At 71.5% G+C, this 222,990-nt stretch carries 217 protein-coding genes and 5 pseudogenes (2 of these 222 only partly in view); 125 read left to right on the top strand and 97 right to left on the bottom strand.

The genetic code is table 11. From position 1 onward, the window contains the following. The 3 genes in view from AB0J40_RS09460 to AB0J40_RS09450 are tightly spaced (each overlapping or abutting the next) and all read left to right on the top strand, a layout consistent with a single transcriptional unit that may run on beyond the window. Positions 1-70, top strand: the 3' end of a protein-coding gene (locus tag AB0J40_RS09460) for an SDR family oxidoreductase (RefSeq protein ID WP_364449862.1). 683 nt of this gene lie to the left of the window's left edge; 70 of the gene's 753 nt are visible here — the last part of the coding sequence; its start codon lies off the left edge, out of view; it ends in the stop codon at positions 68-70. Continuing rightward, positions 67-837, top strand: coding sequence for an SDR family oxidoreductase (locus AB0J40_RS09455; protein ID WP_364449860.1), 771 nt, complete (start codon positions 67-69; stop codon positions 835-837). The genes AB0J40_RS09460 and AB0J40_RS09455 overlap by 4 nt, the downstream gene beginning before the upstream one ends. Beyond that, positions 834-2,381: a carboxyl transferase domain-containing protein gene (locus tag AB0J40_RS09450; protein ID WP_364449858.1), complete on the top strand. Its 1,548-nt coding sequence runs from the start codon at positions 834-836 to the stop codon at positions 2,379-2,381. The genes AB0J40_RS09455 and AB0J40_RS09450 overlap by 4 nt, the downstream gene beginning before the upstream one ends. Here AB0J40_RS09450 and AB0J40_RS09445 read toward each other — a convergent pair. Beyond that, positions 2,378-2,890: a dihydrofolate reductase family protein gene (locus AB0J40_RS09445; protein ID WP_364449855.1), complete on the bottom strand. Its 513-nt coding sequence runs from the start codon at positions 2,888-2,890 to the stop codon at positions 2,378-2,380. The genes AB0J40_RS09450 and AB0J40_RS09445 overlap by 4 nt on opposite strands. A gap of 155 nt (positions 2,891-3,045) precedes the next feature. Here AB0J40_RS09445 and AB0J40_RS09440 point away from each other — a divergent pair, with 155 nt between their 5' ends. Next, positions 3,046-3,441: a hypothetical protein gene (locus AB0J40_RS09440; RefSeq protein ID WP_364449852.1), complete on the top strand. Its 396-nt coding sequence runs from the start codon at positions 3,046-3,048 to the stop codon at positions 3,439-3,441. Here the strand turns inward: AB0J40_RS09440 and AB0J40_RS09435 are convergent. Next, positions 3,426-4,223, bottom strand: a complete 798-nt coding sequence (locus AB0J40_RS09435; protein WP_364449850.1) for an enoyl-CoA hydratase-related protein — start codon at positions 4,221-4,223, stop codon at positions 3,426-3,428. The genes AB0J40_RS09440 and AB0J40_RS09435 overlap by 16 nt on opposite strands. A gap of 142 nt (positions 4,224-4,365) precedes the next feature. On the opposite strand from AB0J40_RS09435, the gene AB0J40_RS09430 reads away from it, so the two are divergent. Continuing rightward, entirely contained in the window at positions 4,366-7,425 is a 3,060-nt protein-coding gene (locus AB0J40_RS09430) for a glycoside hydrolase family 2 TIM barrel-domain containing protein (protein ID WP_364449847.1), read from the top strand. Positions 7,426-7,431: 6 nt separating this feature from the next. On the opposite strand, the gene AB0J40_RS09425 is transcribed toward AB0J40_RS09430, so the two are convergent. After that, the gene (locus AB0J40_RS09425; RefSeq protein WP_364449845.1) at positions 7,432-8,241 is read right to left on the bottom strand and encodes a hypothetical protein; all 810 of its coding nucleotides are present in this window, start codon (positions 8,239-8,241) and stop codon (positions 7,432-7,434) included. A 286-nt stretch (positions 8,242-8,527) separates the two neighbouring features. Here AB0J40_RS09425 and AB0J40_RS09420 point away from each other — a divergent pair, with 286 nt between their 5' ends. From AB0J40_RS09420 to AB0J40_RS09405, 4 genes are read left to right on the top strand one after another with little or no spacing between them, the layout of a single operon-like run. Then, positions 8,528-10,180 carry an AMP-binding protein gene (locus AB0J40_RS09420; protein WP_364449843.1) on the top strand — a complete coding sequence of 551 codons (1,653 nt, stop codon included), beginning with the start codon at positions 8,528-8,530 and terminating at the stop codon, positions 10,178-10,180. A 2-nt stretch (positions 10,181-10,182) separates the two neighbouring features. Continuing rightward, a complete protein-coding gene (locus AB0J40_RS09415) occupies positions 10,183-11,163 on the top strand; it encodes a phosphotriesterase-related protein (protein WP_364449842.1) in 981 nt (326 codons plus the stop codon). A 14-nt stretch (positions 11,164-11,177) separates the two neighbouring features. Further along, the gene (locus AB0J40_RS09410; protein WP_364449839.1) at positions 11,178-11,801 is read left to right on the top strand and encodes a TetR/AcrR family transcriptional regulator; all 624 of its coding nucleotides are present in this window, start codon (positions 11,178-11,180) and stop codon (positions 11,799-11,801) included. Further along, entirely contained in the window at positions 11,798-13,687 is a 1,890-nt protein-coding gene (locus AB0J40_RS09405; protein WP_364449837.1) for a hypothetical protein, read from the top strand. The genes AB0J40_RS09410 and AB0J40_RS09405 overlap by 4 nt, the downstream gene beginning before the upstream one ends. On the opposite strand, the gene AB0J40_RS09400 is transcribed toward AB0J40_RS09405, so the two are convergent. The 11 genes from AB0J40_RS09400 to AB0J40_RS09350 all read right to left on the bottom strand — a co-directional run bounded on the left by AB0J40_RS09400 (position 13,684) and on the right by AB0J40_RS09350 (position 27,492). Beyond that, positions 13,684-14,556 (bottom strand): alpha/beta hydrolase, encoded by an 873-nt coding sequence (locus tag AB0J40_RS09400; protein ID WP_364449834.1) that lies wholly within the window; start codon positions 14,554-14,556, stop codon positions 13,684-13,686. The two genes, AB0J40_RS09405 and AB0J40_RS09400, sit on opposite strands and share 4 nt — an antisense overlap. A 186-nt stretch (positions 14,557-14,742) precedes the next feature. Then, complete coding sequence (locus tag AB0J40_RS09395) at positions 14,743-17,499, bottom strand: hypothetical protein (protein ID WP_364449832.1); 2,757 nt, start codon at positions 17,497-17,499, stop codon at positions 14,743-14,745. Positions 17,500-17,669: 170 nt separating this feature from the next. Then, positions 17,670-18,761 (bottom strand): acyl-CoA dehydrogenase family protein, encoded by a 1,092-nt coding sequence (locus AB0J40_RS09390; RefSeq protein WP_364449829.1) that lies wholly within the window; start codon positions 18,759-18,761, stop codon positions 17,670-17,672. After that, complete coding sequence (locus tag AB0J40_RS09385; RefSeq protein ID WP_364449827.1) at positions 18,758-19,942, bottom strand: acyl-CoA dehydrogenase family protein; 1,185 nt, start codon at positions 19,940-19,942, stop codon at positions 18,758-18,760. The genes AB0J40_RS09390 and AB0J40_RS09385 overlap by 4 nt, the downstream gene beginning before the upstream one ends. Next, positions 19,939-21,162: an acyl-CoA dehydrogenase family protein gene (locus tag AB0J40_RS09380; RefSeq protein WP_364449824.1), complete on the bottom strand. Its 1,224-nt coding sequence runs from the start codon at positions 21,160-21,162 to the stop codon at positions 19,939-19,941. The genes AB0J40_RS09385 and AB0J40_RS09380 overlap by 4 nt, the downstream gene beginning before the upstream one ends. Beyond that, entirely contained in the window at positions 21,163-22,179 is a 1,017-nt protein-coding gene (locus AB0J40_RS09375; protein ID WP_364449822.1) for a phosphotransferase family protein, read from the bottom strand. A 106-nt stretch (positions 22,180-22,285) separates the two neighbouring features. Further along, complete coding sequence (locus AB0J40_RS09370) at positions 22,286-22,738, bottom strand: MaoC family dehydratase (protein WP_155542941.1); 453 nt, start codon at positions 22,736-22,738, stop codon at positions 22,286-22,288. A 5-nt stretch (positions 22,739-22,743) separates the two neighbouring features. Beyond that, positions 22,744-23,505, bottom strand: a complete 762-nt coding sequence (fabG, locus tag AB0J40_RS09365; protein WP_364449819.1) for a 3-oxoacyl-ACP reductase FabG — start codon at positions 23,503-23,505, stop codon at positions 22,744-22,746. Between the two features lie 227 nt (positions 23,506-23,732). Then, positions 23,733-24,935 carry a hypothetical protein gene (locus tag AB0J40_RS09360; RefSeq protein ID WP_364449817.1) on the bottom strand — a complete coding sequence of 401 codons (1,203 nt, stop codon included), beginning with the start codon at positions 24,933-24,935 and terminating at the stop codon, positions 23,733-23,735. Positions 24,936-24,939: 4 nt separating this feature from the next. After that, positions 24,940-25,713 carry a polysaccharide deacetylase family protein gene (locus AB0J40_RS09355; RefSeq protein ID WP_364449814.1) on the bottom strand — a complete coding sequence of 258 codons (774 nt, stop codon included), beginning with the start codon at positions 25,711-25,713 and terminating at the stop codon, positions 24,940-24,942. 639 nt (positions 25,714-26,352) lie between these two features. Then, positions 26,353-27,492 carry an ROK family protein gene (locus AB0J40_RS09350; protein WP_364449812.1) on the bottom strand — a complete coding sequence of 380 codons (1,140 nt, stop codon included), beginning with the start codon at positions 27,490-27,492 and terminating at the stop codon, positions 26,353-26,355. A 335-nt stretch (positions 27,493-27,827) separates the two neighbouring features. Between AB0J40_RS09350 and AB0J40_RS09345 the strand changes: the two genes are divergently transcribed. Next, positions 27,828-28,967 (top strand): glycosyl hydrolase family 8, encoded by a 1,140-nt coding sequence (locus tag AB0J40_RS09345; RefSeq protein WP_364449810.1) that lies wholly within the window; start codon positions 27,828-27,830, stop codon positions 28,965-28,967. 228 nt (positions 28,968-29,195) lie between these two features. Here AB0J40_RS09345 and AB0J40_RS09340 read toward each other — a convergent pair whose 3' ends face one another. After that, a complete protein-coding gene (locus AB0J40_RS09340) occupies positions 29,196-29,801 on the bottom strand; it encodes a TetR/AcrR family transcriptional regulator (RefSeq protein ID WP_364449808.1) in 606 nt (201 codons plus the stop codon). Positions 29,802-29,904: 103 nt separating this feature from the next. On the opposite strand from AB0J40_RS09340, the gene AB0J40_RS09335 reads away from it, so the two are divergent. Beyond that, the gene (locus AB0J40_RS09335) at positions 29,905-30,954 is read left to right on the top strand and encodes an aldo/keto reductase (protein ID WP_364449805.1); all 1,050 of its coding nucleotides are present in this window, start codon (positions 29,905-29,907) and stop codon (positions 30,952-30,954) included. Further along, complete coding sequence (locus tag AB0J40_RS09330) at positions 30,951-31,673, top strand: DUF998 domain-containing protein (RefSeq protein WP_364449803.1); 723 nt, start codon at positions 30,951-30,953, stop codon at positions 31,671-31,673. Before AB0J40_RS09335 ends, AB0J40_RS09330 begins: the two co-directional genes overlap by 4 nt. A gap of 87 nt (positions 31,674-31,760) precedes the next feature. Here the strand turns inward: AB0J40_RS09330 and AB0J40_RS09325 are convergent, their stop codons facing one another. The 3 genes from AB0J40_RS09325 to AB0J40_RS09315 all read right to left on the bottom strand — a co-directional run bounded on the left by AB0J40_RS09325 (position 31,761) and on the right by AB0J40_RS09315 (position 34,535). Beyond that, the gene (locus AB0J40_RS09325; RefSeq protein ID WP_364449801.1) at positions 31,761-32,132 is read right to left on the bottom strand and encodes an ATP-binding protein; all 372 of its coding nucleotides are present in this window, start codon (positions 32,130-32,132) and stop codon (positions 31,761-31,763) included. 177 nt (positions 32,133-32,309) lie between these two features. Beyond that, the gene (locus AB0J40_RS09320; RefSeq protein ID WP_364449798.1) at positions 32,310-32,687 is read right to left on the bottom strand and encodes a response regulator transcription factor; all 378 of its coding nucleotides are present in this window, start codon (positions 32,685-32,687) and stop codon (positions 32,310-32,312) included. A gap of 156 nt (positions 32,688-32,843) precedes the next feature. Further along, positions 32,844-34,535: an enoyl-CoA hydratase-related protein gene (locus tag AB0J40_RS09315; RefSeq protein ID WP_364449796.1), complete on the bottom strand. Its 1,692-nt coding sequence runs from the start codon at positions 34,533-34,535 to the stop codon at positions 32,844-32,846. Positions 34,536-34,971: 436 nt separating this feature from the next. Here AB0J40_RS09315 and AB0J40_RS09310 point away from each other — a divergent pair, with 436 nt between their 5' ends. The 7 genes from AB0J40_RS09310 (at position 34,972) to AB0J40_RS09280 (ending at position 39,059) form a co-directional block, all read left to right on the top strand. Further along, positions 34,972-35,340, top strand: a complete 369-nt coding sequence (locus AB0J40_RS09310; protein WP_364449794.1) for a metalloregulator ArsR/SmtB family transcription factor — start codon at positions 34,972-34,974, stop codon at positions 35,338-35,340. A gap of 44 nt (positions 35,341-35,384) precedes the next feature. Then, the gene (locus AB0J40_RS09305; RefSeq protein ID WP_364449791.1) at positions 35,385-35,576 is read left to right on the top strand and encodes a hypothetical protein; all 192 of its coding nucleotides are present in this window, start codon (positions 35,385-35,387) and stop codon (positions 35,574-35,576) included. 123 nt (positions 35,577-35,699) lie between these two features. Further along, positions 35,700-35,915 carry a hypothetical protein gene (locus tag AB0J40_RS09300; protein ID WP_364449789.1) on the top strand — a complete coding sequence of 72 codons (216 nt, stop codon included), beginning with the start codon at positions 35,700-35,702 and terminating at the stop codon, positions 35,913-35,915. Between the two features lie 112 nt (positions 35,916-36,027). Continuing rightward, a complete protein-coding gene (locus AB0J40_RS09295) occupies positions 36,028-36,753 on the top strand; it encodes a hypothetical protein (RefSeq protein WP_364449786.1) in 726 nt (241 codons plus the stop codon). Positions 36,754-36,847: 94 nt separating this feature from the next. After that, positions 36,848-37,834, top strand: coding sequence for a ribose-phosphate diphosphokinase (locus tag AB0J40_RS09290; protein ID WP_364449784.1), 987 nt, complete (start codon positions 36,848-36,850; stop codon positions 37,832-37,834). Between the two features lie 161 nt (positions 37,835-37,995). Next, positions 37,996-38,217, top strand: coding sequence for a hypothetical protein (locus AB0J40_RS09285; protein ID WP_364449783.1), 222 nt, complete (start codon positions 37,996-37,998; stop codon positions 38,215-38,217). Positions 38,218-38,219: 2 nt separating this feature from the next. Continuing rightward, positions 38,220-39,059 (top strand): hypothetical protein, encoded by an 840-nt coding sequence (locus AB0J40_RS09280; protein ID WP_364449780.1) that lies wholly within the window; start codon positions 38,220-38,222, stop codon positions 39,057-39,059. Between the two features lie 2 nt (positions 39,060-39,061). Here AB0J40_RS09280 and AB0J40_RS09275 read toward each other — a convergent pair whose 3' ends face one another. From AB0J40_RS09275 to AB0J40_RS09265, 3 genes are all read right to left on the bottom strand, one after another. After that, a complete protein-coding gene (locus AB0J40_RS09275; protein ID WP_364449778.1) occupies positions 39,062-41,776 on the bottom strand; it encodes an HAD-IC family P-type ATPase in 2,715 nt (904 codons plus the stop codon). Then, positions 41,773-42,669, bottom strand: a complete 897-nt coding sequence (locus AB0J40_RS09270) for a universal stress protein (RefSeq protein ID WP_364449776.1) — start codon at positions 42,667-42,669, stop codon at positions 41,773-41,775. The genes AB0J40_RS09275 and AB0J40_RS09270 overlap by 4 nt, the downstream gene beginning before the upstream one ends. 68 nt (positions 42,670-42,737) lie before the next feature. Continuing rightward, positions 42,738-43,736 (bottom strand): hypothetical protein, encoded by a 999-nt coding sequence (locus AB0J40_RS09265; protein WP_364449774.1) that lies wholly within the window; start codon positions 43,734-43,736, stop codon positions 42,738-42,740. A 193-nt stretch (positions 43,737-43,929) separates the two neighbouring features. Between AB0J40_RS09265 and AB0J40_RS09260 the strand changes: the two genes are divergently transcribed. From AB0J40_RS09260 to AB0J40_RS09240, 5 genes are all read left to right on the top strand, one after another. Beyond that, positions 43,930-44,322 carry an HPF/RaiA family ribosome-associated protein gene (locus tag AB0J40_RS09260; RefSeq protein ID WP_364449771.1) on the top strand — a complete coding sequence of 131 codons (393 nt, stop codon included), beginning with the start codon at positions 43,930-43,932 and terminating at the stop codon, positions 44,320-44,322. Between the two features lie 194 nt (positions 44,323-44,516). Beyond that, positions 44,517-47,198 (top strand): pyruvate, phosphate dikinase, encoded by a 2,682-nt coding sequence (gene ppdK, locus AB0J40_RS09255; protein WP_364449769.1) that lies wholly within the window; start codon positions 44,517-44,519, stop codon positions 47,196-47,198. A gap of 133 nt (positions 47,199-47,331) precedes the next feature. After that, on the top strand, positions 47,332-49,071 hold the full coding sequence (gene ctaD / locus AB0J40_RS09250) for a cytochrome c oxidase subunit I (protein WP_364449766.1): 1,740 nt from the start codon (positions 47,332-47,334) through the stop codon (positions 49,069-49,071). After that, positions 49,068-49,577, top strand: a complete 510-nt coding sequence (locus tag AB0J40_RS09245) for a hypothetical protein (RefSeq protein ID WP_364449763.1) — start codon at positions 49,068-49,070, stop codon at positions 49,575-49,577. Before ctaD ends, AB0J40_RS09245 begins: the two co-directional genes overlap by 4 nt. Then, positions 49,565-49,711, top strand: coding sequence for a sigma 54 modulation/S30EA ribosomal C-terminal domain-containing protein (locus AB0J40_RS09240; protein ID WP_364449761.1), 147 nt, complete (start codon positions 49,565-49,567; stop codon positions 49,709-49,711). Before AB0J40_RS09245 ends, AB0J40_RS09240 begins: the two co-directional genes overlap by 13 nt. Positions 49,712-49,809: 98 nt before the next feature. On the opposite strand, the gene AB0J40_RS09235 is transcribed toward AB0J40_RS09240, so the two are convergent. Beyond that, positions 49,810-50,037 carry a hypothetical protein gene (locus tag AB0J40_RS09235; protein WP_364449758.1) on the bottom strand — a complete coding sequence of 76 codons (228 nt, stop codon included), beginning with the start codon at positions 50,035-50,037 and terminating at the stop codon, positions 49,810-49,812. 231 nt (positions 50,038-50,268) lie between these two features. Here AB0J40_RS09235 and AB0J40_RS09230 point away from each other — a divergent pair, with 231 nt between their 5' ends. Then, positions 50,269-50,481 carry a hypothetical protein gene (locus AB0J40_RS09230; RefSeq protein ID WP_364449755.1) on the top strand — a complete coding sequence of 71 codons (213 nt, stop codon included), beginning with the start codon at positions 50,269-50,271 and terminating at the stop codon, positions 50,479-50,481. A gap of 283 nt (positions 50,482-50,764) precedes the next feature. Here the strand turns inward: AB0J40_RS09230 and AB0J40_RS09225 are convergent, their stop codons facing one another. The 4 genes from AB0J40_RS09225 to AB0J40_RS09210 all read right to left on the bottom strand — a co-directional run bounded on the left by AB0J40_RS09225 (position 50,765) and on the right by AB0J40_RS09210 (position 55,501). Then, positions 50,765-51,952 (bottom strand): globin domain-containing protein, encoded by a 1,188-nt coding sequence (locus AB0J40_RS09225; protein ID WP_364449753.1) that lies wholly within the window; start codon positions 51,950-51,952, stop codon positions 50,765-50,767. A gap of 162 nt (positions 51,953-52,114) precedes the next feature. Then, positions 52,115-53,353, bottom strand: coding sequence for an acetyl-CoA hydrolase/transferase C-terminal domain-containing protein (locus AB0J40_RS09220; protein WP_364449751.1), 1,239 nt, complete (start codon positions 53,351-53,353; stop codon positions 52,115-52,117). 61 nt (positions 53,354-53,414) lie between these two features. Beyond that, positions 53,415-55,094, bottom strand: a complete 1,680-nt coding sequence (locus AB0J40_RS09215; protein WP_364449748.1) for a SulP family inorganic anion transporter — start codon at positions 55,092-55,094, stop codon at positions 53,415-53,417. Further along, positions 55,091-55,501 (bottom strand): metalloregulator ArsR/SmtB family transcription factor, encoded by a 411-nt coding sequence (locus tag AB0J40_RS09210; protein WP_364449745.1) that lies wholly within the window; start codon positions 55,499-55,501, stop codon positions 55,091-55,093. Before AB0J40_RS09210 ends, AB0J40_RS09215 begins: the two co-directional genes overlap by 4 nt. Positions 55,502-55,754: 253 nt before the next feature. On the opposite strand from AB0J40_RS09210, the pseudogene AB0J40_RS09205 reads away from it, so the two are divergent. Beyond that, positions 55,755-56,633, top strand: a pseudogene (locus AB0J40_RS09205) (molybdopterin-dependent oxidoreductase); the annotation flags it as partial. Positions 56,634-57,111: 478 nt separating this feature from the next. On the opposite strand, the gene AB0J40_RS09200 reads toward AB0J40_RS09205, so the two are convergent. The 8 genes from AB0J40_RS09200 to AB0J40_RS09165 all read right to left on the bottom strand — a co-directional run bounded on the left by AB0J40_RS09200 (position 57,112) and on the right by AB0J40_RS09165 (position 63,283). Then, positions 57,112-57,663, bottom strand: a complete 552-nt coding sequence (locus AB0J40_RS09200) for a hypothetical protein (RefSeq protein WP_364449743.1) — start codon at positions 57,661-57,663, stop codon at positions 57,112-57,114. Positions 57,664-57,707: 44 nt separating this feature from the next. Then, positions 57,708-58,409: an FAD:protein FMN transferase gene (locus AB0J40_RS09195; RefSeq protein ID WP_364449741.1), complete on the bottom strand. Its 702-nt coding sequence runs from the start codon at positions 58,407-58,409 to the stop codon at positions 57,708-57,710. Positions 58,410-58,450: 41 nt separating this feature from the next. Next, positions 58,451-58,903 (bottom strand): FMN-binding protein, encoded by a 453-nt coding sequence (locus AB0J40_RS09190; protein WP_364449738.1) that lies wholly within the window; start codon positions 58,901-58,903, stop codon positions 58,451-58,453. A 13-nt stretch (positions 58,904-58,916) separates the two neighbouring features. Beyond that, positions 58,917-60,296: a ferredoxin reductase family protein gene (locus AB0J40_RS09185; protein ID WP_364449735.1), complete on the bottom strand. Its 1,380-nt coding sequence runs from the start codon at positions 60,294-60,296 to the stop codon at positions 58,917-58,919. 50 nt (positions 60,297-60,346) lie between these two features. Continuing rightward, positions 60,347-61,726, bottom strand: a complete 1,380-nt coding sequence (locus AB0J40_RS09180) for a HAMP domain-containing sensor histidine kinase (protein WP_364449732.1) — start codon at positions 61,724-61,726, stop codon at positions 60,347-60,349. Next, positions 61,723-62,415: a response regulator transcription factor gene (locus AB0J40_RS09175; RefSeq protein ID WP_364450080.1), complete on the bottom strand. Its 693-nt coding sequence runs from the start codon at positions 62,413-62,415 to the stop codon at positions 61,723-61,725. The genes AB0J40_RS09180 and AB0J40_RS09175 overlap by 4 nt, the downstream gene beginning before the upstream one ends. A gap of 87 nt (positions 62,416-62,502) precedes the next feature. Continuing rightward, a complete protein-coding gene (locus AB0J40_RS09170; RefSeq protein ID WP_364449729.1) occupies positions 62,503-62,940 on the bottom strand; it encodes a pyridoxamine 5'-phosphate oxidase family protein in 438 nt (145 codons plus the stop codon). Further along, positions 62,927-63,283, bottom strand: a complete 357-nt coding sequence (locus AB0J40_RS09165; protein WP_364449727.1) for a spore germination protein GerW family protein — start codon at positions 63,281-63,283, stop codon at positions 62,927-62,929. The genes AB0J40_RS09170 and AB0J40_RS09165 overlap by 14 nt, the downstream gene beginning before the upstream one ends. A gap of 291 nt (positions 63,284-63,574) precedes the next feature. Between AB0J40_RS09165 and AB0J40_RS09160 the strand changes: the two genes are divergently transcribed. Then, positions 63,575-64,096: a flavodoxin domain-containing protein gene (locus tag AB0J40_RS09160; protein ID WP_364449726.1), complete on the top strand. Its 522-nt coding sequence runs from the start codon at positions 63,575-63,577 to the stop codon at positions 64,094-64,096. A 52-nt stretch (positions 64,097-64,148) separates the two neighbouring features. Here AB0J40_RS09160 and AB0J40_RS09155 read toward each other — a convergent pair whose 3' ends face one another. The 4 genes from AB0J40_RS09155 to AB0J40_RS09140 all read right to left on the bottom strand — a co-directional run bounded on the left by AB0J40_RS09155 (position 64,149) and on the right by AB0J40_RS09140 (position 67,663). Continuing rightward, positions 64,149-65,168: a hypothetical protein gene (locus AB0J40_RS09155; RefSeq protein ID WP_364449724.1), complete on the bottom strand. Its 1,020-nt coding sequence runs from the start codon at positions 65,166-65,168 to the stop codon at positions 64,149-64,151. A gap of 80 nt (positions 65,169-65,248) precedes the next feature. Beyond that, positions 65,249-66,202 (bottom strand): magnesium transporter CorA family protein, encoded by a 954-nt coding sequence (locus AB0J40_RS09150; RefSeq protein WP_364449721.1) that lies wholly within the window; start codon positions 66,200-66,202, stop codon positions 65,249-65,251. Between the two features lie 4 nt (positions 66,203-66,206). Further along, entirely contained in the window at positions 66,207-66,647 is a 441-nt protein-coding gene (locus tag AB0J40_RS09145; RefSeq protein WP_364449719.1) for a hypothetical protein, read from the bottom strand. A 140-nt stretch (positions 66,648-66,787) separates the two neighbouring features. Further along, the gene (locus AB0J40_RS09140; RefSeq protein ID WP_364449716.1) at positions 66,788-67,663 is read right to left on the bottom strand and encodes a universal stress protein; all 876 of its coding nucleotides are present in this window, start codon (positions 67,661-67,663) and stop codon (positions 66,788-66,790) included. Between the two features lie 190 nt (positions 67,664-67,853). Here AB0J40_RS09140 and AB0J40_RS09135 point away from each other — a divergent pair, with 190 nt between their 5' ends. Beyond that, the gene (locus AB0J40_RS09135; protein WP_364449714.1) at positions 67,854-68,741 is read left to right on the top strand and encodes a universal stress protein; all 888 of its coding nucleotides are present in this window, start codon (positions 67,854-67,856) and stop codon (positions 68,739-68,741) included. Between the two features lie 2 nt (positions 68,742-68,743). Further along, positions 68,744-69,379 carry a CBS domain-containing protein gene (locus AB0J40_RS09130; protein ID WP_364449711.1) on the top strand — a complete coding sequence of 212 codons (636 nt, stop codon included), beginning with the start codon at positions 68,744-68,746 and terminating at the stop codon, positions 69,377-69,379. A gap of 52 nt (positions 69,380-69,431) precedes the next feature. Here the strand turns inward: AB0J40_RS09130 and AB0J40_RS09125 are convergent, their stop codons facing one another. After that, positions 69,432-70,391 carry a hypothetical protein gene (locus AB0J40_RS09125; RefSeq protein ID WP_364449708.1) on the bottom strand — a complete coding sequence of 320 codons (960 nt, stop codon included), beginning with the start codon at positions 70,389-70,391 and terminating at the stop codon, positions 69,432-69,434. Between the two features lie 206 nt (positions 70,392-70,597). Here AB0J40_RS09125 and ppk2 point away from each other — a divergent pair, with 206 nt between their 5' ends. From ppk2 to AB0J40_RS09080, 9 genes and pseudogenes are all read left to right on the top strand, one after another. Further along, positions 70,598-71,410 (top strand): polyphosphate kinase 2, encoded by an 813-nt coding sequence (ppk2, locus tag AB0J40_RS09120; protein ID WP_364449705.1) that lies wholly within the window; start codon positions 70,598-70,600, stop codon positions 71,408-71,410. Between the two features lie 232 nt (positions 71,411-71,642). Further along, a complete protein-coding gene (locus AB0J40_RS09115; RefSeq protein WP_364449703.1) occupies positions 71,643-72,473 on the top strand; it encodes a universal stress protein in 831 nt (276 codons plus the stop codon). Positions 72,474-72,494: 21 nt separating this feature from the next. After that, complete coding sequence (locus AB0J40_RS09110) at positions 72,495-73,082, top strand: CBS domain-containing protein (protein ID WP_364449700.1); 588 nt, start codon at positions 72,495-72,497, stop codon at positions 73,080-73,082. A 32-nt stretch (positions 73,083-73,114) separates the two neighbouring features. Further along, the gene (locus AB0J40_RS09105; protein ID WP_364449698.1) at positions 73,115-74,503 is read left to right on the top strand and encodes a DUF4389 domain-containing protein; all 1,389 of its coding nucleotides are present in this window, start codon (positions 73,115-73,117) and stop codon (positions 74,501-74,503) included. A 13-nt stretch (positions 74,504-74,516) separates the two neighbouring features. Next, positions 74,517-74,678: pseudogene (locus AB0J40_RS09100) on the top strand (DUF1918 domain-containing protein); the annotation flags it as partial. Between the two features lie 81 nt (positions 74,679-74,759). Beyond that, complete coding sequence (locus AB0J40_RS09095; protein ID WP_364450078.1) at positions 74,760-75,689, top strand: universal stress protein; 930 nt, start codon at positions 74,760-74,762, stop codon at positions 75,687-75,689. Positions 75,690-75,870: 181 nt separating this feature from the next. After that, entirely contained in the window at positions 75,871-76,482 is a 612-nt protein-coding gene (locus AB0J40_RS09090; protein ID WP_364449696.1) for a CBS domain-containing protein, read from the top strand. Continuing rightward, the gene (locus AB0J40_RS09085) at positions 76,479-77,381 is read left to right on the top strand and encodes a universal stress protein (RefSeq protein WP_364449693.1); all 903 of its coding nucleotides are present in this window, start codon (positions 76,479-76,481) and stop codon (positions 77,379-77,381) included. Before AB0J40_RS09090 ends, AB0J40_RS09085 begins: the two co-directional genes overlap by 4 nt. Beyond that, positions 77,378-79,723, top strand: a complete 2,346-nt coding sequence (locus AB0J40_RS09080) for a phosphoketolase family protein (RefSeq protein WP_364449691.1) — start codon at positions 77,378-77,380, stop codon at positions 79,721-79,723. The genes AB0J40_RS09085 and AB0J40_RS09080 overlap by 4 nt, the downstream gene beginning before the upstream one ends. A 48-nt stretch (positions 79,724-79,771) precedes the next feature. Here AB0J40_RS09080 and AB0J40_RS09075 read toward each other — a convergent pair whose 3' ends face one another. The 4 genes from AB0J40_RS09075 to AB0J40_RS09060 all read right to left on the bottom strand — a co-directional run bounded on the left by AB0J40_RS09075 (position 79,772) and on the right by AB0J40_RS09060 (position 86,530). Further along, on the bottom strand, positions 79,772-80,602 hold the full coding sequence (locus AB0J40_RS09075) for a helix-turn-helix domain-containing protein (protein ID WP_364449689.1): 831 nt from the start codon (positions 80,600-80,602) through the stop codon (positions 79,772-79,774). 103 nt (positions 80,603-80,705) lie between these two features. Beyond that, positions 80,706-84,107, bottom strand: a complete 3,402-nt coding sequence (cydD, locus tag AB0J40_RS09070; RefSeq protein WP_364449686.1) for a thiol reductant ABC exporter subunit CydD — start codon at positions 84,105-84,107, stop codon at positions 80,706-80,708. Next, positions 84,104-85,123 (bottom strand): cytochrome d ubiquinol oxidase subunit II, encoded by a 1,020-nt coding sequence (gene cydB, locus AB0J40_RS09065; RefSeq protein ID WP_364449684.1) that lies wholly within the window; start codon positions 85,121-85,123, stop codon positions 84,104-84,106. Before cydB ends, cydD begins: the two co-directional genes overlap by 4 nt. Positions 85,124-85,135: 12 nt before the next feature. Continuing rightward, a complete protein-coding gene (locus AB0J40_RS09060) occupies positions 85,136-86,530 on the bottom strand; it encodes a cytochrome ubiquinol oxidase subunit I (protein WP_364449681.1) in 1,395 nt (464 codons plus the stop codon). 166 nt (positions 86,531-86,696) lie between these two features. On the opposite strand from AB0J40_RS09060, the gene AB0J40_RS09055 reads away from it, so the two are divergent. After that, positions 86,697-87,335, top strand: coding sequence for a response regulator transcription factor (locus AB0J40_RS09055; protein ID WP_364449678.1), 639 nt, complete (start codon positions 86,697-86,699; stop codon positions 87,333-87,335). Between the two features lie 77 nt (positions 87,336-87,412). Further along, a complete protein-coding gene (locus tag AB0J40_RS09050) occupies positions 87,413-88,555 on the top strand; it encodes a DUF3644 domain-containing protein (protein ID WP_364449675.1) in 1,143 nt (380 codons plus the stop codon). A 15-nt stretch (positions 88,556-88,570) separates the two neighbouring features. Here AB0J40_RS09050 and AB0J40_RS09045 read toward each other — a convergent pair whose 3' ends face one another. Then, positions 88,571-89,560, bottom strand: a complete 990-nt coding sequence (locus AB0J40_RS09045) for a nitroreductase family protein (protein WP_364449672.1) — start codon at positions 89,558-89,560, stop codon at positions 88,571-88,573. Positions 89,561-89,753: 193 nt separating this feature from the next. On the opposite strand from AB0J40_RS09045, the gene AB0J40_RS09040 reads away from it, so the two are divergent. From AB0J40_RS09040 to AB0J40_RS09010, 7 genes are all read left to right on the top strand, one after another. Continuing rightward, positions 89,754-91,448, top strand: a complete 1,695-nt coding sequence (locus AB0J40_RS09040) for a GAF domain-containing protein (protein WP_364450075.1) — start codon at positions 89,754-89,756, stop codon at positions 91,446-91,448. Between the two features lie 166 nt (positions 91,449-91,614). Next, a complete protein-coding gene (locus AB0J40_RS09035) occupies positions 91,615-92,025 on the top strand; it encodes an Hsp20/alpha crystallin family protein (protein ID WP_364449669.1) in 411 nt (136 codons plus the stop codon). 66 nt (positions 92,026-92,091) lie between these two features. Beyond that, the gene (locus tag AB0J40_RS09030; protein ID WP_364449666.1) at positions 92,092-94,722 is read left to right on the top strand and encodes a GNAT family N-acetyltransferase; all 2,631 of its coding nucleotides are present in this window, start codon (positions 92,092-92,094) and stop codon (positions 94,720-94,722) included. 10 nt (positions 94,723-94,732) lie between these two features. Next, the gene (locus tag AB0J40_RS09025) at positions 94,733-95,818 is read left to right on the top strand and encodes an acetate kinase (RefSeq protein ID WP_364449663.1); all 1,086 of its coding nucleotides are present in this window, start codon (positions 94,733-94,735) and stop codon (positions 95,816-95,818) included. Between the two features lie 4 nt (positions 95,819-95,822). Then, a complete protein-coding gene (locus AB0J40_RS09020) occupies positions 95,823-96,212 on the top strand; it encodes a hypothetical protein (protein WP_364449660.1) in 390 nt (129 codons plus the stop codon). Further along, positions 96,209-96,946 (top strand): hypothetical protein, encoded by a 738-nt coding sequence (locus tag AB0J40_RS09015; RefSeq protein ID WP_364449657.1) that lies wholly within the window; start codon positions 96,209-96,211, stop codon positions 96,944-96,946. The genes AB0J40_RS09020 and AB0J40_RS09015 overlap by 4 nt, the downstream gene beginning before the upstream one ends. After that, entirely contained in the window at positions 96,943-99,594 is a 2,652-nt protein-coding gene (locus tag AB0J40_RS09010; protein WP_364449655.1) for a cation-transporting P-type ATPase, read from the top strand. Before AB0J40_RS09015 ends, AB0J40_RS09010 begins: the two co-directional genes overlap by 4 nt. A gap of 85 nt (positions 99,595-99,679) precedes the next feature. On the opposite strand, the gene AB0J40_RS09005 is transcribed toward AB0J40_RS09010, so the two are convergent. Further along, the gene (locus AB0J40_RS09005) at positions 99,680-100,135 is read right to left on the bottom strand and encodes a universal stress protein (protein ID WP_364449652.1); all 456 of its coding nucleotides are present in this window, start codon (positions 100,133-100,135) and stop codon (positions 99,680-99,682) included. Between the two features lie 171 nt (positions 100,136-100,306). On the opposite strand from AB0J40_RS09005, the gene AB0J40_RS09000 reads away from it, so the two are divergent. Together AB0J40_RS09000 and AB0J40_RS08995 are read left to right on the top strand one after the other, a co-directional pair. Beyond that, positions 100,307-101,296, top strand: coding sequence for a nitroreductase (locus AB0J40_RS09000; RefSeq protein ID WP_364449650.1), 990 nt, complete (start codon positions 100,307-100,309; stop codon positions 101,294-101,296). A gap of 329 nt (positions 101,297-101,625) precedes the next feature. Continuing rightward, positions 101,626-102,612 (top strand): nitroreductase family protein, encoded by a 987-nt coding sequence (locus tag AB0J40_RS08995; RefSeq protein WP_364449647.1) that lies wholly within the window; start codon positions 101,626-101,628, stop codon positions 102,610-102,612. Positions 102,613-102,615: 3 nt separating this feature from the next. Here AB0J40_RS08995 and AB0J40_RS08990 read toward each other — a convergent pair whose 3' ends face one another. Further along, positions 102,616-103,017, bottom strand: a complete 402-nt coding sequence (locus AB0J40_RS08990; protein ID WP_364449644.1) for a CBS domain-containing protein — start codon at positions 103,015-103,017, stop codon at positions 102,616-102,618. 207 nt (positions 103,018-103,224) lie between these two features. On the opposite strand from AB0J40_RS08990, the gene AB0J40_RS08985 reads away from it, so the two are divergent. The 3 genes from AB0J40_RS08985 to AB0J40_RS08975 are packed head-to-tail and all read left to right on the top strand — an operon-like array spanning position 103,225 to position 105,071. Further along, on the top strand, positions 103,225-103,824 hold the full coding sequence (locus tag AB0J40_RS08985) for a CDP-archaeol synthase (RefSeq protein WP_364449641.1): 600 nt from the start codon (positions 103,225-103,227) through the stop codon (positions 103,822-103,824). A gap of 24 nt (positions 103,825-103,848) precedes the next feature. Next, a complete protein-coding gene (locus tag AB0J40_RS08980) occupies positions 103,849-104,361 on the top strand; it encodes a universal stress protein (protein WP_364449638.1) in 513 nt (170 codons plus the stop codon). Between the two features lie 11 nt (positions 104,362-104,372). Beyond that, complete coding sequence (locus AB0J40_RS08975) at positions 104,373-105,071, top strand: CBS domain-containing protein (RefSeq protein WP_364449635.1); 699 nt, start codon at positions 104,373-104,375, stop codon at positions 105,069-105,071. A gap of 63 nt (positions 105,072-105,134) precedes the next feature. On the opposite strand, the gene AB0J40_RS08970 is transcribed toward AB0J40_RS08975, so the two are convergent. Continuing rightward, on the bottom strand, positions 105,135-106,172 hold the full coding sequence (locus AB0J40_RS08970) for a zinc-dependent alcohol dehydrogenase family protein (protein WP_364449632.1): 1,038 nt from the start codon (positions 106,170-106,172) through the stop codon (positions 105,135-105,137). A 70-nt stretch (positions 106,173-106,242) separates the two neighbouring features. Beyond that, positions 106,243-106,851, bottom strand: a complete 609-nt coding sequence (locus AB0J40_RS08965) for a DoxX family membrane protein (RefSeq protein ID WP_364449629.1) — start codon at positions 106,849-106,851, stop codon at positions 106,243-106,245. Between the two features lie 218 nt (positions 106,852-107,069). On the opposite strand from AB0J40_RS08965, the gene AB0J40_RS08960 reads away from it, so the two are divergent. Further along, entirely contained in the window at positions 107,070-107,963 is an 894-nt protein-coding gene (locus tag AB0J40_RS08960) for a universal stress protein (protein ID WP_364449626.1), read from the top strand. On the opposite strand, the gene AB0J40_RS08955 is transcribed toward AB0J40_RS08960, so the two are convergent. After that, a complete protein-coding gene (locus AB0J40_RS08955; protein ID WP_364449624.1) occupies positions 107,909-108,154 on the bottom strand; it encodes a PLDc N-terminal domain-containing protein in 246 nt (81 codons plus the stop codon). The two genes, AB0J40_RS08960 and AB0J40_RS08955, sit on opposite strands and share 55 nt — an antisense overlap. A gap of 154 nt (positions 108,155-108,308) precedes the next feature. Between AB0J40_RS08955 and AB0J40_RS08950 the strand changes: the two genes are divergently transcribed. The 3 genes from AB0J40_RS08950 to AB0J40_RS08940 all read left to right on the top strand — a co-directional run bounded on the left by AB0J40_RS08950 (position 108,309) and on the right by AB0J40_RS08940 (position 109,720). Further along, complete coding sequence (locus AB0J40_RS08950; protein WP_364449621.1) at positions 108,309-108,968, top strand: CBS domain-containing protein; 660 nt, start codon at positions 108,309-108,311, stop codon at positions 108,966-108,968. Positions 108,969-108,993: 25 nt separating this feature from the next. Then, on the top strand, positions 108,994-109,275 hold the full coding sequence (locus AB0J40_RS08945; protein WP_364449619.1) for a hypothetical protein: 282 nt from the start codon (positions 108,994-108,996) through the stop codon (positions 109,273-109,275). A gap of 85 nt (positions 109,276-109,360) precedes the next feature. Continuing rightward, the gene (locus AB0J40_RS08940) at positions 109,361-109,720 is read left to right on the top strand and encodes a group 1 truncated hemoglobin (protein ID WP_364449616.1); all 360 of its coding nucleotides are present in this window, start codon (positions 109,361-109,363) and stop codon (positions 109,718-109,720) included. A gap of 54 nt (positions 109,721-109,774) precedes the next feature. On the opposite strand, the gene gap is transcribed toward AB0J40_RS08940, so the two are convergent. Further along, the gene (gene gap / locus AB0J40_RS08935) at positions 109,775-110,785 is read right to left on the bottom strand and encodes a type I glyceraldehyde-3-phosphate dehydrogenase (protein WP_364449613.1); all 1,011 of its coding nucleotides are present in this window, start codon (positions 110,783-110,785) and stop codon (positions 109,775-109,777) included. A gap of 260 nt (positions 110,786-111,045) precedes the next feature. Between gap and AB0J40_RS08930 the strand changes: the two genes are divergently transcribed. Further along, positions 111,046-111,237, top strand: a complete 192-nt coding sequence (locus AB0J40_RS08930; RefSeq protein ID WP_364449611.1) for a hypothetical protein — start codon at positions 111,046-111,048, stop codon at positions 111,235-111,237. A gap of 358 nt (positions 111,238-111,595) precedes the next feature. Further along, complete coding sequence (locus AB0J40_RS08925) at positions 111,596-113,143, top strand: WS/DGAT domain-containing protein (protein ID WP_364449608.1); 1,548 nt, start codon at positions 111,596-111,598, stop codon at positions 113,141-113,143. 310 nt (positions 113,144-113,453) lie between these two features. Here the strand turns inward: AB0J40_RS08925 and AB0J40_RS08920 are convergent, their stop codons facing one another. From AB0J40_RS08920 to AB0J40_RS08900, 5 genes are all read right to left on the bottom strand, one after another. Beyond that, positions 113,454-114,812 (bottom strand): wax ester/triacylglycerol synthase family O-acyltransferase, encoded by a 1,359-nt coding sequence (locus AB0J40_RS08920; RefSeq protein ID WP_364449605.1) that lies wholly within the window; start codon positions 114,810-114,812, stop codon positions 113,454-113,456. A gap of 9 nt (positions 114,813-114,821) precedes the next feature. Beyond that, the gene (locus AB0J40_RS08915; protein WP_364449603.1) at positions 114,822-115,247 is read right to left on the bottom strand and encodes a hypothetical protein; all 426 of its coding nucleotides are present in this window, start codon (positions 115,245-115,247) and stop codon (positions 114,822-114,824) included. A 230-nt stretch (positions 115,248-115,477) separates the two neighbouring features. Next, on the bottom strand, positions 115,478-115,720 hold the full coding sequence (locus AB0J40_RS08910) for an SHOCT domain-containing protein (RefSeq protein WP_364449600.1): 243 nt from the start codon (positions 115,718-115,720) through the stop codon (positions 115,478-115,480). A 14-nt stretch (positions 115,721-115,734) separates the two neighbouring features. Further along, a complete protein-coding gene (locus AB0J40_RS08905) occupies positions 115,735-116,745 on the bottom strand; it encodes an NAD(P)H nitroreductase (protein ID WP_364450073.1) in 1,011 nt (336 codons plus the stop codon). Continuing rightward, positions 116,745-116,951 (bottom strand): hypothetical protein, encoded by a 207-nt coding sequence (locus AB0J40_RS08900; protein ID WP_364449597.1) that lies wholly within the window; start codon positions 116,949-116,951, stop codon positions 116,745-116,747. The genes AB0J40_RS08905 and AB0J40_RS08900 overlap by 1 nt, the downstream gene beginning before the upstream one ends. A 413-nt stretch (positions 116,952-117,364) precedes the next feature. On the opposite strand from AB0J40_RS08900, the gene AB0J40_RS08895 reads away from it, so the two are divergent. The 5 genes and pseudogenes from AB0J40_RS08895 to AB0J40_RS08875 form a co-directional block, all read left to right on the top strand. Continuing rightward, entirely contained in the window at positions 117,365-118,090 is a 726-nt protein-coding gene (locus AB0J40_RS08895) for an ABC transporter ATP-binding protein (protein WP_364449595.1), read from the top strand. Further along, the gene (locus tag AB0J40_RS08890) at positions 118,087-118,821 is read left to right on the top strand and encodes an ABC transporter permease (protein WP_364449592.1); all 735 of its coding nucleotides are present in this window, start codon (positions 118,087-118,089) and stop codon (positions 118,819-118,821) included. The genes AB0J40_RS08895 and AB0J40_RS08890 overlap by 4 nt, the downstream gene beginning before the upstream one ends. A gap of 186 nt (positions 118,822-119,007) precedes the next feature. Continuing rightward, positions 119,008-119,463 (top strand): DUF6292 family protein, encoded by a 456-nt coding sequence (locus AB0J40_RS08885; RefSeq protein ID WP_364449590.1) that lies wholly within the window; start codon positions 119,008-119,010, stop codon positions 119,461-119,463. A 6-nt stretch (positions 119,464-119,469) separates the two neighbouring features. Next, positions 119,470-120,489, top strand: coding sequence for a nitroreductase family protein (locus AB0J40_RS08880; RefSeq protein WP_364449587.1), 1,020 nt, complete (start codon positions 119,470-119,472; stop codon positions 120,487-120,489). Next, positions 120,486-120,611 (top strand): annotated as a pseudogene (locus AB0J40_RS08875) (hypothetical protein); the annotation flags it as partial. The gene AB0J40_RS08880 and the pseudogene AB0J40_RS08875, both read left to right, overlap by 4 nt. A 78-nt stretch (positions 120,612-120,689) precedes the next feature. Here AB0J40_RS08875 and AB0J40_RS08870 read toward each other — a convergent pair. Continuing rightward, complete coding sequence (locus AB0J40_RS08870) at positions 120,690-120,950, bottom strand: hypothetical protein (RefSeq protein WP_364450070.1); 261 nt, start codon at positions 120,948-120,950, stop codon at positions 120,690-120,692. Between the two features lie 186 nt (positions 120,951-121,136). Between AB0J40_RS08870 and AB0J40_RS08865 the strand changes: the two genes are divergently transcribed. Together AB0J40_RS08865 and AB0J40_RS08860 are read left to right on the top strand one after the other, a co-directional pair. Next, positions 121,137-121,745, top strand: a complete 609-nt coding sequence (locus AB0J40_RS08865) for a hypothetical protein (protein WP_364449584.1) — start codon at positions 121,137-121,139, stop codon at positions 121,743-121,745. Between the two features lie 79 nt (positions 121,746-121,824). After that, positions 121,825-122,835 (top strand): zinc-dependent alcohol dehydrogenase, encoded by a 1,011-nt coding sequence (locus AB0J40_RS08860; protein WP_364449581.1) that lies wholly within the window; start codon positions 121,825-121,827, stop codon positions 122,833-122,835. A 140-nt stretch (positions 122,836-122,975) separates the two neighbouring features. Here AB0J40_RS08860 and AB0J40_RS08855 read toward each other — a convergent pair whose 3' ends face one another. The 3 genes from AB0J40_RS08855 to AB0J40_RS08845 form a co-directional block, all read right to left on the bottom strand. Beyond that, positions 122,976-123,296 (bottom strand): STAS domain-containing protein, encoded by a 321-nt coding sequence (locus AB0J40_RS08855; protein WP_364449579.1) that lies wholly within the window; start codon positions 123,294-123,296, stop codon positions 122,976-122,978. Positions 123,297-123,572: 276 nt separating this feature from the next. Continuing rightward, positions 123,573-124,433, bottom strand: coding sequence for an SDR family oxidoreductase (locus AB0J40_RS08850; protein ID WP_364449577.1), 861 nt, complete (start codon positions 124,431-124,433; stop codon positions 123,573-123,575). A 66-nt stretch (positions 124,434-124,499) separates the two neighbouring features. After that, positions 124,500-124,940 (bottom strand): MarR family winged helix-turn-helix transcriptional regulator, encoded by a 441-nt coding sequence (locus tag AB0J40_RS08845; protein WP_364449575.1) that lies wholly within the window; start codon positions 124,938-124,940, stop codon positions 124,500-124,502. A 283-nt stretch (positions 124,941-125,223) separates the two neighbouring features. Here AB0J40_RS08845 and AB0J40_RS08840 point away from each other — a divergent pair, with 283 nt between their 5' ends. Both AB0J40_RS08840 and AB0J40_RS08835 read left to right on the top strand, forming a co-directional pair. Further along, on the top strand, positions 125,224-125,418 hold the full coding sequence (locus tag AB0J40_RS08840; protein WP_364449572.1) for a hypothetical protein: 195 nt from the start codon (positions 125,224-125,226) through the stop codon (positions 125,416-125,418). Positions 125,419-125,456: 38 nt separating this feature from the next. Continuing rightward, positions 125,457-125,762, top strand: a complete 306-nt coding sequence (locus tag AB0J40_RS08835) for a TetR-like C-terminal domain-containing protein (protein WP_364449569.1) — start codon at positions 125,457-125,459, stop codon at positions 125,760-125,762. 29 nt (positions 125,763-125,791) lie between these two features. Here the strand turns inward: AB0J40_RS08835 and AB0J40_RS08830 are convergent, their stop codons facing one another. Beyond that, positions 125,792-126,559, bottom strand: a complete 768-nt coding sequence (locus AB0J40_RS08830) for an FCD domain-containing protein (RefSeq protein ID WP_364450067.1) — start codon at positions 126,557-126,559, stop codon at positions 125,792-125,794. Between the two features lie 244 nt (positions 126,560-126,803). On the opposite strand from AB0J40_RS08830, the gene AB0J40_RS08825 reads away from it, so the two are divergent. The 10 genes from AB0J40_RS08825 (at position 126,804) to AB0J40_RS08780 (ending at position 138,461) form a co-directional block, all read left to right on the top strand. Further along, positions 126,804-128,156, top strand: a complete 1,353-nt coding sequence (locus tag AB0J40_RS08825) for a carbohydrate ABC transporter substrate-binding protein (protein ID WP_364449566.1) — start codon at positions 126,804-126,806, stop codon at positions 128,154-128,156. Continuing rightward, the gene (locus AB0J40_RS08820; RefSeq protein WP_364449563.1) at positions 128,153-129,070 is read left to right on the top strand and encodes a sugar ABC transporter permease; all 918 of its coding nucleotides are present in this window, start codon (positions 128,153-128,155) and stop codon (positions 129,068-129,070) included. The genes AB0J40_RS08825 and AB0J40_RS08820 overlap by 4 nt, the downstream gene beginning before the upstream one ends. Next, a complete protein-coding gene (locus tag AB0J40_RS08815) occupies positions 129,060-129,998 on the top strand; it encodes a carbohydrate ABC transporter permease (RefSeq protein ID WP_364449560.1) in 939 nt (312 codons plus the stop codon). Before AB0J40_RS08820 ends, AB0J40_RS08815 begins: the two co-directional genes overlap by 11 nt. Positions 129,999-130,084: 86 nt before the next feature. After that, entirely contained in the window at positions 130,085-132,004 is a 1,920-nt protein-coding gene (locus AB0J40_RS08810) for a hypothetical protein (RefSeq protein ID WP_364449557.1), read from the top strand. Next, positions 132,001-132,930, top strand: coding sequence for an aldo/keto reductase (locus tag AB0J40_RS08805; RefSeq protein WP_364449554.1), 930 nt, complete (start codon positions 132,001-132,003; stop codon positions 132,928-132,930). Before AB0J40_RS08810 ends, AB0J40_RS08805 begins: the two co-directional genes overlap by 4 nt. Beyond that, a complete protein-coding gene (locus AB0J40_RS08800) occupies positions 132,927-133,754 on the top strand; it encodes an amidohydrolase family protein (protein ID WP_364449552.1) in 828 nt (275 codons plus the stop codon). The genes AB0J40_RS08805 and AB0J40_RS08800 overlap by 4 nt, the downstream gene beginning before the upstream one ends. Continuing rightward, positions 133,751-134,812: an alcohol dehydrogenase catalytic domain-containing protein gene (locus AB0J40_RS08795; protein WP_364449549.1), complete on the top strand. Its 1,062-nt coding sequence runs from the start codon at positions 133,751-133,753 to the stop codon at positions 134,810-134,812. Before AB0J40_RS08800 ends, AB0J40_RS08795 begins: the two co-directional genes overlap by 4 nt. Further along, positions 134,809-135,579 (top strand): SDR family oxidoreductase, encoded by a 771-nt coding sequence (locus AB0J40_RS08790; protein ID WP_364449546.1) that lies wholly within the window; start codon positions 134,809-134,811, stop codon positions 135,577-135,579. The genes AB0J40_RS08795 and AB0J40_RS08790 overlap by 4 nt, the downstream gene beginning before the upstream one ends. 46 nt (positions 135,580-135,625) lie before the next feature. Beyond that, a complete protein-coding gene (locus tag AB0J40_RS08785; RefSeq protein ID WP_364449543.1) occupies positions 135,626-137,584 on the top strand; it encodes a right-handed parallel beta-helix repeat-containing protein in 1,959 nt (652 codons plus the stop codon). A gap of 307 nt (positions 137,585-137,891) precedes the next feature. Further along, on the top strand, positions 137,892-138,461 hold the full coding sequence (locus AB0J40_RS08780; RefSeq protein WP_364449541.1) for a copper resistance CopC family protein: 570 nt from the start codon (positions 137,892-137,894) through the stop codon (positions 138,459-138,461). On the opposite strand, the gene AB0J40_RS08775 is transcribed toward AB0J40_RS08780, so the two are convergent. The 4 genes from AB0J40_RS08775 to AB0J40_RS08760 form a co-directional block, all read right to left on the bottom strand. Then, the gene (locus AB0J40_RS08775; protein WP_364449539.1) at positions 138,462-139,181 is read right to left on the bottom strand and encodes a VOC family protein; all 720 of its coding nucleotides are present in this window, start codon (positions 139,179-139,181) and stop codon (positions 138,462-138,464) included. A 329-nt stretch (positions 139,182-139,510) separates the two neighbouring features. Further along, positions 139,511-140,953, bottom strand: coding sequence for a non-reducing end alpha-L-arabinofuranosidase family hydrolase (locus AB0J40_RS08770; protein WP_364449536.1), 1,443 nt, complete (start codon positions 140,951-140,953; stop codon positions 139,511-139,513). 98 nt (positions 140,954-141,051) lie between these two features. Continuing rightward, positions 141,052-142,428: an endo-1,4-beta-xylanase gene (locus AB0J40_RS08765; RefSeq protein WP_364449533.1), complete on the bottom strand. Its 1,377-nt coding sequence runs from the start codon at positions 142,426-142,428 to the stop codon at positions 141,052-141,054. A gap of 117 nt (positions 142,429-142,545) precedes the next feature. Beyond that, positions 142,546-143,703: a mandelate racemase/muconate lactonizing enzyme family protein gene (locus tag AB0J40_RS08760; protein WP_364449530.1), complete on the bottom strand. Its 1,158-nt coding sequence runs from the start codon at positions 143,701-143,703 to the stop codon at positions 142,546-142,548. A 73-nt stretch (positions 143,704-143,776) separates the two neighbouring features. On the opposite strand from AB0J40_RS08760, the gene AB0J40_RS08755 reads away from it, so the two are divergent. From AB0J40_RS08755 to AB0J40_RS08735, 5 genes are all read left to right on the top strand, one after another. Further along, the gene (locus AB0J40_RS08755) at positions 143,777-144,523 is read left to right on the top strand and encodes an FCD domain-containing protein (RefSeq protein ID WP_364449528.1); all 747 of its coding nucleotides are present in this window, start codon (positions 143,777-143,779) and stop codon (positions 144,521-144,523) included. A 49-nt stretch (positions 144,524-144,572) separates the two neighbouring features. Next, entirely contained in the window at positions 144,573-145,721 is a 1,149-nt protein-coding gene (locus tag AB0J40_RS08750; protein WP_364449525.1) for a Gfo/Idh/MocA family oxidoreductase, read from the top strand. Positions 145,722-145,833: 112 nt separating this feature from the next. Further along, positions 145,834-147,258 carry an extracellular solute-binding protein gene (locus AB0J40_RS08745; RefSeq protein ID WP_364449522.1) on the top strand — a complete coding sequence of 475 codons (1,425 nt, stop codon included), beginning with the start codon at positions 145,834-145,836 and terminating at the stop codon, positions 147,256-147,258. Continuing rightward, positions 147,255-149,264, top strand: coding sequence for an ABC transporter permease subunit (locus AB0J40_RS08740; protein WP_364449520.1), 2,010 nt, complete (start codon positions 147,255-147,257; stop codon positions 149,262-149,264). The genes AB0J40_RS08745 and AB0J40_RS08740 overlap by 4 nt, the downstream gene beginning before the upstream one ends. Next, positions 149,261-150,523: a mandelate racemase/muconate lactonizing enzyme family protein gene (locus AB0J40_RS08735; RefSeq protein WP_364449517.1), complete on the top strand. Its 1,263-nt coding sequence runs from the start codon at positions 149,261-149,263 to the stop codon at positions 150,521-150,523. The genes AB0J40_RS08740 and AB0J40_RS08735 overlap by 4 nt, the downstream gene beginning before the upstream one ends. Here AB0J40_RS08735 and AB0J40_RS08730 read toward each other — a convergent pair. Next, positions 150,520-151,260, bottom strand: a complete 741-nt coding sequence (locus AB0J40_RS08730; protein ID WP_364449514.1) for a ribonuclease activity regulator RraA — start codon at positions 151,258-151,260, stop codon at positions 150,520-150,522. The two genes, AB0J40_RS08735 and AB0J40_RS08730, sit on opposite strands and share 4 nt — an antisense overlap. Before the next feature lie 108 nt (positions 151,261-151,368). Then, on the bottom strand, positions 151,369-152,499 hold the full coding sequence (locus AB0J40_RS08725; RefSeq protein WP_364449513.1) for an NAD(P)/FAD-dependent oxidoreductase: 1,131 nt from the start codon (positions 152,497-152,499) through the stop codon (positions 151,369-151,371). A 136-nt stretch (positions 152,500-152,635) separates the two neighbouring features. On the opposite strand from AB0J40_RS08725, the gene AB0J40_RS08720 reads away from it, so the two are divergent. Both AB0J40_RS08720 and AB0J40_RS08715 read left to right on the top strand, forming a co-directional pair. Beyond that, a complete protein-coding gene (locus AB0J40_RS08720) occupies positions 152,636-153,337 on the top strand; it encodes a TetR/AcrR family transcriptional regulator C-terminal domain-containing protein (RefSeq protein WP_364449510.1) in 702 nt (233 codons plus the stop codon). 37 nt (positions 153,338-153,374) lie between these two features. After that, positions 153,375-154,325 carry a DJ-1/PfpI family protein gene (locus tag AB0J40_RS08715; RefSeq protein WP_364449507.1) on the top strand — a complete coding sequence of 317 codons (951 nt, stop codon included), beginning with the start codon at positions 153,375-153,377 and terminating at the stop codon, positions 154,323-154,325. 1 nt (position 154,326) lies between these two features. Here AB0J40_RS08715 and AB0J40_RS08710 read toward each other — a convergent pair. Together AB0J40_RS08710 and AB0J40_RS08705 are read right to left on the bottom strand one after the other, a co-directional pair. Further along, positions 154,327-154,823 (bottom strand): annotated as a pseudogene (locus AB0J40_RS08710) (aldo/keto reductase); the annotation flags it as partial. A gap of 61 nt (positions 154,824-154,884) precedes the next feature. Continuing rightward, positions 154,885-155,349 (bottom strand): VOC family protein, encoded by a 465-nt coding sequence (locus AB0J40_RS08705; RefSeq protein WP_364449505.1) that lies wholly within the window; start codon positions 155,347-155,349, stop codon positions 154,885-154,887. Positions 155,350-155,458: 109 nt separating this feature from the next. Here AB0J40_RS08705 and AB0J40_RS08700 point away from each other — a divergent pair, with 109 nt between their 5' ends. Further along, the gene (locus AB0J40_RS08700) at positions 155,459-156,421 is read left to right on the top strand and encodes a WYL domain-containing protein (RefSeq protein WP_364449502.1); all 963 of its coding nucleotides are present in this window, start codon (positions 155,459-155,461) and stop codon (positions 156,419-156,421) included. Positions 156,422-156,448: 27 nt separating this feature from the next. Here AB0J40_RS08700 and AB0J40_RS08695 read toward each other — a convergent pair whose 3' ends face one another. After that, positions 156,449-157,330, bottom strand: coding sequence for a LysR family transcriptional regulator (locus tag AB0J40_RS08695; protein WP_364449500.1), 882 nt, complete (start codon positions 157,328-157,330; stop codon positions 156,449-156,451). Between the two features lie 99 nt (positions 157,331-157,429). Here AB0J40_RS08695 and AB0J40_RS08690 point away from each other — a divergent pair, with 99 nt between their 5' ends. Then, the gene (locus AB0J40_RS08690) at positions 157,430-158,263 is read left to right on the top strand and encodes a TIGR03620 family F420-dependent LLM class oxidoreductase (protein ID WP_364449497.1); all 834 of its coding nucleotides are present in this window, start codon (positions 157,430-157,432) and stop codon (positions 158,261-158,263) included. Here AB0J40_RS08690 and AB0J40_RS08685 read toward each other — a convergent pair. Both AB0J40_RS08685 and AB0J40_RS08680 read right to left on the bottom strand, forming a co-directional pair. Next, positions 158,241-159,896, bottom strand: coding sequence for a phospholipid carrier-dependent glycosyltransferase (locus tag AB0J40_RS08685; protein ID WP_364449495.1), 1,656 nt, complete (start codon positions 159,894-159,896; stop codon positions 158,241-158,243). The genes AB0J40_RS08690 and AB0J40_RS08685 overlap by 23 nt on opposite strands. A 256-nt stretch (positions 159,897-160,152) precedes the next feature. Continuing rightward, complete coding sequence (locus AB0J40_RS08680; protein WP_364449492.1) at positions 160,153-160,815, bottom strand: cutinase family protein; 663 nt, start codon at positions 160,813-160,815, stop codon at positions 160,153-160,155. A 597-nt stretch (positions 160,816-161,412) separates the two neighbouring features. Here AB0J40_RS08680 and AB0J40_RS08675 point away from each other — a divergent pair. Next, positions 161,413-162,009 carry an alpha-ketoglutarate-dependent dioxygenase AlkB gene (locus tag AB0J40_RS08675; protein WP_364449489.1) on the top strand — a complete coding sequence of 199 codons (597 nt, stop codon included), beginning with the start codon at positions 161,413-161,415 and terminating at the stop codon, positions 162,007-162,009. A 5-nt stretch (positions 162,010-162,014) separates the two neighbouring features. On the opposite strand, the gene AB0J40_RS08670 is transcribed toward AB0J40_RS08675, so the two are convergent. The 5 genes from AB0J40_RS08670 to AB0J40_RS08650 form a co-directional block, all read right to left on the bottom strand. Beyond that, entirely contained in the window at positions 162,015-162,539 is a 525-nt protein-coding gene (locus AB0J40_RS08670) for a hypothetical protein (RefSeq protein ID WP_364449487.1), read from the bottom strand. Positions 162,540-162,544: 5 nt separating this feature from the next. Next, positions 162,545-166,192: a Rossmann-like fold-containing protein gene (locus AB0J40_RS08665; RefSeq protein WP_364449484.1), complete on the bottom strand. Its 3,648-nt coding sequence runs from the start codon at positions 166,190-166,192 to the stop codon at positions 162,545-162,547. Positions 166,193-166,320: 128 nt separating this feature from the next. Then, positions 166,321-167,574 carry a serine/threonine-protein kinase gene (locus AB0J40_RS08660; protein ID WP_364449482.1) on the bottom strand — a complete coding sequence of 418 codons (1,254 nt, stop codon included), beginning with the start codon at positions 167,572-167,574 and terminating at the stop codon, positions 166,321-166,323. 272 nt (positions 167,575-167,846) lie between these two features. Then, complete coding sequence (locus AB0J40_RS08655; protein WP_364449479.1) at positions 167,847-168,296, bottom strand: hypothetical protein; 450 nt, start codon at positions 168,294-168,296, stop codon at positions 167,847-167,849. A 76-nt stretch (positions 168,297-168,372) separates the two neighbouring features. Further along, positions 168,373-168,744, bottom strand: coding sequence for a DUF742 domain-containing protein (locus AB0J40_RS08650; protein WP_364449477.1), 372 nt, complete (start codon positions 168,742-168,744; stop codon positions 168,373-168,375). Positions 168,745-169,315: 571 nt separating this feature from the next. Between AB0J40_RS08650 and AB0J40_RS08645 the strand changes: the two genes are divergently transcribed. Further along, positions 169,316-169,609 carry a hypothetical protein gene (locus tag AB0J40_RS08645; RefSeq protein WP_364449474.1) on the top strand — a complete coding sequence of 98 codons (294 nt, stop codon included), beginning with the start codon at positions 169,316-169,318 and terminating at the stop codon, positions 169,607-169,609. A 497-nt stretch (positions 169,610-170,106) separates the two neighbouring features. Next, complete coding sequence (locus AB0J40_RS08640) at positions 170,107-171,567, top strand: arabinofuranosidase catalytic domain-containing protein (RefSeq protein WP_364450064.1); 1,461 nt, start codon at positions 170,107-170,109, stop codon at positions 171,565-171,567. Positions 171,568-171,606: 39 nt separating this feature from the next. Here the strand turns inward: AB0J40_RS08640 and AB0J40_RS08635 are convergent, their stop codons facing one another. Continuing rightward, positions 171,607-172,467: a hypothetical protein gene (locus tag AB0J40_RS08635; protein ID WP_364449471.1), complete on the bottom strand. Its 861-nt coding sequence runs from the start codon at positions 172,465-172,467 to the stop codon at positions 171,607-171,609. A 200-nt stretch (positions 172,468-172,667) separates the two neighbouring features. Between AB0J40_RS08635 and AB0J40_RS08630 the strand changes: the two genes are divergently transcribed. The 3 genes from AB0J40_RS08630 to AB0J40_RS08620 all read left to right on the top strand — a co-directional run bounded on the left by AB0J40_RS08630 (position 172,668) and on the right by AB0J40_RS08620 (position 175,051). Further along, positions 172,668-173,243 (top strand): CGNR zinc finger domain-containing protein, encoded by a 576-nt coding sequence (locus tag AB0J40_RS08630; protein ID WP_364449468.1) that lies wholly within the window; start codon positions 172,668-172,670, stop codon positions 173,241-173,243. Positions 173,244-173,271: 28 nt separating this feature from the next. After that, positions 173,272-174,261 (top strand): zinc-binding alcohol dehydrogenase family protein, encoded by a 990-nt coding sequence (locus AB0J40_RS08625; protein ID WP_364449466.1) that lies wholly within the window; start codon positions 173,272-173,274, stop codon positions 174,259-174,261. A 211-nt stretch (positions 174,262-174,472) separates the two neighbouring features. Next, entirely contained in the window at positions 174,473-175,051 is a 579-nt protein-coding gene (locus tag AB0J40_RS08620; RefSeq protein ID WP_364449464.1) for a hypothetical protein, read from the top strand. 34 nt (positions 175,052-175,085) lie between these two features. Here the strand turns inward: AB0J40_RS08620 and AB0J40_RS08615 are convergent, their stop codons facing one another. Then, positions 175,086-175,523 (bottom strand): MarR family transcriptional regulator, encoded by a 438-nt coding sequence (locus tag AB0J40_RS08615; protein WP_364449461.1) that lies wholly within the window; start codon positions 175,521-175,523, stop codon positions 175,086-175,088. 46 nt (positions 175,524-175,569) lie between these two features. Here AB0J40_RS08615 and AB0J40_RS08610 point away from each other — a divergent pair, with 46 nt between their 5' ends. From AB0J40_RS08610 to AB0J40_RS08600, 3 genes are read left to right on the top strand one after another with little or no spacing between them, the layout of a single operon-like run. Further along, entirely contained in the window at positions 175,570-176,256 is a 687-nt protein-coding gene (locus tag AB0J40_RS08610; protein ID WP_364449458.1) for a class I SAM-dependent methyltransferase, read from the top strand. Positions 176,257-176,311: 55 nt separating this feature from the next. Next, on the top strand, positions 176,312-176,671 hold the full coding sequence (locus tag AB0J40_RS08605) for an AraC family transcriptional regulator (RefSeq protein ID WP_364450061.1): 360 nt from the start codon (positions 176,312-176,314) through the stop codon (positions 176,669-176,671). Between the two features lie 48 nt (positions 176,672-176,719). Continuing rightward, positions 176,720-177,136, top strand: a complete 417-nt coding sequence (locus AB0J40_RS08600; protein WP_364449455.1) for a VOC family protein — start codon at positions 176,720-176,722, stop codon at positions 177,134-177,136. Between the two features lie 4 nt (positions 177,137-177,140). On the opposite strand, the gene AB0J40_RS08595 is transcribed toward AB0J40_RS08600, so the two are convergent. Beyond that, a complete protein-coding gene (locus AB0J40_RS08595; protein ID WP_364449453.1) occupies positions 177,141-177,401 on the bottom strand; it encodes a hypothetical protein in 261 nt (86 codons plus the stop codon). Between the two features lie 59 nt (positions 177,402-177,460). Here AB0J40_RS08595 and AB0J40_RS08590 point away from each other — a divergent pair, with 59 nt between their 5' ends. The 3 genes from AB0J40_RS08590 (at position 177,461) to AB0J40_RS08580 (ending at position 180,586) form a co-directional block, all read left to right on the top strand. Then, a complete protein-coding gene (locus AB0J40_RS08590) occupies positions 177,461-178,006 on the top strand; it encodes a DinB family protein (RefSeq protein ID WP_364449450.1) in 546 nt (181 codons plus the stop codon). A gap of 98 nt (positions 178,007-178,104) precedes the next feature. Then, positions 178,105-178,974, top strand: coding sequence for a class II glutamine amidotransferase (locus AB0J40_RS08585; RefSeq protein ID WP_364449447.1), 870 nt, complete (start codon positions 178,105-178,107; stop codon positions 178,972-178,974). 103 nt (positions 178,975-179,077) lie between these two features. After that, complete coding sequence (locus AB0J40_RS08580; protein ID WP_364449444.1) at positions 179,078-180,586, top strand: MFS transporter; 1,509 nt, start codon at positions 179,078-179,080, stop codon at positions 180,584-180,586. Between the two features lie 21 nt (positions 180,587-180,607). Here AB0J40_RS08580 and AB0J40_RS08575 read toward each other — a convergent pair whose 3' ends face one another. From AB0J40_RS08575 to AB0J40_RS08565, 3 genes are all read right to left on the bottom strand, one after another. Then, positions 180,608-182,344 carry a hypothetical protein gene (locus AB0J40_RS08575; protein ID WP_364449441.1) on the bottom strand — a complete coding sequence of 579 codons (1,737 nt, stop codon included), beginning with the start codon at positions 182,342-182,344 and terminating at the stop codon, positions 180,608-180,610. 33 nt (positions 182,345-182,377) lie between these two features. Further along, positions 182,378-185,119 carry a hypothetical protein gene (locus tag AB0J40_RS08570; RefSeq protein ID WP_364449438.1) on the bottom strand — a complete coding sequence of 914 codons (2,742 nt, stop codon included), beginning with the start codon at positions 185,117-185,119 and terminating at the stop codon, positions 182,378-182,380. Between the two features lie 180 nt (positions 185,120-185,299). Further along, the gene (locus tag AB0J40_RS08565; RefSeq protein WP_364449435.1) at positions 185,300-186,433 is read right to left on the bottom strand and encodes an N-acetylmuramoyl-L-alanine amidase; all 1,134 of its coding nucleotides are present in this window, start codon (positions 186,431-186,433) and stop codon (positions 185,300-185,302) included. Between the two features lie 141 nt (positions 186,434-186,574). On the opposite strand from AB0J40_RS08565, the gene AB0J40_RS08560 reads away from it, so the two are divergent. Beyond that, positions 186,575-188,797, top strand: coding sequence for a tetratricopeptide repeat protein (locus tag AB0J40_RS08560; protein WP_364449433.1), 2,223 nt, complete (start codon positions 186,575-186,577; stop codon positions 188,795-188,797). Between the two features lie 73 nt (positions 188,798-188,870). Here AB0J40_RS08560 and AB0J40_RS08555 read toward each other — a convergent pair whose 3' ends face one another. Both AB0J40_RS08555 and AB0J40_RS08550 read right to left on the bottom strand, forming a co-directional pair. After that, entirely contained in the window at positions 188,871-190,493 is a 1,623-nt protein-coding gene (locus tag AB0J40_RS08555; protein WP_364449430.1) for a thiamine pyrophosphate-binding protein, read from the bottom strand. Beyond that, a pseudogene (locus AB0J40_RS08550) lies at positions 190,490-191,255 on the bottom strand (cyclase family protein). The gene AB0J40_RS08555 and the pseudogene AB0J40_RS08550 overlap by 4 nt, the downstream one beginning before the upstream one ends. Positions 191,256-191,375: 120 nt before the next feature. Between AB0J40_RS08550 and AB0J40_RS08545 the strand changes: the two are divergent. The 3 genes from AB0J40_RS08545 to AB0J40_RS08535 are packed head-to-tail and all read left to right on the top strand — an operon-like array spanning position 191,376 to position 193,641. Continuing rightward, on the top strand, positions 191,376-191,771 hold the full coding sequence (locus AB0J40_RS08545; protein ID WP_364449428.1) for a GntR family transcriptional regulator: 396 nt from the start codon (positions 191,376-191,378) through the stop codon (positions 191,769-191,771). Positions 191,772-191,782: 11 nt separating this feature from the next. After that, the gene (locus tag AB0J40_RS08540; protein WP_364449425.1) at positions 191,783-192,661 is read left to right on the top strand and encodes an ABC transporter ATP-binding protein; all 879 of its coding nucleotides are present in this window, start codon (positions 191,783-191,785) and stop codon (positions 192,659-192,661) included. Next, a complete protein-coding gene (locus AB0J40_RS08535) occupies positions 192,658-193,641 on the top strand; it encodes an ABC transporter permease (protein ID WP_364449422.1) in 984 nt (327 codons plus the stop codon). The genes AB0J40_RS08540 and AB0J40_RS08535 overlap by 4 nt, the downstream gene beginning before the upstream one ends. Positions 193,642-193,777: 136 nt before the next feature. Here AB0J40_RS08535 and AB0J40_RS08530 read toward each other — a convergent pair whose 3' ends face one another. Together AB0J40_RS08530 and AB0J40_RS08525 are read right to left on the bottom strand one after the other, a co-directional pair. Next, entirely contained in the window at positions 193,778-194,623 is an 846-nt protein-coding gene (locus tag AB0J40_RS08530; protein ID WP_364449420.1) for an SAM-dependent methyltransferase, read from the bottom strand. A 71-nt stretch (positions 194,624-194,694) separates the two neighbouring features. Then, positions 194,695-194,889, bottom strand: a complete 195-nt coding sequence (locus AB0J40_RS08525) for a hypothetical protein (RefSeq protein WP_364449417.1) — start codon at positions 194,887-194,889, stop codon at positions 194,695-194,697. A 198-nt stretch (positions 194,890-195,087) separates the two neighbouring features. Here AB0J40_RS08525 and AB0J40_RS08520 point away from each other — a divergent pair, with 198 nt between their 5' ends. After that, positions 195,088-195,822 (top strand): TIM barrel protein, encoded by a 735-nt coding sequence (locus AB0J40_RS08520; protein WP_364449414.1) that lies wholly within the window; start codon positions 195,088-195,090, stop codon positions 195,820-195,822. Further along, positions 195,819-196,919 carry a Gfo/Idh/MocA family oxidoreductase gene (locus tag AB0J40_RS08515; protein ID WP_364449411.1) on the top strand — a complete coding sequence of 367 codons (1,101 nt, stop codon included), beginning with the start codon at positions 195,819-195,821 and terminating at the stop codon, positions 196,917-196,919. The genes AB0J40_RS08520 and AB0J40_RS08515 overlap by 4 nt, the downstream gene beginning before the upstream one ends. On the opposite strand, the gene AB0J40_RS08510 is transcribed toward AB0J40_RS08515, so the two are convergent. After that, entirely contained in the window at positions 196,916-197,503 is a 588-nt protein-coding gene (locus AB0J40_RS08510; protein WP_364449408.1) for a TetR/AcrR family transcriptional regulator, read from the bottom strand. The two genes, AB0J40_RS08515 and AB0J40_RS08510, sit on opposite strands and share 4 nt — an antisense overlap. A 123-nt stretch (positions 197,504-197,626) precedes the next feature. On the opposite strand from AB0J40_RS08510, the gene AB0J40_RS08505 reads away from it, so the two are divergent. From AB0J40_RS08505 to AB0J40_RS08470, 8 genes are all read left to right on the top strand, one after another. Beyond that, on the top strand, positions 197,627-198,403 hold the full coding sequence (locus AB0J40_RS08505; protein WP_364449406.1) for a DeoR/GlpR family DNA-binding transcription regulator: 777 nt from the start codon (positions 197,627-197,629) through the stop codon (positions 198,401-198,403). Further along, positions 198,400-199,599, top strand: coding sequence for an MFS transporter (locus tag AB0J40_RS08500; protein ID WP_364449404.1), 1,200 nt, complete (start codon positions 198,400-198,402; stop codon positions 199,597-199,599). Before AB0J40_RS08505 ends, AB0J40_RS08500 begins: the two co-directional genes overlap by 4 nt. Positions 199,600-199,795: 196 nt before the next feature. Further along, positions 199,796-200,680, top strand: coding sequence for an ABC transporter ATP-binding protein (locus AB0J40_RS08495; RefSeq protein ID WP_364449401.1), 885 nt, complete (start codon positions 199,796-199,798; stop codon positions 200,678-200,680). Then, positions 200,592-201,422, top strand: coding sequence for an ABC transporter permease (locus AB0J40_RS08490; protein ID WP_364449398.1), 831 nt, complete (start codon positions 200,592-200,594; stop codon positions 201,420-201,422). The genes AB0J40_RS08495 and AB0J40_RS08490 overlap by 89 nt, the downstream gene beginning before the upstream one ends. After that, a complete protein-coding gene (locus AB0J40_RS08485) occupies positions 201,419-202,384 on the top strand; it encodes an ABC transporter substrate-binding protein (protein WP_364449396.1) in 966 nt (321 codons plus the stop codon). The genes AB0J40_RS08490 and AB0J40_RS08485 overlap by 4 nt, the downstream gene beginning before the upstream one ends. Next, on the top strand, positions 202,381-203,085 hold the full coding sequence (locus AB0J40_RS08480) for an isochorismatase family protein (protein ID WP_364449393.1): 705 nt from the start codon (positions 202,381-202,383) through the stop codon (positions 203,083-203,085). Before AB0J40_RS08485 ends, AB0J40_RS08480 begins: the two co-directional genes overlap by 4 nt. Further along, the gene (locus AB0J40_RS08475; RefSeq protein WP_364449391.1) at positions 203,082-204,506 is read left to right on the top strand and encodes a UbiD family decarboxylase; all 1,425 of its coding nucleotides are present in this window, start codon (positions 203,082-203,084) and stop codon (positions 204,504-204,506) included. The genes AB0J40_RS08480 and AB0J40_RS08475 overlap by 4 nt, the downstream gene beginning before the upstream one ends. Then, on the top strand, positions 204,506-205,219 hold the full coding sequence (locus AB0J40_RS08470) for a GntR family transcriptional regulator (RefSeq protein WP_364449388.1): 714 nt from the start codon (positions 204,506-204,508) through the stop codon (positions 205,217-205,219). The genes AB0J40_RS08475 and AB0J40_RS08470 overlap by 1 nt, the downstream gene beginning before the upstream one ends. 1 nt (position 205,220) lies before the next feature. Here AB0J40_RS08470 and AB0J40_RS08465 read toward each other — a convergent pair whose 3' ends face one another. From AB0J40_RS08465 to AB0J40_RS08450, 4 genes are all read right to left on the bottom strand, one after another. Then, on the bottom strand, positions 205,221-205,496 hold the full coding sequence (locus AB0J40_RS08465) for a hypothetical protein (protein ID WP_364449386.1): 276 nt from the start codon (positions 205,494-205,496) through the stop codon (positions 205,221-205,223). A 95-nt stretch (positions 205,497-205,591) separates the two neighbouring features. Further along, on the bottom strand, positions 205,592-206,284 hold the full coding sequence (locus AB0J40_RS08460; protein WP_364449383.1) for a GntR family transcriptional regulator: 693 nt from the start codon (positions 206,282-206,284) through the stop codon (positions 205,592-205,594). Continuing rightward, positions 206,281-207,213, bottom strand: a complete 933-nt coding sequence (locus AB0J40_RS08455) for a LysR family transcriptional regulator (protein ID WP_364449380.1) — start codon at positions 207,211-207,213, stop codon at positions 206,281-206,283. Before AB0J40_RS08455 ends, AB0J40_RS08460 begins: the two co-directional genes overlap by 4 nt. Beyond that, entirely contained in the window at positions 207,210-207,818 is a 609-nt protein-coding gene (locus tag AB0J40_RS08450; protein ID WP_364449378.1) for a UbiX family flavin prenyltransferase, read from the bottom strand. The genes AB0J40_RS08455 and AB0J40_RS08450 overlap by 4 nt, the downstream gene beginning before the upstream one ends. A 158-nt stretch (positions 207,819-207,976) precedes the next feature. Here AB0J40_RS08450 and AB0J40_RS08445 point away from each other — a divergent pair, with 158 nt between their 5' ends. The 7 genes from AB0J40_RS08445 to AB0J40_RS08415 are packed head-to-tail and all read left to right on the top strand — an operon-like array spanning position 207,977 to position 215,411. Continuing rightward, on the top strand, positions 207,977-208,975 hold the full coding sequence (locus AB0J40_RS08445) for an amidohydrolase family protein (protein WP_364449376.1): 999 nt from the start codon (positions 207,977-207,979) through the stop codon (positions 208,973-208,975). Next, positions 208,972-209,748, top strand: coding sequence for an alpha/beta fold hydrolase (locus tag AB0J40_RS08440; protein WP_364449373.1), 777 nt, complete (start codon positions 208,972-208,974; stop codon positions 209,746-209,748). Before AB0J40_RS08445 ends, AB0J40_RS08440 begins: the two co-directional genes overlap by 4 nt. Continuing rightward, positions 209,745-210,614, top strand: a complete 870-nt coding sequence (locus tag AB0J40_RS08435; RefSeq protein WP_364449370.1) for a xanthine dehydrogenase family protein subunit M — start codon at positions 209,745-209,747, stop codon at positions 210,612-210,614. The genes AB0J40_RS08440 and AB0J40_RS08435 overlap by 4 nt, the downstream gene beginning before the upstream one ends. Further along, positions 210,607-211,089 carry a (2Fe-2S)-binding protein gene (locus AB0J40_RS08430; RefSeq protein ID WP_364449368.1) on the top strand — a complete coding sequence of 161 codons (483 nt, stop codon included), beginning with the start codon at positions 210,607-210,609 and terminating at the stop codon, positions 211,087-211,089. The genes AB0J40_RS08435 and AB0J40_RS08430 overlap by 8 nt, the downstream gene beginning before the upstream one ends. Beyond that, on the top strand, positions 211,082-213,409 hold the full coding sequence (locus AB0J40_RS08425) for a xanthine dehydrogenase family protein molybdopterin-binding subunit (RefSeq protein WP_364449365.1): 2,328 nt from the start codon (positions 211,082-211,084) through the stop codon (positions 213,407-213,409). The genes AB0J40_RS08430 and AB0J40_RS08425 overlap by 8 nt, the downstream gene beginning before the upstream one ends. Continuing rightward, entirely contained in the window at positions 213,409-214,077 is a 669-nt protein-coding gene (locus AB0J40_RS08420) for an SRPBCC family protein (protein WP_364449363.1), read from the top strand. The genes AB0J40_RS08425 and AB0J40_RS08420 overlap by 1 nt, the downstream gene beginning before the upstream one ends. Further along, entirely contained in the window at positions 214,074-215,411 is a 1,338-nt protein-coding gene (locus AB0J40_RS08415) for a solute carrier family 23 protein (protein ID WP_364449360.1), read from the top strand. The genes AB0J40_RS08420 and AB0J40_RS08415 overlap by 4 nt, the downstream gene beginning before the upstream one ends. On the opposite strand, the gene AB0J40_RS08410 is transcribed toward AB0J40_RS08415, so the two are convergent. Continuing rightward, positions 215,380-216,342: a cation diffusion facilitator family transporter gene (locus tag AB0J40_RS08410; RefSeq protein WP_364449357.1), complete on the bottom strand. Its 963-nt coding sequence runs from the start codon at positions 216,340-216,342 to the stop codon at positions 215,380-215,382. The two genes, AB0J40_RS08415 and AB0J40_RS08410, sit on opposite strands and share 32 nt — an antisense overlap. A gap of 55 nt (positions 216,343-216,397) precedes the next feature. On the opposite strand from AB0J40_RS08410, the gene AB0J40_RS08405 reads away from it, so the two are divergent. Beyond that, positions 216,398-216,748: a metalloregulator ArsR/SmtB family transcription factor gene (locus tag AB0J40_RS08405; protein ID WP_364449355.1), complete on the top strand. Its 351-nt coding sequence runs from the start codon at positions 216,398-216,400 to the stop codon at positions 216,746-216,748. On the opposite strand, the gene AB0J40_RS08400 is transcribed toward AB0J40_RS08405, so the two are convergent. Together AB0J40_RS08400 and AB0J40_RS08395 are read right to left on the bottom strand one after the other, a co-directional pair. After that, on the bottom strand, positions 216,745-217,548 hold the full coding sequence (locus tag AB0J40_RS08400; RefSeq protein WP_364449352.1) for a MerR family transcriptional regulator: 804 nt from the start codon (positions 217,546-217,548) through the stop codon (positions 216,745-216,747). The two genes, AB0J40_RS08405 and AB0J40_RS08400, sit on opposite strands and share 4 nt — an antisense overlap. 7 nt (positions 217,549-217,555) lie before the next feature. Then, complete coding sequence (locus AB0J40_RS08395) at positions 217,556-218,815, bottom strand: amidase family protein (protein WP_364449349.1); 1,260 nt, start codon at positions 218,813-218,815, stop codon at positions 217,556-217,558. Positions 218,816-218,914: 99 nt separating this feature from the next. On the opposite strand from AB0J40_RS08395, the gene AB0J40_RS08390 reads away from it, so the two are divergent. Both AB0J40_RS08390 and AB0J40_RS08385 read left to right on the top strand, forming a co-directional pair. Next, positions 218,915-219,517 carry a TIGR03086 family metal-binding protein gene (locus AB0J40_RS08390; protein ID WP_364449346.1) on the top strand — a complete coding sequence of 201 codons (603 nt, stop codon included), beginning with the start codon at positions 218,915-218,917 and terminating at the stop codon, positions 219,515-219,517. A 277-nt stretch (positions 219,518-219,794) separates the two neighbouring features. After that, positions 219,795-220,241: a nitroreductase family deazaflavin-dependent oxidoreductase gene (locus AB0J40_RS08385; RefSeq protein WP_364449343.1), complete on the top strand. Its 447-nt coding sequence runs from the start codon at positions 219,795-219,797 to the stop codon at positions 220,239-220,241. A gap of 5 nt (positions 220,242-220,246) precedes the next feature. Here AB0J40_RS08385 and AB0J40_RS08380 read toward each other — a convergent pair whose 3' ends face one another. Next, on the bottom strand, positions 220,247-221,020 hold the full coding sequence (locus AB0J40_RS08380; RefSeq protein ID WP_364449341.1) for an ANTAR domain-containing protein: 774 nt from the start codon (positions 221,018-221,020) through the stop codon (positions 220,247-220,249). Between the two features lie 178 nt (positions 221,021-221,198). Here AB0J40_RS08380 and AB0J40_RS08375 point away from each other — a divergent pair, with 178 nt between their 5' ends. From AB0J40_RS08375 to AB0J40_RS08365, 3 genes are all read left to right on the top strand, one after another. Next, positions 221,199-221,807, top strand: a complete 609-nt coding sequence (locus AB0J40_RS08375) for an HSP18 transcriptional regulator (RefSeq protein ID WP_364449339.1) — start codon at positions 221,199-221,201, stop codon at positions 221,805-221,807. A 66-nt stretch (positions 221,808-221,873) separates the two neighbouring features. Continuing rightward, on the top strand, positions 221,874-222,107 hold the full coding sequence (locus AB0J40_RS08370; protein ID WP_364449336.1) for a DUF6480 family protein: 234 nt from the start codon (positions 221,874-221,876) through the stop codon (positions 222,105-222,107). 29 nt (positions 222,108-222,136) lie between these two features. Then, a complete protein-coding gene (locus AB0J40_RS08365) occupies positions 222,137-222,310 on the top strand; it encodes a hypothetical protein (protein ID WP_364449334.1) in 174 nt (57 codons plus the stop codon). Here AB0J40_RS08365 and AB0J40_RS08360 read toward each other — a convergent pair. Both AB0J40_RS08360 and AB0J40_RS08355 read right to left on the bottom strand, forming a co-directional pair. Next, positions 222,307-222,468 carry a hypothetical protein gene (locus AB0J40_RS08360; protein ID WP_364449331.1) on the bottom strand — a complete coding sequence of 54 codons (162 nt, stop codon included), beginning with the start codon at positions 222,466-222,468 and terminating at the stop codon, positions 222,307-222,309. The genes AB0J40_RS08365 and AB0J40_RS08360 overlap by 4 nt on opposite strands. A gap of 8 nt (positions 222,469-222,476) precedes the next feature. Beyond that, positions 222,477-222,990, bottom strand: the end of a protein-coding gene (locus AB0J40_RS08355; protein ID WP_364449328.1) for an aromatic acid/H+ symport family MFS transporter. It continues 710 nt past the right edge of the window; the window shows 514 of its 1,224 coding nt (coding positions 711-1,224); its start codon lies off the right edge, out of view — the gene reads right to left on this strand; its stop codon occupies positions 222,477-222,479.

The following is a 222,990-nucleotide window of genomic DNA, read 5'->3' as shown; positions in this document are numbered from 1 at the left end:
CGACGCCGGCTGGATCACCGGCCAGACGATGGTCCTCGACGGCGGCGTCACCCTCGGCGGTGGCCTGTGACCGGCGTCGTCGTCACCGGGGGCGGCGGGGGCATCGGCGCCGCGCTCGCCCGCCGCTTCGCCGCCGACGGTGCCCAGGTCGTCGTGGCCGACCTCGACGGCGCCAAGGCCGCCGAAGTCGCGGCCGAGGTCAAGGGGACGGCGTTCGCGGGCGACGTCGCGAGTCCCGAAGGCGTGGCGAAGCTGATCGACAGCGCCCGTGAGACGCTCGGCGAGATCGACGTCTTCTGCGCCAACGCGGGCATCGCCCCCTTCGGCGGCGCGGAAAGCCCCGAGGAGGTCTGGGCGCGCACCTGGGACGTCAACGTCATGGCGCACGTCCGCGCGGCCAACCTGCTGCTGCCGAACTGGCTCGAGCGCGGTCAGGGGCACTTCATCGCGACCGTGTCGGCGGCCGGGCTGCTGACCAGCCTCGGCTCGGCGCCGTACTCGGTGACCAAGCACGGCGCGCTCGCGTTCGCCGAGTGGCTGTCGGCGACCTACCGGCACCGCGGCATCACCGTGCAGGCCATCTGCCCGCAGGGTGTGCGCACCGCGATGCTGGAGAGCACCGGCACCGCCGGGCAGCTGCTGATGGGCGCGTCGGCGATCGAGCCGGAGCAGGTGGCGGACGCGCTGTTCGCGGCGATGGCGGCGAAGCAGTTCCTCGTGCTGCCGCACCCGGAGGTCGCGGACTACTACGCGGCGCGCGCGACGCAGACCGACCGGTGGCTGGGCGGGATGAACAAGCTGCAGCGCAAGGTCGAAGCGGCCGTCGAAGCCGGATGAGCTGGCAGCCGGAGGTCGACGAGATCGCGCGGCGGCGTGAGCTGGCCGAGCGCATGGGCGGGCCGGAGAAGGTGGCCCGCCAGCACGCGGCCGGGCGCTCGACGGTCCGTGAGCGGATCGCGGCCCTCGTCGATCCCGGCAGCTTCGACGAGATCGGCGCGCTGGCCGGCACCGCGTCCTATGTGGACGGAGAACTGGCTTCGTTCACCCCGGCCAACTTCGTCATCGGGACGGCGCGGCTCGACGGCCGCCGGGTGGCGATCGGCGGCGACGACTTCACCGTCCGCGGTGGCGCCGCCGACGCCGCGATCATGGAGAAGCAGGTCCACGCCGAGCGGCTGGCGAACGAGCTGGGCCTGCCCCTGGTGCGGCTGATCGAAGGCACCGGGGGCGGTGGCAGCGTCAAGATGCTGGAGCAGCACGGGTTCACCTACGTCCCGGTCAACCCGGGCTGGGACCTCGTGGTGGACAACCTCTCGGCGGTGCCGGTGGTCGCGCTCTGCCTGGGGCCGGTCGCGGGGCTCGGTGCCGCGCGGGCGGTCATGTCGCACCTGAACGTCCTCGTCGAGGGCGCCGGGCAGCTGTTCGTCGCCGGGCCGCCGGTCGTCAAGCACGCGACGGGGGAGGACCTCACCAAGGAGGAGCTGGGCGGCGCCGACGTGCACCGGCGCAGCGGCGCGGTCGACCGGATCGTGGCGTCCGAGGCCGAGGCTTTCGCGGTGGCGAAACAGTTCCTGTCGTACCTTCCGTCCTCTGTGGACGCGTTGCCACCGGTCGGGTCCACTTCGGACTCGGTGGGCCGGGCCGACGAGGGGCTGCTTTCGCTGGTGCCGCGCAACCGCCGTCACCCGTACCGGCTGCGGCCCCTGCTCGACGGCGTCTTCGACGAGGGTTCGGTCTTCGACTACGCCGTGTCGGGCGGCTCGGCGTACGCGGGACTGGCGCGGCTGAACGGGCACCCGGTCGGCGTCCTGGCCACGGACCCGTACCGCGGCGCGACGCTGACACCCGAAGGCGCCGACGTCATGACCCGGCTGGTGGACCTCTGCGAGACGTTCCACCTGCCGCTGGTGTCGCTGACCGACCAGGCGGGCATGGTGATCGGCGCGGCGGCCGAGCGGGCGGGCGCGATCCGGCACGGCGCCCGCGCGGTGACGGCGGTCTACCAGGCGCGGGTGCCGATGGCCGAGGTGATCGTCCGGCGCGTGTTCGGCGTCGGCGGCGCGGGTCAGGTCAACCGCCACCGCCTGGTCCGCCGCTGGGCGTGGCCCTCGGGCGACTGGGGTTCGCTCCCGGTCGAGGGCGGCATCGAAGCGGCCTACCGCGCGGAACTGGACGAAGCCGGCGACCGGGCGGCGCGGATCGAGGAGATCCGCGCCCGCCTGGACGCGGTGCGCTCGCCGTTCCGGACGGCGGAGCGGTTCTCGGTGGAGGACGTGATCGACCCGCGCGAGACCCGCGCCCGGCTGTGCGACTGGGTGCCGGACGCTTACGCCGTGCTGCCGAAACTGCTGGGCCGCCCGTCGTTCGGGATGCGGCCCTAGAGAACCCGGTACCAGTTGGGCTTGACGACTTCGAGGCCGACGGGCTTCCCGCCGGGCCGGTCGAACATCCGGACGCCGTCCCCGAGCAGCACGGGGACGGGCATGGCGAGGATTTCGTCGAGCAGCCCGGCATCGAGGCACTGCCGGGCGACGTCGGCGCCGAGAACGTTGACGTACTTGTCCCCGGCGGCTTCTTTCGCCTGCCCGACGGCGTCGGCGAGATCGCCGACGAAGGTGACACCGGGCGCCGGTGGAGCGGGCCGGTGGGTGAGCACGAACTGCGGACCGTCCCAGCCACCGCCGAAGGCCTTGCCCTCGCCTTCGGTGCCGCGGTGGGGATCATCACCCCCGTAGGTCCGGCGCCCGACGAGCAGCGCGCCGATCTCGGGGATGAGCTCGTCGACGACGGGATCGGGCCCGAGGTAGGGGGTCAGCCAGGACATGTCCCCGCCGGGGCCGGCGATGAAGCCGTCGAGCGAGCAGCTGAAGCCGTAGAGCAGTTTCGCCATGGTGTCTCCCTGAGCCGGTGTGCACGGACTCCGGTACTGACGGCCGGTGGCGGGAAAAGTCATCGGTCGAGGTGGGGCGCGGAGTAACTTCCGGCGCCTGATCGCCGACATCAAGACGGCACCCGCCGGAGGTGCGGCACAGTCGGAGGTCAGCGGTGGCGCTGCGCAGGAAGAAGACCCCCGAAGAGCTGGCAGCGAAGGACCGGGAGGTCTTCGAGCGATCGCCTGTCGGTCGCGCTCGGGCGGGCTTCGATCGGGGTGACCAGGTATTTCAGTGCTCCATCGGCGCAACGAAGCAGCAGGGCGTCATCGCCGCGATCATCGACAGCGCGACCGGGCAGCGGGAGAGTGATCCGGTCGCGGTGCTCAACTCCGTCTGCCGAGAGGGCTGGGAGCTGGTGAACGGTTCGTTCGTCTTCGTCGAGCAGGGGCAGCAGGCTCGCGCGATGACGATGGAGTCCGGCCAGTACGTCGCCGTCGAGGGCGAGGTCGTGGGTTACTACTTGTTCAAGCGCTGCGAAGCGAACCGGCGAACTCAGCCGGCCGGGTAGGGCGGGAACTCCGGCGCGCGGCGTTCGTTCCAGCTGGCCAGCCCCTCGGCCAGCTCGGGCCGCCCGAACGACTCGATCATCAACGCCGTGGCCTCGCGGGCCGCCTCCTCCAGCGGCAGCAGTGCCTCCCGGGCGAACTGCCGCTTCATCACCGCCATCGAGCGTGGTGCGCTGTAGGTGGCCAGCTCGGTCGCGTACGCGTGGGTGCGCAGCCCCAGCTCCTCCGCCGGGACCACCTCCTGGACCAGGCCGTAGTCCATGGCCTGCTCCGCGGTGAACGTCCGGCCGGAAAGCAGCAGGTCGCGGGCTCGGCCCTCGCCCGCCAGCGAGGGCAGCAGCTTCGCGATCCCGTACTCCGCGATCAGCCCGCGGCGCGAGAACGCCGTCGTGAACTTCGCGCCCGCCGCGGCGAAACGGACGTCCGCCGAGCACGCGATCACGAATCCCAGGCCCGCGCAGCCGCCGTTGATCGCCGCCACCACCGGGACGCCCACCGCCGATGCCGCCAGGACGTCGCGGAAGTTCTCGTGGCCGCCTCCCGAGGCCGGGGGAGCGGTGGCCAGGCCGTCGAGCAGCCCCAGGTCGGCGCCGGGGCAGAACGCCCTGCCCGCGCCCGTGACGACCACCGCCCGTACCGACGGGTCCGCGTCCGCCTGCCGCAGGAGCGCGCCGTAGCGGGCCTGCATCGGCACGTCCATCGCGTTGCTGCGGGCGGGCTTGTCGAACGTCAGCGTGGCGACCGGGCCGTCCGCCGCGTACCGCACTCCGTCCACAGTGGACATGGCTGCCTCCTCGGGTCCGGTCATCATACTAAGCGGTCGCTTGGCGCAGTGCCAGTTCGAAATCATCGAACCCGTTGGTCGCCCGGAAACCCTTGTGCGATAGTGCTTTCCGTCGCGTCCGCCCGCCGGAAGGGACCCGCCCATGCCGCACACCCCCAGCAGGCGCCACGTTCTCGGCGGCCTGGGCGCCGCCGTGGTCACCTCCGCCGTCGCGCCCGCCGCCCGGGCCGCCGAAGCCCTCGGGCGCCCGGCCCTCACCCTCCCCGGCCGGGCCACCGACCTGGGCACGGGCTGGCGTTTCGCCCTCGCGAACCCCGACGGCGTCACCGACCCCGAGGGCCGCTTCGCCGACGCCCCGGACCCCGCCTACGACGACTCGGCGTGGCAGGTCGTCGACGTCCCGCACGACTGGAGCATCGAACTCCCGCCCACCGGCCGGGGCACCCAGAGCGGCTCGGGCTTCTTCCGGGGCGGCCTCGGCTGGTACCGCCGGACCTTCACCCTGCCGCCGTCGCTCGCCGGGAAGCGGGTGTCGGTCGAGTTCGACGGCGTCTACTCCGACGCCCACGTCTTCCTCAACGGCGAACTGCTGGGCAACCACCCGTACGCCTACACCGGCTTCGCCTTCGACCTCACCAGTCGCCTGCACACCGACGGCCGCACGCCGAACGTCCTGGCCGTCCGCGCGGTGAACCCGCTGCCCAGCAGCCGCTGGTACTCCGGCAGCGGCATCCACCGCCGCGTCCGGCTGGTGGTCACCGAACCGGTGCACATCGCCCGGCACGGCACCTTCGTCACGACTCCGGACATCGCCGCCGGCCGCGGGACCGTCCGGGTGACCACCGACGTCGTCAACGACGAAGCCGTGGCGACGGCCGTCCAGGTGCGCACCACCGTCACCGACCCCGCCGGCCACGTCGTCGCGACCGGCGAAACGACCGTGCCGGTGCCCGCCGGGAAGACCACGACGGCCGTCACCACCCAGCGCGTCGGGGAACCGCGGCTCTGGTCGGTCGCGAGACCGCGGCTGTACCGCGTGCGCACCGACGTCGTCGTGGCCGGGCGGGTGCTCGACACGACCACCGCGGACTTCGGCTTCCGGTACACCGAGTTCCACCCGGACCGCGGGTTCTCGCTCAACGGCGAGCCGATGAAGCTGCGCGGGGTCAACCTGCACTCGACGCAGGGGCCGCTCGGCGCGGTGATCGACCCGGCCGCGCTGGAGCGCCAGCTGCGGCTGATGCTCGCGATGGGCGCCAACGCGCTGCGGACGGCCCACAACCCGCCCGCGCCCGAGCTGGTGACCCTCTGCGAACGGCTCGGGATCCTCCTGATGGTCGAGGCGTTCGACTGCTGGCGGACCGGGAAGCTCGAGTTCGACTACCACCGCGACTTCGACGCGTGGAGCGGGCGCGACATCGCGGAAATGGTGCACGCGGCCAAGAACTCGCCCGCCGTCGTGCTGTGGTCGATCGGCAACGAGGTGCCGGACGCCTCGATGGCGGACGGCCCGGCGATCGCGGCCGAGCTGATCGGGACCGTCCGCGGGATCGACCCCACCCGGCCCGTCGTCATGGGTTCGGACCGCTACCGGAGCGTGCCGGCGCCGGGCTCGCCCCAGGACCTGATCTTGCGGCAGCTCGACGGCCTCGGCGTCAACTACAACACCGCGCAGTCGATCGACGGGCTGCACGCGCGGTACCCGGACAAGTTCTTCTTCGAGTCCGAGTCGTCGTCGGAAACCTCGACGCGCGGGGTCTACCAGGACCCGGACCTGCTCAACACGGGGGAGAACCACACGCCGGGCAAGCGCGCGACGTCGTCGTACGACAACAACCTGGCTTCGTGGACCTTCAGCGGCGAGTACTCGCTCAAGAAGGACCGCGACCGGCGGTTCTGCCAGGGCCAGTTCCTCTGGGCCGGGCAGGACTACCTGGGCGAGCCGACGCCGTACGACGTCTTCCCGGTCAAGACGTCGTTCTTCGGCGCGATCGACAGCGCGGGCCTGCCCAAGGACGCCTTCCACCTCTTCCGCAGCCAGTGGACGACCGCGCCGATGGTGCACCTGACCCCGATGGACTGGACGACCCACCGGCCCGGCGAGCCGGTCGCGGTGTGGGTCTACTCCACTGTGGACACCGTCGAGCTGGTCCTCAACGGACGGTCGCTCGGTGTCCGGAAGTTCGACCGAAAGACCACTGTGGACGGACGACCGTACCTCGAAACGCCGGAACCCTCCGGTGACGACAAGAACGACCCCTCCGGCAGCTACACCAGCCCGAACGGCGGCCGCGGCAAGCTGCACCTGACGTGGACCGTGCCGTTCGAACCGGGCACGCTCACGGCGATCGCCACGGCCGGCGGCCGCGAGGTGGCGCGCGACCGGCTCGTCACGGCCGGGCCGCCGCACGCCGTCACGCTGACCGCCGAGCCGCGCGGCGAGGGCGCGATGGCGTTCGTGACCGCGTCCGTCGTGGACTCCCGCGGAGTTCTGGTGCCCGGGGCGGAGCCGGTGCTGCGGTTCGCCGTCCGCGGGCCGGGGCGGGTCGCCGGCGTCGACAACGGGCGACAGGAACTCGCCCAGAGCTACCAGCAGCCGACGATCCCGGCGTTTCGCGGCCAGGCCGTCGCCGTCATCGCGGCGACCGGCGGCCGGGGGCCGATCACCGTCACGGCGAGCGCGCCGGGCCTGGCACCGGGGAAGACGACGCTGCCGGGCACGAACCTCGGGCAGCGCAACGGTCCCGGTGCCCGGGCCGTGGACCGGCCGGTGCTCCCGGCCTTCGTGGCCGCGGACGCGAGTTACTCGGGCGCGCCCGACACGCTGCCGGCGGCGATGCTGGACGGCGATCCCGCCACGGGCTGGTCGAACTTCTACGTCAAGCAGGCGACCGCGACGCTGCCCGCGGTGAGCCGCCCCCGCGCGGCGGACTGGGTGTCGCTCGCCTGGCCCGCGGCCCGGCGGATCGGCGCGGTGACCGCGAACTTCGTCGTGGACGGAAACCACGCGCTGCCGGCCGGTGCCGAGGTCGCCCACCGCACCGCGCGGGGCTGGGAGCCGGTGCGGAACCTGGAGGTGACGTGGGGGAGCGGCTCGAACGACCCGACGACGCTCGAGTTCGATCCCGTCACGACGACCGAAGTGCGGATCACCATGGCCGCGAAGGGTTTCCTGCGGATCAGCGCCCTCGCGGCCCGCTGATCCGGGTCAGCGGCTGCAGGGAGCGAGCGCGTCGAGACCCTGCGGCTTGGCCGCGGTGCGGCCGATGGCGGTCGCGATGCGGTTGATCGTCGCGACGCGCTTGTCTTCCAGCGGCCCGAGGATGGCGTTCTGGACGAAGTTCGGGCCGCCCTGGCCGACGGTGCTGACGAGCCGGTTGTTGGCTTCGGCGATCTGCGTGTTCAGCAGGTCGAGGTTGCGCTGGACTTCGGCCTGGGCCGAGGCCGGGATGGCCGGGAGCTGCGACGCCACGTCGGGGCAGGTGATCTGCCCGGCCGCGTTCCCGGTGTTGCCCGTGTTGCCGCCGTTCTGGACCGGTGCCGGTGCCGTCGACACCGTCCCCGCGCCGGCGTTCGCCTGGCCGCCCAGTGAGCACGTCGCCAGGCTGTCGAGGCCCTGGGGTTTCTGGCCCTGACGGCCGATGGCGATGGCGATCCGGTCGATCGTCGACACGCGTTTGTCCTTCAGCGGCCCGAGGATGGCGTTCTGGACGAAGTTCGGGCCGCCTTGGCCGACGGTGCTGACGAGCCGGTTGTTGGCTTCGGAAATCTGCGTGTTCAGCAGGTCGAGGTTGCGCTGGACCTCGGCCTGGGCCGACGCCGGGATGGCGGGGAGCCGCGAGGCGACGTCGGGGCAGGTGATCTGCCCGGGTGAGGCCGCCCCGGCCGCGTTGGCCGCGCCGGGGTCGCCGACGGTCGTCGCGATCACCAGAGCTCCGGCCGCGATCGCGAGGCCGAGGGCCGCCGTCGCGATCTTCGTCCGCCGTGAGAGGCGGTGCCGTCCACCGGTAGCAGGCATGAATCACTCCAAGTTAGCGTGAACAGAGAGGGACCACACGGGCAGCGCGCGGTTGTTCCGAATGGCGCGGCCGAGTGGGCCGCGGAGGTCATCGTGGCTGCTCCACCACGGATTTGTCCAGGGAAAAACGGCAATCGGAGAGATGCTGAACCATTCCGAACCGGGGTCCGTATTACGCAGTGAAAGGCGGCTTCTGCGATTCCCGCGAAGCCGGGTCTTGACGTGGACCGCCTCGGCCTCCTAGCGTCGGCATACCGACCGGTCGGTGTCCAAGGGAGGTCACTGGATGAGCTGGTACGACGCGAAGCCCTGGCTCGCGAGCTACGACGAACGAGTGCGGGACGCGGGACCGGCGGAGCCGACGACGCTGCCGGAGTCGTTCCGCCGCGCGGTGGACGCCGATCCCGAGCGGGCGGCGATCGCGTACTTCGACGCGCGGCTGAGCTACCGCGAGGTCGACGAGCTCTCCGACGGCTTCGCGCGCTACCTGACGCAGAACGGCTTCGAACGCGGTGACCGGCTCGCCCTGGTCCTGCAGAACATCCCGCAGTTCGTGATCGCGCTGCTCGGCGCGTGGAAGGCCGGCGGCATCGTCGTGCCGGTCAACCCGATGTACCGCGAGCGCGAACTCACCCACGTCTTCACCGACGCCGGCGTCAAGGCGGTCGTCTGCTCGCAGCGCGGCTGGAACGCCTACATCGGCGAGACGGCCGCGGCCACCGGCGTCGGCATCACCCTCACCACCAGCGAACTCGAGTTCCAGACCCGCGACGACGAGCGCGTCTTCGCCAAGGTGGAAAAGGAGGAGACGCCGGGCGCGACCGAACTCCTCGAAGCCGCCGCCACGCCGGGCCCGAAGCCGCCGGAACCCGCGTTCGCGCTCGGCGACACCGCGCTGATCAGCTACACCTCCGGCACGAGCGGCACGCCGAAGGGGGCCACCAACACCCACGGCAACGTCGGCACCAACGCCGCCGGGCTCGGGTCCTTCAGCGGCCTGCCCGCGGGTTCGACGCTCTTCGGGCTCGCGCCGCTGTTTCACATCACCGGCATGGTCTGCGAAGTCGGCTCCGCGATCGACATCGGCGGCACGCTCGCCCTCGCCTACCGCTTCGAGCCGGGCGTGGTGCTCGACGCCTTCCTCGAGCACCGGCCGTCGTACACGGTCGGGCCGTCGACGGCCTACATGGCGCTGATGGCGCACCCGTCGTTCAGCCGCGAGCACTTCTCGTCGTTCGCCCTGCTCTACTCCGGCGGCGCCGCGCTGCCGCCCGCCGTCGTCGAGGCCTTCCGCGCGAAGACCGGGCACTACATCCACAACGGCTACGGCCTGACCGAGACCACGGCCGGCTGCGTCGTCGTGCCCGGCACGCTCGAAGCGCCGATCGACCCGGAGTCCGGCACGATCTCGATCGGCCTGCCGGTGCCGGACACGATCGTCCGCATCCTCGGCGAAAACGGCGAAGAGCTGCCGTTCGGGCAGGCGGGCGAGATCGCCGTCGAGGGCCCGATGGTCGTCTCCGGCTACTGGAACCGGCCGGACGCGACGGCCGAGGCGCTGCCCGGCGGACGGCTGCTCACCGGCGACATCGGCTTCATGGACGAGCGCGGCTGGGTCTACGTCGTCGACCGCAAGAAGGACATGATCAACGCGTCCGGCTTCAAGGTCTGGCCGCGCGAGGTCGAAGACGTCCTGTACACGCACCCGGCGGTTCGCGAAGCCGCCGTCGTCGGGATCGCCGACGAATACCGCGGCGAGACGGTCAAGGCGTACGTCAGCCCGGCACCGGGCGCGAAGGCCGACCCCGCGGAACTGGTCGCCTGGTGCAAGGAGCGGCTCGCCGCCTACAAGTACCCGCGCACCATCGAGGTGCTCGACGAGCTGCCGAAGACCACCAGCGGCAAGATCCTCCGCCGCGAACTCCGGGCGAGGGGCTGACGATGGTCGAGACCGTCCGCGGCGCGATCGCGCCGGAAGCGCTGGGCCGGGTGCTCATGCACGAGCACCTCTTCGTGCTGAGCCCCGAGTTCGCCGCCAACTACCCGGAGCACGAGGGGTTCCGCGAGGACGAGCACGTCCCCGAGGCGATCCGGCGGCTCAAGGAGCTGAAGGACGCGGGCATCGACACGATCGTCGACCCGACGGTGATCGGCCTGGGCCGGTACATCCCGCGCGTGCAGCGGGTCGCCGCCGAGGTCGAGGTCAACATCGTCGTCGCCACCGGGCTCTACACGTACAACGACGTGCCGCACTACCTGCACTTCCGTGGCCCGGGCACGATGCTGCAGGGCGAGGATCCGCTCGTCGGGATGTTCGTCGGGGACCTCCGCGAGGGCATCGCGGGCACCGGCGTCAAGGCGGGGCTGCTCAAGTGCGCCACCGACGAACCCGGCGTGACCCCCGGCGTCGAGCGCGTGCTGCGGGCGGTGGCGAAGGCGCACCTCGAAACCGGCGCGCCGATCATGACCCACACGCACGCCGGCACCCGGCGGGGCCTGGAGCAGCAGGCGATCTTCGAGGACGAGGGCGTCGACCTGGGCAAGGTGCTGCTCGGGCACTCCGGCGACTCGACCGACCTCGGATACCTGACCGAGCTGGCCGACCGCGGGTCGCTGCTCGGCATGGACCGGTTCGGCCTGGACCTGCTGCTGCCGTTCGAGGAGCGGGTGAACACCGTCGCGGCGCTGTGCGAACGCGGCTACGCGGGCAGCATGGTGCTCTCGCACGACGCGTCCTGCTACATCGACTGGCTGCCGGCCGAGCAGCTGCCGGTGCTCACGCCGAACTGGCACTACCTGCACATCACCCGGGACGTGCTGCCGGCGCTGCGCGAGCGCGGGGTGTCCGAAACGGACATCACGACCATGCTGGTGGACAACCCGCGGCGGTTCCTGTCGTGGCGTTATCCTGGTGCGTCCTGAGAGGGGGTACCGCGGTGACCCGAGCAAGCACCCGCAAGCCGGGCGAGGCGGGCGGTGACGACCAGGCCGCCGTGCCCCGGCGGCTGCTGGAGCACGCCACGAAGCTGTTCGCCAAGAAGGGCTTCGACCGCACGTCGGTCCAGGAGATCGTCGAGGCCGCGGGCGTCACCAAGGGCGCGATGTACCACTACTTCGGCTCGAAGGACGACCTGCTCTACGAGATCTACGCGCGCGTCCTGCGCGAGCAGACCCGGCAGCTGGAGAGCGTCGCCTCGTCGGACGCCCCGCTGCGCGAGCGGCTCGGCGCCGCCGCGTCCGACGTCGTGGTGTCGAGCATCGACAACCTCGACGACAACACGATCTTCCTGCAGTCGATGCACCAGCTCTCCCCGGACAAGCAGAAGGCGGTGCGCGCCGAGCGCCGCAAGTACCACGAGCGCTTCCGCGGCCTGATCGAGGAGGGCCAGGCATCGGGGGAGTTCCGCACGGACAAGCCGGCCGACGTGGTGGTCGACTTCTTCTTCGGCTCGGTCCACCACCTGGGGTCGTGGTACCGCCGCGGCGGGACGTTGTCGGCTCGGCAGGTCGGGGACCACTACGCGGACCTGCTGCTGGACGCCCTCCGGCCGCCCGGGTGACGCTGCCCGTCCTCGACAAGCTCACCGGAGCGGAACGAGAGCTGATCGACACCGCCCGGCGCGGCCTCGCCTACGTGACCGACGCCCCGATCCGGGCCGCGGTCCTGCGCGAGCTGCTGCTCGGGCTGCGCGGTCCGGTGGACCCGCGCGGGGTGCGCGTCGAGGGCGCTCGGATCGCCGGGACGCTGAACCTGGACCACGTCGAGGCGCCGGTGGGCTTGCAGCTGGTCGACTGCGTGGTCGTGAACACGATCTCCGCGCGGGCCGCGAAGCTGCCGTGGCTCGACCTGTCCGGCAGCCGGATCGCCGGGTTCGACGGCACCGGTGTCCGGATCGGCCATGACCTCGACCTCACGGGGGTGCGCGCGACCGGCTCCGGCGACTTCGGCGTGATCTGCCTGCGCGACGCCCGCGTCGACGGCCTGACCGTCTTCGCCCACGCGGAGATCCGCAGTGGCGACGGCCCCGCGCTGTTCCTCGACGACCTCGAGTGCCGGGCCGTCAAAGGCGTGGGCCTGAAGGCGACCGGCGCCGGCGCGAGCGGCGCGCTCCGCCTGCTCGGCGCGCGCGTGTCCGGGGAGGTCTTCCTCGGCGAAGCGGTGCTCACCAACGGGTCCGGCCCGGTGGTGCACGCCGACGGCGCAGTGGCCGACGGCGACCTGAGCCTGGCCGGCGCCACGGTGACCGGCGCCGGTGAGGAGGGCGCGCTGCGTCTGCTCGGCGCCCGGGTCGGCGGCCAGCTGGACCTCGGCGACGCGACGCTCGTCAACGACAGCGGCCCGGCCGTCGGTGCCGACCGCCTCCGCGCCGGCGGCCTGTACGCGACCGGCGTCACCGTGACCGGCGCGGTCTCGCTGCTCGGCGCCCGGATCGCCGGCCAGGTCAACCTCGGCGGCGCGGTGCTCGCCAACCCCCGCGGGCGGGCGTTGAGCGCCGACAGCGCCCGGATCGAGGGCAGCGTCCACGCCAAGGGGCTGCGGGCGAGCGGGACGGTCTCCCTGATCGGCGCGCACGTGACGGGGGACCTGCGCCTGGTCGGCACCGAACTCGCCGGCGACGCCGAACCGGTGCTGGCCGGCGCCCGGCTCCAGGTCGACGGCAACCTGCGCTTGGCCGGGCTGACCGCGACCGGCGGGGTCCACCTCGCGGGCGCGCACGTCGGCGGCGAGCTCACCTTGACCGGGGCGGAGATCGTCGCCACCGGCACCCTCGTCAGCCTCGAGGCCGCCGTGGTCGACGGGCCGGTCTGCTTCCCGGCGGGAATCGGTCCCGTGGAGCTCGACGGCTTCCGGTTCGGCTCGCTCGGCGACATCACCTGGCGCGAGTGGCTCGACCTGATCCGCTCGCACACCGTGGACTACCGGCCCGGGCCGTACCAGCAGCTGGCCGCGGCCGAGCGGGCCGCCGGGCACGACGGGAACGCGCGGCAGATCCTCATCGCCCAGCAGCGCGACCGGCAGCGGCGGGCGCCCGAGGGGATCGGCGGGTGGCCGGCGCGGCGGTTCCACTGGCTGTGGGGCTTCTTCGCCGGGTACGGCTACCGCGCGCGTCGCGCGGCCGCCGCGCTCCTGCTGGCGGTGGTCGCCGCCGGGGGACTCGGGCTGTGGGCCGGGCACGTCGGCTCCGGCGGTCACCGCGCGGCCGAGCGGACGGCGGACCTCACGGCCGTGGCCGGTACCCCGTGCACGACGGTGGAGCTGATCGGCGTCGGCCTCGACCGGGGGCTGCCGTTGTCACCCGGGGTGCGGGGCCGGTGCGACCTCAACACGGGCACCACCGCCGGTCAGTGGTTCACCGTGGCGATCTGGCTGGTCCAGGCGGCGATCTGGGCGCTGGCCACGCTGGCTCTCGTCGGCTACACCGGCCTGGTCCGCAAGGCCGGCTAGTGGCGCCGGAGGTGGTCCAGCAGGAGCGAGATGACCTCGTCCGGGGCCTCCATCGCCATCCACTGGCTCGCGCCCTCGATGATCTGGAAGCGGTACTCCGCGTCGATGTGGTGGACCGTCAGCTCCGCGGCGCTCTGGCCGAGGTACGGGTCCTCGCTGCCCCAGAGGTAGAGCGTCGGCACGGTGATGCGGCCCGCCGGGACGTCGAATACGTCGTTGGTGGCGCCGCGGTACCAATTCAGCGTCGCGGTCAGCGCGCCCGGTTCGGAAAGGCGCGCGACCGTGCGTTCGACGATTTCGACCGGAATCCGGCGATTGTAGACAGCCCGTAATTGCGCGGCTTCGTCGCGTAAGAGGAATTTCTCGGCTTTGCCGACGCCGCGGCGGAAGAAGCGGATGTAGCCGAGGTCGTGGAACTGCCCGTCGTCGGTGGCGGCCGCGCGCTGCAGGGCCGACGGGTGCGGGGTCGAGAGGACGGTCAGCGACCGCAGCCGGCCGGGGTGCGCGGTGGCGAGGGCCCAGGCGACCATGCCGCCCCAGTCGCGCGCGACCAGGTGGAACCGGTCGGCGCCCTGGCTGTCGGCGAAGGCCAGGGCGTCGCCGACCAGGTGCTCGATCGAGTAGTGCTCGACGCCGTCCGGGCGCGCCTGCCGGGCGTACCCGCGCTGGTCGACGGCGAGGGCGCGGTAGCCGGCTTCGCCGAGGGCGTGCAGCTGCTCGGTCCAGGACTCCGCGAATTCGGGCCAGCCGTGCAGCAGCAGGACGAGTTCCCCGGACCGCGGTCCGGCCGCGAGCGCGCTGTGCCGATGCCCGCCGACGGCGACGGTCAATTCCTCCAGCGCTTCCGTCGGTGCGACGGCGAATTCCATGGCGCCCAGGCTAGAACCCGGCGGGTGGGGAAAACCATGGGAACGCGGGCACGTTTGCCACCCTTTTGCCTCGCGAGTGGCCTGGCTCACAGTGTTTTCGCTCAGATGAGCGAAAATTCGGAAGAAAAGCGAGGGAGATTCACGAAAACGGCGGGGCTCCCCGGTCCGGGAAGCCCCGCCTTCCGATCAGTCGCCCGTCACCTCCGGCGCGTTCCGGACGGAGAAGGAGTAGTACGCCGTCTCGGTCAGGCTGCCGTCGGCCCGCCGGCCCTGGACCGTGAAGTAGTAGTCGCCGTAGCTCTCCGGGGTCCAGGTGACCGACGCCGTCCCGTCCGCCCCGGCCGGCACGGTGCGCTCGGGTTCGTCCGCGCTGTCGGGCCATTTCCGGTGCACCACGTAGACGTACCCGGTCATTCCGGGCGCGTTCGGGGTGAAGGTGAACGTCCCGGGCGTGCCCGCCCCGTCGGAGGTCTGGCCGGCGGGGTAGTCCGCCGACGACACCTTCGGCTGGTCGGTCACGGTGAAGGAGTAGTACCCCCAGCCGGACGTCCGGCCGTCCGCGGCCCGGGCCCGCACGTAGACGGTGTGGTACCCGGACGTCGTCGGCGTGTACGCCGCGGTCGCCGTGCCGTCCGGACCCGCCGCGACGTCCGTGGTGGTGTAGCTGTCCACCGCGAATTCGAACGCCACCGTGCCCGCCATCCGCGAGGTCAGCGTGAACGTCCCGGGCCGCATCGGCCCGGCGGGCTCCCGGACGAAGTCGGCCGACGTCACGACCGGGCTGTCGTAGACGGTGAAGAACGTCGAGCCCTCGGACGACAGGACCCCCGCGGTGTTGCGGGCCTGCACGGTGAACCAGACGTTCCCGGCCTCGGTGGGCGTCCAGGTGACCTCCGCCGTGCCGTCCGGGCGGGCCGGCACGGTCAGCTTGTGCGCGGGGTCGGTGGACGGCCAGTAGACGAACTCGGCGGTGTTCTTCAGCGACGATCGGAAGGTGAACGTGCCCGGCTGCCCGGGCGCGTCCGCGCCACCGGTGCGCGTGACGTACGGTGCCGCGCCGTCGACGGAGACGCTCAGGTACCGCACCTCGGACTGCGTGCCCGCCGCGTCCGTGCTGCGCACCCGCACGGCCTGGGCCCGGGTGTCGAGCGGGGTCCAGGCGAACGACCCGGTGCCGTCCGCCGCCGCGGGCACGGTGGCGGGCCCGGTGATCGGCTCGTCCTGGTAGCCGGTGATCCAGTAGGTGTACGACGTCGTGCCGGCCAGCCGGGGCGCGAGCCGGAACGTGGCTTCCGAACCGATCTGGAGCCCGCCCTCGATGGTGATGTCCGGCGCCGTGTCGACCTGGAACTTGTACTCGCGGTAGAGCGAGACCGTTCCGTCGGCGCCGGTGTTGCGCACGTAGAGGACGTTCTCACCGCCGTGCGTGGGCGCCAGCGTGACGTGGGCGTTGTGGTCCGCGTCGGCGGCGACGGTCCGGTCCGGCCCGTTGTCCAGGTGGTAGTCGTAGCTGACGGTGTCCGGCAGCCCGGGGGAGAGGTCGAACACGCCCGGCACGCCGATGTTGCCGCCGGGGTTGGTGCTGTAGGGCGGGTAGAGCGTCGACCAGACGTAGGGCCGGATGTCCTTCACCGTGAAGTTCCGGTACTGCTCCCAGGAGTAGTTGTTCCCACGGTCGACGCTGCGGACGCCGACCGAAAACGAGCCGGAGTCGGCCGGGGTGAACGTCACCGTGGCCGGCCCGCCGAGCGACTCCGCGGGCACCGAGGTCCAGTCGGACTGGCCGGTGAACCGGTACTCGTAGCGCACGACGTCCGGGGACCCGTTGGCGGTGAAGGTGAACTGCCCCGGCACGCCGATGCCGCCGCGCGGCGTCCACGGGTCGTCGGTGAGGTAGACCTCCGAGGTGACGTTCGGAACCTCCGGCTTGACGCTGTCGGGAGTGAGGTAGCAGGTCGGCGACCAGTCCGAGGTGTCGACGCCGTCGGTCACCCGCAGCCGCCACGCGTAGGTGTGGTCGGCCGGCAGCCAGGGGTTGTCGAACTGGGCGTAGGCCTGCCCGTTCGTCACGGGCCAGTCGAGGTCGCGGCGCACCGAGGGGTCGTCGAGCGACCACATCTCCCAGTGCGCGACCAGGTCCTGGCCCGGATCCGGATCCGTGACGTCGGCGTAGTGCCCGGTGATCGGGATGTCGTAGGCCCGGGTGAACACGCCGGGCGCGGTCGTCGCGCACGGCGCGTCGGGGTAGGCCGTGCGCAGGTTCGCCGGGATACCCGGCGGCGTGTTGTAGGTGACCTTCAGGCTGACGTCGTTGGCGAACCAGCGGCCGTAGCGCGGGTCCAGCTCGTGCGCGGCCGGGACGCGCAGCTCGAGCGTCAGCGTCTTTTCCCCGGCCTGCACGGCTTTCGCGACGGCGGCGGTGAGGTCGAGGCCGGCGAGGTCGGCGGGGCAGCCGGCGGCGGGTGCCCCGGCGGTGGCCAGCCGGGTCAGCTCGGCGGGCGGCTTGGCCCAGGACGACTTCCCGGTGACCGGGGCGGTCGACCACAGCTCCACCGCGCGGCGCGCGCAGTCGGTGGCGCGCTTCTCCGGGATGGTCAGGGCCGCGCCGATCACGTGCTTGCCGCCCAACGACGTCAGGTCGAGCGTGTAGTACGTGCGGGAGACGTGCGGTCCCTTGGCGTCCACGCTCGCACCGACCGGGGCGTCGCCGGAGGCGTTCACCTTGATGTGCGAGGGATCGGCGGCGTCGGTGTAGGCCCACGACGACCGCGTCAGCGTCTTCACCGGCAGCGGTGGCGGCTCGGCGGCCGAGGCGGTGGCCGGCAGCACGGCCGCCGTTCCGGTGAGCAGGAGGGTGGTGGTCAGCAGCGTGACCAACCGTCTTCTTCGTCCGGGCATTCTTCGTCCGGGCAGCGTCGAGCGCCGCACGTGAGTGCGCACCATCGGTGGATCCCCCTCGAAAACGCGGGGGCAACCGGTAGCCACCCCCAGGCGTGTTCACCTCAGCACCCGGACGGCGGGGGCGTCAAGGGATCACCGGGACGGACCGGATCGCGCGTGACACAACCGAAACATCGGGTGTCGCGGCGGTGCCACGCGCGATCGGACGGGTCTCAGGCGGGCAGGTCCACCAGCTCGGCCAGCCGGGCCCGGTGCTTCCCCGGCGTCCCGAGCGCGATCTCGTCGGCCTTCGCGCGCTTCAGGTACAGGTGCGCCGGGTGCTCCCACGTCATCCCGATGCCGCCGTGGAGCTGGATCGCCTCCTCCGCCGCGCGTACCGCGATCGGCGCGACCCTGGCCTGCGCGACCGCCACGGCGATCGGCACGTCCGTGCCCGTGGCCAGGGAGTCCGCCGCATACCGCGCCGCCGCGCGGGCCAGCACCAGGTCCGTGTACAGGTTCGCCAGCCGGTGCTTCAGCGACTGGAACCCGCCCACCGGACGGCCGAACTGGTACCGCCCCTTCAGGTAGGAGACCGTCTCCGTCAGCGCCCATTCGGCGACGCCCGTCTGCTCCGACGCCAGGATCCCGGCCCCGAACAGCAACGCCTCCTCCAGCGCCGAAGCCGCGTCCGGACCGGACGCCACCAGCGTCGCCGGCGCGTTGTCCAGCGAAACGTCGGCCACCCGCCGGGTCAGGTCGAACGACACCAGCTCCGTCACCGTCGCGTCGGCGGCCGAGACCACGTACAGCGCCGGACCGTCCGGGCCCGCGGCCGGCACGACCAGCAGGTCCGCCACCGACGCGTCGGCGACCGTGCCGACCCGCCCGCTCAACCGGCCGTCGGAAACGGTCACCGACGACGGGAAACCCGCGCCCGGCGCCGTCGACAGCGGCACCGCCAGCGCGCCGATCGCCGAACCCGAGGCCAGCTGCCGGACGAACTCGCCCGCCGAAGCCCGGACCAGCGCCGTCGTCGCCAGCACCACGCTGCCCAGGAACGGCACCGGCGCGACGCTGCGGCCCAGTTCCTCGGCCACCACGGCCACTTCGCGGGCCGACGCGCCGTGCCCGCCCAGCTCCTCGGGCACCGCCAGCCCGGCCACGCCGACCTCCTCGGCCAGCGTGCGCCACAGCTTGAGGTCGTAGCCCTCGGCCGTCTCGATGCGCGCCAGCAGCGCTTCGGCCGAAGCCTTGTCCTTCAACAGGTCGCGGACCGAAGCCCGCAAGTCCTCTTCGACGTCCGAGTACAGCAGGTCACTCATCGGGGGAGGTCCTTCCAGGCGACGTCCTTGTCGACGCGCGGCTCCGACGGCAGCCCCAGCACGCGCTCGGCGATGATGTTGCGCAGGACCTCCGAGGTGCCACCCTCGATGGAGTTCCCCTTCGCGCGCAGGTAGCGGTAGCCGGCTTCGCGGCCGGTGAAGTCGACGATCGCCGGGCGCCGGAACGTCCAGTCGTCGTAGGCCAGGCCCTCTTCGCCGAGCAGCTCGACCTCCAGGCCGGTCAGCGCCTGGTTCAGCTCGGAGAACGCGACCTTCATGGCCGAACCCTCCGGCCCGGGCGCGCCCGCCGTGAGCTGCTGGCGCAGCCGGGTGCCGGCCAGCCGCAGCGTCTCCGCCTCGACCCAGCGCTGCACCAGCCGGTCACGCAGCTCCGGCGTGCGCAGCTCCGGGCGTTCGCGCCACGTCTTCGCGACGATGCCGATGAGCCCGCCCTCGCGCGGCTGGACGTGCCCGCCGATCGCGACGCGCTCGTTCATCAGCGTCGTCTGCGCGACCTTCCAGCCCTCGCCGACCGCGCCGAGGCGCTGGGTGTCGGGGATCCGGACGTCGGTCAGGAAGACCTCGTTGAACTCGGCCTCGCCGGTGATCTGGCGCAGCGGCCGGACTTCGACGCCGGGTGCGGTCATGTCGCACAGGAAGTACGTCATGCCCTGGTGCTTCGGCACGTCCGGGTCGGTGCGCGTCACCAGGATCGCCCACTGCGACTCGTGCGCGCCGGACGTCCACACCTTCTGGCCGGTGACGATCCAGTCGTCGCCGTCGCGCACGGCCCGCGTGCCCAGCGCGGCGAGGTCGGACCCGGCGCCCGGCTCGGAGAACAGCTGGCACCACACCTCCTCGCCGGTCCACAGTGGACGCAGGTAGCGCTCGCGCTGCTCCGGGGTGCCGAAGGCGAGGATGGTCGGCGCGGCCATGCCGAGGCCGATGCCGATGCGGCGCGGGTTGTTGTCCGGCGCGCCCGCCTCCGTGAACACACTGTCCACAGCGGACTGCAGCGCGCGCGGCGCGTTCTGCCCGCCGAGGCCGGCGGGGAAGTGGACCCAGGCGAGCCCGGCGTCGAACCGGGCCCGCAGGAACTCCAGGCGGTCGGTCGTCTTCGGGTCGTGCGAGGCGGTGAACTCGGTCGCCTGGCGGGTCAGGTCTTCGGCGGTGACAGTCACTTCGCGCCCTCCGAAAGGTACTTCTTCAGCTCACGCCGGGCGAGTGAGCGCTTGTGGACCTCGTCCGGCCCGTCGGCCAGGCGCAGGGTGCGGTTCCCGGCCCACATCGCCGCCAGGGGGAAGTCCTGGCTGACGCCGCCGGCGCCGTGCACCTGCACGGCCTTGTCGAGGATCCACTCGACGGTGCTCGGCGTCGAGATCTTGATCGCCTGGATCTCGGTGTGCGCGCCCTGGTTGCCGACGGTGTCCATCAGCCACGCGGTCTTGAGCACCAGCAGCCGCTGCTGCTCGATCTTCACGCGGGACTCGGCGATCCAGTCCTGCACGACGCCCTGCTGCGCGATCGGCTTCCCGAACGCCTCGCGCGAGATCGCGCGGCGGCACATCAGCTCCAGCGCGCGCTCGGCCATGCCGATGGCGCGCATGCAGTGGTGGATCCGGCCCGGCCCGAGGCGGGCCTGGGCGATCGCGAAACCGTCACCCTCACCGGCGATGAGGTTCTCGACCGGCACGCGGACGTCCTCGAACAGCACCTCGGCGTGGCCGCCGTGGTCGCTGTCGTCGTAGCCGAAGACGTGCATGCCGCGCTTGACCGTCAGGCCCGGGGCGTCGCGGGGGACCAGGATCATGCTCTGCTGCTTGTGCGGCGCGGCGCCCGGGTCGGTCTTGCCCATCACGATGAAGATCCGGCACGCGGGGTTCATCGCGCCGGAGATGTACCACTTGCGGCCGTTGATGACGTACTCGTCGCCGTCGCGCCGGATCGCGGTCTCGATGTTGCGGGCGTCGGAGGAGGCGACGTCCGGCTCGGTCATCGCGAACGCGGAGCGGATTTCGCCGTTCAGCAACGGTTCCAGCCACTGCTTCTTCTGGTCGTCGTTGCCGAACATGGCCAGCACTTCCATGTTCCCGGTGTCCGGCGCGGCGCAGTTGAGCGCGGTCGGGGCGAGCCGGATGCTGCGGCCGGTGATCTCGGCCAGCGGCGCGTACTGCAGGTTCGTCAGGCCCGCGCCGTGGTCGCCGGGGAGGAAGAAGTTCCACAGGCCGCGCTTGCGGGCCTCGGCCTTCAGCTCCTCCATGACCGGCGGGATGGCCCACGGGTCGTCGCGTTCGGCGAGCTGCCGCTCGAACACGGGCTCGGCGGGGTAGATGTGCGAGTCCATGAACTCGAGGAGCTTCCCGCGCAGCTCCTCGGTCTTCTCGTCGAACGCGAAGTCCATTTACTTCTCCTCTTTGAGAATCTCGTTGCCGTGCGAGATGAGCAGCGGGACACCGGCCCCGACGCCTTCGAAGCCCGCGCCGACCGTCTTGCCCTGCGTGTAGCGGTAGTGGATGCCTTCCAGGATCACGGCCAGCTTGAAGAACGCGAAGCTGACGTACCAGTTCAGCTGCGAGACGTCCCGGCCCGAACGTTCGGCGTAGCGCCGCACGACCTCGTCGGTCGTCGGGTAGCCGGGCGCGGAGCTGGCGTTGGAGACGAACTGCAGCGACACCTTGTCGCGCTCGGCGTAGGCCACCAGCAGCGCGAGGTCGGTCAGCGGGTCGCCGAGCGTCGACATCTCCCAGTCGAGCACCGCGGAGATCGTGTCGGTCCCGTCCACCAGGACGTTGTCCAGGCGGTAGTCGCCGTGGATGATCGACGGCGTCCCGGACACCGGCACCGCCGCGGCAAGCCGGTCGTGCAGCTCCTCGATACCGTCGAGGTCGCGGCTGCGCGAGGCGTCGAGTTGCTTCTTCCACCGCCGCAGCTGCCGCTCCAGGAAGCCCTCCGGCCGCCCGAAGTCGCCGAGCCCGACCGCGGCCGGGTCGACCGCGTGCAGGTCGACGAGCGTGTCGACCAGGGCGTCGGCGATGGCCCGCGTGCGGTCTTCGCCGAGTTCCGCCAGCTCGTCGGCGGTCCGGTACGGCGTGCCCTCGACGAAGCTCATGACGTAGAACTGCGCCCCGACGACGTCGGCGTCCTCGCAGAGCAGGATCGCTTCGGGCACCGGCACGGCGGTGTCACGCAGGCCGGAGATCACCCGGAACTCGCGGGTCATGTCGTGCGCGGTGGGCAGCACGTGCCCGAGCGGCGGGCGGCGCACCACCCAGCGCGAGCGGCCGTCGCCCACCACGTAGGTGAGGTTCGACCGGCCGCCCTCCACGACGTCCGCGGACAGCTGTCCGGCGACCAGGCCGGGCCGGTGCGCGTCCAGGTGCGCGCGCAGGCGGTCCAGGTCGAGTCCTGGCGGGTTCATGCAGTCTCCTCTTCGTCGAGGGGAGCATACCGACTAGTCGGTATGACGTACAGAGTCCACCGGGAAGCGTCACTTTCCCCAGGAAAGCGACGCTTCCCGGATGGCATCACGCCAGGAAACGCGTCACCCACTCGGCGACGCAAGCGGGCTTCGCTTCGCCGTCGATCTCGACCGTCCACTTCGACACCGCCTGCTTGCCGCCGGGGATGTCGGTGACCTCCACCAGCTCGGCCCCGGCACGCACCTTCGAGCCGACCTTCACCGGCTGCGGGAAGCGGACCTTGTTGAGGCCGTAGTTGATGCCCATCTTGATGCCGTTGACCTTGTAGATCTTCGGGCCGAACGCCGAGAGCAGCGACAGCGTCAGGAAGCCGTGGGCGATGGTGCCGCCGAACGGGCCCGCGGTCGCCATCGGCTCGTCGACGTGGATCCACTGGTGGTCGTCGGTGGCGTCGGCGAACAGGTTCACCCGGTCCTGGGTGACCTTCAGCCACTCGCTGTAGCCGAGGTGCTCGCCGACCGCCGCGGCGAAGGCGTCCAGGTTCTCGAACTCGCGCATCGGCCTCAGTCCTTCGGTCCGCCGGCGGCGTAGATGACCTGGCCGGAGATGAACCCGGCGCCCTCGCTGACCAGGAAGGAGGCCAGGTGGGCGATGTCCTCGGGCGTGCCGACGCGCTGCACCGGGATCTGCGACGCCGCGGCGGCCTTGAACTCCTCGAAGCCCATGCCCAGGCGCTCGGCGGTCGCGGCGGTCATGTCGGTGGCGATGAAGCCCGGCGCGATCGCGTTCGCGGTGACGTTGAACTTGCCCAGCTCGATGGCGAGGGTCTTGGTGAAGCCCTGCATGCCGGCCTTCGCGGCGGAGTAGTTGACCTGGCCGCGGTTGCCCAGCGCGGAGGTGCTGGAGAGGTTGACGATCCGGCCGTACTTCTCCTGCGTCATGTACTTCTGCACCGCGCGGGTCATCAGGAACGAGCCCTTGAGGTGCACGCCGAGGACGGAGTCCCAGTCCTGCTCGGTCATCTTGAAGATCAGGTTGTCGCGGGTGATGCCGGCGTTGTTGACCAGCACGACCGGCGGCCCGAGCTCGTCGGCGACCCGGGTGACGGCGGCTTCGACCTGCTCGGCGTCACTGACGTCGAGGGCAACACCGACGGCCTTGCCTCCCTTGGCGACGATGGCCTCGGCGCCCTGCTTGACACCGGCCTCGTCCAGGTCGAGCAGCCCGACGGCGAAGCCGTCATCGGCCAGCCGCGCCGCGACGGCGGCACCGATGCCGCGGCCGGCACCGGTGACCACGGCGACACGGGAAGGGGAATCGGTCACGGGGACCTCCTCGTCGTTGAGAAGCGGGCTCGTGCCCGCCAGCCTACTAAGCGGTCGGTCACTGAGCCTACGGCTTCCGGCCCGTTTCCGGTGCCAACGTAGTCAGATTTCGGGCGTCCCGCCTGGGCGGACCGGATTTGCCGAGGAAGCCGCGGCTCCGAGCGCGGCGCCGGTGGGCAAGGTCACACCGGGTGGTTACCCCGGCGCCGCGAGGTGCGCGGTGACCGTCAGCGCGTGATGCCGGTGTGTCCGAGGGAGTAGCGGCCGGGTTGCGGCCAGACGCACAGCCCATGGGGTTCGGTGCCGACGGGGATCTTCCGGATCAGCGAACCATCCTTTGTGGACAAGACGTAGACGGTCTTGTCGTAGCGCCCGGACAGCCACAGCTGGGTGCCGTCGGCGGTGACGTTGCCCATGTCGGGGCTGCCGCCGCCGGGGAGGTGCCACGTCGTGACCGGCGCGCCGGTGTAGGCGTCCAGCACGCTGATGCTTCCTTCGTGGCGGTTGGTGACGTAGAGCTGTTTCGCGTCTCGTGACAAGTAGAGGCCATGGGCTCCGCGGCCGGTGGGGATGAAGCGGAGGACGTGGGTCGCGGCGCCGTCGAGGACCCAGAGGCCGCCCGCGTCGGAGTCGGCGATGTAGTACACCGAGCCGTCGGGGGCGAGCTTGATGTCCTGCGGGCCCATGCGGGTGTTGCGGTGCGGCATGTCGATCATCCGCAGCAGGTGGTGCGAGGCGACGTCGACCACGGCGACGCGGCCGGCGAACTCGCAGGTGAAGACCGCGGTGCGGCCGTCGGGGGAGAAGTCGGCGTGGTCGATGCCCGCGCAGTCCGGAGCGGCGGTTTCGTCGTGGGCCTGCCACGTGTGCGGGTCGTACCAGACGAGTTTGCGCAGCCGTTCCGCCACCGAGATCGCGTACCGGCCGTCGGGGGTGAAGTACATGTTGTACGGGTCGACGACGGGGAACGGCTTGCCCGGCTGTCCCGTCCGCGGGTCGAAGGGCAGGACGTGGTCGCCGCGGTCGTCGGTGGCGTAGAGGGTGCGCAGGTCCCACGAGGGCACGACGTGCTGCAGTTCCTTGCCCGCCGGGTACTTCGCGACGACCTGGAAGGTGGCCGGGTCGATCACCCACACGTCACCGGACCCGCTGTGGGGCACGTAGACCAGCGGCTTGTCCGCCGCGACGGCGGGGGAGAGCATGCCGGGTCCGGCGGCGGCGTCCACGTCGTGCGCGTTGGGGACGGCGGGCATGCCGGGCAGCGGGTTCAGGCCCGGCACGGGCGGGGTGCTCTCGTGCGGAAGACCGGACGGCGGTGTACCCGCGTCGCTCATCCCGGGCATACCGGACATCGATCCGCCGGTGTCGCTTCCCGACGAGCATCCGGTGGCGAGGACGGCGACGGCGGCGAGCAGAGGGAGGAGGCGCATCGGGTTACGCCAGCAGTTCCGACGCGGTGACCGGGGTGAGACCGCGGCCGGCGAGGTCGGTGAGGATGCCGGGCAGCGCGGCGACGGTACCTGGGTGGCCCAGGTGCATGCTCACCACGCTGCCCGCGCGGGCCTTCGCCACCGCCGCCCGGATGGCGGAGGGCCCGGGGTCGGTCCAGTCCAGGGAGTCGACGTCGTAGGAGAGCACCTTCGCGTAGCCGGCGCGCCCGGCTTCGGCGAGTTCCCGCGAGGTGGCGTGCTGGCCCTGGGACTGGCGGAAGAAGCCGCCCGGGGACCCGGTGAGCTCGACGAGCTTGTCGCGGCACCGCTGGATCTCGGCGTACATCGGTTCCGCCGCGTAGCCCGACAGCGCCGGGTGGCTCCAGGTGTGGTTGCCCAGCTCGTGTCCGCCGTCGCGCACCATGCGGGCGGCGTCGGGGTACGCGGCGAGCCAGGTGCCCACGGCCAGCACGGTGATCCGCGCGCCGTGCTGGTGTACGACGTCGAGCACCTCGCGGGTGACGTGGAGGTCGCCTGCTCCGTGGAAGGTCAGGGCGACCTGGGGGCGTCCGGAGGTGGCGCGGCTGATTTCGGTGGCCGGGCCGGATGGCGGCGGCGAGACCGGGCTGGGGGCCGCGGACGGCGTCGTCGTTGCCGGCGGAGGTTTCGTGGAGCCGGTGGGCGGAGCAGGTGCCGGTGACGGGGCCGAGCACGCCGCGAGCGTGGCGGCGCCCAGCGCGACGCCGAAAAGGCCACGCCGGGTGAGGGGGTCGTTCAAAACCAGTCCTGTTTCTCGGAGGAGATGCACCCGCAGCCTGTCGCACCACCGCTGTGAGGACGCTGAGAAGGCCGGATCGCCTCAGCGTCCGCTAAACGACCGAAGGGTACGGTCCGCACGGTGTTCGGTCTGAGCCTGGAACATCTGGTGATCCTGCTGGTGGCGGCGTTGTTCATCCTCGGCCACCGGCGCTCGGCAACGGCTGGAGGCCGAGCTGGGCGCGGAGTTCCAGCAGCTGCAGGACCGCCAGGCACTGCGCGATTCGACCCCAGGACAGCGCTGCGGCGCCACCTCCTGGACGACGGCGCCGCCGCGCCGCGTGCTGCCGTCCCGCCGGCCGCCGGACTGCGCCGGTGCGAGCGCCCGCCGGTCGATTCCGAGGCCACCTGAGCTTTGCTTCGCTCAGCGTCCACTCAACCGATGGACGGGGCACGAACGGATCCGGACTACCTGCACCGGCTTCGGTCGGGTGGCGGACTCCGCTGGTCGGCGGCGTTGCTGGTGGTCGACCTGCCGGCCGCGCGCCGGTGAGGAACCCGGGCCCCAGCTGAGCAGCGGCGGCGCGATCTGGGTCCATGACCCTCGGCGAGCGCGCGTCGCCGCGGAGACCGAACAGGGATGGGTGTTCGCGGCGGTTGGTCAGCCGAGGTCGGCGAACTGGTTCGCCGTGATCACCGCGCCGAGCGCCTCGGCGCGGGTGCCGAGCGTGCCGGGGAGAACGTCCGGCGTGCGGTTGGTGACCGGGGAAACGCCGCGCGTGAGCGTCTCGCGGATGCCGTTGAGCAGCGGCTCGCCGGTCTGGGCGAGAGTGCCGCCGATGACCACCAGTTCCGGGTTGAGCACGGTGCAGATCGGTGCCAGGGCGGTGCCGACGGCACGGCCCGCGTCGCCGAGCAGGCGCCGAACGCCGGGGTCTCCCCGGTGCGCCAGATCGATCAGATCGGTGAAGCCGCGGACGGAACCGTGACTGTGGGCAAGCGTGGTGGCGAGTGCGCGGGCGCCGACGACGGTCTTCAGGCAGCCCCGGCTGCCGCATCGGCAGACCTGCCCGTCCGGCACCACCGTCACGTGCCCGAGCTCGCCCGCGGCGCCGGCGTCACCGTCGTAGAGCCTGCCCTGCAGGACGAGACCGGCTCCGACTCCCTCGGACAGCATCACGTAAACGAGGTTGTCCGCGGACGCTGCCGCGCCGAGGCGCCATTCGGCCAGCGCACCGAGGTCGGCGTCGTTGCGGAGGTGCACGGGCAGGCCCATCCGCTTCCGGAGCCGGGGCGCGATGTCGACCTCCCCCCAGTCGTTCAGCATGGGCGGTGAGCCGAGCGTCTGCGAATGCAACAGCACCGGGGCCGAAACCGCCACGCCGACGCCCAGCAGTTTCCGGTGCGGGATTCCGAGGTCGGCGACGAGGTCGAGCGCCGTGGAGGCGGCGTACTCCAGGGTGTCGGCCGGCCGATGGTCCACATCGATGTAGTGGGTGTGTTCCGCGCGCACGGTGCCGTCCACGCCGGCGAGCAGGATCCGGATCCCGGCGTGGGCGAGGTGGATGCCGATCAGCGTGCCCAGCGCCGAGTTGACCGCGAGCGCCGCGGCGGGACGCCCGCCCGCCACACCTGCGGCGGGGATCCGCCAGTCCAGTTCGACCAGGACGCCGTCGGCGATCAGACCGGCGACGAGGCCGGAGACGGTGGCGGCCGAGAGACCGGTCGTGCGCGCGATCTCGAGGCGCGTGACCGGGCGCCCGAATCGTGCCGCCGAGAGAACTGCGCGCCGATTGCGCATTTGTCGCGATTCCACTCCGGTGACGCTAGCAAGGTTAGCCTCGGAATTGAAATAACCTCCGCTCTTTTTGACTGGGGTTGGCTGTTGACTGTCTCTATCTCCGGCTCTTACGTTGACGACGGCCTCGCGGCCACCGTGCCCGCTCTGACACGAGGAGGTGTCGTGTGCGCAAGACAGCGAAACTCAGCACCGTGATTCTCTCGGCCGCTGCTTTGTTGTCCTCCGTATCCGCGACCGCATTCGCCGCGCCGTCCCCGGCGCACAATCCGCCCGGAAATCTGCACCCCGGCCCCTATTTCGACGCGTTCGCCCGCGCCGGCTTCTCGAACAGACAGGTGGACGCCAAGGTGGAAGCCACCTGGCAGCAGCTCTTCCACGGCAGCCCGGGCACGACCGCCGACCGGTACGACGGTCAGACGTTGTACTACCAGCTCGCGCCGGACCTGGCCTACGTCGAGGACATCGGCAACCAGGACGTGCGCACCGAAGGCATGGGCTACGCCATGATGATCTCGGTGCAGCTGGGCCACAAGCAGGAGTTCGACGCGCTGTGGAACTTCGCCAAGACCAAGATGCAGCTCCAGAGCGGGCCCGAGCAGTACTACTTCGCCTGGCACACCGACACCACCGGGAAGATCATCGACACCGGCGTGGCGCCCGACGGCGACCAGTGGATCGCCGCGGCGCTCGACTTCGCCTCGGGCCGGTGGGGCGACGGCACCGGGACCTACGACTACGGCCGGCAGGCGCAGCAGATCCTGCACGCGATGTGGCACGAGTCCGACCACGGCGGCGTCGACATGTTCGACCGCAAGTCGTTCCTGCCGACGTTCTCGCCGCCGGGCGCCGTCGGCTTCACCGACCCGTCGTACAGCCTGACCGGGTTCTACAAGGTGTTCGCCGCGGCCGACCCGGCGGACGGCGACCTGTGGGACAAGGCGTACACCGCCGGTGAAAACCTCCTGCAGAACGCGGCGAACCCGGTGACCGGACTGGCGCCGGACTACGCCAACTTCGACGGCACACCGTACCTACGGCCGACCGAGACAGTCACCGACAACGCCTACGACCACAACTTCCAGGAAGACGCGTGGCGTGCCATCGCCAACGCGAACGTCGACGCTTCCTGGTACGGCGTCAAGCCGTGGGAGACGCGGTACTCCGACACGCTGGAGCACTTCTTCCAGGGGCAGGGTGTGAGCACGTACGTCAGCCGCTACCACCTCGACGGCACGCCGCTGACCTCCGGGCAGAACACTTACGAACCCGCGCACGCCGAAGGGCTCGTGGCGATGAACTCGACGTCGGCGATTTCGGCCGGCAATCCGGACAAGAACGCCTTTGTCCGTGATTTCTGGAACACACCCGTCCCGACCGGACGGGCCCGGTATTACGACGGCATGCTTTACCAGCTCGGGCTGCTTTACGACAGCGGCCGGTTCCGGATCTGGGCGCCGCACGGTAACCGGCACTAAGAGGCGAATCGAACGACGAGACGAGTCGGGGCGGGGGAAGCCGGAACCTTCTCCCGCCCGCCGTTTCTTTTGAAACCGTGCACGGCCTGCTGCTGTCGACCTGAGTGGTGCGGTCCGCCCGGATGGCCGGGCGAACGCCCCGCCAACGGCGAATCTCCGGGTTCCGGGACGCCCTTGACGCGGCGACCGGCGAAGAATGCCGTCGTGATCATGGGGCCACCGGCTCGGTCACGGTGTCCGCCGCGGATCGTCGGATGCCGGCCCGGCCTGCGGCGGCGCTTGCAGGCCGGAAAAGACGGTGGCGATCAGGCGTCGCCCCTGAGCGGCGCCCTCGTCGTTGTTCGCGACGCGCCACAGGAAGCTCATCAGCATGATGATGTCCGCCGGGTCGTGCCCGGGCGCGATGGTGCCCTCGGCCACGCACGCGTCGACGAGCTTCTTCACCGCCGCGCTGGTCGGCGCCCACGAGTTGTCGATCACGTCCTGGGCCGCGGCGCTGTGCAGGGCGTCGCCGAGCCCGTGCTTGATGCGGATGTAGGCGGAGAGGGTCTCGAACCACTCGATGAAGGCGGCCTTGGCCGATGAATGGCGCGTCAGGACCTCGTCGGCGGTGGTGGTGAGGCGTTCGATGTCGTGCTGGTAGGCCGCGAGGATCAGGTCCTGCCTGGTGGGGAAGTGGCGGTAGAGCGTTCCGGCGCCGACTCCGGCGCGCTTGGCGACCTCGTTCAGCGGCACGAGCGGATCCTGCGCGAAGAGGTCGTGGGCGGCCTCGATGATCGCGACGCGGTTGCGCGCGGCGGCTTTGCGCTGGGTTCCGTACGTGCCGTCGGTCATACCCGAGATCATGCCCCATCTTTGACATGCGGAGAACTCTCCGCTAGTTTCGCGGTCACATCCGGAGAATCCTCCGCGTGTTTGCCCCGGCAGGGAGACACCCATGCACTACGTGAAGCTCGGCACCACCGGCCTCGACGTCTCGCCCATCGCGATCGGCGCGATGACCTACGGCGAACCCGATCGCGGCCACCCCGTCTGGTCCCTGGGCGAGGAGGACGCGCGCCCGCTGATCAAGCACGCCCTCGAGGCGGGCATCAACTTCTTCGACACCGCCAACATGTACTCCAACGGCTCCAGCGAGGAGATCCTCGGCCGCGCGCTCAAGGACTTCGCCGACCGCGACGACGTGGTGATCGCCACCAAGCTGCGTCACCCGATGCGCCCGGGCCCGAACGGGAAAGGGTTGTCGCGCAAGGCGATCATGACCGAGGTCGACCACTCGTTGCGGCGGCTGGGCACCGACTACGTCGACCTCTACCAGGTGCACCGCAACGACCACGCGACGCCGCTGGAGGAGACTCTCGAAGCGCTCAGCGATCTGGTGAAGGCGGGCAAGGTGCGGTACCTGGGCGCGTCGTCGATGTTCGCCTGGGAGTTCGCCAAGGCTCTGCACCTGCAGAAGCAGCACGGCTGGGCCCGGTTCGTGTCCATGCAGGACCACTACAACCTGCTCGCCCGCGAGGAAGAACGCGAGATGATCCCGCTCTGCCTGGACGAAGGCGTCGGCACGATCATCTGGAGCCCGCTCGCGCGGGGTCGTCTGGCCCGCGGTTGGGACGACGCGAAGTCGACGGCTCGCTCGGAGACCGATGGCGGCTACGCCGACCTGCTCTACTCACCCTCGGAAGAGGCGTCGAACCACGCCATCATCGACGCCGTCGGCAAGGTCGCGGCCGACCACGGCGTGAGCCGTGCGGCCATCGCGCTGGCCTGGCTGCACCGCCAGCCGGTCGTCACCGCTCCGCTGGTCGGCGCCGGTTCGACCCAGCAGATCGACGACGCCGTCGCCTCGCTGGAGGCCGAGCTCACCGACGAGGACGTCCGCGCCCTCACCGCCCCGTACACGCCGCGGTACGACTGGCAGGGCGTCTCGGACGAGGCGACCATGGACGCGATCCGCGCCCGCGTCCCGGGAATGGCGCTGAAGTGAGGCCGATCGTGCGCTCCGGCGCGGCGGCCCGCGTCGGAGCGGTCCTGCTCTTCCTCGGTCCGCCGGTGTCGTGGGTGGCCGAACTGGTCACGGCGGCGGCCTGGCAGGAGCCGCACTACTCGCCGTTCTACAACTGGGTCAGCCACCTCGGCCTGACCGGCCCGAGCCAGGTCGCGTTCGGACAGGTCGGCAACTCGCCGCTCGGCGTGGTGATGGACATCGGCTGGGTCCTCTACGGCGTCCTGCTGATCGTCGGCGCGGTGCTCACCTTCGACCTGCGGGAAGGACCGCGGCCGATCGTGGTCGTCGTGCTGGCGGTCCTGGCCGGTGCCGGCGTATCGCTCGTCGGGATCTTCCAAGGCTCGAACGCGAACGTCGCGAACGGCCTGATCGTCTTCCACACCTACGGTGCGCAAGGCGTGATGCTGGCCGGGAACCTCATGGCGATCGCCGTCGGCGTCAACGCCACCCGGGTCGGACTGGGGCGCGGCCGCCGGATCGCGAGCATCGCGCTGGGTGTCTTCGGGCTGATCGCGTTCGCGGCCTTCATGGCGGATGTGTTCACCGGCTGGGCGTGGAACATCGGCCTGTTCGAACGCGCGGTGATCTACCCGATCATGATCGGCCACGTCGTCCTCGGCAGCGGCCTCCTCGCCGCCCGGACCGCCCTGGTCGCCCGCCGGGAGCCGCCGCGCCGGCCGGTTCCCGCCGTCCGGTAACGGAATCCGGGTGGGCCGGCCCTCCGGCGGAACCGGCTACGTCGCCTCACCACTGGGCGAGGGCGGCGACAAGGAGGAGGGATTCCGTTAGTCGACAGTCGAGGTACAGCGCTCAGCGTCGGCTCCGTCGCAGGCTACGTCGGCCCACACGGTCTTGCTGCCGGTTTCCCGATGCTCGCGCACGCCCCAGGCAGCGGCGAGCTTGTCCACCAGCAGCATGCCTCGGCCGCCGGGTGTGGTCGGGGACGGCCTGGAGAGGACGGGCTGGTCGAGGCAGCTGTCGTCGACTTCGACGTGGACCCGGCACGGCACGGGGGTGTAGCTCATCCGGACCTCCAACGGCCCTTGACCATGGTCGTAGGCGTTGGTGACCAGTTCCGTGGTCACCATGAGCACGTCGCCGAGATGAGCGTCGTCGACCGCGGTCAGGGTGCGAGACGCCCACCGGCGGACCTGCACCAGGACCGGGGCCTCCGTCCCGCGCAGATCCAGCGACCAGACCGGCGAGGCACCGTGGCCCTTCGTCCCATCGGCCGTGACGACAACACCCTTCGGGGGTACCCGTCCTCGCTGTTGAAGACGTCCGGATTAGCGCCTACCCCGTTCGTGTCGAGGTGAAACGGCGGCCGCTTGGCGCTAGGGGCGGTCGGCGCGTGCCACTCGGCGGACCGCGTCGAGAACGAACCGGATGTGGACGCCCTTGATCAGCAACTCGGCGATCCCCGCGTTCTTGAACTGCTCCGCCGACAGCTGCAGCTCGAACCCGGAGAAAGCGACAATTCCGATACGGGGTTGGTGGTGGTGGAACAGGCGCAGCGCGCGCAGCGGTTGCCCCTCCAGCTGAGCGTCGAACACCACGACCGCGGGCCGATGCCTGGTGGCCAGCCGAATGGCCTCGCCGCTGTCTCCGGTGTCGGCGACCACGTCGATGTCGGGCTCGGCGGCGAGGACGTCGCGCAGCGCGGCCCGCACCGTCGGCGACTGGTCCACGAGCAGGACGCGGACCGGGCTCATCGGGCGACGGCCTGCCCCTGCTGAGGCACGTGCGTCTCCCGGGTTTGCGGCATCCCGGAACGCTATCGATGGGCGGCGGATACGGCATGACGCAACTGCACTACTCGGCGTGACAGCCGGCTGGTGGCTTTCGGTTCGGCCGCCACTGAGCCGCGGTCAGCTGACGGGCCGCATCTCGGGTAGCCGTGGGGCCGGCAGGTGGGGTGATTCCGGCCCGTGGGAGCCGGCGGGGCGCCCGGTGAGGAAGGCGCGTCTGGCGTGGGCGAAGCCGTGGCGGTCGTCGAAGATGTCGTAGCTCATTTCGGCGAGTTCCCGTACCCGGTAGGTCTCCAAGGGCCTGCGTTGCTCGTCGGTGTCCCGGGTGGCCCGTTTGTGGTCGAGCAGCTTGGCCGCGTGTCCGCTCGCGGCCAGTTCGGTGGCGTGGTCCAGCACGGCCGCGGTGAATCCCGCGCGGTCGCTCGCGGCGAGTTCGTCGACGAGTCCGATCTCGGCTGCTTCGGCGGCGGTGATGGGCTGGCAGTGGGTGGTGAGCCGGCGTGCCTGTTCCTCGCCGATCCGGTGCGGCAGCACGTAGGTCCAGTACTCCGATCCGTACAGGCCCATTGTGCGGTAGTGCGGGTTGAGCACGATGCCGTCCCGGGCGATCACCTTGTCGGCGCCGAGCGCCAGCATCACCCCGCCCGCGCCCGCGTCGCCGGCGAGCGCGGCGATCACGAGCTGGTCGGTGCAGGCGATGATTTCCCGGCAGAGGTCGTTGATCGCGTTGATGTTGCGCCAGGCCTCCGCCTCGGGATTCGGATGGGCGTCGATGACGCCCAGATGCACGCCGTTGGAGAACACTTCGCCACCCGCGAAAACCAGGACGTCGGTGTCCTGCGCGGCGGCGTGCCGCACTGCAGCGGCGAGCCGTCGGCACTGGGTGGTGGACATGGCGCCGTTGTAGAACGCGAAGCGCACCAATCCGACCTTGCCCACTCGTCGGTACGTGATTTCGCGAAGGCTGGGCGGGGCCGCGATCTGTGGTGCTTCGGGAACGGCGACGGCAAGGGCAGTGGGCAGCTTGACGGTCGTGCCCGAAGTTTCGGGTGCCAGCCGTCGCGCCTGCCCGATCCACAGGGCGCTGTCGCCGGTCCGGACCAGTACGGCGTCCTGCGCGCGGGCCGCGATGGTGCCGGGCTCGCCGGGGGGAGCGTCCCCGGGGTGGGCGTCGTACACCGCGACCCGGACACCGGCCAGCTCGGTGTGCACTCCGGGACGGCCGTCCGCGGCGCGGATGCGGCGCAGGATGTGGCCGGCCGGGTCACCCCAGGAAAAGGCCCGGTCGGCCTGCCGCACCGCCGGGCGGACCCTGGCCGTTCGACGGTCCTGGAGCCGGGGCGTGAACCCGGTCCGTTCGGCTTTGGTCACCACCTCGCCGATCAGGCTCACCGCGGCGTCGGTGACCTCGGTGTTGTAGAGGGTGCTCTTGCGCGGTGGGTCGGCCGGCATCCGGAACACCCGGGTGCCCCAGATGGGTCCGCCGTCGAGGTCTCCGGTGGCTTGCAGGGCGGTGACGCCCCAGGTGGGTTCGGCGTCCATGATCGCCCAGTCGAGCGCGGACGGGCCGCGGTCTCCCTCCGGGCCGGGGTGGATGATGATCGTGCGGTAGTTCCGCCAGACCGGTTCGGGAACCCGCCGGCGCAGGAACGGGCAGATGATCAATTCGGGATCGACGGCCACCACCTCGGCGGTTACCTCCCGCGGATCGTGCGCCGTCCGGACCGTGACGCGGTGGCCGCGGGCCCGCAGGCCGAGCCAAACGCGCTGGCTGAGTCCGTTGAACGCAGAGCACAGCAGCAAGATCTTCACCGGGGCTCCGCTCGTGTCGTCATGGAGAGCTGTTCGGCTTGACGTGCCGGGTTTCCGTTGTCGAGCGACGGAGTGACCGGTCGACGGTACCCCGCGTACCGATGAACACGACGCGGCCAAAGGGGTAAGCGGCTTCGGCCAACCAGGTTCGTTCGGGGACCACCTCATATCTGTCTGTGCAGGGTGAATTCCGGCGATAGTGGATTGCCGTCCGGGAAAAACAATGGTGATGATTTCTTGGAGATCACTTCCCGTGGGAGGTGCCCGGACATCGGCTGGGCGCCGCCGTCGGGGTGAAGTCGACGCCGGTCCGGGTAACGTTGCGCGCGGCCCAAGGAGTTGCCGGCTTCCGGCTGGTCCGCGCCGGTGTTTCAAAGTTGCTAAGCTATGCAACTGTTGGTGTCGTCGGCGGCGAGCGTCCGGGGGAGGAGTGCCCATGAGCAGGCCGCTCTATCAGGCGAAGGCCGAGTTCTTCAAGACGCTGGGGCATCCCGCCCGGATCCGGGTCCTGGAGCTGCTGAGCGAACGTGAGCACGCCGTCGCGGAAATGCTGCCGGAGGTGGGGATCGAGCCCGCCAATCTGTCCCAGCAGCTGGCCGTGCTCCGCCGGGCCGGTTTGGTCGTGACCCGCAAGGAAGGCTCGACGGTCTACTACTCCCTGACCAGCCCGCACGTGGCGGAGCTGCTGAAGGTCGCGCGGCAGATCCTGACCGGCGTGCTCGCCGGGCAGATCGAGTTGCTGGACGACCTGCGTACACCGGCGGTCTCGGGCGGCTCGAAGGGATCGGGGCGGCGCGGCGGGTAGCACGGGCGGCCGGACTCCGTCGCCCGGCCGCGCGCCGACGGGACGTGCTGTCCCGCTTCCTGGCGCGCGTCGGGGAAAACGCCCACTCGATCACGCTGATCTCCCGGCCGGTCGCCGCGCTCGCACCAGGCGGCGCCACCCGGTCGGACCGCACCCTGAGCCGGATCAAGATCGCCGATCCCGGCGTCTTCACCTTGCCCGCGCTGCCGGTGGCGCTCGCCGGCAACGACCTGTGAACGCCCGAGTGTGCGCAGGCTCGCACAATCCATGACTTGCAAACTTCATTAACTATCGAGAACATGGATCGGTCGACGTGAGAGGGGTGGGTTCGCCTGCGCGGGTACCGCTACAGCAGCGAAGTGACGACGGGGCGCGAGTTCGTGGCCGTCCTGCGTGGCCGGGTCACGGCCACGGTGGACGCCCTCGCGTCCGCGCGGGAAGCCGGGCTCGGCCACGAGGTCGAGCTGCACCTCGGCCGGCTGCGTGACCTGCTCGAGCTCGCCGAACGTCACGACGTGGACGTCGCCGGCTGGGTGGACCCCGCGGTGCTGGCGGCCGAGCCGTACCGGGACTGAGCGGATGCGGGGCAGGGGACACCGGCGGGGCGGCGGCCCCGGGACCGGATGGGCCGCGGTGCTCACCGATGGCAGTGCGCTGCGGGACAACCGCTCCGCGGGGAACCGGGTCATGCACGAGCTCGCCAGGCACCTGGGCGAGCTCGCCCACGTCCCGGTGCGACCCGTGACCCTCGACGCTGCCGGCGTGACTCGGCTGGCCGACGGTGTCCGGGCCCTGCCCGCGGACGCCGGGGCGGTCCTGCTCACCCACACTGACCCCGTCCTCACCCGTGCGGCCCAGGACGAACTGCGCGCGAGCGGCGCGCGGCCGTTGGTGACCGAGGAGGACGCGACGGCGATCGCGCTGACCGCCGCACTGCTGGGCGCGGTGGCCGGACACGGCCGGCGGCCGGAGGACTCCCGGCACGGCCGGGTGGTCGTCGCCGGTGCGCGGGAGCTGCCGATCCTGGCACCGCTGCTGGTCGCCGCGGGCTTCGCCGACATCACCCTGTGGAACTCGGCGGATGCGACCGGATTTCCTCTGCGAAGCGTCGTTTCCGGCGCATACGCGGTGCTCGACCTGACCGGCTCGGCCAGGGCCTGCCACGACCCCGGCACGACCGTGATCACCCGTGGCGACGCGCACGCGGCGCCGTGTGCCGCCGCCGCGCTGCTGCGGGCCGCCCTGCACACCCCGGGTGCGACGTTCGACGTCGAGGCCTACCACGCCTGCGCACTGGCGCTCGCCGCTCCCAGCTCCGGCCGGCCCGTGCCGCCCGGGACGGCTCAGGCGCTGACCCGGCGGGCCGCCGACGCCGTCGCGCACGTCTTCCGCACCCGGCAGAACACGTTCTGACCGTGCCTCACAGCGATGGAGAAACACGCATGACAGCTGCCGCCGCCACGACCGTCGGCGCCTCGAGGTGACCGGCACCCCACAGTTGCGTCCCGTGACCCGCCGCGCGGGCAGTGTCGCGCCACGGCTCATGCTCGTTTCGGGAGGTTCACACCCGGAACTCGCCGAGCGTGTCGCGGCGCGGCTGGGCACTTCGATCACGCCGCAGACCGCGCACACCTTCGCCAATGGTGAAGTCTTCGTCCGCTTCGCCCGATCCGTGCGCGGCAGCGACGTCTTCGTCGTGCAGACGCCCACCGAGCCGGTCAACTCGTGGCTCATGCAGAGCCTGATCATGGTCGACGCGCTCAAACGCGCCAGTGCCAAGCGCATCACCGTGGTCTGGCCGTTCTTTCCCTACAGCCGCCAGGACAAGAAGCACCGGGGGCGCGAACCGATCTCCGCTCGCCTCGTCACCGACCTGCTGTCCACCGCCGGCGCCGACCGCGTCATGACCGTCGACCTGCACACCGCCCAGATCCAAGGGTTCTTCGACGGCCCGGTGGACCACCTGCGGGCGCAGCCGCTGCTGGCCGAGCACATCCGCTCGGCCCACCCGGGCGCGGACATCACCGTCGTAGCCCCCGATTCGGGCCGGGTCCGGCTCGCCGAACGGTGGGCGGACCTGCTCGGCGGCCGGCCCATCGCGTTCGTCCAGCACCGCGAGTCCCTGCAGCACGGCCGCAGCACCGAGATCGTCGGCGACGTCCTCGGCCGGCACTGCGTCGTCGTCGACGACATGATCGACACCGGCGCCACCATGGCCGGCGCGGCCCGGCTGCTCCGCGAACTCGGTGCCGCACAGGTGATCGCCACCGCCACCCACGGCATCCTGTCCCCGGACTCCCGGAGCCGGCTCGCGAGCGGCGACATCGCCGAAGTCGTCGTCACCGACACCCTTCCGGCCCCGCCGGACAAGCGGTTTCCGCGGCTCACCGTGCTCTCCGTCGCGCCGTTGCTGGCCGATGCCATCCATGAAGTCTTCGAGGCCGGCTCGGTGACGAAGCTCTTCGACGATCCCGGTCGAGGTGAGCATGAGTGAGTTCGAGGTAGTGCTGCGCTAGCGCGTCACCACGTACCGGCAGCCGACGATGGCGCGCCGGCGTGAACCGGTGACGTGTGCCCAAGGGTTGCAAGATTTGTTAATTGTGCACATGATAGATTTGTAAGGTGCTGGGCAGGGTGGACGGGAGGCTGGGACTGATGAGTGAGCTGGCGGCCGAGGTGCGCCGCGGGATCGGCGAAGCGCAGGACGCCACCGTGGCGGCCACGGAGGCGGGACACCCCTACGAGGCGTATCTGCACCGGGTCCGCCTGGCGGAGTTGCTCGCGCTTGCCGCGCGTCACGACATCGACACCGCCGCGCTGGTGCGGCCTGCCGTCGGCGCCGCTCTGGCCGAGGACCGCGCCGCCCTCGGGCGCTGACGGTGCACCGGCCGGCGGGGCTGGCAGTCGTCAGCGACGGCAGCGGCCTTCCGGACGCGGCGGGTCGCGATCCGGGAGACGTCTTCGCCGCTCTCGCCGCCGACGTCCGGCTCTTGGGAACCCACACCTCTCTGAGCCCGTTCCCGGTCGTGGCCACCGCACGCGACGCCGGGGAGCTCGCGGCGGCGGTGCGGGCGCTGCCGGCCAGTACGGCGGCGGTGTTCGTGGCACGGACCGACCCGGTCCGCGCCCGGACCGTGCAGTGCGACTTGGCCCGCGGTGCGGGAATCCCGATCGTCACCGAAGAGGACACGGTCGTCATCGCTCTCGCCACGCAAGTGCTGGTGGCGCTGCGCCGTGCCGAAATCGCCCCGTGCAACGCGCGCGTGGTGGTGGCCGGCGCGGACACCGCGCCCTTGCTCGCCCTGGTGCTCACCGCGGCCGGGATCGGCGACATCGTCTCCTGGACGACCGCCGACGCACTGGGGTTCCCGCTCTCCGGCGTCGCGCGGGAGGCCGGGATCGTGATCGACCTGGCCGACGTCGCGGGCGCGATCCGGCCGGTCTTCGGGAACCAGGCACCGCTGACGATCAGGAGATCGTCCGAGCCCACCGCGCACCTGCTGGCCCTGCCGGGGCTGTTGCGCGCGCTGTGGGACGTGCCGAGACCGGGATGGGCCGGCGACCCGGCACGGCACGTCGAGGTACACCGCGCCTGCGCCCAAGCGCTGGTCACGCTCGTGCCGGTCGACCGGCTGCTGCCGGAACTGGCCGACCCCGACCTGGTCCACCGCGTCGCAGAGGCCACAGTGGACGTTCTCCGCCGGCCGTACGCCCGATGAGATCAGCGCCGTAGCCGGCGGTGGAGCGCCTTGCGGAGTTCTTCGAAGCCCAGCACGGTGGCGGCCAGTGCGATGGCGATGCCCCAGTCGGTCGCGCTGAGTGCGGTCGTGCCGACCAGCCTCTGCGCGGCGGGGACGTAGACCGCGCAGATCTGCAGGACGAGCACGACGGCGACGGCGGCCCAGAGGCGCCGGTTGCGCAGCAGCAAGGGGCCGAACACCGTGGCGTTTTCGTCGCGGACGTTGAAGAGGTTGACCAGCTGGTACAGCACGAAGGTGGTGAAGGCGAGGGTTTGGGCGGTGTCGGTGCCGCGGTCGAGGCCGAGCCGGTAGGCGTAGAGGGTGCCGGCGGTCATGAGCAGGCCGGTGGCGGCGATGCGGGCGAGCCGGCGTCCGGTGAGGATGTGCGCGCCCGGGTGCCGGGGTGGTTCGTGCATGACGGCCAGGCGGGCGGGTTCGAGGCCGAGGGCCAGTGCCGGTGGTCCGTCGGCGATGACGTTGACCCACAACAACATCAGCGGGGTGAGCACGGCGGGTTCGGACAGGAAGACCACGGATCCGGCGACCATGGTGAGGATCGCGGCGAGGTTCGTGCTGATCTGGAAGCGGACGAACTTGACGATGTTGTCGTAGATCGTGCGGCCTTGGCGGACCGCGCCGACGATGGTGGCGAAGTTGTCGTCGGTGAGGACCATCGAGGCGGCCTCTTTGGACACGTCGGAGCCGGTGATGCCCATGGCCACGCCGATGTCGGCGCCCTTGAGGGCGGGAGCGTCGTTGACGCCGTCGCCGGTCATGGCCACGGTCTCGTGTCGGCGTCGCAGAGTCCGCACGATGCGGATCTTGTGTTCGGGGGCGACGCGGGCGAACACGCCGATGCCGGGAGCCTCCTGTTCGAGGGCGCTGTCGTCGAGCCGGTCGATGTCTTCGCCGGTGATGCCGCGGCCGGTGATGCCGAGGGCGCGGGCGATCGAGGTCGCGGTGGCGAGGTGGTCGCCGGTGATCATCTTGACGTCGATGCCCGCGGTGTGGCACTCCGCGACCGCGGTGGCGGCTTCCGGGCGGGGCGGGTCGAGGATGCCGACGAGGCCGACCAGGACAAGCTCGTCCGGCAGCAGCGGCGTCCCGGTGGCGTCGGTGTCGATGCCGGGCTGTTCGGCGACGGCGATGGCCAGCACGCGTTCGCCGCGGCCGGCGAGTTCCTCGAGCACCGCGGAGATCTCGCGGTACCGCTGCTCGTCCAACGGGCGGTCGCCCTCTGCGCAGCGGACGTGGGTGGCGCGGCGGAGCAGGACGTCCGGGGCGCCCTTGACGCACACCCGGACGCCGGGCCCGCGGCGGTGGAAGGTGGCCATGTACTTGTGGCCGGAGTCGAACGGGATTTCGGCGACGCGAGGGGTGGCCTGGCGCAGTGCGGTGATGTCGATCCCGGCTTTGCCGGCGAGGGTGACCAGGGCACCTTCGGTGGGGTCGCCGACGAGCGTGCCGTCGTGGACGACGGAGTCGTTGCACAGGGCGGCGGGCGCGAGCACGTCGTGCAGGTCGGGAAGCGGGCTTTCGTCTTCGGCGGTGATGGTCCCGTCGGGCCGGTAGCCCTCGCCGCTGACGCGGTAGCGGCGGCCGGCGTGCCACAGCGAGCGGGCGGTCATCTGGTTGAGGGTGAGCGTGCCGGTCTTGTCGGTGCAGATCACCGTGGTCGAGCCGAGGGTCTCGACGGCGGTGAGGCGTTTGACGATGGCACGCCGGCGGGCCATGCGGCGCATGCCCAAGGCCAGGGTGACCGTGACGACGGCGGGCAGTCCTTCCGGGATGGCCGCCACCCCGAGCGCGACGGCGAGGGTGATGACCTCGCCGAGGCCGCTGCCGGTGGCGAACTGGATCGCCGCGACTCCGGCGACGGCGATCCCGGCGAGGTAGGCCAGCCGCACCCCGAGCCGGTCGAGCTGCCGCTGCAGTGGCGTGCGGACGGCTTCGGTGCGGTGCAGCAGACCGGCGACCTTGCCGATCTCGGTGGTCATACCGGTGGCGGTGACCAGCAGTTCGCCGCGGCCGCGGGTGACGATGGAGGTCATGTGCGCCATGCAGGCGCGATCGGGCAGCCCGGTGTCGCCGGGGAGGGCCTCGCCGGTCTTGGCCACGGGGACCGATTCGCCGGTCAGACCGGATTCGTCGGTCTCGAGGCCGACCTGGCTCAGTACGCGCCCGTCGGCGGGAATCCGGTCCCCGGCTTCGACCAGCACGACGTCGCCGGGCACGAGGTCCGCGGCCGGTACGTCGACGACCTGCCCGCCGCGGCGAACCCGCGCCGACGGGCTCAGCAGTTCTCGCAGGGCGGCGACGGCACGGTCGGCGCGGCGTTCCTGAAAGAAGCCCAGCACGCCGTTGAGGCCCAGGACCAGCCCGATGACCAGCGCTTCCCGGAAGGAACGCTCGACCACGCCGGCCAGCACGGCGGCGAGCACCAGCACCACGTTCAGCGGATTGGCGACCTGGGCGACCAGCGCCCGCCACCACGGCCGGGCCGCCGGTTCGGCCAGGCGGTTCGGTCCCGCGTCCGCGAGCCGGCGCGCCGCGTCCGCTTCGTCCAGGCCTCGGGCCGGGTCCACGCCGAGCCGCGCCGAGACGTCGGCCGTTTCCAGCCGCCACGGCCGCGAAACCGCCGGCAACGCAGTGCGGTCACCGGTCGCCAGGAGACCACCGCTTTCCCGGGCGGTCACGGCCGGGGCGGTGGGACGACGGCCACCGGGCAGGCGGCGTGGTAGATGAGGGCGTGGCTGGTCGAACCCAGGAGCAGACCGCGGAAGCCACCCCGGCCGCGGGAGCCGACCACGGCCAGCTGGGCGTTCTCGGCTTGTTCGAGCAGTGTGTGCGCGGGCCGGTGCCGGGCGATGACCAGCTCCACCGGCACGTCCGGGTAATCGGCTCGGGCCGGCGCGAGCCACTCGCCTACCAGTGCGTGTTGCTCGCGCTCGATTGCGGCCCAGGCCACGTCCACGCCGATCTCCCCGAACCCGCCCAGCGGCAGGTCCAGCCAGGTGTGCACCGCGACCAGCGGCACACCGCGCGAGGCGGCGGCGCGGAACGCGAACGGGATCGCCGCCGCACTGGTGGGTGACCCGTCCACGCCGACGACCACGGGCCCCTCGTGCCGCGGCTCGGTCCGGGCGTCGGCGCCGCGGACCACCACGATCGGGCAATGGCCGTAGGTGGCCACCGCCACGGCGATCGACCCCACCACCAGGCCGGTGAACCCGCCCAAGCCCCGTGACCCCAGTACGACGAGCTCCGCCGACGCCGAGCGGGCGATCAGCTGCTCGGCCGCCCAACCGCGGGCCAGGTCCGTGCTCACCCGCACGTCCGGTGCGGCGTCCCGCGCCGCCGACTCCGCCGCATCGAGCCACTCGCGACCGTACTCGAGCTGCGCGCGGTGGTAGGCGGGCACCAGCGCTTCCGCGTACGGCACGGTCACCGGTACCAGCGCGCACGCGTGGACGATCACCAGCGGCAGATCGCGCCGGAGCGCCTCCTGCGCGGCCCAGCCCACCGCGTGGGTCGCGGCGGTCGAACCGTCCACCCCCACCACGATCGGCCGCACGCCTGCTGCCACCATCTCCAGGTCCCTCCGGGAAAGTCGTGTCGAACGATCGTCGGCCGGCAGGTCACCCGGCCCCGCGGTGATCAGACGCCGAGCCGGTCCGGTTCGAGCAGGACGTCGGCCAGCGACCGGCGCGGTGTCCACGCCACCGGCTTGCCCCGGCCCAGCCGGAGGACGATCTGCGGCCACAGGCCACCGCCGAGCAGGTCGCGCAGCTCGTCGCGGACACTGGGGACTTCGACCGGCTGGGAGATGAACGACGCGTCGAGCCCGGCGGCGGTCGCGGTCAGCAGCACCCGCTGCATGGCTTGACCGGCGCGGAGCCGGTCGAGCCGGGTGTCGCCGAAGGAGCCGATGACCACGACCAGCGGGTCGGATTCGTCGATCCGGCCGCGCCGGGGCGAGGGCCCGGTCCCGAAGTCCCGGAGGATCCAGCCGCCGTCGTCGGCGGGCATCGCTCCGGCGGCGTAGTCGGGCACACCGTCGCGGCTGCCCCGGCCACGTCCCGTCCAGTACCCCCACTCGGCGACGAACGCCGGGTCGGCGAGCTGGGCGTGGTGGCTCTTGTTCACCAGTTCCCGCAGCCGGTCCAGCTGGACGGCGTCCAGCCGGGGCAGCCAGGCCTGCTCGATCTCGGCGGCGTGCCGAAGCTTGGACACCACGGAGGCGGGGATGGCGGCCTTCTCGAACGGCGTGCGGTTGGTGTGGCGGCGGGGGATCGCGTCGGCCAGCTCGACCAGCCGCGGGTCGGGTTTGCGGGCGGCGAAGGGCCGGACGACGGCCAGCAGGGTCGGTTCGTCACGGCGGGGGAGCAGTGTCGTGGCGGGGTGGGCGCCCAGTGCGTGGATGGCGGTGCGGAGGTTGAACAGCGCCGCCCCGCAGGAGAGCAGCAGCTCCCGCTGGTCGGCGTCGACGACCGGAAGCGCGCGTTCGGTGTCCGCGTGCAGCTCGAGGCCCACGGGGGTGCAACGGAACCGCCAGGGCTGCGTGTTGTGCGTGGACGGGGCCAGCACCGCGGCACCGAGCACGGACTTCACTTGATCGGAGTCCAGCAGGCCGACGGGCGTGATGGCTGAAGTCATGTCTCCCCCCATGCCGCGGCGCGGCACGCTGTGGATCGGAAGGCTCGGCTCGAGGATCTCCCGGGTGGACCGGGCTCCGAAAGAGCACAAGGTCACCAGCGGTGAGCCTCCGGGTTCGGTGGAGCCTTTGGTCCTTCGGGCGAGGGACCTGTGGTTCTGGGGTGGACTCGCCCACGGCGAAGATGATCAGGGCATGCAGATCCACATCAGCACCGACAAGAACGTGCACGGCAGTGACGCCCTGATGCGACGCGTCGAGCAGGAGCTCGAGTCGGCATTCTCCCGGTCCGCCGAGCGAATCACCCGTCTGGAAGTCCACCTCGGCGAGGAAGTCGCCGCTCGCGCCGCCGGGCTGGACCGGAGGTGCGTGCTCGAAGCCCGTCTGGCCGGCCACGGGGTTGTTTCGGTGACCCATCACGCCGGTTCGGTGACCGACGCCTGCCACGGTGCCATCCGCAAGCTTGAAAGCTTGCTGGAGAGCAAGTTCGGCCGGCTGTACCAGCACAAGGGCGGGGAGTCCATCCGTCACCTGGACGTGCCGGCCGATCCGGCCCACACCGCCGCACCCACGGCCGGTGCGCACTGACGCCACGCGCCGGATTCCGGGCGAGGACCAACAGCCCTTCCGAAGGATGACCTACGGCACCCGGCGGTGGACCGTTGTGCAGTGTTCGGTACGGCTCTGGCTTGGTGCGATGGAGAGCAGGCCGAGGACGCCTCACGGTTCCGGCGGCCGCCGGAACGGCGCAGTCCACTTCGGACACCGACCAGGAGATGACGATGCGCAAGTACGTGTACGACTTCGCCGAGGGCAACCGCGCCATGGCGGACCTGCTGGGCGGCAAGGGCGCCAACCTCGCCGAGATGACCGTGATGGGCCTGCCGGTGCCGCCGGGGTTCACGATCACCACCGAGGCGTGCCGGGCGTACCTGGCCGCCGGTGCACCACCCGAGGGGCTGGCCGAGGAGGTGGCGGAGCACCTGCACACGCTGGAGCGCGCGATGGGCCGCAAGCTCGGTCAGGTGGACGAGCCGCTGCTGGTTTCGGTCCGGTCCGGAGCGCGGTTCTCGATGCCGGGGATGATGGACACCGTCCTCGACATCGGGCTGACCGACGAATCGGTGACCGGGCTCGCCGCGTGGTCGGGGGACGAGCGGCTGGCGTGGGACTCCTACCGCCGGCTGGTGCAGATGTTCGGCACGACCGTGCTGGGCGTCGATGCCACCCACTTCGCCGGTGCGTTGCGGGCGGCGAAGCAGGCCAAGGGCGTCACCGGTGACCTCGGCCTGGACGCGGCCGACCTGCGGGCGCTGACCGCCACGTTCAAGGACATCGTCCGCGAACGGGCGGGCCGGGAGTTCCCGCAGGACCCGCGCGAGCAGCTGAACCTCGCGATCGACTCGGTGTTCGAGTCGTGGAACACCGACCGCGCCCACGTGTACCGCCGTGCCGAGCACATTCCGGAGGACCTGGGCACCGCGGTGAACGTGTGCGCGATGGTGTTCGGCAACCTGGGTGCGGACTCGGGCACGGGGGTGGCGTTCACCCGCGACCCGGCCACCGGGGCGCCCGGCGTCTACGGCGACTACCTCGCCGACGCCCAAGGCGAAGACGTCGTTGCCGGTATCCGCAACACCCTGCCCCTGCACCGGCTCGCCGACCTGCATCCCCGTGCCTACGAGCAGCTCCTGGGGATCATGCGGACGCTGGAGGAGCACTACCGCGACCTGTGCGACATCGAGTTCACCATCGAACGCGGCCGGCTGTGGATGCTGCAGACCCGGGTCGGCAAGCGCACCGCGGCCGCCGCGTTCCGCATCGCCCAGGCCCTGCGCGAAGAAGGCGTGATCGACGCCGACGAGGCGCTGCGTCGGGTCACCGGCGCGCAGCTGGCGCAGCTGATGTTTCCCCGCTTCGGCGACACTGCCACGTCGCCGGTCGCCACCGGCGTGGCGGCGTCCCCGGGTGCGGCGGTCGGCGAGGCGGTGTTCGACTCGGCCACCGCGGTCCGCCGGGCGGAGGAAGGCGCCGCCGTCATCCTGGTACGGCGGGAAACCAATCCCGACGATCTCGACGGGCTGATCCACGCCCGGGGCGTGCTCACCAGCCGCGGCGGAAAGACGTCGCACGCCGCCGTCGTCGCCCGTGGGCTGGGGCGCACGTGCGTGTGCGGCGCCGAATCCTTGGACGTCGATGCGGCGAACCGCCGGTTCACGACCGCGGACGGCACGGTGGTCGCCGAGGGCGCCGTGATTTCCATCGACGGCACCGCGGGCGAGGTGTACCTCGGCGAGCTGGCCGTGGTGCCGTCCCCGGTCGTCGACTACTTCGAAGGCCGCCGCGAGCCCGGAACCGATGCGCTGTTGCAGGCGGTCGACCGGATCATCACGCACGCCGACACCCGGCGGCGGCTGGAGGTGCGGGCGAACGCCGACACTCCGGAGGACACGCGACGGGCCCGCCGTCTCGGCGCGACCGGGGTCGGACTGTGCCGCACGGAGCACATGTTCCTCGGCGACCGCCGGGTGTTGGTCGAACGGCTGATCCTGGCCGGGACCGACGCCGAGCGCGAGTCCGCACTCGTGGCGCTGCTCCCGTTGCAACGAGCGGACTTCGTGCGAATTCTCGAGGAGATGGACGGGCTACCGGTCACGATCCGGCTGCTGGACCCACCCCTGCACGAGTTCCTGCCCGACCGTACGGCGCTGACCGCCGAAGTGGCGGTGGCCAAGGCACTGGGCCGGCCGGGTGCGCCGGAAGACCTGCTGCGAGCGGTCGATCGGCTGCACGAAGAGAACCCGATGCTGGGCACCCGCGGAGTCCGGCTGGGGCTGGTCGTGCCCGGTCTCTACGAGATGCAGGTGCGCGCCATCGCCGAAGCCGCCGCGACCCGGGTGCGTGCGGGCGGGACCCCGCGCGTGGAGATCATGATCCCGCTGGTCGGCGACGTGCGGGAGCTGGACATCATGGCCTGCCGCGCTCGGCGGATCCTCGACGAAATCACCGCGGAAACGGGATTTCCGTACGAGATCGGCACCATGATCGAGCTGCCCCGGGCCGCCGTGACCGCCGGACGCATCGCCGGTTCGGCCGAGTTCTTCTCCTTCGGCACCAACGACTTGACCCAGACGGTGTGGGGATTCTCGCGTGACGACGTCGAGGCGTCGTTCTTCCCCACCTACCTCGCCGAGGGCATCTTCGGAGTTTCTCCGTTCGAGACGATCGACCGGGACGGCGTAGGCCGGCTCATCTCCGGCGCCGTGGAGGCGGGCCGGGCCACCCGACCGGGCCTGGTCATGGGTGTGTGCGGCGAACACGGCGGCGACCCCGCGTCGATCGGGTTCTTCCACGAGGTGGGCCTCGACTACGTGTCCTGCTCGCCCTTCCGCGTGCCGGTCGCCCGCCTCGAAGCCGGGCGCGCCGCCGTCGGCCGGACCGACAGCGCCGTCGACAACCGATAGGGGACGAAGTCGCCGCGGCGTCCCGTCCCCGGAGGACTTTGGGATATCCACAGAGGACTTTGGTCCCTGTCGGGCGGGGCGGGTGGCGCGGTCGACTCCTCGCGTGCGACGACCGGAGAAGACAGGAGCGCCCGTGACGGCCACGAGACCCGGCCCGATTGCCATCCGACCGCAGGCGGGACGCGAACGCGTCAAGGGTGCGTGGCTGCTGCGGCTGCTGCGCACCACCGACCACAAGCAGATCGGCGTGATGTACCTGGTCGCGACCTTCGCGTTCTTCCTCATCGGGGGCGCGATGGCGATGTTGATCCGCTCCGAGCTGGCACGGCCGGGCCTGCAGTTCCTCTCGCAGGAGCAGTACAACCAGCTGTTCACCATGCACGGCACGGTGATGCTGCTGCTGTACGCGACGCCGAGTGTGTTCGGGTTCGCGAACTTCGTGCTGCCATTGCAGATCGGTTCGCCGGACGTCGCGTTCCCGCGGCTGAACGCGTTCTCGTTCTGGCTGTTCCTGTTCGGCGGCCTGATCATGCTGGGTGGGTTCCTGACCCCGGGTGGCGCCGCCGACTTCGGCTGGTTCGCCTACACTCCGCTGTCGGACGCGATCCACTCGCCCGGGGTCGGGCCCAACCTCTGGATCGTCGGGGTCGCCGTCGGCGGTCTCGGCACGATCCTCGGCGCGGTCAACATGGTCACCACCGTGATCTGCCTGCGCGCGCCGGGGATGACGATGTGGCGGATGCCGATCTTCACCTGGAACATCCTGGTCACCAGCATCCTGGTGCTGATCGTGTTCCCCATCCTCACCGCCGCCGGGTTCGGCCTGCTCGCCGACCGGTTGATCGGGGCGCACGTGTTCGACCCGGCCAACGGCGGTGCGGTGCTGTGGCAGCACCTGTTCTGGTTCTTCGGCCATCCCGAGGTCTACATCCTCGCCCTGCCGTTCTTCGGCGTGGTCTCGGAGATACTGCCGGTGTTCAGCCGGAAGCCGCTGTTCGGTTACCGCGGCCTGGTCTGGGCGACGTTGTCCATCGCGGCGCTGTCGGTCGCGGTGTGGGCGCACCACATGTACGCCACCGGCGCCGTGCTGCTGCCGTTCTTCTCCTTCATGACGTTCCTGGTCGCCGTCCCGACCGGGGTCAAGTTCTTCAACTGGATCGGCACGATGTGGAAGGGCCAGCTGACTTTCGAGTCGCCGATGCTGTTCTCCGTCGGGTTCCTGGTCACGTTCCTCTTCGGCGGCCTGTCCGGCGTGCTGCTCGCGGCACCGGCCCTGGACTTCCACGTGTCGGACAGCTACTTCGTCGTCGCGCACTTCCACTACGTGCTCTACGGCACGATCGTGTTCGCCACCTTCGCCGGCATCTACTTCTGGTTCCCGAAGATCACCGGCCGGATGATGGACGAATCCCTGGCCCGCTGGCACTTCTGGACCACGTTCACCGGCTTCCACGGTACGTTCCTCGTCCAGCACTGGCTGGGCAACGAAGGCATGCCGCGCCGCTACGCCGACTACCTGAGCACCGACGGGTTCACCACGCTCAACACCATTTCGACGGTCGGCGCATACCTGCTCGGTGCTTCGGTGCTCCCGTTCATCTGGAACGTGGTCAGGAGCTACCGGTACGGCGAGATCGTCACGGTGGACGACCCGTGGGGTTACGGCAACTCGCTGGAGTGGGCGACGTCCTGCCCGCCGCCCCGGCACAACTTCACCGAGCTGCCCCGGATCCGCTCCGAGCGGCCCGCGTTCGAGCTGCACTACCCGCACATGGTGGAACGCCTCCGCCGCGAGGGCGAAATCACCCTCACCGGCAAGCCGAAGACGCACGCGGCCGAGGCGGACCCACCGCGGCTGCCCGCGGATCGATGACGGACCCCGTCACCACCAGAGAAAGGCAGCCGCTGTCGCGCACGCTCAACCTGGCCGTGGACATCTCGGGTGACGTTCTCCCGGCCGCCCGGGAGTACGTCCGCCGCCGGATCGACGGTGTGCTCCGGCGGGCGCCTGGCCAAGTCGAATCCGCGAAGCTCAAGCTCACGGTGTACCGGAAGCCCGCCGTGCCGCGGCCCGCGCTCGTCCAGGCGAACCTCGTCGTCGACGGGCAGCCGCTGCGGGCCCAGCTGACCGGTGTGTTCTTCCAGGAAGCGGCCACGTTGCTCCGGAAACGGCTCGGTGAACAGCTGGCTCGGCTGCAGAACCCGGCCGTGCCGAGGCTGTGGCCGCCACCGCCCGGCGAGCCGCCGTCGCTTCCGCGTCCGGCCGGGCAGCGGGAGATCGTGCGCCACCAGCGCTGTCCACTGAGGACGATCCGTCCGGACGACGCGGCACTGGCCAGACGCCGTGGGTCGTCAACGTCCACCCGGTGCCCCGGCTGACCGCCGAGGCGGCCGGCGAACGGCTCGACGCCCTCGAGCTGCCATTCCTGTTCTTCCGGGACTCGGGCACCGAACGGGGCGCTGTGCTGTACTTGCGCTACGACGGGCACTACGGGCTCGTCACCGCGGCATGACCGGCACGCGCCGGGGACCTCGTCGCGGGTACCGCGGGAACGATCGTGCGGGCCTGAACGCCGGCGTCGGCGTTTCCGGCGGAAGCCGGAACGCTGCCTCAGTCCTCCGCGTCGCCGGCGACGTCGAGCCGATAGCCGGGCACCAGCCGTGCGTGGCCCGGGCTGAATTCGATCCACACGGACCCGGGGCGGAGGTCCGGTGCGTGGTCGACCACGACTCCGGTCTGGCCGTCGAACTGGCCGCTGTGTGCGCGCACGCGCAGCCCGGTGGGGAATCCGCCAGCCCGGGCTGGACCGAGCTGCTTGGTGCGGTGGGCGAGTCGCATGCCGGCCTCCTCTTCTCCCCGTCCCTCTATGATCCCGCTCGGCGGGCGGTGGGTGCAGGGGAGAAGGCCAGGACCCGGCGGGCCGATCTGCCCGTCCGGATGGAGTCGTTGTTCCCGCGTCCGGCGCGGTCCACATCGGCGGTCGGGACTTCCAAGATGGGGTCTTCCGGGGCGGCGGTCGGTGACCAAGGGCCCTGCGCGGCCCCGGGGCCGGGTGGGCATGGTGAAGGGGTGAACAGTTCATCCGCCGAGGTCGGGCCCGGCATCGATCCCACCCTGCTCGACGACGCGCTTTCGCGGGCGCGGGCATTCGGCGCAATGTACCCGCTCGGCGCCCTCACCGTCGTGACCCGGAAGACCGGGCACCCGGCCGTGCCCGCCGCGGTGCTCGCCGACGTCCACGCCTCGGTAAGCGGCCGGCACGTCGCACACACCGCTGTCTGAGCCTCCTGTGGCGCCGTGAACCGGCGCCCGCCACCACGTCCGGGCAGCGCGCCGGCGATGACCGTCGCGATGTGGCGTTCCGATGCGTCGGCGCCTTCGCCGGTCAGCGTGACGCCCCCGTCGGGCACCGCGACCTGCCACGGTCGCGGGCTCGCCATCGCCAGGCGGAGGCGCGTCCTCGTGGGGCAGAGTTCGTGGATCGGGCAGGATCCGGCCGCGCAGAAGGTCGGCCTCGGTCACTACTTGCCGTACCCGGCCGCCAGGCCGGTAAAGGAAACTCCGGTCAGTCCCGGTCGAGCATGCCGGGGCCGAAGACCTCGTAGCGGATGTGCTCGGCGGGCAGGCCGCGTCGGATGAGCCCGGCGCGGATGGCGTGCATGAACAGGAGCGGGCCGCACAGGTAGGCGGTGGTTCCCGGAGGCAGCGGCAGCGCGTCGACGTCCATGAGCCCGGGCCGCGAATGCGCGTCGTGGTCGTTCTCGTACCAGCGCAGTTCGTCGGCCTCGGCCAGGCCCGTCGCGGTCTGGGCGCATTCGCGGCGCAGCGCGTGGTGGGCGGGAGAGCGGTCGGCGTGGGCGAGGATGACGCGCCGGGTCGGCTGGGTGCGGGCGAGGTGGTCCAGCACGGCGGCCATCGGGGTGATCCCGATGCCGGCGCTGACGAGCAGCACCGGTCCGTCGCCGGGATCGAGGGTCGTCTCGCCGGCGGGCGGGCCGAGCAGGAGGACGTCGTCTTCGGTGACGCGGTCGTGCAGGTGGTTCGAGACCGCGCCGTCCGGTGCGCCGGCGCGGCCGCGGAGGCGGCGGACGGTGATCCGCAGCGAACCACGCCCGGGGCCCTGCGAAAGGGAGTACTGGCGAGGCTGGCGGTGGCCGCCGGGCAGGTCGACGGCGACCGAGACGTACTGGCCGGGGGCGAAGTCCGGGACGGCCCCGCCGTCGTCGGGCACCAGGGTGAACGAGACGGTGTCGACGGCTTCGTCGAGGCGCTTGGCGACGCGCCAGCGGCGCCAGAGGTCGGCGGGGTCGAGGTCGCCGCGCTCGTAGAGGCGGGCTTCGGCGGCGATCAGCCGGCAGGCGAGCAGCCAATAGACCTCCTGCCAGGCGGCGGCGATTTCGGGAGTGACCGCGTCGCCGAGAACGGTGCCGACGGCGGTGAGCAGGTGGTGGCCGACGATGGGGTACTGCTCGGCGCGGACGCCCAGCGAGACGTGCTTGTGGGCGATCCGCTCGGCGATCTGGCCGAAGGGAACGGCTTCCCCGGCGAGCAGGTGTTCCGCGAAACCGGCGACGGCGGCCGCCAGTGCCAGCTTCTGCCGGCCGTCGGCCTGGTTGCCCTGGTTGAACAGGTCGAGCAGCTCGGGCTGGGCGGCGAACATCGACGAGTAGAACTCACCGGTGATCTCCACGGCGTGCGCACGAACCACGGGCAAGGTGGCGCGAACCACCGCGGCGGATGCAGGCGACAGCAAGGAATTCTCCTCGGATGGGGAACGGGCACAGGTCCTACGACGGCGCCGATGCCACCGGAACCGGACTCGTTCCCGATCTTGCCGAAACGACGTGCCAGACCACAGGGATCTTCGGGCCCTCAGCCGAGGACCTTGGTCACCAAGGGGATTCGGCCGATCGGATCAACCGCGGAGAGCGAACCCGAGCTCTCGCCCCCGTTCCCGGAGGTCGTCGCGGACGTCCGGGTGGGCGACCCGGTCCACGATCTGCTGGGCCTGCTCGCTCGAGTCGTTGCCCCAGATGGTCGCGGTGCCGTTCTCGCTGACGATGAAGCTGTGCTGGAAGGAGGTGACAGGACCTGCCAGCCGGGGCACGACGGTCGACACGTTCGCCTTCGGGTGCCAGGACGGGAGCGCGATGATCGCGCGCCCGCCCGGGGAATGCAGGGCGCCGACCACGAAGTCGGTCTGGCCGCCGAACCCCGAGTAGATCGCCCCGCGCACCCGGCCGGCGTTGGCCTGGGCGAACAGGTCGACCTCCAGGGCGCTGTTGACCGAGACCAGGCCACGCTGCCGGGCGATCACCGCCGGGTCGTTGGTCTTCTCGGTCCGCAGCAAGCGGACCCGCGGGTTGCGGTCGACCCACTTGTACAGCTCGGTGCTGCCGAACACGAACGACGCCGTCACCGGCGCGGCCGGGTCGAGCGCCCCGGCCCGGTCGAGCGCGAGCACGCCGTCGCTGAACATCTCCGACCACACCGCGAGTCCCCGTCGCGCGGTCAACGCCGCCAGCGTCGCGTCCGGGATCCCGCCGATCCCAAGTTGCAGCGTCGCGCCGTCCGCCACCAGTTCGGCGACCCGCCCGCCGATCGTGCGCGCCGCGTCGCCCAGTCGCCGCAGCTCGGGGGACAGCAGCGGTTCGTCGACCTCGATGGCGTGGTCGATCTCGTCCAGGGGCAGCACGCCGTCGCCGTAGGTGAACGGCATGTTCGGGTTGAGCTGCGCCACGACCAGGCCGCCACGGGCCCGGACCGCTTCGATCGCCGCGGGCAGGATGTTGACTTCGGTGCCCAGCGACACCGTGCCGTCCACGGGCGGGGACGTGTGGATCAGGACGACGTCCGGTGGGAGCGAGTGCTTGAGCAGCTCGGGGGCCAGCGACAACCGGCACGGGAAGTACCGCAGACCGGCCCGTTGCCGCATTCCTGGGCCGACGAAGGGCGTCTCGAGCAGCACACCTTCTCGATCCGGCATGCCCGCCTGCGCGTTCAGGGCGAACAGCCGGTACTCCGGCAGCGCGGCGTCCAGGACGGCCAGCGCCCGTGCGGGCGTGGCGAAGTTCCCGCTGACGACGACCCTGGGCGCCGGTCCTGGCACCCCGGCCAGTACGGCGCCCAGCTGTGACTCCGACAAGATCCGCATCGGCGGCCTTTCCGCTCGTTGTTTCCTGCCGATCATGCCCGAACCGTGTGGTCCGGACGCCTCAGTCAGGATGGTGGTGGCCGATCCGCCCGGTGAGGCCGACGGTAAGCGCCCGTCGCACGTGTGACCGGGCGTGGGCGACCGCCTCGTCCAGGTCGGTGAACAGGTGGTTCTCGTGCCGGAGTTTGCCGAGGGCGCCGGTGGCCGCCAGCAGGTGCCGGTGGTGCGGCCGGATTCCCTTCACCAGCACCGTGATCCCGCGGGCTTCCAGTTCTTCGATCGCTTCGCCCAGCGCTTTCGCGCCGGTGGCGTCGAGCAGGTGCAGGCGGGACAGCCGCAGGATGACGACGAGGACGTCGTCGGTGGTGCCGGCGATTCCGGTGACGATGCGATCGGAGGCGCCCCAGAACATGGCGCCTTCGAAGCCGAGGACCGCGATGTGTTCGTCGCCGGGGGTGGTGGGGCCGGGCAGCGGGTCGCGGCGGGTGTGGGCGGCGCCGGCGAGGTGGCGCAGGGCGAAGAAGGCGGCGACGAGCAGGCCGATCTCCACCGCGAGGATGAGGTCCGCCGCGACGGTCACGAGAGCGGTCACGGCGAAGGTGGCCGCGCTGGAGCGGCTCGCCTGAACGACCTCGCGGATCGTACCGAACGGCACCATCCGCAGGCTGGTGACCATGAGGACGCCGGCCAGCGCGGCCAGCGGGATCCGGGACACGAGTCCGGTGGCCGCGTAGATCACCGCGAGGATCACCAGTGCGTGCGTGATGGCCGCCAGCCTGGTCCGGGCGCCGGAGCGGACGTTGACGGCGGTGCGGGCGATCGCGCCGGTGGCGGGCATGCCACCGAAGAGACCGCTGGCGATCGAGGCGAGTCCCTGGCCGACCAGTTCGCGGTCCGGGCGGGTCGGCCCCACCGGTGGCCCGCCGCGGGTCATCGTGACGGCGACGCGAGCGGAAAGCAGGGATTCGATGGCTGCCAGCGCGGCGACCGCGACGACCGCTCCGGTGAGGTCGCCGACCGCACCGAGGCTGAAGGACGGCAGCGCCGGAGTCAGGGTGTTCGGCAGGCCGCCGATCCGCGGGAGTGGCGCGTGGACGACCTCGGCGGCGACGGTCGCCGCGGCGACCGCGAGCAGGGACGCCGGTATCCCGCGGTGCAGCTTGGGCAGCACCAGCATGAGCACGGCGACCAGTGCCACGGTCGCGATCGTCCAGACGGCCGGGCCGCCGCCGGTCACGGCATGGGCGACGGCGCCGGCCGCGGCCAGGAGCGGATTCTTCCCCGGCGACGCGGTGGTGCCGACGGCCGCGGGGATCTGCTGCAGGAAGATGATGCAGGCGATGCCGAGCGTGAAGCCCTCGACCACCGGCCACGGCAGAAAACCGACCAGCCGGCCCAGTCGGGCGGCTCCGGCGACGAGCACGACCAGACCGCCGAGGATGGAGACCAAGGCGATCGACGACGGCCCGTGGGCCGCGACGATCGGGGCCAGGACGACGGCCATCGCGCCGGTCGGCCCGGACACCTGGACCGGGGAGCCGCCGAACACCGCGGCCACGATCCCCGCCACGACCGCCGTGACCAGCCCCGCTGCCGGCCCCGCGCCCGAACTGACGCCGAAGGCCAGGGCCAGTGGCAGGGCCACGACACCGACGGTGACCCCGGCGAGGAGGTCCGCGCGCAGCACGGGCCCGTGGAGGTCGTAGTCACCCCGGCCGGGCAGCAGGTCGCGGGCGTTCACGCCCGGGCCGCGATCGCGTCGAGCACGGCTTGCGGACTCGCGCCGGGCAGCGGCGGCAGCTCGCGCGCGGCACGCAGCTGCTCCGAACCGGGACGCAGCCCGGCCATCAGAAAGGCGCGGGCGACCACGAGGAGCTCGGCCACGAGCGGTTCGGCGAGCCAGTACTCGACGGCGTTGCCGGTTCGCGACGAGGTGACGACGCGGGAGCGACGCAGTACCGCGAGGTGCTGGGACAGCTGGGAGGCTTCGCAGCCGGTCACCTCGAGCAGCCGCGTCACCGGCGCGCCCTCGTCACCGGCGGCGGCCAGCACCTCCAGCACCTGGATCCGGGTCGGGTGCGCGAGGCACTTGAACAGGTCGGCCTTGATCCGGTACAGCGGCTCCGTGGTGCGGGATCTCGCGGGCATGAGCACCTCCTGGATTGATGATTCTATCAATCCATCAACCCGTGCTGGATCCGGGCCGTCGTGCGCGAAGGACGAAAGTCCATCCGAGCCGTGACATTCGCCTGGTGATCGATCCGGCGCCTTCGTCGAGGCTGAGCGGTGTCCGACGGACACCGGGTGGTGTCGCCGTCCCGCCTGAAGGAGCCGCGTCATCGTGTTCAGCCATCCAGATCCCGCGGCGCCGGCGAACGACCACGTTCCCGGGCACGGCCCGCTGCTCGGCGTCCGCCGGTTCCTGACGAAGGAGACCGTCGGCGACCACGGCCGCACCTTGCACCAGATCGACTCGGGTGCGTGGGAGTCCTTCTACCGCGATCGGTGGAGCTATGACCGGGTCGTGCGCTCCACGCACGGGGTGAACTGCACCGGGTCGTGCTCGTGGAACGTTTTCGTCAAGGACGACCTGATCACCTGGGAGCACCAGGCGACCGATTACCCGACGACCGGTCCGGACAGCCCGGACTACGAGCCGCGCGGCTGTCCGCGGGGTGCGTCGTTCTCCTGGTACGAGTACTCGCCGTCGCGGGTGCGGCACCCTTACGTGCGCGGCTCGCTGCTCACCATGTTCCGGGCGGGCGTGAAGCGGTTCGGTGACCCGGTCAAGGCGTGGGCGGACATCGTCGAGGACCCCCGCAAGGCGGAGGCCTACAAGGGACAGCGTGGCCGCGGCGGGTTCGTGCGGGCCACGTTCGACGAGGCGGCCACGATGGTGGCCGCCGCACACGTGTACACGACCAAGACCTTCGGACCCGACCGCGTGGTCGGCTTCTCGCCGATCCCCGCGATGTCGATGGCGTCCTTCGCCGCCGGAACCCGGTACCACGCGCTGCTGGGCGGGACGCTGCTGTCGTTCTACGACTGGTACGCCGACCTGCCGGTCGCGTCGCCGCAGGTGTGGGGTGACCAGACCGACGTCCCTGAAGCCGGCGACTGGTGGAACTCGACCTACCTGATGATGTGGGGCTCGAACATCCCGGTGACGCGCACCCCGGACGCGCACTTCCTCGCCGAGGCCCGCTATCGCGGCTCCAAGGTCGTCGCGGTCAGCCCCGACTACGCCGACAACGTGAAGTTCGCCGACGACTGGCTCGCGGCGTTCGCTGCACCAGCACCAGCGTGTGTGAGTACTGCGGCTGTCTGACACGGGAACGCGTCGAGGTAGTCGCGTTGATCAGCCGTGTCCGCGCGGCGCACAGCCGCGGGGACGTCACGGTGATGGCTGAGCTGGTCACCCGGATCGCGCGCCCGGACGATGACCGGGCCGAAGCTGTGCGAGCCGCGACCGGTCGGTGACGTCGCGCCGCCCTGGTAGTGACTGCGAACGCTGTCCCGTCCGGGCTGAAGGCGGAGGAGCCGATGGCGCTGCCCTGGTCGGTGGCGGGTAGCGGCGTGGTGACGTCGAAGTGGACCGCGAGAACGGACAGGTGAGTGCGGTCGGCCTGCCCGGCGCCGGGCCGGGCTTGCCGTGCCCGGCCTGGTCGATCTGCAGGCGAACGGGTTCGCCGGGGTCGGCTTCCTGAACGCCGATGTCGACGGTTATGTCCGCGCGGGCGGTTCTACAAGGCGCGATGTCAGTGCTCGGGTTCGCGCGGTGCCGGGGCGGAGCTGAACTGACCCTGCCAGGTGGCCTGGGCGCCGGAATCCCCGATCCGGACGATGTCGTAGCAGGCCGCGCCCGCGGCCGCGATCGACAGCACGGCGAGCACCACCGTCACCGCGGTCGACGTCGGAGCCAGGAAAGTGCGGCGGCGTGTGGCGACCGTGGTCGAGCCGGCGCTCGCCGTGCCGGTCGGGGCCTGCAGGCTTTCGCGACGACGCCACCAGACGACGACCGCGAGGACGGCCACCGGGATCGCCACGTAAAGCGCGGTGTCGCCGAGTTCGGTGTGGGCGCGCACGAGCGGCGTCGAAGCCACGCGGCGTTCCAGCCATTCGCCCGCTTCCGTGGTGATCGGAACGAGGACCACGACGAGGACGGACAGGATCGCGTTCGGCCCGGCGACCTTGCGGCGGACGGCGGGCCACAGCGCGCTCAGCACCAGCAACAGGGCGGCGAGGGGAAGCAGGACGACGATGGCGTGCACGAGCAGGATGTGGGCGGGCAGGCCGTTGACGGTGGTCATGATGTCCTTCGTGAGGGTGTCGGGTTGTCGGGGCAGGCTCCGGTTCAGGGGGCACGAGCGAGCGCGGCGACCTCGTATCCCGGTGCCCGCGCCGAAACCCACTGCTTGACGTCGTCGCCCCCACGGGCGAAGGCGGCCGTGGCGAGGACGTCGGCCCACAGCAGGGTCGGGCCGGTGACCGTCACCGAAAGCAGCTTCGTGGCGTGCAGGCCGGTGTGCGGGTCGACGATGTGCGGGCCGCGGGCGGCCGAGCCGGACGTCGCCAGGGCTCCGGTACGCAGCTCCAGCACGGCGAGAAACGTGCTTGGGTCGGCGGGGTCTTCGACGCCGACCCGCCACGCCGGCGCGTGGGAACCGTGGACGCCGGCGGTGATGTCGCCGCCGGCGTTCAGGTAGTGGTCCAATCCACGTAACCGGGCGAGGCGAACCGCGGCCTTCTCGGCCGCCCAGCCTTTCACCAGCCCGGACGGGTCGAAACCGCCGGGCAGCCGCCACGGGTCGAAGTAGCCGTCGGTGCGCTCCCGGGCTTCTTCGCACAACGCCACGACCTCCGCAAGCCATGGATGCCACTCCGCACGAGGCAGTTCCCGACGGCGAAGCGCGCTGACCTGGCTGTCGGGCCGGTAGGTGCTGAACAGCTCGTCGGTGGCACGCAGATACCCGAACACGGCGGCCACGGCCGGTTCGACCGCGGGATCGGTGTCCACGCGGGGACCTCGCAAGTGCAGGCTGGCCTGGGTGCCCATGACCGGCCGGCTCCAGGACCGGCGTTCCCGGCGGGCGGCCTTCACCGGTGGGCCGCGTCGATCGCGGACTGCAGGGACTGCTGGTAGCCCTCGGAGGTGTAGGTCGCGCCGCTCACGGTGTCGATCTGCGCGCTCTGGGCCTGCAGTGTCTCCTGGTTCAGTTCCGGTACGGCGGCGGAGTTGATCCGGACGTCGCGGCCGCTCTCCTGGGGGTACTGGACGGCTTGGGCGTCGGTGATCTTGCCGCCCGAGACGGTGATCTGCACCTGTACGGGGCCGTAGCGGGTGTCGGCGGCGTCACCGGTGAACGTGCCGCTCCCGCCGGCGGAGCCCGGCGTCGCGGGGGTGGCCGGGGTCGTGGTCCGAGTCGGCTGCGTCCCGCCGCCGAGTGGCCGCCCGGTGGCGACCGGGGTCTGGTCGGTACTGGTGCGGTAGCTGAACAGCAGCACGACGACCGAGACGGTCGCCGCGGCGGCGATGGCGATCCTGCGCATCGGAAGTCCTTTCCTACCAGCCGAACCGTTCGGAGTGGACACGGTCGGCGGGGACGCCGGCCCGGCGGGCGGTGTCGAGCACGGCGCCGGTCCACGCGTCGGGTCCGCAGACGTAGACGTCGTGGTCGGCGATGTCGGGCACGAGGTGGCGTAGCACCGTGTCATCCGGCACCGGCGCGTAGCCCGCCGGCAGCCAGGACGCGCGGTCACGGGAGCGGCGGCCGAGCAGGTAGTGGAGCCGGATGCCGCGTCGCGCCGCGAGGGTTTCGAGCTCGGCGCGGAACAACAGGTCCCGCTGCCGCCCGGCGCGGAGGAAGAGCACGGCTTCGCCGGGCCGGTAGGGCAGTTCCTCCAGCAGCGCGCGCAGCGGGGTGATCCCGATGCCGGACGCGAACATCGCGAGCTTCCGTCCTTTCCGGACGGTGCCGGTGAGCCTGCCGTACGGCCCTTCGACCAGCGCGGGAGTGCCGGGTGGCAGAGTGGCGAGCCGGCGGCTGCCGGGCCCGAGGTCCTTCGCCGTGATTCTGAGCCGCTGACCGTCGGGAGCGGCCGAGAGGGAGAACGGCTTGCCGCGCGTCCAGCCGGGACCCGAGACGAACCGCCACACGAAGAACTGGCCCGCCGCGACGGGAAGCCGATCGAGCCGGCGGCCGCGCAGGTACACCGAAACGACGCCGGGACCCTCCCGCACCACCTGGTCGACGACGAGCCGGTGCCGGACGTTGAGGCGGACCGGCAGTCCGACGCGGAACACGAGCACCGCCGCCGCTGCCACGGCGTACGCGGTCCACCAGAACGCGGTCGCGACGGGGGACGCGGTGAAGTCGGCGCCGGTCCACAGCTGGTGTGGCAGGGCGAGGCCGGCGCCGAGGTAGGCGTAGAGGTGCAGCAGGTGCCACGACTCGTACCGCAAGCGTCGCCGGGCCACGCGCGCCGACGTCACCGCGACCATGACCAGCGCCGCCGAGCCCGCCGCGGCCAGGAGCATGCCCGGGTAGGTCGTGACCAGCGCCCAGGTTTCGGTCACGACGCCGGAGCGATCGGTCGCCGCGTAGCCGAGGGTGATGAGCACCAGGTGCGCGGCCAGCAGCGTGATCGAAGTGAACCCGGCCAGCCGGTGCCTGCGGGCCAGCTCGTCCTGGCCGTAACTGCGCTCCACCCACGGGATCCGGGCCATCAGCAGCAGTTGCAGCAGCAGGAGGTCGGCCGACAGCAGCCCGGTGAGCCGCCCGGCGGAAGTCAGGACGTCGGCGCCGAGGTCCTGCAGGCCTCCTCCGGAGACCCAGAGGGCGACCACGAACAGCACGCTCAGCCAAGCCGTCAGGCCCGCGGCGTCCCGCCACCACGTGCGGACCGGAGGCGGTGCGACGCGGCGGGCGACGAGGGTGGACATCGGGCTCCTCGAGGGGTGATCTCTCTCGGAACCACCTTTCCGGAGTCCGGTTAGCCGTCGACGTGACCAGGGTGAGAAATCGGTAAGAGAAGATCAGGTCCGACGGTGAACCCGACCACCGCGCCGCCACCGGGGCGCGGCTCGGCGAACACGGAGCCGCTGTGGGCGACGGCGATCTCGCGCACGATGGCCAGCCCGAGACCGGAGCCGGGCAGGCTCCGGGCCCCGTCCGCGCGGTGGAACCGGTCGAACACCCGCGGCGTGTCTTCGTCGCCGATGCCGGGCCCGCGATCGAGCACCTGCACGCGTCCGTCGCGCACGACGACCTCGATCGGTCCTTCCGGGGCGAACTTCACGGCGTTCTCCAGCAAGTTGGACACGGCGCGCTCGAGGGCCTTCGGCTGGCCGGTGACGGCGGACGCGTCGGAATCGACGGTGATCACGCGCCCCGACCGGCGCCGGACGCGCTCGGCCGCGCGCTCGGCCACGCGGCCCAGCTCGACCGGCGCCGGTTCTTCGGCTTCGTAGCGGCGGGTGGCCAGCTCGACGAGCTCGTCGATGAGGTGAGTCAGCTCGCGGGCCTCGCCGTCGACGTCGTCGAGCAGCCTGCTCCGGGCGTCGGGACCGAGCTCGCCGAACCGGCGCAAGACGCTGGCGTTGGTGCGCAGGCTGGTCAGGGGGGTGCGCAGTTCGTGGGCGGCGTCCTGGACGAGGCGTTCCTGGTCGGCGCGGGCGTCGGCGAGCCTGCCGAGCATGCGGTCGAACGACCTCGAGAGCCGGCCGACCTCGTCGCGCCCGCCCACCGGGACCGCGACGTCGGCGAGGCGGCCGTCGCCGACCTGCTCGGTCGCCCGGGTCAGCCGGACCAGCCGCCGGGTGATCTGCCGGGCCAGGAGCCATCCGGCCAGCGCCGCCGCGACCAGGACGAGCGCGCTGACCCCGGTGATGCGGGCGGCCAGCTCGGCCAGCACGTGCCGGGACTCGTCGACGTCGATGCCGAGCTGGATCGCGCCGCGGCCGGGTCCGAGGGCCACGGTGATCACGCGGTAGTCGTCGCGGCCGGCGGTGAAGTTCCGGTAGCGGTGGTCGGCGAGGGCACCGGTCGCGGCGAGCGCGCGGTCGGCGTCGTCGACGGTGAGGTGGACCGGCCGTCCGCCCAGCGGGCGGGCTGTCCCGTCCGGCGCGATCGCCTGCGCCACCATGGGCTGGGCCTCGTCGTGGTCGTCGTCATCGGGGCCGCGGGTGACCGGGCTCGGCGCGAGGATCTGCGTCGCCCCGGCGGCGACCTCGGCCGACGTCGTGAGCAGCGACCGGTCGAGCTCGGCGTTGATCCGCTGCGAAGCGGCCTGGTAGCTGAAGACCCCGACGAGGATCGCCGCCGCCGCGCCGACGCCGGCGAACGCGATGGCGAGCTTGCTGCGCAGGTTCATGCCGGCCGCACCGAGTAGCCCACGCCGCGCACCGTGTGGATCAGTTCGGTGGCGCCGGCCTGCTCCAGCTTGCGTCGGAGGTAGCCGATGTAGACGGCGAGGTTCTTGGAGTCCGCGCCGAACTCGTAGCCCCAGATGCGCTGGTAGATCGTGGCCCGGTCGACGACGATCCCGGCGTTGCGCACGAGCAGTTCCAACAGGTCGAACTCGGTTTTGGAGAGGGTGATCTCGGTGCCCTGCCACCACACCCGCCGGGCCGCCGGGTCGACCGCGAGTTCGCCCAGCCGGAGCGTGTGCCGCGCGTCCGGCTCCGGCGACGTGCGGCGCAGCAGGGCGCGTAGCCGCGCGAGGAGCTCGTCGAGCTCGAAGGGCTTGGGCAGGTAGTCGTCGGCTCCGGCGTCCAGCCCGGCCACCCGGTCGGGGGTTTCGACCCGGGCGGTCAGCATGAGGATCGGCGTCCGGTCGCCTTCGGCTCTGAGGACGCGGCACACGCCGAGGCCGTCGACGCCGGGCATCATCACGTCGAGGATCAGGACGTCGAAGTCTTCGCGCCGGGCGGTGGCCAGTGCGCTGACGCCGTCGGTCACCTCGGTGACGTGGTAGCCCTCGAGGTCGAGGGCTCTGACCAGTGATTCCCGGATCGCGCGGTCGTCGTCGGCGAGCAGGACGCGGTGTGGCATGGCCGCCATGATGCCCGCGCGGAGGCTCGACATCCTGCCGGGTTTCCAGGACACCAGCGGACGGTTAGCGGTCGGTAAAGCACGGCTTCCGTGTCGTCACGGTGCGCCCGATTCGGTCGCGTCGTCCGCGTCCGGCCGGAGGGCGAGCCGGCGGCCCTCGATCCGGTCGACGCCGATCCGCAGCAGCCGGTCGCGTGGTGGGGGAGCCCACGAGCGGAGGCCGGCGCCGAGCTGGGCGGCCACGGTTTCGACGTCCGTCGCAAGAGTCGCGGTCCCGGTGACGATCACGCTCCAACCGGTGTGGCCGCCGGGGTCGTAGGCGTCGGCTTCGAAGGTGACCGGTTGCCCGTCGAGCCGGTCGGCCCAGGAGTTCCGGCCCGACCGCAGCCAGATCGCGTCGTCCGCCACGGTGAAGTTGACCGGCCGGACCTCCGGCCGCCCGTCGCGGACGAAAGCCAGGCGGCCGAGCGGGACGGACGCGAGCAGCGCGCGGCAGCGGGCCGGGCCCAGCGGGGCCAGATCAGGGACGCTCATCGGTCTGGGCGCGGTACTTGAGCTTGGCCAGCCGCGTCGCGGTGAAGATCGCCGCCACGGCGATCGCGCCCAGCGTCGCCACGAGGCGGTTCACGTCGACGGCCGGTTCCCAGCGGAGCTTGCCGTCCTTGATGACGTACGCCCCGACCGGTTTGGCCGACAGCCCGAAGCCGGCGCCCTCGCCGGAGCGCCCCTTCTCGTCGCGGCTGTCGCCGCCACCTCCGCCGGTGCCGACGGTCGACGCCACGATCACCGTGACGCCGTCGACTTCGTACGGCTCGCCGTAGACCATCTTGGTCTCCAGCCCGTCCTTCGCCTTCGTGAGCAGTTCGTCGACCTTCATGCCGCGAAGTGTCGTCGGGGTGGGTGCGAGAGCGGCAGAGCCGATGGTCCCTTCCGCCGGTGACCGACGGCTCCGGCGCCGATGGCGTTCGCCAGCGGCGGTGCCGAACTCGTCCCGATTTGCTGGGCGTACCACGAATCAGCGACTCCGGAGGCCGTGATGGCGCACCGAAGAAACCTGAGGAGGACCCATGCGCGAGAAGCGCCGGCAAGTCGAGATCGTCAGGCGCGGCCGGGGACATCGAAGAACTGACCCACCAGCCGGTCCGGCTGGAACGCCGAGGAGGCGGACATGCGAACTGTGATCGTGTTCGAGTCGATGTTCGGTGCCACCGAGAAGGTGGCCCGGGCCATTGCCGACGGCCTGTCCGAGTCGGTCGGGGCCGAAGTGGTGAACGTCGACGATGCACCATCGGACCTCTCCGGGGTCGAGCTGCTCGTCGTCGGCGGGCCCACCCACGTGCACGGCATGAGCCGCGCCGCGACCCGGAAGTCGGCCGCGGACCAGGTGGATTACGAGGTGCGGTCCCGGACCGGTATCCGGGAATGGCTGAACTCCCTCGAGTCGCTCCCGCCGGGGCTCGCGTTCGCGGCGTTCGACACCCGGATCGACAAGCCGCGCGTGTTCACCGGTGCCGCCTCGCTCGGCGTCACGAAGCGGCTGGACCGGCTCGGCGGCCGAGCGGCGGCGCCCGCCGAGAGCTTCTTCGTCGGCACCGGTTCGATCGACGCCGGCCCGGAGCCGGGCGAGCTGTCCCGTGCCGAGGCGTGGGGCGCGGCACTCGGCGCCGCCGTGCGCCGGACCGTGGCCTGAACGGCCGGTTTGCCGTCCGCCGTGCGCACCGGCGGACGGCGGTGGCATCGGTTCACCTCAGCCCCGGCAGGCGGCGTAGGGCGACGCCGGTCACCGCCGACGTCGTCGCCGCCAGCACCAAGCCGCCGAAAATGCCGATCACGATGGTCAGCGCGAGGTTCTGACCGGGTTGCCACAACGGCGTCGTGACGCCCAGGAAGACGGCCAGGCCGAACAGCCAGGCTCCGGCGGTGGTGAAGATCCAGCGAGCCGAGCGGGAGAGAAGGCGGCGCAGGACCAGCCACTGGGCGAAGCCGATGGACAGCAGCAGGGCAGTGCCGAGGACGGCCGCCACCGGCCAGAGCACCATCGGTGGCCACGACACAAGGTCCGCCGCCCAGGTGCTCGGGGCGAGACCCGCCAGGTAGGCGAAGGACGCCGCCCCGGCCGTGGCCGCCACCCACCGCCGGGTGTGCAAGGCCGGCAGACTGCGCCGGAGGACGAGTGCCTGCCCGGTGCCGAGCGCGGCTCCTTCGACCGCGCCGGCCAGCAGCAGGGCGGGCAGCGAAACGGCGGTGGGGCTGTCCGCGGTCAGGGCTCCCGCGACGGCCGGGATCGCGAAACCGAGGAATTCGGCGGCCGTGACGACCAGGAACCACGTCCAAGCCAGGCGTCGACCCCGCAAAAGGCGCACCGGCGGAGCGGTGAAAGCCACGATCGGCGTGTCCGCGGTCAGCGGGACGCGGGGAAAGCGGCGGCGATAGGCCTCGGCTCCGGCGTCGCGCTCCGCCCCGGCGAGCAGCCGCCCTTCTGCCGCGATCCAGTGGCCGTCGAGCAGGACGTCGGCTCCGGCGCCGTGGCGGAAGTGCCGCCACCAGCGCTTGCGACCGGGGTTTCCGGCGGCGACGAGGATGTTCTCGCCGGAGCGGGCGTACTGCACCGGGAGCGTGATCGGCTTCGGCGCGGTGGCGGACCGGTACCGCAGAGCGGTGAGTGTCCCGTTCAGCAGCGGGGCAAGCCGGGAGCCGAGCAGCCGAAGCAACGTCCGATTCGGCAAGCCGGGGCGGGCCGGGTTCGCGGTGCCAGTCGTCATCCCGCCAGTACAGGCGGCGGCGGACGGTCACAGCAGGGCCGTTCGAACCCCGGCCGGGGGACTTTGGCCACCCGCCGGGTTCAGAGCCAGTCGCGGCGTTTGAACAGCGCGTACAGCGTTGCCGAGATGACCAGGATGGCCAGCGTCGACACCCACACCCCGGACGTCTGGCCGAATCCGGGGTACGGGATGTTCTGGCCGTAGAAGCCGGTGATCGCGGTCGGGACGGCGATGATCGCCGCCCAGCTGGTGACCTTCTTCATGATCGTGTTGAGCCGGTTGCCCTGGATGCTCAGCTGCGTCTCGCGGATCGTGGCGATCAGCTCCCGCAGGGACTCCGTCCACTCGGTCACGCGCAGGACGTGGTCGTAGACGTCCTGGAAGTAGGGCAGGAGCGTGTCGTCGCGGCGCATGAGGGCGGCGACGATCTCCCGCATCGGGACGGCCAGGTGCCGCAGGCGGCTGAGGCTGCGGCGCAGGCGCAGGGAGCGGCGTTGCAGGTCGGTGTGGTCGACGCGGTCGGCGAACACGAGGTCTTCGAGGGCCTCGACTTGCTCGTCGAGGGCTTGGACGGCGTCGAGGTGGCCGTCGACGAGGTAGTCGAGCAGGCCGTGCAGCAGGAAGGCGGCTCCGCTCTTGGCGAGTTCCGGGGTGGTGTCCCAGCGGGCGGTGAGCGCGTCGATGTCGGTGGTGTTGTCGCGGTGCACGGTGATCAGTACACGGTCGGTGATGAACGCGTCGAGTTCCGAGGCGGTCAGGACGCCGTCGGTCACGTGCACCGTGTAGGCGGCGAGGAACGAGTGCCGGTCGTAGCGGACGAGCTTGGGGCGTTGGTGGTCTTCGTCGAGAACGGAGGCGACGGCCAGCGGGTGGAGCCCGAGTTCGGTGGTGAGCGCCGCGAGGTCGCCGGCGGTGGGGGCGTCGAAGTCGAGCCACAGTGTCACCGACGGGTCGGCGAGGTGGTGGGCGGCTTCGGTGGCGGGGAAGTCCTCCCGCTCGAGGACACCGCTGCGGTACAACCGGCTGCGCGTCATCGGCTCAGCGGTCGTCGGCGGCGGCGAGGCTGGCGCGGCAGGCGCGCACCAGCTGCCGGGTGGCCCGGGTGGCGGGGGTGTCGCCGCAGGACGGGCAGTGGACCGAGACGTCGCCGGCCAGCTGGTCGATCGCGACGTTCAGCGCGTGTTCGCAGGTGCGGCACCAGCGGGTGCCGGTGATGACGACGACGTGCAGGGGCGAGGCGACGCAGTCGTGCAGCCAGCGGCGGTGGGTGCGGCAGGTGATGCGCTCCAGCGGATCCAGACCGTCCTCTTCGGACCGGTCTTCCGCCGTCAGCGTGCGCGCCAGGCGCTGGTCGGTGACGTCGGTGTAGCGGGGATCGACGCGGTCGGCGGGCCGCAGGGCGAGCCGGTCAGGGCGGTTGCGGCGGGGGGACGCCGGCTCGGCTGTGGTCGCCGGGGCGAATCCGCGGTGGGTGTCCATGAGCTGCCTCACTCTCGTCTGGTCCCAGGCTCCGCCGGTCCGGGCCGGACGACGAGGGCCGTACCGTCCCCGTTCCCGGGGCCCACGGACACCGGTCGCGGTGGGTCGAAGGCCCATGGGCGCGAGGACTTTCGCCTCCCTCAAGCGGTGCGTACGAGGTACACCGGACAGGCCGCGTTGTGCAGCAAGGCCTGGCTGGTGGAGCCGAGCAGGAGGCCGGGGAACCCGCCGCGGCCGCGGTCGCCGAGCACGACGAGCTGGGCGGTCTCGCTGCGCTCGATCAGCTCGCGCCGCGGGTGCGCCCGGACGACGACCCGGTCGACTTCCACGCCTCCGATGTTGTGACCGCCGAGCCGGTCGGCCAGCAGCCGGTGGCCTGCGTCGGTCACCGATTCGTGGTGCTCAGGGTGGCCGGGTTCGTGCGGTGGCGGGTCGTCGGCCCACGCGTGCACCACGACCAGCTTGGCGTGGCGGGACTTGGCTTCGTCGAGGGCGGCGCCGAGGATGTGGCCGCTCGCTTCGCCGCCGTCGATGCCGGCGAGGACCGGACGTCCGGCGGTTTCGGCCTCGTCCCAGGCGTCGCCGCGCACGATGACCGTGTCGCACGAGGCATGTGCGCCGACGGCCGACGCGACAGACCCCGCGAGGAGCCCGGTGAGCCGGCCCTTTCCGGACGACCCGACCACGAGCAGGGCAGCCGTCTTGGACGCGTCGACGAGGGCCTGGGCGGCGCGGTCGGGGTCGAGCCGGGTCGTCGCGCCCGTAACGCCCTGCGCGGACGCGAGCTCGGCCGCGGTGCGCAGGCAGCGGCCGCCGCGCTCACGCAGGACGTCCTTCATCTCCTCGGGCGGCGGCACGACACCGCCGGCGAGCAAGGCCGAGAAGTCGATCGCGTAAACGATCTCCAGCGTCGCGTCGCGCCGGCGAGCGGTACGGGCCGCCCAGCGGACAGCGTCGAGCGACTCGGCCGATCCGTCGACCCCGACGACGATCGGCTTTCCGGCTGGTGCGGTCATCGGCGGCTCCGTTCTCGTTGCATCCCAGGTCGTCTCCTCGAGCTCCCACGGTGCGCTTCCGGCCGGGTGGGCCGGAGCTGCCAAAGGTCCTCGCGTGCGGGGACGAACGGCCGCAGCGTCCGCCCGCCGGCGCGCCCTACCTTCGAGTCGGATGCGCGGTCCGCGCACCGGAACCCGGAGGAAACAGGTCATGAGCGCAACCGGAAACCCGCCGCCGGTCGTCGTCGCCGTCGACGGTTCGGAAACGGCCGCGGCGGCCGCGTTGTGGGCGGCCGGGGAAGCCGCCCGCCGGCACGCGTCGCTGCGCGTCTTCACGGCGTACGGCTACGAGGACGCCGCCTTCGGGGGGAAGATGTACCCGCCGTCCGACTGGCTCAGGGTCAAACAGGCCGAAGCCGACGAGCTGCTGCGCGCGACGCGGGCGACCCTCGAAGCCGCCGTTCCCGGGTTGGACGTGTCCACCGAGGCCAGTGACCGCGGGCCGGTTCCCGGCCTGCTGGAGGTCTCGGCGCGGGCGCGGATCCTGGTCACCGGGGAGCCCGTCGGCGCGATCGCGGGCCTGTTCAGCGGCTCGCCCGATGTCGACCTCGCCGCGAAGGCGCACTGCCCGGTCGTGGTCGTGCGGGGGAACGAGTCCGTCGACGGCCCGGTGGTCGTCGGCGTCGATGGAAGCCCGCTGAGCGAGGCCGCGATCGCCTGGGCGTTCGAGGAAGCCTCGCTCCGCAACGCTCCGCTCGTCGCGCTGTACACGTGGCACGACGGGGACACCGCGGGCCTGTTCAGCGACGGCAACGTCGCCTTCCAGGGCGAGGCCGTTCAGGACTCCGGCCGGCGGCTGCTGGCCCAGCGGCTCGCCGGCTGGCAGGAAAAGTATCCGGACGTCCGGCTCGAGCGCCGGGTCGAACACGACAAGCCGCGCTCCCGGCTGCTGTCGGCGAGCCACGGCGCGCAGCTCGTGGTCGTCGGCAGCCGCGGCCGCGGTGGTTTCACCGGGCTGGTGCTGGGCTCGACGAGCCAGGCATTGCTGCATCACGCGTCGTGCCCGGTCATGGTGGTCCGCACCGAGAAGGAGAAGTGAACATGAACGCCGGAATGGTGTCCGCGGTGATGACCGCCGACCCGATCACCGTTTCCACGACGACGCCGTTCAAGGACATCGCCCAGCTGCTCACCGGCAACGGGATCAGCGCGGTCGGCGTCCTCGACAAGACGGGTACGCTCGTCGGCGTCGTCTCCGAAGCCGACCTGCTGCCGCACCTGTGGGAGGACCGCAAGCCCCGGTGGCGTGACCGCCGGCTGGCCCGCAAGGCGACGGCGTGCACGGCGAAGGACCTGATGACCAGCCCGGCCGTCACGATCGACGCCGAGGCCACGCTCGCCGCCGCCGCGGCGGAGTTCGCGCACACCGGCGTCCGGCGGTTGTTCGTGCTGCGGGGCGGAAAGGTGGCCGGAGTGCTGTCCCGCCGCGACCTGGTGGCGGTCTTCACCCGCGGCGACGCCGACCTCGAGCGCGAAGTCACCGACCGCGTGCTGCGTGACCGGCTCGACCTCGGGCCCGACCGGGTGCGCGTGCAGGTCCGGGCCGGGGTCGTGACGGTCGTGGGGCGCGTGGAGCGGCGCAGCGACATCGAGCCGGTGACGCGGCTGATCCACGAGCTGTCCGGGGTGGTGGAGGTCCGCAACCGCCTGGACTACGTCTGGAACGACGTCGCCTGAACGGCACACGAACGAGGCCTCCGCCCGGATCCGGGCGGAGGCCTCGTTCCTGTCACCGGCCGCGCAGCCGCGCCGGTACCGGCAGGCCGACGCCGTACAGGTGGGCCACCGGCCGCACGACCTCGCCGAGCGGACGCCGCGGTGTCGCCGGGAGCGGAGCAGCCCCCTCGGGGAGGTAGCCGATGCGCACGACGAGCTGCGGCTCGCCGTGGCCGTCGAGGACGCAGTCGCGGATCAGGCCGCGGGTGCAGATCAGCTCGAGCGGCTCGGTGTACACGCACGACGCGAGGTTCAACCGGGTAGCGGTCAGCAGGACCGCGCTGGCGGCTTCTCCCGCGCGAAGGCGATCGAGAGCGCTGTCGCCCGCGGTGGACAGCACGGTCAGCGCGGCGCCGTCACGACCTTCGGTGTCGTCCGGCCGCGCGCCGGCGAAGTCGCGGACGCGCAGCTCGCGGACGGCCGGGTGCGACTGGATCGTGTTCTGGGCGGGCACGCCGTCCGTGGCGTAGTTCCGTCCGCTCCAGGCGGCCAGCTCGATCGCGTAGCCCGGGTCGGCCCGGTGCAGCCTGCCGGCCTCCACGGCGGCGCTCTTCCGGAGGAACACTTCGTCCCGCACGAGCAACGGGCGGCCGGCGAAGCGGCGGCGGTCCGAGCGGCGGCGCGGGATGGCCGCGGCGAGCGCGATGTCGCCGTCTCGGGTGTCGTGCGGCACCAGGTCGATCCGGGCCAGGAGTCCCGGTTCGGCCGGGTCGGGCAGCCGGTGGACCTGCGCGGTCCAGCCCGTGGCGGCCGCGGCGACCGTGAAGTGGTGCAGCGCGCAGCCGCAGCTGACCAGCAGGTCGCGGCCGTCGGGGTCGGTGTTCCGCAGGTGACGGCGTGGGTCCGTGCGCAGCTCGACCGTGCGGCCGGCGAGCCGCCAGCCCCACGGCTGTGAGTTGTGGACGGAAGGGGCACGCACCGCGAGGGCGATAGCCGCTCTGACCGTGTACGCGTCGGGCATCGAGTGGTCCATCGGTTCCTCCTCGCCGTCGGTTGTCATCGTGCTCGGCTTGGCCGCTCACGGCCCTCGAACGGAACTACGTGGCGTGCATTCCCGACCGTCCTCCCGCGGGCGGGCGCGGGCGAGGGCCGCACCGCCCCGGAGTGAGGGACCAAAGACCCCTGCGTCGCCGACGTCCGGCCGCAGCCCCGGTGCGGCGGGATTCGTAGCGTCGGGCCATGGCCGGACGGAAGAACTCGCGGATCCCGCGTGCGGTGTACGAGCGGGAGCTGCTGCGCCTGCAGGCCGAACTCGTGAAGCTCCAGGAGTGGGTGCGCCACGAAGGCGCGCGCCTGGTCGTGGTCTTCGAGGGCCGCGACGCCGCCGGGAAGGGCAGCACGATCAAGCGTGTCACCGAGCACCTCAATCCGCGCGTGGTGCGGATCGTGGCGTTGCCGAGCCCGACCGAGCGGGAGCGGACGCAGTGGTATTTCCAGCGCTACATCGAGCACCTGCCCGCGGCCGGCGAGATCGTGCTGTTCGACCGCAGCTGGTACAACCGGGCCGGCGTCGAGCGGGTGATGGGGTTCTGCACGCCGGAGGAGCACCGGCGGTTCCTGCAGCAGTGCCCGATCTTCGAGCGGCTGCTCATCGGCGACGGGATCCTGCTGCGCAAGTACTGGTTTTCGGTCAGTCTCGACGAACAGGAACGCCGGTTCGCCGCCCGGATCGACGACCCGATGCGCCGATGGAAACTCTCGACCATCGACCTGCAGTCGGTCACGCATTGGGAGGACTACTCGCGGGCGAAGGACGACATGTTCGTGCACACCGACACCGCCGAATCTCCCTGGCACGTAGTGGAAAGCGAGGAGAAGCGGCGCGGGCGGCTGAACATGATCGCGCACCTTCTCTCCACCGTTCCGTACCACGAGGTGCCCCGCCAGGCGGTGTCCCTGCCGCCGCGGCCGGTGCCCAGCGGCTACTTCCGCCCCGATCGGCGGTTGCAGAACTACGTTCCCGACCACGCGGCGACCTTGCTGCCGCGCTGAGCGGGAGAAGTGCTGAGCGGGAGAAGTCATGAACGCCAGGGAAAAGCCGCCATCGAAGCCGGTGGGGAACGTCAGCCGTGATCGGTGCGCGCGTAGGCCGCGGCCCGCTCCCGGGCTTTCACGGCCACCGCGCGGGACAGGCGGATTTGGTCCCCGGTGAAAGGGACTTCGTGCTCTGAACGGTGAGCACGCGAGCGGCAATGCTGACTCCCGAGACCCGCAGGAGGAACTGATGACCGCAACCGCCGGCCGGCCCGTAATCGCCGGGGTGGACGCTTCGGCGGCGTCCTTCGACGCCGTCCGCTGGGCCGCGAAAGAAGCCCGACGGCGCGGAACGACGCTGCAGCTCCTGCACGCCTGCGTCTTCGAAGGCGCCCCATCGCGCGCGCACGACTCGGAGCTGCTGCTCGAGCACGCTCACCGCTTCCTTCACCGCGCCGCCGAAATCGCCCGCGAGCAGGCGCCGGGCGTGCGGGTCGAGACCTCGGCGCGGCTCGGGCTGGCCGTCGATCTGCTGGTCGCCGAGTCCGGCGGCGCCGCGCTCGTCGTCCTCGGTTCGCACGGTCTCGGCGGGCTGCGCGGCGCGTTGATCGGTTCGGTCGCCTTGCGGGTCGCGGCCGGGGCGTTCTGCCCGGTCGTGGTCGTGCCCGAGGACCGGCCCGGGCGGACCGGTCCGATCGTCGTCGGCGTCGACCCGTCGGGCTCCAGCGAGCACGCTCTGCGGTTCGCCATCGAGGAAGCCGCCGCGATGCGGGCGCCGGTGCGGGTCGTGCACGCCTGGCACGACGGCCTGCTGGTGCCCGACGCGGACATCGGGAGCACCGAGCAGCGCGAGCTGGAAGCCCACCTCGCGAGCTGGGCCCGCAAGTACCCGGCGCTGGACATCACCGCACAGGCCGTGCGGGACCGCATCGCCTCGCGCGCGCTGCTGAACGCCGACCCCGACGCGCGGCTGATCGTCGTCGGCACCCGCGGCCGCGGGCCGGTCGCCGGCGGGGTCCTGGGGTCGACGGGCAACGCCCTGCTCGCGCACGCGGCCTGCCCGGTCGTGGTCGTGCACTGAAATCCAGGAGAGGAAACCGCCATGAAAGCACGCGACATCATGACGAGGCCGGTCGTGCGGGTCGGCCCGGGAACACCGGTGCGCGAGGCCATCGTGCTGCTCACCGAGCACTGCGTCGCGGCGCTGCCGGTGGTGGGCGAGGAGGACGCGGTACTGGGCGTGTTCACCGAGGCCGACGCGCTCCGCAGCGGCGTCGCCGGGGTAGGACCGGCCCCGGACGTGCTGGTGGCCGCGGTGATGACGGCGCCCGCCGAGACGGTCGGGCTCGACACCGACGTCACCGAAATCGCCCGGCACATGCTGGGCGACCGGCGGCGCAGCATCCCGGTGGTCGACGACGACGGTGTGCTCGTCGGCATCGTCAGCCGCCGCGACCTGCTCAGCCCGTTGGTGCGCCAGGACGATTCGGTCACCTCACACCTCAATGCGCTGCTGACCGACTACGCCGGGCACCGCGACCGGTGGGCGATCTCCGTCACCGGCGGCATGGTGACGATCCGGGGTGGCTTCACCGACGAGGCCGAGCGCCGCGTCGTGACGGCACTGGCGAAGACGGTTCACGGCGTCGTCGGCGTCGAGCTGTGGGAAGAAGCGTCGGTGCGGACCTGAAGATCCTTGTCGCGGTGGAAAAGGAGCGTGTCATGACCGACTACCCGGTCCGCGTCGAGGCGACGCTGGACGAACCGCTGTCCCGCGGGCTCTGGCTGGTGAAGTGGCTTCTCGCCGTCCCGCACTACGTCGTCCTGGCGTTCCTGTGGTTCGCCTACCCGTTCGTCACGATCGCCGCGTTCTTCGCGATCCTGGTGACCGGCCGCTATCCGCGCCCGCTCTTCGAGTTCACCTCGGGTGTGCTGCGCTGGAGCTGGCGGGTGCACTACTACTCCTACGCCGCGCTGGGCACCGACCGGTACCCGCCGTTCACCTTCGCCGACGTCCCGGACTACCCGGCGCGGCTCGAAATCGCCTATCCCGAACGGCTTTCGCGCGGGCTGGTCCTGGTGAAGTGGTGGCTGCTGGCGATCCCGCACCTCGTCGTCGTCGGCCTGTTCGTCGGCGGCGGCAGCTGGCTGGCGTCTCGCTCCGGAAGCGACGACTTCACCTGGGCCGCCGGTGGGCTCGTCGGCGTACTGGTCCTGGTCGCCGGGGTCGTTCTGCTGTTCACCGGCCGCTACCCCCGGCCGATCTTCGACTTCGTGCTCGGTATGGACCGCTGGGTGCTGCGGGTCGCGGCCTACGTGTCCCTGATGACCGACGAGTACCCGCCGTTCCGGCTCGACATGGGCGGCGCCGAAGCCGGCCACGAGCCGCCGCACCCGCCGGCGCACCCGGTCGGGCCCGCCGGCTGGACGAGCGGCCGGATCGCCGCCGCGGTGACCGGAGCCGTGCTGGTGCTGGGCTCGATGGGATTGCTGACCGGCGGCGGGGCACTGCTGTGGGCCGACCGCACCCAGCGCGACGCCGACGGCTACCTGACCGCATCGACCGACGTCGTCGCGAGCGGCTACGCGGTCATGACCGATCCCGTCCAGGTGCACGGCATCTCCGGGTTCACCGCTTTCGCCGGTGCCGTCCGGGTCCGGGCCACGAGCACGGACGGCCGCCCGGTGTTCGTCGGCATCGGCCGCTCGGACGCCGTCGCCGGCTACCTGGCCGGCACCGAGTACACCACCCTCGCCGACCGCCGCGCCGGCGACCGGACGCACCCGGGCGGCGCCCCGGCCGTCCCGCCCGGCGATGCCGGAGTGTGGGTGGCGAGCACGTCCGGCCCGGGCACCCAGGGCCTCGCCTGGCCGGTCCTGGACGGGCAGTGGACCGCCGTCGTGATGAACGCCGACTCCTCACGCGGGATCTCCGTGCGGGCGGAAGCCGGCGCGACCGCGCCCGCCGTCGGCTGGGTCGCGCTCGGCCTGCTGGTCATCGGGATCGCGATGCTGGCCGGCGGCGCCGCCCTGATCGGGATCGGGGCGCACCACGCTTCGCGGCACCCGGGCACGCCCACCACGCCCGAGCCGTCCACCGCGGACATCTGAGAAGGGAAGGACCATGCACGCGAAGCCGGGCGACTGGCTCGTCATCAAGGGCCCGCGGACCGGCGCGCCGGACCAGCGCGGCCGCATCCTCGAGGTGCACTCCGCCGACGGGACACCGCCGTACGTCGTCCGCTGGACCGCCGACGACCACGTGTCGACGGTGTTCCCCGGACCCGGCGCCGTGGTGCTCACCGCCGAGGAGGAGCAGGCCGCCGAAGTGCGGGCCCGCGCCCGGTACGACCGGATCCGGCACCTGATCCACGAGGAGGACAGCCAGCACGGCTTCACTGACGGCGCGATCGTCGCCGGGATCGACGGTTCGGCCTCCGCGGTGCAGGCCGCCGTCTGGGCCGGTGCGGAGGCCGTTCGCCGGGGCCGGCCGTTGCGGCTGGTGCAGGTGTACGCCCTGCCGCAGGTGAAGGCGCCGGTCGCGTTCGGCACCCACGAGCAGGTCCGGGCGGGTCTGGCCGAGCGGGCCGAAGGCTGGCTCGCCGACGCCCGGGCCGCCGTACTCGCCGAGCAGCCCGGCCTCGACGTCACCACGGCCGCCCGGGAGTGGAGCCCGGTCACCGCCTTGGTCCAGGAGTCGCAGCACGCCGAACTGCTGGTGCTGGGCTCGCGGGGACTGGGCGGCTTCACCGGGTTGCTGGTCGGCTCCACCGCGGTCGCCGTGGCCGCCCACACGCACTGCCCGATCGTCGTCGTCCGCGGCCGGAAGCCGCATGACCCGCCACCGGTCACCGGGCCGGTCGTCGTCGGCACCGACGGTTCGCCCGACAGCGACGCCGCGATCGCCTTCGCCTGCGAGGAGGCGCGGTTGCGCGGCACCGGACTCGTCGCGGTGCACACCTGGAGCGACGTCCTCGCCGACGGCACGCTCCGGCCGCACCCGATGGAGGAAAACCCGGACGACATAGCAACGGCGGAGCGCGTCAAACTCGCCGAGCAAGTCGTGGGCTGGCAGCGAAAGTACCCGGATCTGACGATCGAGCTCGAAGTCACGCGGGGCCGGCCGGTGCGGAGGCTGCTGGAGCGCGGCGAGCAGGCGCAGCTGATCGTGGTCGGCTGCCGTGGCGGCGGCGGGTTCACCGGCATGTTGCTCGGCTCGACCAGCCAGGCCCTGATCGCGCACTCGCCCTGCCCGGTGGCGGTGGTGCGGCCCCAACGGAACGGGAGGACGCCATGAACACCTGCAGTCGTGGGCCAAGGTGCGGCTGCCGGCCACAGTGGACATCTCCGGGGTGCACTCCGTCGGTTACGGGCGTGATCGCAAGAAGGGACGTAAGTCCCCGCGACCGGTGACCGACGCCAGCGGTCACCGGAGTCCGTCCTTCCTAGGTTGGGAGGTGACAGGAAAGGAACTTCCGATGCGCGCACGCGACCTGATGACTTCGCCGGTGATCACCGTGCAGCCGTGGACTTCGGCCAAGGAGGCGGCTGAGCTGCTGTCCATGCACGGATTCACCGCGCTACCCGTGGTCGACGACGACGGCGGCCTGATCGGCATCGTCACCGAGGCCGACCTGATCCGCGGCCGGATCCCCGCCGACCCGCGCCAAGCCCACCGGCACCACGATGCCGCCGTCGCCGGGACGACGGTCGGGGACGTGATGACCAGTCCCGTCACCGCGATGGGCACCGGCGCCGACGTCGCGGAGCTGTGCCAGGCGCTGGTGGACGCCCGCATCCGGGCGATGCCGATCGTCGACGGCTCGGCCGTCGTCGGCATCGTCACCCGCGGCGACGTCGTCCGCATGCTCGCGCGGGAGGACACCGACATCGCCCGGGACGTCAAGCACCGCTTGGAAATCTACGGCGGCACCGGCCGCTGGAAGATCGACGTCCGCGACGGCCACGTCCACATCACCGACCAGTACGACGACGACACCGACCGGCACGTAGCCCAGTTGCTGGCGCTCGCCGTGCCCGGCGTCGTCGCCGCCGACACCGCCTACGCGGGTGAGGAGCAGACACGATGACCACCGACCCGAGGATCACCGTCGGCGTGGACGGCTCGGCGGGCTCGACCGCCGCCGTCACGTGGGCGGCGAAGCTCGCCTCCCGGCGGCACCTCCAGCTCAAGATCGTGCACGGGCTGCAGGTCGCCGGCCTCTACTACGGCGGCGGCATGACCGGCATCGGCGCGGCGACGCTGTTCGAAGCGGTCCAGAAGGACGGCGAACGCGCCATCGCCGACGCCCGCGCGTTGGCCACGTCGATCGACAAGGACCTCGTCCTCACGACCGAGCTGCCCAACGATCCGCCGGTACCCGTCCTGATCGAAGAGTCCCGGCACGCCCGGCTGCTCGTCGTCGGCCGGACCGGCACCGGCGGGTTCGCCGACATGCTCCTCGGCGGAACCGCGGCGTCGGTCGCCGGTCACGCCCACTGCCCGGTCGCGGTCGTCCGCGGCCGGCAGCGCTCCACAGCCGTTCCGGAGACCGGCCCGGTCGTGGTCGGCGTCGACGGCAGCCCGAACAGCGAGCAGGCCATCGCCGTCGCGTTCGAGGAGGCTTCGCTGCGCGGGACACCGCTGATCGCGGTGCACGCCTGGACCGACGTGACCTACGAGGACGCTTTCGGCAGTGCACGCATCCTGACCCAGCCGGAATCCCTCGAAGAGGGGGAGGAGCGGCTGCTCGGCCAGCGGCTCGCGGGGTGGCAGGAGAAGTACCCCGACGTCGAGGTCCGCCGCAAGCTGGTCCGCGACCGGCCACGGCACGTCCTGCTCGAGGAGAGCAAGGCGGCCCAGCTGGTCGTCGTCGGCAGCCGTGGCCGTGGCGGCTTCACCGGCATGCTCCTGGGCTCGACCAGCCAGGCGCTCGTCCAGCACGCCGACTGCCCGGTGCTCGTGGTCCGCCCGGAGCCGGAGGCATGACCGCCGTCGACGCCCGCCCCGCGGTCCTCGGCAGCACCGAGCTGGCTCAGGTGGATGCGCTCTGGCGGGCGGCGAACTACCTTTCGGCCGGCCAGATCTACCTGATGGCCAATCCGTTGCTGCGCGAACCGCTCCGGCCCGAGCACGTCAAGCCGAGACTGCTCGGGCACTGGGGGACCTCGCCCGGCCTCAACTTCGTCTACGCCCACCTCGATCGCGCGATCCTCGCCCACGACCTGAACGCCATACTCGTCACCGGCCCGGGCCACGGCGGCCCGGCGCTGCTGGCGAACACGTGGCTGGAAGGCAGCTACACCGAAGCGTGGCCGGAGGTCACGCGGGACACGGGTGGCATGCGGGAGCTGTTCAAGCAGTTCTCGTTCCCTGGCGGTGTTCCCAGCCATGTCGCGCCTCAGGTGCCCGGCTCGATCCACGAGGGCGGGGAGCTGGGCTACTCGCTGGCGCACGCCTTCGGTGCGGCCTTCGACAATCCCGGTTTGCTCGTCGCTTGCGTGGTCGGTGACGGCGAAGCCGAGACCGGCCCGCTGGCGACGTCGTGGCACGCCAACAAGTTCCTCGATCCGGTCCGCGACGGCGCGGTGCTGCCGATCCTGCACCTCAACGGCTACAAGATCGCCAACCCGACCGTGCTGTCGCGCATCGCGCCGGCCGAGCTGGACGCGTTGCTGCGCGGCTACGGCTACGAGCCGATCTACGTCGAGGGCAGCGATCCGGAGACGATGCACCAGGCGATGGCCGCCGCGCTCGACTCGGCGGTCGCCACCCTCGCGCGGCGGCGCGGGGTGTGGCCGATGATCGTGCTGCGCAGCCCCAAGGGCTGGACCGGACCGTCCGTTGTGGACGGAAAGCCGGTCGAAGGGACCTGGCGCGCCCACCAGGTCCCGCTGGCGGAAGTCCGCAAGAACCCGGAGCACCTGAAGCAGCTGGAGCAGTGGCTGCGCTCCTACCGTCCGGAGGAGCTGTTCGACTCCCGTGGCCGTCCGGTCGCCGACGTCACGGCGATGATCCCCGCGGGGGAGCGGCGGATGGGCGCGAACCCGCACGCCAACGGCGGCATTCTGCTGCGGCCCCTCGCGCTGCCGGACACCGCGGCTCACGCCGTGGACGTGCCGAGCCCGGGCGCGACGGCGGCCGAGCCGACCCGGGTGCTGGGGCGGTTCCTGCGGGACGTCTTCGCGCTCAACGCCGACCGGGCGAACTTCCGCCTGTTCGGGCCGGACGAGACGGCGTCCAACCGGCTGGACGCGGTCTACGACGTCACCGGCAAGCAGTGGCAGGCCGCCGTCGAACCGGTCGACGAGCACCTGTCGGCCGACGGCCGGGTGCTGGAGGTGCTCTCGGAACACCTGTGCCAGGGCTGGCTCGAGGGCTATCTGCTGTCGGGGCGGCACGGGCTGTTCTCGTGCTACGAGGCGTTCGTGCACATCGTCGACTCGATGGTGAACCAGCACATCAAGTGGCTGCGGGTGCACCGGCAGATCCCGTGGCGGCGCCCGGTGGCGTCGCTGAACTACCTGCTCACTTCGCACGTGTGGCGGCAGGACCACAACGGGTTCTCCCACCAGGACCCGGGTTTCGTCGACCACGTGGCGAACAAGAGCTCCGAGGTCGTGCGGATCTACTTCCCGCCGGACACCAACACCTTGCTGGAGGTCGCGGCGCACTGCCTGCGCAGCCGCGACTACGTGAACGTGGTGGTGGCGGGCAAGAACGACACACCCAACTGGCTCAACGCCGAGCAGGCCGCGCTGCACTGCGCCCGCGGCGTGAGCATCTGGGAGTGGGCGAGCACGCACACCGACCGGGAGCCCGACGTCGTCCTCGCTTGCGCCGGCGACGCCCCGACCCTGGAGATCCTGGCCGCCGCGAAGATCTTGCGGGAAGAGCTGCCGGACCTGGCGGTGCGGGTGGTGAACGTGGTCGACCTGATGCGGTTGCAGCCGGAGGCCGAGCACCCGCACGGTCTCGGCGATCGCGAGTTTGACGCGCTGTTCACCCCGGACCGCCCGGTGATCTTCGCCTACCACGGTTACCCGTGGCTGATCCACCGGCTGGCCTACCGGCGCACGAACCACGCGGGGATGCACGTGCGCGGGTACACCGAGCACGGCACCACGACCACGCCGTTCGACATGCTGGTGCTCAACCACATGGACCGGTTCCAGCTGGTGATCGACGTGATCGACCGGGTGCCGGGCCTGGTCGCGACGGCGGGCGTGCTGCGGCAGCGGATGACCGAGGCCCAGGGCCGGCACGGCCGGTGGATCCGCGAGCACGGCGAGGACCTGCCGGAGATCCGGAACTGGGCCTGGGAGGACTGAGAGGAGGGGCCGCCGCAGTCACACCGCGGCGGCCCTTCGCGGCTCCACTCAGCGCAGCGACAGCGCGAATTCGACGTATGGCCCGGTCCCCTGGCGGGCGGGGTCCGGAACCAGCACGCCACGCACGCCTCCGTTCGGATGACGGTCGTGCTCCGAAGCCCACGCGAACAGGGCACCGACCGCGACCTCCACCTGGCTTCCGGCGACCCAGGGCCCGGGCGTCTCCTGCCGGACGAACGCTTCCTGGTGCGCCGGCTCCGTGCGCAGGGTCAGATCCGGGAACCCGGCCGCGATCTCGGCAGCCTGGTCGTCGGGCACCGGCCAGCACCACTCGACCGGGCCGTCGCTGTCTTCGCTCACCTCCCCGTGGTAGATCGTGAACGGTGCACCCGCCGTCCCCTCGACCCGCGGAACGCCGCCCCCGCGCAACCGGTGGATGAACAGTTCCCGCGTCATGGGTTCCAGCTCGTCCTGGTTCACCCTGCTGACCAAGCTGAGCAGCCTTCGCTCAGGGATGTCGCGAACAGTGACCTCGTACATGGCGGCCTTCTTCCCGTGAAGGTGATCAACGAGGCGGCCCACCAGCACGCGCTGGGCGGCGTGGTCGGCTTCGGCGTCGGCCCAGTAGGCGCGGATCTCCTCGGCGGCCGCTTCGGGATCCAACGCCAAGATGGCCCGGATCCGGGCCAGCGGGACACCGACGCGGCGCAGCGAGGCCACCATGCGGGCCCGGTCCAGTTGCGTGACCGCGTACCAGCGATAGCCGTTGTCCGCGTCGACGCGGGCCGGCACCAGCAAACCGAGTTCGTCGTACAGCCGCAGTGCCTTGGGCGACAGCCGCGACAGTCGCGAGAACTCACCGATACCGACCATGCTCATGCGGGCTCCTCGTCCCGGGCGGACACCCGGTCACGACCACTCTGCGGCTTTCCCGAGGGTGAAGGTCAACAGCCGCCACGCCTGGGTCGACCCCTGGCGCCGTTCAGAGCCGAGTTGGTCGATGCGGTGTGGAAGCCGTGGGCAAAGACCCGGAACGACATGCGGTGGCGTTGGTGAGGTGGACCGCGGGCAGCGCCGCGAACTCCGCCGGCCGGTGGGTGACCACCAGCGTGGACCGGCCATCCGTCGCCGTCAGCACGTCGGCCGCCAAAGCCGCCGCCGTTGGGGCGTCCAAATGGGCCGTGGGTTCGTCGAGCAGCAGGATCGGACGGTCCGACAGCAGCGCGCGGGCCACCCCGATGCGCTGGCGTTCGCCGCCCGACACCGTGGTTCCGTGGGTGCCCAATGCCGTGTCGAGGCCGTCGGGCAGTGCACGCAGCCAGGGTCCCAGCTGAGCCAGGTCCAGGGCGGCCCGAAGCTCGGAGTCGGCGGCAGCGGGCCGGGCCAGGCGGAGGTTCTCCCGCAGCGTGCTGTCGAACAGGTGCGTTTCCGGTCCGCACCAGGCGATCTGGTCCCGCACCGAGTCGCCGTCGTAGGTGCGGGTGTCGACGTCGTCGAGCAGGACGCGACCGGCCGTCGGGGTGAGGTAGCGCATCAGCGCCGCGACCACGGTGCTCTTGCCTGCGCCGGACCGGCCGGTCAGCGCGAGCCGCCGGCCGGGGCCGAGCCGCAGGGTGACGTCTCGGACCACGTCGTGGCGGCTGTCCGGCCAGCGGACGGCGAGCCGCTCGGCCGCCACTTCCACCGCGACGGGCGCGGGGACCACGGGCTCGGGCTGCGAGGCCGGGACCGCGTCGAGGTCGGCGAGCCGGCGCGCGGCGTGCCCGGCGCCGAGGAGCCGTTGCGCCGCCTCCGGCAAGCCGGCCACCAGTTCGGCGGTCGCGAGCGGCGTCAGCGCCAGCACGGCCAGGGCCGGCCCGGGGATGGTGCCCGCTCGCACGGCCAGGATGCCCAGCACGAGGCAGGCGACCGACGTCAGGCCGACGCCGAGCGTCGCGATCCCCGAGCCGAGCCCGCGCCGGATCGCGGACCGCCGGGCGAGGGTGGTCAGTCCGCCGTCGAGCTCCCGCAGCCGGTGGTGCCGGCGCATCGCCGCGTCGTGGACGATCAGGTCGGCCGAGGCCTGGAGCAACTCGACGGTGCCGGCGGCGAGCTCGGTCCGCAGCCGGGCGGTTTCGCGCTGCGCCCGGCGGGCCGTCACCGCCGCGACCAGCGGGGCGAGGATCCCGGCCGCGAACAGGCCCACGGCGGCCGCGAGCCCAGCACCGGGCAGGATCACGCCCAGCGTGACCGCGGTCGCGGCGAGCACGGTGAACGTCGAGATGCCCGGGACCAGACCGCGGACCAGGACGTCCTGTTGGCTGTCCACATCGGACACCAGGCGGTGCAACAGGTCGCCGCGGCGAAGGCGCGACGTGCGGGCGGGACCGATCCGGACCAGCCGGTCCCAGATCCGCACGCGCAGTTCGGTGAGCGCGCGCAGGGCGACGTCGTGGGACAGCAGGCGCTCGAGATAGCGCAGGATGCCCTTGGCCAGGCCGAAAGTGCGTACGGCGACGATCGCCACCATGAGGCTCAGCACCGGCGGGTGCAGCGCGGCGCCGGCGATCAGCCACGACGACGTCGCGGTCAGCGCCACTCCGCAGCCCAGTGCGGCGGTCGCGGCGAGGCACGCCAGGGCGAGGCGCCACCGGTACGGGCGCACAGCGTCCAGCAGCGGCCGCCACGTCGAGCCCGATCCCGCCGTGGTGGCCGCTTCGGCGGCCGGTGCGGCTACGGCGGGGCGAGTCGCGGCCGGGGCGACGGCGGGTGCCGGCAACGTGGCGGTCGCACTGAGCGGCGCGCCGAGGGTGACGACCCGGTCGCACCGGGCCAGCACCGCGGGGTGGTGGCTGATGATCACGGCGGTCCGCCCGGCGAGCACCGCGGGCAGCCGGTCGAGGACGGCTGCCTCGGTCTCCGCGTCGACGCCCTCGGTGGGTTCGTCGAGCAGGATCAGGGGCCGGTCGAGCAGGACAGCGCGGGCCAGTGCGACGCGGCGGCGCTGCCCGGTGGACAGCCCGGCGCCGAGTTCGCCGACCACTGTGGACAGCGGGACGTCGAGTGCTGCGGTGTCGGCGGCCGCGGCCACGGCGTCGTCGGTGGCGTCGGGGGAGCCGAGCCGGATGTTCTCCGCCACGGTGCCGGCGACGAGGTGCGGTTGCTGCGGGACCCAGGCGAGGTGCCGGTGCCAGGTGGCGCGGCCGATGCCGGCGAGATCCACGTCCCCGAGCAGGACCCGGCCGTGGTCGGGACGCCGCCAGCCGAGCAGGACGTCGAGCAGGGTGGACTTCCCGGCGCCGCTCGGCCCGGTCACGCCGACGATCTCGCCGGCCGGGACACGGAGGGTGAACCGGTCGAGGATCGGCCCGGACCGCCCTTCGACCGTGACGTCTTCACACCGCAGCGCCACCTGCGTGAGGTCGGGAACGGTGCGGGTGCCGGTGTCGCCGGTGGGGGTGTCGGCGAGGGCGATGATCTCTTCGGCCGCGGCGAGTCCTTCGGCGCTGTCGTGGAACCGGGCACCGACCGCGCGCAGCGGCAGGTAGACCTCCGGCGCGAGGATCAGCACGACCAACGCGGTTCGAAGGTCGAGTTCACCGGCCAGCAGGCGCAGGCCGATCGACACGGCGACGACGGCGACCGACAGCGTGGCCAGCAGCTCCAGGGCCAGCGCGGACAGGAACGCGACGCGCAGCGTCTTCAGGGTCTGGGTGCGGTACTTCTCGGTGATCTCCCGCAGCGACCGGAGCTGGGCCCGCGCCCGGCCGAACGCCGTCAGCTCGGCCAGGCCGGCCACGAGGTCGAGGAAGTGGTTGCCCAGCACCGAAAGCGTCTTCCACTGTCGCCGGACATCACGCTGCGTGTAGAGGCCGATGAGGATCATGAAGAGCGGGATCAGCGGCACCGTGAACCCCACGATGACCGCGGCGACCCAGTCGGCGAGCAGGATCCGCACCCCGACGACCAGTGGGACGACCGAGGCGATCAGCAGCTGCGGCAGGTAACGGGCGAAGTATCCTTCGAGCCGGTCGACGCCGTGCGTGGCCAGGGCCGCGACCTCCGCGGGGGACCGGTCCGCCCGGCGCGGCCCGATCCGCAGCGCGGCCGCGATGACCGCCTCCCGCAGCTGCGAGAGGGCACGGGCGGCGGCGCGGTGGGCGGTCGTTTCCGACAGCCACGCGAGGCCGGCTCGGGCGAGCACGACGAGCAGGAGCAGGCCCAGCGGCAGCGCCAGGCTGGGGAGACCGAAGCCGTCGAGGAACGCCCAGGTGATCGTCTTCGCCACCAGCTCCGCCTGGGCGAGCACCAGCATCGCGGTGAGCACGCCCAGCGCGGCGCAGGCCAGGACGAACGGCCGTACCGCGCTCGCGTGGCGCAGCAGCCGCGGGTCGAGGGGCTTCACCGGTGGCCCGCCGGCAGGCCGCCGCCGGCCGGGATCGATGCCCGGCTGATCCGCTTGCGGAACACCCAGTACGTCCAGGCCTGGTAGGCCAGCACGATCGGGGTGAACGCAACCGCCACCCAGGTCATGATCTGCAGCGTGTACGGCGTCGAGGACGCGTTGGTCGTGGTCAGGCTGAACGCCGGGTCGGTCGTCGAGGGCAGGACGTCCGGGTAGAGCGACCAGAACAGCGTGAAGGTGACCGCGGTGATCGCGGCGGCGGTGCTCGCGAAGGCGAGGCCGTCCCGCTCGCCCGCGGTGAACAGCACGCCTGCGACCAGCAGCAGCGCGGCGACCAGCGAGGTCAGCCAGGACCAGCCGCCGTGCTCGATCGCGGTGTAGGCCAGGAACACGCCGCCGAAAACGATTGCGGCGCCGCCGAGCGCGCGGCTCAGCGTCCGGGCGCGGTCGCGCAGCGCGTCGGTCGTCTTCAGGGCGAGGAACACCGCGCCGTGGAAGGTGAACAGGCTGAGCGTGGCCAGCCCGCCGAGCAGGGCGTACGGGTTGAGCAGCGTGAAGAACGTGCCGGTGAAGTGGTGCTGCGCGTCCAGCGGGACGCCGTGGACGATGTTGCCGAACGCGACGCCCCACAGCAGCGCGGGCGCGGCGGAGCCGAAGACGATGACCCAGTCCCAGGTGTTCCGCCAGCGCGGGCTGTCGATCTTGCCGCGGAACTCGAACGCGACCCCGCGCAGGATCAGCGCGACGAGCACGAGCAACAGCGCGAGGTAGAAGCCGGAAAACAGGCTCGAGTACCAGAGCGGGAAGGCGGCGAACGTGGCGCCGCCGGCGACGAGCAGCCAGACCTCGTTGCCGTCCCACACCGGGCCGATCGTGTTGATCAGCACGCGGCGGTCGGTGTCGTCGCGGCCGAGGACGCGCAGCAGGGTGCCGACGCCGAAGTCGAAGCCTTCGAGGACGAAGTAGCCGGTCCAGAGGACGGCGATGAGCAGGAACCAGATGTCGGTGAGGGCCATGGCGCTGCTCCGTCAGTAGGCGAAGGCCGCGGGGCGCGGCTCGTCGGTCTCGGGTTCGGGGGCTTCGGGTGGTGGCGGACCGGCCTTGGCGTAGCGGACCATCAGGACGCCGTCGACGACGGCGAGCACGCCGTAGAGCACGGTGAACACGATCAGCGAGGTCAGCACGCTGCCCGCGGAGACGGTGGGCGACACGGAGTCGGCGGTCTTGAGGACCCCGAACACCGACCACGGCTGGCGGCCCATCTCGGTGAAGATCCAGCCGACGCTGTTGGCCAGGAACGGCAGCGCGATCCCGAGCGTCGCGACGGGGAAGAACCAGCGGGCGCGCGGGGTGCGGCCGCGGCGGAACAGCCAGAGCCCGACCAGCGAGATCAGCAGGCAGAGGAAGCCGAAGCCGATCATCAGGCGGAACGTCCAGTAGGCGACCGGGATGTCGGGCCGGTATTCGCCGGGCCCGTACTGCCGCTGTTCGGCGGCCTGGAGATCGTTGATGCCCTCGACCCGGCCGTCGAATTTCCCGGTGGCCATGAAGGACAGGACACCGGGGACGCGGATGCTGAACTTCTCCTGCGAGCCGTCGAGCGAGCCGATGGTGAACAGCGAGAACGACGCGGGCGCGACGGTGTCGTAGAGCGCTTCGGCGGCGGCCATCTTCATCGGCTGCTGCTGGGTCATCAGGCGCGCCTGCAGGTCACCGGTGACGATGACGCCGAGGCTGGCGATCAGCACGGTGACCAGGGCGAGCTTCATCGACGGCCGGAACACGTCGGCGTTGCGGCCCTTCCGCAGCTGCCAGGCGCTGATGCCGACGACGAACATGCCGGCGGTGAGGAAGCAGGCGGTGATGGTGTGCGCGAAGGCGCCGACGGCGGTCGAGTTGGTGAGGACGGCGCCGAAGTCCTTGAGCTCCGCGCGGCCGGTGGCGGGGTTGACCGCGGAGCCGACCGGGTGCTGCATCCAGGAGTTGGCGGCGAGGATGAAGTACGCCGAGAGCACGGTGCCGATCGAGGCGAGCCAGATCGTGGCCAGGTGCAGTTTCTTCGGCAGCTTGTCCCAGCCGAAGATCCACAGCCCGAGGAACGTCGACTCGAGGAAGAACGCGAGCAGGCCCTCGATGGCCAGCGGCGCGCCGAAGATGTCGCCGACGAAGGTGCTGTAGTCCGACCAGTTCATCCCGAACTGGAACTCCTGCACGATGCCGGTCGCCACCCCCATGGCGAAGTTTATGAGGAACAGCTTCCCCCAGAACTTCGTCATCCGGCGGTAGCGGTCGTTCCCGGTGCGCACCCAGGCGGTCTGCATCCCGGCGACCAGGAACGACAGCCCGATGGTCAGCGGGACGAAGATGAAGTGGTAGACGGTGGTGATCCCGAACTGCCATCGCGCCAGGTCGAGGTTGCTCATCCGGATCTCCTGATCGGGCGGACGGATGTTGACCTCGGCAGCATCCGGTGTGCGGGCCCTCCGGCGAGAGGGTCCTTGGTCACTTCCCCGACGGTCTCGGGTCCCTGCCGCCCAGGGCCCTGTGGTCGTACGCTGATCTCCGTCGAACCGGATTTCGGGAGGTCGGATGCTTCGGGTGTTTCTCGTCGATGATCACGAGGTCGTGCGTCGCGGGGTGGCCGATCTGCTGGACGAGGACGAGGGCCTGACGGTGATCGGGCAGGCCGGCAGCGTCTCCCAGGCGTTGGCGCGGATCCCGGCGTTGAACCCGGACGTGGCCGTGCTCGACGTGCGGCTGCCGGACGGCAACGGGATCGAGCTGGCGCGGGAGCTGCGGTCGAAGCTGCCGGAGCTCAAGTGCTTGATGCTGACGTCGTTCACCGACGAGCAGGCGATGCTGGACGCGGTGCTGGCCGGGGCGAGCGGGTTCGTGATCAAGGACATCAAGGGCATGGACCTGGTCTCGGCGGTGCACGAGGTCGGCGCCGGCAAGTCCCTGCTGGACGCGCACGCGGCGGCGGCGCTGATGGCGAAGCTGCGCGACAGCCAGACGAAGAAGGGGCCGCTGGCCGATCTGTCCGATCAGGAGCGGAAGCTGCTGGAGCTGATCGGGGAGGGCCTGACCAACCGGCAGATCTCGGAACGGATGTTCCTGGCGGAGAAGACGGTGAAGAACTACGTCTCCCGGCTGCTGACCAAGCTCGGGATGGAACGCCGGACGCAGGCGGCCGTTCTGGCCACCGAGCTCCGCAACCAGGGCGAGTGAATCCCGGCCACATCGGTGACGGGCGGTCGTGAGATCCCGACCTTGATCGTATGCCGCCGCGACCACGATTCATGCACATGGTCGATGCCTCGCGCGACGAGGCGCAACTGGCCGTGCGTCTGTACAACGACCCGTCGGAAATTCGCTCGTTCGAGAGCTTCGTCGTTCACATGCACCTCGCCTGGCTTTACCTTCTGCACGCCGAGCTCACCCGGGACGGCGTCGACTTCCGGTTCTGGCGTACCCAGGGACGTGCTCGGCGTCTCGAACGCATCGACGGTGAGCCGAAGCGCTGGGACCTCGCCACCTCCGTGCGGCACCGTTGGCCCGGCGATACGCAACCGGTTCGGGTGAACCTCGAGTTCTTCATAGCCTTGCGCAACAAGATCGAACACCGGTACGCCCGCGAGCAGCAAGCTCTCATCGCCGCGGTAGGGGGCCAGAGCCAGGCCCTGCTGCTCAATTACGAAGAGGAACTCACCGGTCAGTTCGGACCTGGCTCGTCGTTGGCCACCCGGCTGCGGTTCCCGGTCTTCGTCGGAAGCTTCACCGACGAGGGCGAGCGCACTCTGCGGCGGCTGCGCTCGCAGCTTCCGGCGCCATTGCGCACCTTCATCGCCGAGTACGACGCCGGCCTCGACGATTCGATCGCCCGCGACCCGCGGTACGACTTCCGGCTGCGCGTCCTCCAAGAGCTCGCGCCCAAGGACCCGGACGCGCTCGCCATCCAGTTCACCCGCTACGACGACTTGACGGAAGAGCAACGCGAGGCCGTCGAGGCGATCGGCAGGAAGGGATACGTCGTTGTCCGGGAGCGCAAACGACCCGTCGTCGGCCATGGGTTGCTGAAACCGACGCAGGCGGCGCGGATGATCCAGGACCGTATCCCGTTCGGTTTCAACACAGCACTTTTCACCATCGCCTGGAAGAAACTCGGTGTCCGTCCGTTGGTAGGTGACGCACAGCCCGAAAAGACCGACGAAAAGTACTGCCTGTACGACGAGCGACACAACGATTACGGGTATACGCAGGCTTACATCGACAAGCTCGTCCGGGAATGCGCGAACGAAGCAGGCTTCCGGGCGTTGTTGGGAACGGCTCCCAGAGACAAGGTGACCGGCGACTGGGTGGGACCACCCCCACCGGGTGCAACGCCACCTTGGAGGCGGCCGGCGCCGTCGGCGGAGCAGGCCGGGGATACGACGATGCGCTCGGCCTGACTTGTCCCCGGCTGCTCAAGCGCTGAGCTGGGCCGGCTCCAGCAGGACGTCGCCGAGGGACCGGCGCGGAGTCCACGGCACCGGCGCGCCGCGGCCGAGGCGCAGCACGATCTGCGGCCACAGCCCGCCACCCAGCAGCTGACGCAGCTCGGCACGTACTCCCGGGACTTCCACCGGCTGTGAAATGAACGACGCGTCCAGCCCGGCGGCGGTCGCCGTCAGCAGCACTCGCTGCATCGCCTGACCAGCTCGGAGACGGTCGGCGCGGGTGTCGTCGAAGGAGCCGATGACGACGACCAGGGGCTCGGTGTCGCGGGTCCGGTCGCGCTCCGTCGAGCCGAAGTCCCGCAGGACCCAGCCGCCGTTGTCCGAGGGCATCGCACCGGCCGCGTACTCGGGGACGCCGTCCCGGCTGCTCCGGTCGCGTGCGGTCCAGTACCGCCACTCGGCGAGGAACGCGGGGTCGGCGGTCTGGGCGAGGTGGCTCTTGTGCACCAGCTCTCGCAACCCCTCCAGTTGCTGCGCGCTCAACCGGGGCAGCCACGCCTGTTCGACCTCGGCGGCGTGCCGCAGCTCGGCGACCACGGAGGCGGCGACGGCGGCCGATTCGAACGGCGTGCGGTTCGTGTGGCGGCGGGGGATCGCGTCGGCCAGCCGGACGAGCCGCGGGTCTGGCTTGCGGGCCGCGTACGGCCGCACGACGGCCAGCAGCGTGGGGTCGTCCCGGCGGGGGAGCAGGGTCGTCGCGGGGTGCGCGCCGAGTGCGTGGATGGCCGTGCGCAGGTTGAACAACGCCGCGCCGCAGGAGAGCAGCAGCTCCCGCTGGTCGGCGTCGGCCGCCGGCAGGGCGCGGCCCGGATCGGCGTGCAGCTCGATGCCCGCGGAAGTGCAGCGGAACCGCCAGGGCTGCGTATTGTGCGTCGACGGGGCGAGCGTCGCGGCACTGATCACGGACTTCACCTGATCGGGGTCCAGCAGGCCGATCGAGGTGATGGGCAGTGTCATGGTTTCCCCTCGGTGCCCGGGCAGGCACACTGTCGTACGGGTGGCTCAGCGCAACCATCTCTCCGGGCGCGGGTCCGGGGAAAGAGCAGAAAGTCACCAGCGGCGAGGCCGTGGCCGGTGAGGCGGAGGTTGGGACAGGGTGTCGGTGGACGAGTTCGAAAATCCGGCGGCGGACGGACCCGGTCCGCGGCGGATGGCGGGCACGCTGTCCGGGCTGCGGCTGCGCGAAGTGCTGCGCGACCTGCAGGACCGGATCGAGCTGCTGATCGGGACCCGGGACAAGATGGATGGCCTGCTCGACGCCGTCCTGGCCGTCGCGTCCGGGCTGGAGCTGGACACCACCCTCCGGCGGATCGTCCAGGCAGCGATGGAACTCGGCGAGGCGAAGTACGGTGCCCTCGGCGTGCTCGCCGAAGACGGCTCCATGGCCGAGTTCATCTACCTCGGCATCGACGACGAGACCCGCCGGCTGATCGGCGACCTGCCGACCGGCCATGGGGTGCTGGGCGTGGTCATCGACGAGGCCAAGCCGCTGCGGATGGAGGAGATCTCGGCCCATCCGGCCTCGGTGGGCTTCCCGGCGCACCATCCGCCGATGCACTCCTTCCTCGGGGTTCCGGTCCGCGTCCGCGACGAGGTGTTCGGCAGGCTCTACCTGACCGAGAAGAAGAACGGCGAGCCGTTCACCGACGACGACGAGGTCGTCGTGCAGGCCCTCGCCGCGGCCGCCGGGATCGCGATCGAGAACGCGCACCTCTACGAACAGGCCCGCGTACGGCAGCAGTGGCTCGCCGCGACGAGCGAGGTGACCACCGAGCTGCTGGGCGGTACCGACCCGGCCGAGGCGCTGACCACCATCGCCAGCCGGGCCCTGGAACTGACCGGTTCGGACGTCACGATGCTCGCCCTGCCCAATTCCGGGCGCCTCGACGTCGACGAGGACTGGGGTGACGAGGTCGACGACCTGACCGTGACCGTCAGCGCCGGCACCCGGGCCGCGGAGCTGTCGGGCCTGCACATCGAGCTCGAGGGCAGCGTCCCGGGCGCGGTGTTCCGGGACCGCACACCCCGCAGCGTCTCCGAACTCCACCTGGGCACCCACCGCTTCGGGCCCGCGCTGGTCGTGCCGCTGCGTGCGGGGGACCGGACGACCGGTGTGCTCATCGCGATCCGGGAATCCGGGGCCGGGTCCTTCGAGTCGACCCAGCTGTCCGTGGTGGCCTCCTTCGCCGACCAGGCCGCGCTGGCGCTGCAGCTGGCGGCGCAGCAACGGGCCGCACGGGAGCTGGACGTGCTGGGCGACCGTGACCGGATCGCCCGCGACCTGCACGACCACGTGATCCAGCGGCTGTTCGCGGTGGGGTTGTCGATGCAGAGCACGCAGCGGCGGACGAAGTCGCCGGAGCTGCAGAAGCGGCTCGGAGACAGCATCGAGCAGATGCACGAGATCGTCCAGGAGATCCGCACGGCGATCTTCGACCTGCACGGCGGCGTCGCGGGGGAGACGGGCCAGCGGCTGCGGCACCGGCTGCACGACGCGATCGCCGAGCTCACGGACGACGCACCGGTGCACCCGACGGTCAGCATGTCCGGTCCGCTCGACACTCTGCCCACCCAGCTGGCCGAGCACGTCGAAGCAGTCGTGCGGGAGGCGGTCAGCAATGCCGTCCGGCACGCCGAAGCCGCGACGTTGTCCGTATCGATCGCGATGAAGGACGACGTGGTCCGCGTCGTGGTGGTCGACGACGGCAAGGGACTGCCCGAGCACGTCTCGCCGAGCGGGCTCGGCAACCTCGGTGACCGAGCGGAGGCCGTGGGCGGGCGGTTCGCCATCGACTCCGTCCCGGCGGGCGGTCTGAAGCTGGAGTGGTCGGCCCCGGTCGGCTGATCGGTCGGGCCCGGGTCCGCTCGCATCCTCCCGCTCGGCGCGACGGCTCGCCCGGTGGGTTTCGGTGACGAAGGTCCTCTGTGTTCGGGTAGTCCGGCCGCGTCGCGGCAGCCGGTGCCCGGGGTCTCCTTGTGGTGCGACGTCCGTCGCGGAGAGGAGAAACACGATGACTGCCTTGGTGCCGGGTTCACGCCTGGCGTTGCCGAGCATCGCGGCGTGGCTGGAGAACCCGTGGCCGTTCGCCGAGCACAACCCGGTCCGGATCGAGGAGTCCACTGAGGACGGACGCTACCTCGTGCGGGCCGAACTGCCCGGCTTCGACCCGGAGAAGCACATTTCCGTGACCACGCACAACGGGCTGCTGACCATCTCCGCCGAGCGTGAGGCGAAGGAAGTCGCCGAAGGCGGCCGTAGCGAGTTCTACTACGGCACCTTCAGCCGCACGGTCAGCCTGCCGGCCGGGGCCGACCCGGCGAAGGTCAAGGCGACGTACACCGACGGCATCCTCGAGATCTCGATGCCGGTTTCGGAGCACCCGCGCGACAAGCACGTCAAGATCCAGGTCACGAAGGGCTAGTGACCTTCCGCGGTGGGCGCGGCCCCTTGGTCGGCCGCGCCCACCCTCATGCGGCGAGGAGAAACAATGAGCGTCGAGGCGGGCTCCCGGGCCCTGCTCGCGGACGGCGACGTGGTGCTCGTGCGCCCGTTGCACCCGGCCGACACCGCCGAGGTGCTCGCCCTGCACACCCGGCTCACCCGGCAGGACACCTATTTCCGCTTCTTCGGGGCCCGGCCGGCCGGGCTGGGCAAGCTTGTGGCGGAGATGGCCGCCGAGCCCGGCCCCGGGCACCACGCCGTGGGCTGCTACCGGCACGGTGAGCTCGTCGGCGTCGCGAACTACGAAGTCCTCGAGGGCACCACGGACGCCGAAGTCGCCCTCGTCGTGGACGCGTCCGTGCGCAAGCTGGGCGTGGCCACACTGCTGATGGAACACCTGGTCTCCCACGCCAGGAAGGCGGGTCTGAAGAGGTTTCTCGCCGAGGTGCTCGCCGAGAACGCCAAGGTGCTCCACGTCTTCGCCGACCTCGGTCTGCGGTTCGAGGCCGGCATCGGCGGCCCCGAGCGCGACGTCGTGATGAACCTCGACGAAGACCCGGCCTACCTGGACGCCGTGCTGAAGCGCGACTCGGTCGCCGACGCCGCGAGCCTGGCCCATGTGCTGCAACCGTCCTCGATCGCCGTGATCGGCGCCGGACGGCGCCCGGGTTCGGTGGGCCACGCCGTCCTGGCCAACCTGGTCGCTTCCGGCTTCGCCGGTCCGGTGGAGGCGGTGAACCCGCACGCCGAAGAAATCCTCGGCGTGCCGAGCGTCCCGTCGGTGGCGGCGTTGAGCCGCACCCCCGAACTCGCCGTCGTGTGCCTGCCCGCACCGGCTGCCGCCGAGGCGGTCGAAGCATGCGGAAGGCGCGGCGTCCCGGCGGTCGTCATCATCACCTCGGGGTTGACCGGCACCGAAGCCGGCGACCGGGTCCACGCGGCGATGCGCGAGTACGGCAGCCGGCTGGTCGGCCCGAACTGCCTCGGCATCCTCTCGACCGACCCGGCTCGCCCGCTGAACCTGACTTTCCTCGCCGGGCCGGTCAAGCCCGGCAACATCGGCGTCGTCACCCAGTCCGGCGGAGTCGGCATCGCGCTCGCGGAATCGCTGAACGATCTGGGCCTCGGCCTGTCGACGCTGGTCTCCACGGGAGACAAGTACGACGTCAGCGGCAACGACCTGCTGATGTGGTGGACCGCCGACCGGCGCACCGAGCTGGCCGTGCTCTACCTCGAGTCGTTCGGCAACCCGCGCAAGTTCGGCCGCCTCGCCCGCCAGCTGGCCCGGACGCGCCCCGTGCTCGCGGTCCGCTCCGGCAGCGGCGACACCGCGCAGCGCGCGGCCGCCTCGCACACCGCGGCCGCGGCGACTCCCGCCGTCACCCGGGACGCGCTGTTCGAGCAAGCCGGCGTCATCGCCGTCGACACCGTCGCCGAGCTCGTCGACGTCATCGCCGGGTTGTCCTGGCAGCTGCTGCCGGGCGGGCCACGCGTGGCGGTGGTCAGCAACGCCGGCGGTGCCGGGGTACTGGCCGCGGACGCCTGCGAGCGCGAGGGCCTGGTCATGGCGAAGCTGTCCGGCGAAACCGAAGATCGGCTCGCCAAGCTGCTGCCGTCCGAGGCGGCCGTGCGGAACCCGGTCGACACGACCGCGGCCGTGCGTGCGGAGGTGTTCGCCGACGCGCTGCGTGCCGTGCTCGCCGATGACGGGGTCGACGCGGTGATCGCCGCGACCGTGCCGACCGCCGTCGGCGATCCCGGCACGTCGCTGGCGGCCGTGGTGCCGCCCGAGTACAAAACCGTTTTCGCGGTCCGGCCGGGACAGCGGGCCCGGGTGGCGCCGCTGGTCCCCGGCACGGGCGTGACGGCCTGCTACGACGATCCGGCCGCGGCCGCCGCGGTGCTGGCCCGGCTGGTCCGGTACGAGCAGTGGCTGAACCGGCCGGAACCCGGCGAGTCCATGGCCCCGCCGGCCGATCCCGATGCGCTGCGCGCGTTCGCCGCCGGGCGCGAAGGCCGGCTTTCGCCCGCGGACGCCGTCGAGCTGCTGCGGCTGGCCGAGATCCCGATGGTGGAGACCCACTATGTCGAAGCCGACGACTCGATGGCCGCCGCGGCCGCCGATCCCGGTTCGCCGGTCGTGGTGAAGGCCGATGCCGAGGGCCTGCTGCACAAGGCAGCCGGCGGCGGCGTTCTGCTGAACGTGCACGGCGCCGATCGGATCCTGGAGGCGTTCCGCACCCTGCGGTCCCGCTTCGGCTCGGCCCTGCGTGGGGTCACCGTGCAGCCGATGGCCGAACCGGGCCGGGAACTGCTGGTCGGCGTGCGCTCGGACCCGGTGTTCGGGCCGCTGGTCGTGTTCGGCCTCGGCGGCGTCGACACCGACCTGATCGCCGACCACGCCGCCCGGCTCGCTCCGCTCAGCCCCGCCGACGCGGACCTGCTGCTCGACGGTCTGCGCGCGTCGAAAGCGCTCTGGGCCGGGCAGCTCGACCGGGCCGCGGTACGCCAGCTGCTGTTAAAGGCCAGCCGGCTCGCCGAGCTGGTTCCCGAGCTGGCCGAGCTGGACCTCAACCCGGTGCGCGTGGGTTCGAAGGGCTGCGTGGCGCTCGACGTCCGCGCCCGGTTGGAGCCCGCCGCGGCTGAAGATCCCTTCCTGCGCCGACTGCGAGACTAAGGAGCGTCCCGTGCGTGTGCTGACCCTGAACCCGGGCTCGTCGAGCATGAAGGTGTCGCTGGTCGCCGACGGGGCGGCCGTCGGCTGGGCCGCCTGGGACATGGCCGTTCCCGGCGTGATCGCCCAGGCGGTCCGCCGCTGGTCCGATGTGGACGCCGTCGCCGTCCGGTTCGTGCACGGCGGCTCGCAGAGAGAGCCGGCGCGGGTCGACGACGCCCTGCTCGCGAACCTCGGACGGCTGACGTCGCTGGCGCCGAACCACCAGCCGCTGTCGCTGTCGGTGACCCGCGAGATCCGGCGGCTGCTGCCGGACGTCCCGGTCATCGCCTGTTTCGACACCGCATTCCACGCCCGGATGCCGGAAGCCGCGGCCCGCTATCCGCTGCCGCGGTCGTGGACCGCGCAGAACCGCTTGCGCCGCTACGGTTTCCACGGCCTGTCGTGTCACTACGCCCTGCGTCGCACCGGTCAACTGCTGGGCCGCGCGCCCGAAGACCTGCAGCTGGTTTGCGCCCACGTCGGGGCCGGGGTGTCGGTGACCGCGATCCGCGACGGTCACGGCGTCGACACCAGCATGGGCTTCACCCCGCTCGAAGGCGCCATGATGGCCACCCGGTCCGGCTCGATCGACCCGGGCCTGCTGCTGCACGTCATGCAGACGGCGTCGATGAGCGCGACCGAAATGGCCGACGCGCTGTTCCACCGCTCGGGCCTGGCCGGGATGACCGGCACCAACGGCGACCTGCGCCTGGTACTGGCCGCCGCGGCCCGCGGCGAACAAGACGCCGAAGTCGCGCTGGAGGTCTACCGGCACCGGTTGTGCCGGGAGATCGGGGCGGTCGCGATGAGCCTGTCGCGGCTGGATGCGGTGGTCTTCACCGGCGGCGTCGCCGAGCACCAGCCCGGGCTGATCACCTCGGTCATCGAGAGGCTGGGGATGCTCGGCCTGCGGGCCGGGGAGGTCCCGCACACCGAAACCGATCGGGTCGTCACCACCCCGGACTCACCGGTGCCCGCCCTGATCGTCCTGCCCCGGGAAGACCTGGAGCTGGCCCGCGGCGCCGAAGAGGCGCTCGCCCGAGTGCCCGTGAGGTGAAGCCATGCACGTCCTCCTGACCGAATCGTCCTTCGGCGACTCCGACTTCCTGCGGCAGCCCCTGCGTGACGCGGACTGCCTGGTCAGCCGGTGCCACAGCCGCGCCGGGCTTTGCCGCGCGCTGGCGGTCGGGGGCCGCTGCCCGCTCGACGAGCCGTTCGCCCAACCCGACCTCGTCGTCGACGTCCGCGGGCAGGGCGCCGAACTGACCGCACGCGAGTTCGGTGTCGTCTGCGCGGTCCGCGACCACGTGCCGGTCGCGCTGGTGTCCCCGGACCCGGACGTGCGGGCCGAGGTACCGCCGGGCCTGGAGAACCGGGTCACCGTGATCGACGTCGACGGCCTGCTGGCGACCTGCCGGTCCGCGTCGGGGCACCTCGGCGCCGGCGGATGAGCTCCCCCGCGTTCCGGTGGGACCGCTCGGCGCGAGCCGTCCTCGGCGACGCCCTGGCGCGGCTCGGCCCGAACCGGTGCGTCGCGGAGGTCCGGCCGGACGAGGTCGTGCTGACCGAGCCGCCCATGCGCCGTGAGCGAGCCGGGAGGGCCGCACTGCTCGAATGCGGCGCGGTGCTTTCGACGATCTGGACGGTGGTACGGGTGCTGGGTCGCGAGCCGGTGGTGGCCTTCCCGCACGACGCGGCCCGCCCCGATGTCGTGGCCGTCGTCCGGGCCGGCGCTCCGCGTGATCCGGCCAGTGGCGAACGGGCGCGGTACGCGGCACTGCGCAAGCTGGGCGAGCCCGGCCGGGGCAAGCCGTTGCGGCCGGTCAGCCTGGCCGTGCTGGATGCGCTGGCCGGCGACGACTTCTGGCCGGAGACCGACGTCCGGATCGTCCGCCCGGCCTGGGCGCCGACACTCGAGCAGCTCGGGGCGGACCTCACCGGACAGTCCGCCCTGCTGATCACCACCCCCGGCGACCGCCGTCGCCACCACGTCCTGGCCGGTGCCGCGCTGCACGCGACCCGCCTGGCCGCGGCGGTCCGAAGCTTCGCTTCCCAGGAAATTCCGCTGCCGGTCCAGACAGCCACGGAACGGGCGCGGTACGTCGAAGAATCGCTGCTGCCCGGCATCCCGCAAGGACTGCTGCTGGTCGGCCTCGCCACGCCCGAGCAAAGGAACTCAGGATGACCACGCACCTCAGGACCGAACCGGCCGTCGCGGATGCGCCGCCGGTCGATGCCCGCGAACCCGTCGCGCGGCTGCTGCGGGACCTGCGCACGGGGCCGTCCGGGTTGACGGCGCGGGAAGCCGCTCGCCGGCTCCAGGTGAGCGGTCCCAACGCCCTGCCGTCGCACGGCGGGCCGAAGTGGCCGCTGGCGTTGCTGCGGCAGTTCGTCCACCCGCTCGCGCTGCTGCTGTGGGTGGCGGGAGGACTGGCGTGGGTCGCGGGCACCACGAATCTCGCGGTCGCCATCGCCGGTGTCATCCTGCTCAACGGCCTGCTGGCGTTCGTCCAGGAGCAGCAGGCGGAGAAGGCCGTCGAGGCGCTCGGCAGGTACCTCCCCGACCGGGCGCCGGTGCTGCGGGACGGCCAGGTGCGGCACGTGCCGGCGACCGAACTGGTCCCCGGCGACGTGCTCGTGCTCGAAGAGGGCAACCGGGTCCCCGCCGACGCCCGCCTCGTCGACGGCACGGTCGACGTCGACGCGTCGATGCTGACGGGGGAGTCGGTCCCGGTCACGCGGATGGCCGACGCGCCTGACGACGCTTCGCGTGCGCTCGACTCGCCGGTGCTCGTGTTCAGCGGCACGGTCTGCGTCGCCGGCTCCGCGCACGCCGTGGTCCACGCCACCGGGCGGCACACCGAGATCGGCCGGATCGCGTCGCTCTCGACGCGGGTCGGCCGGGAGGAAAGCCCTCTCGAAAGGCAGGTCCGGCGGGTCGCGTGGCTGATCGCTTCGGTCGCCGTCGTCGTCGGCATCGGGTTCCTGCCGCTGGGCTGGCTGGCCGGGCTGTCGTGGTCGGCGGCCTTCGTGTTCGCGATCGGCCTGCTCGTGGCGAACGTCCCGGAGGGCCTGCTGCCGACGATCACCCTCGCGCTGGCCGCCGGGGTGCGGTCGATGGCGAAGGCGGGCGCGCTGGTCAAGCGGCTCTCCGCGGTCGAGACGCTCGGCTCCACGACAGTGATCTGCACCGACAAGACCGGCACGCTGACCCGCAACGCCATGCACGTCGAAGAGGCGCGGTCCGCGACCGGCGACCTGCTCGCCGACCCGGGTCCGGTGGCCGCGGCGCTGGCCCGGTGCAGCACGGCCGACCTGGAATCCGAGAGCGGCGATCCCACCGAACTGGCCCTGCTGCGCTACGCGGCCGAGCAAGGCGTCGAACTGTCCACCCGGGACGCCGACCGGAAGGCACTGTACGCGTTCGATCCGCGGCTCAAGCGCATGTCCACTGTGGACTCCGTGGCGAACGTGCTGCGGGTTTCGACCAAGGGCGCGCCGGAGCAGGTGCTGCCGCACTGCTCGGTGCTGCCCGGCGGGATCCCGCTGACCCCAGAGCTGCGGGCGCGGATCATCGAGCAGGTCGACGCCATGGCCGGCCGGGCGCTGCGGGTGCTGGCCGTCGCGAGCCGTGAGGTGTCATCGGTGCCCGGGAGCCGGGAGGAGGCCGAGACGGACCTGTGCCTGCTCGGGCTCATCGGCCTGGTCGACCCACCACGTCCCGAGGTCGCCGCCGCGGTGGCGGACTGCCATTCGGCCGGGATCACTGTGCACGTGGTGACCGGCGACAACGGCCTGACCGCCGCCGAGATCGCCCGCCGCGTCGGCATCGGCGCCGACCGCGTGATCACCGGCGAGGAGCTGACCCGCCTTTCCGAACCGGACCTCGACGAGGCTTTGACCGCGGGCGGTGAGATCGTGTTCTCGCGGGCGGCGCCGGAGGACAAGCTGCGCATCGCCGACGCGTTGCGTTCGTGCGGTGAGGTCGTCGCCATGACCGGCGACGGCGTCAACGACGCACCGGCGTTGCGCCGGGCCGACATCGGCGTCGCGATGGGTGTCGGCGGCACCGACGTCGCGAAGGAAGCGGCGACGGTCGTGCTGACCGACGACAACTTCGCCACGATCGTCGCCGGCGTGCGGGAAGGACGGCGTGTCTTCGACAACGTCCGGAAGTTCGTGCTCTACATCTTCGCGCACGCCGTGCCGGAAGTGCTGCCGTTCCTGCTGTTCGCGGTGTCGGGCGGGATGATCCCGCTGCCCTTGACGGTGCTGCAGATCCTGGCCATCGACCTCGGCACCGAAACCCTGCCCGCGCTGGCGCTGGGCCGGGAACCCGCCGAGCCCGGGCTGATGTCCCGGCGTCCGCGTCGCCGTTCGGAAGGCGTGGTCACCGGCCGGATGCTGCTGCGCGCGTGGGGGATCATGGGCCTGCTGTCGGGAGTTCTGGTGCTGGGCGCGTTCTTCGCGGTGCTGTCCGCGGCGGGCTGGCACCCGGGCGCGGACGTCTCGTCCGGGGCGCTGCACGACGCGTACCTCCAGGCGACGACGGCGAGCTTCGCGGCGATCGTGTTCTGCCAGATCGGCACGGCGTTCGCGGCACGGACCGAGCGGGTGTCACTGCGGGCGGTGGGACTGACGACGAACCGGCTGCTGCTGGGCGGGATCGCGTTCGAGCTGGCCTTCGCGGCGGCGTTGATCTACCTGCCGCCGCTGCAGGACCTGTTCGGGACGGCGGCACTGCCGGCTTGGGTGGTCGCGATGATGCTGCCGATGCCGGTTCTCGTGTGGGGCGCGGACGAGCTGTTCCGCTGGGCGGCCCGCCGCGGCTGAGTGCGTGGCCGAAACGCCGTGCAGGCCTCCCACACCGCCGGCCATGGCTGGTGAGGGAGGCCTGCACGGGCCTCCGAAGCGGGCCTCAGGCCGGAGCGAGCCGGTGGGCGGCCTCCGGCGTGATGACCACCACCGGGCACCGCGAGAAGCGCACGCACTCTCGTCCGACGCTGCCGAGCACCAGGTCCGACATCGCGCCGCCGCGGTGGGTGCCGAGGACCAGCAGGTCCGCGTCCGCCGACGCGGTGACCAGTTCGGTCGCCGGGTCGCCGTGCACCGTGCGGGTCTCCAGCCGCGCCGCGGTGTCGATGGCCAGCTTGGCGACGTGCTCGTCGAGCGAATAGCCGGCCTCCGGCACGCGGCCGTGGGGATGGATCGCGAACGACGTCCCGGGCAGCAGCGTGTCGCGCGGCCGAACGAGGATCGCTCGGACCGTGTCGCCGGCGTGCGCGCCGATCTCCAGCGCCCACTGCAGGGCGGCGTCGCCGTGGGGCGTGCCGTCGATGCCGACGACGATCACGCGGCCAGTGGGTGAATCCATGATCTGCCTTCTTTCCTCCGGTGTTGTCTCGATCGTGCGGCGCGGCGGGCGCGCGTCGGTAGGGGCCGAATTCCGCCGGACCGAGGGACTTTGTGCTCCGGTGCCGGAACCGCGGTGACCGCGACCATGACCGGTGGCGGAGCACCCGGCTCCGCGACGGGAGTGATCGCGATGACCGCCACCGCACCGGCCGCACTGACCACGGAGCAGATCGGCTTTCTCGCGCGAGCCGTGAGCCGCGCGCCCTCGGTGCACAACAGCCAGCCCTGGCAGCTGCGCGTCCGCGGCACCGAGGTGGACCTCGCGGTGCGGCACGGGGTCGAGCTGCGCCGACACGATCCCTTCGGCCGCGATCGGCTGCTGTCCTGCGGTGCCGCGCTCACCGACCTCGAGCTTGCCGTGCGTGCCCTCGGCCGGGACTGCCACGTCGAATACCGCGACGACGAAGATGTCGTGGCCACGGTGACGATCGGCCGCTCACGTCCGGCGTCGGACCGGGACTTCGCGCTGTACCACGCCATTCCCCGGCGCCGCAGTCACCGGCGCGCGTTCTTCCACAGCCGGGTACCCGACGGCGTCCGCAGCGCGGTGGCCGCGGCCGGGGAGGCCGGCGGCGTGCATGTCGTCGAACCCGGCCACCTGGACAAGCTGGCCGAGCTGCTCGGGTTCGCCACGCGCGTGCTCCGTGACGACCACGGCTATCAGCGGGAGCTGGAGCTGTGGACCGCCCACACCCACGGCTGGAACGCGGTCGGCGACGGCATCCCCGAGGACGGCTTGAGCCTCGAAGCCCTTCCGGTGGCGGGACTCGTCCGCCGGGACACGCCGGTTCCGGACGACGTCGTGCTCGCCGGTCGGCTGGCGGCGGAAAGCCTCCTGATCGTCTGCACCGACACCGAAACCCGCGCCGACGACCTCGCCGCCGGCATGGCCCTGCAACGCGTCTGGCTGACCGCGACGGCCAAGGCCCTCGTCGGTTCGGTGATCACCCAGCCGCTGCACCTGGCCGGCTTCCGGGCGCGACTGGCGTCGGAGCTGGCCCTGACCGGCGTGCCGCAGGCGATCTTCCGCTACGGGTACCCGGCCGTTCCCGCGGCCCCCGCACCACGGCTCCCGCTCGGCGAGCTCTTCCCCGACGGACCGGCAGGAGGGCTTCGATGACCGAGGCGATCGAAATCGCGGAGGTCCCCATCAAAGCCCGCCTCGAGCGCATGGAATTCGTCCGGGCGGGGTGAGAAGTTGCGGCGCCACAAGGCGTCCGGTCAGGTGAACAGGCCGCACCCGGCCAGGAGCTTCGAGTCCGGTAACTCGAGCGAGGTATTTTCGGCGACCAGCCGGTCAGGCCGAGCCGAACACGCGCGATCCGGTAGCCGGACAGCAGCTGCCCAGAGGTCTTTGGTCCCTTCGGCTCGTGACGGGTTGCCGTCGCGGGCGAACGCCGCCGCCGGTGATGCTGGGTGTGTTCGTCCCCCAGGAACCGGAGCCCGACGATGAGCCGACCACTGCCCGGCGTGTTCGACCAGGCCCTCGCCTCGGCCGTGCGCGCGCCGTCGCCGCACAACACCCAGCCTTGGCGGTTCGTCGTCGAGCACGACGTGATCGAGGTGTGGCTGGACCGCGAGCGCCTGCTCACCGTGGCCGACCCGCGCGGGCGGGAGGCGCGGCTGGCGTGCGGTGCCGCCGCGTTCAACCTGGTCATCTGCCTGCGTGCCAACGGCCTCGCGGTGAAGGTGCGGATGCTGCCCGATCCGGGCGAGCCCGACCTCGTCGCGGTGATCCGGCTCGACGGCAACCAGAGGGCCGCCGCCGTCGAGCGCAAACTGGCCGAAGCGGTCTTCCGCCGGCACACCAACCGCCGTCCGCTGCTGGACAAGGAGGTGCCGTCCGCGGCGCGGGCCGCGCTCAAGTCGGCCGCGCTGCAGGAGGGCGCCCAGATCGAGTACCTCGACGCTTCCGGCCACTACACCCCGGTGGCGTCGCTGGTCCGGCAGGCCGAGACGCTGCAGGCGGAGGACCCGGCGTTCCGGGCGGAGGCCGCCTACTGGACTCACCGTGAGGCCGACAGCCCCGACGGCGTCCCGAAGATCGCGTCCGGGCCGCCCCCGCACGGCCACGGCGTCGTCTCGCTGCGGGCATCGCACGAGAACGAGGACCTGCCGGCCCGCGAGTACGAGCAGGAGCCACTGCTGGGCGCGGTGCTGACCCGCGACAGAGGGCCGCACGCGGAGGTGCGAGCCGGGATGGCGATGCAGCGGGTACTGCTGACCGCCACCGCGGAAGGCCTCGCGACGTCGTTCCTGTCGCAGCCGTTCGAAACCCCGCACACGCGGGCGTCGCTCGACCGCCTCTTCGCCGGCATCGGGCAGCCGCACACGCTGCTGCGCATCGGTTACGGCTACCCGACGCGGCTCACGAGCCGCCGGCCGGTCGAGGACGTGCTGACCCACCGCACCGGCCCGGACGTCCCGGCGGGATGAGACTCAGGCGCGGCCGGCGGTCGCGCGCAGCACGTCCCGGAAGGTCACCATGCCGACCACGTGCCCGCCCTCGACGACCGGTGCCGAGCGCACGTCGGCGTCGGTCATCATCCGCGCCAGCTCGCGGACCTCGATGTCGCCCGCCACGGCCAGGCCGGACCGGCGCATCACCGAGCCCGCCGTGTGCGGACCGCCGTCGAGCAGCACGCCGGTGTCCGGGTCTCCGGGCGGAGCGGGGGTCCGCAGGATGTCGGCTTCGGACACCAGCCCGAGCAGCTTCCCGTCCGCGTCGACCACCGGCATCGTGGTGAACCCGTGGCGAGTCATCGTCTCGGCGGCCTCCTCGAGCGTGGCGGACGGCGTCAGGGCGAACGTCGGCGTGGTCATGATCTCGCGTGCGCGCATGGCTCGTGCTCCGTTCGGGTCGGGTTTCCCGACCATCCCCGGCCATCCCGCGCCGGCAAAGGGTCCTAAGTCCTCAGGGCACCGCCGGATGACCTCCCCGGCGGCGCGGACGAGTCCCGGCGCACCGGGGACCAAGGCCTCTTCGAACGGTCCGGGGAATCGATGATCCTGGTGGTACCCACGATTTCCGGCCGGAGGACCAGGATCATGAGCACGTCGTCGAACCCGATCGCGCGGATGTGGCGCACCATCCTGCCCCGCCGCGGCTCGGTCGCGCGGGCTTCGGACCGGTTCCAGGCCGGCGTGGGAGTCTTCGCGGTGCTGCTGGCGCTCGCCGCGCTACCGGTCGCCGCCGGCTTCGGTTCGGAAACGTACGTCCGGCAACAGGCGCAGTCCGCGCAGCAGCTGGGTGAGCGCGCCCAGGCCACCGCGACCCTGCTCGCCGACGGACCGGCCATCGCGGCCAACTCGCGCGCCGGCGTCGTCGGAAACGGCGAACCCACGGACGCGACCTGGGCGCTCGCCGACGGAACTCGACGCGTCGGCCAGGTGGTCGCCGCCCGGGGAACGCTCAAGGGCGAAACGGTGACGATCTGGGTCGACCGGAACGGCAACCCGGTGGATCCGCCGCTGAGCAACGCCGGGGTGGTCATCGACGCCGTCGGCGTCGCGCTCGGCCTGTGGCTCGGCGCGCTGGCGCTGCTGGCCGCCTGCTACCGGCTCACGGTGTTCTCCCTCGACCGCTTCCGCCTCGCCCGATGGCAGCGGGAGTGGTTCCAGCAGCAGGACCGCAAGACCCGTTCCTGACAACGAAAAGAAGGTGAAATCCCCATGACCACGGCAAATCAGGGCGACATCGTCGTCGGCGTGGACCATTCGGCGGTGAGTGTGGCCGCGCTGCGCTGGGCGGTCTCGGAAGCGGCGGTGAGCGGCCGGCAGGTCGTCGCGCTGCGCGCGTGGACGTTCGAGCCGGTCTACGACCTCGGCGCGGCGGTCGCCGGGACACCGCAGACGGTCGCCGACCGGGAGCGGCGGCAGCTCGACGAGATCGCCGGCGAGGTACGCGCCGAGCACCCGGGCGTGGCCGTGCGGACCGAGCTGGTCGAGCATTCGGCCACGGTGGCACTGGAGGAGGCGTCGAAGACGGCGGCGATGCTGGTGCTCGGCAGCCACGGCCGGGGCCGGCTGCTGAAGTTGCTCGTCGGTTCGGTCGCCGAGCACTGCCTGCGCGAGGCGAACTGCCCCGTCGTGGTCATCCCCGCGCGGACGGTCCCCGAGCCGGAGAAGGAAGCCGAGCCCGTGGCGGAACCGGCGGCCACGTACTACCCCGGACCGCTGCTGTGAAGGAGATCGAAATGCCCAGTCGCCGCAAGGTCGGATCGGTCATGACGACCGAGGTCGCCACCGTCGGACCCGATACCCCGTTCAAGGCCGTCGCCGTCCTCCTGGCTTCGTGGAACATCAGCGGAGCGCCGGTGGTGGACGAGGACGGCCGGGTCCTCGGCGTCGTCTCGCAAGGCGACCTGCTGGAACACGAGGCTCCGCACGGCCCGCTGAAGCCCGGTTCACGCCAAGCGAAACGGAAGGCAGGCGCCGCGTTCGTCGCCGACCTGATGACCAAGCCCGCGGTGACCGTCCGGTCGGCCGACGACGTCACGGTGGCGGCGAAACTCCTGGAGGAGCACCACTTCCACCGCCTGCCCGTGGTGGACGACCTGGGCAAGCTCGTCGGCGTCGTCTCCCGTTCGGACCTGCTGCGGGTGTTCCTGCGCACCGACCGGGAGATCCGCGAGGAGGTCCGTGACGAGGTGCTCCTGCGCGAGATGGCCCTGGACCCGTCTTCCTTGTATGTCGCGGTGCACAACGGCATCGTGACGCTCGACGGCACGGTCGAGCGGACGAGCATGATCCCGGTGATCACGGCGCTGGTCCGCCGGGTCGACGGGGTCGTCGAGGTGCGGCAAAGCCTGAAGGCCCGCTTCGACGACCGGGATGTGTCGCCGGTTCCACCGGGCGAGGTCGGAATCTTGAGCTCGCACAGACCGCACAATTGAACCGACGTCCCACGCGGAGGCGGCCACCGTCCGAATCGGACGGTGGCCGCTTCTTCGTGCGTGTCAGCTGCGGAACAGCGCGACCTTCAGGGCGTTGCTGTCCTGTGGGTGGGCGAAGACGTCGTAGGCCTCGTCCATCTCGTCGAGCCCGAACCGGTGGGTGATGAACCGGCTGGTGTCCAGCCGGCCCGCCGCGAGCATGCGCAGCAGCAACGGCGTGCTGGACGTGTCCACCAGCCCCGTCGTGATCGTCACGTTCTTGATCCACAGCTGTTCGAGGTGCAGCGTCGCCGGGGCACCGTGCACACCGACGTTCGCCACGTGCCCGCCCGGGCGAACCAGCTTCGTGCACAGTTCGAACGTTTCCGGGATGCCGACGGCCTCGATGGCGACGTCCGCGCCCAGCCCGGCGCTCGCCTCCGCGACCGCGGCCGCGGCGTCGCCGGGCTGCACCAGCACGTCGGCGCCGAAGGACTTCGCCGCGTCCAGCCGGGCCGGTTCCCGGTCGACGACGATGATCGTGCCGGGGGAGAACAGCTGGGCGTTGGCGACCGCGGCCAGGCCGATCGGCCCGGCGCCGACGATCACCACCGTGTCGCCCGGTTTGACGCCGCCGTTGCGCACGCCGACCTCATAGGACGTCGGGACGATGTCGGCGAGCATCAGCGCGGACTCGTCGCTTACCCCGGGCGGCAGCACGTAGGTCGAGGTGTCGGCGAACGGGACCCGGGCGTATTCGGCCTGGACGCCGTCGGTGGTGTGCCCGAGGATCCAGCCCCCGCCTCCGAGGCACTGGCCGTAGGCCGCCGTCCGGCAGTACTCGCACCGCCCGCAGGCGGAAATGCAGGAGACCAGCACCTTGTCACCGGCCTTGACGCCCGCGACGGCGGTGCCGGTCTCGACGATCGTGCCGACCGCTTCGTGACCCAGGATCCGGCCGCGCTCGACCTCGGGGACGTCGCCCTTGAGGATGTGCAGGTCGGTGCCGCAGATGGTGACCGCGTCGATCCGCGCGATCGCGTCGGTGGGCGCGGTCAATTCGGGGTCGGCGTGGTCGGTCCAGCTGCGCCGGCCGGGGCCGTCGTACACGAGTGCCTTCATTTCTCCTCCTTGTCCGGACAGCCGTAACGGGCGCCCGCCGGCCGGCGGGCGCCCGTGGTGGGCAATCGATTCAGCGCAGCCACTTGCGGTCGCCGACGAGGGCGGCCCAGCGGCGGCCGAGGCCCCACGTGTTCCCGGCCGCGGCGGCCGCCAGCACGATGAGGACCAGTGCGTAGATGATGTGGTAGTCGATGACGGGGTTGGTGGAATGCGTCGCTTCGCCGGTGCTGGTGCTGAGAGCGAACGGCCATTCGGCGGCCCACATCATCAGCATCATCAGGCCGCCGGCGATCGCGCTCAGGCGCAGGCCGATGCCCGCGATCACGGCGATGCCGACGCCGGCCAGGCCGAGCATGAACAGCGTGTCCGCCCACCACGTGCCGGCCCAGGAGTGGAACATCGACTCGAACGGGCCGACGTGGACGCTGCTCAGGAAGCCCTTGGTCGGGGAGCCGCCGTTGATCCAAGCGCCCTTGCCCGGGGTTGCGTAGCCGAACCCGAACAGCTTGTCCAGGAACGCCCACAGGAACACGAAACCGGTGGCGAACCGCAGGATGGCCAGGGACTTCCCGGCGATCGTCGGTTCGGCGACGAAGTCGGGGACCGTCGCCGGCTCGGTGGCCCGCTGGGTCGGGACGCGGCTCGAGGTGGTCTTCGTTTCATCCGGTCGGATGGACATGGGGAAACCTCCGTTCCTTGGTGTTGCCCTCAGTTTCTGCCGGCGTGGCCGCGTGGTCTGGGGTCGAAGGTCCCCGGCTGGGAGGCCCTTGGGCGCTCGTTCGCGGGGACCGGGCTGAATGGACGAAAGTCCTGCGCACCAAGGGCGGAAGCCCCGCGCCGGCCACAGCTTCGGCGGGTTGACTTTTCACGTAAGCAGTGAGGTGAAAGGGGAAGCGGATGACGGGCTCGGCTTCAGCGCTGGTGGTCGGCGTCGACGGGTCGGTGGGCGCGCTCACGGCGGTTCGCTGGGCGGCGCGCGTCGCGCGGGAACGAAACCTCGGCCTGCGCCTGGTGCACGCGCTGCCCGAGCTGCCCCCGCCCTACCCGCGGGGCGACCCGACGTTCGAGCAGATCCAGCAGGCGGTCGGTGCGCGGGGCGAGCGCATGCTCGCCGAGGCCCGTGCCGTCGCGTCCACCATGGCCGTCGAGACCGTGGTTCGCTCGGAACGACCGGCCGAGGCGTTGCTCTCCGAAGCGGAAGGCGCGGCGATGATCGTGCTCGGGACGCCGGGTCTGCGCCCGCTCGGCCGGGTGCTGCTCGGGTCGGTCTCGGTCGCGCTGGCCGCTCACGCGCCGTGCCCGGTCGCGCTGATCCGGGCACATGCCGGGGAAGACGAGCCGCCGGCGGAAGGGCCGGTCGTCGTGGGCGTCGACGGCACTTCAGCGAGCGAGGAGGCCATCGCGGTCGCGTTCGAGGAGGCGTCCTGGCGGGGTGCGCGGTTGATCGCGGTCCACTGCTGGCACGAAGCGTTCTTGGCCGCCGTCTTCGAAGAAGGCCGGTGGACGATGGACAGCACGGCGATGGAGGAGCACGAACACGAACTGCTCGCCCAGCGGCTGGCCGGCTGGCAGGAGAAGTACCCGGACGTGGTCGTGGAGCGCGTCGTGCGGGCCGGACGCCCGGCCGAGCAGCTGCTCGACCTCGCCGACCGGGCGCAACTGCTCGTGGCCGGCAGCCGCGGCCGGGGCGGGTTCAGCGGCCTGGCCCTGGGCGCGACGAGCCAGTCGCTGATGTCCTACGCGCTTTGCCCGGTCGTCGTCGCCTGCGGGACCCGCGCGCACGCGAAGTAGACCACCGGCCCGACGTAGTTCACGGCGATCACCGATGCCCACAGCCACTTCGGCCCGCGGACGCGGTCGGCGGGCAGCCGGACGAGGTCCCACCAGGCCGCCGCGGCGAGCAGGAGCTGCACGCTCGCCGCGGCGCCGATTCCCGTGCGCTGCCGCGCGGTCAGGTCACGCCACCGCTTGTGGTGTCCCATGTCGTGCTCCTCTCATCGGGCTTCCAGGCAACGGCACCGGAATTCCCGGCGCAAAGGGGCGAAAGGCCTCTCGGCCGGGGACCGTAGCCAGCCGCGCGAACCACCTGCCGGCTCCTACCTTGGCCGGAGAAGTGTTTCCGACGGAGGTGCAGTCATGCGTGGTCCGCTGGTGTCCGACCTGATGAGCCGGCCGGTCGTGTCGGCAGGTCCCGGAACGTCGTTCAAGGAGCTGGTGGCCCTGCTGGCCGAACACGCCATCGCGGCGATCCCGGTGGTCGACGAGCACCGGCGTCCGATCGGCGTCGTCGGTGAGGCAGATCTGCTGGCTCGCCACGGCCGGGACGCCCGGCGTGAGCGCGGGCTCGGGCGGCTGCGCGTGTGGACCAAGGCCCAGGGCCTGACCGCGCGCGAGCTCATGACCCGCCGCGTGCCCGCCGTGGCGAAGGACGAACCCGTGGCAGGAGCGGCCCGGCGGCTGCTGGAGGCGAACTTGCGCTGCCTCTACGTCGTGAACGGCGCGGGCCACCTCGTGGGTGTTCTCGCGCGTCGAGACGTCTTGCGCGCCTTCCTGCGGCCGGACGAGGAGATCAAGGAAACCGTCGAGCGCGAAGTCCGGCAGCGGTCGACCTGGGCGGACCTTTCGACGGCCGGGGTCCAGGTCGACGACGGTGTCGTGACACTCAGCGGCGTGATCGACCGGCGTAGCGAGGTGGAGCGCGCGGAATGGCTGACCGAAGCAGTGCCGGGGGTAGTCGCGGTGCGCAACCGCTTGAAGTACCTGCAGGACGATGGGGCGGCCGTCCAGCCGCACTGAGGACCCCCGACGAACGGAGCCGGCGATGAAGCGCATCGTGATCCTCGGCGGCGGCACCGGCGGACACCTGGCGGCCGGCGAAGTCGACGGCACCCGGAACCGGCTCGTTTCCTACGACGGTCGTGAAGTCGCCTTCGACCGGGCGGTGGTCGTCCCGCTGCACGGTGGCGCGTCCTATGTGGACCATTCGCCGCGGCTCGGCGACGAGTTCGGGACCTGCCCGGCCTGTCGAGCGCGATGCCACGCGCGGGCAGCCAGTTCCCGCTCCCGATCGACGGACAGCAGCTCCGCGGTGAGAACGATCTAACCCGCGGTTGATCGTGCTCTTACCCGCGAGAAACCTCCCGGCGCTTTGCTGGTCACCACGGTGACCACCACGACCGGGAGGCGACGTGACGAGCATCTACGAGCAGATCGGCGGCCAGGAGGCGCTGGCGGCCGTGGTCGACGACTTCTACGAACGGGTCTTGGCCGACGCGGAGCTGGCGCCGTTCTTCGGCGGGACGAGCATGCCGCGGCTGAAGGGGATGCAGGTCGAGTTCTTCACGGCGGCCCTCGGCGGGCCTGACGAGTATCGCGGGCGGACCATGAAGGAGGTCCACCGCGGCCGTGGCATCGCCCAGCACCACTTCGACCTCGTGGCGAAGTACCTCACGGACTCCCTCCTGGCCGCCGGGGTGCCGGAGGAGACCACTGAGACGATCATCGGCGCCATCGCGCCGTTGTCGGAGGACATAGTCACACCGGCATGAGGAACGGGTGCCCGCCGGGCCGGGTCACCGGCGGGCACCCGCAGCGCCGGCTTGTTACAGCGAACGCCCGATCAGCTCCACGAGTTCGACTGTGCGGGTCGCGTAGCCCCACTCGTTGTCGTACCAGCCGAACACCTTCGCCAGATGCGCGTCGGCCTTGGTCAGCTCCGCGTCGAACACGCACGACGCCGGGTCGCCGATGATGTCGCGGGACACGACGGGCGCTTCGGTGTAGCGCAGGATGCCCTTGAGGTCGCCGTCGGCCGCCTCGGCGAACGCCTGGTTCACCTGCTCCGCCGTCACCGGGCGCTCGAGCTCGACCGTCAGGTCGGTCAGCGAGCCGTCTTCTACCGGCACGCGCACGGCGACGCCGTCGAGCTTGCCGGCCAGCTCCGGCAGCACCAGCCCGATGGCCTTGGCGGCGCCGGTGCTCGTGGGCACGACGTTGACCGCTGCGGAGCGGGCACGGCGGGGGTCCTTGTGCGGGCGGTCCAGGAGTGCCTGGTCGCCGGTGTAGCTGTGGATCGTGGTGAGTAGGCCGCGGCGGATGCCGAACGCGGCGTGCAGCACCTTCACCATCGGGGCCACGCAGTTGGTCGTGCACGAGGCGTTCGAGACGATGTGGTGCTTCGCCGGGTCGTAGCCGCCTTCGTTGACCCCCAGCACGATCGTCGCGTCGACGTCCTTGCCGGGAGCGGAGATCACGACCTTCTTCGCGCCGGCGGCCAGGTGCACGCCGGCGGCTTCGCGGGTGCGGAACTTGCCGGTCGACTCGACGACGACGTCGACGCCGTACTCGCCCCACGGCAGCTCCGCGGGGTCGGCCTTCGCGGTCACCTGGATCAGGTGGTCGCCGACGCGCAGGGCCGCGCCGTCGACGACCTCGACCGGTGTGCGCAGCCGCCCGTAGGTGGAGTCGTGCGCGAGCAGGTGCGCCAGCATCTCCGGGGACGTGATGTCGTTGACCGCGACCACTTCGATCGGGCTGTCCGGCGTTTCCAGCACGCATCGGAGGATGTCCCGGCCGATCCTGCCGAAGCCGTTGATCCCGAGCCTTACCGTCATGGGTCTCTCCCTGTCATCGTTTGCTCCCTTCGATGATCAGCGCCGCGCGTCTTCGCCCGTAGGGCCCTTGGTCCTCGCAGGCCGGGCAGAACGGCAGGCACCGCGGGAGGAGCAGCGATGACGAAAGGAACCGCAACGGGCCGGACGCGAGCACGGCTGCGTTGCTCTGGGCCGCCGCCCAGGCCGAGGCGAGTGGCGCCCTCGGCGATCCCACCGCCGCCAGATGGTCGAAGTGGCGACGGGCAAGTTGTGAGCCGGCCGTGACCACCATCGCCGAACGGTCCGCAGCGGCTCCGGATGCCGCCAGACCGGCTGGGACTCCGCTGCTGCGCGTCCGGGGCGTCACCACGAAGTTCGGGCCGGTGCAGGCGCTGGCCGGGGTCGACCTCGACATCTCGGCCGGCCGGCTGACCGCACTGGTCGGTGACACGGCGCCGGCAAGTCCGTGCTGATCAAGTGCGTCGCGACCGCCGCGACAGCGACCGGAACCAGGAGCCGGCGCCGAGTCACCGGGCCAGCCAACGGGCCGCGCCGCGCAAGCCGAGTGCCATGGCGTCCCAGCCGATGCCGGCGTGCACCGGCAGCCCGGCGCGGAACCGCCCCAAGCCATCCGTACCGAGGGCCTTCTTGCCCAGCCGTCAGGGGAGGCATGGATTCCCCGATGTTCCGGTGATTCGGCAGAGGTCTTGACCATGCCGAAGCGGGGGTCGTCGGGGGCAGGGCACTCGGCCTTGCTCGAGGGTGACTTCCGGCCCTTCTCCCGATGACACCTGGGTTGCAGGGTGGAACGAGGGCGACAGGAGCGGGGCGATGGCAGTGCGGAATACGCGGAAACCGATCGGGCCGCATCGGCGGATGCCGGCGCAGGACAGCTTGTGGCTGCATCTGGACCGGCCGGAGAACCTGTTGGTCGTCACCTCCGTGCTGTGGACCAGGACACCGGTGGACGCGACGCGGCTGCGGTCGCTCGTGTCGGACCGGCTGCTCGCGCGGTACCCGGTGTACCTGCAGCGAGCCGTGCGACACGGCGGCCCGGCGCGATCGGTCAGCTGGGAAACCGATGTCGGCTTCGACCTCGGGAAGCATGTGGTGGAGCAACAGCTGCCCGCACCCGCTGACCAGGCGGCGCTCGAGGACTTCGTCGCTGCTCGGCGAAGCACCCCGTTCGACGTGAATCGTCCGCTGTGGACCATCGATTTGCTGCAGGGTTATCGCGGCGGTAGCGCGCTAGTCTGCCGCACGCACCACGCGATGGCCGACGGGATCCGGCTGACGCAGGTGTTGTTCAGCCTCCTGGACCCGGTGGACGGCGAGGCCGCGGCCCCGCACGCGAAGGTCGGTGGTGTGGCACCACACCGGGAAGCCGTGGCACAGCCGGTGGCCCGGCTCGGTGCGGCTGCCCTGCGCGCGCTCGGCGACACCGGCGCGAAGGCCCAGCAACGGGCGGCGCGCGTGCACCCCGCGTTGGAAACCGCGGTGGCCCTGCCGGTACTGGGAGCGACCGCGACGGTGGGCGCCGCCAGTGCCGTCGCCGGGTTCCTCGCCTCGTCGCTGGACGGTGGCCCACGCCGCGTGGTCGACACGGTGGCCGCCGCCGCGACGACGGTATGGCACAGTGCCACCGGCGCCGCGGACCTGCTGGGGCCGTCCACGGCGACCGGGCTGTGGGACGGCGAGCCGGGGGTCGACAAGACCGCGGCGTGGGGCGAGCCGATCCCGCTGGCCGAGCTCGCCAGGATCGGCCACGAAACCGGGACGACGGTCAACGACGTCTGCACGGCGCTGGTCGCCGGCGCGCTCGACCGGTACTTCACCGCCCATGGCACCGCCCGTCCGGACCCGTCCGATCCGGGTTGGCTGATTCCGGTGAGCCTGTCGTCGTTCGACGACGAACTACCCGCGACGCTGGGCAACCACTTCTCGCTCGTGCTGGCCCGGTTGCCGCTGGGGCGCCGGACGTTCGCCGAGCGCCTCGCCGAGGTGCACCGCCGAGTCGCCCGGATCCGGGACTCCTACGAACCGGTGCTCACGTTCGGGATGCAGTACGCGATCGCGCAGAGCCCGGCACCGGTCGGTCTGGCGCTGAGCCGGTTCTTCGCGGGCAAGGCCATCGGGGTCCTGACGAACGTGCCCGGCCCGCGGACGTCGATGACGCTGGCCGGTGCGGAGGTCGAGGGCGTCGTCGGCTGGGCACCGTGCAGCGGGCGGCAGGCGGTCACGATCTGCGTCTTCAGCTACGCCGGCCAGGTGCGGTTCGGGTTCGGCACGGACCGCAAGCTCATCCCGGATCCGGAGACACTGGTCGCCGGGCTGGCCGCGGAGTTCGCCGCGGCTGTCCGTGGCGGAGAGGTGGCGTGAGGCCGGACCACGTGTCCGAAGTGGACGCCCGCGGCCACTCTCGCAACGTCGCGGACGGGTTCGTCCGGTTCGGTCCTTCGACTCCCCAGGGCGTGGTCCGGAAGGAACTCGACGCCGTCGCGCACCGGTTCGCGCCGGGTGATCGGATCCGGCTGATCGTCGCGGGCGGATCGCATCCGCGCTGGGAGCGCAACCTGGGAACGGCGACGACCCGGCCACCGCGGCGAAGACGCGGCCGTCACACCGGACGATCGATCTGTCGATCTCCCGGGGCGTCGTCCCGGTCACCCCACCGCCCGGACATGAAGGCTCAGCGTGCGGTGGCACGCAGGGCCTGGATCTCCCGCTCGATCGCCTTCGCGAGCACGTCGGTTTCCGGGATCGTGTCGGCGTCGGAGGTGATCCCGAACGTGATCCGCCCGGCGTAGCTGAGCATCGCAACGCCGGTCCGGACCCGCAGCGCGATCGGCACGTACGGGTAGATCTCGAGGATCCGGCGGCCGAGCGCGGACAGCGGTTCGGCCGGGCCGGGCACGTTGGTCGTCACCGTGACGATGTTGCGCTGCGGCAGGTGCGCGGCCGCCCGGATCGCCCAGGCGATCGGTGCGAACGGCTCGTGCGCGGCGGTCGCGGTCAGCAGCGCGCCGGCATCGGCCTCTTTGCTCGCCTTCAGCGTGCTCTGGCGGTGGTGCACCCGGATCAGGCGCTGCACCGGGTCGGCCAGGTCGACCGGCAGCAACGGCAGCAGGAGGGAGACTTCATTGTCGAGCGCGGTGCCGGTGCGCACGGACACCGGCACCAAGGACCGTACGCTGTCCGCGGCGGGGGTTTCGCCGCGGTGCAGCAGGAGTTCCCGGAATCCGCCGGCGACGGCGGCCAGCAGGACGTCGTTCACCGTGACGCCGTGTGTTTCCGCCACGGCCCTGACGTCGGCCAGGGCCACCGACGCGGTGGCGTACCGGCGGTCGCGGCCGAGCGGTCCGGTCAGCGGAGTCGGCGACGCGGGCAGCAGCGCGGAGGTCAGCGCGGCGAGGCCGCGGGCGGCGTCGCTCACACGGCGGGCCAGCCGGTTCGGGTGCCGCAGCTCACGGGCGATCAGCCGCGTCTGGTCCCACGGCGCGCGCATGATCGAGCCCGCGGCGCCCAGCAGCAGCTTGGCCACACCGGGATCGGGTGCTTCCTCACGTTGAGCCGGCGCGGGCGTGTCCCCGAAGAGGATCGTCTGCAGCCTGGTCGCGGCGAGCCCGTCGGCCAGCGCGTGGTGCACCTTGGCCAGGATCGCCCAGCGCCCGCCCGGCAGTCCCTCGATGACCCAGAACTCCCACAGCGGCCGGTCGCGTTCCAGCCGTTCGCCCATGAGCAGGGCGACCAGTTCGCACAGCGCCCGCTCGTCGTGCGGTTCGGGCAGCGCCATCCGGCCGAAGTGGGCTCCTGCGTCGAACGCGGGGTCGTCGACCCAGGCCGGCGGGCCCAGGTCGAACGGCACCGTGCGGACCTTCTGGTGGTACCGGGGGATGCCGGCCAGCCGGGCTCGCACGACGTCGACGAACTCCTCGTGCTCCGGGGCGGGCCCTTCGGCGATCGCGATCGAGGCGATGGCGAGGGATGCGCTGGGGTCTTCGTCCTCGATCTCGAGGAAGGCGGCGTCGAGCGGGCTGAGGCGGTCCATGACGTCCTCTCAGTGGGCGATGTCGACGACTACCCGGCGGATCGCGTCCGGCGGCCCGGCTTGCGCGAACACGCGGAAAGGCAGCTTCGCGCGCACGCCGACGGCGAACGTGCTCTGGCCTTCGAAGGAACCGGCGAAGCGAACGGCCCGTAGCGACGGCCAACCCGGCGTGGTCACCAAGGTGTCGCCGGTCTTGGCCAGGCCCCGGCCGGGCTGGTGCCCGGCGTCGTCGGTGCCGAGGGTGGGCGCCCGGACCACGACCTCGAGCGTGGCGCCGCCGGGTACCGGCAGCGGGTCGCCCTTGGGGTCGGTGGTCACGACCGTGACGTACCGGACGGCGAACCCGGCCTGCGCCGGGCCGTCGACGTCGAAGACCACCCGGTCGAAGCAGCCGTGACGGCCGGCGCGCACGAGGTAGAGCGCGCCCCGGCTCATCGTGTCGGAGCTGCCGGAGTCCGTACGCCACCCCGATGTCACCGAGCACGAGGGGGTGACCGGTGGTGGTGTCGTCGACGACGGGGCAGCCGTGGTGGTCGACGGCGCCGCGGGCAGAACCGAAGCCGACGGAGCCGTGCTCGCGACCGGTGCCGCGTTCTGGCCGCTCCCGCAACCGGTGAGGGCGAGCCCGCACCCCAGGGCCACGAGAACGGTCCTGGCGTGCCTGGTCATCTCGGCGTCAATGCGTCACGACGGCGTTCGTACTCCTCCTGGTCGATCTCGCCGCGGGCGAACCGCTCGTCGAGGATCCGCCGGGCGGTGTCGCCCGGCGTCGGCGGTTGCGGTGCCCTGCGGGCGAGGACGACGGCGACGGCGACGGCGACGAGTGCGGCCGGCACGAGCGCCATCAGCACGAGCATGCCGATGCCGCCCGCCCAGCCCATCGTCGTGGGGTAGTGCCAGTACGGCATGACCGGCTCCTTTCCTAGTGGGCCTGGAAATGCTTCGGGGCCGCTTCAAGCGGCTGCAGCACGTCGGCGAGGTCGCGGCGCGGGGTCGCGGGCAGCGGGTCTGCGTTGGCGGGGGCCCAGCCGACGCGCAGGATCATCTGCGGGTACGACCCGCCGGTGACCCGCGCGGTCACCGTCTCGCGGACATCGGGCAGTTCCAGCGGCTCGGTGAGCGGGCACGAGGACAGGCCGAACGCGTTCGCCGTGAGCAGCACCGCACTGGTCGCCTCGCCGGCGCGCAGCCGCGACATCCGGTCGTCGGAGGCGGTGCTCAGGATGAGCAGCACGGTCTCGTCGTCTTCGGCCTTGGCGTCGGGCGGCTGGGCCAGCAGCGGGTCGGCGAACGGGCGGGTGCGCAGCGCACCCGGGGTGTCGTCGGGTGCCGGGGTGTTGCGGGCCGGGACGCCGTCGGGGGAGACGTGGCGGCCGCTCCAGGCAGCCAGCTCGGTGCGGTAGGCGGGGTCGTCGGCGTGCCGCCGGGAAGCCTCTTCGATGGCCGTGGCCAGGTGGTACCGCGCGGAGTTCTCGGCGATCTGCAGCACCGTGCCCTCCAAAGCGGCGGCCTTGGCCATGGCTTCGACGTGCCCGCGGGGGACGGTCCAGGAGCTGTGCCGGCGCCGGTCGGTGCGCCGCCGGGGGATCGCGGCCGCCATCGCGACCTCGTCCTGCGTCGGCTGGTGCTGCTCGAGGGTGACCGCGGCGAGGTGGTCGGGTTCGTCCGGGTTGGGCAGCCGGTGCACTTCGGCGGTCCAGCCGAGCGCGGCGAAGCCGATCCGGAGGTGGTGCAATGCGGCGCCGCAGCTGAGGATCAGGTCCCGCCCGTCCGGGTCGGTCTCGTGCAGGAGCCGGTCCGGATCGGCGTAGAGGTGCAGCGAGCTGTGCCCGATCCGCCAGTACCACGGCTGGGAGTTGTGCACCGACGGCGCGCGGACGGCCATCGCCACCGCGGTCTTGACGGTGAACTCGTCCGGAAATGCTCGCTCCATCATCGGCCTTCCTCGTGGTCCGGGTGTTCGGTCGAGTCGAGCCTCGCATCGCCCAGCTCGTCGGCAGCAGGGCCGGAATGCCTCTGGATCGGGGACTTTCGGTGCTCCGGCGCCAGCCAGGCCAGTGCGCGCGCGACCGATTCGGCCGGCGTGCCGGTGGTCGGGAGCGGGTGTGCCTCGGACCACGCGTCGGCGTCGGCGGTCATCCGGTGCGCGGCTGTCGCTTCCGGTGCCTGGCAGTGCACGGCGACCAGCGGACTGCTTGTCCGTCCGGCGGTCTCGGCGGCGACCGGTTCAGTTCCACCTCCCGGTGGCACACCCGCTCCCGCGTCTCGCGGGCGGTGAAGTCGAGGAAGCCGAGGTCGGCCGGCTTCTTCAGCTTGTAGGCGCGGCCCCCGACGAGGAAGACCGCACCGATGTGGGTTTCGTGCACATCTGCCCAAGGCGCGTTCATGCCCCGAGGATGGCCGGTCGGCACGCGCCGCCGAAGGGCGTCAGGTCACCGGCTGGGAGCCGGAAGTCCCGGACCGGGGACGAAAGTCACCGCAAGCCGGGACCGCGGGCACCTGATTCGCCGCCGGCCTCCGCCGAGCATGGAGGCGGACGGAAGGAGCACGCCGTGGACGAACCGGCGATCGAGGTCGAGGGCCTGCGGGTCCGGCGCGGCGGGCAAGAGGTTCTGCGCGACATCGGGTGCACCGTCCGGCGCGGAACCGTGACCGGCCTGCTCGGCCCCAACGGCTGCGGCAAGAGCACGCTCATGCGGTCGATCGTCGGCGTGCAGATCGTCGAGTCCGGCCGGGTGACGGTGCTCCGGCGCCCGGCGGGGAGCCCCGAGCTGCGCCGGCGGATCGGCTACGCCACCCAGGATCCGGCGATCTACGCGGACCTGACCGTGAGCGAGGCGTTGCGCTACTTCGCCGCCGTGCTCGGCGCTCCGCCGTCCGATGTGGACCGGGTGATCACGCAGACCGGCCTGACCGCCTCGGCCAAGACCGTCGTCGGCCGCCTCTCGGGCGGCCAGCGCGGCCGGGCCAACCTGTCCGTCGCGCTGCTCGGCACCCCCGAACTGCTGGTGCTCGACGAACCGACGGTCGGCTCCGACCCCGAACTGCGGGACGAGCTCTGGCAGCTGTTCCACCACCTCGCCGCGACCGGGGTGACGCTGCTGATCTCCAGCCACGTCATGGACGAGGCCGCCCGATGCGACGAGCTCCTCCTGCTCCACCACGGGAAGCTGCTGGCCCAGGCGACGCCGGACGTGCTTCGCGAGCGCACTGGTGCGCCGGACCTCGAGCAGGCGTTCCTGCGGCTGATCAAGGGCCGGGAAGGAGCGGCGCGATGAGCGCCCCGATCACGTTCGCCACGACCCGCCGCATCCTCACCCAGCTGCGGCACGACCCGCGCACGGTCGGCCTGATCATCGGCGTGCCCAGCCTGCTGATGATCCTCCTGCGGTACGTCCTGAACTCCGAACAGCGCTTCAGCGCGATCGCCCCCGCACTGCTGGGCATCTTCCCGTTCACGATCATGTTCCTGCTGACCTCGATCACCACGTTGCGCGAGCGCACCACGGGAACGCTCGAACGCCTGATGACGATGCCGATGGGCAAGCTCGACCTGCTCTCCGGCTACGCGCTGGCGTTCGGCCTGCTCGCGACCCTGCAGGTGCTGGTGGCCGCGGGAATCAGCCTGACCTGGCTCGGCCTCGACATCGCCGGCTCGGTCTGGACGCTCCTCCTGATCGTGGTGCTGGACGCCCTGCTGGGCACGGCACTCGGCCTCTTCGTCAGCGCGTTCGCGCGCACGGAGTTCCAGGCGATCCAGTTCCTGCCGGTGTTCGTCCTGCCCCAGTTCCTGTTGTGCGGCCTGTTCGTGCCGCGCGACGAGATGGGCTGGCTGCTGAGCGCCGTTTCGGACGTGCTTCCGCTGTCCTACGCGGTGGACGCGCTGACCCACGTGACCCGCTCCGCGGCGGTCGACGGCACCTTGGTCCGCAACGTCGCGATCATCGCCGGCTGCGCGGTCGTGGCCCTGCTGCTCGGCGCGGCTACCTTGCGCCGGCGCACCCCGTGAGCTCGCCGTGCCCAGGGTGAAACGCGGTCGCCGGGGACCTGCCGCGCGTCCTGCGACGGCCAGGTGACCAAAGTCCTTCCCCTCGGGGCCGAACGACGCCATCCCCACGCGGCGACGGAGCCGTACCGTCGGAACGAGGGGGAATCCGGCCCGACACGGCCGGAGAGCGTCCCACGACGATGGAAGGTGATTCCCCTGCTGACCGGTATCGACCGCGACCACGGGCTGTGGTGTGGGCTGACCGGCTACCTCGCCGCGGTGAGTGCCGCGCTCGGTGCCGGCGAGGAGTCCTGCACCGTGGATCTCGGCACCCCCGTGTCGGGCTACGTCGCGCTGGACGTAAGGCTGCGCGGCCACCCGGGCCGGGACATGGCTCTGCTGTGGGACGAGCGCCATGGGTGGGCATTCGCCATGGAGACCCACTCCGGAGAGGACCTGCTGGTGCTCGCCTACCTCGGCGGCGAGCTGGTGCCGGCGCCGTCTCGCGTCCGCCGCTTCGTGGCCGGTATCCACTCCACCGGCAGGCCCGGCTCCGCGCCGGTTCCGGTGGATCTGCGCGGCGACCCGGGCGAACTGGCGGCCCGTCTGCTGCGCTACCGCCGTGACGAGTGGTCCGCGTCTTTTCTGAGCCGGACCGGGTGACCCGGCATGTCCACTGTGGAGGAACGGCCCTGGACGGCGGCCGAGACCGAAGTACTGCTCCGGTCGATGATGCGCGCGCCGTCGGTGCACAACACCCAGCCGTGGCTGCTGGAGGTCGAGCCGGGCGAGCTGAGGGTGCGGGAACGCGCCGAACCGGCCCTCCCGCACCACGACCCCCACGGCCGCGACCGCGCCGCGTCGTGTGGCGCGGCGGTGGCCAACCTCGAACTCGCCGTACGAACCCTCGGCCGGGCCGCGGAGACCGCGTTACTGCCGGACGCCGACGATCCGGGCCTGGTGGCCCGGATCGCCGTCGGCGGCGAGGTCGCCCCCAGCCCAGAAGAACTTCGCCGGTACGGGGCGATCGCTCGCCGGGCGAGCCAACGGGCGCCGTTCGACGGTGTGGCCGTGCCGGCACCAGTGGTGCACAAGCTCGTCGACGCGGGCGGGGCACCGGGCGTCGAAGCACGGCATGTCCGGCCCGGCCGTGAGGTCGCCGTCGTCGCCCGGCTGCTGCGCTTCGCCGCGGAGCACTTCCAAACCGACAGCGGCTACCAGCGCGAGCTCTCCCTCTGGACGATCCGGGACGAACACGCCCACCGCCACGGCGTGGGGATCCCCGCCGGCCGGGTGCCGTCGGGTTCGGTGCCGTGGGCGGGGCTGGTCCAGCGCGCCACGGAGGTCCCGGACACGCCGGAGCTCGAGCGTCGGCTCGCCGGTGAGACCTTGCTGGTGTTCGTCACGGTGGACGACGCCCCGCTCGACCACATCCGCGCCGGGTACGCGCTGGAACGAGCCTGGCTCGCCGCGGTCGACCTCGGCCTGGCGGCGGGGGTGCTGACGCAGCCGCTGCACCTGGAGCCGGTGCGCTCCGCGCTGTGCGAGGACCTCGAGCTGACGGGCTTCCCGCAGGCGCTCCTGCGCATCGGGTACGCCGCGGAGGCCGACCCGCCTTCGCCACGGCAGGGGGAGCAAGAGGTTCTGCGCGGCGGACCGGGACCGGCTGTCCGCCCACCGGGACGATGACCCACGCGTCGCGGCCGGTCCGGGCGGCCATCCCGCTCAGCGTGGATGAAACCGGGAACGTGACCGTCGTCTTCGAAGTGCTCTCATATGCGGGCACTCTGACGATCCCGGTGCTCGCCGACCGCAGCCGGTGTCTCGATCTCGACGTGCTCGCCGACGGCCTGAGGGCAGAGCTGGACCTGGTGCGCGGCGAAGCGAGGTCAACGGCGGCCTTTCGGCTCTGCACTCGTGGACCCAGGACCCTGTCCCTCCGGCGGGGTCCCGGGTCGATGCTCGAGGCAGTAGCCCTCGACGAACTTCCCCAGATAGTCCCAGACGCCGACGGCGGGCTGGGACGTGTCGACGTGGCACCGCCACACCGACCAGGCCCGCGGGGCGTCCGAAAAGGACAGCACCGCGGCCGGCTGCGGATCGTGCACGAAGACGAAGTCACAGTCCGCACGATCCGGATCGGCCGACAGCTCCTCGGCGTTGCGAACCGCTGCCCCCAGGGCACAAAGTCACCGGATCGGCAGCGGCGGAAACGGCCGCAAGGTCCGCGGACGCGGGACTCTGTCCCCTGCGCCGTGACCGTGGGAGTCCGCAATGCTGGGCGCACCCCACGTTCTGCGGACTTTTGCGGAAGGCAGCAAACGATGTAAGCGTCGATGCGGTTGATCCGGTTGCGACACAGTCTCCTTCCCGGGCGTCACACCGTGGCCAGGCCGTCTGACCGGGTTCAGGCGGCGGTGCTGCTCGTCGTGGTCCTGGCGTCCCTGCTCGCCGGCGTGGGAGCGGTCCTGCTCGGAATCGGCATCCACGCGGCAGAAACGGCCGAGTTTCGCGACCAGATCGCTTCGCGCTACGAGGCGACGGCGGTTCTGCTGGCCGACGGTCCGGCGCCTGGCACCGTCGGCCGCAGCGGCACCCCGGGCGAATCCGGTCCGGCAAAGGCCTTCTGGCTGGCGCGTGACGGGCAGCGGCACACCGGCGAGGTAGACGCCCCGGCCGGAACGGTCGCCGGCAACGAGATTCCGATCTGGCTCGACGTCACGGGCACGCCGGTCGACCGCCCGCTCACCCCGATTTCGGCGGCCGTCGACGCGGTGGTCGTCGCGATCGGGCTTTGGGTGGGTGTGGTGTTCGTCCTCGCCCTGGGCTACCGCGGCGTGGTCTTCGCGCTGGACCGGTTCCGCCTCGCCCGCTGGCAGCGGGAGTGGTTCGCCCGGCAGCGCGGCCGCACCCGGCGGGATGACCAAAGTCCCGCCGGCTCGTGACCGTCGGCCACAGCGGCACGCTCATCGATCCGCGACCGTCGACACGGTCACGAAATCACCCTTCGCATTAGGAGCGAACATGAAGGCTGCAGTCGTCACGGATTTCTCGTCCGCGCTCGAGCTGCGCGAGGTACCGATCCCGGAGCCCGGCCCCCAGCAGATCCTGGTCCGGCTGGAGACCTGCGGGATCTGCCACACGGACATCCACGCCGCCCACGGGGACTGGCCGGTGAAGCCGGAACTGCCCCTGATCCCGGGCCACGAGGGAGTCGGCGTCATCGAACGCGTCGGCGCCGGGGTGCCGGAGGATCGGATCGGGCAGCGGGTGGCGCTGCCGTGGCTCGGCTCGGCCTGTGGTGAGTGCGGCTTCTGCATCTCCGGCTGGGAAACGCTGTGCGAGGCACAGCAGAACACCGGCTATTCGATCGACGGCGGCTACGCCGAGTACGCCGTCGCGAATGCCCATTACGCGGTCCCCGTGCCCGAAGGTGTCCCGCCGATCGAGGCGTCCCCGCTGACGTGCGCAGGCGTGACGACCTACAAGGCCGTCAAGGTCGGTGACGTCCGCCCGGCGGACCGGGTCGCGATCTTCGGCGTCGGCGGCCTCGGTCACCTCGCCATCCAGTACGCGCGCATCGCGGGCGGTTTCGTCACGGCGGTCGACATCGAGCCCGGAAAGCTCGACCTCGCCCGCGAACTCGGCGCGGACCGGGTCGTCGACGCGAGCGCGGGCGACCCGGCCGAAGCCATCCAGGCCGAGGGTGGAGCGGACGTGGCGATCGTGCTGGCCGCGGCGCCGAGCGCGTTCGAGCAGGCACTGCGTTCCCTCCGCCGCGGTGGCCGCTTGGTCTGCGTCGGCATCCCGGCGGGCGGCGTCCTTCCGATCCCGATCTTCGAGACGGTGATCAAGGGCATCTCGGTGATCGGCTCGATCGTCGGCACCCGAAAGGACCTGGCGGAGGTGTTCGCCCTGCACGCCGCGGGCCGGACGACCGTGACGGCCGAGGCTCGGAAGCTGGAAGACATCAACGAAGCATTCGGCGACGTCTTGGCCAACCGTGTCCCCGCCCGTCTGGTGATCGAGTTTTGACACGGTGACGGTCCCGCCCCACGGAGCCGCAACTGCATCCCGGTGGGTGGCGTCGCCCCGTGCGACTTCTCAGGTGACCTCCTGGCCGGACTCCGGAAACGACGGGAGTGCCCTTCGGCTCTGATTGCAAATGATGCGGGTCAGTCCGGGCCGGCCAGCCAGGTGCGGGCGTCCGCGAGAGTTCTGTGGACGACGATGGCGCGATCAACGGCGGTCACCTGCAGGGGCCGCAGGACTGCGCGCTGATCGCTGACCAAGCAGAAGGGCACGTTCACACCCTGGGCCGCGCTCGCTAGTGTGAGCAGCCCAATCACTCCGGCGGACCCGAGGAAGCTCACCCGCGTGAGATCGGCGATGACGGCCGGCGGCCGACCGGTGAGCAATTCTTCGATGTGGCGGACGAACCTAGGGGCTGTAGCCATGTCGATTTCGCCGTCGACCGTGGCGATCACTGCGTCCACGCCCATTGCGTTGGCGAAGACAACGGGAAGTGCACGGTCTTCCCCGCGTGTATGGCGGAACACTCGGACCACGACCCGACGATAACGGAAGCCGGTAGGCATCAAACCATTGACCACACTAAAGACTGAATGGGTGAATAATTCACGGCCAAGTTATCGGGCCTCGGTCGGGTTTGTACTTGACGAGTGCGAACTCGATGTCCGGTGCTGTAAACGTCGTGATGCCGGGCAATGAGGCGTTCGGCCACCGCTTCGCGGTCGTCAACGCCTCTTCGGTCAGGCCGATGGGATCGAAATCGTTTCGTGGTATGTCTTTCCGCTGCTCATCCCGAGCAACGCGGCGATGCGCCGCTTCGTCAGCGCAGTGGCGACCAGGTCGCCCAAGCGCGGTGACAAGGCCTCGCTCAGGAGCAACATGTTCGCCGTCCGGGGGAGGACCACCCGGCGCTGTCCACGGCGGACCGCGGTCACCACGGCCTTCGCGACGTCGTCCGACGACAGGGGCGTCATGTGGCGGAACGGCGGCGGCATCTCGGCCACGTCCGCGTCCCGCAGCAGGTCGGTGGCGGTCAGCGCGGGATGGATCACCGAGACCCGGATGCCGTCGGCGGCCACTTCCTGGCGAAGGGCGTCGGAGAACGCGGAGACCGCGTGCATGACGATCGCGTACGAGCCGAAGCGGGCGAAAGCCTTGCGGCCCATGACAGACGACATGTTGACGATCGACCCGGCGCCCTGCCGTCGGAAGATGGGGAGCACCTGCTGCGTCACGCTGATCATCCCGAAGAGGCTCGCGCGCTGGGTCAGCCGCAGGTCTTCGGCGAAGGTGCCGGCGGCGACTTCGCCGACCTTGCCGATGCCGGCGTTGTTGACCAGCACGTCGATGCGGCCGAACCGGCGCACCGCGGCCTCGACCAGTGCGGTGACCTCCTCGGGAGCCGACACATCGGTGGGCACCGACAGCGCCTCGGCGCCGAGCGCCAGCACTTCCTTCTCCACCTCGGCCAGCCGGCCGGCCGAGCGGGCGGCGAGAACGAGCCGCGCGCCCTCCGCGGCGAACGCCAGCGCGACCGCCCTGCCGATGCCTCGTGACGCGCCGGTGACCAGCACGACCTCGTTCGCGAAGGACCTGCTCATGACTTCTCCTTAAAGTTGTATATGCAACATATGGTCATCGGAAGACGGGAACCCGATCCCGCTCGCTCAGCTGCCGGGGGGATAGCCCATGCCGCGCGCGATCTCCTGGATCGCCCCGGTTCCCCCGGCTCCGAGCAGCTCGGCCGCCTGCTCCTGGCACTGCCGCCAGATCGGCAGCACGGACTCGATCTTGCTCTGGCCGGCCTTCGTGAGCGCGACTTCCCGAATCCCCTTCGCGTCAGCGGAAACCGCTTCGATCCAGCCGTGGCCGAGCAGGAGGTTCAGGTTGCGGCTGACCGTCGACCTCTCCAGCTGCAACACCTCGCCGAGCGCCGAGGGCGGGCACGGGCCCGCCTTGCCCACGGCCGCCAGCAGGTTGAGCTGCGCGATGGTCACGCCGTGGCCGGCCAGCGCTCCGTCGTAGAGGCTCGTGAGAGCCCGGCTGATCAGCCGGGTGCGGACCGCCAGGCAGTCGACCACGATTTCGTCAACGGCAGAGAGCTTCACGAGCACAGTGTTGCATATACATCAAGGTGGCGTCAACGCGCTCTGGCCCGATCGGCTTACCGCCGGATCGTCGAAGGGGTTGCCGTCCACGACGATGAGATCCGCGAGCTTCCCGGAGCGACGGTACCGAGATCGGCGTCGATGCCCATGATCTCGGCGTTGCCGATGGGGACCCGAGGAGGTCCGACCCCGAACCGATACGCACTCCGGCGTCGGCCAGGATCCGGGACAGGTCCTCGCGGGCGATCTCGATGTCGTCGGGCAGCCGGCCGACGGCCGCGCCGTGCTCGTCGACGAAGTGCACCTGCTCGGTCATCCGGATCCGCGCGTCGCGGACCGCGGGCAGGATGCCCATCTTCTCGGCGACTTCGATCGCGTCGCCGCGGACGTCGATGGGCGATCCGTTGCCACGAAGCCGATCGACCCGCTCGACGAGCACGACGTGGTGACCGCGCATCCCGAGGTCGCGTCCGAGTGAGAGGCCGGCGACGCCCGCGGGGACGTTTGCCGCGACGGGTGGGCGAGCACGAAGTCGCGCAGCAACCGGCGGTTTCGCCGGCGAACTCCAGCGTGATTCCGTGGCCCATCGCGGCTCCCGGCAACGTGGAGCTCGACGAGGCGGTCCGGGTCGTCCACGACCGGCGGCTCGACAGCGCCGTCGAGCAGGGGGAAATTCCCCCGGCGGACACCTACTTCCTCACCGAGCTGCTGTCCGGGCCGGTGTACCTCTACCTCATCCGGCGCCGCCACCCCTTCACCCGCGCGGTGGCCGAGAAGATCGCCGACGTCGTCCTGGCGGGCCTCAACGCCAGCGCGCAGTAGGGCTCCGAAAACGGAATCCAGAGAAGCCTTTACCCGAAAAGGCGGCGCTGGATCTCGCGGCGGTAGTCCTCCAGGGTGTTGTCGAGGTGCACCGCGGCGGCTTCGGCGGCCGCTTCCGGGTCGCCGTCGCGGATGGCCGCGTAGATCGCCGCGTGTTCCTCGATCGCCTCCGCCGCGTGGCCGCCGACTGTGCCGTGCAGCCCGATCGTGCTGGACTGGTGCTGCAGGCGCCGGGCTTCGCGGACCGCGGCCAGGAGGAACTGGTTGTGGGACGCCGCCGCGATCCCGAGGTGGAAGTCGTCGTCTCCGCGGTCGAACAGGGCCACCTCGCCGGTCAGGTGCCCGTGGCGGCAGGTTTCCGCGGCCGCCTCGATCGACCGGAGCTCGCCCGGTGTGGCGCGCGTTGCGGCGAGCCTGCTGGCCGTCATCTCCTGCACGCGGCGGAACTCGAACAGCATGTAGACGTGGTCCAGGTCGGTGGGCAGGAAGAATCCCGACCAGCGCGCCGAGCCCAGCATTCCCTCGTCGTCGGCCACGTAGAGGCCGCGGCCCTTTTGGGCGCGCACCCGCCCGATGGCGGACAGGATCTTGACCGCCTCCCGCACGACCGTGCGCGAGGCGCCCAGGCGGGCGGCGAGCTCGTTCTCCGTGGGCATGCGGTCCCCGGCTTGCAGCTTGAGCTCGGCGATCAGCTGCAGGATCCGTTCGGCGACGAGTTCGTATCCCGGCCGGTACGACGCCGCTCCGGGCGCGGCCGGGCCGCCGCCCGCCGGTCCGGGGTCGCCTGCTGCGGCCATCTCGTCCACCCGCTGGTCTCCTTCGTGTTCGGCAACGGAGAGCGTCCTCGCATGGACCATACATCGGGGTCCTCACCTCGCCAATGAGTAGTACTCATTTTGGCCATGCGCGCTGAGACGCCGGAGAAATTACCGCTCTACCTCTTGACGTCTCCGCGGCTGCCAGCTGTGATGTCTCCCGGAGCTATCGCTCGCCGAGAATGTGTCGTACACATCTCGGAGCCACGATGGAGTGGAGTACCTCATGACAGTTCATGCGCGCGCTACCGGAGCCAGAGGCTGGCGGTACGCGGGGCTGGTCCTCGGTGTCGTGGCCGCCCTCGCCGGGGTCACGGCCTGCGGGAACGGCGGGAGCGGCAGCAGCGCCCAGGGCGGGTTCCAGCCGGTGCCGCAGACGGGCGGGAAGATCACCGTCTGGGTCGACTCGACGCGGCTGCCGGCCGCGCAGCTGTACCAGAAGCAGCACCCGGCGGCGCAGCTGGACATCGTCACCTACGACGGGGACGCCAACGGCTCGAACTACCTGCAGACCAAGGTGGGGCTGTTCAACCGGACCCGCAGCGGCTGGCCGGACGTGGTGTTCAGCTCGCAGAACAACGAGGTCAGCTGGGCGGTGCAGGCGGGGTTCACGGCGCCGCTGAACAAGGGGCAGATTCCGGAAGCCACCCTGAACGGCTGGACCGCCGGGGCCAACGACCCGTGCACGGTCGAGGGCACGCTGTACTGCCTGCGCAACGACCTCGCCCAGACCGTCCTCTGGTACAACGCGCCGCTGATGCAGTCGTGGGGCTACCAGGTCCCGAAGACCTGGGAGGACTACCGGGCACTGGGGCAGCGGGTCGCCACCGAGCACCCGGGCTACCTCGTCGGCTCCGCCGGCGACAACTTCACCCCGGAGATCTACTTCTGGGCTTCCAAGTGCGGGGCCAACGAGATCACCGGCCCGAAGTCGGTCAAGGTCGACACGACGAGCCCGAACTGCACCCGGATGGCCTCCTTGCTCGACACGCTCGTGAAGAACCGGACGATGGCGACCAGCAGCGTGTTCAGCTCCGACTTCGCCAAGAACTCCGCGGACAAGATCCTCATGATGCCCGGACCGTCGTGGTTCGGCGGCTCGGTGTTCCAGGAGGCGTTCAAGACCCCGGCCGGCCAGATCGCCGCGGCCCCGCTGCCGCAGTGGGCGGGCGACCCGGCTCCCTCGGTCGGCAACGTCGGCGGCGGCACCTGGCTGCTGTCCGCGCACAGCGCCAACCTCAAGGACGCCACCGACTTCCTCACCTGGGTCACCACGTCGGACGAGTACCAGGGAACGGTCTCCCCGGGCTACCCCGCGTACGCCCCGGCGGCCAAGACGTGGCTGGCCAAGCAGTCTTCCGGCAAGTACTACGCCAACGACGTCGGCGCGCCGCTGACGGCGGCCGCCCCGCAGGTGTGGCGCGGATGGGGGTACGGGCAGTTCAGCCAGGAGGCGATCTGGGCCGCGACCGTCACGCCGGGACTGACCGCGGGCAAGACGATCGAGTCGATGCTGCCGGAGTGGCAGACCGCGATCACCAACTACGCGAAGTCGAACGGGTACGAGGTCACCCGATGACGACCGCCGCCCCGGCCACCCGGCCCGCCAGGACCCCGCCCCGGCGGCGGGTGTTCTGGCCGGGCCGGTCCGGCCACCTCTTCGTCGCCGCCTACGTCGTCCTGCTGATCGCGTTCGGCGTGGTTCCCACGGTGTACGCGGTGTACTTCGCGTTCACCGACGCGGGCGACAACTTCGCCGGCCTGGCCAACTTCGTCGACGCCGCCAGTGACTTCCGGTACTTCGCCGCCGTCGGGCACGTCGCGCTGTACCTGGTGTTCTGGCTGGTTTCCCTGGTCGTGTTCGTGGTGGGGCTGGCGCTGGTGCTGCACCGCCTGACCGCGGACGCCGTCGGCAAGAGCCTGCGTTTCCTGTACTACATCCCGGGAGCGCTGGCCGGGGCGGCGAGTGTGATGGTGTGGCTGTTCATGCTGGACCCGTCGGTGAGCCCGGTCAGCTCGCTGCTGCGCGCGCTCGGGTTCGACACGTTCGGCCAGGTCGTCGCGCCCGACCACCTCCCGGTCCTGTTCACCCTGATCGCCTTCTGGACCGGGGCGGGTGGCTGGATCGTCGTGATGTACGGCGCCCTCAACAACATCTCGCCCGACCTGCTGGAGGCGGCCCGGATCGACGGCGCCGGCGGGTGGCAGACGGCCTGGCGCATCCAGATCCCCTTGCTGCGCAAGTGGATCGTCTACATGGTCATCCTGGCGTTCGCCGGCGGCACCCAGCTGTTCGTCGAACCGCAGCTGCTGTCGCAGGCGAGCGTCGGCGTGGCCGGGCACGACTACTCGCTCAACCAGCTCTCCTACGACTTCGCCTTCCAGAACAACAACGTGAACACCGCCGCGGCCGTCTCGGTGGAGCTGCTGCTGGTCGGACTCGTCGTCGCCGGCGTGTTCGTCGCACGATCGGGGTTCTTCGATGCCGACTGACATCCGCCTTCCCGCGAGGGTGAACGAGCCGGTCCGCCGCTCGGCCGCACCGCGGCGGCGTCGTGCTCGCCGGAAGCTGCCGAACCCGCTGTCGGCACTGGTTCTGGTGCTGTTCCTCGTCTTCTTCGTGCTGCCGGTGCTGTGGCTGGTGCTGGCGGCGACGAAGACCGACGACCAGCTCGTGCACGGCAACCCGCTGTCGTTCGGCTCGTGGCAGGCGCTGGCCGGCAACTGGACCGCGCTGACGTCGTTCGGTGACAACGCGATCTTCCGCTGGCTCGGCAATTCCGCGGTCTACTCGTTCGCCGCCCTCGTGATCACGCTGTGCGTGGCGATCCCGGCCGGGTACGCGCTCGCGATGACCGAGTTCCGCGGCCGGCGCACGCTGCTCGTGGCGACGCTCGTGGTCATGCTGATGCCGAACGCCACCCTGGTGGTGCCGTTGTTCCTCGAGGTGAACGTCGTGCACCTGGTCGGCTCGATGTGGTCGGTCATCCTGCCGTACTCGTTCTACCCGTTCGGCGTGTACCTGACCTACATCTACTTCAGCACCGCGGTGCCCCGTGACCTGATCGCGGCGGCGAAGCTCGACGGCTGCACGTCGTTCGGGGTGTTCCGCCACGTCGCCCTGCCGCTGGCGACGCCGATCGTCGCCCTCGTCGGCTTCTTCAGCTTCGTGGCCAACTGGACCAACTACTTCCTGCCCTACGTGCTGCTGCCGGAAAGCGACCAGTTCCCGGTCCAGGTGGGCCTGGGCACGTTGCTGAACGCGGTGCCGCAGTTCAACCCGACCGTCGGCACCGCGGCGGTGCAGCGGCCGGAACTGGCCTTGGCCACCCTGCTGGCGATCACCCCGGTCCTCGTGGTCTTCCTGTTCTCCCAGCGCTTCCTGGTCGCCGGGATGCTCGCCGGCGCCACCAAGGAATAGGACCACGCCGTCACCGCCTCGTCTCCTCGGCGGCACCCCCGCGTGCCGCCGACGGTGACCGCTGCCCTGGAATGGAGCACCCTCTGATGTATCCCGTCATCACGGCCTCGGTCCCGCTGCTCGAACCGCCCGGCTGGGCGCCGGCCCAGCGGGAGCTGTTCGCCCTGCTCGACCGCGCGTGGCGGCGGTTCGCCCGTGACTTCACCGGCCCGGACGGACGGCTGACCTACGACGACGGGCTCACCAGCCGCGACGGCGTCGACGACTTCTACGAGACGTTCTTCAACTGGCCGCAGCTCTACCTGCTCGGCGGTGCCGACGACCTGCTCGCCGAGGCCGAGCGGCACTGGGAAGGCGTCACCCGGCAGCTGACCGAGCTGGGCATGCTCCACGACGAGTACGAACGCGGCTACGACTGGTTCCACCAGGGCGAAAGCCTGCTGCTGCTGTACTTCCTGTGCATGGCCGCGCCCGAGCGGTGGCGGGAGCGCGCACTGCGGTTCGCGGAGCTCTACGTCGATCCGGCCCACGGCAACTACGACCCCGGGCACCGGATCATCCGTCGTCCGCACAACGGCAGCGATCCGGCGCGCGAAGGGCTTTTCGACGGCACTTCGTACCCGTGGCTGGCCAAGGAAGCCGCGATGTACGGCTTCCCGCTGGAGTGGCTGCTGCCGCCGGACGCCGAGGAGCCGCCGCGGGACCGGGATCCCCGGCTGGGGGAGCAGATGCGCCGCCGGATCGGCACCGGCGACACCGCGGTCAACCTGGCCGCGGCCGGGCTCGTCGGCAACGCGTGGCTGCTGTCCGGCGAAGAGCGTTACCGCGACTGGCTCGCCGAGTACGTCGGTGCGTGGCGGGACCGTGCGGCGGCGAACAACGGCATCCTGCCCGACAACGTCGCTCCCGACGGAACGGTGGGCGGGCTGCTGGCGGGCCGGTGGTACGGCGGGCACTACGGCTGGTCGTGGCCGCACGGCTGGTACAGCGTCGGCCACGCCGCCGTCGTCGCCGCGCTGGCGGCCGCGCTCGCCACCGGCGACGACTCCCACACCGACCTCGTGCGCCCGGCGCTGGACGAAATCATCGCCCACGGCAAGGTGATGGCGTTCACCGAAGCGGATTCCAGCCTCGCCACCAAGTGGACGGTGCAGCTGCGCGAAGACGTGGACACCCCGACGCTGCACGTGCCGTTCCGGTACGACGACCGCGGCTGGTTCGACTACAACCCGATGCTGATGGGCGTCCCGGTCGCCCTGTGGCACCACTCCGGCGCGCCGGAGGACCGCGCCCGCCTCGAGCGGCTGCGCGCGGCCGCCGGCCACGACTGGCGGACCGTGCGGCCCTTCCGCAGCAAGGAGGAGGCCGGGCACGAGGAGCCGTGGTTCGCCTACCTCGCCGGGGACAACCCGGACTACCCGGAACGGATCCTGGCGGCCGCCCAGGCGCAGGTGCGCCACCGGCTGACCCGCATGGAGCGCTACCGCGGCCGTCCCGTGCCCGAGGCCGACATCCACCTGTGGCAGCAGTCCAACCCGGTGGTCACCGAAGCGCTCGTCCAGCTCACCTGGGGCGGTCCGCAGGTCGTCTACAACGGCGGGTTGCAGCAGGCCCGCGTCCGGTACTACGACGCGGCCGCGCGACGGCCCGGCCTGCCCCCGTCGGTGGCGGCGCTGGTGTCCGCCATCGACCCCGAGGCGACGGTCGTCGAGCTGGTCAACCTCGACCCGGAGGTGCCGCGGTCGGTGATCGTCCAGGCCGGCGCGTTCGCCGAGCACGACATCCGCGGCGTGGCGTACACCGCGTGCGAGGACCCGTCGTGGATCGGCGACCTCTACGACTACGGCCACGGCGAACCGGTGGTGACGACCGCCTCCCTCGACGTCGGCGGTCCGTGGCTGCGGGTGGACCTGCCCCGGTCGACCCGGATCCGCCTGACCCTGCGGCTCGCCCTGCGGGCCCGGACCGCTTCCTACGCCAGCCCGTTCGACGGGCGTGACGCGTGAAGCGAGGGCCACTCGGCGGCACCGGGCTCGAGGTTTCCGAACTCGGTTTCGGAGCCGCCCCGCTGGGCCGGGACCCCGGGGGCATCGACGCCGTCCACGCCGCACTCGAGCTCGGCATCACCTTCTTCGACGTCTCGCCCTACTACGGGCGCACGGTCGCGGAAACCGTGCTGGGCAAGGCGTTGCGTGGCGTCGAGCGGTCGGCCTACGTGCTCGCCACCAAAGTCGGCCGCTACGGCGACGCCGACTTCGACTTCTCCGCCCGCCGGGTCACCCGCAGCGTGCACGAAAGCCTCGACCGGCTGGGGACCGGCCACCTCGACCTCGTCCTGTGCCACGACATCGAGTTCGGCGACCTCGGCCAGGTCGTGCGCGAAACCATCCCCGCGCTGCGCGCCCTGCAGGAGATCGGCCTGGTCGGTGCCGTGGGCGTCTCGGGCTTCCCGCTGCCCGCCCTCGCCCACGTCGTCGAACGCACGCCGGTCGACGCCGTCCTCTCGTACTGCCAGTACACGCTCCAGAACCGGCGGCTCGCCGCGTGGCGGGAGCGGTTCGCCCGCCACGGCACCGCGGTGATCAACGCGTCCCCGCTGTCGATGGGGGCGCTCACCGACCGCGGGGCGCCGCCATGGCACCCCGCGCCGGCGGAGGTGCTCCGGCAGTGCGCGCGGGCGGCCGAACTGTGCCGGGCGCGCGGCGAGGACCTCGCGCGCGTCGCCCTGCGGTTCGCGGTGACGACCGGCGGGTTCGCTTCGACGCTGGTCGGCGCGGCGGATCCCGAGGAGGTGCGCCGGGACGTCCGCTGGATCGGCGAACCGGTCGACGACGACCTGCTGCGCGCGGTCGAGGAGTGCCTCGCACCCGTCCGCGACCGCTCGTGGCCCAGCGGACGACCGGAAAACCAGGACCCGGGAGGAACGGCGTGACCGCGATCCTCGACTCCCACGTGCACTTCTGGGACCCGCGGCGGCTGCGCTACCCGTGGCTCGACGACGTCGCCGCGCTACACCGGCCGTTCACCCCGAACGACTTCCCCGGCCGAGGGGACGTGATCGTCGTCGAAGCGGGCCGGACCCCGGCGGACGCCGCCGCCGAGGTCGCGTGGATCCGGCGCGAAGCCGGCGAGCACCCGTGGATCCGCGGGATCGTCGCGCACGCCGACCTCGAGCACCCCGGGGCGGCGAGCCGGTACGCGGAAGACCCGTTCGTGGTCGGGGTGCGGCGCAACGTGCAGGACGAAGCTCCGGGGTTCCTCGAGCGCCCCGACTTCCGCGCGGGTGTCCGGGCGCTGGGAGCCGCGGGCCTCCCGTTCGACGCCTGCGTCCGCGCGCACCAGCTGCCCGAGCTGACCGCACTGGCCGAAGCCTGCCCGGAGACCACCGTCGTCCTGGACCACCTCGGCAAGCCGTCGCCGGGCGGGCCCGGGTACGACCGGTGGCGGCGGGACCTGCGGCGGCTCGCCCGGCACGGCAACGTGCGGTGCAAGCTCTCGGGCCTGGCGACGGAGACCGCCCCGGGCACCGGCCGGTCGGCGGTGGTCGACGCGCTGCGCGAAGCCCTGGCCGCCTTCGGGCCCGATCGGTGCCTCTACGGCAGCGACTGGCCGGTCATGACGCTGGCCACCGACCACCAGACGTGGCTGAAGGTCGTCCACGCCGCGCTCGACGGGCACCCCGCCGACGCCGTCCTCCACCACAACGCCGAGCGGACCTACCTCGCCCGCGCAACAGCACGAAAGGACACGCCATGACCGCCCCACCGCAGAGCCCGCCCACCCGGCGGGTCGCCTACTCCGGCCGCCGGAGCCTGGTCGTCGAGGCGGCGGACCCCGTGCCGCCGCCACCCGGCCACGTCCGGATCGACGTGGCCTACACCGGGATCTGCGGCACCGACCTGCACATCTACCACGGCGACATGGACGGCCGCGTGCAGCCACCCGGCGTGCTCGGGCACGAGATGTCCGGACGGGTCGCCGAACTCGGCACCGGCGTCGAAGGCTGGCGACCCGGCGACGCCGTGACGGTCGTGCCGCTGCGGTGGTGCGGCGAGTGCCCCGCCTGCCGGGCCGGCCACACCCACGTCTGCCACCGCCTGGTGTTCCTGGGCATCGACGCACCGGGGTCGATGCAGACCAGCTGGACGGTCCCCGCCGAAACCCTGGTGCGCCTGCCCTACGACCTCCGGCTCGACCACGCCGCGCTGGTCGAGCCCGTCGCGGTGGCCGTGCACGACGTCCGCCGGGCGGACCTGAAGGCCGGCGAGCGGGTGCTGGTGGTCGGCGGCGGCCCGATCGGGCTGCTCATCGCCATCGTCGCCCGCCGGTCCGGGGCGGTCGTCGTGCTGGCCGAGCCGGACCCGTTCCGCCGCTCGGTGGCCGAAGGCCTCGGCCTGACCGCGCTCGACCCGCGTGCCGAAGACTTCTCCGCCACCGTCGACCGGCAGACCGGCGGGGCCGGCGTCGCGGTGGCGTTCGAGGTGTCCGGCGCCGAGGCGGGCGTGGCGACGGCGGTCGGCGCGCTGGCCACGAGGGGGCGGCTGGTCCAGGTGGCCATCCACCCGGCACCCCGGCCGGTGGACCTGCACCGGTTCTTCTGGCGCGAACTGACCCTGGTCGGCGCGCGCCTGTACGACCGCGACGACTTCACCGCCGCGGTCGGGCTGCTCGGCGAGGGCGCGATCCCGGCCGCCGCGCTGATCTCGCGGACCGAGCCGCTCGAGCGGGCCGCCGACGCGTTCGCCGCGCTCGAAGGCGGCGAGGGCGTGATGAAGGTCCTCGTCGACTGCCGCGCTTCCGGGGAGCCGCGATGACCCCGCGTTCCCCGTTCGACCTCACCGGCCGGCTGGCGGTGGTCACGGGCGCCCGCCGGGGGATCGGCCTCGGCATCGCGGAGGCACTGGCCGCCGCCGGCGCCGACATCGTGGCCGTCAGCGCCCGGCAGGAGCCGTCGGGCAGCGAGGTCGAAAAACGCGTGACCGCGCTCGGGCGCACCTGCACCGCGCTGAACGCCGACTTCGCCGACCGCGCCGCCGTCGCGGAGCTGGCGGGCACCCTCGCCGGGCTGGACCGCCCGGTGGACATCCTGGTCAACAACGCGGGCACCATCGCCCGGGCCCCGGCCGCCGACCACTCCGACGCCGACTGGGACCGGGTGCTCACCGTCGACCTCACCAGCCAGTTCGCCCTCACCCGGGAGGTCGGCAGGGGGATGCTCGAGCGCGGGCGGGGCAAGATCGTGTTCACCGCGTCGCTGCTGAGTTTCCAGGGCGGCATCAACGTTCCCGGGTACGCCGCCGCGAAGTCGGGCATCGCCGGCCTCACCCGCGCCCTGGCCAACGAGTGGGCGGGACGCGGCGTGAACGTCAACGCGATCGTCCCCGGCTACGTCGAAACCGACAACACCGAGGCGCTGCGCGCGGATCCCGAGCGCTTCGCGGCGATCCTCGACCGCATCCCGGCCGGCCGCTGGGCCCGGCCGGAAGACTTCGGCGGCGTCGCCGTCTTCCTGGCCTCCGCGGCATCGGACTACGTGCACGGCGCGCTGGTCCCCGTCGACGGCGGCTGGCTCGGCCGCTGACCGCGGTCCCCGATTTCCCCACCGCAGATCCTCGAGGAGGATGCTCATGCGTCACCCCACCCGAACGGTGCTGGCGGCACTGGCCGTCGCCGCCGGCGCCACGGCCTCGGCCGCCGTCCCGGCCCAGGCGGCCGGGCACCCGGCGGTCACGATCGTCGTCGCACCCCACGGCGGCGACACCCTGCAGCACGCCCAGAAGCTCGCCCGCACGCTGTCGGCGCGGGCGGACGTCCACGTCGAACTCGCGAGCGGCACGTACCGGCTGAGCGCTCCGCTGAAGTTCACCGGCGAGGACTCCGGGCGGAGCGGCCACACCATCACCTGGCAGGCCCGCCCCGGTGAGCGGCCGGTGCTGTCCGGGGGCCAGGCCGTGACCGGCTGGCGGCTGCACGACCCGGCGGCGAACGTCTTCGTCGCCGACATTCCCAAGGGCGTGGACTCGCGGCAGCTCTACGTCGACGGCGCCGCCGCGCCCCGCGCCGCGATCACCATCGCCCGCACCGACGTCAAAGTCACCGAGACCGGCCTGACCATCCTCAACCCGGCGTTGAACTACCTGGCCGGCCTGCCCGCCCAGAACCGGATCGAGGTGGAGAGCCAGAACTCCTTCACCGACCGGTTCGCGCCCGTGCAGAGCATCACCGGCAGCACCATCACCATGCAGCAACCGGCGTGGAACAACAACAACTGGGGTTACGACACCCTCGCCCGCCCCTTCGCCGGCGGCACCCTGCTGCTGGAGAACTCCTACGCCTTCCTGCAGACCGGGCAGTGGTACCTGGACCCGGCCGCCGGAAAGCTGTACTACAAGGCCGCACCGGGACAGTCGCCGGCCGGCAAGGACGTCGAGCTGCCGCGGCTGACCTCGTTGCTCCAGCTGAGCGGGACCTACGACGACCCCGTCCACGACATCGCGTTCCGCGGGCTCGCCTTCGAACACACCACCTGGCTGCAGCCCGGCACGTCGATCGGCTACGCCGACCAGCAGAGCGGCACGTTCATCGCCGCGGCGTTCCCCCAGCCCGCCGACTTCCTGACCTCGTGCCAGATCGGCTGCCCCCAGTTCGAAGGGGCGCGCAACAGCTGGCAGCAGGTGCCCGCCGCCGTCCAGGTCTCGGCGGCCAGGAGCATCTCGTTCGAGGACAGCACTTTCGCGCACCTGGGTCAGGTCGCCCTCGGCATCGGCAACGACGCCAACGCCCACGCCGGCGGCATCGGCCTCGGCGCGTCCGGGATCACCGTGCGCGGCAACACTTTCACCGACGACGCCGGTTCCGGCATCGTGGCCGGCGGCGTGCGGCCCGACGCGCACCATCCGGGCAACCCGGCGATGACCGACGAGAACGTCACGATCACCGGGAACCTCGTCACCGACGTCGCCAAGGACTACAAGGACATGGCGGGCATCCTGAGCACCTACGTCACCCACGCGGTGATCGAGCACAACGAAGTGTCCGACCTGGCCTACGACGGCATCGACGTCGGCTGGGGCTGGGGCGCCAACGACCCGGGCGGCAGCCAGGACTACCGCAACCGCGGCCTGTACAACTACCAGCCGGTGTACACCACACCGACCACCTTGAAGGACACCGTGGTCCGCTACAACCTGGTGCACGGGACGAAGAAGGTCTTCCACGACGGCGGCAGCATCTACAACCTTTCCGCCGACCCGGGCGCGGTGATCGACCGGAACTACGTCTACGACAACCACAACACCGTCGGCCTGTACCTGGACGAAGGCTCGCGGTACGTGCGCCTCGGGAACAACGTGATCCAGGACGCGGGGGTCTGGGCGTTCACCAACGCGAGCTCCACCAACAACACCGACGACAACACGTTCACCGGCAACTGGTACAACGCCGGCGCCACCCAGGTCGCGACGGGCGCACCGCACGACAACGTGCTGGACGGCAACGTGAAGGTCACCGACGGGAACTGGCCCCCGGCCGCGCAGGACGTGATGCGCGACGCGGGCCTCCCGTCGGGCGGCGTTCGCCGTCCCTGACGGCAAAGCCCCGCAGCGGAGCCCGGCCGGCGGCCGGGTTCCGCTCGAAACACCCTCAGCGCGCCGGCGTCGTCCAGCTCTGCGGCACCGACGTCGTCGCGCTGCGGCTGCAGCGGACCGGGATTAGCTACTCCACGCGGCCGGCGGCCGGCCGCACGCAGAACGCGGTGCCGTCCGGATCCGCCAGGACGACGGTGCCGTCGTCGCGGACGTCGAGCCGAGCGGCGCCCTGCGGGAACCGATGGAGCTCCCCATCCGACTACTGGAGCGGCGGCCGTCGGCTGCCGCGACCCGGATCGAGGAGCCCATGAAGATCGCACGACCGCTCGGAGCGTTCCTGCTCGCACTCGCCGGCCTGCTGGTGCTGGCCGGACCGGCATCCGCGCACGCGGAGCTGACGTCGAGCTCGCCCGCCGAGGGTGCCACCCTCGCGGCACCGCCGCGCAAGATCGAGCTCACCTTCGAGGAGCCGGTCACGCTGCAGCCGGACCCGATCTCGGTGACCGGCCCGGATGGCGCGAAGTGGTCGGTGAGCCCGCCGACGGTGACCGACGCGACGATCACGGCCGCGGTTCTCCCCAGCGGCCCGGCCGGGGCGTACACGCTGACCTACAAGGTCGTTTCCGACGACGGCGACAAGGTGACCGCCGCGATCCACTTCACCCTCAGCGCGCCGGTGTCGTCCAGCTCCACGGCAGCTTCGCCGACGTCGGCGGCCGCTCCACCGACGTCCGCGGCCGTTTCGCCGGCTCCGAGCGCCGCCGCGTCGAGTGACACGAGCGGCGGCATCCCGGCCTGGGTGTGGATCCTCATCGCCGTTGTCGTGGTGGTGGCCGTGGTCGTCGTCGGACTCCGGCTGCGGCGGACCCGGGAGTAGCTACCCGCGGCCGGCGCCGGCCGGCCGCACGCAGAACGCGGTGCCGTCCGGATCCGCCAGGACGACGGTGCCGTCGTCGCGGACGTCGAGCCGGGCGGCGCCGAGAGCGATCACCGCGTCGACCGCCGCCCGCTGGTCGTTGTCCTCGGGGAACAGCTCGAAGCGCTGCGGGTTCGGCTCCGCCGTGGGCGTGCCGTCCCAGACGTCCCAGGCGACTTTCGTGCCGCCGCGCGGTGACTGGATCGCGGTCTGCTCGCCCTGGTCCCACACCAGGGACCAGCCGAGCGCCTTGCTCCAGAACCGGCCGGCCTGCCGGGTGCCGGCACAGGTGAGTTCGCCCAGTGGGCCGCACCCGGCGAGGTAGCCGTTGCCGGGCTCGATCACGCAGAACTCGTAGCCCGCCGGGTCGGCCAGGACGACGTGCGGCTCTTCGGGTCGCTGCCCGACGTCGACGTGACGGCCGCCGAGCTCGATCGCCGTGGCCACGGTGTGGCGCTGGTCGTCGAGGTCGGTGCTGGTGAGGTGCAGGTGCATCCGGTGCGCGCCCACCCGGCCGGCGCGGCCCGGCGCGAACCGCAGGCCGAGCTGGGTGTCCCCGCCCGGCAGCAGCAGACCACCGGCGTCCTCGACGACCTCCCGGCCGAGCAGCCCGGCCCAGAACCGTGCCGGTTCAGCCGGGTTTTCCGCCTCGAAGGTCACCGCCAGCAGTCGCGAACCCATCTCCGGAACGTAGACACCGCACCCGTGCGGCGGCAACCCGATATGGAACGGCGAAACCCCGCCACTTGCTCGAGAGCCTGGTTGGGGGAGGGGGCGAACAACCGGATGAGCGACCCGGTAGCCGAGAACGCGGAAGCCCGCGCCGGCGACCTGCCCGACGCCTGGCACTGGGCCAAGGCACCGGGTTTCGGCCACAGCGCGGCGCCGCTGTCCTTTGCCGAAGGCTTCCCCCCCCCCCCCCCCGGTTACCCGCCCGTGGCGACGTCGCTTCGTGACGGTGCCGCCGGCCGGGGGAACCCAGCCGGCGGGCGGCCGGGTTCCCCGCGGGGTCAGCGTTGCAGCGTCAGGACGCCCGGCCGCCACGGCAGCTGGTCGTACGGTCCGCTCGCGCTGGGGGACTTGCCCTGGTACAGCAGCTGGAGGTTGCACGGGTCGACGGTCATGGTCTGGTCCGGGTTCGTGCGGACCAGGTCACCGTGGCTGATGTCGTTGGTCCAGCCGGCGCCGCTGTTGGCCTTGCCCGCGAAGGGATTGCTCTCGCTGGCGGCCTGCGGGGTCCACGAACCGCTCAGGCTGTTCGCGGTGAACGAGCGGAAGTAACGCCCGTTCGCGCCGATCGCCTCGACGATCATGAGGTACTGGTTCTGGCCCTGGACCTTGTAGACCTGGACGGCCTCGAACAGGTTGTTCGTCGAGTCGCTCATGACGGTCGTGTAGTTCGAGCCGAAGCTGCCCGGGAAGTTGCCGATCGGCATGCTCGCCCGGTAGATCTTGCCGTTGTCACCGGCGAAGAACAGGTACATGTTCGAGCCGTCGGCGATCAGGGTCTGGTCGATCGGACCGGTGCCGGACCCGGAGATGCTGCCGGTGAACAGCGGCTGCGGCGAGGACCAGCCGTTGGGGTTCGTGGGGTCGCTGGACGTGCGGTAGATGAACGGCCAAGCGCCCCACTGGTAGGCCAGCACCCAGATGTTCTTCGGGGCGAAGTAGAACAGCGTCGGCGCCACCGCGGCCTGGCTCATCCCGGTCTGGCCGGCCGAGGCCATGTCGGACCAGTTCGTGAACGGGCTGAAGGCCATCGAGCCGTAGGTCGACCCCGAGACGTTCGACGCGTAGACGAGGTGCTTGCCGTTGTAGACGACGTTGGTGAAGTCCTTGAGCGAGACCCACCCGTTCTTCGGCGTCGCGAGCACGCCCGTCGACGACCAACGGTACGTCGACGGCAGCGAACAGCCACTGCCGGTCGTCGTGGTGGTGGTCGGCGGTGTCGTGGTCGACAGGCCGGTCCACTTCTGGTTGCTGCCACCGTTGCACGTCCAGAGCTCCACCGCGGTGCCGTTGGCCGTGCCGGAGCCGGTGACGTCCAGGCAGAGCCCGGACTGCACCCCGACCACCGTGCCGTCGGAGTTCAGCCGCCACTGCTGGTTGGCCCCGCCGTGGCAGGTCCAGGTCTGCACCCGGGTACCGGCGGTGGTGGCGCTGCCCGGCACGTCCAGGCACTTGTTGCCGAGCACCGTCAGCTGACCGGCCGCCGTCGCCGTCCACTGCTGGCCGGAACCACCCCAGCAGTCGTAGATCTGCAAGTACGTCCCGTCGGTCTGGCTCGCGTTCGGCACGTCCAGGCAGCGGCCCGAACCGACTCCGCGCAACGAGCCGGTGACGTCGGCCTCGGCCGCGCCGGCTCCCAGCGTCACCGCCGACACGACGGCCGCCGCGACGGTCGTCGCGGCGGCCAGTGCCGCGATCCTGCGGCTGGTACCTGCTCTTTTCATGAATTTCTCCCGGTCGAATCGGAATGTTATCGCTAACATTTTGGCGAGTGAAAAGGGGTGGCTCGCTCGCCGGAGCGAACGAGCCACCCGATCGCGGGTCAGGACGTGCTGCAGCTGACGCTCGGCCAGTTCCAGTTGCCGTTGTGCTGGATGGTGACCCCCCAGTTGTTGCCGTTGCCGTTGGGTTTCGCGATCAGGACCTGACTGCTGGGCCAGTTCGCGCTGATGTTCCAGGTCGCGATGATCCGCGCGGGACTCGGCACGGTCATGGTGACCGTCCACGAACTGGCGCCGCTCACCGAGACGTTGAGGTTGTACCGGTCACTCCACGACTGTCCCGCCGACAGCGAGGCGGTGCAGCTCCCGCCGCCCGGCGTGGTGGGTGTCGTCGTGGGGTTGGTCGGCGTCGTCGTCGGGGTGGTGGTCGGCGTGGTGGTCGTCCCGCCGCCGGCGTTGAGCGCGTTGAGCACCGCGTTGTAGGCGGCCTTCTTGTTGCCGCCGCCGTCGAACAGCAGCGGACTCTCGCTGGAGCGCCAGGAATCGCTGTCCCGCACGCCCCACACGGTGATGCCGACGCAGCGCGCGACGTTCAGGCACGCCTGGGTCAGCGCCGTGTACTGCGAGGTGTTGGCGTTGGTGACGTCGACCTCGGTCAGCGCCACGTCGACGCCGAGCGCCGCGAAGCTGGAGATCGTCGTCTGCAGGCTGCTCGGGACCGAGCTGCCGCCGGTGAAGTGGGCCTGCAGGCCGACGCAGTCGATCGGCACGCCCCGGGACTTGAAGTCCCGCACCATGTTGTACACGCCCTGGGTCTTGGCGTAGTTCCAGTTGTCGATGTTGTAGTCGTTGTAGCAGAGCTTGGTCGAGGAGTCGGCCGCGCGGGCGGTCTTGAACGCGACCTCGATCCAGTCGTTGCCGGTGCCCTGAAGGTTCGACGACCGGCGGCTGCCGTCTTCGTTGAACGCCTCGTTGACGACGTCCCAGTAGGCCAGTTTGCCTTGGTAGTGGGCCATCACCTTCTGGATGTGGTTGATCATCGCGCTGCGCAGCGCGCTGCCGCTCATGCTCTGCATCCAGCCCGGTTGCTGCGCGTGCCAGGCGAGGGTGTGGCCGCGGACCTTGGCGCCGTGGCCGACGGCCCAGTTGTAGACCTGGTCGCCGGAGGAGAAGTTGAACTGGTTCTGGTTGGGCTCGGTCGCGTCCGGCTTCATCTCGTTTTCCGGCGTGACCATGTTGAACTCGCGCGCCGCGATCGTGGTGTAGGCCGAGTCGCCGAGCCGGCCGGCGGCGATCGCCGTGCCGAAGTAGCGGCCGGACTGCGCGGCCGCGGCTCCCAGGGTGCCGGCCGCGGCATCCGCGCCGGGTGCCGTCACCAGCACGGCGGCGGTCGCGGCCACGGTGGCCACCCCTGCCAGTGCCCGGGTCGCGGGCGATCGCCACCACCTGCTGCGTGGGCCCGGTGAACTTCCTGCCATCGATGGTCTCCTTAACGGCACGCGTCGACGTAGTTGCTTACCGTCAGCAGAAGAACACGGTGCCTCGCCGGCCCGCAAAGAGTTTCGATCGACTTTCGGACCGGCCCGCCGAGACCGCTATTCGAAGACCCCGAAGCCCGCCACGGCGTGCGCCCGGACGCCGTCCATGTCGAGTTCCACGCCGATCCCCGGGGTGTCGGGCAGCGTGAGGTAGCCGTCCTTGACGATCGAGCCGCTCCCGTCGGGGGCGTGGACGTAGCTGTCCCACACCGCGCGCTCCTCGAGAGCGTGCCATTCCTGGACGTAGAAGTTCGGGATCGCCGCGCACTGGTGCGCCGTGGCCATCGTGCCCAGCGGCGTCGACACCAGGTGCGGGGCGAACGGGATGTAGTGCAGCTCCGCGAGGTTGGCGATCTTCTTGGCCTCGGCGAGGCCGCCGCACTTCGGCACGTCCGGCTCGATGACGTCCACCGCGCCGCGTTCGAGCAGCTCGCGGAAACCCCAGCGCAAGTAAAGGTTTTCTCCCGCGCAGATCGGGGTGCGGGTCTGGGCGCGCACCCGCACCAGCGCGTCGACGTTCTCCGCCGGCAGCGGTTCCTCGAGCCACATCAGGCGGAACGGCTCGAGTTCCCACGAGATCCGGCACGCGCTCGGCACGTCGTAGCGGGCGTGCAGGTCGATGGCCAGGTCGACGTCCGGCCCGATCGCCTCCCGGACGGCCGCCACGCGCTCGACCATCGAGCGCAGCTCGGCCGCGTTGATCGTGTGGTTGAAATCGTCGAACTTGTCCGGGTGGCGCAGGTTGTCGATGTCGAACTTGAGGGCGGTGAAGCCTTCGGCGACCATCCGCTGGGCCCGGTCGACGCACCCGGCGACCGAGCCCGCCGGGTCGTCGCCGTCACCGCAGTCGGCGTAGAGGCGGATGCGGTCGCGGAACTTCCCGCCGAGCAGCCGGTGCACCGGCTGGCCCGCCGCCTTGCCCGCGAGGTCCCACAGCGCGAGCTCGATCCCGGACAGGGCGATCACGAACACCCCGCTCTGCGCGCCCGCGAAAACCTTGCTGCGACGCAGTTTTTCCCAGCACCGCTCGACGTTGCGGGGGTCTTCGCCGACCAGCAGCGGGGTCAGGGATTCGATCATCCCGACGACGGCGGCCGCGCCGGCGTCCGGATTGGCCTCGCCGAATCCGCTGAGCCCCTCGTCGGTGTCGATCCGCACCAGCGTGGCCTGACCGTGGTAGGCCACCACGGCCGTCGTCACGTTCACGATCCGCATTGCTCTCCCGCCGCCGGGTAGTGCCGAAAGAACGGACTGTCGCGAAGTCCAACTTGTCCTATAAGCTGATGACATGCCAAGGAGACAAGAGTCTCCGGACGCTGTCAAGGTCCGGACTCTCCCGGTGCAGGTGGCGGCCCACCTGACCCGGCGGATCGTCCGCGGCGAAATCGAGGACGGCCGGGCGCCGTCGGAACTCGAGATCTCCAACGAGTTCGGGGTGTCCCGCGTGGTCGCGCGGGAGACGCTCAAGATCCTCGCCTCGCTCGACATCGTCGACGTCGCACAGGGCCGCCGCGTCGTCGTGCGCCCCCGCGCGGAGTGGGACTACCTGAACCCGCTGCTGATCGAGTGGCTGCCCACGGAGATCGTCGACGAGCTGCTGCAGGAACTGCACCAGATGCGTTCGCTGCTCGAGCCCGAGCTGGCCGCGATGGCCGCGGCGAGCATCACCGACGAGACGTTGCGGCGGCTCGGCGACGAGATCGACCGCATGGCGGCGCTCGAAGCCGATCCCGAGGCCTACCTCGAAGTCGACCACGAGTTCCACATGGAGATCTGCCGGGCGGCGGACAACCGCATCCTCGACCGGATCATGTACTCCGCCCGCTGGCTCGGCACGGCCAGCCGTCGCCTCACCAACGAAGCGCCGGCCGGGCTGCACCGCGCCACCGCCCAGCACACGGAAATCTACGAGGCCCTCGTGGCCCGTGATCCCGAAGGCGCCCGCGCGGCGATGCGCAGGCACCTGAGCAACAACTACTCCACGCTCCTCAGCGAGAAGGAGCAGCGAAGCAAGCGGGCCGCCAAGCGGCGATAGCACACGGCACGACCGAGTTCCGCCAACCGTTGACGAGGACGGACCAGGCATGGGAGCACCGGGGATCCTGCCGATCCGGCTGGGGCTGATCGGCACCGGCCTCGCGATCGAGAAGCTGCACTGGCCGGCGCTGCGCGGCCTCACCGACCGGTACGTCGTCACCGCGTTCACCGACTCCTCCGCCGAGCAGAGCCGGCGGTTCGCCGCGTACAGCGGGACCGATCCGGCCCTGGCCACCCCCGACCGGGCCGTGTTGCTGGCCCGCGACGACGTCGACGCCGTGCTGGTCTCGGTGCCGATCCCGCACCTGTACGAGGTGGCGCGCGACGCGCTCGCGGCGGGCAAGGACGTGCTCTGCGAGAAGCCGGCCGGCGTCGACACCGACCAGGCGGCGGCCTTCCTCGCCCTGGCGGCCGCGCACCCGGATCGCACGTTCGTGGTGGGGGAGAACCACTTCTACCGCGACGACCTGCGCTACGCCCGCGCGTTGCTCGACGACGGCGCGATCGGCCGCGTGCACCTGATGGCGTGGCGGCACGCCGTGCGGTCGGTGCCCCGCGCGGGCAACTTCACCAGCACGCCGTGGCGGCACCGGCCGCGGTACCGCGGTGGCGTGCACCTCGACGCCGGCGTGCACCACATCGCGCAGATCCGCCTGCTCTGCGGCGACATCGCGTGGGTGCACGGGGCCGTGCAGACGGCCAACAGCACGATCGACGCACCGTCGGACCTCGCGCTCAACCTCGTCTTCACCGGAGGTGCCATCGGCAACTACACCGCGTCCTATGTGGACATCCCGGTCCCGCCCGAACCCAACGACATGCGGCTGTACGGCACCGAGGGCGTGCTCGTGCTCGGCGGATCCGAGGCCGAGCGCCGCGTGACCCGCAGCGGCGCCGACGCCACCTCCCACACGACGGTCTTCCGCGACATCGACAACGGCTACCGCTCGGAGCTCGTCGACTTCGCCGACGCCGTGCAGTTCGGCGTGCGGCCGGTCGGCAGCGTCGCGCAGAGCGTGGCCAACGCCATGGTCGTCCAGCGGGCGTTCGACTCCGCGGAACGGACGGCCGCACTCGCGCTCGACCCCGTGCCCGGCGCGGGCCCGGTGCCGCTATGGCGGCCCCGAGGCTCGGCCGGGCTGTTCGACGGGCTGCCAGGACAGCGCATCAGCAGTTCGGCGTCCTTCGCCGCATGAACGCCCCCCCAGCTTTGAAGACTCACAGCGCGGCGCACGCCCCGCTGTCCCGCCGGTTGCAACGTCGCCCCGTCGGTACGCGTCCGCCCGACCGGACGCGAGAGGAGTTGTCATGGAAGAGAAAACGGACCTGTCGAGGCGCACGTTCCTCGGGGTGAGCGCGCTGGGCGTGCTCGGTCTCGCCGGGTGCGGGGGCGGTTCCGCGGCCCCGCCGAAGGTCGACGTCCAGGTGCCGCAGGCGCTGCTCGATCAGGCGGCCGCGCTGCGCGGCGGGTCGGTGGGGATGCTGTCGCAGAAGCTGTATTCGGAGGCCGCCAACAAGGCGCTGGACCGGTCGCTGCAGGCGTTCGCGCAGGCCACCGGCACCACGATCCGCAACGACCTGGTCTCCGGCGACGCCGGCGACATGGTCGCGAAGATGGACGCCGAGGTGAAGGCGGGCACCAACCGCGACCTGGCCTTCGTGAGCGACCGGCGGTTCGTCGGCCAGCTCCACAACCTCGGTGCCCTGACCGACGTCACCGACGTCGTCTCCGAGCTGCGTGCCATGTACGGGGACCCGGCGACGGAGGCGAACGACTACTGCGTCTTCGACGGACGCTGGTTCGCGATCCCGTACCACTTCATCGCGTCCGGCATGTACCTGCGCAAGGACTGGTACCAGGAGAAGGGGCTTCCGCTCAAGCCCTACTACACGTGGGAAGAGCTGCGCGACAACGCCTTGGCGGTCTCCGACCCGGCGAAGCGGCGCTTCGGCTGGGGGCTCACGGTGAACCGCTCCGGCGACGCCAACGGCTTCATCCAGAACGTCATCAACGTCTACGGCGGGGCGATCGCGGACAACACCGGCACGAAGGTGGTGTTCAACTCGCCGGAGACCGTCGCCGCCGTCACGTTCATCGGCGACATCTACACGAACCCGAAGTACCGGCCGATGCTGCCGCCCGGGGTCGGGAGCTGGACCGACTCGAGCAACAACGAGAACTGGCTGGCCGGGATCCTGGGGCTCACGCTCAACCAGTTCAGCGTCTACGCCGATTCGAAGACCAAGAAGAACCCGGTCTACGGCAACACGCACGTGTTCAACGGCGCCACCGGACCGGCGCTCGACCGGCCGCTCGCGTACGGCGAGTCCAACTCGTTCGTCGTGTTCAAGGGGGCGAAGAACCCCGCCCTCGCCAAGCTGGTGGCGAAGTTCATGGTCGGCGGGAGCGCGCTGCTCGGCGTCGCGAAGGAAGCACCGTGCCTGGTCAACCCGTCGTGGAGCAAGGTGTGGGACTCCGACCCGTACTACACCGGCGGTGACCCGGCCTTCCCCGCGCTGCGGGAGCAGACCCGCACGCCGCTGCCGGTGAAGACCAGGACCGGGTACGCCTTCCCCCAGGCGCCGAGCCCCGGCGAGCAGGCCGCCCTCGCCGCCTACCTGCTGACCGACATGATGCAGTCGGTCATCCAGGGCACCAAGCCCGCCGACGCCGTCGCCGCGACGCACGGCCGGATCGTGCAGATCTTCGAGCAGCAGGGCTACAAGCAGTGACCGTCCTGCGGCCGCGCGAGGCGCCGGCCCGCCCGGCGCCTCGCGCGTCGTCCTCGCTCACCCGCACGCAACGCGTCCTCGGGCGCGACTGGCGGCTCGCCGCGGTGTTCATCGGGCCGACGCTGGTGCTGGTCGCCGGCCTGATCCTGGTCCCCATCATCGGCTCGATCTTCACCAGCGCCACCGAACGCCACGGCGCGGAAACGGTCTTCGTCGGGCTGGACAACTACACCGCACTCGTCGACGACGCCATGTTCCACAAGGGCGTGCTCAACTCGTTCGTCTTCACCGCGTACGCCGAGATCTTCAAGGTGACCTTCGGGCTCATCGCGGCGTTGATCCTGCACCACATGCGCCGCGGCCGGGCGTTCATCGCCGGGGTGATCCTGCTGCCGTGGGTGATCCCGACGGTCGTCACGGGCTTCACCTGGCGGTCGCTGCTCGACCCGATCTTCGGCAGCGTCAACGTCCTGCTCACCGAGTCCGGGATCGGGCCCGGCCTCGCCGCGATCGGGCTCGTCGACAAGTGGCCGGCGGAATGGCTGTCCGATCCCGCGCTCGCGATGCCCGCGGTCATCCTGGTCAACGTCTGGAAGGGCATCCCGTTCTTCACGGTGACGTTCCTCGCCGGGCTCAAGGCCATCGACAGCAACCTCCACGAGGCGGCGATGGTGGACGGCGCCTCGCCGTGGCAGCGCTTCGTGCACATCACGCTGCCGGGGCTGCGGCCCGTCATGATCGTGACGGTCCTGCTGTCGTCGATCTGGACGTTCAACAACTTCGACCTGATCTGGCTGCTGACCCAGGGCGGCCCGGGCGACGCCACCGCCCCGTACGTGATGGTGGCCTACTCGAAGGCCATCCAGCAGCTGCAGCTGGGCGCGGGCGCCGCGGTCACGCTCGTGATGCTGCCGGTCATCGCGATCCTCGTGGTGATCCTCGTGCGGATGATGCGCCGCAGCGACCAGCCCGGCGCGGCGGATCTCGGCCGGGGCAGGTCACTGACGCCCGGTCAGCGCCGCGCGCTGCCCTGGGTCATCGTCGTCGGCGCGGTGCTCATGCTGACCTGGGCGTCGCCGCACATCGTCTGGAAGGCCGCCGTCGTGCTGGGCGTGTTCGTGGTGCTCGCGGCCGCCGTCGGCCGCGTCGTCTCCGCGTTCGCCGCGCGCGGCAACCGGCTGGCGGCCCGCCTGGTCACCGGCACCGGCAGCGGGATCGCGCTCGTGGGCTTGCTGGGCTTCGTGCTCGCCCCGCTCTACTGGATGACGGTGACGGCCTTCAAGTCCGACGACCAGATCGTCGCGCGCACCGACGACCTCTGGCCGACCCCCTGGACCACCGAGCAGTTCACCAACCTGTTCACCGGGGCGTTCGGCACCTGGTACGTCAACACGATCCTGGTGTCGGTCGCCTCCACCGTGATCGCCCTGGTCTGCGCGGCGCTGGCGGGTTATGCGCTGGCACGGCTGAAGTTCCGGGGTTCGGAGAGCTTCACGGTGACCATCCTGCTCACCTACGTGATGCCGGGCGCCCTGCTGTTCATCCCGCTGTACCAGCTGATGAGCGGGATCGGGCTCAACGACTCGCTGTGGTCGCTGGTGCTCGCCTACCCGACGTTCACCCTGCCCTTCGCGACGTGGCTGCTCGTCGGCTACTTCAAGTCGATCCCGGCCGACCTCGAGGAGGCCGCGCTGGTCGACGGCTGCACGCGGTTCGGGGCGTTCCGCCGGATCGTGCTGCCGCTAGCCAAACCGGGCCTGCTCGCGGTCGCGTTGTTCACCCTCACCAACGCGTGGAACGAGTTCCTGTTCGCCTTCGTGTTCATCACCAAGAACGAGAACAAGACCCTGCCGGTCGGCATGCAGTCGATGATCTTCAACGACGTCGTGCCGCAGGGGCAGCTGGCGGCGGCCTCGCTGCTGGTCAGCATCCCGGTCGTGCTCATGTACGGGTTCGGGCAGCGGTTCCTGACCGAGGGCCTCACCGCCGGGGCGGTGAAGGGATGATCACCGAAGAGCACGTCCCGACGGCGTCCCGGCCGAGCGACCTGCGCATCACCGACCTGCGGGTGGCCACTGTGGACGGGGTGCCGTTCCGCTCGTCGATCATCAGGATCGACACCAACCAGGGGCTCTCCGGCTACGGGGAGGTGCGCGACCAGGCCAGCGCCACCTACGCGCTCGTGCTCAAGAGCAGGATTGTGGGCGAGAACCCGTGCAACGTCGACAAGATCTTCCGCAAGATCAAGCAGTTCGGCTACCACGGCCGCCAGGGCGGCGGGGTCTCCGGCGTCGAGATGGCGCTCATGGACCTGGCGGGCAAGGCGTACGGCGTGCCCGCGTACGCGCTGATCGGGGGCCGGTTCCGGGACGAGGTCCGGTGCTACGCGGACACCCCGTCGCTGCCGGACCCGCACGCGATGGGCGCTCGGCTGCTGGAGCGCAAGCGGCGCGGGTTCACGATGCTGAAGATGGACGTGGGCATCGACCTGCTCTGGGACGTACCGGGAGCGCTGATCGCCCCGCCGGGCGCCCGGGAGGACCGGACGACGATGCACCCGTTCACCGGCATCCAGGTCACGGCGAAGGGCGTCGACCACCTGGTGTCCTATGTGGACATCGTGCGCTCCGTCGTCGGCTACGACGTGGCGCTCGCCGCCGACCACTTCGGCCACATCGCCCTGGACTCGGGCATCCGGATCGGGCGTGCGCTCGAACCGTTCACGCTGGCCTGGATCGAGGACCTGATCCCGTGGCAGCTGACCGACCAGTGGCGTCAGCTCACCGAGGCCGTCGCCGTCCCGACGTGCACGGGGGAGGACATCTACCTGCTCGACGGCTTCCGGCCGCTGCTGGACGCCGGCGCCATCCGCGTCGTGCACCCCGACCCGGCGACGGCGGGCGGGATCGCGGAGACCAAGCGGCTCGGCGACTACGCGCAGGAGCGCGGCATCCCGATGGCGCTGCACCTGGCGGCGTCGCCGATCGCGACGATGGCGTGCGTGCACCTGGCGGCGGCCACGGAGAACTTCCTCGCCCTCGAACACCACGCGGCCGATGTGGACTTCTGGAGCGACCTCGTCACCGGCCTGCCCCGGCCGCTGATCCGCGACGGCCACATCGCCGTGCCGGACACCCCGGGACTGGGGTTCGGCGACCTCGACGAAGACCTGCTGCGCCGCCACCTCGACCCGCGCGATCCGGTGTTCTTCGCCGAGACGACGCACTGGGACAAGGAGTCGAGCCACGACCGGCTGTGGAGCTAGGCACGGCCCTGTTCGGCGCGCCACCGCTCGTACTCGGGCCGGGCCTCGTCCGACAGCGGGTAGTAGCGCCGCAGGTCGCCGCCTTCGGCCAGCCGGATGCGGGAGAACTCTTCCCATTCGGCGTGTTCCTGGGCGTGCGCCACCAGTGCGGGAGCGAGCTTGACCGGCACGACGACCGCGCCGTCGTCGTCGGCGACGACGATGTCGCCCGGCTCGACGACGGTGCCACCGCACGCGACGGGCACGTTGACGGCGGCCGGGACGATGCCGGTCTGGGCGTGGAAGTTCGGCGTGGCGCCCCGGATCCACAGCCCCAGCCCGAGCTTCTTGGCTTCCCCGGTGTCACGCAGGCACCCGTCGATCACGACGCCGGCGCCGCCGCGGCCCTTGAAGTAGGTCAGCATCATCTCGCCGAACACACCGCTGCTCATGTCGCCGCGCGCGTCCACGACGATCATGTCGCCGGGCTGGGCGTGGTACATGACGTGGCGGTGCAGTTGTTTTTCCGGTTCCTCGTATTCGTCGACGGGGTAGAGGTCCTCCCGCTTGGGCAGGAACTGCAGCGTCAGCGCGGGTCCGGCCACGCGCACGCCGGGAGTCCACGAAACCGGGCCGTGGATGAACGCGCTGCGGATACCCATCCGGCTGAGTTCACCGCTGGCGGTCGCGCTGCCGATGGCCGCGAGGGCCGCACTGAGTTCGGCGGGCGGGCGAACGATGTCGTGCGTCTCGACCACGTCGGTGGCTCCCTCGGGTCCGCGCTGACCGTGACTGTGTCCGTCTTGATCAGAGCGTAGCGTGGCCGGGGCGGATCAGGCGAGACCGCGGCGCGCCGCGAGGCGTCGTCACAGCGCGTCCTCGAAGAACCGGACCATCTCCGTCGGCGGACCGTCGACGAACATCATGTCGAGGCCGTTCCGCGACGCCGCCGCGGCTTCGGCGGCACGCGGGAACATCGTGTTCTCGTAGCGGGCGATGGCGGTCTCGACGTCGGCACCGCCGAGCAGCTCCCGGGCCAGGTCGGCGCCGTCGATCAGCGCGATGTTGGCGCCTTCGCCCGCGAACGGCGACATGACGTGCGCCGCGTCGCCGGCCAGGGTCACCCCGGGAACCCGCTCCCAGCGCAGGCCGGTCGGCAGCGCGTAGATGGGCCGGGGCCGGATGGCGTCGTCGTCGCACTCGCGGATCAGATCGGTCAGAGGCGTGGCCCACCCGGGGTATTCGCGCAGCAGTCCCGCACGGGCGGATTCCGGGTCGTGCCAATCGATCCCGCTGTCGGCGACCCAGTTTTCGGGAACGCGCAAGCCGCAGCCGTACGCGATGGTGTTCCCGCCGTGCCCGCCGATGTACTTGTGGTCCGACAAGGCGAAAAAGGTCCCCCGCCCGGTGAGCGCGAGCGCCTCCGGGTGCTTGGCCGCCGCGTCGGCCAGGCGCAGCTCGACGATGGTGATCCCGGTGTAGGCGGGCTTCACCGGGGTCAGCAGCGGCCGGATCCTCGACCACGCGCCGTCCGCGCCGACGACGAGATCGGCGTGGACCGCGGAGCCGTCCGCGAACTCCAGTACGTGCCCCGCCGCGGCCGGCCGCGCGCCGACGACCTTGCGCCCCCAGGCGATCGTGCCCGGGTGCAGCGACTCGACGAGCAGCTGCCGCAGTTCCGTCCGGTCGATTTCCGGACGGCCACCGCCGCCCGCCGGTTCGCGCCGGTCGACGTGCACCCGCCCGGTCTTGTCGAGCACGCGCACGTCCTCGCCGCCGACGTGCGTACGAGCGCGGAACTCCTCGTAGAGGCCGGCTTCCTTGAGGGCGATCTGCCCGGTGTCGTCGTGGATGTCGAGCGAGCCGCCCTGCTGACGGGCGTCCGGGGTGGCGTCCGTTTCGTAGACGGTGACGGGTGTTCCGTTCCGCTGGAGGATGCGCGCGCAGACGAGACCGCTGAGGCCCGCGCCCACGATGGCGATACTGCGTTCGGGCATGCCGAATCCACCTTTCCGTTGGCAGCGTTTCCGTGGCCGGCCCAGACGTTCGCCGCCGGTCACCCCACGACCGTAGGCTTAACGAACCCCGTTCGTCAACTTGACGAACGGGGTTCGTGAGGGATATCGTCCGGGGGTGTCCCAGCGTGATCCCTTCGGTGCCGTCGAGGTCGAAAGCCGTCGCAGAGCGGCGAAACCGCTGCTGAGCCGCGACGCGATCATCGAAGAGGGGTTGCGCCAGCTCACCTCGGACGACGGCGCCATGAGCCTCCGCAAGATCGCGAAGGCGCTCGACACGGGCCCGGCCTCGCTCTACGCCTACGTCACCGACATGAGCGAACTCCAGGCGCTCGTGCTCGACCGCGCACTGGAAGCGGTCGAGGTCGGCGAGGCGGAAGGCTCGTGGCGCCACCGGCTCGACGAACTTCTCCGCTCCTACACCGAAGTCCTGATGAGCAGCCCGGCGGTCGCCTTGATGGCCGTCCGGACCACCGCGGTGGGACCCAACGCGCTGCGCATCGCCGAAGCCCTCCTCGGGCTCCTCGCCGAGGCCGGGGTCGACCAGGCGAACGCGGCCTGGGCCATCGACCTGCTCACCATGTTCGCCACCGCGGTCGCGGCGGAGCACGCACAGGGCTCGGACCCGGGAGCGCCGGACGGCCCGGTCGCCCAGGCGATCAACCGCGCTCCGGCGGACGAGTACCCCCGCGTCCACGCCGCCCGGAAGGAGATCATGTCCGGCACGGGGGAGGAGCGGTTCGCGTGGTCGGTGGACGTTCTCGTCCAAGGCATCCTCTCGCGCGCCCGGTCCGTGGCGACCAGGCCACCGTCCGCCTGAATCCCGCCATGGCCGGCCCGGGCGTATGTTTCTGCCCATGTACACGGTTGCGGTGCTCGCGCTCGACGATGTGATCGCCTTCGATCTGGCCACACCGATCGAGACGCTCGGGCGGGTCAGGCTGCCGGACGGCCGCGGGGGCTACCGGATCGTCGTCGCCGGGCCGGACCCGGTGGTCGGTGCCGGCCCGCTGCGGCTCACCGTCGACGCGGGGCTCGACGAAGTGCAGCACGCCGACCTCGTCGTCGTCCCCGGGCGCAACGACCCGGACCGGGCGACCCCGGCGGCGGTCGGCGAGTTCCTGCGCGCGGCGGTGGCCCGCGGCTCGCGGGTCGCCTCCATCTGCGTCGGCGCCTTCACCCTCGCCGAAGCCGGGCTGCTCGACGGGCAGCGGGCCACCACGCACTGGCTGGCGACCGACCGGCTGGCTCGCCGCCACCCGGCCGTCCGGGTCGAGCCGGACGCGCTCTACGTCGACAACGGGCAGATCCTGACGTCCGCGGGCGCGTCGGCGGGGCTGGACATGTGCCTGCACATCGTCGAGCGCGACTACGGCGTCGCGGTCGCCGCCGACACCGCGCGGCTCGCGGTCGCGCCGCTGCAGCGCACCGGCGGGCAGGGCCAGTACATCCTCCGGAACCGGCCGACGTACCAGACCGCGACCCTGGAGAAGGCGCTGGTGTGGATCGAGGAGAACGCCCACCGCCCGCTCACGCTCGCCGACATCGCCGACGCCGCGGGCATGAGCACGCGGACGCTGACCCGGCACTTCCAGGCCGAGACCGGGCAGAGCCCCATCCAGTGGCTGACGGGCGTGCGGATCCGGCACGGCCAGGAACTGCTGGAGCTGACCGACCACACGATCGACCGCATCGCCTGGCAGGTCGGGTTCCCGTCGCCGAGCAACTTCCGCGTCCAGTTCGCCCAAACCACGGGCATCAGCCCGGGGGAGTACCGCAAGACGTTCCGGCCTCGCCGACCGCGGTAGACCGGCGCTCGTCGGTCAGGTGCTTCGGCGCCCAGTGCAGGCGGCCGGCCGAGGCGGTTTCCTTGCGGTAACGGCCGGTGAGCAGGCCCATCGACAACGGGCTCCAGACGAGCACGCCGAGGCCGTGGCGTTGGCACACCGGCAGAATCTCGGTTTCGGCGCCGCGGTTGAGGATCGAATAGTGCGGCTGCTCGGTGCGGAACCGCGCGAGGCCACGGCTTTCGGCCACCCATTGCGCCTCGACGATTCCGAAGCCGGCAGGTTGGAGTGCCCGATGGCTCGTACCTTGCCCGCGCGCAGCAGATCGGTCAGCGCGCTCAGCGGTTCTTCGATGTCGGTGCCGGGCTCGGGGTGGTGCAGCTGGTAGAGGTCGATGTGGTCGACGCCGAGGCGGCGCAGCGACCCTTCGAGGGCCGGGCCGTAGGGGCCGAACATCATCGTGCCGGGGGTGAACCTGCTGACCTCGATGCCGGTGCGGCCGAGGGGACGGGTCTGCAAAGGAGTCTCCGGAGGTCGGGTGCGGTGGGATGCGCGCGCCGCATCCCACCGCGGCGCGGGATCAGCCCTGGTGTTCGGCGGCGACGTCGACGATCCAGGTGACGCCGAAGCGGTCGACGAGCATGCCGAACGCGGGCGCCCACCGGGCCGGGCCGAATTCTTCGACGACGGTGGCGCCTTCGGCGAGGCCCTTCCACACCGGCGTGACCTCGTCGACGGTGGCGCCGCGGACGGAGAGGAAGAACTTCTCCTTCGTGACCGTGGTGCCGTTCTCGCGGCGGGTGGTGGGGGCGGCCGGGGTGGCCGGTCCGTCGGTGCCGGGGACGTCGTAGGCCATGACGCTGAAGCCGTTGTCCGCGGTGACCTGGCCGAACACCACCTTGCCCGCGTCGGGCAGCTCGGCGGGCATGCCGAAGTCGCCGTAGGTGATCACGGTGGCCTGGCCGCCGAAGACCGACTGGTAGAACTCGAGCGCCTCGCGGGCCTGGCCGGTGAAGTTGAGGTGGGCGACAGCGGTGAGCGACATGGTGGTCCTTCTCGGAATGGGTCCGCCGCCGGGGGTTTCCGGCGACGAGCGCCAGCGTGTCAGCAGTAGCGGTCAGGGAACGTCCGCTTCTCGTGGCACCATGAAGTTCGTGCCGACTTCCTCCTCGACCGCGACCTCGGGCCGCCTGCTCTCGCTGCTGTCCCTGCTGCAGGTCCGCCGGGACTGGCCGGGCGCGCTGCTCGCCGGCCGGCTCGGGGTCAGCGAGCGGACGGTGCGCCGCGACGTCGACCGGCTGCGCGAGCTCGGCTACCCCGTCCAGGCGGTCAAGGGGCCGGACGGCGGTTACCGGCTCGAGGCCGGCAGTCGGATGCCGCCGTTGCTGTTCGACGAGGAGCAGGCGGTGGCGTTGGCGGTGGCGTTGCGGATCGCCGTCGGGACGGGCGCGGGGATCGAGGAGGCCGCCGCCCGGGCCCTGGCGACGGTGCGCCAGGTGATGCCGTCCCGGCTGCGGCAGCGCGTCGACCTGTTGGAGATCACCGCGGCCGCCCGCGACACCCAGGTGGACACCGACGCTCTGGTCGCGCTCAGCTCGGCGATCCGGGCCACCGAGGAAGTGCGGTTCGACTACGGCACCCCGCCCCGCCGGCGCCGGGTGCAGCCGCACCACCTGGTCGTCCGCAACGGCCGCTGGTACCTGGTCGGCTGGGACGCCGAGCGCGCGGACTGGCGGACCTACCGGGTCGACCGCATGGAACTGCGCGTGCCGAACGGCCCACGGTTCACACCGCGAGAGGTACCGGGCGGCGACGTCGCGACGTTCCTCGCCGCCCGCTTCAAGGGCTCGGCGACCGTCGATGCCTGGCCGTGCCAGGGCGAAGTGGTCCTGGACCGCCCGATCGCCGAAGTCGCACCGTTCGCCGGCGACGGCGTCGCCGAGGAAGCCGACGCGGGAAGGACCAGGCTGCGGACCGGGTCCTGGTCCTGGGGAGCACTGGCGGCCGGTCTGCTCCGGTTCGAGTGCGCCGTCGAAGTGGTCGGGCCGCAGGCGTTGCGCGACGCGTTCGCGGACCTGGCCGGCCGGGCCGCGCGGGCGGCCGGGCGCAACGGCTGAGCGCCCGCGCCGGCGCGACCTCCGTGTCTACTGTGGACGGTCGGCGGCCTGGTCGCGGAAGGCCGCCACCGCGCACTCGGCCGCGCTGCCGGCGTTCTCCGCGGCGACGACGACGCTGCCGTCGATCGTGATCGCCGGCTCGAGCGGGATGGCCCGGATCCGCGTGGAGCGGATCTCGGCGACCTGGTCGGCGGGCAGCACCGTCCAGCTCCGCGGCTCCGAGCCGACTTCGACGATCGTGTCCTGCAGCGTGCCGGTCGGGCGGCCCGGCCGCGAAGCCCGTCCGGTGCCGCGCAGTGCCGAAATCACGGCGTCGTGCAGCGGCGGGTCGTGGTCGCGGGCGGGAACGCGCAGCGGGTCGTCGGCCAGCTCGGCGAGACCGACGGCGCTTCGCCCGGCGGCCGGGTGGTGCCGGGACACCACCGCGAACAGGCGCTCGGTCCAGGTCGGCAGCACCGTGAGCCCGGGCACGGACCGCACGCCGCGAGTCAGCGCCAGATCGAGCTCGCCCTGCCGGAGCGCGGTGAGCCGGGCCTCGACCGGGAGATCGACCAGCACGACGTCGAACTCCGGCGCCCGCTCACGCAGGGCGTCGATCCCGCGTTCCAGCCGGGCCGTCATGCCGGCGGCGGTGCCGATGCGCACGGTCGTCATGGCCTGCTGCGCCGCGAGCCGCACCTGGCCGGCCGCGGCGAGCGTGGTTCGCGCGGCGTCGAGCACCCGCCGCCCGGCCGCGGTGAGCCGGACCCGCCGGGGTGACCGGTCGAGGAGCCGGACCCCCAGTTCCCGCTCCAGCCGGGCGATCTGCTGGCTGACGGCGGGCTGGGCGATGTGCAGCCGCTCGGCGGCCCGGCCGAAGTGCAGCTCGTCGGCGACGGCGACGAAGTAGCGCAGTGCCCGCAGCTCCATGGTTCCACCCGGGGTGTCCTCCGACGATAAGCCGAGCTTATCGCAGCACGTACCGGTTGCCCCTGGTTCGCGTCGCCGTCCGGTGCTGAAGTCGTGATCATGACCATCGAACTGGGATCGCTGGGTGCCTACCTGGCCGCGGCCGAGGCGACCGCGGAAGAGGCCGTCGCGCTGGAGGAAGCCGGGTACGGCGCGATCTGGCTGGCCGCGTCGCCCGAGGCCGACCTCCGCTCGGCGGAGCGGCTGCTCGACGCCACCGGCCGGAGCGTGGTGGGCACCAGCGTGCTCAACGTGTGGACGGCCGACGCGGAAACCGTCGCGGCCTCCTACCACCGGATCGCCGGGAAGCACCCCGACCGGCTCCTCGTCGGCATCGGCGCCGGCCATCGGGAGCTCAACGCCGAGTACGCCTCGCCCGTGGCGAAGACCGCGCGCTACCTCGACGCGCTGGCCGCACTCGGCGTCCCGGCCGACCGCGTGCTGCTGGCCGCACTCGGCCCCAAGATGCTCCGGCTGGCGGCCGAGCGCGCCGCGGGCACCCTCACGCTCCAGGTGACGCCCGAGCACACCCGGCGCGCTCGGGCGGCGCTCGGCCCGGACAAGCTGGTGGTGCCCGCGCACGGCGTGGTGCTGGACACCGACGCCGACCGCGCGCGGGAAACCGGCCGGGCCGGCGTGCGGCCGCTCCTGAGCATCGCCAACTACGCCGCCAACCTCCGGCGGATCGGCTACACCGACCAGGACCTCACCGACCCCTTCAGCGACCGGTTGATCGACGCGCTCGTGCTGCACGGCGACGCGACGGCCGTCGCGGCGGGCGTCCGTGCCGAGCTGGCGGCCGGGGCGAACCACGTCGGCCTGCACGCGGCGGGGGAGGACCCGATCGGCGTTCTCCGCGCGGTCGCCCAGGCTACGGCCGGCGGTAGACCGTGATCGAGTGGCCGACGTCGTCGATCGGGGTGCTGCCGGCGAGCAGGGCCGTCAGGCGGTCGTCCGCCTTGGCGATCGCGGAATCCGACACCGCCAGCAGGCCGTGCACATCCTGCGGGGGCACCGTGCGCGGGTCGGCGGCGTCGATGCCGTAGGCGGACGGCACGCCGCTGCCCTTGTAGACGAGCCAGAGCCGTTCGTGCGGGTAGCGGCGGCCCAGCCGGGCGAGGTCCTGGCCCCAGTCGACGTTCGAGTCGTGCAGCCACAGGTGGGTCCGCGCCGGCCCGCCGAACGCCTCGTTGGAGTAGGGCAGGTAGTAGGGGAACGTCCGCAGCGAGCTGACCGCCGCGAAGACGACCAGGGCCGCGACCGCCACGCGCGCCCACCGCGGGCGGAGCAGGACGAGACCCGCCGCCGCGACGGCCAGGAACATCGGCACGTAGATGGCGTACCGGACGCCGAGGTCGCGCGTGCTGGTCATCGCCGCGGCCAGCAGCACCGCCGCGGGGACGAGGACGTAGGGCGCCACCGGGCGCAGCCGGCGGAGCGCCACCAGCGCGACGGCGCCGGCCGACCCGAGGGCCAGCGCGCCGAGCGGCAGCTTCACCAGCAGCGCGGCCGGGAGGTAGTACCAGACCGCGTCGGCGTGGTACCGGCCGAACAGGAAGGTGCTCCAGGCCTGGTCCTCGAAGCCGAACTGGACGCGCATCCCGTCGAGGTAGGGCCGGGGCAGCGGCAGCCACCGGGCGAGCGCCCGCGGGCCGTCGAGGGCGGGCAGGCCGGGCGGAGTCGCCCAGCGCAACCGCGGGTCCACGGCGAGGTAGGCGGCCCACACGACCGCGATGGCGAGCAGGGCCACGGTGACCGCCGCCGCCAGGCCGAGACCCAGCCGCCGCAGCGTCCGGTGCGCACGGAGGTGGTGCCACACCGACAGCACGACCAGGAGCAGCACGACCGGGACCGCCGCCAGCGCACTCATCTTCGTGGCCACGGCCGCGCCGAGGGCGAGCCCCGCGAGGGGGAGGTAGAGCGCCGGGCGACGCCGGGCCCGCCACAGCAGCCAGACCGACGTCAGCACGAAACCGGCCACCGGGACGTCGAGGGTGGCCAGCGACCCGTGCGCGACGAGGTCGGGGGAGAAGGCGTACAAGGCGAGCGCCGTCACCCCGCCGGCCGGTCCGGCCAGGTCGCGCGCGAAGAGGAAGACGACCAGGCCGAAGAGCAGCGTCAGCACGATCACCGGCAGCCGCGCGAGGAACAGCAGCCGTCCCGGATCGGTGCCGGACTCGTAGAGGACGTGCCGGCCGAGCTGGGTCTGGTCGCCGCGGAAGGCGGGGTCGAGGTGGACGTCGGCGAAGGCCAGGCCGGTCGCGATGATCAGCTTGCCCAGTGGCGGGTGTTCCGGGTTGTAGCGCAGGCTGTGCTGCTGCAGGTACGTGAGGGCGGTGCCGGCGTAGACGGGTTCGTCGATCGTCGGCGACTGCGCCACGGCGGTGGTGAGCATCGCGATCGCCATCTCCGCGAGCAGCGCGACGACGACGAGCGCGAGCGACCACCGCGGCAGCCGGCGTGCGGGCCGCGCGTCCTCTGTGGCCACCGTGTCCGTGCGCGGCGGCAGGCTCGTGGAGAGGGCCAACCCGCGGGTCCTTCCGTGCGGGGAGCGGTCACCTCAAGGGACGTCCGGCGGGCGTCCCGGTTCTCTGCGTTCCCGCCCAGTCTGGCTGATCGATCGGGCAGGCTTTGCGACGGCGGGAGCCTGGGGCCGGTGCAACGCGATCGCGCCGGGCGGCACCCGCGCGGAAATGGCGCCCGACGTCGATCCCGAAGCACCCGCCCCAAGGCGATCATGCGTTACCTGGGGGCGGAGGGCGGCTTGATCGCCCGGGCCGCCGTCACCGGTCCGGGAAGTACTGGCCGTTGAACCACTGCCCGACGCCGTCGTCGGAGTAGACGTCTACGTTGAAGTTGTAGTTGTCGACGTGCTTGTGCTGGGCGTACCCGATCCACCCGGAGGCGGCGCCTTCGTCGCAGATGACGTCATCGGTGCACAGCGAAACGGTGGGCACATTGCCGAAGTACCGATCGACCCCGGCGAGCGGATAACCGACGATGGGCCCGAAGATGACGGAGGGCGCCTGGCCGGCGAGCCCGGGCCCGCCGAGCCCGTTCGGATCCCGTTTGGGATCGGCGATGAGAACGGCGTTGACATTGCCGAAGGTCTGCCAGTTCTCGGTGACCCAGATGTGCACGACGGCGGCGCCTTCGGAGAACCCGATCGCCTTGGCGTGCTGGTCCGGACACGCGGCACGCTGGTCGCGAATGAGCCGGTTCAGTTCGTCGACCCCTTGCCGCGCGCTTTGGCTGTTGACTTCGGCCGAGTAGCCGACGCGCTGGCTGATGCCCCCGGTGAAGATCATCGAGTCCCGATCGGTGAACCCACCGACCACGATGGTGTAGGTGCCATCGCACGAAGCCGCATTCGCGACGGGCGCGGCGGCGGTGGCAAGACCCCCGGACAGCAGAAGGGCGGCTGCGAAAGCCGCAGTCTTCCTCATGTGCACTCCCCATTGTCGAAACGAAAGTCCGGACTTTGCCGGACAATGGGGAGCGTATCGGTGTTGACCTGGATCCGGAAACGACGGATTCGGGGTAGGGGGGCGGTTTCATCGGGATTTCATCGGGGCCGTCTACGGTGTCCGCTCGAAGTCGTGTTGGAGCGCGGAGGAGGTCTTTGACCTCGGTAAATGTCTTGTCGTTGGGTGGCGAGAACGATTCGCCGAGGTGGGGGAAATCACTGGATCGGGTGACTTTCAGGAGTGGGCGGCTTCGGGTGAGCGCCGACTCCGCGAGGCTTTTCCGGATGTCCGCACAATCGCCCCAGTGTCAGCGTTGCCATGATCCTTGGTGCGATCGTCTGCCCGATCCGGCCGTAGAACAATCGGTGAACTTGCGCAGTCTGGCGCGCTCGCGGCGACGAACCGCAGCTGGTTGGTCACCGGCTGACCACGTTCCTGCGGCTCGCGGTGGCCGCAGACTCGACTCTCGTGCGACCGTCGCACTCCCCGTCGGCCAGGACCGCGTCGGCGACCTCGCAGTCGCGTGCGCAGCAAGGCGAGTGGTGCCGCCGGCCGTTCTGGAGAAGGACGGTCGGCATGGTCGTCGACAGGGCGGTATGCTTGACTGTGCCAACGATCACGACTGTGCCAGGGCTCACCTACGTCGCTGACTACCTGCCGCAGATCGAGCAGGACGAGCTGTTGTCGACTGTTGACTCAATGCAGTGGCGTAGTGACCTCAAGCGCCGCGTACAGCACTATGGATACCGGTACGACTACACAAAGCGAGAAGTAGGCCAGGACTCCTATCTGGGGCCGCTGCCGAGGTGGGCGAAGAGGCTTGCGGACCGACTCTACGGTGACGGCCTCGTTGCCATTGAGTTCAATCAGCTGATAGTCAACGAATACCTGCCGGGGCAGGGAATCTCCGCTCATGTTGATTGTGTTCCCTGCTTCGCCGGTACGGTGGTATCGGTTAGCCTGGGCTCGCAATGTGTCATGGTCATGAGTGACAAGGACGCCAAAGTTGACCTGCTCCTGCAGCCGGGGAGCTTGCTGATCATGCAGGGTGATGCCCGCTACCGGTGGCGGCACGGTATCCCGGCGAGAAAATCGGACCTCTACAACGGTGAGCGGATATCGCGCGGCCGTCGCGTTTCCCTGACCTACCGCGAGGTTCTGACCGAGGGCTGAACCGGTTACTTCGGTGCGGGCGGACTCAGTTTGGCGTCCTGAGCCACTAGATCGGCGAGCCAGTCGGCGAAGTTGTCGTACCGCCACTCGAACTCGTTGTGTTCCTGGTGGGAGTCTCCGTACAGCCCGTACACGCCAGGTTTCCGCTCGCCTGTCGCGTCAAAGGCGAAGTCGTGCTCCTGTGTGTCCTCCAGGCCTCGCTCACTCACGATGTGGTAGATGCACTGAGCGAAGACCAGGTAGCCGTCACCGCTGACGATCGAACCATCCATCTCGATGATGTCGGTGGATACATCGGAAAAACCGAGGATGTCAATTATCTGTGTTGCTTCTTCGTTTTCAATGTACGCTCCGCCGTACTTCATGAGGAACTCTTCGTAAGACGAGTCAGCGCGTAGAAAACGGTAGCTCGACAGAAACTCTGTCAGTCGCCCGGCCTCGCTCGCGTCGGGACTGGCTGGATGCTCGATACCGCGTCCGACTCTTGCCCCCGGTATCTGTTCGAACCGTGCCATGAGGGCATCGATCATAGGGTTCAGCCCTTCGTGAAGATGAATGTATGGCCGCGCGACACGTCGGGTGACTCGCCTCCCTCGGTTGTCTCGTGAGTGTAGTCAGGGTAGTCGGCCTGGCTGAAACCCTGTCCCGAGACTAGGCGAAGGCCGGCGGCCTGTGCTGCTTCGACCGGCTTGAAGCGCGCGATGTACCACTCGGGATCCTTTGCGACGCGCAGCGTTACCGTGACCTTCCCGTTGGGGTTGAGGCGCTGCGCGGCGCTGCTGAAGAACAACCTGAGCAGTGTGGCCCCCTTGGCGGCCACCAGGTGTCGTTCGCTGAACCTCCCGCCGGGGTGTGGGAACATCCAGATTATGTTGTCGAACTTTGGCTTCTTGTCTGCGTCTTCGTGCAGCCGGGTCGCGTCGACTCCGAACTCCACGGTCACTCCTTGTGCCTGAAGCCGTTCAGCTCGCTGCCTGGTTTCTTCGCTCTTCTCCTCCTTCTTCTCGTAGATCGTGGCGGTAACGTCTCCGGGCAAGATGCGGCCAAGGATGAGGTTGGCTTCGGTGAATGACAGGTTTCCTTCGCCGACGAGCAGTGTTTTTCCTGAGATCGGTATCAGGTTGCCGCTGTTGTCCGGGTTGAGCCTGGCGTAGACCGCCCAGCCCGTGCCTCGGCGAGTTGCTTTGATCTCCTTGAACTTGAACTTGTTCCTGATACTGACGAGTGACGAGTAGAGGGGCCTGGTCTCCTCGCCCTTGCCGCGCGAGCGGGAGCTGACGGCTCGTATAGCGCGAAGTCCCTTGCGCCAACGGTCCTGGACGTCCTTGTCTTCCGGCTTCTTGGTCTCCGGCTTGCGTGGCTTGTCCCTGTCGTGGGGGCGGTCTGGCCTCGCGGGCCGCTTCCGCTTGGGCTTGATCTTGCGCCACAGCTTCTTGACCAGATCGGCCATCTTCTTGACAACCCAGTCGATGGCCTTGTTCACCGGTCGCGCGATCTTCTGGAAGACCGCCTTGACCCTCCCAGCGATCCCACCGATGCCAAGCAACGCCGCCAAAGCACCGATCAACACCGGAATCGCCCGCGCCAAAGCCCGTTCCACCAAAGCGGGCACCCCGCCCGTCCCACCCCGCGCGATGGCCAGCACCGCATCCAGAACGGCGTTGACGAACTCGATGATCTGACGCGCGTTCGTCACGATGAACCGGATGATGTCGATGATCATCTTGCACGCCCGGATGAACGCCGACGCCGGGTTGAACAGCGACACGATCCACGTGATGCCCGCGATGATGATCGTCGGCAGCAGGAACGACACCAGATTGCCGATCAGTTCCTTCTTCAGATCACCCACGCGGGTTTTCAGGTCGTCCCACATGCCCGCGACGCCCCGGCTCTTGACCTGGACGACCAGCGGGACCGCGGTTTCCGCCGCCACCAGGGCCTGGTTGGGGACGCGGCGGGCCAAGCGCGCGCGGATGTTCGCCCACGACAGGCCCAGCAGCATGGCGATCAGCGTCAGGATGCCCAGGATGTCGAACGTCTTGGGCAGCTGCAGGCCGACCGCCCCGCCGGTGCCGAGCAGCCACGCCAGTACGCCGCCCTCCAGGTGGCGGGCGGCGTTCTTCATGAACAGCTTCAGCCCGCCGCCGACGCCGGTGACCAGGTTGCCCAGGAAGCCGATCGGGTCCTTCAGGATCGCGCCGATCGCCGAGACCGCCTTGCGGAGGACGCCCAGCAGCATCTGGCCCAGTTCGATGATCGCCTTGATCGCGCCGCCGATGGCGTCGGCCGCCTTGGCCACCAGGCCCTTGTTCTTCTCCTTCTCGGCGGCGATCTCGTCGTCCACCGACTTGACCGCCTCGGTGTACTTGGTGGCCAGGGTGTCGACGAGCTCGGTGCCCTTGTCGTTGACCGTGTCCTTCAGCTCGTCGAACTTGCCTTCGAACTCCGTGGCCGCCTCGCGGCCGATCGCGCGCAGGTCGGCCGGGAGCTTGTCGACCGCCGCCTTGAGTTCCTTGCGGCCCGCCGCGATGCGGTCCTTGGCGCGCTTCAGCTCCGTCTCGACCGTGCCGGCGATCTCGGTGATGATCAGGTCCATCGCCGCGAGGTAGTTGTCCTTCGCGTGTTCGTAGATGCGGTTGGCTTCCTCCGGGAGACCCGCGAACAGGTCCCTGGTCCACCGCGCCCAGCCGAGCGGACCGCCGTAGCGTTCGTCCTTGTACCGCTCCATGCCCTCTTCGTGTTCGCGGGTGAAGCGGTCCCGCGCCTGCTTTTCCTTCGTCGTGAACTGGTCTTCGACCTTCTTGTCGAGCTCCGCCAGGATCTTCTCGACGTCGCTCTTGGTCTGGTCGAAGACCTGCTGCAGGAGGTCGGTGACCTCTTTGCGCTTGTCCTCGTCGGTCTTCTTCGCGCCCTTCTTGCCGGTGCCCACCCGCTGGCCGGTGCTCACGCGGGTCGCGTGGATGCCGGACATGGCGGCCGAACCCCGTGCGGCGGCGGTGTTCTTGACCTCGTTGAGCTCGCCGGCCTCGTGGGCGCGCAGTTTCTTCGGGGCGGTCTCCGAGTGGGCTTCGAGGGTCTTCTTTTCCTTGACCGCCTTGTCGAACTGCGGTTCGCGGGAGTTCTGGAACGACAGCTGCCGGTCGGTGACCTGCGCGTCGGCCATCTGCCGGTTGACCTGGTCCGGGCCCGCGGACATGTCGGTGGCCGACGGCGGCAGCTGGTCCGGGGCCGCCTGCGCCGGGTTCGGGGTGGCGGGTTTGCCCGGCACCTTGTCCGCGGCCATGGGCACGACCCGCTTGGCGTCCGGCGCGGGTTCCGGCGGGGCCGCGGTCGTTTCGGCGATGTCCTGCGCCGAGGCGTCCTTGCCTTCGCCGACCTTGCCCTGGACCTCGGTCTTGACCTCTTCGGCTTTGCCCGACTCGCCGAACTTGTCCGCCTCGTCGAGGTTCTTCGGGGCCTTGTCGGCGATCGCCTTCTTGACCGCCCGGATGAACTCCTGCTTGTCGAACTCCTTCGGCTGGGCGGCGTCCATGTCCTCGGCGTGCGCTGCCTTGCCGCGGGCTTCCTGGTCGTCGGCCGGGGCTTCCGCGGCTTCCTGGGCCGCTCCGGCTTCCGCGGCGGCCGGCGGGTGGCTGGCGCCGACCGTCTTCTTCTTGGTGTTGACGTCCTTCTTCAGCGCCTGGAACTTCGGGTCGGCGCCGGGTGAGCGTGGGCCGGTGCCCTTCTCCTTCCTGGTGTCCTTGTCCGGCCGATCGTCGGGCGCCGTGTCCTTCGCCAGGTCCTTCTTGTCCGGGGCGGACGCGGGCTGCGGCTCGGTCTTCCGGGCGGCCGGCTTGGCGGGCTGGGGCTTCTTCGGCGCGGGCCGGGGTGGGGCCGGTGCCGGAGTCAGGGGCGCGAGAGCGGCGGGTGCGGCCTGCCCGGCGATCGCCTGGTTGCCCACGACGTTCTGGCCGGCCAGCAGCAGCCGGCCGGCCCAGGTGGACGGTTTGGGCTCGGCGCCTTTCGGCAGGTTGCCCAGCGCGGCGGCCACGGCGGCGTTGCCCAGCTCCGCGCGGGCGCGGACCACGTCGGCGGTGCCCGGGTCCATCGCGCCGGGGGTTTCCGGGCGCCGCAGCCGGACCGACGGCGAGACGGTCGGCATCGGCGGTCGGGGACCGCGGGCCTTCACGGGTGCGGACATTCGGCGCCTTCGCTGGTCAGCTCACGTACCAGACGGCAGCAGGATGCCAGCCGGCCCGTCGCGCCACCGCGATCCGGGCGTCACCGCAGCGTCACCGGCGCGACAGTCACCCGTGAGCGGCGCCCAGGTCAGGGACCGCTGTGCTTCTTGACGTTGCCCGGCCCTTTGTCCTTCACTTTGCCTTTGGCGGGGCCGCCCTCCGCACCGGCGGATCGCACGGTGCCGGCGGTGGCCGCGTCCGGTGGCGGCGCCGCCGCGAGAGTCGGCGGGTCCGCGGCTTTGCCGTGCGGCGCGGCGGCCATGACGGTCGAAGCCGGCGGCCTCCCGGCCGCCGAGGACGGCGGCGTGGGGCTCGTCGAGTGCGCAGGTCCGGCGGCGGGCTGTCCGCCGGGGTCGGGGATGGCGGCATCCGGGCGCGTGAGCAGCACGGCGGCGGCGACCGCGGCGGCGGCCGCGATCCCACCGGTTGCGACCAGGGGCTGTCGACGCCGCCGCGAAGGGGCGACCGGTGCGGTGGTGGCCGGCTGCCGCAGCAGCTCGAGGGTCTCCTCGGCCGTGGGACGCTGCCGCGGGTCGCGCGCCGTCATGCGCTCGAGGATGTGGGCCAGCTGAGCGGGCACACCGTCGGGAACGTGGGGCGGGCGGTTGAGCCGGGCGATGGCCGATTCGGCCAGCGTGCCGGGGAAGGCGCGTTCGCCGGTCAGGCACTCCAGCAGGATCAGGCCGAGGGCGTAGACGTCGGCGGCCGGGCCCGCGTGCTCGCCGGCGACCTGCTCGGGGGCCAGGTAGGCGGCGGTGCCGGTGACCAGGCCGGTGCCGGTGACGCGCGTGGCGTCCAGCTCGTGCGCGATGCCGAAGTCGGTGATCAGCGGGCCGTCGGCGCCGAGCAGGACGTTGGCGGGCTTGAGGTCGCGGTGCACGACGCGGCGGGCGTGGACGTGGGCCAGCGCCTCGGCCAGCCGCGTCGCCAGCTCGCGCACCTGTTCGGCCGGCAGCGGCCCGGCCAGCAGCCGCTGGGCGAGGTTCTCCCCGTCGACGAGCTGCATCACCAGGTAGGGCCGGTCGCCGTCGGTGCCGCTGTCGAACAACGCCACGACGCCCGGGTGGTCGATGCTGGCCTGGATCGTCCGCTCCCGCACCCGCCGCAGCTGCTCGACGGGCATGGCACCGCGTTCGTAGACCTTGATCGCGACGTCACGACCCAGGCGCCGGTCGAAGGCCTGGTAAACCCGTGCGGTGGCGCCGCAGCCGATCAGGCCCGCGACCTCGTAGCGCTCGGCGACCACGTCCGGATCGTCTCTGCGCCACGGCGGCACCCCGGCGAGGTCGAGGGAGAACGGGGGTGAGGTCGCCCCGCCGGTGCCGGTCCGGTCACCGGGCATGGGCCACCCCGGCTCTTGCGCGCGGGCGCTGGGCGGCGTGGCCACTCGGGCCGGCGATCGAGGGTGGGGGCTGTTGCCAGCTCATGAGGACCGACCTCCGCGAAACGGGTAGGAACACCGGCCGCGAGGACCGACGCGGCGGGGACGGCGGCTGCTGGGTTGAACCGCGCGTCGCAGGCAGGTCGGTGTACCCCGGCCCGGGGCGGGGATAAACCGGCGCACCCCGCGTCGACGTGTGATCCGCGCGGTGTTCGGCGTAGGCGTCCGTCCCCTCAGGCGAGGGCACGTTCGAGAGTCTCGACGACCTTCGCCGGTGCCGGAGCTGCCGCGAGTTCGCGTGCCGCGCAGGCGCGGGCCCATCCGGAGCTGGCCGGCGGCGCCGCGGGGCAGCGCGCGTCCCGGTACATCGGGACCGTGCCGGATCCGGCGTAGCCGAGTGCCGGCTCCGCTCGCCTGCCCAGGCCCGGGTGGCCGGATCGGCGGGGGACCAGCCGCCGGGTGGTTGAGCCGGACCGGCCACCGGGACGGCCCGGACCCCCGGGCGTGGTGAGCGATCGAGGACACGGGTCAGGTGAGCGAGGGGCCCGGCCGGCGTCCGGCACCGACGGCAGCAGGCTGCCCCAGCCGTGGCTCGCGCCTTCGCCGCGCTGACGGCCCCGCCGGCGACGAGCCGGCACCGGCACGGCGATCCCGTTGTCCGCGCCCGCCGGTTTCGACCGCATTCGATGAATCTTTCGAAACGGGATGACATCGAATTCCCCGGCGGAGCGGGCGGCTTCGAGCCCGCTGCCCGAGGCACTACGTCATCGCGTGAAGACCGCGGAGAACCCGCTCCATGAAGTCGATGCTGGGCCGAGCGCCGTGAGCCCGTGGCGTGTCCTGGACGGTCACCAGGCCGCGGTCGGCGAGGTCGGACACCAGGACCCGTGCGACGCCCAGGGGGATCCGCCGGTACGCGGCGATCTCGGCGACCGACTGTGACGAGCGGCAAAGGATGCAGATCGCGGCCTCTTCCCGGGAGCAGGCGTGCTCCGGGATGCGGCCTCGCTCGGTGGCCGCGATGAGCGTTTCGACGGGGAGCGTGCGCGTGGGCCGCGTACGTCCATGGGTGCGGAAGTACGGCCGGACAAGATCTGCCGTGTCCGGGTCGAGCCCTAACGCCGGCTCCACATCGGCTCCTCACTGGAATTGTCGACTAACGGAAATTATTTGTCGCTCCACCAATCGTCGACAATCGACCGAACGGGTAGAGAGCCCGGTGGCGGCCGCCCGCCCGTGACCACCGGAAAGGTGAAACCCGGCCCGGTGGCGCCGTCAGCTCGGTGACTCTGCGTGGCCTCCGGTAGGCCGACCGGGTCGCGGTCGGACCTGACCGGATCGGTGGCCGAGCCTTCCGGCAGTGGGGGAGTCCAGACCGGCCCGGCGCGCCCGCTCTGAGCCCGGCTGGCCGGCCGAGGTGAACTCGACCGGCAGCGTGGCGGTTCCACTGTCGCTCGCCTTGACCGTCCACTTCGTACTCTCGGCACTCCCGAGACGTCGGTGCTGCGCGCGAACAGCATGTGCTCACCACCGTGCTGCCACGAACGAGCCAATGGCGGCGTGATCAGGGACCCGCCGCCCTCACTCGATGGTGTCGTGCGGTGGAGTGTCCCGTCGACCGCCCAGTACTTTCTGCTCGCGCGCGCGGCCGATGCCGTCGCAGCTGTCTTGTCCGATCCTGTGATTTCGAGGTGTCTCCCGTATGTTGAAGAAGGCCTTTTTCGTCACCGCTGCCCTGGGTGCCGGCGCGTTCATGGTCGGTGGTGTCGCGTCCGCCGACACCATCAGCCAGGTCAGCCTGCTCAACCTGGAGGACACCGACGTACTGCACAACGTCGACGGCACGGTCGGATTCTGCGACAACGAGGTAAACGTCCTGGGTGTGCAGGTGCCGGTCCACGACGTCGCCAACGGTGTCGGCGTCGGCGAGGGCGAGTCTCCGAGCAACTGTGCTGGGGGCGGCTCGGCCGACGGCGGCACTGTCCACGGCAACTGACTGCCGGCCGGTTCCGGGGATCGGCGAACGCATCGGTCCTCGGAACCCGGCGATTTCTTCGCAGCGCCTGCTCTTCTGGCACGGGCGAGTGTTAACGCGAACATTCAGGCGTGACTCACCTGTCGACCTGATCGTGCTCGACCCGAGGTTTGCCCAGTTCTGCGGGATGTTCAGCCAAGTTTTTCGAGCCGCTCGCCTGAACATCGACTGTTAGCGATAACAAGAGAGCCTTGTAGACGCGGGTTGCGGCAGTTATCGTCCCGGGTGTGCTCCGGTGGTCCTGACCCGGAGCGCGACCGGTGGCACGTCAAGTTCTGCTCGCAAGGAGGCGGCGCATGAACGCTCAGGCAAGCGTGGCTCCCGGACAGCCGCCGCAGTTTTCTGTTGGCGCACAACGGTGACGACGTCGCGGTGAAGGCACCCGCGACCCGGCTTCCGCAGGCACACGAAAGGAGACAGCAATGGGTTTCCGGGATCTCCGTCACCGCTGGCGAAAGGTGCTCGCGGTGGGAGCCGCCGCTCTGCTCACCGGTGCGGCGCTGACCGTCGCGACGGGCACGGCCACGGCCGCCGGCACCGGGCCGTGCGACATCTACGCATCCGGCGGCACGCCCTGCGTCGCTGCGCACAGCACCACTCGCGCGCTGTTCGGTTCCTACAACGGGTCGCTCTACCAGGTTCGGCGCTGGTCCGACGGCGCCACCGCCAACATCGGCGTGCTCAGCGCCGGCGGCTACGCGAACGCCGCGACGCAGGACTCGTTCTGCTCGGGCACGTACTGCACGATCGTGCGGATCTACGACCAGACCTCGCGCCACAACGACCTGACCATCGCGCCCGGCGGCGGCGCCAACCCGACCGCCGACCAGGGCGCGAACGCCGCGGCCCTGCCGGTCACGGCCGGCGGCCACAAGGTGTACGGCGTCTACATCTCGGCCGGCAACGGCTACCGCAACAACAACACCAACGGCATCGCCACCGGCAGCGCCCCCGAGGGCATGTACATGGTCACCGAGGGCACGCACTTCAACGACCGCTGCTGCTTCGACTACGGCAACGCCGAAACGAACAACAACGACACCGGCAACGGCGACATGGACGCCATCTACTTCGGCACCCTGTGCTGGTTCTCCCCGTGCAGCGGCTCCGCCCCGAAGGTCATGGCCGACCTGGAAAACGGTCTCTTCGCCGGTGGCAACGGTTCGAACACCGCGAACACCGGCCGCGGCAGCGCGTTCGTCACCGCGGTGACCAAGAACAACGGCACGTCGACGTACGCGATCAAGGACGGCAACGCCCAGTCCGGCGGCCTCGCGACCCGGTGGAACGGATCCCTGCCTACGCAGGGCGGTTACCAGCCGATGACCAAGCAGGGCGCCATCATCCTCGGCATCGGCGGCGACAACAGCAACGGTTCGGTCGGCTCGTTCTTCGAAGGCGTGATGACGTCGGGCTACCCGTCCGACGCCACGGAGAACTCGGTGCAGGCGAACATCGTCTCGGTGGGCTACGCCAAGAGCGTCACGTTCCCGGTCGACGGCGCGAGCTACCGCCTGACGAACCTGGCGGCGGGCAAGGTGCTCGACGCGGCCAACTGCGGCACCGCCAACGGCACCGCGGTCCAGGTCTGGCAGAACCTGAACAACACCTGCCAGCAGTGGCGCTTCACCAGTGTCGGTGCCAATAAGTGGACCATCACCAACGTCAATTCGGGCACCGTGCTCGACGCGGTCAACTGCGGCTTGGCGCTCGGCACGGCCACGGACCTGTGGCAGTCGCTCGGCAACAAATGCCAGCAGTGGGCGGTGATCCCGGCCGGCAACGGCCGCTACGAGCTGGTGGTGGAGAACAGCGGCATGGTCCTCGACGACCAGAACTGCGGCACCGCCAACGGCACGAAGGCGCAGCTGTGGATGTGGCTGAACAACACCTGCCAGCTCTGGTCGTTCTCGTCGTAGGCCCCCGGCCGCGGCGCGGGTGACCCACCCGCGCCGCGGTCACGGTCGCGCGGTGCCGGCCCGGCGGAGGCGCTCGTCGGCCTCGTTCTCCGACAGCGAGGTGATGGGCAACCCGGCCGCGTGCTGGAACTTGGCGTCGTAGGCCCGGGTCCACACGCCCGCCGCCCATGCGCGTTGGAGTTCGTCGGCGCTGAGGTCCCGGCCGCGCGCGCGGCCGTACGCGGCGAGGAACCGCCGCGTGTCCTCGACGGTGGCCAGTTCGTCCGCGTCGACGCTGGAGTACAACGCGGCGGCGAAGCCGACCAGGACGTCTTCGCTGTCCGCGGTCACGCTGTCCCAGTCGTGGACCACCAGCAGCGAGTCCCCGCGCCAGCGCAGGTTGCCGGCAAGCCAGTCGCAGTGGCCGAGCACAGCGGCGGACCCGCCGATCCGCAACCGGTCGCGAGCACGGCGCCCGGCGTCGTCGATCCACTCCGCGCCGGCCACTTCGTCGAGGTTGACGTCGGTGCCCTCCGGGTGCGGCCACAGGCCGTCCCCGGCGTGATTCCAGGCCGCCCACGACGGTGCCGGCTCCAGGACGGACGTTTCCGCGGGACTCGGGGCCAGCCGGAGCAGCCGCGCGAACGCCTCGGCGAAGGCTGCGGCCGCGCGGTCCGCGCTCGGCAGCATGGCGCCGCCTGGAACGTAAGCCTCCGCGGTGGCGATGTCACCACCGAGGGGAGCGGCGCCGGTGAGCGGCTCCGGGCAGGGATACCCGGCCTGGAACAAGCGACGCTGAACTTCGACGCACGCCGCCACCCGAGGCGCGGCCGGACGGACCTTGACCACGACGTCGCGGCCATTCGCCAGCCGGAGCCCGATGACGGCGGACAAGTGCCCGGACCTGAACAGTTCCTCCACCGGCGAGCTTCCCAGACGTTCCCGGCACCAGTGCGCGAGAGCGCCGGGATCGACCGCGCGCGCACGAGGGGCCATCTCGGCATCCTGGCAGACGAACCACCTCGCGGTGCTGATCGAGGCCGCGGCCGGACCCCTCGGCGGTTCGGTGACCTGGCCCACAAAGCAGCGCGCGAAATAGGTAAACGAGCCATGCTTCTTTCATGGCTTGGCTCGCGACCGCACGCTACGACCTGTCCCCGGCCCCGGACGGCCTGGGGTTCGTCCAGGACCTGCTCAACACCCGGTCCGCGGGCCGCCCCCGGCAGCCGGACCTGCTCGGCGACGTCGCGTCGGCGCAGAGCTGGGCCGACGGGGCCCTGGCGGCCTGGAGCGAGGAGACCGGCCAGGACGTGCCCGCCGTGACCCTCGGCGAAGCCGACCTCGACCCGCTTCGCGACCTCCGCGTCGATCTGCACGCTCATGTGGCCGGCGTGGACGGGCCGCCGGAACACTGGGCCGGGGTGGGCCTCCGCCTCGGCCCGGACGGCCGGGTCCGGCCGGAACCCCGCGGCGCCGGCTGGCGTGCTCTGGCTTCACTCGCTCTGATCGCGATCGCGGAGGGTCAGGCGGCCGGCACGTGGCGCCGGCTCAAGGTCTGCCGCAACCACCGGTGCGAAGCGGCGTTCTTCGACCGCTCGCGCAACAACAGCGGCACCTGGCACGACGTGCGCGTCTGCGGCAACCCCGCCAATCTGCGCGCGTTCCGCGAGCGGCAACGCGCGGAAAGAATCAACTGAAAAACACCTATTGCGAAGAGGGAACACCATGCGCGCGATCCAGTACGACGAGTTCGGCGACTACGACGTCCTCAGAGCCGTCGAGGTCCCGGTTCCGGTCCCGGCCGACGGCCAGGCGCTCGTGAAGCTCACCTTGGCGGGGGTGAACCCGCTGGACGACACCGTCCGCCGCGGCAAGCTCCCCGCCGCGGCCGTCAAACCGCTGCCGATCCGGCCGGGCGGGTTCGGCGTCGGCGTCCTCGCCGAGCCCGGCGCCAGCGGGCTGCCGGCGGGCACCCGGGTCATCCTCAGCGGCGGCCGGTACGGCGTGGGCGCCGACGGCGCGTGGGCCGAGTACGTCGCCGTCGACCCGCGGCACGTCGTTGCCGTCCCGGACGACGTCGACGACACCGCAGCGGCCGCGCTCACCGCCGCGACCGGCCACCTCACGGCGTACCTGGCGCTCACCGAGCTCGCCGGGTTCCGGCCCGGGCAGTCCGTCCTGGCGCCCGGTGTCGGCGGCGGCGTCGGCCAGGGCGGCGTGGACGTCGCCCGGGTGCTCGGCGCCGGCGCGGCGATCACCACCGCCACCAGCACCGCCAAAGCCGAGCGCGGCCGCGCACTCGGGTTCGAGGTGATCGACCTGTCCACGGAGTCCCTGCGTGCCGGCGTGCACCGCCTGACCGGCGGCAAGGGCGTCGACGTCGTCCTCGACGGTGTCGGCGGCGCCGTCACCGGTGCATCGCTGGGCGCCCTTGCCGTGGACGGCACGCTGATCAGCGTCGGGTACGCGGCGAGCACCCGCACCGAGATCGACGTCACCGACCTCATCTGGAAGAACGCCCACATCCACGGTTTCCGGTTCGCCCTGTTCACCCCGGAGCAGATCAACGCCGCGAACACGCGGCTGCTCGAACTGGTGGCCCGCAAGGAGATCACGCCCCTGGTCGACCGCGTGTTTCCGCTGGAGGAGGCCGCGCAGGCGCAGCGGCACCTCGCCGAGGGTGGCCCGTTCGGTCGCGTCCTGCTGGCCATCTGATCCCGCTGGGGTAGCCGGATCGGGCGGCGAGCCGGCGGCCCGGACCGAGCCCGGCCTGGAGAGCGGGAAACAAAACATCGCCATCGGGTGAATTCGGGCGTGTGCGCGCTTTTTCGCCGAACAGAACGAATGATTCCACCGAAAGTGCTCTTGGCGCACCGATGGGTGTTTTCGGATTGCCGGTCACCTCGAACTTGCCGACACTCGGGGCATGGAGAACACGGTTTCCGAACCCGAGGCAGCGCCGGAGTCCGACGTCCGGTTCCCGATCGTCCTGCGGGGTTACGACCGCCGGCAGGTGGACGAGTACGTGCGGGTCGCGGAGAAGCGGGTCGATCGGCACGAGAAGGCGCGGCGGGTCGCGGAGCGCAGGCTGGCCAAAGCGCAGGTGCCCGCCCCGCGGGCGCCGGAACCGGACGGTGCCGCCGGGCTGGGGAAGCGGATCGAAAAGATCCTCCAGGTCGCGAAAACCGAAGCCGCGGAGATCAAGGAGCAGGCTCGCAAGGAGAGCGAGGTGCTGCTGGCGGCCGCGGAGAAAACCGTCGCCGATGCGGAAAACGCCGCCGCGGAGACCGGGCGCGCCGCACAGCGGGACGCCCAGCTCGTCATTTCCCGTGCGGAAGAGGAAGCCGCCGCCATCCGGGCCACCCACCGGGCGGTGCTGGACCAGCTGGGCCGGATCGTCGACGCCGTCGAGGAACTGCGTGACCGGTTCGGCGGCGAGGCCGGCGCCGACGCGGAGAGCCCGGCCGAGCCGGCGACCGCGGACTCGGTGCCTTCCCCAGCTTGACCGGAACTCGGCCACGGCGTTTCCGCGGTTCGCGTCAGGGGGACCGCCGGGACACCGCCTGGCCGGCGGCGAGGAGGAGCCTCCGGAGCTCGCGCCGGTCCTGTTCGCCGAGCTTGGCCAGGACTCGGTCCTCGGCGTCGGCCACCTCGGGGTCGAGGCGCGCGAGCAGGGCCGCGCCCTCGCGCGTCAACGTGGCGGGCAGCGACCTCCCGGACGACACCGTGGCGGGTCGCGTCACCAGGCCGCGCTCCTGCAGCTCGCGAACCACCTTGTTCATCGCCTGCGGCGACACCTGGGCCTCGCGGGCCAGCTGGGCGTTGGACTTCGGCGACTGCGACAGCATCCGCAGGCAGAGGTATTCGGGCGCCGCCAGCGCCGACGGCCCCAGCACGGTGGCGGCCACCTCGGCGCGCAGGGCCGAGGTGACCCGGTGCAGCAGGTAGCCGAGTGGCTCGTCCCGGATGCCTTCCATGTCAACCATGTTGACATATATCAACCAGGTTGACACCATGGGGTGCATGACGAGCTCATCGAGCGACGCGTTGTTCGAATCCGCCTACCGTGGCCAGGCTCCCGAGCTGGGCCAGGGCTTCCGGCCGCCGTGGAGCATCGGCGAACCGCAACCCGAGATCGCCGCGCTCATCGACGCGGGGGCGTTCCACGGCGACGTCCTCGACGCCGGCTGTGGCGAAGGCGCGACGGCGCTCCACCTCGCCGAGCAGGGGTTCACGACCGTGGGGCTGGACCGGTCGCCGACCGCGATCGCGCTCGCCCGTGCCGAAGCCGCCCGCCGAGGGATGGGCAACGCCGGCTTCGCGGTCGCCGACATCAGCACGTTCACCGGCTACGACGGCCGGTTCGGCACCGTCGTCGACAGCACCTTGTTCCACTCGATCCCGGTCGAGCTGCGCCGGGGGTACCAGGAATCGATCGTGCGCGCCGCGGCGCCCGGCGCGTCCTACTTCGTGCTGGTGTTCGACAGCGCGACCGTGCCCTCGGGCAAGGTCAACCCGGTCTCGCCGGCGGAACTGCGGGAGGTGGTGGGCGCGTACTGGACGATCGACGAGATCCGGCCGGCCCGCATCCACGCCAACGTCCCCGAGAACTTCCCGGACTTCACGGGCTTCGCCGGCAGCGACGTCCGAGACGAGGGCAACGGCCGCAAGTCGGCACCCGCCTGGCTGTTGTCGGCGCACTTGTCCTGACGCGGTGTGGTGTGATCGGGACGTGAGCCGTGCCGGGGAGGAGACCAACCGTCGCATGCTGCGCGCCCGCGACACCATGGACCGCGACTACGCCAAGCCGCTGGACGTGGCCGCGCTGGCGCGGATCGCGCACGTCTCGGTGCCGCACTTCAGCCGGACCTTCCGCGCCACCTTCGGCGAGACCCCGCACCGCTACCTGCAACGCCGGCGGGTGGAGCGGGCCATGTTCCTGCTGCGCTCGGGCGACCGGAGCGTCACCGACATCTGCGTGGAGGTCGGCTTCACCAGCCTCGGGACGTTCAGCCGGACCTTCCGGGACATCGTCGGCGAGTCGCCGACGGCCTACCGGCGGCGCGGCCCGCTGGCGGACGTGCCGACCTGCTTCGCCATGGCGTGGATGCGGCCGCGGAGCTGATCGTTTCGGATAAGCGTCCCGGCGCTCTCCTGCACTACCGTCGCCGCCATGCTCAACGCAATCACGATTTCCCAGATCTTCGTGCTCGACCAGGACGAGGCGCTCGACTTCTACGTCGGCAAGCTCGGCCTGGAGGTCCACACCGACGCCGACCTCGGCTTCATGCGGTGGCTGACGATCAACGTGCCCGGTCAGCCGGACCGCGAGATCCTGCTGGAGAAGCCCGGCCCGCCCCGGATGGACGAGGCCACGGCGAACCAGGTCCGCGACCTGCTGACCAAGGGTGCGATGGGTGGCTCGCTGTTCTTCACCAGCGACGACTGCCGCAAGACGTACGAGACGCTGCTGGCCCAGGGCGTCGAGTTCACCGACGAGCCGACCGAACGCCCGTACGGGATCGACTGCGGCCTGCGCGACCCGTTCGGCAACAGCATCCGGTTCAGCCAGCCGCTGGCCGGCTCCTGAACGATCAGCGCAGAGCCGCGTCGGCGCAGTCCTCGGGGCTGCTGGTGAACGCGATGGCCGCGTCGGGTGCGTGCCGGCGAGTGCCGGTCAGCGCTTCCTCGACGGCTTGCCCGGGACGCTCGTCGGGGGAGACCAGGCAGTAGGCGGCCGTGATGCCGTGCTCGTCGAACCGGGCCCGGCCGCGGGCGATCGCGGCCTGGACCGGTTCGGGGTCCCAGCCCGCCGGCTTCGCGGGGTCCAGTCCGATGACCAGCACTCGAGTCATCGCCGAGACGATACGCGGGCGGTTGCCGGACGACACGTCGTCCGGCAACCATGGGGGCCATGCCCGAAGAGCCGGCCGCCGGCATCCCCCCGCTGGCCGGGGAAGACCACGTCTGCGCCGAGTGCGGACTGTCCTATCCCGACCTCCCGCTCGACACCGCCCGGGCGATCATCGGATCGCTGCCCGGCGCGGTGGACGCCGTGGCCGGATCCGCGTCCCCGCAGGACCTCCGGCGCCGGCCCGCGCCCGGCCGCTGGTCGGCGCTGGAGTACCTCGTCCACCTGCGGGACGTCTGCGTCACGTACACGATCCGGCTGCACCGCGCCCGCACCGAGGACCGGCCGGTGCTCGAGCCGATGCTCAACGACCTGCGCGCACGACGGTTCCGCTACAACGACCGTTCCCTCGAAGGACTGCGTGCCGAACTCGCGGCCTGCGCCGCCGGGCTCGGCGACGAGATCGAGCGGCTGAAGCCGGCGGACTGCGAACGCGTCGTGACCCGCCTGCCGGGCGAACACCGCACGGCCCGCTGGCTGGTCCGCCAGGCGGCCCACGAGGTCACACACCACCTCGAAGACATCAGGCACTGCCTGGCCGCGGCTTAGCATGCCCCGGCCCACACTGTTGGATACGGCAACAGTTCGATGTTTGACCGGCCCGCCCCGGGTATCCGCATGTGAAGCCGCCGGGAGAAGGGTTCGAGATGTGTCGTCTGTTCGGTTTGTCCGCCGCGCCGCAGCGGGTCCACGCCACGTTCTGGCTACTGGAGGCCCCCGACAGCCTCGCCGCGCAGAGCCGTCGTGAACCGGACGGGACCGGCCTCGGCGCCTTCGACCACGATGGCCGCCCCCATGTCTGGAAACAGCCACTGGCCGCCTACGAGGACGAGAAGTTCGCCTACGAAGCCAAACAATGCGAGTCGGTGACCTTCCTTGCGCACATCCGCTACGCCTCGACCGGCGGTCTCGAATCCCGCAACACCCACCCCTTCGAGCAGCACGGCCGCCTCTTCGCCCACAACGGCGTGATCGGTGACCTGCCGGCGCTGGAAGAACGGCTCGGCGACGAGCGGAACCTCGTCGGGGGCGACACCGACTCGGAGCGGTTCTTCGCGCTGATCACGAAGGAAACGGCCGCCCGCGGCGGTGACGTCGGTGCCGGGATCACCGCCGCCGCTCGCTGGGCCGCCGACCACCTGCCGATCTACGCGCTGAACCTGATCCTGACCACCGCCACCGAGCTGTGGGCGCTGCGGTACCCGGACACCCACGACCTGTTCGTGCTCCAGCGCGAACCGGGCGGACCGCACGGCGACCGCCACCTCGAGCACGCCAGCACGGCCGGCCGCATCCGGGCCCGGTCCGGCCAACTGGCCCACCACCGCGCCGTCGTCGTCGCCAGCGAACGGATGGACGAGGACCCCGGCTGGCAGGACCTGCGGCCCGGGCAGCTGCTGCACGTCGGGGCCGACCAGGTCGTCACCCGCCGGACCGTCCTCGAACACCCGCCGCGCCACCAGCTGACCCTCGACGACCTCGGGGCCCACGCCGCCGCGTCCCAGCACGGCCGGTGAGGCTTCCGCACCGGTCACGCTGCCGCAACACCTGTCCGGACCGGGTTTCGGCCGTCGAGGCCGGGGAATTCGCGTCGCGGGGCACGCTCTCGAGGAGGTTGGCATGGCGGCGACACCCGTTCCGGCGTCATCCGGAGTCCGAACGCTGATCCCGGCGCGCATCGACCGGCTGCCCTGGTCGAGGTTCCACACCCGGATGGTCGTCGCGCTCGGCGTGGCCTGGATCCTCGACGGCCTCGAGATCACGGTCGCCAGCGCGGTCGCCGACACGCTGACCAAACCCGAGACGCTGCACATGTCGTCGGCGGCCGTCGGGCTGCTCGCGACGATCTACCTGGCCGGCGAGGTGGTCGGGGCGCTGTTCTTCGGCAGCCTGTCCGACAAGCTGGGCCGCCGGAACCTGTTCATGCTCACCCTGGCCGTCTACCTCGTCGGCAGCGGCCTGACCGCGCTGACCCTCGGCAACGGCGCGGGCTGGGTGGTGTTCCTCTACGCCACCCGGTTCATCGCCGGCATGGGCATCGGCGGCGAGTACGCGGCGATCAACTCCGCGATCGACGAGCTGATCCCGGCCCGCTACCGCGGCCGCGTCGACATCGCGGTCAACGGCACCTACTGGGCCGGCGCGGTGCTCGGCACGATCGGCACGTACATCCTGCTGAACCGGATGGACCTGTCGCTGGGCTGGCGGCTGGGCTTCCTGATCGGGCCGGTGCTCGGGCTGGTCATCCTGTTCGTCCGGCGGCACCTGCCGGAGAGCCCGCGGTGGCAGATCATGCACGGCAAGGCCGACGCGGCCGAGGCGTCGATCAAGCAGATCGAGCAGGAGGTCGAGCACGCCGGCCGCAGCCTGCCGGCGGTCGACGAGAGCAAGGCGATCGAGGTGACCCCGGCCGAACGGATCGGGTACGTGGCGCTGGCCAGGGTGCTCTTCCGCGACTACCCGTCCCGGGCGATCCTGGGCGCGTCGCTGATGATCAGCCAGTCGTTCCTGTACAACGCGATCTTCTTCACGTACACGCTGGTGCTCGGCAAGTTCTACGGGGTCTCGTCGGCGGCCACGCCGATCTACCTGATCGCGTTCGCGGTCGGCAACCTCGTCGGCCCGTTCACCATCGGCCACCTCTTCGACACGCTCGGGCGCCGCACCATGCTGGCGGGGACGTACCTCGTTTCCGGCGTCCTGCTGGCGGTCACGGCGGTGCTGTTCTACACCGGCTCGCTCAACGCCATCACGCAGACGATCGCCTGGTGCGTGATCTTCTTCTTCGCCTCGGCCGGCGCCAGTGCGGGCTACCTGACGGTCAGCGAGATCTTCCCGCTGGAGGTCCGGGCGAAGGCGATCGCGGTGTTCTTCGCGATCGCCCAGTGCTTCGGCGCACTGGGCCCGGTGATCTACGGCGCGCTGATCGGCGCGGGCGACCACCCGGTCCGCCTCTTCATCGGCTACCTGCTCGGCGCGGTGGTGATGATCGCCGGCGGGCTGGTGGCCCGGTTCCTGGCCGTGGACGCGGAAGGCAAGTCGCTGGAGGACATCGCCCAGCCGCTGTCCGTGGGCGGCCGCCGCGGCCGCACCCGCGCGGAAGGCGCGTCCTCGCCCTTCTCGACGTAGTTCGCCCCACGGAAACGGTGGCTACGGCAGCATCGTTTTCTGCATGAAGCTGATCGAGCCCGGCTGGGCGGGATCGGTGGCGAACTGCTCACCGGCGAAGACGATCACCTGGTGCCACCACGAGTCGGCCTTCGCCGCGGGCTGGAGGCCGTCCTTCCACGGGCGGTTCGCGTCGAACACGTACTCGATCCAGGGGTTCTTGGGATTGGGCGGCATGGTGAAGTAGCTCCGTCCCGCTTCGGGCAGTACCGTGACCGTCGCTCCCGCCTGCCGTAGTCCCGCCTCGAGTTGCCGGGGCGGCACCCCCACGGTGTTCGGCGTCCAGGCGATGAAGATCGCGACTTTCCCCGCGCCACGCGCCCGAGCGGTCGCGGTCAACACGTCGGTGCCTTTGCTGAGGAGCTCCACGGGGTCGAAGGCGATGACGCGACTGACCCGGGTCCTGGTCGCGGATACTTGCAGCGCGGTCCACACGGCCGGTCCGCCGGCGCTGTAGCCGCCGAGCCAGATGTCATCCGCCAACGTGAGAGCCCCGGACGGCGACGGGCTCAGGCCCGGCTGCGGTGGTTGCGGAGGAGTGATCGCGCCCGGGTTCGCCAAGGGCCGCCCCCGCCCCCCGACGAGGTCGCGGCACCACAGCAGGCGCAACGCGGCGGCGGCGCGGTCCGGCAGCCCGGCGCCGGGAATCCCGCCGTAACCGTTCACCTTGCTGAGCAACGGAAGCAGCAGGACCCGAACTTCCTTGCGCTGCTCGAGCAGGAGCGGGGTCGCCCGGCTGAGCGCCTCTTCCATCCCGCACGGCAGGAAGTTGGGTTCGTCCAGCGGGCGGGCTTTCTGTTCGACGTAGGCCAGCCACGGCCGGTAGTCGGGCAGCATGGCCACGTCCGGTTGCCGGGCTTTGACCCGTCCGGAGAGCAGGTAGCGCCCGAGCGTGGCCATGCCCCGGGTCGCCAGGCTCGGGCTTGCCAATCCGTCCGCGGCGGTGGAGGAATACGTCACCGGGACATCACCGGGCGGCCGAAAGAACACGTAGCCGCCGAGGGTGGTGCCGTCCGGGACGTCCGCAGCTGCCTCCGGCACCGAAGCGAACCAGATCATCGGCAGCGTCCGGGTGTTCACCAGCACCACCAGCCGTTTCGACCTGGCGTGTGTTCCCGGCGCGAGGTAGGCGGGATCGAAGTGGACGGAGCTCGCCGGTGCGTTCTTGGGCGTCAGCCGGAAGTGCAGATCCCACCACAGGTTCGTGACGTCGAGGAACTCGGTGTCGACCAGAACCGTGGCGGGGCCGGTCATCCGGAGCAGCGGGTGGATGCCGGTGAAGCCGCGGACGCCGGAGACGGTGCGCACCGGCACGTCCTGGGCGACCGGGTCGTCACCGCCTTGGCGCTTGACCGTCACGTCGTAGCGCGGGGTCTCGAACTTGTCCGGCACCAACCTGCCGTTTCCCGCCGCGGTGAAGTGCTGCGTGAACGTCAGCGCCTCGCATCGCTTGCCTTGCACGGCAACCTGGACGGTGAAGGTGAGCCGGTAGCCGGACGACTGCGCGACCGCGGCGAACCGGACGCCGACGTCGTCGCCTGTTGTCACCAGGCAGTCCAGCCCGGCTGACGGGTCCGACCACTTCGCCTCGTCCGCCGCCGTCAAGGCCGTCAGCACCGCGAGCACGGTCCCGTCCGGTGCGCCGCCGGGGCCGCCGCGCCGCAGGAAGAAGTGCGGTTTCTCCCCGGGGCGACGCCACCGGACCTCGATGTCCGCCACCGGATCAGAGCTCTCGTTCGTGGGCGGCCATCCCTACACCTGCTGACCGGTCTTGGGGTCGTAGGTGACTTCCACCGCGACGACCTGGTCGGTGGGCAGCACCTCGATCCACTGGTCGAAGATCTGGTACGGGTCGGCGGGCCGGAACCCGCCGTCCAGCGGGTCGAACCCGGTCTGGTAGACGGTCTCGGTGGCCAGCGTGTTGGCCATCGTGGTGTTGGCCGTCTGCAGCTGCGCGGCCAGCAGCTCCAGCACTTCGCCGATCTGCTTGCCCTGCCAGTCGGGTGGATCCCCGGCCTGCCAGTCGTAGGTCAGCGTGAGGTTGTCGGTGCCTTCCACCTGGGCCTTCCTCAGCCAGTCGTACGCCGCGGACTCGAAGCCCTGCCGGATGGGCAGCACCACCTTGACCCAGGCTGCGTTGAGGAACTCGTTGCGCCGGGCGTCGCCGTCGGTCTGGATCAGCCAACCCAGCGAACTGCCCATCGGCGCCTGCCGCGAATCCCCGGTGATCAGGTAGTTGACCCGGTACTCCTGGTCGGGGGACGGCGGCTTGCTCGGATCGGTGTTCGTGGCCGTTGCGCCCGGCTTGTTCTCCGACGAGGTGTGCGAATACCAGCTCAGCACGGTCTCGCCGAGCAGCGGGTCACTCTGGTCCAGGAACTTCGGCGCGTCGGACGGAAACCAGACGGCCGGAGGCACCTGGTATCGGCCGAGCGAAGTCGCGCCGGCAGCGCCGATCGAGGCACCAGGGCGCCAGTAGTCGGGCGCCACGAAGTACAGCATCTGGTCGACGTCGAACATCTGGCGGATCAGCTCGGACGCCAGATGCTTGTCCGGGACGATCGACTCCAGCTTCTGGATCAGCTGGGCGTAGACGGCCTGCCGCTCCTCGGCACGCAGGTCTTCGGATGGACGCGGCTTGACCCCACTGACTGTCTTGAGCCGGTCAGCCACCGCGTTCGCATACGCCTTCCGCAGAATCAGCGCCACCGACCGGTCGTAGTCCGCCTGCGCGGCGGCGTTCGCGTCCTTGATCGCCTGCACGGTCGCGGTCAGCGGTTCGTACACGATCGTCGCGTCGAAGGGCAGGGCCATCGCGCCGTGGAAGTTGGCGTGGGTCAGCCGGATCGCGAACGAGTTCTGCGTGATGTTCGGGTTCGGCTTGCCGTGGTCGGGGTTGTCGATGACGTACTGGATGTCCGCGTTGTGAAAGTCGAGTGCCCCGATCTTGCTCATCTGGTACCCGTCCGGTGGGTCCGGCAGCTGGTACTCGAACCAGAACTGGATGATGTCGTTCGAACTACCGACCGGCGTGTGGTGAATGCCGTGGTCATGGTTCTCCGGTTCGGTGTCGTAGTCCTCGTCGTTGTCGGGTCCACCGCCGTCCGACTGCTGAAAAGGCACCGACAGGTGGTACACCACCGGCTTCAGGCCGGGGATCGGCTGCGGCTCCGGCTTCTTCGCCGAGGTGAGGTCCGGCGCGGGCACCACGCTGACCATCTCCCCGATGCCCAGGTGCAGGCCGGGCGCCGTACCGGTGAGGGTGCCGCTCGCGTCCGTCGACAGGCCCAGGAACATCTGCCAGGACAGCTGGCTGCCCAGGTGCTGCAGCTGCACGCCCACCTTGCGCATCTTGCGGCGCAGCTCGTAGTTGACGAGCTTGTCGGTGGTGTTCTGCACGACGTACCGGCGGCTGTTGGTGTCGGTGGTCTCGGTGGTGGTCTTGAACGTGGTCTTGAAGTTGCGGGTGATTTCGCTGGAGACCTTGCTGCTCTGGGTCCGGGTGTGCTTGTGGGTCAGCTCGGAGGAGTGGTTGGTGGTGGTCTTGTTGCTGAAGGTGGCGCTGCCCTCGGCGTGCCAGATGCCGGCGAAGCCGCCGCCGCCCGAGGCGCTGGCGCCCAGTGTGGTGTCGTTGGCGTTGGACTCCTTGACGGCGTCGGCGATGTCGTTCTGGTCGGTCAGGCTCTCCTCGACCTTGCGGTCGGTCGTCTCGGACTGCTCGGCGGTCTGCTCGGTGAGCGTGCGCCGGGTGCTGGTCTCGATGAGCTCGACGGTGCCGCCGGGGCTGAGCCAGAGGTGCCCGGCCGACGTGCCGAGGAACGTGTCGAATTCGAAGAAGTACTCCCGGAACAGGTTCACCAGGCCGACCGGGGACAGCACCGCGTCGGTGAGCGGATGCTCGTCGGCGAACGCGGTGAGCTGGTCACTTGTGAGCGCGGCGGTGAAGCGTTGCGTGTTCTGCCGGCCGCGCCAGCCCATCAGCGGCTGGTACACGCCGAACACCTCGCTGGCGTAGGGCAGCGTGCCGGCGAACTGACCGACGGGACGGCCGTTCGTGACCGGAGGCGCGGGCTTCGGCGCCGGGAGCACCTGCACGTTGGCCGCCGTCCCGCCGGTCGCCGCGGCGTACGGCAGGACCGTCCACGGCCGGCCGGTGGCGCCGCCGACCAGCAGCAGCTCCCGGTCGGACTGACCGGCCGGCGCCACGAACGAGATGGTCTGCGGCCCGATCGCCGGCGTGGCCAGCGTCTTGCCCACGTACTGGCGGCTCAGGTTCGCGTCGTGTTCGAGGAAGGCACCGCCCAGCGCGGCCACGTCCGGATACCGGCGCGGGTCCCGGACGTCGATGTCGGCCGGGACGGCGAGCGCGATGCGCGGTACGGTCGCCAGGTCGTTCTGCGACGGCTGGACGGTGTAGGTCCAGACCTGGTAGTCGGCATCCGGTCCGCGGTTGGCCAGCGGCACCTTGCCGGTGAACGTGACGAGCAGCGACACGTTTCCCCCTCGTGTGAACGCATCTTCGACGGACAAGGTGCCGGACGGCGCGATTGTCGGAAGCGATTACCACGCTAGCCTTTTCCCGCGACCGAATCCCCGAAACGCCCGCAAGTACGCACCAAGAGGCATGACAACGCGCTGCCCGGCTGATCGGAAATCCGTGGCGTGGATCGGCGTTCAGGAGGCGAATTTCTCCCAGACGTCAACGCGGTCCGCCCGGGCGCGGAGCATGCCGTAGCGGGTGGTCATGTCGGTGGGCGAGGTCCAGCCGAACTCCGCGGAGACGTACTTGCCGTTGGCCGCCTTGTAGGCGGTGTAGGAGCCGTGGTGTTCGAGCGTGAACTGCTCCCACGGGCCGATCTTGTCGGCGCGGGCGCGGAGCATGCCGTAGCGGGTGGTCATGTCGGCTGGGCTGGTCCAGCCGAGCTCGGCCGAGACGTACTTCCCGTTGTAGGCGCGGAAGGCCACCTTGCGGTCGCCGAGCCCGATGCGGGTGTAGGTCTCCCAGATGCCGGGGTTGCCGGACGTACGCGCCCGCAGCATCCCGTAACGGGTCGTCATGTCGGCTGGGCTGGTCCAGCCCAGTTCGGCGGCGACGTAGTTGTCGTTGAACGTCGATCGCAGGTGGTAGCCCGGGCGGTCGATGGCGGCGAAGACGTCCTCGCGCAGCTTCGGCAGCATCGAGTACAGCTGGTTGCCCGGGCATTCGGTGGCGAAGTAGTCGCGGTGGCCCTTGATGTCGTCCACCGAGATGCCGTACTGCTGGCAGACGTAGGCGCAAAGCTGGACGAGGCTGTCCCACTGCGCCTGCGTCGGCGTGGCCGAGGTGTAGAGGCCCTCGTTCTCGATCCCGATCGAGTCGGTGTTGCGGCCGGGGCAGTGCGCGCCCTCGATCATGCGGTGGCCGTCGTGCAGCGCGTCGAGGCTGCCGTGCCGCCCTTCCAGGACGTAGCCACCGCGGGTGTTGGTGAAGTGCTGGCCGGTGTCCGGCCAGCCGTTGCCGTCCATGTGGAAGTCCTGGATCTGCCTCGCCAGGCCGATCGCGTGTGCCCGGGTGTAGTCGGTGGTGTTCGGGTCGGTGGTGTGGTGGATGAGGATCTTCGTCGCCGGGCTGGTGACCACGGGCAGCGACGACCATCTCGCGGGCCGTGCACCCCAGTCGGCACACGAGATGACGCCGGGGCTCGGCATCGCGCTCGCCGGGCCGGCTGTCACGATCGACAGATCGAAGCCGCCGGCGGCCACGAGGCCGGTTGCGGCGATGCCCTTGAGCGCGGTCCGCCGGGAGAAGACCGGAAAATTTGTTGTCATGCAGCGACCTTCGCGTCCTTCGGCGGGAGTGGACAAGCGTTCGCGGCGTTCGCCGAACACCTCGCGAACATCGTCTGGTTGGTGGAGTCCGCTCGTCGGCGCCTCGGGGACGATGGAACCCGGCGAGGGAGGAGGCGAACGGTGGGCGAGGGGATGGCACCCGGGGAAGCCGCCGCCGTCGCACGGCTGGGTGCCGCGCTACGAGATGTCCGGACCACCACGGGGTTGTCGCTGCGGGGGTTGGCGAAGCGGTTCGGGGTGATCGGGGCCAGCGCGCTCGTCGAGTACGAGCACGGACGGCGCCTCGTCCCCGAGGACATTATCGGTTTCTACGAGCGGGAATTCGGGCCCGCGGCCGAAGGACTGCGTCCCCTGCACGCCGCCGCACTGCGCGAGCGGAGCGGGGCTGGCCGCCGCGAGCTCGCCCAGCTGCCTGCCGACCTCGCCGATTTCGCCGGCCGCGAGACCGAGTTGGCGTCGCTGGTGTCCTGGGCGACGCAACCGCGCAGCGGCCTCGGTGTGGCGTGTTTGTCCGGCGCGCCGGGGATCGGGAAGACCAGCCTGGCTGTGCGGTTCGCGCACCAAGTCGCGGACCGCTTTCCCGACGGCCAGCTCTTCGTCGACCTCCAGGGAACGAAGACACCGCCGCCCCGCGCCGAAGACCTCCTCGGCGAGCTGCTCAGTGCGCTGGGTGTGTCCGCCGCTGTGTTGCCCGTCGGCGTGAACGCGCGCGGCGGGATGTTCCGGTCGCTGGTGCGCGGGAAACGGCTTCTGGTCGTGCTCGACAACGCCGCCGACGAGAGCCAGGTACGGCCGCTGCTGCCCGGCCACCGTGAGGCGCTGGTCGTGGTCACCGCACGCGGCCCGCTGACCGGCCTCGACACCGCTGCCCAGCTCCTGCTCGGCGAGCTCGACGCGGTCTCGGCGTTCGAACTGTTCCGCCGGGTGGTGGGGGCGGAGCGGGTCGCCGCCGAGCTCGCACAGTCACGACGTATCGTCGACCACTGCGGCGGTCTGCCGCTCGCCACCCGGCTCGCGGCGGCCCAGCTCACGGCGTGGCCGCGGAGCAGGCTGCTCGACCTCGCCGAGCAACTCGGGCAACGCGCGCGGCGGCTGGAGTCCCTGCGCGCCGGCGACCGCGCCGTTCGCGGCGCGTTCGAGGCCTCCTACCAGGCGTTGCCCGCGTCCGCGCGCACCGTGTTCCGCCGCCTGGCCCTGATGCCCGGACCCGATTTCGCGATGTCGGCCGCACCCGAAGACGGCGAGCGTGCGGTGGCCGAACTGGTCCGGCGGGGGCTGCTCCAGCCGTCGGCTCAGGTCGGGCGCTACCGGCTGCACGACCTGATCAGGCTGTTCGCCGCCGAACGCCTTGACGCCGAAGAATCGCCGGCCGAGCGCGAAACCGCCGAGCGCGCCCTGCTGCACACGCTCCTCCACGACGCCGTCGACGCGGGCAGCGTCCTCGATCCGTCCTTGCCCACCCCGGCGGACGGCCGGTTTCGCGAGCGCGCGTCCGCGGTCCGCTGGCTCGACACGGAGCGCCGCGGAGTGGTCGCCGCCGTCCGGCGTGCATGCGAACTCGGCATGGCCGGCTCGGTGTTCGGAGTGCTCGCCGCGCTGCCGTGGTACTGGGACCTGCGGTGCCACTGGGAAGACTGGCGCGAGGCCAACACGCACGTTCTCGCGCTCGCCGAGCGCATGGATCGCCTCGAGGAGCAGCTGACCGCGCACAACGGGCTCTCGATCGTGTCCCGCCAGCTCCACGACCCGGAAACAGCGATCTGTCACGCTCAGGCAGCCCTCGCCATGGCCCGCAAGCTGGGCAGGCTCGACGACGAGGCCTGCGCGCTGGACCGGCTCGGGTGTGCGCTGGGCGACCTGGGCGCGCACGAGGAAGCGGTGGAACACCTGCGGGAGGCGTGCCGGCTCAACGAGGAAGTCGGCGACGTCTGGGCGAGCGCGGCCTCCGTCCGTCACCTCGGGCACGTGTTGCACGCCTGCGGTCGGCTCAGGGAGGCGGCGGTGCAGCTGCGCCGCGCCGTCGGGTTGTTCGGTGAGCACGGCGCTTGGCGATCCGAAGCGATGGCTCGCTGCTGGTACGGAGACGTCCTGCTCGACCAGCGGGCACCGGCCCAGGCCGCCGAGCAGTACGAGGCGGCGCGGGACAGCTTCACCGCGCAGGACGACGCCTGGGGCGTCGCGCTCGCCCGGCTCGGCCTCGGCCGGGTGTACACGTCGGAAGGGGACACAGCGCGCGCAACACGCGAACTCACCGCTGCGGCCGAGACGTTCGCAGCGCTCAGGGACAGCCGTCACGAAACCGCCGTCCTGCGTGCATTGAGCGCACTCGGCTCGAAGAGTTGATCGACTCGCTGCGTCCGGCGTTGTCGCGGGGCCCGCCGGCAAGTGCTCGGCCAGGGCGGCGGCGCCGGCCGGGTCAGTGCTTGAACGCCTCCGCGAGCCACCAGGAACCGCCGTCGTCGGCGATCTTGGCGTCGATGACCAGCGGTGCGTCGCGTGGACCCGCGAGCCATTCGCGCACCGCGAAGAGGTCTTCCGCCGATCGCACGGTGACGCCGTCGGCGCCGAAGCCGCGGCCGATCGCGGCCAGGTCCGATTCGGGGAAGCGGACCGTCGTCATGTCGGCGTCGCCGAAGTGGTGGACCTCCGCGCCGTAGGCGGCGTCGTTGTAGACGATCACCACCAGCGGCAGGCCGAGCCGGACCGCGGTGTCCAGTTCGGACAGTGCCATGTGGAACCCGCCGTCGCCGGTGCCGAGCACCGGCAGCCGGTCCGGGCGGGCGAGCGCCGCGCCGATCGCCGTGCCCAGGCCCAGTCCGATGCTCTGGAACGCCTGCGTGAAGCAGAATCCCTGTTCGTCGGGCACCGACAGGTACGCGCTCGGGTAGCCCATGAAGTTGCCGGAGTCGATCGAGACGATCCGCTCGGCGGGCAGCAGCTCGTCCAGGAGCCGGCTCAGCGTCCGCGGGTCGATCCGGCCGTCCCGGGAGAGGTCGTCGTGCTCGACGTCGGTCCAGCGGCCGGTGGCGATCCGCTGCGAGACTTCCTCCGAGCGGTAACCCGGCTTCTCCTTCACCACCGTGAGGACGTCCGCGGCGGTGCTCGCGACGTCGCCGGTGACGCCGAGGTCGATCGGCCGGTGCGCGCCCAGGGCGCTCTGCTCGACGTCGACCTGGACGAGCTTCGCGTGCGGGCTGAGCAGCTTCCCGTGCCGGGTGGTCCACATGTTCAGCGCGCAGCCCCAGCCGACGACGAGGTCGGCGCCGACGATCAGCTCCGCGGCCCGCGGCGAGGCGAAGCCGCCGGAGATGCCGAGGGCGAACTCGTCGCCGTGGAAGAGCCCGTGCGCGACGGCCGACGTCGCCAGCAGCGCCCCGCACCGGGAAGCCAGTTCCCGCAACGGTTCCCGGCTGCCGCGCGCGCCGCGGCCGGCGATGAACACGGGCCGTTCGGCGGCGTCGAGGAGCTCGGCGAAGGCCGCGACCGCGGCCGCGTCCGGACGCACGAGCGCGGGGCCGGGGACGTCCGGCAGCTCGCCCGGCGCGTCCGGCGCGGGCTGGGCCTGCACGTCCAGGGGCAGGTTCAGCACCACCGTGCGGCGCTGCTGCCGCGCGGTCCGGAAGGCCCGCACGGTGTCGGCGACGGCGCTCGCGGCCGAGTGCACCCGCTCCGGCACGGCACCGACCGCGGCGGCGAGCCCGTCCTGGTCGACGCGGAAGTTCGAGAGCACCGACGCGCCCGCGGAGTCGGCGGTGAGCACCAGCATCGGCGTCCGGCTCTTGGCCGCCTCGGTGATGCCGGTCATCGCGTTGGTCAGCCCGCACCCCTGGTGCAGCGACAGGACCGACACCCGCCCGCTGATCCGCGCGTACGCGTCGGCCATGCTCGCCGCGCCGCCTTCGTGGCGGGCGGCGACGAACCGGACGCCACCCGCGCGCAGCGCGTTCGTCACCTCGAAGTTGCCGCTGCCCACCACGCCGAACGCCGGGCCGGCGCCGAGGCCGGCCAGCGTGCGGCCGACGAGTTCGGCGACGTTCACCGCTCCACCAGGGCCAGCACGCGGGCCGGGCTGCCGGAGCCACCGACGATCGGCAGCGGCGAGACGACCAGCAGCGTGCCGGTCGGCGGCAGCGCGGCCAGGTTCTGCAGCTGGGTCAGGCCGTGCTTCCCGGCGCCCAGCAGGAGTTCGTGGCAGGGGAACATCGGCTCGAGGCTGGCCCGCGTCGGTGCCGACGGTCTCCACGCCGAGCCCGGTGATCGGGGTTTCCTCGGCCAGCCACCGCGCGCACTCGGGCGAGACGCCGGGGGAGTGCGAGCCGGTGTCGTCGGCGTTGAGGAAGGCGTCCTGGTCGTGGCTGCGCGCGTCCCAGCCGGTGCGGTAGAGCAGCCAGCCGCCGTCGGGCAGCGGGCCGTGCTCGGCCGTCCACGCGCGGACGTCGTCGATCGAGAGCAGGAAGTCCGGGTTCTCGGCCGCCCGTGCGGAGAAGTCGAGCACGACCGCGGGCGCCACCAGTGTCTTCAGCGGCACCCGCGAGACGTCGTGACCGTCCTTTCCGGACACCCAGTGCACCGGCACGTCGAGGTGGGTCCCGGTGTGCTCGCCGGTGTGGATGTCGTTCCAGTACCACCGCGGGCCGCGCTCGTCGTAGCGGCTGATCTCCTCGAGCCGGAACGGGATGGTGTTGGCGAACGGTTCCGGCAGCCGCAGGATCGGCGTGCTCGCGCTCAGGGGAGCGGTCAGGTCGACGATCTCGACCGACCCGTCGCCGAGCGCCTTGCTCAGCCCGTCCAACAACGACATGCCTGCCTCCCGGGTGCCGGTGTGCGTCTCGATCGAGACCTTATGCCCGCCGGGCGCTCCTTGACAGCTCCGTGGTCGCGGGTGTTGTCTTAATGTCGTAAGACAATAGGAAGGTGTCGGGTGATCGAGTTCGTCCTGGACGGCCGCTCGCGGGTCGCCACGTACATGCAGCTCGTCGTCCAGGTGAAGCAGGCGCTGAGGGTCGGCCTGCTGCGCCCCGGCGACCAGCTGCCGAAGGTGCGCGAAGTGGCCCAGGCGCTGGCGATCAACCCGAACACCGTGCTCAAGGCCTACCGCGAGCTGGTCCTGGAGGGACTCGCGGAAGGCAGGCCGGGGGTGGGCACGTTCGTCACCGGCGACCTCGCCGGGCCGTCACTGGGCAGCCAGGCGCGGCTGCGCGACGAGCTGGTGTCCTGGCTGGAGCGCGCCGAAGCCGCGGGGATGTCGCCCGACGACATCGCGGCCCTCATCGAGACCACGTTGCGGGGCACCGCGGTGCCCCGCAACCTTGCGTAGGGAGTTCCGGAATGGAGCTGGCCGTGCAGACCCGGGCGCTGGGCAAGCGCTACGGGCGCACCTGGGCGTTGCAGGACTGCGCGCTGGACGTGCCCGCCGGGCGGATCGCCGCACTGGTGGGCCCGAACGGCGCGGGCAAGACGACACTGCTGCACCTGGCCGTCGGGCTGCTGCGGCCGGACGCGGGGGAGGTGCGCGTGTTCGGCCGCGACCCGCGGTCGGTGCTCCCCGACATCGGGTTCGTCGCGCAGGACACCCCGCTGTACCGCGACTTCACCGCGGCCGAGCTCGTCACGATGGGCGGCAAGCTGAACCGCCGCCGCTGGGACGCCGCGCTGGCCCGCGAGCGGCTCGCCATGCTCGGCATCCCGCCGGACCGGCCGGTCGGCAAGCTGTCGGGCGGGCAGCGGGCGCAGGTCGCGCTGGCGCTGGCCCTGGCCAAGCGCCCGCGGCTGCTGCTGCTCGACGAGCCCATCGCCAGCCTGGACCCGTTGGCGCGCCGCGAGTTCATGCAGGCGCTGATGGGGGCGGTGGCCGAGAGCGAGACGACCGTCCTGCTGTCTTCGCACCTGCTCGCCGACCTCGAGCGCAGCTGCGACTACCTGATCGTCCTGCAGCAGTCCCGGGTCCAGCTGACCGGGGCGGTCGACGAGCTGCTCGACACGCACCGCACGCTGGTCGGCCCGCGGGCCGGCAGCGAGTCGATCGCCGGGGTCGCGAAGGTGGTCCGCGCGAGCCACACCGAACGCCAGTCGACCCTGCTCGTCCGCCGCGGCGACGGACCGGTCGATCCCTTGTGGACGGAGCACGAGGTCACGCTCGAGGACTTGGTGCTCGCGTACCTGGCCGAAGCGACGGCGACCCGGGTCGAGTGGGAGGTGCCGGCATGATCTGGCTGACCTGGCGCCAGCACCGCAGGCAGGCGCTGTTCACCCTCGGCGCGCTGGCCGTGCTCGCCGCGATCATGGTCCCGACGGGCCTGGCGATGCACACGAAGTACGACAGCCTCGGCCTGCCCGCCTGCCGCGAGGCGCTCGGCAGCGCGTCGATGATCACGCAGACCGAAGCGGTTTCGCGGTGCGAGAGCCTGGGCCACCAGTTCCAGCAGGAGTTCAGCGGCATGGTGTTCGTCGCGGTCCTGTTCGTGGTGCTGCCGGTCCTGGTCGGCGTGTTCTTCGGCGCGCCGCTGGTGTCCCGCGAGTTCGAGCAGGGCACCCACCGTCTCGTGTGGACACAGGGCGTCAGCCGCCTGCAATGGGCGCTGGCGAAGTTCGGCCTGGTCGGCGCGATCACCGTGGTGCTGGCGGTGGGATACGCGCTGGGCGTGTCGTGGTGGTTCCGGCCGCTGGTGTCCGCGTCGACCGGCCGGCTGACGTACTTGTCGTTCGACGTCCAGGGCGTGGTGCCCGTCGCGTACACGCTGTTCGCGCTGGCGCTGGGGATCTTCGCGGGGACGTACTGGCGCAAGGTGCTGCCGGCCATGGGGATCTCGCTGGTCGGCTTCGCGGCGGTCCGCGTGGCGATCGAGGTCCTGGCCCGGCCGCGGTACCTGCCGGCGCGGACGTTGTCGTTCTCGCCGGCGGGCGACCAGACGCCCAACCCGGCATCGGGCGACTGGGTGATGTCGGAGGGCGTCCGCAACGCGGCGGGGGAGCTAGTGCTGCCGAACGCCCGGATCGGCCCGTGCCCGCCGAGCGGCTGCGGCGCCGGCCCGGGTCCCGGCGAGGCGGGGGCGGGTGCGTACAACTGGATGGAGTTCCAGCCGGGGGACCGGTTCTGGACGTTCCAGGCGATCGAGACGGGGATCTTCGCCCTCCTGGCGGCGGCGCTGGTGTACTTCGCCCTCCGCCGGCTGCGCACGATCGCTTGACCGGAAGCGCCCCAATGTGGCCTTGGTTGCGTCTTACGCACCCAAGGCCACATTGGGTGCGTCTGACGCACCGAAGGCCACATTGGGGCGCTCGCCGGCCGGGCTCAGTTCGGCGACACCGGCACCGGTGGCTGGGCTAGCGCTTGACCCCGACGATGCCGGCCACGCACTTCGCCGACCCCGACAGCGGGGTGAGCCGGGGGCCGTCCGGCCACCACTCGTCGCACACCGCCAGGCCGGGGCCCGAGGTCGCGTTCGGCTGGAGGAACTCCAGGCCCGGCAGCATCGCCTCGATCTCCACGCGGGTGCGGAACCGGCCGGCGCCCAGCGGGCCCTGCACCAGGATCTGCTCGATCCGCTTCGCGATCTCGGTCAGCTCCGGCACCTCGGGGTCGAAGAAGTGCGACAGCACCACGTACGAGCCCGGGGCGAGCGCGTCGATGTACTCGCGCATGACGTCGACCGCGCCGTCGCCCTCGAAGTGGTGCATCGTGCCGACGTGCAGCAGCGCGACCGGCTCCGAGAAGTCGATGTGCCGCCGCACCTCCTCGTTGGCGAGCACCGCCTCCGGCTTGAAGATGTCCGCCTCGACCATGTGCGTGAAGTCGTTCTCCACGAGCAGCGCGCGGCCGTGGGCGAGGACCACCGGGTCGTTGTCGACGTAGACGACGGTGTTGTCCTTGTCGATGCGCTGGACGATCTGGTGCGTGTTCTCCGCCGTCGGCAGCCCCGAGCCGCAGTCGAGGTACTGCCGGATCGAGGTCTGGTTCGCCAGCATCCGCAGCGCGCGGTTGTGGAAACCGCGGTTGCCGCGGGCGATGTCGACCGCTTCCGGGACCGCCGTGCGGATCTTCTCCATCACGACCCGGTCGACCTCGTAGAAGTTGTTGCCGCCGAGGAAGCCGTCGTAGATCCGCGCGATGCTCGGCCGGTCGGGGTCGACTCCCACCGGCGTCTGGCTCGGGGACAGCGTCTCGGGCATGGCGACCTCGCAGGAACTTCGGCGTGGGGCCACCCAGCGTAGTAGTTCGCGTCCGCGCGGTAAACGCGAGGTCAGCCGCTCGGCCGAAGCCGCTGGTCAGGGATGTCGTCGCGGGCGCGTTCGGCGCGTTCGCGACGCAGCCGCTGGAGGTGCTGCTCGATCCGCCGGTCGAGGTCCAGCGCGGCCTCGGACAGTTCCGCCAGGTCGCGACGGGACCCCGGGCGCCCGACGGCTCCGGTGTCCACTTCGTCCCCTGTCCTGTCCACTCGCGGCACCTCCTGGATCGGATCGGCCCTGACCCCCGTTCAAGGCGTTACTGCCCCAACCGGCGCAAGCCAAAACACGACGCGTCGTGATGCCGGGCACGTCGTGCCGCCGTCCGGTGGACCGGCGGCGAAATCCCTGGTGCCAATTTTGACCGAGTGGTAGAAATTCAGCGAACCCCGCGACCCCAGGAGCCGGTGATGAGCGAGCTTTCCGTGCAGCTGTATTCGGTCCGCGACGCCTTCGCGGCCGATCCCGACGGCACCCTGCGGCAGCTCGCCGCCCTCGGGTTCACGCAGGTCGAGCCCTACGGCGTCGTCGAAAACGCCGAAGCGCTGCGGGCCGGCCTGCCCGCGCACGGCCTGACCGCCCCGACCGCGCACGCCCGGCTGATCGGGGCCGACCAGGCCGCCGTCTTCGCCGCCGCGGCCGAGCTGGGCATCGGCCTGGTCATCGACCCGTTCGTCCCGCCCGAGCAGTGGCAGGACCCGGCCGACGTCGCCGCGACGGCGGACGCGCTCAACGCGGCCGCGAAGGTCGCGGCCGAGCACGGCGTGCAGGTCGGCTACCACAACCACTGGTGGGAGCTCCGAAACCGGATCGACGGCCGCAGCGCCTTCGAGGTCTTCGCCGACCAGCTCGACCCCGCCGTCGCGCTGGAGGTCGACACCTACTGGGCCACCGCGGGCGGCGAGGACGCGCCCGCGCTGCTGCGCCGGCTCGGTGACCGCGTCCGCGCGATCCACGTCAAGGACGGCGGCCTCGCCACCGACGCCACCGGCCAGGTGCCCGCCGGGCAGGGCCGGGTGCCGGTCGCCGACGTGCTCGCCGCCGCGCCGGCCGCGCTGCGCGTGGTCGAGTTCGACGCCTACGACGGCGACCTCTTCGCAGCCATCGCCGCCAGCCGCGCGTTCCTGACCGGGGCCGGCCGGTGACCGGCGGGCCGGTCGGCGTCGGCGTCATCGGCACCGGCGTCATCAGCGGTACCTACCTCGAGAACCTGACGAGCTTCCCGGACGTCCGCGTGCTGCGGGTCGCCGACCTCGACGTCGAGCGCGCGGCCGCCCGCGCGGCCGAGTACGGCGTGCCGCACTCGGGCACGGTGGCCGAGCTGCTCGACGATCCCGGGATCGAGATCGTCGTCAACCTGACCGTCCCGGCGGCGCACGTCGACGTCGGCCTCGCCGCCCTCGAAGCGGGCAAGCACGTCTGGGCCGAGAAGCCGCTGGCCCTGGACCGCCAGACCGGCCGCAAGCTCCTCGATCGCGCACGGGAGAAGAACCTGCGCGTGGCGAGCGCGCCCGACACCGTCCTCGGCGCCGCGCTGCAGACCGCGCGCAACGCCGTCGACGCGGGCCGGATCGGCAAGCCCATGACCGCGCTGGCCCTGTTCCAGGTGCCGGGGCCGGAAGCGTGGCACCCCGCGCCGGAGTTCTACTTCCAGCCCGGCGGCGGCCCGCTGCTCGACATGGGCCCGTACTACCTGACGACGCTGGTGCACCTGCTCGGCCCGATCCGGCGGGTCACCGGCGCGGGCGGCCGGGCGCGCGACACCCGGGTCGTCGGCTCCGGCCCGCGCGCGGGGACCGAGTTCCCGGTGCGGGTGCCGACGACGGTCACCGCGCTCGTCGAGTTCGAAGCCGCCTCGGCGCAGATCGTGCTGAGCTTCGATTCGGCGCTCAAGCGCACCGGGCTCGTGGAGCTGACCGGCACGCTCGGCACCGCGGAGCTGCCGGACCCCAACCGGTTCGACGAGCCGACCCGGCTGCACCTGCTCGGTCACGACGAGCCGGAAGAGCTGCCGGCGCGGGGACACGCGGCTTCGCGCGGCACCGGGACGCTGGAGCTGGCGCGGGCGATCCGCGCCGGCGTGCCGGAACGCGCGTCCGGCGAGCTGGCCTACCACGTGCTCGACGCGATGCTGGCCATCGACGAGTCCATGACCCGCGGGCAGCCGGTGGAGGTCGCGAGCACCGTCGACGTCCCGCCCGCGCTGCCGGTGGGCTGGGACCCCTACGCGAAGACCCTCTAGAGCGGGACGGTGAGCAGGTTCTGCAGGTAGAAGCGCAGCGAACCGACCAGGTCGACGTCGCCCGGGACGGTCAGCCACTGCACCTGCAGGCCGTCCATGAGCGCGATGAACGTCAGCGTGGCCAGCTCCGGGTCGACACCGTCCCGGAGCTGGCCGCGTTCGGCCAACACCGCGAACGACTCGTGCACGCCGGCGCGCGCGGCCCGGTAGTGGCGGACGAAGTACTCGTGCGCCGGGTGGTCGGCGGCGACCGCCTCGGCGGCGAGCCGGGAGTACAGGTCGACGATCCCGGGGTGGCGGACGTTGTGCTCGGCGAGCGCGACGAAGTGGCGCAGCACTTCGAGCCCGGGCGGCACGGTGAGCTGCTCGCGCTCGGAGTCCTCGGTGTCGCGCCGCTCGAGCACGGCTGCGAGCAGCGCCTCCTTGGTGGGGAAGTAGTAGAGCAGGCCGGCGTGCGAGATCCCGACGCGTTTGGCGATCTCCCGCAGCGACGAGCCGTGGTAGCCGAGCTCGCCGTACGCCGCGGCCGCCGCCGTGATGATGTCCTCGCGGCGGATCCGGCCCTTCAGGTAGCCCCCGGTCACGGGGTCGCGGTGGTGTCGGCGGCGTGCACGGGCCCATCATGCCGCAGCGGCCTTTCGCACAAACCGCGTGATCGGCCGAACAAACCGGTTGTGCGAACGCGCGTGGCTTGCGAGCATCGCCGGGTGAAGAGCGCGGAACGGCAGCGGATCATCGTGGAGCGGCTGCGCGACGCCGACCAAGTGGCCGTCGCGGAGCTCGCTTCGGCGACCGGCGCGTCCGAGATGACCGTGCGCCGGGACCTGGACCAGCTCGCCTCGCGCGGGGTCCTGCGGCGCGTGCACGGCGGGGCCGTCCCGGCGTCGCCGTCGGGGATCGAGCCGCCGTTCGCCGCCCGGGCGACGGACGCGGTCGACGCCAAGCGGGCCATCGCGGCCGCGGCGGCCGAGCTGGTCCGCGACGGCGAAACGATCGTCCTCGACAGCGGCACCACCGCGCTGGAGTTCGCGCGGCTCCTGCGCGGACGCCCGGTCACCGTCCTGCCGCTGTCGCTGCACGCGGTCCGCGAGCTGGCCGACGACCCGGCCGTCCGGCTGCTGCTGCCCGGCGGCGAGCCGAGGCCGGGGGAGCAGGCCCTGGTGGGTCCGCTGACCGTCGCGTCGCTGCGGGCGCTGCGCTTCGACGTCGCCGTGCTGAGCCCGTGCGCGTTCGCCCTCGACGCCGGGCTGACCGCCTTCGACCTGGGCGACGCCGAAGTCAAGCGGGTGGCGCTCGACGTCGCGGCCCGCGCGATCGTCCTCGCCGACGGCGCCAAGTGGGGCCGCGCCACGCTCGCCCACGTCTGCCCCGCCGACCGCCCCGACGTGGTGGTCACCGACCCGGGCGCGCCCGAGGACCAGCGCGCGGCGCTGGCCGGGCTGGGTGTGCTCGTGCACGTCGCCGTCCCCCTGGAGAACCGATGACCGCCCCGCCCCGCCCGCGCGCCGCCCGGTTCGCGACCTTCATGTTCTTCGGCCTCAACGGCTTCGCGATGGGCATGTGGGTGGTGCACATCCCGAACGTCGAGCGCGCGACCGGCATCTCGCACAGCACGCTGGGCGCGCTGCTGCTCGTGCTCGGCGGCGCGGCGTTCGCGGGCATGCAGATCGCCGGCCCGCTGGTCGACAAGCTCGGCCACCGCAGGCTGGTCCCCGCGGCGGGCGTCCTGCTCGGGCTCGCGGTGTGCGCCCCCGGGTTCGCGAACTCGTGGTGGACGCTGGGGCTTTCCCTGATCTTCTTCGGCTTCGGCAACGGCGCGATCGACGTCGGGATGAACTCGCACGCGGTGGTGGTGGAGCGGGCCTACCCGCGCCCGATCATGGCGGCGTTCCACGCGATGTGGTCGATCGGCGGCGCGTTCGCGGCGGTCATCGGCGCGGCGACACTCGGCGCGGGCGTGCCGACCGGCGTGACGCTCACGTGCACCGGCCTGCTGTGCGTGGTGCTTTCCCTGGTGTCGGCACGGTTCCTGATGGAGCCGTCCGAAGAGACTGCAGTGCCCGCGGTGGCGGCGGAAGAGTCCGCCACGGAGCCGGTCCGCCGCCGCCCGCCGGGCCGCGTGGTGTGGCTGCTCGGCCTGCTGGCGCTGGCGCTGATGCTGTCGGAGGGCGTGGCGAACGACTGGGCGGCGCTGCACATGGAGAAGGTCCTGGGCACCTCGGCGTCGACGGCGGCACTGGCGTACGGCGCGTTCGCGGTGGCGATGACAACGGGCCGCTTCTTGACGGACCGCGTCGCGGCCTGGGCGGGCCCGGCGGCGATCGTCCGCTACGGAGCGACGCTGGCGGCGGTGGGGTTGACGACGGCCGCGGCGGCGCCGTGGGTCCCGGTGTCGCTGGTGGGCTGGGCGCTGTTCGGGCTCGGGCTGTCCGGCGGGGTCCCGCAGCTGTTCACCGCGGCGGGCAACCTGGACACGCGGGCGTCGGGAGCGTTGATGGCCCGGGTGGTCGGGCTCGGGTACGTCGGGCTGCTGGCCGGCCCGGCGCTGATCGGCGGACTGACGAAGTGGATGCCGCTGAACGTGACGTTCGCGGTCCCGGTGGTCCTGTGCGTACTGGCGGCGGTGTTCGCCGGAGTCCTGAACCCGAAGCCGGAGCCGGCGAAGCAACCGGTCGCCTGAGTAGACCCCGCCCGGAACTCAGCCCCACTGAGTGTCGACAGTTATTCTCCTCCTTGCCTTCGATGGCTTGACAGGCGCAGATCGCGGACGCAGACTCTCCCGAAGTGTCGACACCTTGCGATCCGCAGTGCAGCCATCGACAAGGAGGAGCGGTAGTGATCCACCCACAAAACCCGGCCGAGGCGGGGCCGTCCTGATGTCCACCGTCTGCCTGGAGGCACGGGATCTGCTGCTCGGGCACCGGGCCCGCCGCGGCGGCGGGTTCTCCACCGCGTGCCTCGACCTGAACCTGCAGATCCACGACGAGGAGTTCGTGGTCATCGTCGGCCCCAGCGGCTGCGGCAAGACCACCTTCCTCGAAGCCGTCGCCGGGCTGGTCCCGGTCGCCGGCGGGGCTCTCGAACTCGGCGGCCGTCCCATCGAAGGTCCGGGCCCGGAGCGGTCGCTGGTCTTCCAGCACGCCTCGCTCTACCCGTGGCGGACCGTCCTCGACAACGTCCTCTTCGGACCGCAGGTCCAGGGCCGGCTGACCGCCGAAACCCGCAGGCGCGCCGAGGACCTGCTGGACATCGTCGGCCTGGCCAAGGTCGTGAAGAAGTACCCGCACGAGCTGTCCGGCGGCATGCGGCAGCGCGTCAACCTCGCGCGCGCCCTGGCCACCGATCCGACGCTCCTGCTGCTCGACGAGCCCTTCGGCGCCCTCGACGCGCAGACCCGCGAGAACCTGCAGGACGAGCTCCTGCGGATCTGGCAGGCCGACGCCGTCACGAAGAAGACCGCGATGTTCGTCACCCACGACGTCAACGAGGCCGTGCTGCTCGCCGATCGCGTGCTCGTCTTCTCCCCGTCACCCGCGCACGTCGCCCTCGAAGTGGTCATCGACGTGCCCCGCCCGCGCGACGCCGCCTGGCGCCGCAGCGCCGAATTCCTCGCCTACGGCGACAAGATCCTCTCGGCCCTCCACCACGACCCCGCCGCTCCGGAGCCGAACCATGACAACAGCGTCACTCCCGCGCACGACAGCAGCACCGAACCCGCAGCCGGCGTCGGCGAGCTCCGGCTGGGCGCGGCGACACCGTAGCGGGCTGCTCGGCACCGCCGGGATGGCGATCGTCCTGGTGCTGTGGCAGCTTTCGACGGCGCTCGGCCTCGTCGACGTCTCCTTCAGCAGCAACCCGCTGCGCATCGCCGCGGCCGAGGGGAAGCTCTTCGGCTCCGGCGAGATCTACCCGGCGCTCGGCGCGACCGGCCTGGAACTGCTGTGGGGCCTGGGCATCACGTTCGTCCTCGGTATCCCGGTCGGGCTCGTGCTCGGCCGCAGCCGGATCCTGCACGACATGACCGAGCCGATGGTCAACATCCTCTACTCGGTGCCCTACGTGATGTTCCTGCCGATCATCATCTTCTGGTTCGGCATCGACAACACCTCGCGCGTGATCGTCATCGTGTGGGCCGCGATCCTGCCGCTGATCATCAACATCACCGCCGGCGTGCGGAACCTCGACAGCGACTACACCCGCGTCGCGACGGTGTTCTGCACGCCTCGGCTGAAGTTCTTCTACACCATCGCGTTGCCCGCGACGCTGCCGTACATCCTCGCCGGCGTGCGCCTGGCCGTCGGCCGTGCGCTGGTCGGCGCGATCGTCGCCGAGCTGTTCCTGGCCAGCCAGGGCCTCGGCTACTTCGTGCAGACGCAGACCTCCAATTTCAACATGGACTCGGCGATGGCCGGGATCGTCCTCCTCGCCGTGGTCGCACTGCTCCTGAACTGGGCCGTCCGCCTCGTCGAACGCCGTTTCACCCACTGGGCAGGTGCACAATGAAGATCTTCCTCGTAGCGGCGAGCCTGGTGCTCGGTCTCACGGCCTGTGCCGGCGGCGGGGCCGGCGGCACGGTCGCCGCCGACGCGAGCGGCGCGCTGCCGGTCACCATCGGCTACACCGCGCTCGGCGCGGGCTACTCCGACCTCTACACCGCGCAGGACTACGGCATCTTCGCCAAGCACGGCCTGAACGTGAAGCTGAACCGGCTCAACGACAGCTCCCAGCTGGTCGCCGGGCTGGCCAGCAACAGCGTCCAGATCGGCGTCGGTGTCGCGGCCGACACCGCGGCGGCGATCATGAAGGGTGCCGACCTGAAGTACGTCGCCATGTCCGAGCCGCACTACAACCTGGAGATGTGGGCGAGCCCGGACGTCAAGTCGGTCGCCGACCTCAAGGGCAGGAAGGTCGCCATCACTTCGCCGGGCTCGGAAAGCGACTTCGGGCTGACCGCGCTGCTGGAGGCGAACGGCCTCAAGCGCGAAGACGTCACCGCGGTGTTCGTCAAGGGCGTCCCGGCCGAGGTGGCCGCGCTCGGCAGCGGGGCGGTGTCGGCGATCCTCACCCAGCCGCCCAACGGCACCGAGAGCCGCGAGAAGGGCGCGCACCGGCTCGCCGCGCTGTCGAACATGCCCTTCCCGCTGGGCGCCTACACCGTGCAGTCGAAGTACCTGCAGAACAACCGCGAGGTCGTCAAACGGTTCGTCGCGGCGGAAGCCGAGGCGCTGCAGTACATCCGCGGCCACAAGGACGAGACGGTGAAGAGCATCCAGAAGTACAGCGGGGTGAAGAACACCGAACTCGCCTCCTACGCCTACGACTTCTTCCTCGACGTCTGGGCGAAGACCCCAGCGGTCGACGAAAAGGTGATCAAGCAGGCCTTCGACGAAGCCGCGGAGAACGCCAAAACCACCGCGCCCTCGGACGTCGCGAAGTACATCGACAACAGCCTGACGACGTCATGACCTTCGAAGCCGAATGGTCGAAGTACCTGACCGAACGGGACCGCGCGGTGCTCGCGGCGACGTCGTGGGCGAAGCGCGCCCCGTTCGGGCTGGGGGACAACCCCGCCGTGCTGGTCGTCGACCTGTACTACGCGGCGCTGGGCCTGCCCCGGCGCGACATCCTCGACGCCGTCGCGGACTGGCCCAGCGCGTGCGGCGCGGACGGCTGGGCCGCCGTCGACCGGACCGTCCCGCTGCTGCGCGCGGCCCGGGACGCCGGCGCGCCGGTGATCTACTTCCACGCGACGCCGCCGGAGTACGGCCGGTGGAACCGCAAGCCGGGCAGCGCCTTGGCGCCGAAGACCACAGTGGATCCGAACGCGATCGTGTCCGAAGTGGAACCGTGGGCGGGCGACGTCGTGCTGGCGAAGATCGGCCCCAGCTGCTTCCACGGCACCCCGCTCGACACGATGCTCCGGATGGGCGGCCACGACACGCTCCTCGTGGCCGGCGAGGCCACCAGCGGGTGCGTGCGGTCGACCGTCGTCGACGCGTGCAGCCGCGGCTACCGGGTCGGCGTCGTCGGCGACTGCTGTTTCGACCGGTTCGAGGCGTCGCACTGGCTGAGCCTGTTCGACCTGGACCAGAAGTACGCGGACGTGCTCACCGCCGAAGCGGCGATCGGCCACCTCCGCCAGACCTCGCGGAGGATCCCGGCATGACCGACCTGCGGAAGTGGCTCGCCGAAGCCGAAGCGGCCGGGGAGGTGCAGACCGTCGAAGGCGCCCACTGGGAGCTGGAGATCGGCGCGCTGTCCCAGGTGAACTACCGGCGTTCCCACCCGAAAGCGCTGGTGTTCGACGGGATCAAGGACTACGCGGCCGGTTCGCGGGTGCTGTCCGGGTCGGTCAGCAACCCGCGGCTGCTCGGCTCGGTGCTCGGGCTCGGCTGGGACAACACCGACGAGGACCTCGTCGAGAAGCTCGCCGTCAAGCCGGGGGAGTGGACTGCCCGCTCCGGTGACTTCCGGGCGGTGTCCGTTTCGGACGGTCCGCTGCTGTCCCATGTGGACGACGGGGTCGACCTGCTGAAGTTCCCGGTGCCGCGCTGGCACGAGGGCGACGGCGGCCGGTACATCGGCACGGGCTGCGCGGTGGTCACCCGCGACTACGACACGGGCCGGATCAACCTCGGCGCGTACCGGATGCAGGTGCAGGACGAGGGCCGCGCGGTGAGCGTCAACATCGAGGCGGGCAAGCACGGCGCCCAGCACCTGCGCCGCTGGTTCGAGGCCGAGGGCCGGGCGCCGATCGCGGCGTCACTGGGGCACCACCCGGCCTACCTGGTGGCGGCCGGGGTCGAGGTGCCCGGCGACGTCTCGGAGTACGACTACGTCGGCGCGATGGCCGGGTCTCCGGTGCGCACGATCGCCGGCCTCGCGACGGGGCTGCCGCTGCCGCACGACGCCGAGATCGCGATCGAGGGCTGGGTGCGGCCGGACGACAAGCGCCCGGAAGGCCCGTTCGGCGAGTGGACCGGCTACTACTCGGGTTCGCGCGACCCGATCCTCACGATCGACGTCGAAAAGGTGTACTACCGCGACGACCCGATCCTGCTCGGCGCGCCGCCGGGCAAGCCGCCGCACGACTACTCGTACATGCGCACGGTCATGAAGTCGGCGATCATCACGGACTCGCTGCGCAAGACCGGGCTGCCGGGCGTGCGGGGCGTCTGGGCGCACGAGGCGGGCGGCGGCCGGTCGCTGCTGATCGTCGCGATCGAGCAGCGGTACGCCGGGCACGCGCGCCAGGCAGCGTACCTGACGTCGCAGCTGCCGAGCGCGGCGTACATGAACCGGTTCACGGTGGTCGTCGACCACGACGTCAACCCGCGCGACCTCGGCGAGGTCGTCTGGGCGATGTGCGGGCGGACGGACCCGTCGCTGGACATCGAGGTGATGAAGCGGACGTGGGGCAGCCGCGTCGACCCGCTGACGCTGCCGGGCGCGGTGGCGTTCACCAGCCGGGCGATCATCGACGCGTGCCGCCCGTTCGAGCGGCTCGGTGACTTCCCGGCGGTGGCGGAGTCGAGCCCGGCGCTGGTGGCTTCGGTCAGCCGCCGCTGGCCCGAGGTGCTCGGCTAGTGACTGTGCCGGATCTGATGGACCTGCCCGACCTCCGGCGGGAGCTGCTCTTCACCGCGCTGCGCGGGGTGGAGGGCGGCTCGTCGCTGGCGTTCACGATCTTCCAGGAGATCGCGGTCGGCATCGTCGAGGGGCGCCTGCCCCCGGGGCACGAGGTGAACTCGGCGGAGCTGGCCCGCCGGTTCTCGACGTCCCGGACCCCGGTGCGGGAGGCGTTGCTGCTGCTGGAGCGCGAGTCCCTGGTGATCATCCCCCCACGCCGGCGCCCGTATGTGTCCCCTGTGGACATGGCGCAGGTGCGCGAGATCTACGAGATCCGGGCTTCGCTGTACGCGCTGGTGAGCGAGCTGCTGGTGGCGCGGGCATCGGACGCGGAGATCGCCGGGCTGCGGCGGTGGCAGGGTCTTCTGGAGTCGGACGCGGCTTGCGGCGACGTCGACGCGTACTTCTGGCACAACGTGGGGTTCCGCAACGCGGAGGTGAGCTTGGCGAAGAACGGCGAACTCCAGCGGCGGTTGAGTTCACTGGGCTTGCAGATGCACCGGTTCCGGCATTTGAGCCTGTCGTTACCGGGGCGGCTGCTGCATTCGGTGGCCGACCACGAGAGGTTGGTGAACGCGTACGCGGACCGGGACGCGGGGTTGGCGGCGGCGGTGAGCAGGTCGCTGGTGATGAGGGGGTACCGGGCGATCGAACGAGCCGGCGGCGTCTGACTCACTCGGGGATCGGGCGCTTGAAGAACCAGGTGCGCGTACGGTCTGGGGCGCCCGCATCGCCGGCAGCGTTCGCGTGCAGTTCGGGGATGGTCACCAGCTCCCAGCCCTGGCGGCCGAGCAGGTTCAAGAGAACGATCTCGTGTTCCGGTTGCGGCTGGAGCGGAACGAATCTTTCGCCGACCGGGTCGTACATCTTCAAGACCCACTTCGGCCCGCGCAAAAAGCCGGACTCTTCGACATACCCGACTTGCGTGTACTGCCAACCGAGGCTCATCGGCGAAACCCTCCGTGCGCCCGGTGCGAGGGCTCCGGGCGACTGGTCGTCTTCGACGGCAACACCCGTCCCAGTCGCGGCCGACCCGGTTCCCGTTACACCTCGAGCCCCGACCAGCCGGAAGCCTCGATCGAGTGCAACCCGGTCATGATGATCGACCGCGTCAAAGCCACCGCCAGCACGGCATCCCCATCGGCATACGCCGCCAGCAGTCGCTCATGATCCGCCACCGACCGGTCCAACCGCCCCGGCAACGACAAGCTCACGTGCCGCAACTGCAACGTCCGCAGTCCCAACGACCCCAGCAACCGCGTCAGCTGGCGGTTCCCCGCCGCCTCCGCTTCGGCCTGGCGGAACGACACGTTGTGCCAGAAGTACGCGTCGACGTCGCCGGCCGAAGCGTCCTCGCGCAACTGAGACTGCCACGCAGCCAGCACCGACAGATCCGGCGACCGCGCCACGATCAGCTCGCTGACCAGCGCGTGCAGCGAAGCCCGGATCTCGTATAGCTCGCGCGCCTGGGCCAGCGTCACCGGCGCGACCCGCGGCCGGCGGCGGGCCGGGATGTCCACCAGCCCCTCGCGCTGCAAGGTCAGCAGCGCCTCCCGCACCGGGGTCCGGGACGTCGAAAACCGCCGCGCCAAGTCCACCGAGTTGACGTCCGCGCCCGGCGGGAGCGAGCCGTCGATGATGCGGCGGGCCAGGTCCTCGACTATGCGGTCGACCAGTGACACGTCCGTGCGGCCGTCGAGCAGCATCCGGCGCAGGACGTCGGACGGTTCGGTCACGCGGGTTCCTCCGGGTCGGTCGTCGCCACCACCCGCAATACTTCCAGCATCTGCCGCGCCGCAGGGGGATGACTCGCCTCCAGCAGGCGGACCGCCGCGATCCGGCGGCGCGGGGCGGCCGGGGCGATCGCCACCGCGACGACGTCGGGGCGCTGCGCCACCAGCGCCAGCCGCGGGGCCGCGCCGATGCCGATCCCGGCCGCGACCAGGCCCTGCACCGACAGGTAGTCCTCGGTCGCGAACCCGATCCGCGGCTCGAAACCGGACAACCGGCACAGTGTCGTGAACGCCTCGTCGTAGGGCGGCCGGTGGCTGCGCACCACCCACGTCTCGCCCGCCAGCTCCCGCAGCTCCACTTCGGACTCCCCGGCGACCGGGTGGTCCAGCGGCACCAGCACGCACAGCGGGTCGTCGGCCAGGTGCACCCACTCGACGTCGGCGGGCACCGACCGCGGGTCGAAGTCGTAGTCCCAGACCAGGCCGAGGTGGATCGAGCCGTCGCGCAGGGCCGCCGTCATGTCGGACGCGTGCGCCGAGCGCAGCACGATCTTCGTCTCCGGGTACCGGCGCTGGTACTCGCGCACGACGCGGGGGATCAGGTCCGCGCCCGCCGTCGGGAACGCGCCGAGCCGCACCGACGCGTGCCGCGCCTTGAGGTCCGACATCTCCTGCTCGATGTGGGCGATGGTGCCGAGCAGCCCGGTGCTGCGCTCGGCGAGCAGCCTGCCCGCCTCGGTCAGCTCGATCCCGCGCGGCCCGCGGAGCATCAGCGGCACACCCAGCTGCCGTTCGAGCAGGGCCATCTGCTGCGAGACGGCGGAATGGGTCATGAACAGCGCCTCGGCCGCCGCGGTGAACGAGCCGTGCTCGGCCACCGCGGAGAAGATCTGCAGCCGCCGCGCCTCGAGCACCCCGGTCCCCTTCGTCACCGCCCCAGCAGGTCGGCCGGGTCGGCCCTGGTCAGTTCGCCGTCCCACGGTTGCGGCGCCAGCTCCGATAATCCCACCCGCGCGAGCGCGCGGCGAGCCGTGTAGTCCACCAGGTCCCCGACCGTCCGCGGCCGCGGGTAGAACGCGGGCACCGGCGGCGCGACGATCGCGCCGGCTTCGGTCACCGCGACCATCGACTTGAGGTGCCCGAGGTGCAGCGGCGTTTCGCGGACCATCAGCAGCAGCGGCCTGCCCTCCTTGAGGCAGACGTCGGCGGCGCGGCTGACCAGGTCGTCGGTGTAGCCGGTGGCGATCGCCGAGAGCGTCTTGACCGAACAGGGCGCGACGAGCATCGCCGCGACCGGGAACGAGCCGGACGCGATCGCCGCCCCGATCTCGCCCGGCCGGTAGGTGACGTCGGCGAGCGCGCGGACGTCGGTCACCGTGAGGTCGCATTCGTGGCGCAGGGTGAGGATGCCGGCCTTCGACAGCACCAGGTGCGTCCGGATCCCGGGCTGCTCCCGCAGGAGTTGCAGGACGCGCACGCCCAGGCACGCTCCGCTGGCACCGGTGATCGCCACGACCACGTTCCGGGTTTCCGCCACGACCGCCGCCTTTCCGTTGTGGACTCCCATCGCAACACGAACGCCCGCCGGATGCGAGGGCCCGGCTGTCAGTTCTCCTTACGGCTGCTGCCAGGAAAGCGCGCTGGTCGCCGGTGCGACGCCGGCTTAGCGTCAAGACACCAACCCGACCGGTGGAGGTGAGTCGGACGGAAGTCCTCGACACGCACGCGCACATCGTGCCGCGCTCGCTGCTGACCGCGCTGGAACAGCGCCCCGTCGCGGGGTTCTCGGCGCGGCGCACCGACCGGGGCTGGGTGGTCGCGGTGCCCGGCACCGGCGAAACCCGGCCGATCGGCGCGCGGATGACCGAAGCCGGCCCGCGCGCGGACTGGCAGCGGCAGGCCGGTGTCACGCGGCAGATCCTCTCGCCGTGGCTGGACATCCAGTCGGCGCCGCTGAACCCGGCCCGCGCCCGCGACTGGGCGCGCACGGTCAACGACGCGATGGCCGAGTCGGCGGCGGGCACGGTCGCACTGGCCTCGGTGGCCACCGACGACGGCGACCAAGCGGCCGACGACCTGCTGGAAGCGTGGAAGCGGCCCGAATTCGCCGGACTGATCCTCAACACCGACCCGCCTTCCGGGCCGGCGCCGCACGAGCCGTCGTTCGATCCACTGTGGACGCTCGCCGCGGCCGAGGGCATCCCGGTGGTGCTGCACCCGCCGACGTGCGGGCCGTCCGGCGACCTCACGTCGCTGGGCACGATGGGCAACGTCCACGGCAGACTGATCGACAACACCGTCGCGGTCACCAAGCTGATCCTCGCCGGTGTCCTCGACCGCCACCCGGACCTGCGGCTGGTGCTGGTGCACGGCGGCGGGTTCCTGCCGTACCAGGCGCACCGGCTCGACGGCGGCTACCGCACGAAAGAAGCGTTCGCTGGCGAACTGCGGCGTGGGAAGCCGTCCGCCTACCTGGGCGACTTCCACTACGACACGGTCGGTTTGTCCGGTCCGTCGATCGCTTTCCTCGCCGGGCTCGTCGGCCCCGGGCGCGTCCTGCTCGGCAGCGACTACCCGTTCGCGCTCGGCGACCCCGAGCCGGTCCGGACGGTCCGCGAAAGCGGCCTCGACGACGCGTTCGTCGAAGCGATCCTGCACACCAACGCCGACGCGCTCTTCCGGAGGCCCGCATGAGCAAGCCCTTGGCCGTCCGCCGCCGCGGCGCGGGCGAACCCCTCGTGCTGCTGCACCCGCTCGCGTTGTCGGGCGAGCTGTGGACGCCCTTGGCCGAAGCCCTCTCCGACGAGTTCCAGGTGTTCGCCCTCGACCTGCGCGGCCACGGCGACAGCGCGTGGGACGGCAAGCCGTTCTCCATCGAGGACCTCGCCGACGACGTCGCCCGCACCCTCGACGCGCTCGACCTGTCGTCCGCGAGCCTGCTCGGCCTGTCGATGGGCGGCAGCGTCGCGGTGAACTTCGCCGGCCGGTTCCCCGGCCGCGTGCGGTCGCTCATCCTGGCCGACACCACGGCCTGGTACGGCGAAGACGCCGGCACCACGTGGGCCGAACGCGCCCAGAAGGCCGTCACGGTGCCGCGGGCCAAGCAGGTCGCCTTCCAGCTCGACCGCTGGTTCTCCCCGGAGTTCCGCGACCGGCACCCGGAGGAGGCCGACCGCGTGGTCAAGATCTTCCTGCGCACCAACAGCGAAGCCCACGCCGCCGCGTCCATCGCCATGGGGGCCATGGACTCGCGGCCGCTGCTGCCGTCGATCACCGCGCCCACCCTGGTGCTGGTGGGGCGGGACGACTACGCGACCCCGCCGTCGATGGCCCGCACCCTCGCCGAGGGCATCGGCGGCGCCGACCTCGAAATCCTGTCCGACCTGCGGCACCTGTCGCTCATCGAACGCCCGTTGCTCGCCGGCCGCGTCCGGCAGCACCTGCGCCGCGTCACGGAGACCCGATGAAACCCGCCCGCTTCACCTACCACGCGCCGCGCGGACTCGACGAAGCCCTCGAGCTGCTGCGCGACCTCGGCGACGACGCCAAGGTCCTGGCCGGCGGCCAGAGCCTGGTGCCGATGCTCAACTTCCGCCTCGCCCACGTCGAGCACCTCGTCGACGTCAACCGCCTCGGCGCGGAATTCGGCACGCCGACGTTCGGCGAGGACACGATCACCATCCCCGCCCTGGTCCGGCAGCGGCAGCTCGAACGCTCGCCCGAGGCCGCGCGGCTGCTGCCGGTGCTCACCGAGGCCCTGCACCAGGTCGCGCACCCGCAGATCCGCAACCGCGGCACGGTCTGCGGCAGCCTGGCCCACGCCGACCCGGCCGCCGAGCTGCCGAGCGTGCTCACCGCGCTGGACGCGAAGTTCACCCTCGCCTCAGCCCGGGGTGTCCGGACCGTGCCCGCGGCGGACTTCTTCCTGTTCCACCTCACCACGGCGCTGGAACCGGACGAGCTGCTGCTGGAGGTGAGCGTCGACCGGCCGCGCGCGAACCAGTTCTCCGCGTTCCGGGAGTTCGCCACCCGGCGCGGCGACTTCGCGCTGGCCGGTGTCGCCGTGGTGTGCGAAGTGGACGACGGCGTCGTCACGGCGTGCCGGATCGCGGCCGCCGGGGTGGCGCCGACCCCGCACCGGCTGACCGACACCGAGCTGCTCGTCATCGGGCAGCCCCTCGGACCCGACCTGGGTGCGGCTGCTGAGGCCACCGCCCGCGCCCAGGTCGACCCCACCGGCGACATCCACGCGAGCGCCGGGTACCGCGCCCGGCTCACCGGCGTGCTGGTCAAGCGCGCGCTCGCCGACATCACGGAGAAGGCCCATGCCTGAAGTCACCCACCGCGTCCGGGGCACGGTCAACGGCGAGCCGTTCGACGTCGACGTCGACCCGCGCCTGACCCTGGCCGACTTCCTGCGCGAGAAGCTGCGGCTCACCGGCACGCACCTCGGCTGCGAGCACGGCGTGTGCGGGGCGTGCACGGTGATCGTCGACGGCGCCGCGACCCGGGCGTGCCTGATGCTCGCCGTCCAGGTCGACGGCGCGGCCGTCGAGACGGTCGAAGGTCTGGCAGGCGACGGCGAGCTCGCACCGCTGCAGCAGGCGTTCAAGCGCAACCACGCCCTGCAGTGCGGGTTCTGCACGCCGGGGTTCCTGATGAGCGTCACGGCCGCGCTGCGCGAGGACACCGTTCGCGACGAGACCGAGGCGCGCGAGGTGCTGAGCGGGAACATCTGCCGCTGCACCGGGTACAGCGGACTCGTGCAGTCCGTTTTGGACGTCGCGAAAGGACGGGCCGATGCCTGACATGATCGGACAGCGGCTGCCGCGGCGCGAGGACCGGCGCCTGCTCACCGGCCGCGGCCGCTACCTCGACGACCTCGACCTGCCCGACGCACTGGCCGCGGCCTTCCTGCGCTCGCCGCACGCCCACGCCCGGATCACGGCGTTCGACGCGACCGAGGCCCGCGCGCTGCCCGGCGTCGTCGCCGTGTTTTCCGGCGCGGACCTGATGGAAATTCAAAAACCCCTGGCGCCCAAGGTCCAGCACCCGAAGCTGCGCGACTACCCGCGGCTGCCGATGCCGCCGGAGAACCTGCACTACGTCGGCGAGCCGCTCGCCGTCGTCGTCGCGGAGTCGCGGTACATCGCCGAAGACGCCCTGGAACTGATCGACGTCGACTACGAGGTGCTGCCCGCCGTCGGCTCCACCGCCGCCGCGCTGCGTCCCGGCGGACCGCTCGTCCACCGCGGCGACGAGTCCAATGTGGCCGTGCTGCTCACCCAGAGCGCCGGCAACGCGGCGGAAGCGCTGAGTACCGCGCCGCACACGCTGAGCGAGGAGTTCTACCAGATGCGCGGCGGCGGCCATTCGATGGAACCGCGGGCCGTGGCCGCGCGCTTCGAGCCGGCGACCGGGCAGCTGACCATCTGGGACACCACGCAGTCGCCGCACTACGCGCGCCAGCAGCTGTCGCTGATCTACGAAATGGCCGAAGACGACCTGCGCGTGATCGCCCCGCCGGACGTCGGCGGCGGCTTCGGCCCGAAGGCCCAGTTCTACGGCGAAGAAGTCGTCATCCCGTGGGTCGCGAAGAAGCTGGGCCGCGCGGTGAAGTGGGTCGAGGACCGGCAGGAGAACTTCGTCTCGGCGATGATGGAACGCTCGCAGACCCACCGCGTCGAGGTCGGCTTCGACGACGACGGGCGGCTGCTGGCGGTCAAGGACGTCATCGAGCACGACCAGGGCGCGTACTGCGCCGGGCTGCAGGTGCCGTCGATCACGACGGCGACGGTGCCGGGCCCGTACAAGGTGCCGAACATCGACATCGAGCTGCGGGCCTGCTACACCAACATGGTCCCGACCTCGTCGGTGCGGGGCGCGGGCCGGCCGCAGGCGGTGTTCGTGATGGAACGCATGATGGACCGGATCGCGGCGCACCTCGGCCTCGACCCCGCCGAAGTGCGGCGGCGCAACCTCATCCAGGCCGACGAGTTCCCGTACCAGGTCGGCATCATGTTCCGCGACGGCAGCCCGCTCACCTACGACAGCGGCGACTTCCCGGCGTTGCTGGAAGGCGCGCTCGACCGCATCGGCTACGCCTCGGCCCGGGAAGAGCAGGCCCGGCTGCGCGCGGAAGGCCGGTACCTCGGCATCGGCCTCGCCGTGTACGTCGAGGGCTGCGGCCTCGGCCCGTACGAAGGTGCGAAGATCCGCGTCACCAACCGCGGCCGGATCCTGGTGACCCTCGCCGCGGCGGGGCAGGGGCAGGGCTACGAGACGATCTACGCCCAGATCGCCGCCGACGGCATCGGCCTGGACATGTCCTTCATCGACGTCACGACCGGCGACACCGCCCGGATCCCGTTCGGCCAGGGGACGTTCGCCTCGCGCATCACGGCCACCTGCGGGCCCGCGGTGTTCGACGCGGCCAAGCAGATGCGGGCCCGGCTGCTCGACACGGCGGCGGTGCTGCTCGGCTGTTCACCGTCCGAAGTGGACTTCGACGGCGATCTCGCCTGCCTGGGCGGCGACCGCGAGAAGTCCGTGTCCCTGCAGCAGCTCGCGCAGGTCGCGAACATCGGCAAGCACGGGATCACGCTGCCGCGGGGGATCACGGCGGGTCTCGAGACGGCCAGCTACTTCTCGCCGGAGCGCGCGGCCTACGCGAGCGGCGCGCACGCGGCGCTGGTCGAGGTCGACCCGGAGACCGGTGGGATCACCATCCTCAAGTACGTCATCGGCCACGACTGCGGGACCGTGATCAACCCGCTGCTCGTCGACGGCCAGGTGCTCGGCGGGTTCGCCCACGGCCTCGGCAACGCGATGTACGAGGAAGCCGTCTACGACGACGAGGCCACCCCGCAGGCCACGAGCTACCTCGACTACGCGCTGGTGTCCTCGGCCGAGGTGCCGCCGGTCGACCTGTTCCACATCGCGTCGCCCAGCCCGCTCAACCCGCTCGGCGCGAAGGGCGCGGGGGAGGGCGGCACGGTCCCGCCGCCGGCCGCGATCGCCAACGCCGTCGAGGACGCGCTGCGCCCGCTCGGCGCCCGGGTCACCCGCGCGCCCGTCACCCCCGCCCGGATCGTCGACGCCCTGCTGGCCGCCGGAAAGGTTTCCTGATGCTGATCGAAAACTCCTTCGAGGTCGCCGCCGACCCCGACGAGGTGTACCGCTTCCTGCAGGACGCCCACAACGTCGCCGCGTGCTTCCCGGGCGCGGAGCTGGTCGAGGACCTGGGTGACGACGCGTACCAGGGCAAGGTGAAGATCAAGGTCGGCCCGGTGACGGCGGCCTACCAGGGCGTGGCGAAGGTGGTCGAGCGCGACGAGGTGGCCCGCACGGCGGTGCTGCTCGCCGACGGCAAGGACACCCGCGGCTCGGGCACGGCCAAGGCCCGCGCGACGATGCGGGTGACGCCTTCGGGTGAAGGTGCGAACGTCGTGCTGGCCACGGATCTGACGATCTCGGGGAAGCTGGCGCAGTTCGGCCGCGGGATCATGGCCGACGTTTCCGGCCGGATGGTGGGGGAGCTGGCCTCCCGGGTCCGGCAGCGCATCGAACACGGCGACGAGCCCGGCGCCGGCGGGCAGCCGGCCGGCGCGGTCGCCGCCGGGGCCGGCGCGCCCGCCGAGGTGGCCGCAACCCCGGCCGGCGCCGGTGCTGCCCCTCCTCCGCCCGCCGCCGGAGTCCCGGCCATGAAGGCGTCCGCGCTCCTCCGCGTCGTGCTCGCCGGCCTCCTGGAGCGCTGGGCCGCCCGCCTGCGCGCCACCGCCCCGGAGGCGCCATGACCACTCGCCTCACCGTCCCGGCGCCGCCCGAACCGGTCCCCGTCTTCGACGTCGGCATCGACGACAAGGTCCGGGTCTCCAGCGCGGTCGGGCTCGGGATCCAGAACATCCTCGGCATGGCCGGCCTGCTGATCTTCCCCGCGCTGATCGGCACCGCGTTCAAGCTGTCCGCCGCCGACACCGCCTACCTCTACGGCGTCACGTTCATGACGTCCGGGCTGGTGGTGGTCCTGCAGTCGGTGCTGCTGCTGCGGCTGCCGATCGTCCAGGGCCCGTACGCGGGTTCGCTGGCCGCGCTGCTGGCCGTCGGGCACGGGCGCGGCGGCCTCGGCGCGGCGTTCGGGTCGATGGTCGTCGCCGGCCTGATCTGGTGCGTGCTCGCGATCCCGCTCCGGCGGTTCGGGCCGATCACGTACCTCGCGAAGTTCGTGCGCGACCCGATCATCGCGGGCGTGCTCGTCCTGATCCTGGCGACCCAGCTGACGAGCACCGCGCTGCCCAACTGGCTCGGCACGCCCGCGAGCCCGGGGTTCCCGTGGGTGAACCTGCTCGCCGGCGGTGTCGCGGCGGCGCTGGTCATCGCGTTGACGTTGCTGCCCAAGGGAACCCTGCTGCGCCGCGGTGCGGTGCTGGTCGCGGTGGTCGCCGGAACCGTCGTCTACGCCTTCCTCTCGCCGACGAGCTTCGGCGCGGTGGGGGAGAACCTCGGGGTCACGGTGCCGCGGATCTTCCCGTTCGGCTTCGCGGTGCGGGGCGACCTCGTGCTGATCTTCTTCATCACGCTGCTGCCCGCGATCGCCGAGAGCATCGCGACCTACGACATCGTGGCGGACTGGGGCGGGCAGGAGCTGTCCGGTTACCGCGTCTCCCAGGGCGTGTTCGGCGAAGTGCTCGGCAGCACGGTCGGCGCGGTGTTCGGTGGACTGTCCACATTGGCCTACCCGGACAACATCGGCCTGCTGCGCGTGACGAAGGTCGGCTCGCGCTACGTCACGCTCGCCACCGGCGTGATCCTGCTGGTGCTGGGCGGGCTCGGCCCGTTCGACCGGCTGCTGCAGGCGGTCCCGCTGCCGGTGCTGGCCGCGGCGGGTACGGTGCTGTTCGGCGTGCTGTTCGCCAGCGCGATCGACGTCCTCTCGGGCGTGCACTGGTCCCGCGACAACCTGATGCTGGCCGGCTTCCCGTTCATCACGGCGATCGGCGGCCTGTTCGTCCCGGCGGCGACGCTCAAGGCGATGCCGACGGTCGTCCAGCTGGTCCTCGCGCAGCCGCTGATCCTCGGCACGGTGCTGCTGGTGGTCCTCAAGCTGGCGTTCGGGCTGCGCCGGAGCTAGCCGGTTCGGTGTGGACGACGACCGCGGCCAGGTGGGGCACCGCGTGCACCAGCCGGTGCTCCACCTCGTGCGCGAGCGTGTGGGCGTCGCGGACGGTCAGCTCCGCCGCGACCGCGACGGCCAGCTCGGCCCGCAAGTGGTGGCCGATCCAGCGCATCCGCAGGTCGCGGACGTCGACCACACCGTCCACTTCGGCCGCCGTCCGCTCGGCCAGCTCGACCGACGCCGGGTCGACGGCGTCCAGCAGCCGCCGGAACACCTCCTTCGCCGCGTCGCGCAGCACGAACACGATCGCGACCGTGATGCCGAGCCCGACGATCGGGTCCGCGGCGGGGAAGCCGAACGCGACCCCGGCCGCGCCCACGACGACGGCCAGTGACGTGAAGCCGTCGGTGCGGGCGTGCACGCCGTCGGCGACCAGCGCGGCCGAACCGATCTCGCGGCCGACCTTGATCCGGTACCGCGCGACGAGTTCGTTGCCGGCGAAGCCGATCACGCCCGCCGCCGCGACGACCCACGGGTGCCCGACCGGCCGGGGATCGACCAGCCGCACGACCGACTCGTAGCCGACGAGCACCGCCGAAGCGGCGACGACCAGCACGACCACGACCCCGGCGAGGTCCTCGGCACGGCCGAGGCCGTAGGTGTAGCGGCGCGTCGCCGCGCGGCGGCCGAGCAGGAAGGCGACGCCGAGCGGGACGGCGGTCAGCGCGTCGGCGAAGTTGTGGATCGTGTCGCCGAGCAGCGCGACCGACCCGGTGACGAGCACGAGCACCAGCTGCGCGACGGCGGTCACGAAGAGCGCGGCGAACGACCAGGTCAGCGTGCGCAGGCCGCGCCGGCTGGTCTCGAGGGCGTGGTCGACGCGGTCGGCGCTGTCGTGGCTGTGCGGGCGCCACCGGGAGTGCCGGTGCCCATGTCCGTGTCCCATGTTTGCGAGTCTATCTGCGCACACACGCAGATACGCAAGTAGTAGGGTTCACGGCATGCACGCGTCGCTGCCGGACTTCGACATGCCCACCGACGAGCAGGTCCACCTGGCGGCGGAGTCGTTCCGCCTCCTCGCCGACCCGACCCGCATCAAGGTCCTGTGGGCGCTGCTGCAGGGCGAGTCCTCGGTGGCGTGCCTGGCCGAGCTGGCGGGCGCGGCCCCGACGGCGGTGAGCCAGCACCTGGCGAAGCTGAGGCTGGCGGGCCTGGTGAAGGGCCGCCGCGAGGGAACGTTCGTGTACTACTCGGCGGCGGACAACCACGTGCGCGGGCTGCTGGCCCAGGCCCTGCACCACGCGGACCACCTGGACCGCGACCTGCCTGCCGAGCACGCCCACCGGCCCTAGCCGATCGGCTCCTGCAGTTCCGTCACCCAGCCCGCCGGGTCCTCGGGGCAGTCCAGGTACAGCTCCCGCTGCGGCCCGGCCGACGTGAACCCCTGCTCGTCGATCCACCGGACCACCGCCTGCCAGCTCGGCAGCACGCCGTCGATCGCGCCGCGGTGGACCAGCGTTGCCGCGCGCACCGGTGGGAGGTCCGCCACCGTCAGGCCGTTCAGCTCGCCCGGCCCCACCGACGCCGGAACCGCCGCGTGCACGACGACCTCGTCCTCGGCGCGCTGCTCGTAGTAGCACGTCAGCCGTCCGGCCGGGGTGACGTCCGCGGTGGCCAGGCGCCGGCCCAGCTCCGCGCACAGCGGGCGGACCACCGGGCCGATCGCCTCCGGCGCGAACCCCGCCGCGACGCCCGTCAGCTCGACCACCCGCAGCGCCGGCAGCTCCTTGACCACGACGTCGGGTGCGCTTCCCTCCGCCTCGATCGTCCGCAGCCGGGCTTCCACCTGCGCGAGCCGCGCCGCGCCCTCCGCCAGCGAAGCCTCCAGCTCCGCCCGCCGCAGCGTCAGCATCCCGCGCACCTGCTCGACCGGTACCTCGTCGGCCAGCAGCGTCGCCACCTGGTCGAGGGTGAACCCGAGGTCCTTCAGCGCCACGATCCGGTTGAGCCGCGCCAGCTGGGCCGCCGCGTAGCTGCGGTAGCCCGTCGCGGGGTCGACGCGCGCCGGCCGCAGCAGCCCGAGCGCGTCGTAGTGGCGCAGCATCCGGACCGACACGCGGCCGTGGCGGGCGAAGTCGCCGATCGAGAACACGCGCCGATCATCCCGCAGGCGGGACGAACCCGCCGACGACGTCCGCGGCGAGCTCGGCGAAGGTGATCGCCGTGTCGTCCTCGCGGGACGGTCCGACCACCTGCAACCCGGCCGGCAGCGGCCCGCCGATCGGCGCGCTCACCGCCGGCAGCCCGGGCAGCGACGCCTGCGCGATCCAGAACACCTGGTCGTCGTAGCGGCGCCGGTCGTCGTGCTCGGGCGCCGTCGTGAACACCGTCGGGGTCAGGAAGACGTCGACGTCCGCGAAGTACCGGGCCCACGCCGCGCCGAGCGCCGCCCGCTGCCGCTCCTGGGCGTCCGCGCCGTCCGGTTCGCGGCCTTCCTGCGCGGCGAAGAACCACTCGACCTGGAAGCCGAACGCCTCCGCCTGGACGACCGGATCGACGTCGTCGGGCCAGCCTTCGGCCACGTGCACCCCCGCCTTGGCGAGCGCGTCGACGGCGTCCGACAGGGCCGTCCCGACCTCCTCGGTCACCGGGCAGGCGGGGTCGTCGAGCACCACGCCGACGCGGAAGTCCGCGAGCCGCGACCGGCGGGGCGGCGCAAGTGGCCCGCCGGTGACGCTGAGCGCGAGCCGCAGGTCGGCGGCCGACCGGGCCAGCGGGCCGACCGCCGACGGGAACTCCCGGGCGAGGTCGGCGGGTGGCCCGGGGGGCTGGAAACCGCGCAGCGGCACGGTTCCCGGCGTCGGCTTGAGGCCGTAGACGCCGCAGTAGGCCGCCGGGATCCGGATCGACCCGGCCAGGTCCGAGCCGTACTCCACAAAGGACAGTCCGGCGGCGAGGGCGGCCGCCGCGCCACCGGACGAGCCGCCCGGCGTCCGCGCCGGGTCCCGCGGGTTCACCGTCCGCCCGTAGACCGGGTTCTCGGTGCGGCCGAAGTCGGCGAGCAGGTGGTGCACGTTCGACTTCCCGACGACGATCGCGCCCGCCGCCTGCAGCCGTTCGACGACGACGGCGTCCCGATCCGCCACGGTCTCGGCGAACGCGGGCTCGCCCCAGGTCGTCGGCATGCCCGCGACCGCGAAGGCGTCCTTGACGGTCATCGGGACGCCGTGCAGCGGGCCGCCGGTCGTCGCGTCGGCGCGCGAAGCGGCTTCGAGCGCGAAGTCGCGGCGGGTCGCCACGACGGCGTTGACGTCTGAGGCGTCGATACGCGCGAAGAGCTGTTCGGTCAGCTCACGCGACGACAGCGCGCCCCGGCGGAGATCGGCGGCCACGTCGGTGGCGGTGCGGAAGAACGTCATGGGTCCGGGATAGCGGCTGACACGGTGTCAGGGTCAACTGTCGAGTCCCGCCGCGCCCGTTCGTCCTCGGGGCGAGAACACCTTCGACGAAGGAGCGAAATGGACGCGATGGAGTTGTACCGGCGCGCTCAGGACGGGTTCGACGCGGTACTGGCGGCCGTGCCGGACGACCGGTGGGACGCGCCGTCGGCGTGCGCGGAGTGGTCGGTGCGGGACGTCGCCGGGCACGTCATCTGGGGTCAGCGCCAGCTGCGGGCGTGGGCGAGCGGCGCGGACTACGGCGAGACCGCGGGCGCGCCGGGCGCGCCCCACCCCGCGGTGCTGGCGGCCGCGGACCCCGTCGGGACGTGGCGGGCGGCGGCGGTCCGGACGCTGACCGGCGACGAGCTGGGCCGCAAGGTGTCGCTGCCCGGCCTCGGCGAGGTGCCGGTCGCCGGGATCGTGCCGCTGCTGACCACCGATCTCGTCGCGCACAGCTGGGACATCGACCGGGACGTGCGCCTCCCGCCGGACCTGGTGGCGCTGGCGTTCGGCTGGGCCCGGGCGAACGTCGTGCGCCGGCCGGGCTTCTTCGGCCCGGAGCTCGTCCCGCCCGCCGGAGCCGACGAGCAGACGCGGATGCTGGCGTTCCTCGGCCGCCGGGCGTGGGAGCCGGCGGCCGCGGGGGTTTCCGGTTCGCGCGGTGGTGGTAGCCGGGAGTGATCGCCGTCCGAACGGCGGACGGCGCAGCGTGGCGGAGGGAAGACCGATGCCGTACGCAGACCGCCTGACCGCACCCCCGGCGCCGCCCGAGCCGGTCCAGCCCGAGCCGGTCGGTCCGGACCCGGTTCCGCCCGGTCCGGGTCCGGACCGGCCCGCGCCGCACCCTGGCACGCCCGTGCCGGACCCACTCCCGCCAGACCCGCAGCCCGGGCCGGAACGCCACTGATACGGACCACAGATAATACGAGTTCCATACGATCTGGTGTACGGTCGTGGCATGACGACAGCGCAGAACTACCGGCGGATGGTCAACGCCGGCAACAAGATCGTGGTGGGGCTCCAGCGGCTGGGGGTCGCGTTCGGCCCGATGCAGCTGCTCACCGTCCCGGGACGGCGGACGGGCGTGCCGCGCACCTTCCCGATCGCGGTCATCCCCATCGACGGCGGCCGCTACATCTTCCAGGCCTACCCGAAGGCGGCCTGGGTGGCGAACGCCCGGGCGGCGGCCGAGGTGACGCTCACCCGCGGCCGCCGGACGTCGCGGGCGCGCCTGACGGAGGTGCCGGTGGAGGAACGCCGTCCGCTCCTGCGCCGGCTGGTCGCGGACAGCCCGGCGAGCGTGGGGAAGCGGCTGGTGACCACCGGCCTGGCCGAGGCGGCCACGCCGGACGCGGTCGCGGCGGCGGCCGAGCGCATCGCCGTGTTCCGCGTCGAGCCGGCCTGATCCCTTTAGGGGTCGGTCAGCTCGGCGGGGCCGGATTCGAAGGCGCGCAGCACCTGTTCGGCGGCGACGCGCGCGGCGGGGCTCGGCTCGATCGTGCGGTCGCCGTCGGGCTGCGGCGCCGGCGCGCCGCCCAGCAGTTCCACCAGTGCGACGGCGAGTTCGCGCACCTTGACGTTGAACTGCTGGCTGGCGCGCCGCAGCGTCGCCCACGCCTCGTCGGGGTCGCAGCGGCGCAGGGCGATGACGATGCCCTTCGCCTCCTCCAGCGCGGCCCGCGACTGCAGGAGGTCCAGCATCTGCTCGGTCCGGTCGGGCTGGGCCGCCTCGGCGACGACCAGTGCCATCGCCGTGAACCTTTCGTGGCGCCGCAACACCTTCAGCGTCTCGTCGGTGGCTGGCCGGTCGAGCGTCACCGACAGCACGAACCTGCCCTCGGTGTCCCACGGCGCGGGCAGCGCGGCGACGCCCCGGACGCGTGACCAGTCCGGCCCGGGGTGGCGTTCGAGCAGGGTGTCCAAGGTGAGTGACGGCCAGCGCTCGTCGGCGAAGACATCGGCGGTGACGACCGGCAGGCCCGTGTCGCCGGCGGTCGCGACCGGTCCGCCGAGCCCGTCCAGCTGGGCCGGGACGAAGACGTCCGCGAGCCCGTGGGCGGCGGCGACGTGCAGCGGCAATCCGTGGTGGTGCACGGAAACCGCCGCGCCGAGGGCGCCCGGCACGTCGGCGGCGATCCGCTTCAGGAGCTCTTCGAGCAGCGCGGTCACGGAGTCGGTGAGCACGGGGTCGTCCTCCGTGCCGTGGGGACGGTCAGACCGCGCGTCCGCCGGAGCCGAGGTCGCGAAACGATCCGGTGCGCTGCACCATCGGAACCACCTCCGGGATCTCGACGAACGGAGGTGTCTGTTTTAGCATGTCATCAAAGAGATGACAACATGAGGGTCGTCGGAAGGATGACGAATGGGTGATAGCGATCCCGCCGGCGCGGTGAGCCGGATCCACGAGGTGGTCGAGGCGGCCCGCGCGGGCACCGCGGACCGGGAGGCCCTGCTGACGGCGTTGACCGGGCTGCGGGTGCTGCGCGAGGAGCTGGCCGCCTGGGAGCCGGAGCTGATCACGGCGGCCCGGTCGGCCGGGGCGAGCTGGGTGGCGCTGGCGCCGGCGCTGGGGGTGGCCAGCCGCCAGGCCGCGGAACGGCGGTACCTGCGGCTGCAGCCGTCGCACACCGGCGAAAAAACGGGCGAAGCGCGGGTCGACGCGGAGCGCGACCGCCGCGCGGGTGATCGGGCGGTCGCCGACTGGGCCCGGCGCAACTCGGCGAACCTGCGCAAGCTGGCCGGCCGCGTGAGCGCGTTGGACGGCCTCGGCCCGGCGGCGCAGGAAAGCGCGGACCGGCTGGGCGCCGCGCTGGGCGACGACGACCCCGCGACGCTGCTGCCGCCGCTGGCCGCGGCCCGGTCCCACCTGGCCGGGCACCACGCGGGGCTGGCGGAGGAGCTGGGGGAGATCTCGGCGGAGACGGACCGCCTCCGCCGGGACGCGGTCGGCAACCGGCGCGGGCGGGACTGAGGCGGGTTTGCCCGCTTGCCTTCCGGGCACCCGCCGGGGAAGCCGACCGCGACGGAAGGACCCGCCATGACCGCCCAGCCCCCGGATCCGGACCCCCGTCGGACCCCGGACCTCGAGGCCGGTGGTGGCGTGCCGCCGGGCAGCACACCACCCGACTCCGCGCAGACCTCCGGCCTCTCGCACCCGCAGCCGATGCCCGGCAAGACCGCGCCGGTGCTCTGGCTGGTCCTGACCGGCGTCCTCGTGCTGATGGTCGCCGGGCTCGTCATCGCGCTCGCCGTCGGCTGGCTGGGTGTCTGAGTCCCGTCGTGATCGGGTACCACCCGGGCATGGACGACAAGATCCCCGACCGGACGGAAACCCGCGCCGAGCTGCTGCCGGAGGAACAGGCCGCCGACAGCGCCGACCCCGAAGCCCAGGCCCGCCAGGTCCTGGCGGACTCCGACCGCCGCACCGAGAACCCCGAGCCGACGATGCGCCGCCGTCCCGAGGAGACGGCCTAGTCGTCGCCGCGGAAGTTTTCGTGCGCGCCGGGGTGGCCCGGCCGCGCACGGGCTTCCTCGTCCTCCAACGGCCCTTCCGGCTCGTCACGGCGGGGCGGCACCTCGACCGGATTACCGCTCGAGTCCTCTTCGCCGGCTTCGTCACGTGGTTGCGTCATCCTGGCGGCTACCCCGCGGACGCCGTCGTCAACCGCGACGACGTCCGCGCCTCGCCGCGCAGCATCAGCACCGCGACCAGCCCGAACGCGGCCACGACGGCGAAGAACCAGAAGCCCCACGGGTACGCGACCCCGGCGGTGACCAGCGCGCCGGTCACGAACGGCCCGAGGATCGAGCCGAGCCTGCCGACCGCCGACGTCAGCCCGAGCGCCGTCCCGCGCGCCTGCGCCGGGAAGGCGTGGGCGACGTACCCGTAGATCAGCACCTGCGCGGAGAACACGAACACGCCGGTCAGCAGCACGACGGCGTTGAGCACGAAGGCGTTGCCGATCTTCAGGCTCAGCGCCGCGAGCAGCACGGCACCGGCGCCGAACCAGATCCGGGCGATCGGCCGGATGCCGAACCGGTCGGCGATCGTGCCGGCCAGCACCAGCCCGAGCACCGCGCCGATGTTGAGCACCAGCAGCAGCGTGATCGACGTCGAAATCGGGTAGCCCGCGGTCCGCATCAGCTGCGGCAGC

Origin of the sequence: Amycolatopsis sp. NPDC049691, assembly GCF_040675005.1 — a bacterium.
In the GTDB taxonomy this organism is placed as follows: domain Bacteria; phylum Actinomycetota; class Actinomycetes; order Mycobacteriales; family Pseudonocardiaceae; genus Amycolatopsis.
The sequence above is the reverse complement of the archived record's forward strand: the minus strand, read 5'-3'. Positions and strand labels throughout refer to the sequence as shown.

Coding starts and splice junctions, on each gene's coding strand:
- AB0J40_RS09450 (WP_364449858.1), top strand. CDS start 834: ATGAGCTGGCAGCCGGAGGTCGACGAGATCGCGCGGCGGCGTGAGCTG.
- AB0J40_RS09445 (WP_364449855.1), bottom strand. CDS start 2,890: ATGGCGAAACTGCTCTACGGCTTCAGCTGCTCGCTCGACGGCTTCATC.
- AB0J40_RS09435 (WP_364449850.1), bottom strand. CDS start 4,223: ATGTCCACTGTGGACGGAGTGCGGTACGCGGCGGACGGCCCGGTCGCC.
- AB0J40_RS09430 (WP_364449847.1), top strand. CDS start 4,366: ATGCCGCACACCCCCAGCAGGCGCCACGTTCTCGGCGGCCTGGGCGCC.
- AB0J40_RS09425 (WP_364449845.1), bottom strand. CDS start 8,241: ATGCCTGCTACCGGTGGACGGCACCGCCTCTCACGGCGGACGAAGATC.
- AB0J40_RS09420 (WP_364449843.1), top strand. CDS start 8,528: ATGAGCTGGTACGACGCGAAGCCCTGGCTCGCGAGCTACGACGAACGA.
- AB0J40_RS09415 (WP_364449842.1), top strand. CDS start 10,183: ATGGTCGAGACCGTCCGCGGCGCGATCGCGCCGGAAGCGCTGGGCCGG.
- AB0J40_RS09400 (WP_364449834.1), bottom strand. CDS start 14,556: ATGGAATTCGCCGTCGCACCGACGGAAGCGCTGGAGGAATTGACCGTC.
- AB0J40_RS09395 (WP_364449832.1), bottom strand. CDS start 17,499: ATGGTGCGCACTCACGTGCGGCGCTCGACGCTGCCCGGACGAAGAATG.
- AB0J40_RS09390 (WP_364449829.1), bottom strand. CDS start 18,761: ATGAGTGACCTGCTGTACTCGGACGTCGAAGAGGACTTGCGGGCTTCG.
- AB0J40_RS09380 (WP_364449824.1), bottom strand. CDS start 21,162: ATGGACTTCGCGTTCGACGAGAAGACCGAGGAGCTGCGCGGGAAGCTC.
- AB0J40_RS09375 (WP_364449822.1), bottom strand. CDS start 22,179: ATGAACCCGCCAGGACTCGACCTGGACCGCCTGCGCGCGCACCTGGAC.
- AB0J40_RS09370 (WP_155542941.1), bottom strand. CDS start 22,738: ATGCGCGAGTTCGAGAACCTGGACGCCTTCGCCGCGGCGGTCGGCGAG.
- AB0J40_RS09360 (WP_364449817.1), bottom strand. CDS start 24,935: ATGCGCCTCCTCCCTCTGCTCGCCGCCGTCGCCGTCCTCGCCACCGGA.
- AB0J40_RS09350 (WP_364449812.1), bottom strand. CDS start 27,492: ATGCGCAATCGGCGCGCAGTTCTCTCGGCGGCACGATTCGGGCGCCCG.
- AB0J40_RS09340 (WP_364449808.1), bottom strand. CDS start 29,801: ATGACCGACGGCACGTACGGAACCCAGCGCAAAGCCGCCGCGCGCAAC.
- AB0J40_RS09335 (WP_364449805.1), top strand. CDS start 29,905: ATGCACTACGTGAAGCTCGGCACCACCGGCCTCGACGTCTCGCCCATC.
- AB0J40_RS09320 (WP_364449798.1), bottom strand. CDS start 32,687: ATGAGCCCGGTCCGCGTCCTGCTCGTGGACCAGTCGCCGACGGTGCGG.
- AB0J40_RS09310 (WP_364449794.1), top strand. CDS start 34,972: ATGAGCAGGCCGCTCTATCAGGCGAAGGCCGAGTTCTTCAAGACGCTG.
- AB0J40_RS09295 (WP_364449786.1), top strand. CDS start 36,028: ATGCACGAGCTCGCCAGGCACCTGGGCGAGCTCGCCCACGTCCCGGTG.
- AB0J40_RS09285 (WP_364449783.1), top strand. CDS start 37,996: ATGAGTGAGCTGGCGGCCGAGGTGCGCCGCGGGATCGGCGAAGCGCAG.
- AB0J40_RS09270 (WP_364449776.1), bottom strand. CDS start 42,669: ATGGTGGCAGCAGGCGTGCGGCCGATCGTGGTGGGGGTGGACGGTTCG.
- AB0J40_RS09265 (WP_364449774.1), bottom strand. CDS start 43,736: ATGACTTCAGCCATCACGCCCGTCGGCCTGCTGGACTCCGATCAAGTG.
- AB0J40_RS09260 (WP_364449771.1), top strand. CDS start 43,930: ATGCAGATCCACATCAGCACCGACAAGAACGTGCACGGCAGTGACGCC.
- ppdK (WP_364449769.1), top strand. CDS start 44,517: ATGCGCAAGTACGTGTACGACTTCGCCGAGGGCAACCGCGCCATGGCG.
- AB0J40_RS09245 (WP_364449763.1), top strand. CDS start 49,068: ATGACGGACCCCGTCACCACCAGAGAAAGGCAGCCGCTGTCGCGCACG.
- AB0J40_RS09235 (WP_364449758.1), bottom strand. CDS start 50,037: ATGCGACTCGCCCACCGCACCAAGCAGCTCGGTCCAGCCCGGGCTGGC.
- AB0J40_RS09220 (WP_364449751.1), bottom strand. CDS start 53,353: ATGCGGATCTTGTCGGAGTCACAGCTGGGCGCCGTACTGGCCGGGGTG.
- AB0J40_RS09210 (WP_364449745.1), bottom strand. CDS start 55,501: ATGCCCGCGAGATCCCGCACCACGGAGCCGCTGTACCGGATCAAGGCC.
- AB0J40_RS09200 (WP_364449743.1), bottom strand. CDS start 57,663: ATGACCACCGTCAACGGCCTGCCCGCCCACATCCTGCTCGTGCACGCC.
- AB0J40_RS09195 (WP_364449741.1), bottom strand. CDS start 58,409: ATGGGCACCCAGGCCAGCCTGCACTTGCGAGGTCCCCGCGTGGACACC.
- AB0J40_RS09190 (WP_364449738.1), bottom strand. CDS start 58,903: ATGCGCAGGATCGCCATCGCCGCCGCGGCGACCGTCTCGGTCGTCGTG.
- AB0J40_RS09185 (WP_364449735.1), bottom strand. CDS start 60,296: ATGTCCACCCTCGTCGCCCGCCGCGTCGCACCGCCTCCGGTCCGCACG.
- AB0J40_RS09180 (WP_364449732.1), bottom strand. CDS start 61,726: ATGAACCTGCGCAGCAAGCTCGCCATCGCGTTCGCCGGCGTCGGCGCG.
- AB0J40_RS09175 (WP_364450080.1), bottom strand. CDS start 62,415: ATGGCGGCCATGCCACACCGCGTCCTGCTCGCCGACGACGACCGCGCG.
- AB0J40_RS09170 (WP_364449729.1), bottom strand. CDS start 62,940: ATGAGCGTCCCTGATCTGGCCCCGCTGGGCCCGGCCCGCTGCCGCGCG.
- AB0J40_RS09165 (WP_364449727.1), bottom strand. CDS start 63,283: ATGAAGGTCGACGAACTGCTCACGAAGGCGAAGGACGGGCTGGAGACC.
- AB0J40_RS09160 (WP_364449726.1), top strand. CDS start 63,575: ATGCGAACTGTGATCGTGTTCGAGTCGATGTTCGGTGCCACCGAGAAG.
- AB0J40_RS09155 (WP_364449724.1), bottom strand. CDS start 65,168: ATGACGACTGGCACCGCGAACCCGGCCCGCCCCGGCTTGCCGAATCGG.
- AB0J40_RS09150 (WP_364449721.1), bottom strand. CDS start 66,202: ATGACGCGCAGCCGGTTGTACCGCAGCGGTGTCCTCGAGCGGGAGGAC.
- AB0J40_RS09145 (WP_364449719.1), bottom strand. CDS start 66,647: ATGGACACCCACCGCGGATTCGCCCCGGCGACCACAGCCGAGCCGGCG.
- AB0J40_RS09140 (WP_364449716.1), bottom strand. CDS start 67,663: ATGACCGCACCAGCCGGAAAGCCGATCGTCGTCGGGGTCGACGGATCG.
- AB0J40_RS09135 (WP_364449714.1), top strand. CDS start 67,854: ATGAGCGCAACCGGAAACCCGCCGCCGGTCGTCGTCGCCGTCGACGGT.
- AB0J40_RS09130 (WP_364449711.1), top strand. CDS start 68,744: ATGAACGCCGGAATGGTGTCCGCGGTGATGACCGCCGACCCGATCACC.
- AB0J40_RS09125 (WP_364449708.1), bottom strand. CDS start 70,391: ATGGACCACTCGATGCCCGACGCGTACACGGTCAGAGCGGCTATCGCC.
- ppk2 (WP_364449705.1), top strand. CDS start 70,598: ATGGCCGGACGGAAGAACTCGCGGATCCCGCGTGCGGTGTACGAGCGG.
- AB0J40_RS09115 (WP_364449703.1), top strand. CDS start 71,643: ATGACCGCAACCGCCGGCCGGCCCGTAATCGCCGGGGTGGACGCTTCG.
- AB0J40_RS09110 (WP_364449700.1), top strand. CDS start 72,495: ATGAAAGCACGCGACATCATGACGAGGCCGGTCGTGCGGGTCGGCCCG.
- AB0J40_RS09105 (WP_364449698.1), top strand. CDS start 73,115: ATGACCGACTACCCGGTCCGCGTCGAGGCGACGCTGGACGAACCGCTG.
- AB0J40_RS09090 (WP_364449696.1), top strand. CDS start 75,871: ATGCGCGCACGCGACCTGATGACTTCGCCGGTGATCACCGTGCAGCCG.
- AB0J40_RS09085 (WP_364449693.1), top strand. CDS start 76,479: ATGACCACCGACCCGAGGATCACCGTCGGCGTGGACGGCTCGGCGGGC.
- AB0J40_RS09080 (WP_364449691.1), top strand. CDS start 77,378: ATGACCGCCGTCGACGCCCGCCCCGCGGTCCTCGGCAGCACCGAGCTG.
- AB0J40_RS09075 (WP_364449689.1), bottom strand. CDS start 80,602: ATGAGCATGGTCGGTATCGGTGAGTTCTCGCGACTGTCGCGGCTGTCG.
- cydB (WP_364449684.1), bottom strand. CDS start 85,123: ATGGCCCTCACCGACATCTGGTTCCTGCTCATCGCCGTCCTCTGGACC.
- AB0J40_RS09060 (WP_364449681.1), bottom strand. CDS start 86,530: ATGAGCAACCTCGACCTGGCGCGATGGCAGTTCGGGATCACCACCGTC.
- AB0J40_RS09055 (WP_364449678.1), top strand. CDS start 86,697: ATGCTTCGGGTGTTTCTCGTCGATGATCACGAGGTCGTGCGTCGCGGG.
- AB0J40_RS09050 (WP_364449675.1), top strand. CDS start 87,413: ATGGTCGATGCCTCGCGCGACGAGGCGCAACTGGCCGTGCGTCTGTAC.
- AB0J40_RS09045 (WP_364449672.1), bottom strand. CDS start 89,560: ATGACACTGCCCATCACCTCGATCGGCCTGCTGGACCCCGATCAGGTG.
- AB0J40_RS09040 (WP_364450075.1), top strand. CDS start 89,754: ATGGCGGGCACGCTGTCCGGGCTGCGGCTGCGCGAAGTGCTGCGCGAC.
- AB0J40_RS09035 (WP_364449669.1), top strand. CDS start 91,615: ATGACTGCCTTGGTGCCGGGTTCACGCCTGGCGTTGCCGAGCATCGCG.
- AB0J40_RS09030 (WP_364449666.1), top strand. CDS start 92,092: ATGAGCGTCGAGGCGGGCTCCCGGGCCCTGCTCGCGGACGGCGACGTG.
- AB0J40_RS09020 (WP_364449660.1), top strand. CDS start 95,823: ATGCACGTCCTCCTGACCGAATCGTCCTTCGGCGACTCCGACTTCCTG.
- AB0J40_RS09015 (WP_364449657.1), top strand. CDS start 96,209: ATGAGCTCCCCCGCGTTCCGGTGGGACCGCTCGGCGCGAGCCGTCCTC.
- AB0J40_RS09010 (WP_364449655.1), top strand. CDS start 96,943: ATGACCACGCACCTCAGGACCGAACCGGCCGTCGCGGATGCGCCGCCG.
- AB0J40_RS09005 (WP_364449652.1), bottom strand. CDS start 100,135: ATGGATTCACCCACTGGCCGCGTGATCGTCGTCGGCATCGACGGCACG.
- AB0J40_RS09000 (WP_364449650.1), top strand. CDS start 100,307: ATGACCGCCACCGCACCGGCCGCACTGACCACGGAGCAGATCGGCTTT.
- AB0J40_RS08995 (WP_364449647.1), top strand. CDS start 101,626: ATGAGCCGACCACTGCCCGGCGTGTTCGACCAGGCCCTCGCCTCGGCC.
- AB0J40_RS08990 (WP_364449644.1), bottom strand. CDS start 103,017: ATGCGCGCACGCGAGATCATGACCACGCCGACGTTCGCCCTGACGCCG.
- AB0J40_RS08985 (WP_364449641.1), top strand. CDS start 103,225: ATGAGCACGTCGTCGAACCCGATCGCGCGGATGTGGCGCACCATCCTG.
- AB0J40_RS08980 (WP_364449638.1), top strand. CDS start 103,849: ATGACCACGGCAAATCAGGGCGACATCGTCGTCGGCGTGGACCATTCG.
- AB0J40_RS08975 (WP_364449635.1), top strand. CDS start 104,373: ATGCCCAGTCGCCGCAAGGTCGGATCGGTCATGACGACCGAGGTCGCC.
- AB0J40_RS08970 (WP_364449632.1), bottom strand. CDS start 106,172: ATGAAGGCACTCGTGTACGACGGCCCCGGCCGGCGCAGCTGGACCGAC.
- AB0J40_RS08965 (WP_364449629.1), bottom strand. CDS start 106,851: ATGTCCATCCGACCGGATGAAACGAAGACCACCTCGAGCCGCGTCCCG.
- AB0J40_RS08960 (WP_364449626.1), top strand. CDS start 107,070: ATGACGGGCTCGGCTTCAGCGCTGGTGGTCGGCGTCGACGGGTCGGTG.
- AB0J40_RS08955 (WP_364449624.1), bottom strand. CDS start 108,154: ATGGGACACCACAAGCGGTGGCGTGACCTGACCGCGCGGCAGCGCACG.
- AB0J40_RS08950 (WP_364449621.1), top strand. CDS start 108,309: ATGCGTGGTCCGCTGGTGTCCGACCTGATGAGCCGGCCGGTCGTGTCG.
- AB0J40_RS08945 (WP_364449619.1), top strand. CDS start 108,994: ATGAAGCGCATCGTGATCCTCGGCGGCGGCACCGGCGGACACCTGGCG.
- gap (WP_364449613.1), bottom strand. CDS start 110,785: ATGACGGTAAGGCTCGGGATCAACGGCTTCGGCAGGATCGGCCGGGAC.
- AB0J40_RS08925 (WP_364449608.1), top strand. CDS start 111,596: ATGGCAGTGCGGAATACGCGGAAACCGATCGGGCCGCATCGGCGGATG.
- AB0J40_RS08920 (WP_364449605.1), bottom strand. CDS start 114,812: ATGGACCGCCTCAGCCCGCTCGACGCCGCCTTCCTCGAGATCGAGGAC.
- AB0J40_RS08915 (WP_364449603.1), bottom strand. CDS start 115,247: ATGAGCCGGGGCGCGCTCTACCTCGTGCGCGCCGGCCGTCACGGCTGC.
- AB0J40_RS08910 (WP_364449600.1), bottom strand. CDS start 115,720: ATGCCGTACTGGCACTACCCCACGACGATGGGCTGGGCGGGCGGCATC.
- AB0J40_RS08905 (WP_364450073.1), bottom strand. CDS start 116,745: ATGGAGCGAGCATTTCCGGACGAGTTCACCGTCAAGACCGCGGTGGCG.
- AB0J40_RS08900 (WP_364449597.1), bottom strand. CDS start 116,951: ATGACCGCCGACGCCGACGCGTGGTCCGAGGCACACCCGCTCCCGACC.
- AB0J40_RS08890 (WP_364449592.1), top strand. CDS start 118,087: ATGAGCGCCCCGATCACGTTCGCCACGACCCGCCGCATCCTCACCCAG.
- AB0J40_RS08880 (WP_364449587.1), top strand. CDS start 119,470: ATGTCCACTGTGGAGGAACGGCCCTGGACGGCGGCCGAGACCGAAGTA.
- AB0J40_RS08865 (WP_364449584.1), top strand. CDS start 121,137: ATGCGGTTGATCCGGTTGCGACACAGTCTCCTTCCCGGGCGTCACACC.
- AB0J40_RS08860 (WP_364449581.1), top strand. CDS start 121,825: ATGAAGGCTGCAGTCGTCACGGATTTCTCGTCCGCGCTCGAGCTGCGC.
- AB0J40_RS08850 (WP_364449577.1), bottom strand. CDS start 124,433: ATGAGCAGGTCCTTCGCGAACGAGGTCGTGCTGGTCACCGGCGCGTCA.
- AB0J40_RS08830 (WP_364450067.1), bottom strand. CDS start 126,559: ATGGCCGCAGCAGGCGACCCCGGACCGGCGGGCGGCGGCCCGGCCGCG.
- AB0J40_RS08825 (WP_364449566.1), top strand. CDS start 126,804: ATGACAGTTCATGCGCGCGCTACCGGAGCCAGAGGCTGGCGGTACGCG.
- AB0J40_RS08820 (WP_364449563.1), top strand. CDS start 128,153: ATGACGACCGCCGCCCCGGCCACCCGGCCCGCCAGGACCCCGCCCCGG.
- AB0J40_RS08815 (WP_364449560.1), top strand. CDS start 129,060: ATGCCGACTGACATCCGCCTTCCCGCGAGGGTGAACGAGCCGGTCCGC.
- AB0J40_RS08810 (WP_364449557.1), top strand. CDS start 130,085: ATGTATCCCGTCATCACGGCCTCGGTCCCGCTGCTCGAACCGCCCGGC.
- AB0J40_RS08795 (WP_364449549.1), top strand. CDS start 133,751: ATGACCGCCCCACCGCAGAGCCCGCCCACCCGGCGGGTCGCCTACTCC.
- AB0J40_RS08790 (WP_364449546.1), top strand. CDS start 134,809: ATGACCCCGCGTTCCCCGTTCGACCTCACCGGCCGGCTGGCGGTGGTC.
- AB0J40_RS08785 (WP_364449543.1), top strand. CDS start 135,626: ATGCGTCACCCCACCCGAACGGTGCTGGCGGCACTGGCCGTCGCCGCC.
- AB0J40_RS08780 (WP_364449541.1), top strand. CDS start 137,892: ATGAAGATCGCACGACCGCTCGGAGCGTTCCTGCTCGCACTCGCCGGC.
- AB0J40_RS08775 (WP_364449539.1), bottom strand. CDS start 139,181: ATGGGTTCGCGACTGCTGGCGGTGACCTTCGAGGCGGAAAACCCGGCT.
- AB0J40_RS08770 (WP_364449536.1), bottom strand. CDS start 140,953: ATGAAAAGAGCAGGTACCAGCCGCAGGATCGCGGCACTGGCCGCCGCG.
- AB0J40_RS08765 (WP_364449533.1), bottom strand. CDS start 142,428: ATGGCAGGAAGTTCACCGGGCCCACGCAGCAGGTGGTGGCGATCGCCC.
- AB0J40_RS08760 (WP_364449530.1), bottom strand. CDS start 143,703: ATGCGGATCGTGAACGTGACGACGGCCGTGGTGGCCTACCACGGTCAG.
- AB0J40_RS08755 (WP_364449528.1), top strand. CDS start 143,777: ATGCCAAGGAGACAAGAGTCTCCGGACGCTGTCAAGGTCCGGACTCTC.
- AB0J40_RS08750 (WP_364449525.1), top strand. CDS start 144,573: ATGGGAGCACCGGGGATCCTGCCGATCCGGCTGGGGCTGATCGGCACC.
- AB0J40_RS08745 (WP_364449522.1), top strand. CDS start 145,834: ATGGAAGAGAAAACGGACCTGTCGAGGCGCACGTTCCTCGGGGTGAGC.
- AB0J40_RS08735 (WP_364449517.1), top strand. CDS start 149,261: ATGATCACCGAAGAGCACGTCCCGACGGCGTCCCGGCCGAGCGACCTG.
- AB0J40_RS08725 (WP_364449513.1), bottom strand. CDS start 152,499: ATGCCCGAACGCAGTATCGCCATCGTGGGCGCGGGCCTCAGCGGTCTC.
- AB0J40_RS08715 (WP_364449507.1), top strand. CDS start 153,375: ATGTACACGGTTGCGGTGCTCGCGCTCGACGATGTGATCGCCTTCGAT.
- AB0J40_RS08705 (WP_364449505.1), bottom strand. CDS start 155,349: ATGTCGCTCACCGCTGTCGCCCACCTCAACTTCACCGGCCAGGCCCGC.
- AB0J40_RS08695 (WP_364449500.1), bottom strand. CDS start 157,330: ATGGAGCTGCGGGCACTGCGCTACTTCGTCGCCGTCGCCGACGAGCTG.
- AB0J40_RS08690 (WP_364449497.1), top strand. CDS start 157,430: ATGACCATCGAACTGGGATCGCTGGGTGCCTACCTGGCCGCGGCCGAG.
- AB0J40_RS08680 (WP_364449492.1), bottom strand. CDS start 160,815: ATGAGGAAGACTGCGGCTTTCGCAGCCGCCCTTCTGCTGTCCGGGGGT.
- AB0J40_RS08675 (WP_364449489.1), top strand. CDS start 161,413: ATGGTCGTCGACAGGGCGGTATGCTTGACTGTGCCAACGATCACGACT.
- AB0J40_RS08670 (WP_364449487.1), bottom strand. CDS start 162,539: ATGATCGATGCCCTCATGGCACGGTTCGAACAGATACCGGGGGCAAGA.
- AB0J40_RS08665 (WP_364449484.1), bottom strand. CDS start 166,192: ATGTCCGCACCCGTGAAGGCCCGCGGTCCCCGACCGCCGATGCCGACC.
- AB0J40_RS08660 (WP_364449482.1), bottom strand. CDS start 167,574: ATGCCCGGTGACCGGACCGGCACCGGCGGGGCGACCTCACCCCCGTTC.
- AB0J40_RS08655 (WP_364449479.1), bottom strand. CDS start 168,296: ATGCGGTCGAAACCGGCGGGCGCGGACAACGGGATCGCCGTGCCGGTG.
- AB0J40_RS08645 (WP_364449474.1), top strand. CDS start 169,316: ATGTTGAAGAAGGCCTTTTTCGTCACCGCTGCCCTGGGTGCCGGCGCG.
- AB0J40_RS08630 (WP_364449468.1), top strand. CDS start 172,668: ATGGCTTGGCTCGCGACCGCACGCTACGACCTGTCCCCGGCCCCGGAC.
- AB0J40_RS08625 (WP_364449466.1), top strand. CDS start 173,272: ATGCGCGCGATCCAGTACGACGAGTTCGGCGACTACGACGTCCTCAGA.
- AB0J40_RS08620 (WP_364449464.1), top strand. CDS start 174,473: ATGGAGAACACGGTTTCCGAACCCGAGGCAGCGCCGGAGTCCGACGTC.
- AB0J40_RS08615 (WP_364449461.1), bottom strand. CDS start 175,523: ATGGAAGGCATCCGGGACGAGCCACTCGGCTACCTGCTGCACCGGGTC.
- AB0J40_RS08610 (WP_364449458.1), top strand. CDS start 175,570: ATGACGAGCTCATCGAGCGACGCGTTGTTCGAATCCGCCTACCGTGGC.
- AB0J40_RS08605 (WP_364450061.1), top strand. CDS start 176,312: ATGCTGCGCGCCCGCGACACCATGGACCGCGACTACGCCAAGCCGCTG.
- AB0J40_RS08600 (WP_364449455.1), top strand. CDS start 176,720: ATGCTCAACGCAATCACGATTTCCCAGATCTTCGTGCTCGACCAGGAC.
- AB0J40_RS08595 (WP_364449453.1), bottom strand. CDS start 177,401: ATGACTCGAGTGCTGGTCATCGGACTGGACCCCGCGAAGCCGGCGGGC.
- AB0J40_RS08590 (WP_364449450.1), top strand. CDS start 177,461: ATGCCCGAAGAGCCGGCCGCCGGCATCCCCCCGCTGGCCGGGGAAGAC.
- AB0J40_RS08585 (WP_364449447.1), top strand. CDS start 178,105: ATGTGTCGTCTGTTCGGTTTGTCCGCCGCGCCGCAGCGGGTCCACGCC.
- AB0J40_RS08580 (WP_364449444.1), top strand. CDS start 179,078: ATGGCGGCGACACCCGTTCCGGCGTCATCCGGAGTCCGAACGCTGATC.
- AB0J40_RS08565 (WP_364449435.1), bottom strand. CDS start 186,433: ATGACAACAAATTTTCCGGTCTTCTCCCGGCGGACCGCGCTCAAGGGC.
- AB0J40_RS08540 (WP_364449425.1), top strand. CDS start 191,783: ATGGAGCTGGCCGTGCAGACCCGGGCGCTGGGCAAGCGCTACGGGCGC.
- AB0J40_RS08535 (WP_364449422.1), top strand. CDS start 192,658: ATGATCTGGCTGACCTGGCGCCAGCACCGCAGGCAGGCGCTGTTCACC.
- AB0J40_RS08530 (WP_364449420.1), bottom strand. CDS start 194,623: ATGCCCGAGACGCTGTCCCCGAGCCAGACGCCGGTGGGAGTCGACCCC.
- AB0J40_RS08520 (WP_364449414.1), top strand. CDS start 195,088: ATGAGCGAGCTTTCCGTGCAGCTGTATTCGGTCCGCGACGCCTTCGCG.
- AB0J40_RS08500 (WP_364449404.1), top strand. CDS start 198,400: ATGACCGCCCCGCCCCGCCCGCGCGCCGCCCGGTTCGCGACCTTCATG.
- AB0J40_RS08495 (WP_364449401.1), top strand. CDS start 199,796: ATGTCCACCGTCTGCCTGGAGGCACGGGATCTGCTGCTCGGGCACCGG.
- AB0J40_RS08490 (WP_364449398.1), top strand. CDS start 200,592: ATGACAACAGCGTCACTCCCGCGCACGACAGCAGCACCGAACCCGCAG.
- AB0J40_RS08485 (WP_364449396.1), top strand. CDS start 201,419: ATGAAGATCTTCCTCGTAGCGGCGAGCCTGGTGCTCGGTCTCACGGCC.
- AB0J40_RS08480 (WP_364449393.1), top strand. CDS start 202,381: ATGACCTTCGAAGCCGAATGGTCGAAGTACCTGACCGAACGGGACCGC.
- AB0J40_RS08475 (WP_364449391.1), top strand. CDS start 203,082: ATGACCGACCTGCGGAAGTGGCTCGCCGAAGCCGAAGCGGCCGGGGAG.
- AB0J40_RS08465 (WP_364449386.1), bottom strand. CDS start 205,496: ATGAGCCTCGGTTGGCAGTACACGCAAGTCGGGTATGTCGAAGAGTCC.
- AB0J40_RS08440 (WP_364449373.1), top strand. CDS start 208,972: ATGAGCAAGCCCTTGGCCGTCCGCCGCCGCGGCGCGGGCGAACCCCTC.
- AB0J40_RS08435 (WP_364449370.1), top strand. CDS start 209,745: ATGAAACCCGCCCGCTTCACCTACCACGCGCCGCGCGGACTCGACGAA.
- AB0J40_RS08430 (WP_364449368.1), top strand. CDS start 210,607: ATGCCTGAAGTCACCCACCGCGTCCGGGGCACGGTCAACGGCGAGCCG.
- AB0J40_RS08425 (WP_364449365.1), top strand. CDS start 211,082: ATGCCTGACATGATCGGACAGCGGCTGCCGCGGCGCGAGGACCGGCGC.
- AB0J40_RS08420 (WP_364449363.1), top strand. CDS start 213,409: ATGCTGATCGAAAACTCCTTCGAGGTCGCCGCCGACCCCGACGAGGTG.
- AB0J40_RS08415 (WP_364449360.1), top strand. CDS start 214,074: ATGACCACTCGCCTCACCGTCCCGGCGCCGCCCGAACCGGTCCCCGTC.
- AB0J40_RS08410 (WP_364449357.1), bottom strand. CDS start 216,342: ATGGGACACGGACATGGGCACCGGCACTCCCGGTGGCGCCCGCACAGC.
- AB0J40_RS08405 (WP_364449355.1), top strand. CDS start 216,398: ATGCACGCGTCGCTGCCGGACTTCGACATGCCCACCGACGAGCAGGTC.
- AB0J40_RS08395 (WP_364449349.1), bottom strand. CDS start 218,815: ATGACGTTCTTCCGCACCGCCACCGACGTGGCCGCCGATCTCCGCCGG.
- AB0J40_RS08390 (WP_364449346.1), top strand. CDS start 218,915: ATGGACGCGATGGAGTTGTACCGGCGCGCTCAGGACGGGTTCGACGCG.
- AB0J40_RS08385 (WP_364449343.1), top strand. CDS start 219,795: ATGACGACAGCGCAGAACTACCGGCGGATGGTCAACGCCGGCAACAAG.
- AB0J40_RS08375 (WP_364449339.1), top strand. CDS start 221,199: ATGGGTGATAGCGATCCCGCCGGCGCGGTGAGCCGGATCCACGAGGTG.
- AB0J40_RS08370 (WP_364449336.1), top strand. CDS start 221,874: ATGACCGCCCAGCCCCCGGATCCGGACCCCCGTCGGACCCCGGACCTC.
- AB0J40_RS08365 (WP_364449334.1), top strand. CDS start 222,137: ATGGACGACAAGATCCCCGACCGGACGGAAACCCGCGCCGAGCTGCTG.
- AB0J40_RS08360 (WP_364449331.1), bottom strand. CDS start 222,468: ATGACGCAACCACGTGACGAAGCCGGCGAAGAGGACTCGAGCGGTAAT.